206 protein-coding genes and 4 tRNA genes (2 of these 210 cut by a window edge) are annotated in these 227,203 nt (G+C 61.0%); 97 read left to right on the top strand and 113 right to left on the bottom strand.

Annotation, left to right across the window (positions count from 1 at the left end):
* Both C4J86_RS16445 and C4J86_RS16440 read right to left on the bottom strand, forming a co-directional pair.
* Positions 1–802, bottom strand: the 5' portion of a protein-coding gene (locus C4J86_RS16445; RefSeq protein WP_124371178.1) for a MacB family efflux pump subunit. 1,172 nt of this gene lie to the left of the window's left edge; only the first 802 of its 1,974 coding nucleotides appear in the window; the start codon lies at positions 800–802; its stop codon lies off the left edge, out of view.
* Between the two features lies 1 nt (position 803).
* On the bottom strand, positions 804–1,973 hold the full coding sequence (locus C4J86_RS16440) for an efflux RND transporter periplasmic adaptor subunit (protein ID WP_124371177.1): 1,170 nt from the start codon (positions 1,971–1,973) through the stop codon (positions 804–806).
* A gap of 256 nt (positions 1,974–2,229) precedes the next feature.
* On the opposite strand from C4J86_RS16440, the gene C4J86_RS16435 reads away from it, so the two are divergent.
* From C4J86_RS16435 to C4J86_RS16415, 4 genes are all read left to right on the top strand, one after another.
* Positions 2,230–2,712 (top strand): sigma-70 family RNA polymerase sigma factor, encoded by a 483-nt coding sequence (locus tag C4J86_RS16435; RefSeq protein WP_124363428.1) that lies wholly within the window; start codon positions 2,230–2,232, stop codon positions 2,710–2,712.
* Positions 2,713–2,832: 120 nt separating this feature from the next.
* The gene (locus C4J86_RS16430; protein WP_124371176.1) at positions 2,833–4,170 is read left to right on the top strand and encodes a lysine N(6)-hydroxylase/L-ornithine N(5)-oxygenase family protein; all 1,338 of its coding nucleotides are present in this window, start codon (positions 2,833–2,835) and stop codon (positions 4,168–4,170) included.
* A 172-nt stretch (positions 4,171–4,342) separates the two neighbouring features.
* Positions 4,343–5,563, top strand: a complete 1,221-nt coding sequence (locus C4J86_RS16420; protein WP_124371175.1) for a putative DNA modification/repair radical SAM protein — start codon at positions 4,343–4,345, stop codon at positions 5,561–5,563.
* Entirely contained in the window at positions 5,560–6,393 is an 834-nt protein-coding gene (locus C4J86_RS16415; protein ID WP_124371174.1) for a TIGR03915 family putative DNA repair protein, read from the top strand. Before C4J86_RS16420 ends, C4J86_RS16415 begins: the two co-directional genes overlap by 4 nt.
* Before the next feature lie 559 nt (positions 6,394–6,952).
* On the opposite strand, the gene C4J86_RS16405 is transcribed toward C4J86_RS16415, so the two are convergent.
* A complete protein-coding gene (locus C4J86_RS16405) occupies positions 6,953–8,077 on the bottom strand; it encodes an IS481 family transposase (RefSeq protein ID WP_124369797.1) in 1,125 nt (374 codons plus the stop codon).
* Positions 8,078–8,458: 381 nt separating this feature from the next.
* Here C4J86_RS16405 and C4J86_RS16400 point away from each other — a divergent pair, with 381 nt between their 5' ends.
* The gene (locus tag C4J86_RS16400) at positions 8,459–9,349 is read left to right on the top strand and encodes a GNAT family acetyltransferase (RefSeq protein ID WP_124371173.1); all 891 of its coding nucleotides are present in this window, start codon (positions 8,459–8,461) and stop codon (positions 9,347–9,349) included.
* Between the two features lie 129 nt (positions 9,350–9,478).
* On the opposite strand, the gene C4J86_RS16395 is transcribed toward C4J86_RS16400, so the two are convergent.
* From C4J86_RS16395 to C4J86_RS16375, 5 genes are all read right to left on the bottom strand, one after another.
* The gene (locus tag C4J86_RS16395) at positions 9,479–10,498 is read right to left on the bottom strand and encodes a branched-chain amino acid aminotransferase (RefSeq protein WP_124371172.1); all 1,020 of its coding nucleotides are present in this window, start codon (positions 10,496–10,498) and stop codon (positions 9,479–9,481) included.
* Between the two features lie 203 nt (positions 10,499–10,701).
* Positions 10,702–12,081: a dihydrolipoyl dehydrogenase gene (lpdA, locus tag C4J86_RS16390; RefSeq protein WP_124371171.1), complete on the bottom strand. Its 1,380-nt coding sequence runs from the start codon at positions 12,079–12,081 to the stop codon at positions 10,702–10,704.
* A gap of 4 nt (positions 12,082–12,085) precedes the next feature.
* Positions 12,086–13,345 (bottom strand): dihydrolipoamide acetyltransferase family protein, encoded by a 1,260-nt coding sequence (locus tag C4J86_RS16385; RefSeq protein WP_124371170.1) that lies wholly within the window; start codon positions 13,343–13,345, stop codon positions 12,086–12,088.
* Positions 13,346–14,404, bottom strand: a complete 1,059-nt coding sequence (locus C4J86_RS16380; RefSeq protein ID WP_124363420.1) for an alpha-ketoacid dehydrogenase subunit beta — start codon at positions 14,402–14,404, stop codon at positions 13,346–13,348. It abuts the gene before it with no gap.
* A 1-nt stretch (position 14,405) separates the two neighbouring features.
* Positions 14,406–15,641, bottom strand: coding sequence for a 3-methyl-2-oxobutanoate dehydrogenase (2-methylpropanoyl-transferring) subunit alpha (locus C4J86_RS16375; RefSeq protein WP_124367525.1), 1,236 nt, complete (start codon positions 15,639–15,641; stop codon positions 14,406–14,408).
* A 194-nt stretch (positions 15,642–15,835) separates the two neighbouring features.
* Here C4J86_RS16375 and bkdR point away from each other — a divergent pair, with 194 nt between their 5' ends.
* Positions 15,836–16,324, top strand: coding sequence for a Bkd operon transcriptional regulator BkdR (gene bkdR / locus C4J86_RS16370; RefSeq protein WP_124371169.1), 489 nt, complete (start codon positions 15,836–15,838; stop codon positions 16,322–16,324).
* A 120-nt stretch (positions 16,325–16,444) separates the two neighbouring features.
* Here the strand turns inward: bkdR and C4J86_RS16365 are convergent, their stop codons facing one another.
* Positions 16,445–17,308, bottom strand: a complete 864-nt coding sequence (locus tag C4J86_RS16365; protein ID WP_124371168.1) for an MBL fold metallo-hydrolase — start codon at positions 17,306–17,308, stop codon at positions 16,445–16,447.
* Between the two features lie 94 nt (positions 17,309–17,402).
* Between C4J86_RS16365 and C4J86_RS16360 the strand changes: the two genes are divergently transcribed.
* The 5 genes from C4J86_RS16360 (at position 17,403) to C4J86_RS16340 (ending at position 22,736) form a co-directional block, all read left to right on the top strand.
* Entirely contained in the window at positions 17,403–17,738 is a 336-nt protein-coding gene (locus C4J86_RS16360; RefSeq protein WP_005789341.1) for a helix-turn-helix transcriptional regulator, read from the top strand.
* Positions 17,739–17,789: 51 nt separating this feature from the next.
* Positions 17,790–19,034 carry an FAD/NAD(P)-binding oxidoreductase gene (locus C4J86_RS16355; protein WP_124371167.1) on the top strand — a complete coding sequence of 415 codons (1,245 nt, stop codon included), beginning with the start codon at positions 17,790–17,792 and terminating at the stop codon, positions 19,032–19,034.
* On the top strand, positions 19,035–19,838 hold the full coding sequence (locus tag C4J86_RS16350; protein WP_124371166.1) for a sulfite exporter TauE/SafE family protein: 804 nt from the start codon (positions 19,035–19,037) through the stop codon (positions 19,836–19,838).
* A 109-nt stretch (positions 19,839–19,947) separates the two neighbouring features.
* Complete coding sequence (locus C4J86_RS16345; RefSeq protein WP_124371165.1) at positions 19,948–21,594, top strand: MFS transporter; 1,647 nt, start codon at positions 19,948–19,950, stop codon at positions 21,592–21,594.
* Positions 21,591–22,736 (top strand): HlyD family secretion protein, encoded by a 1,146-nt coding sequence (locus C4J86_RS16340; RefSeq protein WP_124371164.1) that lies wholly within the window; start codon positions 21,591–21,593, stop codon positions 22,734–22,736. The genes C4J86_RS16345 and C4J86_RS16340 overlap by 4 nt, the downstream gene beginning before the upstream one ends.
* A gap of 63 nt (positions 22,737–22,799) precedes the next feature.
* Here the strand turns inward: C4J86_RS16340 and C4J86_RS16335 are convergent, their stop codons facing one another.
* The 9 genes from C4J86_RS16335 to copC all read right to left on the bottom strand — a co-directional run bounded on the left by C4J86_RS16335 (position 22,800) and on the right by copC (position 31,465).
* Positions 22,800–23,693 carry an aldose 1-epimerase gene (locus tag C4J86_RS16335; protein ID WP_124371163.1) on the bottom strand — a complete coding sequence of 298 codons (894 nt, stop codon included), beginning with the start codon at positions 23,691–23,693 and terminating at the stop codon, positions 22,800–22,802.
* 163 nt (positions 23,694–23,856) lie between these two features.
* Positions 23,857–25,137 (bottom strand): TRAP transporter large permease, encoded by a 1,281-nt coding sequence (locus tag C4J86_RS16330; protein ID WP_124367520.1) that lies wholly within the window; start codon positions 25,135–25,137, stop codon positions 23,857–23,859.
* A gap of 1 nt (position 25,138) precedes the next feature.
* The gene (locus tag C4J86_RS16325; RefSeq protein ID WP_124367519.1) at positions 25,139–25,666 is read right to left on the bottom strand and encodes a TRAP transporter small permease; all 528 of its coding nucleotides are present in this window, start codon (positions 25,664–25,666) and stop codon (positions 25,139–25,141) included.
* A 74-nt stretch (positions 25,667–25,740) separates the two neighbouring features.
* On the bottom strand, positions 25,741–26,703 hold the full coding sequence (locus C4J86_RS16320; protein ID WP_124367518.1) for a TRAP transporter substrate-binding protein: 963 nt from the start codon (positions 26,701–26,703) through the stop codon (positions 25,741–25,743).
* 51 nt (positions 26,704–26,754) lie between these two features.
* Positions 26,755–27,630, bottom strand: coding sequence for an SMP-30/gluconolactonase/LRE family protein (locus tag C4J86_RS16315; RefSeq protein ID WP_124371162.1), 876 nt, complete (start codon positions 27,628–27,630; stop codon positions 26,755–26,757).
* 30 nt (positions 27,631–27,660) lie between these two features.
* Positions 27,661–28,476 carry an NAD(P)-dependent oxidoreductase gene (locus C4J86_RS16310; protein ID WP_124371161.1) on the bottom strand — a complete coding sequence of 272 codons (816 nt, stop codon included), beginning with the start codon at positions 28,474–28,476 and terminating at the stop codon, positions 27,661–27,663.
* A gap of 226 nt (positions 28,477–28,702) precedes the next feature.
* Positions 28,703–29,965, bottom strand: coding sequence for an OprD family porin (locus C4J86_RS16305; RefSeq protein ID WP_124371160.1), 1,263 nt, complete (start codon positions 29,963–29,965; stop codon positions 28,703–28,705).
* 273 nt (positions 29,966–30,238) lie between these two features.
* Positions 30,239–31,096: a copper homeostasis membrane protein CopD gene (gene copD / locus C4J86_RS16300; protein ID WP_124371159.1), complete on the bottom strand. Its 858-nt coding sequence runs from the start codon at positions 31,094–31,096 to the stop codon at positions 30,239–30,241.
* A gap of 3 nt (positions 31,097–31,099) precedes the next feature.
* Entirely contained in the window at positions 31,100–31,465 is a 366-nt protein-coding gene (gene copC, locus C4J86_RS16295; RefSeq protein WP_124371158.1) for a copper homeostasis periplasmic binding protein CopC, read from the bottom strand.
* A 116-nt stretch (positions 31,466–31,581) separates the two neighbouring features.
* Here copC and C4J86_RS16290 point away from each other — a divergent pair, with 116 nt between their 5' ends.
* Positions 31,582–32,202 carry a TetR/AcrR family transcriptional regulator gene (locus C4J86_RS16290; protein WP_124371157.1) on the top strand — a complete coding sequence of 207 codons (621 nt, stop codon included), beginning with the start codon at positions 31,582–31,584 and terminating at the stop codon, positions 32,200–32,202.
* Between the two features lie 106 nt (positions 32,203–32,308).
* Here C4J86_RS16290 and preA read toward each other — a convergent pair whose 3' ends face one another.
* The 3 genes from preA to hydA form a co-directional block, all read right to left on the bottom strand.
* Positions 32,309–33,583 carry an NAD-dependent dihydropyrimidine dehydrogenase subunit PreA gene (gene preA / locus C4J86_RS16285; protein ID WP_124371156.1) on the bottom strand — a complete coding sequence of 425 codons (1,275 nt, stop codon included), beginning with the start codon at positions 33,581–33,583 and terminating at the stop codon, positions 32,309–32,311.
* Positions 33,583–34,950, bottom strand: coding sequence for an NAD(P)-dependent oxidoreductase (locus C4J86_RS16280; protein WP_124371155.1), 1,368 nt, complete (start codon positions 34,948–34,950; stop codon positions 33,583–33,585). Before C4J86_RS16280 ends, preA begins: the two co-directional genes overlap by 1 nt.
* A 164-nt stretch (positions 34,951–35,114) precedes the next feature.
* Complete coding sequence (gene hydA, locus C4J86_RS16275) at positions 35,115–36,554, bottom strand: dihydropyrimidinase (protein WP_124371154.1); 1,440 nt, start codon at positions 36,552–36,554, stop codon at positions 35,115–35,117.
* Between the two features lie 603 nt (positions 36,555–37,157).
* On the opposite strand from hydA, the gene C4J86_RS16270 reads away from it, so the two are divergent.
* Entirely contained in the window at positions 37,158–38,645 is a 1,488-nt protein-coding gene (locus C4J86_RS16270) for an NCS1 family nucleobase:cation symporter-1 (RefSeq protein WP_124371153.1), read from the top strand.
* Positions 38,646–38,696: 51 nt separating this feature from the next.
* On the top strand, positions 38,697–39,980 hold the full coding sequence (locus C4J86_RS16265; protein WP_124371152.1) for a Zn-dependent hydrolase: 1,284 nt from the start codon (positions 38,697–38,699) through the stop codon (positions 39,978–39,980).
* A gap of 120 nt (positions 39,981–40,100) precedes the next feature.
* On the opposite strand, the gene C4J86_RS16260 is transcribed toward C4J86_RS16265, so the two are convergent.
* Together C4J86_RS16260 and C4J86_RS16255 are read right to left on the bottom strand one after the other, a co-directional pair.
* The gene (locus C4J86_RS16260) at positions 40,101–40,559 is read right to left on the bottom strand and encodes a transposase (RefSeq protein ID WP_124371151.1); all 459 of its coding nucleotides are present in this window, start codon (positions 40,557–40,559) and stop codon (positions 40,101–40,103) included.
* Positions 40,560–40,851: 292 nt separating this feature from the next.
* A complete protein-coding gene (locus C4J86_RS16255; RefSeq protein ID WP_124371150.1) occupies positions 40,852–41,106 on the bottom strand; it encodes a DUF6124 family protein in 255 nt (84 codons plus the stop codon).
* Between the two features lie 496 nt (positions 41,107–41,602).
* Between C4J86_RS16255 and C4J86_RS16250 the strand changes: the two genes are divergently transcribed.
* On the top strand, positions 41,603–43,261 hold the full coding sequence (locus C4J86_RS16250; protein ID WP_124371149.1) for a P-loop ATPase, Sll1717 family: 1,659 nt from the start codon (positions 41,603–41,605) through the stop codon (positions 43,259–43,261).
* 75 nt (positions 43,262–43,336) lie between these two features.
* Here C4J86_RS16250 and C4J86_RS16245 read toward each other — a convergent pair whose 3' ends face one another.
* Genes C4J86_RS16245 through C4J86_RS16235 form a run of 3 tightly spaced genes read right to left on the bottom strand, consistent with a single transcriptional unit; the run spans position 43,337 to position 49,119 of the window.
* Positions 43,337–44,755 (bottom strand): efflux transporter outer membrane subunit, encoded by a 1,419-nt coding sequence (locus C4J86_RS16245; protein ID WP_124371148.1) that lies wholly within the window; start codon positions 44,753–44,755, stop codon positions 43,337–43,339.
* The gene (locus tag C4J86_RS16240) at positions 44,739–45,908 is read right to left on the bottom strand and encodes an efflux RND transporter periplasmic adaptor subunit (RefSeq protein ID WP_124371147.1); all 1,170 of its coding nucleotides are present in this window, start codon (positions 45,906–45,908) and stop codon (positions 44,739–44,741) included. Before C4J86_RS16240 ends, C4J86_RS16245 begins: the two co-directional genes overlap by 17 nt.
* Positions 45,898–49,119: an efflux RND transporter permease subunit gene (locus tag C4J86_RS16235; protein WP_124371146.1), complete on the bottom strand. Its 3,222-nt coding sequence runs from the start codon at positions 49,117–49,119 to the stop codon at positions 45,898–45,900. Before C4J86_RS16235 ends, C4J86_RS16240 begins: the two co-directional genes overlap by 11 nt.
* Before the next feature lie 205 nt (positions 49,120–49,324).
* On the opposite strand from C4J86_RS16235, the gene C4J86_RS16230 reads away from it, so the two are divergent.
* Complete coding sequence (locus tag C4J86_RS16230; protein WP_124371145.1) at positions 49,325–49,735, top strand: hypothetical protein; 411 nt, start codon at positions 49,325–49,327, stop codon at positions 49,733–49,735.
* On the opposite strand, the gene C4J86_RS26875 is transcribed toward C4J86_RS16230, so the two are convergent.
* Positions 49,732–49,893: a hypothetical protein gene (locus tag C4J86_RS26875; protein ID WP_164485263.1), complete on the bottom strand. Its 162-nt coding sequence runs from the start codon at positions 49,891–49,893 to the stop codon at positions 49,732–49,734. The genes C4J86_RS16230 and C4J86_RS26875 overlap by 4 nt on opposite strands.
* Positions 49,894–50,106: 213 nt before the next feature.
* Between C4J86_RS26875 and C4J86_RS16225 the strand changes: the two genes are divergently transcribed.
* Positions 50,107–50,769 carry a peptidase C39 family protein gene (locus tag C4J86_RS16225; RefSeq protein WP_124371144.1) on the top strand — a complete coding sequence of 221 codons (663 nt, stop codon included), beginning with the start codon at positions 50,107–50,109 and terminating at the stop codon, positions 50,767–50,769.
* Between the two features lie 114 nt (positions 50,770–50,883).
* Here C4J86_RS16225 and pbpG read toward each other — a convergent pair whose 3' ends face one another.
* Together pbpG and folD are read right to left on the bottom strand one after the other, a co-directional pair.
* The gene (gene pbpG, locus C4J86_RS16220) at positions 50,884–51,807 is read right to left on the bottom strand and encodes a D-alanyl-D-alanine endopeptidase (protein WP_124363392.1); all 924 of its coding nucleotides are present in this window, start codon (positions 51,805–51,807) and stop codon (positions 50,884–50,886) included.
* Positions 51,808–52,013: 206 nt separating this feature from the next.
* Positions 52,014–52,868 (bottom strand): bifunctional methylenetetrahydrofolate dehydrogenase/methenyltetrahydrofolate cyclohydrolase FolD, encoded by an 855-nt coding sequence (gene folD / locus C4J86_RS16215; RefSeq protein ID WP_124371143.1) that lies wholly within the window; start codon positions 52,866–52,868, stop codon positions 52,014–52,016.
* Between the two features lie 274 nt (positions 52,869–53,142).
* Here folD and C4J86_RS16210 point away from each other — a divergent pair.
* The 10 genes from C4J86_RS16210 to C4J86_RS16165 all read left to right on the top strand — a co-directional run bounded on the left by C4J86_RS16210 (position 53,143) and on the right by C4J86_RS16165 (position 62,569).
* Positions 53,143–53,219: transfer RNA gene (locus C4J86_RS16210), tRNA-Arg, on the top strand.
* Positions 53,220–53,251: 32 nt separating this feature from the next.
* Positions 53,252–53,327 (top strand) — tRNA-His (locus C4J86_RS16205).
* A 55-nt stretch (positions 53,328–53,382) separates the two neighbouring features.
* A tRNA-Leu gene (locus C4J86_RS16200) sits at positions 53,383–53,467 on the top strand.
* Positions 53,468–53,544: 77 nt separating this feature from the next.
* Positions 53,545–53,620 (top strand) — tRNA-His (locus C4J86_RS16195).
* A gap of 400 nt (positions 53,621–54,020) precedes the next feature.
* Positions 54,021–55,331, top strand: coding sequence for a trigger factor (gene tig, locus C4J86_RS16190; protein WP_124363387.1), 1,311 nt, complete (start codon positions 54,021–54,023; stop codon positions 55,329–55,331).
* A 91-nt stretch (positions 55,332–55,422) separates the two neighbouring features.
* Positions 55,423–56,058, top strand: a complete 636-nt coding sequence (clpP, locus tag C4J86_RS16185; protein WP_003174822.1) for an ATP-dependent Clp endopeptidase proteolytic subunit ClpP — start codon at positions 55,423–55,425, stop codon at positions 56,056–56,058.
* A gap of 112 nt (positions 56,059–56,170) precedes the next feature.
* A complete protein-coding gene (gene clpX, locus C4J86_RS16180) occupies positions 56,171–57,454 on the top strand; it encodes an ATP-dependent Clp protease ATP-binding subunit ClpX (RefSeq protein ID WP_010209414.1) in 1,284 nt (427 codons plus the stop codon).
* Positions 57,455–57,644: 190 nt separating this feature from the next.
* Positions 57,645–60,041: an endopeptidase La gene (gene lon, locus C4J86_RS16175; RefSeq protein WP_124367501.1), complete on the top strand. Its 2,397-nt coding sequence runs from the start codon at positions 57,645–57,647 to the stop codon at positions 60,039–60,041.
* A 149-nt stretch (positions 60,042–60,190) separates the two neighbouring features.
* A complete protein-coding gene (locus C4J86_RS16170) occupies positions 60,191–60,463 on the top strand; it encodes an HU family DNA-binding protein (RefSeq protein WP_003174819.1) in 273 nt (90 codons plus the stop codon).
* A 231-nt stretch (positions 60,464–60,694) separates the two neighbouring features.
* A complete protein-coding gene (locus C4J86_RS16165) occupies positions 60,695–62,569 on the top strand; it encodes a SurA N-terminal domain-containing protein (RefSeq protein WP_124371142.1) in 1,875 nt (624 codons plus the stop codon).
* An 81-nt stretch (positions 62,570–62,650) separates the two neighbouring features.
* On the opposite strand, the gene nhaA is transcribed toward C4J86_RS16165, so the two are convergent.
* Positions 62,651–63,994 carry a Na+/H+ antiporter NhaA gene (gene nhaA, locus C4J86_RS16160; protein WP_124371141.1) on the bottom strand — a complete coding sequence of 448 codons (1,344 nt, stop codon included), beginning with the start codon at positions 63,992–63,994 and terminating at the stop codon, positions 62,651–62,653.
* A 233-nt stretch (positions 63,995–64,227) separates the two neighbouring features.
* On the opposite strand from nhaA, the gene C4J86_RS16155 reads away from it, so the two are divergent.
* On the top strand, positions 64,228–65,052 hold the full coding sequence (locus C4J86_RS16155) for a DUF2242 domain-containing protein (protein ID WP_124371140.1): 825 nt from the start codon (positions 64,228–64,230) through the stop codon (positions 65,050–65,052).
* A gap of 1 nt (position 65,053) precedes the next feature.
* On the opposite strand, the gene aceE is transcribed toward C4J86_RS16155, so the two are convergent.
* A complete protein-coding gene (aceE, locus tag C4J86_RS16150) occupies positions 65,054–67,714 on the bottom strand; it encodes a pyruvate dehydrogenase (acetyl-transferring), homodimeric type (RefSeq protein ID WP_124371139.1) in 2,661 nt (886 codons plus the stop codon).
* A 144-nt stretch (positions 67,715–67,858) separates the two neighbouring features.
* On the opposite strand from aceE, the gene C4J86_RS16145 reads away from it, so the two are divergent.
* Entirely contained in the window at positions 67,859–68,329 is a 471-nt protein-coding gene (locus tag C4J86_RS16145) for a MarR family winged helix-turn-helix transcriptional regulator (RefSeq protein ID WP_124371138.1), read from the top strand.
* 29 nt (positions 68,330–68,358) lie between these two features.
* On the opposite strand, the gene C4J86_RS16140 is transcribed toward C4J86_RS16145, so the two are convergent.
* The 3 genes from C4J86_RS16140 to C4J86_RS16130 form a co-directional block, all read right to left on the bottom strand.
* Positions 68,359–69,366 carry a pyruvate dehydrogenase gene (locus tag C4J86_RS16140; RefSeq protein ID WP_124371137.1) on the bottom strand — a complete coding sequence of 336 codons (1,008 nt, stop codon included), beginning with the start codon at positions 69,364–69,366 and terminating at the stop codon, positions 68,359–68,361.
* 332 nt (positions 69,367–69,698) lie between these two features.
* Positions 69,699–70,733, bottom strand: coding sequence for an AraC family transcriptional regulator (locus C4J86_RS16135; protein WP_124363375.1), 1,035 nt, complete (start codon positions 70,731–70,733; stop codon positions 69,699–69,701).
* Positions 70,734–70,737: 4 nt separating this feature from the next.
* The gene (locus tag C4J86_RS16130) at positions 70,738–71,868 is read right to left on the bottom strand and encodes a carbon-nitrogen hydrolase family protein (protein ID WP_124371136.1); all 1,131 of its coding nucleotides are present in this window, start codon (positions 71,866–71,868) and stop codon (positions 70,738–70,740) included.
* A 211-nt stretch (positions 71,869–72,079) separates the two neighbouring features.
* Between C4J86_RS16130 and C4J86_RS16125 the strand changes: the two genes are divergently transcribed.
* The gene (locus C4J86_RS16125; RefSeq protein WP_124371135.1) at positions 72,080–74,119 is read left to right on the top strand and encodes an NADPH-dependent 2,4-dienoyl-CoA reductase; all 2,040 of its coding nucleotides are present in this window, start codon (positions 72,080–72,082) and stop codon (positions 74,117–74,119) included.
* A gap of 68 nt (positions 74,120–74,187) precedes the next feature.
* Entirely contained in the window at positions 74,188–75,078 is an 891-nt protein-coding gene (locus C4J86_RS16120) for a 1-aminocyclopropane-1-carboxylate deaminase/D-cysteine desulfhydrase (protein ID WP_124371134.1), read from the top strand.
* 1 nt (position 75,079) lies between these two features.
* Here C4J86_RS16120 and C4J86_RS16115 read toward each other — a convergent pair whose 3' ends face one another.
* From C4J86_RS16115 to C4J86_RS16105, 3 genes are all read right to left on the bottom strand, one after another.
* Positions 75,080–75,634 (bottom strand): cytochrome b, encoded by a 555-nt coding sequence (locus C4J86_RS16115; protein ID WP_124371133.1) that lies wholly within the window; start codon positions 75,632–75,634, stop codon positions 75,080–75,082.
* A 111-nt stretch (positions 75,635–75,745) separates the two neighbouring features.
* Positions 75,746–76,573, bottom strand: coding sequence for a phosphonoacetaldehyde hydrolase (gene phnX / locus C4J86_RS16110; RefSeq protein ID WP_124371132.1), 828 nt, complete (start codon positions 76,571–76,573; stop codon positions 75,746–75,748).
* A 28-nt stretch (positions 76,574–76,601) separates the two neighbouring features.
* Positions 76,602–77,711, bottom strand: coding sequence for a 2-aminoethylphosphonate--pyruvate transaminase (locus C4J86_RS16105; protein ID WP_124371131.1), 1,110 nt, complete (start codon positions 77,709–77,711; stop codon positions 76,602–76,604).
* A gap of 111 nt (positions 77,712–77,822) precedes the next feature.
* Between C4J86_RS16105 and C4J86_RS16100 the strand changes: the two genes are divergently transcribed.
* Together C4J86_RS16100 and C4J86_RS16095 are read left to right on the top strand one after the other, a co-directional pair.
* Entirely contained in the window at positions 77,823–78,680 is an 858-nt protein-coding gene (locus C4J86_RS16100) for a LysR substrate-binding domain-containing protein (RefSeq protein WP_124371130.1), read from the top strand.
* Positions 78,681–78,778: 98 nt separating this feature from the next.
* Positions 78,779–79,486 carry a YebC/PmpR family DNA-binding transcriptional regulator gene (locus tag C4J86_RS16095; protein WP_124367488.1) on the top strand — a complete coding sequence of 236 codons (708 nt, stop codon included), beginning with the start codon at positions 78,779–78,781 and terminating at the stop codon, positions 79,484–79,486.
* Positions 79,487–79,593: 107 nt separating this feature from the next.
* On the opposite strand, the gene C4J86_RS16090 is transcribed toward C4J86_RS16095, so the two are convergent.
* From C4J86_RS16090 to C4J86_RS16075, 4 genes are all read right to left on the bottom strand, one after another.
* Positions 79,594–80,895 carry a protein kinase gene (locus C4J86_RS16090; RefSeq protein ID WP_124372444.1) on the bottom strand — a complete coding sequence of 434 codons (1,302 nt, stop codon included), beginning with the start codon at positions 80,893–80,895 and terminating at the stop codon, positions 79,594–79,596.
* Positions 80,896–80,935: 40 nt separating this feature from the next.
* Positions 80,936–82,030, bottom strand: a complete 1,095-nt coding sequence (gene zapE / locus C4J86_RS16085) for a cell division protein ZapE (protein WP_124371129.1) — start codon at positions 82,028–82,030, stop codon at positions 80,936–80,938.
* A gap of 98 nt (positions 82,031–82,128) precedes the next feature.
* On the bottom strand, positions 82,129–82,866 hold the full coding sequence (locus C4J86_RS16080; RefSeq protein ID WP_124371128.1) for an anti-sigma factor: 738 nt from the start codon (positions 82,864–82,866) through the stop codon (positions 82,129–82,131).
* Complete coding sequence (locus tag C4J86_RS16075) at positions 82,863–83,369, bottom strand: RNA polymerase sigma factor (protein WP_124367485.1); 507 nt, start codon at positions 83,367–83,369, stop codon at positions 82,863–82,865. Before C4J86_RS16075 ends, C4J86_RS16080 begins: the two co-directional genes overlap by 4 nt.
* A 168-nt stretch (positions 83,370–83,537) precedes the next feature.
* Here C4J86_RS16075 and C4J86_RS16070 point away from each other — a divergent pair, with 168 nt between their 5' ends.
* Both C4J86_RS16070 and C4J86_RS16065 read left to right on the top strand, forming a co-directional pair.
* Positions 83,538–84,620, top strand: coding sequence for a catalase family peroxidase (locus C4J86_RS16070; RefSeq protein WP_124371127.1), 1,083 nt, complete (start codon positions 83,538–83,540; stop codon positions 84,618–84,620).
* Entirely contained in the window at positions 84,617–85,156 is a 540-nt protein-coding gene (locus tag C4J86_RS16065; RefSeq protein WP_124371126.1) for a cytochrome b, read from the top strand. Before C4J86_RS16070 ends, C4J86_RS16065 begins: the two co-directional genes overlap by 4 nt.
* A 7-nt stretch (positions 85,157–85,163) precedes the next feature.
* Here the strand turns inward: C4J86_RS16065 and C4J86_RS16060 are convergent, their stop codons facing one another.
* The gene (locus tag C4J86_RS16060; protein ID WP_124371125.1) at positions 85,164–86,315 is read right to left on the bottom strand and encodes a M14-type cytosolic carboxypeptidase; all 1,152 of its coding nucleotides are present in this window, start codon (positions 86,313–86,315) and stop codon (positions 85,164–85,166) included.
* Between the two features lie 463 nt (positions 86,316–86,778).
* A complete protein-coding gene (locus C4J86_RS16055) occupies positions 86,779–87,129 on the bottom strand; it encodes a DUF6124 family protein (protein WP_124363358.1) in 351 nt (116 codons plus the stop codon).
* A 130-nt stretch (positions 87,130–87,259) separates the two neighbouring features.
* Between C4J86_RS16055 and C4J86_RS16050 the strand changes: the two genes are divergently transcribed.
* Positions 87,260–87,895: a LexA family transcriptional regulator gene (locus tag C4J86_RS16050; RefSeq protein WP_124372443.1), complete on the top strand. Its 636-nt coding sequence runs from the start codon at positions 87,260–87,262 to the stop codon at positions 87,893–87,895.
* On the opposite strand, the gene C4J86_RS16045 is transcribed toward C4J86_RS16050, so the two are convergent.
* The 4 genes from C4J86_RS16045 to C4J86_RS16030 are packed head-to-tail and all read right to left on the bottom strand — an operon-like array spanning position 87,892 to position 93,417.
* Positions 87,892–89,817 carry an acetyl/propionyl/methylcrotonyl-CoA carboxylase subunit alpha gene (locus C4J86_RS16045; protein ID WP_124371124.1) on the bottom strand — a complete coding sequence of 642 codons (1,926 nt, stop codon included), beginning with the start codon at positions 89,815–89,817 and terminating at the stop codon, positions 87,892–87,894. The two genes, C4J86_RS16050 and C4J86_RS16045, sit on opposite strands and share 4 nt — an antisense overlap.
* Complete coding sequence (locus C4J86_RS16040; RefSeq protein ID WP_124371123.1) at positions 89,814–90,620, bottom strand: gamma-carboxygeranoyl-CoA hydratase; 807 nt, start codon at positions 90,618–90,620, stop codon at positions 89,814–89,816. The genes C4J86_RS16045 and C4J86_RS16040 overlap by 4 nt, the downstream gene beginning before the upstream one ends.
* 14 nt (positions 90,621–90,634) lie before the next feature.
* Positions 90,635–92,242, bottom strand: a complete 1,608-nt coding sequence (locus C4J86_RS16035) for a carboxyl transferase domain-containing protein (protein WP_124371122.1) — start codon at positions 92,240–92,242, stop codon at positions 90,635–90,637.
* 11 nt (positions 92,243–92,253) lie between these two features.
* The gene (locus tag C4J86_RS16030; RefSeq protein WP_124371121.1) at positions 92,254–93,417 is read right to left on the bottom strand and encodes an isovaleryl-CoA dehydrogenase; all 1,164 of its coding nucleotides are present in this window, start codon (positions 93,415–93,417) and stop codon (positions 92,254–92,256) included.
* A 150-nt stretch (positions 93,418–93,567) separates the two neighbouring features.
* Here C4J86_RS16030 and C4J86_RS16025 point away from each other — a divergent pair, with 150 nt between their 5' ends.
* Positions 93,568–95,199: an AMP-binding protein gene (locus C4J86_RS16025; protein ID WP_124371120.1), complete on the top strand. Its 1,632-nt coding sequence runs from the start codon at positions 93,568–93,570 to the stop codon at positions 95,197–95,199.
* Positions 95,200–95,874: 675 nt separating this feature from the next.
* Here the strand turns inward: C4J86_RS16025 and C4J86_RS16020 are convergent.
* The 3 genes from C4J86_RS16020 to C4J86_RS16010 all read right to left on the bottom strand — a co-directional run bounded on the left by C4J86_RS16020 (position 95,875) and on the right by C4J86_RS16010 (position 98,233).
* Positions 95,875–96,774, bottom strand: a complete 900-nt coding sequence (locus C4J86_RS16020; RefSeq protein WP_124371119.1) for a hydroxymethylglutaryl-CoA lyase — start codon at positions 96,772–96,774, stop codon at positions 95,875–95,877.
* 16 nt (positions 96,775–96,790) lie between these two features.
* Entirely contained in the window at positions 96,791–97,183 is a 393-nt protein-coding gene (locus C4J86_RS16015; protein WP_124363351.1) for a MerR family DNA-binding transcriptional regulator, read from the bottom strand.
* Positions 97,184–97,297: 114 nt separating this feature from the next.
* Entirely contained in the window at positions 97,298–98,233 is a 936-nt protein-coding gene (locus tag C4J86_RS16010) for a LysR family transcriptional regulator (RefSeq protein WP_124371118.1), read from the bottom strand.
* A 151-nt stretch (positions 98,234–98,384) separates the two neighbouring features.
* Between C4J86_RS16010 and C4J86_RS16005 the strand changes: the two genes are divergently transcribed.
* Positions 98,385–99,614, top strand: coding sequence for an acyl-CoA dehydrogenase (locus C4J86_RS16005; RefSeq protein ID WP_124363349.1), 1,230 nt, complete (start codon positions 98,385–98,387; stop codon positions 99,612–99,614).
* Positions 99,615–99,737: 123 nt separating this feature from the next.
* Here C4J86_RS16005 and C4J86_RS16000 read toward each other — a convergent pair whose 3' ends face one another.
* Both C4J86_RS16000 and xthA read right to left on the bottom strand, forming a co-directional pair.
* Positions 99,738–101,069 (bottom strand): substrate-binding domain-containing protein, encoded by a 1,332-nt coding sequence (locus tag C4J86_RS16000; RefSeq protein WP_124371117.1) that lies wholly within the window; start codon positions 101,067–101,069, stop codon positions 99,738–99,740.
* Positions 101,070–101,267: 198 nt separating this feature from the next.
* Positions 101,268–102,080: an exodeoxyribonuclease III gene (gene xthA / locus C4J86_RS15995; protein WP_124363347.1), complete on the bottom strand. Its 813-nt coding sequence runs from the start codon at positions 102,078–102,080 to the stop codon at positions 101,268–101,270.
* A 169-nt stretch (positions 102,081–102,249) separates the two neighbouring features.
* On the opposite strand from xthA, the gene C4J86_RS15990 reads away from it, so the two are divergent.
* The 8 genes from C4J86_RS15990 (at position 102,250) to C4J86_RS15955 (ending at position 114,562) form a co-directional block, all read left to right on the top strand.
* The gene (locus C4J86_RS15990) at positions 102,250–102,900 is read left to right on the top strand and encodes an N-acetyltransferase (RefSeq protein WP_124371116.1); all 651 of its coding nucleotides are present in this window, start codon (positions 102,250–102,252) and stop codon (positions 102,898–102,900) included.
* A gap of 64 nt (positions 102,901–102,964) precedes the next feature.
* Positions 102,965–104,692: an autotransporter assembly complex family protein gene (locus tag C4J86_RS15985; RefSeq protein ID WP_124371115.1), complete on the top strand. Its 1,728-nt coding sequence runs from the start codon at positions 102,965–102,967 to the stop codon at positions 104,690–104,692.
* Positions 104,692–108,378, top strand: coding sequence for a translocation/assembly module TamB domain-containing protein (locus C4J86_RS15980; protein WP_124371114.1), 3,687 nt, complete (start codon positions 104,692–104,694; stop codon positions 108,376–108,378). The genes C4J86_RS15985 and C4J86_RS15980 overlap by 1 nt, the downstream gene beginning before the upstream one ends.
* Positions 108,379–108,499: 121 nt before the next feature.
* Positions 108,500–109,648, top strand: a complete 1,149-nt coding sequence (locus tag C4J86_RS15975) for a DDE-type integrase/transposase/recombinase (RefSeq protein ID WP_124369216.1) — start codon at positions 108,500–108,502, stop codon at positions 109,646–109,648.
* Between the two features lie 248 nt (positions 109,649–109,896).
* A complete protein-coding gene (locus C4J86_RS15970; RefSeq protein ID WP_124371113.1) occupies positions 109,897–110,367 on the top strand; it encodes a MarR family winged helix-turn-helix transcriptional regulator in 471 nt (156 codons plus the stop codon).
* Positions 110,367–111,818: an efflux transporter outer membrane subunit gene (locus C4J86_RS15965; RefSeq protein ID WP_124371112.1), complete on the top strand. Its 1,452-nt coding sequence runs from the start codon at positions 110,367–110,369 to the stop codon at positions 111,816–111,818. The genes C4J86_RS15970 and C4J86_RS15965 overlap by 1 nt, the downstream gene beginning before the upstream one ends.
* A 15-nt stretch (positions 111,819–111,833) precedes the next feature.
* Positions 111,834–113,033 carry an efflux RND transporter periplasmic adaptor subunit gene (locus tag C4J86_RS15960; RefSeq protein WP_124371111.1) on the top strand — a complete coding sequence of 400 codons (1,200 nt, stop codon included), beginning with the start codon at positions 111,834–111,836 and terminating at the stop codon, positions 113,031–113,033.
* A complete protein-coding gene (locus C4J86_RS15955) occupies positions 113,033–114,562 on the top strand; it encodes a DHA2 family efflux MFS transporter permease subunit (protein ID WP_124367467.1) in 1,530 nt (509 codons plus the stop codon). Before C4J86_RS15960 ends, C4J86_RS15955 begins: the two co-directional genes overlap by 1 nt.
* A gap of 153 nt (positions 114,563–114,715) precedes the next feature.
* Here C4J86_RS15955 and lpxH read toward each other — a convergent pair whose 3' ends face one another.
* Together lpxH and C4J86_RS15945 are read right to left on the bottom strand one after the other, a co-directional pair.
* A complete protein-coding gene (lpxH, locus tag C4J86_RS15950) occupies positions 114,716–115,465 on the bottom strand; it encodes a UDP-2,3-diacylglucosamine diphosphatase (protein WP_124371110.1) in 750 nt (249 codons plus the stop codon).
* A complete protein-coding gene (locus C4J86_RS15945) occupies positions 115,462–115,968 on the bottom strand; it encodes a peptidylprolyl isomerase (RefSeq protein ID WP_065877469.1) in 507 nt (168 codons plus the stop codon). Before C4J86_RS15945 ends, lpxH begins: the two co-directional genes overlap by 4 nt.
* Before the next feature lie 248 nt (positions 115,969–116,216).
* Between C4J86_RS15945 and C4J86_RS15940 the strand changes: the two genes are divergently transcribed.
* Together C4J86_RS15940 and cysS are read left to right on the top strand one after the other, a co-directional pair.
* Complete coding sequence (locus C4J86_RS15940) at positions 116,217–117,917, top strand: glutamine--tRNA ligase/YqeY domain fusion protein (RefSeq protein ID WP_124371109.1); 1,701 nt, start codon at positions 116,217–116,219, stop codon at positions 117,915–117,917.
* Between the two features lie 18 nt (positions 117,918–117,935).
* Positions 117,936–119,324: a cysteine--tRNA ligase gene (gene cysS, locus C4J86_RS15935; RefSeq protein ID WP_124371108.1), complete on the top strand. Its 1,389-nt coding sequence runs from the start codon at positions 117,936–117,938 to the stop codon at positions 119,322–119,324.
* Positions 119,325–119,506: 182 nt separating this feature from the next.
* On the opposite strand, the gene C4J86_RS15930 is transcribed toward cysS, so the two are convergent.
* The gene (locus C4J86_RS15930) at positions 119,507–119,842 is read right to left on the bottom strand and encodes a DUF6124 family protein (protein WP_124371107.1); all 336 of its coding nucleotides are present in this window, start codon (positions 119,840–119,842) and stop codon (positions 119,507–119,509) included.
* A gap of 704 nt (positions 119,843–120,546) precedes the next feature.
* Here C4J86_RS15930 and C4J86_RS15925 point away from each other — a divergent pair.
* Both C4J86_RS15925 and C4J86_RS15920 read left to right on the top strand, forming a co-directional pair.
* Positions 120,547–120,873, top strand: coding sequence for a nuclear transport factor 2 family protein (locus C4J86_RS15925; protein ID WP_124371106.1), 327 nt, complete (start codon positions 120,547–120,549; stop codon positions 120,871–120,873).
* The gene (locus C4J86_RS15920) at positions 120,870–121,652 is read left to right on the top strand and encodes an SDR family oxidoreductase (RefSeq protein WP_124371105.1); all 783 of its coding nucleotides are present in this window, start codon (positions 120,870–120,872) and stop codon (positions 121,650–121,652) included. The genes C4J86_RS15925 and C4J86_RS15920 overlap by 4 nt, the downstream gene beginning before the upstream one ends.
* On the opposite strand, the gene C4J86_RS15915 is transcribed toward C4J86_RS15920, so the two are convergent.
* A complete protein-coding gene (locus C4J86_RS15915; RefSeq protein ID WP_124367459.1) occupies positions 121,649–121,978 on the bottom strand; it encodes a helix-turn-helix domain-containing protein in 330 nt (109 codons plus the stop codon). The genes C4J86_RS15920 and C4J86_RS15915 overlap by 4 nt on opposite strands.
* Before the next feature lie 366 nt (positions 121,979–122,344).
* Here C4J86_RS15915 and C4J86_RS15910 point away from each other — a divergent pair, with 366 nt between their 5' ends.
* Entirely contained in the window at positions 122,345–123,106 is a 762-nt protein-coding gene (locus C4J86_RS15910) for a GNAT family N-acetyltransferase (protein WP_124371104.1), read from the top strand.
* Between the two features lie 63 nt (positions 123,107–123,169).
* Positions 123,170–124,288, top strand: coding sequence for an acyl-CoA dehydrogenase family protein (locus C4J86_RS15905; RefSeq protein WP_124371103.1), 1,119 nt, complete (start codon positions 123,170–123,172; stop codon positions 124,286–124,288).
* Between the two features lie 139 nt (positions 124,289–124,427).
* Here C4J86_RS15905 and C4J86_RS15900 read toward each other — a convergent pair whose 3' ends face one another.
* The 7 genes from C4J86_RS15900 to C4J86_RS15870 form a co-directional block, all read right to left on the bottom strand.
* The gene (locus C4J86_RS15900) at positions 124,428–124,766 is read right to left on the bottom strand and encodes a Na+/H+ antiporter subunit G (RefSeq protein WP_124371102.1); all 339 of its coding nucleotides are present in this window, start codon (positions 124,764–124,766) and stop codon (positions 124,428–124,430) included.
* Entirely contained in the window at positions 124,763–125,041 is a 279-nt protein-coding gene (locus C4J86_RS15895) for a K+/H+ antiporter subunit F (RefSeq protein WP_005789171.1), read from the bottom strand. The genes C4J86_RS15900 and C4J86_RS15895 overlap by 4 nt, the downstream gene beginning before the upstream one ends.
* Positions 125,038–125,526 carry a Na+/H+ antiporter subunit E gene (locus tag C4J86_RS15890; protein WP_124371101.1) on the bottom strand — a complete coding sequence of 163 codons (489 nt, stop codon included), beginning with the start codon at positions 125,524–125,526 and terminating at the stop codon, positions 125,038–125,040. The genes C4J86_RS15895 and C4J86_RS15890 overlap by 4 nt, the downstream gene beginning before the upstream one ends.
* On the bottom strand, positions 125,523–127,205 hold the full coding sequence (locus C4J86_RS15885) for a monovalent cation/H+ antiporter subunit D (protein WP_124371100.1): 1,683 nt from the start codon (positions 127,203–127,205) through the stop codon (positions 125,523–125,525). Before C4J86_RS15885 ends, C4J86_RS15890 begins: the two co-directional genes overlap by 4 nt.
* Positions 127,202–127,546: a Na+/H+ antiporter subunit C gene (locus C4J86_RS15880; protein WP_124363330.1), complete on the bottom strand. Its 345-nt coding sequence runs from the start codon at positions 127,544–127,546 to the stop codon at positions 127,202–127,204. Before C4J86_RS15880 ends, C4J86_RS15885 begins: the two co-directional genes overlap by 4 nt.
* Positions 127,546–130,470 carry a monovalent cation/H+ antiporter subunit A gene (locus C4J86_RS15875; protein WP_124371099.1) on the bottom strand — a complete coding sequence of 975 codons (2,925 nt, stop codon included), beginning with the start codon at positions 130,468–130,470 and terminating at the stop codon, positions 127,546–127,548. The genes C4J86_RS15880 and C4J86_RS15875 overlap by 1 nt, the downstream gene beginning before the upstream one ends.
* Positions 130,471–130,643: 173 nt before the next feature.
* On the bottom strand, positions 130,644–131,573 hold the full coding sequence (locus tag C4J86_RS15870) for a DMT family transporter (RefSeq protein ID WP_124371098.1): 930 nt from the start codon (positions 131,571–131,573) through the stop codon (positions 130,644–130,646).
* 92 nt (positions 131,574–131,665) lie between these two features.
* On the opposite strand from C4J86_RS15870, the gene C4J86_RS15865 reads away from it, so the two are divergent.
* The 12 genes from C4J86_RS15865 to C4J86_RS15810 all read left to right on the top strand — a co-directional run bounded on the left by C4J86_RS15865 (position 131,666) and on the right by C4J86_RS15810 (position 143,235).
* Positions 131,666–132,229, top strand: a complete 564-nt coding sequence (locus C4J86_RS15865) for a helix-turn-helix domain-containing protein (RefSeq protein ID WP_124371097.1) — start codon at positions 131,666–131,668, stop codon at positions 132,227–132,229.
* 186 nt (positions 132,230–132,415) lie between these two features.
* Entirely contained in the window at positions 132,416–132,766 is a 351-nt protein-coding gene (locus tag C4J86_RS15860; protein WP_124371096.1) for a hypothetical protein, read from the top strand.
* Between the two features lie 298 nt (positions 132,767–133,064).
* On the top strand, positions 133,065–134,261 hold the full coding sequence (locus C4J86_RS15855) for an SfnB family sulfur acquisition oxidoreductase (protein WP_124371095.1): 1,197 nt from the start codon (positions 133,065–133,067) through the stop codon (positions 134,259–134,261).
* 12 nt (positions 134,262–134,273) lie between these two features.
* Entirely contained in the window at positions 134,274–134,600 is a 327-nt protein-coding gene (locus C4J86_RS15850) for an acyl-CoA dehydrogenase (protein WP_124371094.1), read from the top strand.
* Complete coding sequence (locus C4J86_RS15845; RefSeq protein ID WP_124371093.1) at positions 134,600–136,033, top strand: LLM class flavin-dependent oxidoreductase; 1,434 nt, start codon at positions 134,600–134,602, stop codon at positions 136,031–136,033. Before C4J86_RS15850 ends, C4J86_RS15845 begins: the two co-directional genes overlap by 1 nt.
* 111 nt (positions 136,034–136,144) lie before the next feature.
* Entirely contained in the window at positions 136,145–136,993 is an 849-nt protein-coding gene (locus C4J86_RS15840; protein ID WP_124371092.1) for an AMP-binding protein, read from the top strand.
* Positions 136,990–137,760 (top strand): ABC transporter ATP-binding protein, encoded by a 771-nt coding sequence (locus C4J86_RS15835; protein ID WP_124371091.1) that lies wholly within the window; start codon positions 136,990–136,992, stop codon positions 137,758–137,760. Before C4J86_RS15840 ends, C4J86_RS15835 begins: the two co-directional genes overlap by 4 nt.
* Positions 137,760–138,641, top strand: a complete 882-nt coding sequence (locus C4J86_RS15830) for a branched-chain amino acid ABC transporter permease (RefSeq protein ID WP_124367443.1) — start codon at positions 137,760–137,762, stop codon at positions 138,639–138,641. The genes C4J86_RS15835 and C4J86_RS15830 overlap by 1 nt, the downstream gene beginning before the upstream one ends.
* Positions 138,642–138,645: 4 nt before the next feature.
* The gene (locus C4J86_RS15825; RefSeq protein ID WP_124371090.1) at positions 138,646–139,695 is read left to right on the top strand and encodes a branched-chain amino acid ABC transporter permease; all 1,050 of its coding nucleotides are present in this window, start codon (positions 138,646–138,648) and stop codon (positions 139,693–139,695) included.
* 21 nt (positions 139,696–139,716) lie between these two features.
* Positions 139,717–141,057, top strand: a complete 1,341-nt coding sequence (locus C4J86_RS15820) for an ABC transporter substrate-binding protein (RefSeq protein WP_124371089.1) — start codon at positions 139,717–139,719, stop codon at positions 141,055–141,057.
* 3 nt (positions 141,058–141,060) lie between these two features.
* Positions 141,061–141,828, top strand: coding sequence for an ABC transporter ATP-binding protein (locus C4J86_RS15815; protein WP_124371088.1), 768 nt, complete (start codon positions 141,061–141,063; stop codon positions 141,826–141,828).
* A gap of 12 nt (positions 141,829–141,840) precedes the next feature.
* Entirely contained in the window at positions 141,841–143,235 is a 1,395-nt protein-coding gene (locus C4J86_RS15810; protein ID WP_124371087.1) for an FAD/NAD(P)-binding protein, read from the top strand.
* 103 nt (positions 143,236–143,338) lie between these two features.
* Here the strand turns inward: C4J86_RS15810 and C4J86_RS15805 are convergent, their stop codons facing one another.
* Genes C4J86_RS15805 through C4J86_RS15790 form a run of 4 tightly spaced genes read right to left on the bottom strand, consistent with a single transcriptional unit; the run spans position 143,339 to position 147,947 of the window.
* Positions 143,339–144,583, bottom strand: coding sequence for an efflux RND transporter periplasmic adaptor subunit (locus C4J86_RS15805; protein WP_124371086.1), 1,245 nt, complete (start codon positions 144,581–144,583; stop codon positions 143,339–143,341).
* A complete protein-coding gene (locus C4J86_RS15800; protein WP_124371085.1) occupies positions 144,573–146,051 on the bottom strand; it encodes a TolC family protein in 1,479 nt (492 codons plus the stop codon). Before C4J86_RS15800 ends, C4J86_RS15805 begins: the two co-directional genes overlap by 11 nt.
* Positions 146,044–147,243, bottom strand: coding sequence for an ABC transporter permease (locus C4J86_RS15795; protein WP_124371084.1), 1,200 nt, complete (start codon positions 147,241–147,243; stop codon positions 146,044–146,046). The genes C4J86_RS15800 and C4J86_RS15795 overlap by 8 nt, the downstream gene beginning before the upstream one ends.
* Positions 147,240–147,947 (bottom strand): ABC transporter ATP-binding protein, encoded by a 708-nt coding sequence (locus C4J86_RS15790; protein WP_124371083.1) that lies wholly within the window; start codon positions 147,945–147,947, stop codon positions 147,240–147,242. Before C4J86_RS15790 ends, C4J86_RS15795 begins: the two co-directional genes overlap by 4 nt.
* Before the next feature lie 352 nt (positions 147,948–148,299).
* Between C4J86_RS15790 and C4J86_RS15785 the strand changes: the two genes are divergently transcribed.
* On the top strand, positions 148,300–149,052 hold the full coding sequence (locus tag C4J86_RS15785; protein WP_124367434.1) for a TetR/AcrR family transcriptional regulator: 753 nt from the start codon (positions 148,300–148,302) through the stop codon (positions 149,050–149,052).
* A 166-nt stretch (positions 149,053–149,218) separates the two neighbouring features.
* On the opposite strand, the gene C4J86_RS15780 is transcribed toward C4J86_RS15785, so the two are convergent.
* Together C4J86_RS15780 and C4J86_RS15775 are read right to left on the bottom strand one after the other, a co-directional pair.
* Complete coding sequence (locus C4J86_RS15780; protein WP_124363311.1) at positions 149,219–150,280, bottom strand: FUSC family protein; 1,062 nt, start codon at positions 150,278–150,280, stop codon at positions 149,219–149,221.
* A gap of 153 nt (positions 150,281–150,433) precedes the next feature.
* Entirely contained in the window at positions 150,434–152,050 is a 1,617-nt protein-coding gene (locus C4J86_RS15775; RefSeq protein ID WP_124371082.1) for an NADP-dependent glyceraldehyde-3-phosphate dehydrogenase, read from the bottom strand.
* Between the two features lie 138 nt (positions 152,051–152,188).
* Here C4J86_RS15775 and C4J86_RS15770 point away from each other — a divergent pair, with 138 nt between their 5' ends.
* The 3 genes from C4J86_RS15770 to C4J86_RS15760 all read left to right on the top strand — a co-directional run bounded on the left by C4J86_RS15770 (position 152,189) and on the right by C4J86_RS15760 (position 155,037).
* Positions 152,189–153,070 carry a Dyp-type peroxidase gene (locus tag C4J86_RS15770; protein WP_124371081.1) on the top strand — a complete coding sequence of 294 codons (882 nt, stop codon included), beginning with the start codon at positions 152,189–152,191 and terminating at the stop codon, positions 153,068–153,070.
* An 86-nt stretch (positions 153,071–153,156) separates the two neighbouring features.
* Positions 153,157–153,546 (top strand): hypothetical protein, encoded by a 390-nt coding sequence (locus tag C4J86_RS15765; protein ID WP_124371080.1) that lies wholly within the window; start codon positions 153,157–153,159, stop codon positions 153,544–153,546.
* 117 nt (positions 153,547–153,663) lie between these two features.
* Entirely contained in the window at positions 153,664–155,037 is a 1,374-nt protein-coding gene (locus C4J86_RS15760; RefSeq protein ID WP_124371079.1) for an MFS transporter, read from the top strand.
* On the opposite strand, the gene C4J86_RS15755 is transcribed toward C4J86_RS15760, so the two are convergent.
* Positions 155,032–155,541 (bottom strand): DUF3087 family protein, encoded by a 510-nt coding sequence (locus C4J86_RS15755; protein ID WP_124372442.1) that lies wholly within the window; start codon positions 155,539–155,541, stop codon positions 155,032–155,034. The two genes, C4J86_RS15760 and C4J86_RS15755, sit on opposite strands and share 6 nt — an antisense overlap.
* Positions 155,542–155,655: 114 nt before the next feature.
* On the opposite strand from C4J86_RS15755, the gene C4J86_RS15750 reads away from it, so the two are divergent.
* Positions 155,656–155,835, top strand: a complete 180-nt coding sequence (locus C4J86_RS15750) for a hypothetical protein (RefSeq protein WP_124367428.1) — start codon at positions 155,656–155,658, stop codon at positions 155,833–155,835.
* A gap of 14 nt (positions 155,836–155,849) precedes the next feature.
* Positions 155,850–156,047 (top strand): DUF6021 family protein, encoded by a 198-nt coding sequence (locus C4J86_RS15745; RefSeq protein ID WP_124367427.1) that lies wholly within the window; start codon positions 155,850–155,852, stop codon positions 156,045–156,047.
* Between the two features lie 43 nt (positions 156,048–156,090).
* Here the strand turns inward: C4J86_RS15745 and C4J86_RS15740 are convergent, their stop codons facing one another.
* Positions 156,091–156,327 (bottom strand): DUF6555 family protein, encoded by a 237-nt coding sequence (locus C4J86_RS15740; RefSeq protein WP_124363304.1) that lies wholly within the window; start codon positions 156,325–156,327, stop codon positions 156,091–156,093.
* A gap of 252 nt (positions 156,328–156,579) precedes the next feature.
* Between C4J86_RS15740 and C4J86_RS15735 the strand changes: the two genes are divergently transcribed.
* Positions 156,580–157,332: an outer membrane beta-barrel protein gene (locus tag C4J86_RS15735; RefSeq protein WP_124371078.1), complete on the top strand. Its 753-nt coding sequence runs from the start codon at positions 156,580–156,582 to the stop codon at positions 157,330–157,332.
* A gap of 632 nt (positions 157,333–157,964) precedes the next feature.
* Here the strand turns inward: C4J86_RS15735 and nuoN are convergent.
* The 21 genes from nuoN to C4J86_RS15630 form a co-directional block, all read right to left on the bottom strand.
* Positions 157,965–159,428 (bottom strand): NADH-quinone oxidoreductase subunit NuoN, encoded by a 1,464-nt coding sequence (gene nuoN / locus C4J86_RS15730; RefSeq protein WP_124367423.1) that lies wholly within the window; start codon positions 159,426–159,428, stop codon positions 157,965–157,967.
* Between the two features lie 7 nt (positions 159,429–159,435).
* A complete protein-coding gene (gene nuoM / locus C4J86_RS15725) occupies positions 159,436–160,968 on the bottom strand; it encodes an NADH-quinone oxidoreductase subunit M (protein ID WP_003232072.1) in 1,533 nt (510 codons plus the stop codon).
* Between the two features lie 55 nt (positions 160,969–161,023).
* Positions 161,024–162,877, bottom strand: coding sequence for an NADH-quinone oxidoreductase subunit L (gene nuoL, locus C4J86_RS15720; protein WP_124371077.1), 1,854 nt, complete (start codon positions 162,875–162,877; stop codon positions 161,024–161,026).
* Positions 162,874–163,182 (bottom strand): NADH-quinone oxidoreductase subunit NuoK, encoded by a 309-nt coding sequence (nuoK, locus tag C4J86_RS15715; protein ID WP_003174727.1) that lies wholly within the window; start codon positions 163,180–163,182, stop codon positions 162,874–162,876. The genes nuoL and nuoK overlap by 4 nt, the downstream gene beginning before the upstream one ends.
* 2 nt (positions 163,183–163,184) lie before the next feature.
* Positions 163,185–163,688 carry an NADH-quinone oxidoreductase subunit J gene (gene nuoJ / locus C4J86_RS15710; protein WP_065884950.1) on the bottom strand — a complete coding sequence of 168 codons (504 nt, stop codon included), beginning with the start codon at positions 163,686–163,688 and terminating at the stop codon, positions 163,185–163,187.
* Between the two features lie 9 nt (positions 163,689–163,697).
* Positions 163,698–164,246: an NADH-quinone oxidoreductase subunit NuoI gene (nuoI, locus tag C4J86_RS15705; RefSeq protein ID WP_003174725.1), complete on the bottom strand. Its 549-nt coding sequence runs from the start codon at positions 164,244–164,246 to the stop codon at positions 163,698–163,700.
* An 11-nt stretch (positions 164,247–164,257) separates the two neighbouring features.
* Positions 164,258–165,265 carry an NADH-quinone oxidoreductase subunit NuoH gene (gene nuoH / locus C4J86_RS15700; protein WP_003174724.1) on the bottom strand — a complete coding sequence of 336 codons (1,008 nt, stop codon included), beginning with the start codon at positions 165,263–165,265 and terminating at the stop codon, positions 164,258–164,260.
* Complete coding sequence (gene nuoG, locus C4J86_RS15695; protein WP_124371076.1) at positions 165,262–167,976, bottom strand: NADH-quinone oxidoreductase subunit NuoG; 2,715 nt, start codon at positions 167,974–167,976, stop codon at positions 165,262–165,264. The genes nuoH and nuoG overlap by 4 nt, the downstream gene beginning before the upstream one ends.
* A 136-nt stretch (positions 167,977–168,112) precedes the next feature.
* Positions 168,113–169,471 carry an NADH-quinone oxidoreductase subunit NuoF gene (gene nuoF, locus C4J86_RS15690; protein WP_003232078.1) on the bottom strand — a complete coding sequence of 453 codons (1,359 nt, stop codon included), beginning with the start codon at positions 169,469–169,471 and terminating at the stop codon, positions 168,113–168,115.
* The gene (gene nuoE, locus C4J86_RS15685; RefSeq protein WP_003232080.1) at positions 169,468–169,965 is read right to left on the bottom strand and encodes an NADH-quinone oxidoreductase subunit NuoE; all 498 of its coding nucleotides are present in this window, start codon (positions 169,963–169,965) and stop codon (positions 169,468–169,470) included. The genes nuoF and nuoE overlap by 4 nt, the downstream gene beginning before the upstream one ends.
* Positions 169,966–169,967: 2 nt before the next feature.
* Entirely contained in the window at positions 169,968–171,752 is a 1,785-nt protein-coding gene (gene nuoC, locus C4J86_RS15680; protein WP_124371075.1) for an NADH-quinone oxidoreductase subunit C/D, read from the bottom strand.
* A gap of 71 nt (positions 171,753–171,823) precedes the next feature.
* Positions 171,824–172,498, bottom strand: a complete 675-nt coding sequence (locus tag C4J86_RS15675; protein ID WP_124367418.1) for an NADH-quinone oxidoreductase subunit B family protein — start codon at positions 172,496–172,498, stop codon at positions 171,824–171,826.
* 10 nt (positions 172,499–172,508) lie between these two features.
* Entirely contained in the window at positions 172,509–172,922 is a 414-nt protein-coding gene (locus C4J86_RS15670; RefSeq protein WP_003192109.1) for an NADH-quinone oxidoreductase subunit A, read from the bottom strand.
* Positions 172,923–173,558: 636 nt separating this feature from the next.
* Positions 173,559–174,884, bottom strand: coding sequence for an isocitrate lyase (gene aceA / locus C4J86_RS15665; RefSeq protein WP_124367417.1), 1,326 nt, complete (start codon positions 174,882–174,884; stop codon positions 173,559–173,561).
* Positions 174,885–175,061: 177 nt separating this feature from the next.
* The gene (locus C4J86_RS15660; protein ID WP_124371074.1) at positions 175,062–175,799 is read right to left on the bottom strand and encodes a secretin N-terminal domain-containing protein; all 738 of its coding nucleotides are present in this window, start codon (positions 175,797–175,799) and stop codon (positions 175,062–175,064) included.
* Positions 175,800–176,018: 219 nt separating this feature from the next.
* Entirely contained in the window at positions 176,019–176,441 is a 423-nt protein-coding gene (locus C4J86_RS15655) for a GNAT family N-acetyltransferase (RefSeq protein ID WP_124367415.1), read from the bottom strand.
* On the bottom strand, positions 176,434–177,600 hold the full coding sequence (locus C4J86_RS15650) for a cupin domain-containing protein (protein ID WP_124371073.1): 1,167 nt from the start codon (positions 177,598–177,600) through the stop codon (positions 176,434–176,436). The genes C4J86_RS15655 and C4J86_RS15650 overlap by 8 nt, the downstream gene beginning before the upstream one ends.
* 83 nt (positions 177,601–177,683) lie before the next feature.
* Positions 177,684–179,054 carry an adenylosuccinate lyase gene (gene purB / locus C4J86_RS15645; RefSeq protein WP_124363294.1) on the bottom strand — a complete coding sequence of 457 codons (1,371 nt, stop codon included), beginning with the start codon at positions 179,052–179,054 and terminating at the stop codon, positions 177,684–177,686.
* Positions 179,055–179,179: 125 nt separating this feature from the next.
* Complete coding sequence (gene hflD, locus C4J86_RS15640; RefSeq protein WP_017137510.1) at positions 179,180–179,803, bottom strand: high frequency lysogenization protein HflD; 624 nt, start codon at positions 179,801–179,803, stop codon at positions 179,180–179,182.
* Positions 179,800–180,924 (bottom strand): tRNA 2-thiouridine(34) synthase MnmA, encoded by a 1,125-nt coding sequence (mnmA, locus tag C4J86_RS15635; RefSeq protein WP_124371072.1) that lies wholly within the window; start codon positions 180,922–180,924, stop codon positions 179,800–179,802. The genes hflD and mnmA overlap by 4 nt, the downstream gene beginning before the upstream one ends.
* Before the next feature lie 59 nt (positions 180,925–180,983).
* Positions 180,984–181,430: an NUDIX hydrolase gene (locus C4J86_RS15630; protein WP_124371071.1), complete on the bottom strand. Its 447-nt coding sequence runs from the start codon at positions 181,428–181,430 to the stop codon at positions 180,984–180,986.
* 270 nt (positions 181,431–181,700) lie between these two features.
* Between C4J86_RS15630 and C4J86_RS15625 the strand changes: the two genes are divergently transcribed.
* The 5 genes from C4J86_RS15625 (at position 181,701) to C4J86_RS15605 (ending at position 187,218) form a co-directional block, all read left to right on the top strand.
* On the top strand, positions 181,701–182,597 hold the full coding sequence (locus C4J86_RS15625) for a DMT family transporter (protein WP_124371070.1): 897 nt from the start codon (positions 181,701–181,703) through the stop codon (positions 182,595–182,597).
* Positions 182,598–182,636: 39 nt separating this feature from the next.
* The gene (locus C4J86_RS15620) at positions 182,637–183,062 is read left to right on the top strand and encodes a cupin domain-containing protein (RefSeq protein ID WP_124371069.1); all 426 of its coding nucleotides are present in this window, start codon (positions 182,637–182,639) and stop codon (positions 183,060–183,062) included.
* Positions 183,059–184,582 (top strand): acyl CoA:acetate/3-ketoacid CoA transferase, encoded by a 1,524-nt coding sequence (locus C4J86_RS15615; protein WP_124371068.1) that lies wholly within the window; start codon positions 183,059–183,061, stop codon positions 184,580–184,582. Before C4J86_RS15620 ends, C4J86_RS15615 begins: the two co-directional genes overlap by 4 nt.
* Before the next feature lie 61 nt (positions 184,583–184,643).
* Positions 184,644–186,200 (top strand): FAD/NAD(P)-binding protein, encoded by a 1,557-nt coding sequence (locus C4J86_RS15610; protein ID WP_124371067.1) that lies wholly within the window; start codon positions 184,644–184,646, stop codon positions 186,198–186,200.
* A gap of 139 nt (positions 186,201–186,339) precedes the next feature.
* Positions 186,340–187,218 carry a LysR family transcriptional regulator gene (locus C4J86_RS15605; RefSeq protein ID WP_124371066.1) on the top strand — a complete coding sequence of 293 codons (879 nt, stop codon included), beginning with the start codon at positions 186,340–186,342 and terminating at the stop codon, positions 187,216–187,218.
* A gap of 69 nt (positions 187,219–187,287) precedes the next feature.
* On the opposite strand, the gene C4J86_RS15600 is transcribed toward C4J86_RS15605, so the two are convergent.
* The gene (locus tag C4J86_RS15600; protein ID WP_124371065.1) at positions 187,288–189,513 is read right to left on the bottom strand and encodes an NADP-dependent isocitrate dehydrogenase; all 2,226 of its coding nucleotides are present in this window, start codon (positions 189,511–189,513) and stop codon (positions 187,288–187,290) included.
* A gap of 494 nt (positions 189,514–190,007) precedes the next feature.
* Here C4J86_RS15600 and icd point away from each other — a divergent pair, with 494 nt between their 5' ends.
* Positions 190,008–191,264: an NADP-dependent isocitrate dehydrogenase gene (icd, locus tag C4J86_RS15595; RefSeq protein ID WP_124363290.1), complete on the top strand. Its 1,257-nt coding sequence runs from the start codon at positions 190,008–190,010 to the stop codon at positions 191,262–191,264.
* A gap of 75 nt (positions 191,265–191,339) precedes the next feature.
* On the opposite strand, the gene cspD is transcribed toward icd, so the two are convergent.
* On the bottom strand, positions 191,340–191,606 hold the full coding sequence (gene cspD, locus C4J86_RS15590; protein ID WP_124371064.1) for a cold shock domain-containing protein CspD: 267 nt from the start codon (positions 191,604–191,606) through the stop codon (positions 191,340–191,342).
* Between the two features lie 224 nt (positions 191,607–191,830).
* On the opposite strand from cspD, the gene clpS reads away from it, so the two are divergent.
* Together clpS and clpA are read left to right on the top strand one after the other, a co-directional pair.
* Positions 191,831–192,199 (top strand): ATP-dependent Clp protease adapter ClpS, encoded by a 369-nt coding sequence (gene clpS / locus C4J86_RS15585; protein ID WP_005789091.1) that lies wholly within the window; start codon positions 191,831–191,833, stop codon positions 192,197–192,199.
* Between the two features lie 29 nt (positions 192,200–192,228).
* Positions 192,229–194,499 (top strand): ATP-dependent Clp protease ATP-binding subunit ClpA, encoded by a 2,271-nt coding sequence (gene clpA, locus C4J86_RS15580; protein ID WP_124371063.1) that lies wholly within the window; start codon positions 192,229–192,231, stop codon positions 194,497–194,499.
* A 248-nt stretch (positions 194,500–194,747) separates the two neighbouring features.
* Here the strand turns inward: clpA and infA are convergent, their stop codons facing one another.
* The 3 genes from infA to aat form a co-directional block, all read right to left on the bottom strand.
* Complete coding sequence (infA, locus tag C4J86_RS15575; RefSeq protein ID WP_002553999.1) at positions 194,748–194,966, bottom strand: translation initiation factor IF-1; 219 nt, start codon at positions 194,964–194,966, stop codon at positions 194,748–194,750.
* A 100-nt stretch (positions 194,967–195,066) separates the two neighbouring features.
* Entirely contained in the window at positions 195,067–195,774 is a 708-nt protein-coding gene (locus C4J86_RS15570; RefSeq protein WP_124367407.1) for an arginyltransferase, read from the bottom strand.
* A gap of 56 nt (positions 195,775–195,830) precedes the next feature.
* The gene (gene aat, locus C4J86_RS15565) at positions 195,831–196,511 is read right to left on the bottom strand and encodes a leucyl/phenylalanyl-tRNA--protein transferase (RefSeq protein ID WP_124367406.1); all 681 of its coding nucleotides are present in this window, start codon (positions 196,509–196,511) and stop codon (positions 195,831–195,833) included.
* A 498-nt stretch (positions 196,512–197,009) separates the two neighbouring features.
* On the opposite strand from aat, the gene C4J86_RS15560 reads away from it, so the two are divergent.
* Genes C4J86_RS15560 through cysG form a run of 6 tightly spaced genes read left to right on the top strand, consistent with a single transcriptional unit; the run spans position 197,010 to position 204,512 of the window.
* Positions 197,010–199,418: a DNA translocase FtsK gene (locus C4J86_RS15560; protein ID WP_124363284.1), complete on the top strand. Its 2,409-nt coding sequence runs from the start codon at positions 197,010–197,012 to the stop codon at positions 199,416–199,418.
* A 54-nt stretch (positions 199,419–199,472) separates the two neighbouring features.
* A complete protein-coding gene (gene lolA, locus C4J86_RS15555) occupies positions 199,473–200,096 on the top strand; it encodes an outer membrane lipoprotein chaperone LolA (protein ID WP_124363283.1) in 624 nt (207 codons plus the stop codon).
* A 27-nt stretch (positions 200,097–200,123) separates the two neighbouring features.
* On the top strand, positions 200,124–201,449 hold the full coding sequence (locus C4J86_RS15550; RefSeq protein WP_124371062.1) for a replication-associated recombination protein A: 1,326 nt from the start codon (positions 200,124–200,126) through the stop codon (positions 201,447–201,449).
* The gene (gene crcB / locus C4J86_RS15545; RefSeq protein WP_124363281.1) at positions 201,446–201,820 is read left to right on the top strand and encodes a fluoride efflux transporter CrcB; all 375 of its coding nucleotides are present in this window, start codon (positions 201,446–201,448) and stop codon (positions 201,818–201,820) included. Before C4J86_RS15550 ends, crcB begins: the two co-directional genes overlap by 4 nt.
* Positions 201,821–201,836: 16 nt before the next feature.
* Positions 201,837–203,117 (top strand): serine--tRNA ligase, encoded by a 1,281-nt coding sequence (gene serS / locus C4J86_RS15540; RefSeq protein WP_124371061.1) that lies wholly within the window; start codon positions 201,837–201,839, stop codon positions 203,115–203,117.
* Complete coding sequence (gene cysG / locus C4J86_RS15535) at positions 203,118–204,512, top strand: siroheme synthase CysG (protein WP_124371060.1); 1,395 nt, start codon at positions 203,118–203,120, stop codon at positions 204,510–204,512.
* A gap of 114 nt (positions 204,513–204,626) precedes the next feature.
* On the opposite strand, the gene C4J86_RS15530 is transcribed toward cysG, so the two are convergent.
* The 6 genes from C4J86_RS15530 to tusD form a co-directional block, all read right to left on the bottom strand.
* Positions 204,627–205,622 carry a glutathione S-transferase family protein gene (locus C4J86_RS15530; RefSeq protein ID WP_124371059.1) on the bottom strand — a complete coding sequence of 332 codons (996 nt, stop codon included), beginning with the start codon at positions 205,620–205,622 and terminating at the stop codon, positions 204,627–204,629.
* An 88-nt stretch (positions 205,623–205,710) separates the two neighbouring features.
* On the bottom strand, positions 205,711–206,712 hold the full coding sequence (locus C4J86_RS15525; RefSeq protein WP_124371058.1) for a glycosyl transferase family protein: 1,002 nt from the start codon (positions 206,710–206,712) through the stop codon (positions 205,711–205,713).
* On the bottom strand, positions 206,709–207,044 hold the full coding sequence (locus tag C4J86_RS15520) for a TusE/DsrC/DsvC family sulfur relay protein (RefSeq protein WP_124371057.1): 336 nt from the start codon (positions 207,042–207,044) through the stop codon (positions 206,709–206,711). The genes C4J86_RS15525 and C4J86_RS15520 overlap by 4 nt, the downstream gene beginning before the upstream one ends.
* Positions 207,041–207,319 carry a sulfurtransferase complex subunit TusB gene (tusB, locus tag C4J86_RS15515; RefSeq protein WP_124371056.1) on the bottom strand — a complete coding sequence of 93 codons (279 nt, stop codon included), beginning with the start codon at positions 207,317–207,319 and terminating at the stop codon, positions 207,041–207,043. Before tusB ends, C4J86_RS15520 begins: the two co-directional genes overlap by 4 nt.
* A complete protein-coding gene (gene tusC, locus C4J86_RS15510) occupies positions 207,319–207,669 on the bottom strand; it encodes a sulfurtransferase complex subunit TusC (RefSeq protein WP_124371055.1) in 351 nt (116 codons plus the stop codon). Before tusC ends, tusB begins: the two co-directional genes overlap by 1 nt.
* A gap of 1 nt (position 207,670) precedes the next feature.
* Positions 207,671–208,063, bottom strand: coding sequence for a sulfurtransferase complex subunit TusD (gene tusD / locus C4J86_RS15505; protein ID WP_124371054.1), 393 nt, complete (start codon positions 208,061–208,063; stop codon positions 207,671–207,673).
* 159 nt (positions 208,064–208,222) lie between these two features.
* Between tusD and C4J86_RS15500 the strand changes: the two genes are divergently transcribed.
* Entirely contained in the window at positions 208,223–209,398 is a 1,176-nt protein-coding gene (locus tag C4J86_RS15500; RefSeq protein ID WP_124371053.1) for a CaiB/BaiF CoA-transferase family protein, read from the top strand.
* Positions 209,399–209,490: 92 nt separating this feature from the next.
* Here C4J86_RS15500 and C4J86_RS15495 read toward each other — a convergent pair whose 3' ends face one another.
* Together C4J86_RS15495 and C4J86_RS15490 are read right to left on the bottom strand one after the other, a co-directional pair.
* Positions 209,491–209,985 carry a SprT family zinc-dependent metalloprotease gene (locus C4J86_RS15495; RefSeq protein WP_124371052.1) on the bottom strand — a complete coding sequence of 165 codons (495 nt, stop codon included), beginning with the start codon at positions 209,983–209,985 and terminating at the stop codon, positions 209,491–209,493.
* Between the two features lie 129 nt (positions 209,986–210,114).
* Positions 210,115–210,717, bottom strand: a complete 603-nt coding sequence (locus C4J86_RS15490; RefSeq protein WP_124371051.1) for a Yip1 family protein — start codon at positions 210,715–210,717, stop codon at positions 210,115–210,117.
* 295 nt (positions 210,718–211,012) lie between these two features.
* Between C4J86_RS15490 and ttcA the strand changes: the two genes are divergently transcribed.
* Together ttcA and C4J86_RS15480 are read left to right on the top strand one after the other, a co-directional pair.
* Positions 211,013–211,837: a tRNA 2-thiocytidine(32) synthetase TtcA gene (gene ttcA / locus C4J86_RS15485; protein WP_124363269.1), complete on the top strand. Its 825-nt coding sequence runs from the start codon at positions 211,013–211,015 to the stop codon at positions 211,835–211,837.
* A 67-nt stretch (positions 211,838–211,904) separates the two neighbouring features.
* Positions 211,905–212,576, top strand: a complete 672-nt coding sequence (locus C4J86_RS15480; protein ID WP_124363268.1) for a DNA-3-methyladenine glycosylase I — start codon at positions 211,905–211,907, stop codon at positions 212,574–212,576.
* Between the two features lie 62 nt (positions 212,577–212,638).
* Here the strand turns inward: C4J86_RS15480 and C4J86_RS15475 are convergent, their stop codons facing one another.
* The 3 genes from C4J86_RS15475 to arsC are packed head-to-tail and all read right to left on the bottom strand — an operon-like array spanning position 212,639 to position 213,994.
* On the bottom strand, positions 212,639–213,046 hold the full coding sequence (locus C4J86_RS15475; RefSeq protein WP_124363267.1) for a DUF2069 domain-containing protein: 408 nt from the start codon (positions 213,044–213,046) through the stop codon (positions 212,639–212,641).
* Positions 213,030–213,644 (bottom strand): NAD(P)H:quinone oxidoreductase, encoded by a 615-nt coding sequence (gene wrbA / locus C4J86_RS15470; protein WP_124363266.1) that lies wholly within the window; start codon positions 213,642–213,644, stop codon positions 213,030–213,032. Before wrbA ends, C4J86_RS15475 begins: the two co-directional genes overlap by 17 nt.
* Entirely contained in the window at positions 213,641–213,994 is a 354-nt protein-coding gene (gene arsC / locus C4J86_RS15465; RefSeq protein ID WP_124371050.1) for an arsenate reductase (glutaredoxin), read from the bottom strand. Before arsC ends, wrbA begins: the two co-directional genes overlap by 4 nt.
* A 115-nt stretch (positions 213,995–214,109) precedes the next feature.
* Here arsC and C4J86_RS15460 point away from each other — a divergent pair, with 115 nt between their 5' ends.
* Positions 214,110–214,571 (top strand): TlpA disulfide reductase family protein, encoded by a 462-nt coding sequence (locus C4J86_RS15460; protein ID WP_124363264.1) that lies wholly within the window; start codon positions 214,110–214,112, stop codon positions 214,569–214,571.
* Positions 214,572–214,710: 139 nt separating this feature from the next.
* Here the strand turns inward: C4J86_RS15460 and C4J86_RS15455 are convergent, their stop codons facing one another.
* The 4 genes from C4J86_RS15455 to C4J86_RS15440 all read right to left on the bottom strand — a co-directional run bounded on the left by C4J86_RS15455 (position 214,711) and on the right by C4J86_RS15440 (position 219,528).
* The gene (locus C4J86_RS15455; protein WP_124363263.1) at positions 214,711–215,115 is read right to left on the bottom strand and encodes an META domain-containing protein; all 405 of its coding nucleotides are present in this window, start codon (positions 215,113–215,115) and stop codon (positions 214,711–214,713) included.
* On the bottom strand, positions 215,112–215,552 hold the full coding sequence (locus C4J86_RS15450; RefSeq protein WP_124371049.1) for a hypothetical protein: 441 nt from the start codon (positions 215,550–215,552) through the stop codon (positions 215,112–215,114). The genes C4J86_RS15455 and C4J86_RS15450 overlap by 4 nt, the downstream gene beginning before the upstream one ends.
* 71 nt (positions 215,553–215,623) lie before the next feature.
* Entirely contained in the window at positions 215,624–216,613 is a 990-nt protein-coding gene (locus C4J86_RS15445) for a 2-hydroxyacid dehydrogenase (RefSeq protein WP_124371048.1), read from the bottom strand.
* 161 nt (positions 216,614–216,774) lie between these two features.
* Positions 216,775–219,528 carry a response regulator gene (locus tag C4J86_RS15440; RefSeq protein ID WP_124371047.1) on the bottom strand — a complete coding sequence of 918 codons (2,754 nt, stop codon included), beginning with the start codon at positions 219,526–219,528 and terminating at the stop codon, positions 216,775–216,777.
* Positions 219,529–219,733: 205 nt separating this feature from the next.
* Here C4J86_RS15440 and C4J86_RS15435 point away from each other — a divergent pair, with 205 nt between their 5' ends.
* Both C4J86_RS15435 and C4J86_RS15430 read left to right on the top strand, forming a co-directional pair.
* Positions 219,734–220,462 (top strand): response regulator transcription factor, encoded by a 729-nt coding sequence (locus C4J86_RS15435; protein ID WP_124371046.1) that lies wholly within the window; start codon positions 219,734–219,736, stop codon positions 220,460–220,462.
* Positions 220,449–221,807 carry a sensor histidine kinase gene (locus C4J86_RS15430; RefSeq protein ID WP_124371045.1) on the top strand — a complete coding sequence of 453 codons (1,359 nt, stop codon included), beginning with the start codon at positions 220,449–220,451 and terminating at the stop codon, positions 221,805–221,807. The genes C4J86_RS15435 and C4J86_RS15430 overlap by 14 nt, the downstream gene beginning before the upstream one ends.
* A 3-nt stretch (positions 221,808–221,810) precedes the next feature.
* Here the strand turns inward: C4J86_RS15430 and C4J86_RS15425 are convergent, their stop codons facing one another.
* Positions 221,811–222,326, bottom strand: coding sequence for a DUF2062 domain-containing protein (locus C4J86_RS15425; protein ID WP_124363258.1), 516 nt, complete (start codon positions 222,324–222,326; stop codon positions 221,811–221,813).
* Positions 222,327–222,461: 135 nt separating this feature from the next.
* Between C4J86_RS15425 and C4J86_RS15420 the strand changes: the two genes are divergently transcribed.
* From C4J86_RS15420 to kdsB, 6 genes are all read left to right on the top strand, one after another.
* Positions 222,462–224,687 (top strand): DNA internalization-related competence protein ComEC/Rec2, encoded by a 2,226-nt coding sequence (locus tag C4J86_RS15420; protein WP_124371044.1) that lies wholly within the window; start codon positions 222,462–222,464, stop codon positions 224,685–224,687.
* A 109-nt stretch (positions 224,688–224,796) separates the two neighbouring features.
* Positions 224,797–225,432, top strand: a complete 636-nt coding sequence (locus C4J86_RS15415; RefSeq protein ID WP_122676958.1) for a MotA/TolQ/ExbB proton channel family protein — start codon at positions 224,797–224,799, stop codon at positions 225,430–225,432.
* Complete coding sequence (locus C4J86_RS15410; RefSeq protein WP_124371043.1) at positions 225,429–225,857, top strand: biopolymer transporter ExbD; 429 nt, start codon at positions 225,429–225,431, stop codon at positions 225,855–225,857. The genes C4J86_RS15415 and C4J86_RS15410 overlap by 4 nt, the downstream gene beginning before the upstream one ends.
* Complete coding sequence (gene lpxK / locus C4J86_RS15405) at positions 225,857–226,867, top strand: tetraacyldisaccharide 4'-kinase (protein WP_124371042.1); 1,011 nt, start codon at positions 225,857–225,859, stop codon at positions 226,865–226,867. The genes C4J86_RS15410 and lpxK overlap by 1 nt, the downstream gene beginning before the upstream one ends.
* A gap of 24 nt (positions 226,868–226,891) precedes the next feature.
* Positions 226,892–227,077, top strand: a complete 186-nt coding sequence (locus C4J86_RS15400) for a Trm112 family protein (RefSeq protein WP_003174668.1) — start codon at positions 226,892–226,894, stop codon at positions 227,075–227,077.
* Positions 227,074–227,203, top strand: partial view of a 3-deoxy-manno-octulosonate cytidylyltransferase gene (kdsB, locus tag C4J86_RS15395; protein WP_124363254.1) — the 5' portion only. 635 nt of this gene lie beyond the right edge of the window; only the first 130 of its 765 coding nucleotides appear in the window; the start codon lies at positions 227,074–227,076; its stop codon lies beyond the right edge, outside the window. Before C4J86_RS15400 ends, kdsB begins: the two co-directional genes overlap by 4 nt.

Below are 227,203 nucleotides of genomic sequence, written 5' to 3'. Positions count from 1 at the left end.
CGAGCAGTTCGGCCTTCCAGGCGCCGTTGTGTTCGGCGCCGTCGACCAGGCGCTGGCGCAGGTCCACGGCCTGCAGCGCAGTGCTGTCCGCTTCGGCGGGCGCGCAGGCCTGGGCGCCGGCCGAGTCGCTGATGATCAGGCCGTCGCGAATCTCGATGATGCGGTTGGCCCGTGCGGCCACTTCGCGGTCATGGGTGATCAGGATGACCACATGGCCCTGGCTCGCCAGTTCGTCGAGCAGGCTCATCACTTCGGCGCCGCTATGGCTGTCGAGGGCGCCGGTGGGTTCGTCGGCGAGGATGATATGCCCGCCGTTCATCAGCGCGCGTGCGATGGACACCCGCTGCTGCTGGCCGCCGGAGAGCTGGTGCGGACGGTTGCCGGTGCGGTCGGCCAGGCCCAGGCGGGTGAGCAGGGCGGTGGCGCGGGCGTGCCGTTCGCTGGCACTGATGCCGGCATAGATCGCCGGCATCTCGACGTTTTCCTGGGCCGACGCCGACGGGATCAAGTGGTAGCCCTGGAACACGAAACCGAAGGCTTCGCGGCGCAGCCAGGCCAGTTCGTCGCTGCCCAGGTGGGCAACGTTTTCACCGGCGAACAGGTAGTCACCGTCGCTTGGGCGGTCGAGGCAACCGAGGATATTCATCAATGTGGACTTGCCGGAGCCGGACGCGCCGACGATGGCGACGAACTCCCCGGCATGGATCGACAGGTCGATGCCACGCAGCACGTCGACCTGCGGGCTGTCGCCGCCGCCGTAGGATTTACGGATGTGCTTGAGTTCGATCAGGGGCGTGGTCAATTCAACCCCCGCTGCTGTCGGCCGGGCCGATCAACAGGTGATCGCCTTCGCTGAGGCCGTCGAGCACCTGGACGCGCAGGCGGTCGCTGACACCCAGGCGCACCGTGCGCTGCTCGATGCTGCCGTTCTTCGCCACCACCCGGGCGATTTGCGTGTCCGCGTTGGGAGTGCCTTGCAGCGCGGCGACCGGTACGGTGAGGACGCCCTTGACCTGGTTTGCGACGAAAAACACCTGGGTGGTCATTTCCGCCATCAGCGCGTTATCGGCGTTGTCCACGTCCAGCAGCACCGTGTACAGCACCACGCGGCCGCTGCCACTTTTGCTGGCGCTGCTCGGGCTGCCGCTGCCCTGGGTTTCGTTCAAGGGTTTGGGCGGAATCGGCAGGATCTGGCGCACGGTGCTGGTCCAACGCCGGCTGCCGCCGCTCAAGGTGGTGAAGTACGCGCTCATACCGGGTTTGACATGGCCGATATCCGCTTCGGAGACTTCGGCCCATACGGTCATCGGCGACAACCTGGCGATGCGCAGAATCAGCGGGGTTTGTTGTTGCGCGTTGAGCGTCTGGCCGACCCGCGCATCCACCGCGACCACGGTACCGGCCATCGGCGCATAGATACGCGTGTAACCCAGTTCCGCTTCGTCGCTGCGCAGGCTGGCCCGCGCCTGGCGGATCTGCGCCTGGAACATCTCGACCCGCGCCTGGGTCGCGCTCAGTTCGGCCTTGGCGGTTTGTACATCCTCTTCGCGCGTGGCGTTGCCGGCGCTCAAGCGTTGCTGGCGCTGGTACTTCTGGCGCGCCAATGCATGCTGGGCCTTCTGCTCCTGCAACTGCGCCTCAAGGTTTTCGATGGCGTAGCGGCTGGCATCGAGCTTGGCCTTTTGCGTCGAGGGGTCGATCTCTACCAGCAATTGGCCCTCCTTGACCTGGTCGCCGGCTTCGACGTGGATCTTCTGGATCTGCCCGGAAGCCTGGGCGCCCACATCCACATAACGCCGCGGTTGCAGGGTGCCCAGGGCTGTGACGCTGTTTTCGATATCGCCACGGGTGACGGTGACGGTGGCCAGGGTGTCGCGACCCGGCGCCAGGCCTTGCCAGGTGGCAAACGCAACGATGGGAATCAGGCACGCCACCACAAGCAGGGCGCGTCGGGCAGGTCGAGGGCGTTTCATGCGTAGGTTCCAGCCAGGAAAGATCGGGGCGCAGTTGCGCAGAGCTGACAGTTAAACGAAGAAAATGCCGCAGGATTTAGGCGGTTACACGCGCGGTTACAGCACGCGCGGCGAAAAAAATCGGCCGTTGATGCGAGACTTCTTTAAAAGTAGATGAGAATTACTATAAATTGCACCTACTCAAACTGCCATCATCGATGGGCCTGTTCCTACTCGGACTGGCATCGTTAGCACCACGGCCATGGGGCCAGGAGTCATGTTGGAAAACTACTATCGTGAGCTGGTGTGTTTCCTCAACGCCAAGCTGGGCAACCGTCAGGTGGCCGAGGATGTGGTGCATGACGCGTATGTGCGGGTGCTGGAGCGTTCCAGTGACACCCCGATCGAACAGCCGCGCGCGTTCCTGTATCGCACCGCGTTGAACCTGGTGATCGACGGCCATCGGCGCAACGCCCTGCGCCAGGTCGAGCCGCTGGAGGTGCTGGACAGCGAAGAACGCTTCGCCCCGTGTTCACCCCACGCCAGCCACGACCAGGGCCAGCGTCTGGAGCTGCTCGAGCGCGCCCTGGCCGAGTTGCCGGCGGCCTGCCGCGACAGTTTCCTGCTGCGCAAACTCGACGGCCTGTCCCATCTGCAAATCGCCGAGCGCCTGAGCATTTCCCGCAGCCTGGTGGAAAAGCACATCGTCAATGCCATGAAGCATTGCCGGTCACGCATGCGCGAGTGGGAAGCCCACTGATGCGCCGTTAGTTAAATTTTATTTCACTGTCCTCGTTTCCTATCAACACACGGCCTGTTGTGCAGGCCATGAAGGTATTCCCGCCCCAACCGCCAAGGGGCTTATCCAGAGGACACTGGAATGACACAGGCAATTGCTTCGCCCGCGGTTCACGACCTGATCGGTATCGGCTTCGGCCCTTCGAACCTGGCGCTGGCCATCGCCCTGCAGGAGCGTGAAAAGGCCCAGGGCAAACTGGACGTGCTGTTCCTCGACAAACAAGCCGACTACCGCTGGCACGGCAATACCCTGGTGACCCAGAGCGAACTGCAGATTTCCTTCCTCAAGGACCTGGTGACCCTGCGCAACCCCACCAGCCCGTATTCCTTCGTCAATTACCTGAAGGCCCACGAGCGCCTGGTGGACTTTATCAACCTGGGCACGTTCTACCCGTGCCGCATGGAGTACAACGATTACCTGCGCTGGGTCGCCGGGCAATTCCAGGCCCAGGCCCGCTACGGCGAAGAAGTGCTGGCCATCGAGCCGATCCTGCACCAGCAGCAGGTGGAAGCGCTGCGCGTGATTTCCCGTGACGCCCAGGGTGAACAGCATGTGCGCACCACGCGCGCGGTGGTGGTCAGCGCCGGGGGCACGCCGCGTATTCCCGAAGCCTTCAAGGCGCTCAAGGGCGACAGCCGGGTGTTTCACCATTCCCAGTATCTGGAGCGCATGGCCAGCCAGCCCTGTGTCGACGGCAAGGCCATGCGCATTGCGGTGATCGGCGGCGGCCAGAGCGCGGCCGAAGCCTTTATCGACCTCAACGACAGCTTCCCCTCGGTGCAGGTCGACTTGATCCTGCGCGGCTCGGCGCTCAAACCCGCCGACGACAGCCCGTTCGTCAATGAAGTGTTCTCGCCGGCCTTTACCGACCTGGTGTTCCAGCAAGTCGGCGCCGAGCGTGAGCGGCTGGTTGCCGAGTACCAGAACACCAACTACTCGGTGGTGGACCTGGACCTGATCGAACGTATCTACGGCATTTTCTATCGGCAGAAAGTCTCCGGCATCGCACGCCAGGCGTTCCGCACCATGACCGTTGTCGAAAAGGCCACCCCCGGCCCGCTCGGCATCGAACTGGTGCTGCGCAACAACGCCAGCGGCGAAACCAGCGTCGGCCACTACGACGCGGTGATCCTCGCCACCGGTTACGAGCGCCAGATGCACCGCGAACTGCTCGCGCCGCTGCACGCCTACATGGGCGACTTCGAAGTGGCCCGCGACTACCGTATCGTCACCGATGAGCGCTGCAAGGCGGGTATCTATATCCAGGGGTTCAGCCAGGCCAGCCATGGCTTGAGCGATACGTTGCTGTCGGTGCTGCCGATTCGCGCGGATGAGATTGCGGCGTCGTTGTATGCCAATGACCGCAGCCATGATTCAGCGCGTTCGGTGCAGGACCTGTTGTTGGCGACGGCGAGCTGATCTGACCTTGTAGGAGCGAGCTTGCTCGCGAAAAACGTCAACGATAACGTGCCTCTTCTGAATCAACGCGACGCCCTTGCGTTCTTCGCGAGCAAGCTCGCTCCTACAGACGGCACTTGTGACAAGGGGTGGCTGCTGATACTGTACAAAAAACCAGTATTGGTAGCTCTCCATGCAGTTGATCGAAAAACTCAGCATCCTCGCCGACGCCGCCAAGTATGACGCGTCATGCGCCAGCAGTGGCGCACCCAAGCGCAGCTCCGAAGGCAAGGCGGGGCTGGGTTCCACCGACGGCATGGGCATTTGCCACAGCTATACGCCCGACGGCCGTTGCGTCTCGCTGCTCAAGGTGTTGCTCACCAACTTCTGTCTCTACGACTGCCAGTATTGCGTCAACCGCCGTTCCAGCGATGTGCCCCGTGCGCGGTTCAGCCCGGAAGAGGTGGTCACCCTGACCCTGGACTTCTACAAGCGCAATTGCGTCAGCGGCCTGTTTCTCAGTTCCGGCATCATCCGTTCGGCCGACTACACCATGGAGCAATTGGTGCGGGTCGCCAGGCTGTTGCGCGAAGAGCACGACTTTCGCGGCTATATCCACCTCAAGACCATTCCCGAAGCCGACCCGGCGCTGATCGCCGAGGCCGGGCGTTATGCCGACCGCCTGAGCGTGAATATCGAACTGCCCACCGATGCCAGCCTGCAAACCCTGGCGCCGGAAAAGCAGATCGTCTCGATCAAGCAGGCCATGCAGACCATCTACACCGGTGAGCAGACCGTGCTCAACGAACCCCGCGCGCCGCGCTTCGCCCCGGCCGGGCAGAGCACCCAGATGATCGTCGGCGCCGACGACACCGACGACAGCACCATCCTGCACGGTGCCGAAGCCCTGTATGGCAATTACAAGCTGCGCCGCGTGTATTACTCGGCCTTCAGTCCCATCCCCAACAGCCCGAAAAGCGTGCCCCTGGCCGCGCCGCCACTGATGCGCGAGCATCGTTTGTACCAGGCCGATTTCCTGTTGCGCAGCTACGGTTTCAGCGCGAACGAGCTGTTCGAAGGCCCCGGCCACCTGGCCCTGGATATTGACCCTAAGCTGGCCTGGGCCTTGGAACATCGCGAGGTGTTCCCCCTGGACCTGAACCGCGCCGAACCGACCTTGATCGCGCGCATCCCCGGCATTGGCCTGCGCACCACCCAGCGCCTGGTCGACCTGCGCCGCGAACGCAAGATCCGCTTCGAAGACCTGGCGCGCATGCGCTGCGTACTGGCCAAGGCCAAGCCGTTTTTCATCACCAGCGATTACCACCCCCAACAAGCGGACACCACCAGCGTTTTGCTGCGCGAGCAGCTGCGTGATCGCCCGCAACCGCAACAGATGGGGTTGTGGGGATGATCAGCCTGGAATGCGACAACCTGTTCAGCACCTGGCGCGAACAGGCGCGCTGGCTGCTCAGCCATCAGGTCGACCCCAGCCAGGTGAGTTGGGGCGAAGCCGAGGTGGCGGATCTGTTTGCCACCGACGAGCCGATTCCGCCTGGGCCTGGCCCGTTCCAGGCGCGCATTCCCAAGGCGTTGCTGCACCTGCTGGAGTCGGCCGCCTGCTACCACGGCGACCAGCGCTGGAGTTTGCTGTACGAGGTGTTGTGGCGGGTCAGCCATGGCGATCGCACGGCGATGCTGGCCGGTGACAAGTTGGGCAGCGAGTTGCAGCGGCGCATCAAGCAGGTCAGTCGTGAAGCCCACCACTTGCACGCATTTGTACGGTTTATCGCACTGCCGCCGGGGGCAGGGCCGGAGCTGCCGGAGTACGTGGCCTGGCACGAACCGGCCCACGATATTCTGCACAGCGCCAGCCAGCATTTTGTCGGGCGCATGGGCCGGCATCGCTGGATGATCGCAACGCCCCTGGACGGGGTGTATTACGACGGCGAGCAATTGATTCACCAACGCCACTGCCCCGAGGCTTGGCAGCAACTGGCGCAGAATGTCGAGGACCCGCACAGCGCCATGTGGTTGACCTACTACAGCCACATCTTCAACCCGGCGCGGTTGAACCCCAAGGTAATGGAAGGGCATTTGCCGAGCCGGTTCTGGAAGAACCTGCCGGAGGGCAAGTTGATTCCGGGGCTGATCAGCGAGGCGCGTACGGGCAAGCAGAAAGATGGGCAGGCCAAGCTGGTTGGCGCCAAACCCGGCAAACGTATTTCAAGTGGGCACGGTTAGAAAATGTGGGAGGGGGCTTGCCCTGATGCCAGTAAGTCAAGGCGACACCGAACCTGTGGCGAGGGAGCTTGCTCCCGCTGGACTGCGCAGCAGTCCCATTGTTTGGGGCCGCTTCGCGCCCCAGCGGGAGCAAGCTCCCTCGCCACAAGTTAGTTCTCGCTCCTGCTACTTCTTAACTGACTGGCATTAGAGCTTGCCCCCGATGGCCATAGGTATCTACACGATTTTGTAGCACAGCCTACGGTAACCACGATGCGAAGCGAGCCGCTCTTGCTTTTGCTTTTGCTTTTGCTTTTGCTTTTGATCTTAGGCGCCCCGTTAAACCACGCTGGCCGGAATTCGACAGTGATTTGGGGGGTAAACCGGCAGGGATGCCGGTTTAGCCGCCCCGCGCCATGGATGGCGCGTGGCGGCGGCCCCCCAAATCACTGTCGGATTACGGGCACACCGAGCCTAGGCGAGGTGCCGAGTGGTGGGGCAAGAGCGTTTTGCTTACTTTTGCGCTTTTTGTACGGACCGGACACATGGTTGACACCTGTGCGGGGACATAGTGGACACATTATGCCCCGTAGTCAGGGTTATTCACGTCGAAGGTCCGTAGAAATTGATGACAGAAGTAGACGTCAAATAAGCCATCTCTCTCAGCGTTAGGACGTATTGCGATGTGTTGTCCACGCAGACCTTTGGCGATGCTGAAGTAGCGTTTCTGAAAGCGAAATCGACTGTCATAAACCTTAGCCAACACATCATCTGGGCCATATTCAAATTCCGACAGTTGCTGTGGATACGCCCAGGGACTGCTCCGATAGCGGTCCATAGGCACCTTGTAGCCCAGCGCCTGATGAGGGCGCTGCAGGTTATAAACCTCACGCCATTGATCAAAAGCCGATTGAGCCTCCATCAGTGTGGAAAAATAACGTCCATCAAGCACTTCTGCTTTGAGCGAGCGGTGGAAACGTTCGATCTTCCCATTGGTTTGAGGATGGCGAGGACGGCTGAAGCTGATCCGAATTCCCAGGCGAATCAGCCAGATACTCAGTTCTGAAACTTCACCCGGATTGCGTGGCGAGCCCCAGGGAGCGCCGTTATCAACGTTGATCCGAACTGGCAAGCCATAGCGCTGGAAAACCTCGATCATCTTCTCCTTCACCGTGGCTCCCCGTTCGTTATCACAGGCATCAATGGCTAGGCTGAACCGGGAGTGGTCATCCAACAGAGTCAGGGGGTGGCATCGACCTTGTTGCAGTGCGAAATGTCCTTTGAAATCCATCTGCCACAGATCATTAGGCGCGTCGTGCTCAAATCGCAACGTCGCCGTATGTTCCTTCTGAGGCGGTTGAATCAGACCATGGCGGTGCAAGACATTGGTGACGGTGCTGGGAGCAATGCGCTTTTCCAACAGGCTACTAATGGTGCGTCCACCCCATGCTGGATGGGCCTGTCTAAGTGCGATGATTTGGGCTTCCAAAGCCGTCTGAGTCAGTTTAGGGCTGGTCGCTGGCCTGCGGGATTTCTCTTGCAGACCAGGCTGACCCAGCGCCTCGTAGCGTTTGAGCCACTTGTACGCTGTTTGTGGGCTGATACCGAATCGTCGACACAACTCACGTTTGTTGCTGCCGGGTTGCCGTGCTAAGGCAACGAACTCTTCTTTCAGGCTCATGGCGTCTCTCGTAGTCCAAGGCATGATGGCTTTCCGACGAAGTTGGCTCGCCGCAAAGTGTCCACCATGTCCCCGCACACCCGTCAACCATGTGTCCGGTCCGTACACGCTTTTCAAAAGTGAGCCGCCGTTGGGCGGAACCCATAGCAGCCGTTACCGCAGCAACGGATATGTACTCGCTCTGATCCAGCATCCTGGTCGGCCCTGAGGCCGCCATCGGGAGCAAGCCCCCTCCCACATTTGGATCGCGCGGCATCAGTCAGATAGCTATAGGCCGCCAGGCTGCCACGGGAGCAAGCTCCCTCGCCACAGGTTCGGTGTCGCCTTAACCGACTGGCGTTAGGGCATGGCCCTCTCACATTGGTATTGTGGTGCTCGTTATAGCGCCGTCAGCCAGGAGCAAGCATGTCTACCGTCGTTCGTACTGCCCAAGCCTCAGATGCCGAGGGCATCAGCCAGGTCATCCTCGCCGCCTTGCACGGCAGCAATGCACGGGATTACCCGGCGGATGTGATCGCTCGCGTGGCGAGCAATTTCACACCCGAGGCGGTGCTGGAACTGCTCAAGCGTCGTGTGGTGCTGGTGGCGGTAAAAGCCGATGTGATCGTCGCCACGGCGGCCCTGGACGCCAATGTGGTGCGCTCGGTGTTCGTCAATCCGGTGCTGCAAGGGCAGGGCATTGGCCGGCTGCTGATGATCGAGATCGAGCTGCGCGCCCGTGAAGCCGGGGTGAGCGTGTTGAGTGTGCCGTCTTCGCTGACCGCCGAGCCGTTCTATAGCAAGCTGGGTTTTCATACCGTGCGCGATGTCTACCACGGCAACGAGCGTACGCTGGTCATGGAAAAGGCGCTGCTGTCTCGGCACCCCATCGGCCCGTATCGCGACCGCCAGCACCGTGCGCAGGTGGTTGCGTTATGGCAGGAAGCGTTCGGCTATGACACCGCGCATAACCTGCCGACCCTGGCGATCGATAAGAAACTGGCGGTCAATGACGGGCTTTTCTTTGTCGCCACCGACAAAAAAACCGTGATCGGCACGATCCTCGCCGGGTACGACGGCCATCGTGGCTGGCTGTATTCGGTGGCGGTGCACGCCGACTATCGTCGCCACGGCCTGGGATCATCGTTGGTGCGTCACGCGGAACAGGCGTTGACGGCACTGGGTTGCATGAAGATCAACCTGCAGATCACCAGCGGCAATGATGCGGTGGCGGGGTTTTACGAGGCGTTGGGGTATGGGGTGGAACAGAGGATCAGCATGGGCAAGAGGATTGCCAGTAACATCCCCCAATCTTGAAAATACCGGTAATCAAAATGTGGGAGGGGGCTTGCTCCCGATAGCAATGTGTCAGTCACCGAAGATGTTGACTGATACACCGCCATCGGGAGCAAGCCCCCTCCCACATTGGGTTTTGCGTTGTGGCTATTAGACCTTGACGATCCAACCCGCTGGCGCTTCAACATCACCGGTCTGCACGCCCGTCAGCTCTTTGTAGAGCTTCTGGGTAACCGGGCCCACTTCGGTCTCGCTGTGGAACACGTGCAGTTTGCCGTTGTACTGGATGCCACCGATCGGCGAGATCACCGCAGCGGTGCCGCAGGCGCCGGCTTCCTTGAATTGGTCCAGCTTGTCGATGAACACCTCGCCCTCGACCACGGTAAGGCCCAGGCGGCTCTGGGCCAGTTCGATCAGCGACAGGCGGGTGATGCCCGGCAGTACCGAAGGCGACTTCGGTGTGATGAACTGGTTGTCATGGGTGATGCCGAAGAAGTTGGCCGAGCCGACTTCTTCGATTTTCGAATGGGTCATCGGGTCCAGGTAGATCGCGTCGGCGAAGCCGGATTTTTTTGCTTCCGAACCTGGCATCAGGCTGGCGGCATAGTTACCGCCGACTTTCGCGGCACCGGTGCCTTGTGGCGCGGCGCGGTCGAAGGTGGAGATCTGGAAGTTGTGGGGCACCAGGCCGCCTTTGAAATAGGCGCCGACCGGGATGCAGAACACCGAGAAGATAAACTCCGGCGCGGAGCGCACACCGATGTTGTCACCGGTGCCGATCACGAACGGGCGCAGGTACAGCGCGCCGCCGCTGCCGTAAGGCGGGATGAAGCGCTCGTTGGCCTTGACCACTTGTTTGCAGGCGTCGATGAACGCATCGGTCGTCACATGCGGCATCAGCAGGCGGGCACAGCTGCGCTGCATGCGCGCGGCGTTCTGGTCCGGACGAAACAGGTTGATCGAGCCGTCCTTGCAGCGGTAGGCCTTGAGGCCTTCAAAGCACTGTTGGCCGTAGTGCAGGGCGGTGGAGCCCTCGCTGATGTGCAGCACGTTGTCGTCGGTCAGGGTGCCGTCTTGCCATTCGCCGTTTTTCCAGACCTGGAGAAACCGCTTATCGGTCTTGATGTAGTCAAAACCCAGCGTGTCCCAATTGATGCTCTCGTTACCCATGACACCCTCTATCTTGGTCAAGTCGGATTTTTTTCTGGATGGGCGCAACAATACTTCATTCGCGGGCCCGTTCGCATCCCCCACGTCCTCTGTAGGAGCGAGCTTGCTCGCGAAAAACTCCAGGGCGCCGCGTTCATTCTGGTTTCACGCGTTATCGTTGGCGATTTTCGCGAGCAAGCTCGCTCCTACAGGTGGTGTGTTATTTACAGATGCAACGCGTGGCCCAGGGCGCGCAGCGCCGCTTCCTGTACGGCTTCACCCAGCGTCGGATGGGCATGGATGGTGCCGGCCACATCCTCCAGGCGCGAGCCCATTTCCAGGCTCAGGCCAAACGCCGTAGACAGTTCCGATACACCGGCGCCCACCGCCTGCCAGCCGACAATCAGGTGATTGTCACGCCGTGCCACCACCCGCACGAAACCGATGTTCGACTCCAGGGTCATGGCCCGGCCATTGGCGGCGAAGGGGAAGCTCGACACGATGCACTCCACACCGGCTGCCTTGGCTTCGTCAGGCGTCTTGCCGACCACCACCAGTTCCGGGTCGGTAAAGCATACGGCCGGGATCGCCGCCGGGTTGAATTCGCGGGATTTGCCACTGATCAGTTCGGCAACCATTTCGCCCTGGGCCATGGCGCGGTGCGCCAGCATTGGCTCGCCGCTCAGGTCGCCGATGGCCCAGACGTTGCGCATGCTGGTTTGGCAACGGCTGTCGATCTTGATCGCCGCGCCGTTCATCGCCAGGTTCAGCGCTTCGAGGTTCCAGCCCTGGGTGTTGGGTTTGCGACCCACGGCCACCAGCACCTGGTCGGTCTCCAGCGCCAGCGTGTCGCCATTAGGGTCGCGCACCTGCAGGCGGTTGTCGGTAAACCCAGTGACGGCGTGCTGGAGGTACAGCTTGATGCCCAGTCGTTTGAGCGACTCGCCGACCGGTTGGGTCAGCTCGGCGTCATAGGCCGGCAGGATGCGCTCCTGGGCCTCGACCACACTGACCTCGGCCCCGAGCTTGCGGTAGGCAATCCCCAGCTCCAGGCCGATATAACCGCCGCCCACCACGATCAGCCGCTTCGGCACACGGGTCGGTGCCAGGGCTTCGGTGGACGAAATGACCGGCCCGCCCAGCGGCAGCATCGGCAGCTCGACGCTTTTCGAACCGGTGGCCAGCAGCAGGTGTTCGCACTGAATGCGCTGGTCGCCCACGTCGACAGTCTTGCCGTCCACCACCTTGGCCCAACCGTGAACCACCTGCACCTTGTGTTTTTTCAGCAGCGCGGCGACGCCGGTGGTCAGGCGGTCGACGATACCGTCTTTCCATTCTACGCTTTTGCGGATGTCCAGGGTGGGCACATCCATTTCGATGCCCAGGGGCGAGCCCTGGCTGTGGTGAACGCTTTGCTGGAACTGTTCGGCCACGTGGATCAAGGCTTTGGACGGAATGCAGCCGATGTTCAGGCAGGTACCGCCCAGCGCCTGGCCTTCCACCAAAATGGTCGGGATGCCCAGCTGGCCGGCGCGAATCGCGGCCACATAACCGCCCGGGCCGCCGCCGATAATCAGCAGGGTGGTGTGTAATGTCGAAGTCATGCCCTTACTCCAGAAACAGGCTGGCGGGTTGTTCGAGCAGGCTGCGAATGGCCTGGATGAATTGCGCCGCGTCCATGCCATCGACCACGCGGTGATCGAACGAGCTGGAGAGGTTCATCATCTTGCGCACCACGATCTGGCCCTTGATCACCATGGGCCGCTCGACGATGCGGTTGACACCGACGATGGCGACTTCCGGCAGGTTCAGTACCGGCGTGCTGACAATCCCGCCCAGCGCGCCGAGGCTGGTCAGGGTGATAGTCGAGCCCGACAGCTCGTCGCGGCTGGCCTTGCCAGTGCGTGCAGCCGTGGCCAAGCGTGCGATTTCTTCGGCATTGCCCCATAGGCTGCGGGCTTCGGCGTGGCGCACCACCGGCACCATCAGGCCAACGTCGCTCTGGGTGGCGACGCCCACATGCACCGCACCGAGGCGGGTGATGACCTGGGCTTCGTCGTCGTAGCGCGCGTTGATCTGGGGGAAATCGCGCAGTGCCACCACCATGGCGCGCACGATGAACGGCAACAGGGTCAGCTTGCCGCGGGTGGCGCCGTGTTTTTCATTGAGGTGCACGCGCAGCTCGTCCAGCGCCGTGACGTCGATTTCTTCCACATAGCTGAAATGCGCGGCGCGGCGGGTGGCGTCCTGCATGCGCTGGGCGATCTTGCGGCGCATGCCGATCACCGGAATCTGGTGCTCGTCGTTGCGTTCGGCGTAGGGGTTGGCCGCTGTCGCGGTGTTGCTCGTGCCTTGCTGAAGGTAGGCGTCGAGGTCTTCATGCAGAATCCGCCCGGCCGGGCCTGTGCCCTGTACCAGGCGCAACGCAATACCCGCATCCAGCGCACGCTTGCGCACGGCGGGAGAAGCCAGCGGGCGGTCAGCCGCATCGCGGGCCACGGGGGCTTGAGGTTTGGTGGCGACAGGCGCGGGCTTGGCTTCAACCGGTGCCGGTTTGCTCTCCACCACCGGCGCGGCTTTTTCTACCGGTGCGGCCACGGCTGGCGCTTCCTTGGCGTTACCCGCGCCTTCCACTTCAATGCTGATCAAAATACTGCCCACCGCCATGACTTCACCCGGCTCGCCGCCGAGGGAAATCACCTTGCCGTGGACCGGCGAGGGAATATCCACCATCGCCTTGTCGGTCATCACATCCGCCAGTACCTGGTCTTCGACGACCATGTCGCCGACCTTGACATGCCACTGCGACAGTTCAACTTCCGCGATGCCTTCGCCAATGTCCGGCATCTTGATTACATGCGTGCCCATTCAGACCTCCATGACCCGTTTCAACGCCGCGCCCACTCGGGACGGGCCTGGGAAATACGCCCACTCCTGCGCGTGCGGGTAGGGGGTGTCCCAGCCGGTGACGCGCTCGATCGGCGCTTCCAGGTGGTGGAAGCAATGCTCCTGCACCAGCGCCACCAGCTCGGCGCCAAACCCGCAGGTGCGCGTAGCTTCGTGCACCACGACGCAACGGCCGGTCTTTTTCACCGAGTTGACGATGGTTTCCAGGTCCAGCGGCCACAGGCTGCGCAGGTCGATGACTTCGGCGTCGATGCCGGTTTCTTCGGCGGCGACTTGCGACACGTACACGGTGGTGCCGTAGGTCAGCACGGTCACGGCCGAACCCGGACGCACGATGGCGGCCACGTCCAGCGGCACGGTGTAGTAACCGTCCGGCACTTGCGCTTGCGGGTGTTTTGACCACGGCGTCACCGGGCGGTCGTGGTGGCCATCGAACGGGCCGTTATACAGGCGCTTGGGTTCAAGGAAGATCACCGGGTCATCGTTTTCGATGGAGGCGATCAGCAGGCCCTTGGCGTCGTAAGGGTTGGACGGCATCACCGTGCGCAGGCCGCAGACCTGGGTGAACACCGCTTCGATACTCTGGCTGTGGGTCTGGCCGCCGTAGATGCCGCCGCCGCACGGCATGCGCATGGTCAAGGGCGCGGTGAACTGACCGGCCGAGCGATAACGCAGGCGCGCAGCCTCGGAGATGATCTGGTCGGTGGCGGGGTAGACGTAGTCGGCGAACTGGATTTCCGCGACCGGGCGCAGGCCGTAGGCGCCCATGCCCACCGCCACGCCGATGATGCCGCTTTCGGAAATCGGCGCGTCGAATACCCGTGAGCTGCCGTACTTGGTCTGCAGGCCTTCGGTACAACGGAACACGCCGCCGAAGTAACCGACGTCCTGGCCGAACACCACCACGTTGTCGTCACGTTCAAGCATCACATCCATGGCCGAGCGCAGGGCCTGGATCATGGTCATGGTGGTGGTGGTCATGGCGGTTTCCAGTTCGATGCTGTTGTTGTGATCGTTCATGTCAGACCCCCAGCTCTTGACGCTGGCGCTTCAAGTGCTCCGGCATCTCTTTATAAACGTCTTCGAACATGGTCGCGGCGCTTGGAATCTGGCCGCCGGCGAGGGTGCCGTACTGTTCGGCCTGTTTTTGCGCGGCGATCACTTCGGCTTCAAGTTCGGCACTGACTGCCGCGTGCTCCTCTTCGGACCACTGGCCAATCCGGATCAGGTGCTGCTTGAGACGGGCAATCGGGTCGCCCAGGGGGAAGTGGCTCCAGTCATCGGCAGGGCGGTACTTGGACGGATCATCGGAGGTCGAGTGCGGGCCGGCGCGGTAAGTGACCCACTCGATCAGGCTCGGCCCCAGGTTACGGCGCGCACGCTCGGCGGCCCAGGCAGACGCGGCGTACACCGCAATGAAGTCGTTGCCGTCGACCCGCAGCGAAGCGATACCGCAACCCACGCCGCGTCCGGCGAAGGTAGTGGCTTCACCACCGGCGATGGCCTGGAAGGTCGAAATGGCCCATTGGTTATTCACCACGTTGAGGATCACCGGGGCGCGGTAGACGTGGGCGAAGGTGAGGGCGGTGTGGAAGTCCGATTCTGCGGTGGCGCCGTCGCCGATCCAGGCCGAGGCGATCTTGGTATCGCCCTTGATCGCCGAGGCCATGCCCCAGCCCACGCCCTGTACGAACTGGGTGGCGAGGTTGCCGGAAATGGTGAAGAAGCCGGCGTCCCTGACCGAGTACATGATCGGCAACTGGCGGCCCTTGAGCGGGTCGCGCTCGTTGGACAGCAGTTGGCAGATCAGGTCGACCAGCGGCACATCGCGAGCCATCAGGATGCTTTGCTGGCGGTAGGTGGGGAAACACATGTCGTCAATGTTCAAGGCCAGGGCCTGGGCGCTGCCAATGGCTTCTTCGCCTAGGCTCTGCATGTAGAACGACATTTTTTTCTGGCGCTGGGCGACCACCATGCGGTTGTCGAAGATGCGCGTCTTGAGCATCGCGCGCATGCCTTTGCGCATGATGTCGGCGCTGACACCCTCGGCCCACGGGCCCAAGGCCTGGCCCTGGTCGTCGAGCACGCGGATCAGGCCCTTGGCCAGGTCGGCGGTGTCGGCCGGTTCTACGTCGATGGCGGGTTTGCGCACCAGGCCGGCGTCGGTCAGGCGCAGGTAGGTGAAGTCGGTCTTGCAGCCTGGACGGCCCGAGGGTTCAGGGACGTGCAGGCGCAGCGGTTCGTACGGCTGGGTCATGGCTTCTACGCTCGATCTTGTGAATTTCTTGTAGTGGGCGCGCTAGCTGACAGTCAGTCTTCGGGTAGAAGAAATCTTGTCCTACAACAATCATAGGCGTGGCGTAGAAGAATATTTATCTGTGTTTCGTTGCGCTCAAGATCATTTGCGGATAAAAAATCTGCATAAACATAATAAACAGGTGATTTTGTCTCATGCGCAAACTGGACCGTACCGATATCGGCATTCTCAACGCCCTGCAGGAGAACGCGCGCATCACCAACGCCGACCTGGCCCGCTCGGTCAACCTCTCCCCCACGCCGTGCTTCAACCGGGTGAAGGCGATGGAGGAGTTGGGCTTGATTCGCGAGCAGGTGACGCTGCTGGATGCCGACCTGCTGGGATTGCATGTGAATGTGTTCATCCATGTGAGCCTGGAAAAGCAGAATGAACTGGCGTTGCAGCAGTTCGAAGGGGCGATCTCCGACCGGCCGGAAGTGATGGAGTGTTACCTGATGGCGGGCGATCCGGATTATCTGATCCGGGTGCTGGTGCCGACGATCCAGGCCCTGGAGCGCTTCATGATGGACTTTCTGACCAAGGTGCCGGGTGTGGCGAACATCCGTTCCAGTTTTGCCTTGAAGCAAGTGCGCTACAAAACCGCACTGCCGTTACCGGCCAACGGCATCAGCCTCGGTTCCTGACACACCGAAGGTCGAAATGTGGGAGGGGGCTTGCTCCCGATAGCGGTGTGACAGTCAACTTATCTGTAGCTGACTCACCGCCATCGGGAGCAAGCCCCCTCCCACATTTTTAACCGCATTTCAAAGTTGGTTGAGGGGAATCTTCAGGTACGTCACGCCGTTTTCTTCCGCCGGCGGCATATTCCCCGCCCGCACATTCACCTGGATCGCCGGCAACAGCAGCGTCGGCATCCCCAGCCCGGCATCACGGGCGGTGCGCATCGCTACAAACGCCGCTTCATCCACCCCGTCATGCACATGGATGTTCCCCGCCCGTTGTTCCGCCACCGTGGTCAGGCACTTGGCCTCACGGCCCTCGGGTGGGTAGTCGTGGCACACATACAGTTTGGTATCCGAAGGAAAGGCCAGCAACTTGCGCATCGACGCGTACAACTGCCGCGCATCGCCGCCGGGGAAGTCGCAGCGCGCAGTGCCGACATCGGGCATGAACAGGGTGTCGCCCACCAGGATCAAACGCCCGTCGATCAGGTAAGCCATGTCCGCCGGGGTATGCCCGGGTACATGCAGCGCCTGGGCCTGCAGGCCGCCAATGTGAAAGATCTCATCCGGCGCAAACAAGTGGTCGAACTGCGAGCCATCGACGCGAAACTCCGGTTCCAGGTTGAACAGGTGCTTGAACACGCCCTGCACCTGGCTGATGGACTGGCCGATGGCAATCTTGCCGCCCAGGGTGCGTCGCAGGTAAGGCGCAGCGGACAGGTGGTCGGCATGGGCGTGGGTTTCCAACAGCCATTGCACTTTGAGGCCATGCTCTTGGACAAACGCAATCACCTGGTCGGCCTGCGTGGTCTCGGTGCGCCCGGAAGCCGGGTCGTAGTTGAGCACCGAGTCGACGATGGCGCAGGCACCGCCGTGCGCTTCATAGACGACGTAGGTATAAGTCGACGATGCCTCGTCCAGAAAGGCTTGAATCAACGCTGGCATGGCGGCTGTCCCCGATGCGGAAAAAAGTAGTTACAATCAGTTTACGTTTACACATAATGTTTTGAGCTTAAGTGAGACGAAGGAGCCGAGGCAAATGGAATCTACGTTGAGTGAGGGCGAAGTCGCCCAGTTGCGTGCATCGGCGTCCAAGGCCTGTTCCTTGCTCAAGGCGTTGGCCAACGAAGACCGCCTGTTGATCCTGTGCCAGTTGACCCAGGGCGAGCGCAACGTCGGCGAGCTGGAAGCGCTGACCGGCGTACGTCAGCCTACGCTGTCACAACAGTTGGGCATCCTGCGGGACGAAGGGTTGGTTGCCACCCGTCGGGAAGGCAAATACATCTTCTACGGATTGGCCAGCCACGAAGTGATTCAAGTGATGAAGACCCTGTCCGGCCTGTACTGCGGCGCGGTCATAAAAAGCTGGGCGTGACGCCATCCGGCAGCGACCCTTGTGTGCACTGACTCAAAAAGGCAGCAGACAATGACCGAACAACACTGGGGACCTACCATCAGTGGCGATATCGTAGTCATCGGCGGCGGCTCCGCAGGCATCGGCCTGCTGGCCAGCCTGCTCAAGCGCGACCCGCACCTGAACATCACCCTGATCGAACCCAACGACTTCCATTGCTATCAGCCCGCCTGGACCCTGGTCGGCGGCGGCGCCTATAACCTGCAAAAGACCCGGCGCCCGTTGGCCGACGTACTGCCCAACGGCGTCACCTGGATCCAGGCCGCGGTCAGCCAGTTGCTGCCTGACGAGCAGAGCCTGGTGCTCGACAACGGCCAACGCGTCAGCTGGCGCCACTTGATCGTCTGCCCCGGTCTGCGCCTGGCCTGGGAAAAGATCGAAGGCCTGCAAGATACCCTCGGCCGCCATGGTGTCACCTCCAACTACAGCTACGAGCATGCCGCCTACACCTGGCAACTGGTGCAGCAACTCAACGGCGGCAAGGCGCTTTTCACCCAGCCGGCCATGCCGATCAAATGCGCCGGTGCACCGCAGAAGGCCATGTACCTGTCCTGCGATCATTGGCTCAGGCAGGGCGTCCTGAAAAACATCGAGGTGGAATTCAACCTGGCCGGTGCCGCGCTGTTCGGCGTGCCGGCCTTCGTGCCGCCGTTGATGAAATACGTCGAGAAATACAACGCACGCCTGGCGTTCAATGCCAACCTGATCAAGGTCGATGGCCCGGCACGCAAGGCCTGGTTTGAAGTAAAGGACGCCGAAGGCAACGTCAGCCTCGTCGAAAAAACCTTCGACCTGCTGCATGTGGTGCCGCCGCAAGTCTCCCCGGATTTTATCCGCCAGAGCCCGCTGGCCGACGCCGGGGGCTGGTGCGAAGTGAACCCCCACAGTCTGCAGCACTTGCGCTACCCGCATATCTTCGGCCTCGGCGATGTGTGCGGCACCACCAACGCCAAGACCGCTGCGGCGGTGCGCAAGCAAATCGTGGTGGTTGCCGAGAACCTGCTGGCCCTGCGCAAACAGGCGCCGCTGCCGCTCAAGTACGACGGCTATGGCTCCTGCCCGTTGACGGTGGAGAAGGGTAAGGTGGTGCTGGCCGAGTTCGGTTATGGCGGCAAGCTGCTGCCGACTTTTCCTCTCGACCCGACCCGGGCGCGCCGCTCAATGTGGTTCCTCAAGGCCACGCTGCTGCCGTGGTTCTACTGGAACGGCATGCTCAAGGGCCGCGAGTGGCTGACCCGCCTGAGCAAGGTGGACTGAATGCTGCTGGCGAGTGTGTTGGGTGTATTGATGGGCCTGGTCATGGGCCTGACCGGTGCGGGCGGCGGCATCCTCGGGGTGCCGGCATTGGTGCTGGGGTTGGGACTGACCATGACCCAGGCCGCGCCGGTGTCATTGCTCGCGGTGGGCGCGGCGGCGGCGGTGGGCGCGATTGACGGCCTGCGCCATGGCCTGGTGCGTTACCGCGCGGCCTTATTGATCGCGTTGCTGGGCGCGCTGTTTTCGCCGCTGGGGGTGTTCGTCGCCCATCAACTGTCGGAGCCGGTGCTGATGGGCCTGTTCAGCGCCTTGATGGTGCTGGTGGCCTGGCGCATGTTGCGGCGCGAAAAGCTCGAGGCCGGGCCGAGCGACCATGGCGCCGCCTCCTGGGGCCAGAAGAATTGCATGCTCAACCAGCAGACCGGCCGCCTGGCCTGGACCGCCAAATGCACCGCGACCCTGGCGGCGCTGGGGGCGGTGACCGGCGCTGTGTCGGGGCTGCTCGGTGTGGGCGGCGGTTTCCTGATCGTGCCGGCGTTCAAGCAACTCACCGATGTGCAGATGCGCGGGATCGTCGCCACCTCGTTGATGGTCGTCAGCCTGCTGTCGTTGATCGGCGTGGTGGGGGCCTTTCACGCCGGGGTGAGCATCGAGCCGGTGGGCTGGGTGTTTATCGGCGCGAGTATCGTCGGCATGTTGGCTGGGCGGCGCTTGTGTTCGGTGATGCCTGCGCGTGCGCTGCAGGTGGGCTTCGCCAGTCTGTGCGTGGTTGTGGCCGCAGGCATGCTGCTCAAGGCTTTTTAGATACCCTCAGTTATGCGCTCAAAAGTGACAAAATGAACCCCGCTCAGGTTTACTGTTCTCTGAGTCATGGCTTCACCGGCCTTGCGCGTCGGTTCATCAAGGTCACCGAATGGATAAGTACACCCCACACGCCTGGCAACCCCACGAGCGGCCGAGCCTGCCCGGCTCGCCGTCGACGCCGTTGCACCCCACTCACAAGCGCTGGCTGTTTGCGCTGGTCGGCGTACTGGTGGCAATCACCGGCGGGTTGGGCAACGCGCTGGTCATTGCCAACCTGCAATACCTGCAAGGCGCCCTGGGCGCGACCACGGCGGAAATGGCCTGGCTGCCCGCCGCCTATGTGATGACCAACGTGTGCATGAACCTGCTGCTGGTGAAGTTTCGCCAGCAGTTCGGCCTGCGCGCGTTTACCGAAGTGTTCCTGGTGCTGTATGCGCTGGTGACCTTCGGCCATTTGTTCGTCAACGATCTCAATTCCGCCATCGCCGTGCGCGCGGCCCATGGCATGGTGGGGGCGGCGCTGAGTTCGTTGGGCTTGTACTACATGATCCAGGCGTTCCCGGCCAAGTGGCGCTTGAAAGCCCTGGTGCTGGGCCTGGGCACCGCGCAGCTGGCATTGCCCCTGGCGCGGCTGTTCTCCGAGGACTTGCTGCAGATCGCCGAATGGCGTGGCCTGTACCTGTTCGAGCTGGGCCTGGCGTTGATCTGCCTGGGCTGTGTGTTCCTGCTCAAGCTGCCGCCCGGCGACCGCTTCAAGACCTTTGAAAAACTCGATTTCCTCACCTTCGCGATCCTGGCCACCGGCGTCGCCTTGCTCTGCGCGGTGTTGTCCCTGGGGCGTATCGACTGGTGGCTGGAAGCGCCGTGGATCGGCATCGCCTCGGCCTGTTCGCTGGTGTTGATCATGGCCGGGCTGGCCATCGAGCATAACCGCGCCAACCCGCTGCTGATGACCCGCTGGCTGGGCAGCGGCACCATGATTCGCCTGGCATTGGCGGTGATCCTGATTCGCATGGTGCTGTCCGAACAATCCACCGGCGCGGTAGGTTTCATGCAGATGCTGAACATGAGTTACCAGCAGATGCATACGCTGTACGTGGTGATGCTGGCCGGGGCGATTGCCGGGCTGGTGGTCAGCGCCTTGACGATCAACCCGGCGCACTTGTTGATGCCGCTGGTGATTTCCCTGGCGCTGATGGCGACCGGGTCGGTGATGGACAGTTTTTCCAGCAACCTCACCCGGCCGCAGAACCTGTATATCAGCCAGTTCCTGCTAGGCTTTGGCGGGACCTTCTTTCTCGGGCCGACCATGGTGCTGGGCACCAAGAATGTGTTGACCAACCCGCGCAACCTGGTGAGTTTCTCGGTGATGTTCGGGATTTGCCAGAACCTCGGCGGCCTGATCGGCGCGGCGTTGCTCGGCACCTTCCAGATCGTGCGCGAGAAATATCATTCAAGCCTGATCACCGAACACCTGACCCTGCTTGACCCGCGCGTCGCGGCGCGGGTGCAAAGTGGTGGCTCGGCCTATGGCGGCATCGTCGCCGACCCGGAGTTGCGCAACCTCATGGGCATCCGCAGCCTGGCCACGGCGGCAACCCGTGAAGCGAACGTGATGGCTTACAACGATGTGTTCATGCTGATCGCGATCATCGCGATCCTGACCATGATCTGGATCTTTATCCGCAGCCTGTGGCTGATGAGCACCACCAAAGCAGCAACCCCTCCCGTTCAACCTGTCGGCGCCTCTTCATGACCGAACCCACGACCACCACTACCAATGCCATCGCCTCCACCCCCGAGGGCACCACGCCGCCGGGCGCTGCGGTGACCGAACCGCGCTCGCTGCGGGTGCGCATCCTTTCGTCCCTGGGCTTTGCCGCGATTGCCATCGTCGGCGTGCTGATCGTGCTGTATGCCTGGCAACTGCCGCCGTTCAGCAGCGCGGTGGAAACCACTGAGAATGCCTTGGTGCGCGGGCAGGTGACGATTATCGGCCCGCAGCTCAGCGGCTATGTATTCGAAGTGCCGGTGCAGGACTTTCAGTATGTGAAAACGGGCGACCTGCTGGTGCGCCTCGACGACCGTATCTACAAGCAACGCCTGGACCAGGCCCTGGCGCAACTGGCGGTGCAGAAAGCGTCGTTGGCCAATGTGGTGCAGCAACGCAACAGCGCCGAAGCGACCATCAAATTGCGCCAGGCCGCGCTGGTCGACAGCCAGGCCCAGGCGCGCAAAAGCACCGCAGACTTGCGCCGCAACGAGGAATTGATCAGCGACGGCTCGGTGTCCAGGCGCGAACTGGACGTGACCCGTGCCGCCAATGCCCAGACTATCGCTGCCGTGGCCCAGGCCCAGGCCAGCCTGGAAATCGCCCGGCAGGACCTGCAGACGGTGATCGTCAATCGCGGCTCCCTGGAAGCGGCAGTGGCCAGCGCGGAGGCGGCGGTGGAATTGGCGCGGATCGACCTGTCCAACACCCGCGTCACCGCGCCACGGGACGGCCAACTGGGGCAGATTGGCGTGCGCCTGGGGGCCTACGTCAACTCCGGCGCGCAATTGATGGCGCTGGTGCCCAAGCAGTTGTGGGTGATCGCCAATATGAAAGAAACCCAGATGGACAATGTGCAGGTCGGCCAGCCGGTGACCTTCACCGTGGACGCGCTGAACCACCGCAAGTTTCACGGCACGGTGCAGCATATTTCCCCGGCGACCGGGTCGGAATTCAGCCTGTTGCAGGCAGACAACGCCACCGGCAACTTCGTGAAAATCGCCCAGCGCGTGCCGGTGCGGATCACGGTCGACCCCGACCAGGCCGAGAGCGAGCGGCTGCGGCCGGGGTTGTCGGTGGTGGTGAGTATCGACACGGCAGGAAGGCTCAAAAACAGCCCGCCCTGAAGGAACTCGGTCAATGTGGGAGGGGGCTTGCTCCCGATTGCGGTGTATCAGTCAGCAGTTTTTTTACTGACCGACCGCTATCGGGAGCAAGCCCCCTCCCACATTTGGACTGTATTTCAGGGTGAAATCGAGGTGGATCGACTGGTTCTGTTCCAATAGCTTCAAGCCCGGCCTACCCGGCAAGTGATGGGCATTGACCGGATGGCTTACCGGCTCGATGCAGAAAAACCCCAGCCCCGGCGGGCAGTACAGCAGGAAGTAATCGGCGCCGCTGGCCTGGCATTCGAGGGTATATCCAAGCTCCGGTTGTTCGATCAAGCAGTACCCATCCCACTCGCAGAATCCATTGTCCACCAGGCCTTCCGGCAGGGTTTGGGGTTGCCTGAAATCCCACTCCTGCGGCACCGGCGCCAACCCCGTCGGCAGCTTGGCCGCGTCACTCATCCACACCTGCGCCGCCTTGGCCTGCAAGCGCGTACCCGGCCGACGCGGGAAGTACGGGTGCAAGCCTACGCCATGCCATGCGGCTGTTTCGGCCAGATGCGTGACGCGCAACTCGATCCTCAGCACCCCACCGCTCAAGCGGATGCGCTGCTCGGCGCGATAGGCGAACGGTGTGTCACAGAGCACTTGCAGCAGTACCTCATCCGCCGACTGGCTGACCACCTGCCACGCTTGCTGCCAGGCCGAGCCGTGAATCGGCAGCGGATCGGTGAGGCTGTTGGGCTTGAGCGCGAGCCAGCCGTCAGGGTTGGCGAAACCGCCGTGGGCAATGCGGTTGGACCAGGGCACCAACGGATAGCAGCCCAGCTTGCCCGGCAAACCGGTATTGATTGCCTGCTCATCACTGTACCGCAACAGCGGTTGGCCGGTGGCGCGTACCGTCCAGTTGACGAGGCTGCCGCCGAGGGCGGGGGCGAGTACCAGATGGGTGAATTGATCCGTAAGCTCAATCACAATTGACCTGCCTTATGGAAGTGGTAAACACAGCGCTGCTCAAAATGTGGGAGGGGGCTTGCCCCCGATTGCGGTGTTTCAGTCAAAGATGCTCAGACTGACCCACTGCTATCGGGGGCAAGCCCCCTCCCACATTCAAGCATCTTTGTTCTTGAGGTTGGGGTTACAGCACCACGCTCGGCAACCACAGCGACAATGCCGGAATGTAGGTCACCGCTATCAACACCAGGAACAGCACTGCATAAAACGGCAGCAGCGCCTTCACGGTCTTCTCAATGCTGACCTTGCCCACCGCCGCGCCTACGAACAGCACCGCGCCCACCGGCGGGGTGATCAGGCCGATCCCCAGGTTCACCAGCATGATCATGCCGAAGTGCACCGGGTCGACGCCGATGCCGAGGATCACCGGCAACAGGATCGGTGTGAGGATCAGGATCAGCGGCGCCATGTCCATCACCGTGCCGAGCAACAGCAGCATCACGTTGATGCACATCAGGATCACGTAGCGGTTGTCCGACAGGGTCAGGAACAGCGTGGTGATCTTCGCCGGGATCTGCATCAGGGTCATGATGTAGCCGAAGCTGGCGGCGAAGGCGATCAGGATCATCACGATGGAAATGGTGCGCACCGTGCGGTGCATCAGCTTGGGCAGCTCACTCCATTTGTAGTCGCGGTAGATGAACATGGTCACGAAGAACGCCCACAGCACTGCAATCGCGGCCGACTCGGTGGCGGTGAAGATACCCGACAGGATGCCGCCGAGGATGATCACCATGGCCATCAGGCCCCAGAGCGCGTCGGCGGCGATCTTCAGCGCCTGCTTCAAGGGGATGACTTCGCCTTTGGGGTAATCGCGCTTTCTCGCGAAGATCAGGCACAGCACCATCAGGCACGCGCTCATCAACAGGCCTGGCACTACACCGGCCATGAACAGCGAGGCGATCGAGACCGTGCCGCCTGCCGCCAGGGAGTAGAGCACCGAGTTATGACTGGGCGGCGTCAGCAGCGCCTGCACCGAGCCGCTGACCGTCACCGCAGTGGCAAACTCGCGCGGATAGCCGCGGCGTTCCATCTCCGGAATCAGCACCGAGCCGACCGACGCGGTGTCGGCCACCGACGAGCCTGAGATCGCGCCGAAAAACGTCGAGGCCATGATGTTGACCAGCGACAGCCCGCCGCGCACGAAGCCCACCAGCACCCCGGCAAACGCCACCAGCCGCCGCGACATGCCGCCCTCGGCCATGATCGCGCCGGCCAGTACGAAGAACGGAATCGCCATCAGCGAAAACTTGTTCACCCCACCCGCCACCTGAATCATCAGGGCCTGGAACGGAATGTCGATCCACCATGCGCCGATCAGCGCCGACAAGCCCAGGGCGTAGGCCACCGGCATGCCGATCAGGATCAAGGCGATAAAGCTGCCCAACAGAATAAACGCGTCCATATCAGGCGGCCCCTTCGCTTTCTTCAACCAGGTCGAAGCGCACCACGCGCCGGTTGCTCTGGTCGCCCAGCAGCAGTTTTTCCACCACGAATATCAAGGTCAGCAAGCCGCCAATCGGAATCGGCATGTAGGTGATGCCGACCCGCAGCGTGGGGATGGCGCTCATGAACTGGTTCCAGGTGGACAGGCACAGCTTGGCGCCCCAGATCGTCATGAACAGACAGATGGTGCCCATCAGCAGTTGCGAAACAATGCCGACGATGCGGCGTTGGGCGGGCGGCAGGCGGTCGGTGACCATGGCCACCGACATATGCGCACCGGCGCGGTAGCTGGCAGCAGCGCCGATAAAGGTAAAGACCAGCATCAGCAGGATGGCGGTGGGCTCCGGCCAGCTTGAGCCGGTGCCGAGGATATAGCGGGCAAAAATGCCCCAGGGAATGATCAGTGCGACCCCGAGCACCGAGAGGCCGGCGACCCAGATGCAGGTCATGTAGATGCGGTCATTGATGCGCAGCAGTAGATTCTTCATGGCGTTCACCGTAACCGGGCGCGGCCCCCTGCATGAGCAGCGGGCCGCGCCGGGCCTTGTCAGGAAGGAGGGCGTTATTGAACGGCGTCGATACGCTTGATGATGTCGGCGTAAGGCGCGCCGTACTTGGCGCGAACCTGTGCGGTGGCGTCATAGAAGGGTTTTTTGTCGACGGTGATGAACTCGACCCCGGCCTTCTTGAGTTTTTCCTCACTGCTGGCGGACTTGGCATCCCACAGCACGCGCTCGTCAGCCTGGGCGGCCTTGGCGGCTTTCTTGACCATGTCCTGCTGCGCGGGGCTGAGCTTGTTCCAGGTGATCTTCGACATCACGATGGGCTCGGGCAAAATCAAATGCTCGGTGAGGGTGTAGTACTTGGCGTTCTGGAAATGGTTGTGCTCGAGCAGCGTCGGCGGGTTGTTTTCCGCGCCGTCGATCACACCGGTCTGCAATGCGCTGAAGATCTCGCCGGTGTCCATGGCAATGCCGTTGGCGCCCATCGCATTGAAGGCGTCGATGAACAGCGGGTTGCCCTGGACGCGAATTTTCATGCCCTTGAGGTCTTCGATCTTGCGCACCGGTTTTTTGGTGTAGAGATTGCGCGTGCCGCCGTCCATCCAGGCCAGGGCGACCAGGCCGAACTCGGAATCGGTGATCTTGGCGAGGATCTCATCACCAATCTCGCCGTCGATGACCTTGCGCATGTGCGCCTGGTCGCGGAACACGAAGGGCAGGTTGAACACGTTGACGTCCGGTACCACCGGGCCGACGATGCCAAGGCTGACGCGGGTCATCTGCACGGCGCCGACCTGGGCCTGTTCGACCACTTCCTTTTCCGAACCCAGCACGCCGCCCGGAAAGTACTTGAAGGTCAGTTCGCCGTTACTTTCCTTGGTCAGGGCCTCGCCCATGTTTTTTTCGGCGACAACGGTGGGGTAGCCGGCGGGGTGGATGTCGGCGAACTTGATTTCCAGCGCGTGGGCAGCGCTGCTGAGGGCCACGAGTGTGGCGGCGAGCAAGGTGCGTTTGAAGTCCATGGTCGGTCATTCCTGTCTTGTTATTGTTGTATTCAAGGCACAGCGATGCAGCTAGAGGATGAAGCTGGGTTCGGGCAGTCCCTGCACGCCAGGGTTGAGGGCAAACACGCCGCCGGACAGCGATTGTTCACTCGCGTCGTCACGGATCGAGGTGACGTACAGGGTGTCCAGGCGACTGCCGCCAAAGGCGCACATGGTGGGTTTTTTTACCGGTACGGGCAGCGACTGGTCGAGGCGGCCGTCCGGGGTGAAGCGGTGGACCAACCCGGCGTCGTTGGCGCAGATCCAGTAGCAGCCGTCGGCGTCTACCGCTGCGCCATCGGGCCGACCGAGGTGGTGATGCATATCGACGAATACGCGGCGGTTGGACGGCGTGCCGGTCTCGATGTCGTAGTCGAAGGCCCAGATCTGCTGCACCAACGGGTGTGAGTCGGAGGCGTACATCGTGCGGCCATCGGGGCTGAACGCCAGGCCGTTGAGAGTGATGAAACCGTCCAGCTGTGCGTGGGGCGCAGCGCCTGAGGCGTAGCGATAAAGGATGCCTTCGGCGGCATTCAAGCTCATGTCCAGCACCATGCTGCCGGCCCAGAAGCGGCCCTGGCGATCACAGCGGCCGTCGTTCAGGCGCATATCCGCGCGCGGGTGCTCGACGCCGGCCAGCGGCGTGGTCTTGAGGCTGCCATCGCTGTGCGGGGTCAGTTGGAAAAAACCGCTCTGCATGCCGGCGACCCAGTTGCCTTTATCGGTGCGAGCAATACAGGCGAGCACCTGCGGGGCCTGCCAGGCTGCCACCTGGCCTGTGGTCGCGTCCCAGCGCTGCAGGCGACCGTTGGGAATATCCACCCAGTACAGGGCGTTTTCCTCGGGCACCCACACCGGGCATTCACCCACGGCGTTGCGGGCGTCGACAATCAATTCTGCACTCATGGCCACTCATTCCCTTGGGTTGCTGTGAACTCAGTCACCGAATGGCCCAGCAGCGCAGAACGCGCCGCCCTGATAGAGCTTGGCCGGATCGTTGTCAGCCACCGGCGGCTGGGCCTCGACCTGGGCGCGGAACACTTCGGAGCTGTCCTTGGGCGCAAAACCCAGGTGCGCGGCGTAGCGGTTGTCCCACCAGGTGTCCTGGTTATTCGACATGCCATAGACCACGGTATGGCCGACGTTCGGCGTGTACAGCGCGCGTTCGAGCAGTTGGGTCAGGTCGTCGAAGCTCAACCAGGTGTGCATCATCCGGCGGTTCTGCGGTTCCGGGAACGAAGAGCCAATACGGATGCTCACGGTCTCGATGCCGTAGCGGTCGAAGTAGAAACTCGCCATGTCTTCGCCATAGGACTTGGACAGGCCGTAGTAGCTGTCCGGGCGGCGCGGTGAGTGGGCGTCGAGCTTTTCGTCCTGTGGGTAGAAGCCGATCACATGGTTGGAGCTGGCGAAGATCACGCGCTTCACACCATGACGGCGCGCGGCTTCGTAGATGTGGAAAACGCCGCTGATATTGGCGCCGAGCACTTCTTCGAAAGGGCGCTCCACCGACACGCCGCCAAAGTGCAGGATCGCATCGACGCCTTCCACCAGATGGTGCACGGCTTGTTTGTCGGAAAGATCGCAGGTTTGTACTTCTTCATGGGCGGCGGCGGGGGCCATATCAGCGATGTCTGACAGGCGCAGCACTTGGGCGTAGGGACGCATGCGCTCGCGCAGCACTTTACCCAGGCCGCCGGCGGCACCGGTGAGCAGGATGCGGTTGAAGGGAACGGGGGTAATGGTGGTCATGGGTAGTCCAATTTTTTGTTGTAGGTTGTCGTATGACTAGGCCGAAGTATTGTTAGGGATCCCCAGGTTGTCAACGTTCTTGCAGGCGAGTGAGATTCAAATGTGGAAGGGGGCTTGCTCCCGATAGCGGTGGCACAGTCAGAAATGTATTCACAGACACTCCCTCATCGGGGGCAAGCCCCCTCCCACATTGGTTTTGCAGTGGTTTTCAGATCACCAACAACTTTTAAAGCAGTGAGATTGGATAACTTACAAAGATCCGGTTCTCGTCGAATTCGTTGTTGCTGAAATCCCGACGCATGGTCGAGTTACGCCACCTGACGTTCAGGTCCTTCAGTGCGCCGCTCTGCACGGTGTAGGCGAGTTCCGATTCGCGGCCCCATTCCTTGCCGTCGGTGATCGCCCCGGTGTGCACGTTACTGCCGCTGATGTAGCGGTTCATCATGGTCAACCCAGGAACGCCAAGCACCACGAAGTTGAAGTCGTGGCGCAGCTGCCAGGATTTTTCCTTGGCGTTGTCATAGCTGGAGTTATAGCTGTCGTTGGCCAGCGTGCCGCCGCTGGTGCCGTTGACGCGCATCCACACACTGTCGCCAGTGAGTTTCTGCAGGCCCACGTAGAAGGTGTTGCCGTTGTACTTGGCCGACAGCAGGGCGAACACGGTCTTGTTATCGAGGTCGCCGGCCAGGGCGCTGCCGTCTTCCTTGCCATTGAAGAAGCCGAGGTTGGCGCCCAGGGTCCAGTCACCCACCGGCTGGCTGTGGGTGAGGTTGAGGTACTGTTGCTGGTAGATATCGGTGAGTTCGGCGTACCACAGGCCGACCTGGGTGCGTTTGTCATTGAACGTGTATTCGCCGCCGCCGAAGTTGAACCGGTCGGAGGTGAACGCGGCTTTGCCGTTCATGAACATGTCTTCCATGCTCGCGTCGTTGCGCGGGCTGTTGCCGCGAAACTGGCCGCCGTAGAGGGTCAGGCCGGCGATCTCGTTGGACGTTACCTGGCCGCCGCGGAAGGTCTGGGGCAGGGAACGGCCGTCATCGGAGCGCAGGATCGGCAGCACCGGCATCCATTCGCCGACCTTCAACTCTGTCTTCGATAGCTTGGTTTTCAACGCCACGCCCAGGCGTCCGAAATTATCGGCAGGGCGCCCATCGTCATGCACCGGCAGCAATTGGGTGCCAGCGGTGCCTTTGCCGCCATCGAGCTTTTGCGAGTACAGGCCCAGGACATCAATGCCGAAACCCACGGTGCCACGGGTGTAGCCGGACCTGGCATCGAGAATGAAGTTTTGCGTCCACTCTTCGGCTTTGCCCTGGGGATTGGCGGGGTTGGTGAAGTTACGGTTGAAGTAGGCGTTGCGCAGGTTGAGCGTAGCCTTGGCATCGTCGACGAACCCATCGGCGTGGGCCGTGAGGGGTAAGGTAAATGCGAGGCTGCCGAGGCTGATCAAACCGAGACGCGAGGACAAATGACGGGCGAATTGACTCACAGTGAGGCTCCCTTTCTTTTGTTGTTTTTATTATTCGTCATACGTTGTCGTACAACGATGGGCGGGATATTTACGGGGTTTTAAAGGAGTGTCAAGCAGAAGTTATGGGATGACTTGCTCGGTCTATCTAAATGTGGACACGGTCAAAATGTGGGAGGGGGCTTGCTCCCGATAGCGGTGGGTCAGCTACACATAAGTTGACTGTCACACTGCCATCGGGAGCAAGCCCCCTCCCACATTTGATTGGTGACCAATCATAAGAATGGCGGAATTTCAGCCGGCCATGACCATCGGCGGCAGGGTGCCCAGCAGGGAAACCGCTGCCACTGCTGCAATACCCAATAGCCATTCCAGCAGGACACTGGCCTTCAAGCTGCCCACCCGCTGTTCACACTGTTCCACGCGCAATCGGTTCAGCAAGGCCAGCACCAACATGCCCGCTACAAGCAGCACCTTGATCAGCAGAATCAAGGCAAACCCTTCAAACGGCGGGGTAGGCCACAGTTGCCCGGTGAGCACGCGCACGTTGACCAAACCGGTCACCAGCAGGCCGGCAACCAGGCCATAACCCACCCCACTAAAGCGCCGCAGGATCGGCCGCAGGGTCAGCGGCTGTGGCTGTCTGAGGATCAACACCAGCAGCAGCAAGCCGCCCAGCCAGGCACCGACGCACGCCAAGTGCACCACTTGGTTGAGGATCAGCAGTCGCCCGCTGAGGCCATCGAGCATGGCGCCATGGCCCACCGGAGCCAGGGTCGCCAGCAACAGCGCGACCAGCGGCAGGCGCAGGGCCGGCCACGGCTTGATCAATACGAACACCAGCAACAGGTTGAGCAGCAGGTGCCAGACCCATACCTGCCCGAAAAAGGTGCTGCCCAATACCAACATCACCGTGGCCGGTTGCAGCGCGGCGTCCCACCCGCCGGCCATGCTCGCAGTGATCAGCAACAGCCACGCGACCCCGGAGCCCAGCCCCAGCCAGGCCAGGCCTCGGGTCAAGCGCAGTAGGCGCCGGTCGAGCGCCGGTTGCGCAGCCGTACCGAGCAACAGAGGCCTGAACACACAGACCCCGAACAGCAGCAGCACCACGATGAAATGCACAAAACGGCACAGCACCAGCAGGGTCGCCATGGATTATTGGCCAACCTTGAAGCTGTAAGTGCCTTCGCTCTTGTGGGTGTCGACGGACACGGCGTGCCACTCGACCTTGTAAGTACCGGCCGCCAGCGGAGCGGCAGGGGTGACCACCAGGGTTTTTTTGTCGGTGTCCGGGGTTTCCAGGCCCTTGATCGCGATTTCCGTGCCGTCCTTGCTCAGGGACACCTTGGTGAACGTCGCTTCGACGCCTTCGCTGAAGGTCAGGCGCAGGTCTGTCGGTGCGGCAACATTGCTGTCTGCCGCTGGCGTGGCGCTTTTCAGGTGCGCGTGGGCAAAGGCTGCAGACGCGCCCAGCAGGGAGGCGAGCAGGGCGACGATGGTCAGGGACTTCTTGATCAACATTGTTCAATACCAATCAGAGGATAGAAGCGAGCAGTGTACGAAGTTTCGGTTCGGCGTGTCGCCCCGATCTAGAGCGGATGGTAGTCTCTAGGTCGTGTTGTTGTCAGGGAGCCCTTATGGGCAATCACAAGATCGGAATTCGGCGGGTCAACGTCGAGAAAATCCTGCTGGCCGCAGAGAAAGTCTTCGCTGAAAAAGGCTATGGCAGCACCGCCATGGCCGATATCGCCAAAGAGGCGCAACTACCGCGCTCGAACCTGCATTACTACTTCACCACCAAGAGCGATCTGTACAGCGCGGTGCTGTTCGACCTGCTGGACCTGTGGAAACAGGACGCCCTGAGCTTCGAGACTTTCGATGACCCACGGGTGGTGCTCAGCAGCTACATTCGCGCCAAGATGCAACGCTCGCGCACGCGGCCGTATGGTTCGAAAGTCTGGGCCAATGAAATCATCCACGGTGCGCCCACCCTGGGTGAGGCGCTGGATGAAAGCCTGTACGACTGGGCCAAGATGAAAGAAGCGAAAATTCGCCATTGGGTGGAAGACAAACGCATCCTGCCGGTGGAGCCGTCGAGCCTGCTGTACATGATCTGGGCATCGACCCAGCACTATGCCGACTTCGATCATCAGGTGAACATTTTGAATGATCACCAGCCGTTGTCGGATATGCAGTTTGAGCGGGCGATACAGACGGTGACCGGGGTGATATTGCGCGGGATTGGGCTGGAGCCCTGAATAGTATGGTGAGGTTTAGGGCCCCATCGGGAGCAAGCCCCCTCCCACATTTGGAATGCATTCCAAATGCGGGAGGGGGCTTGCTCCCGATAGCGGTCTGAAGGACTTACACAGCCTCCCTGTAGGGATTCCTCGGATCCTGGGTCCAATTCAAAAACGGCTTACCCGTTTCGACCGGCACCATCTCGATGCAATCGGCCACTGGACAGGTGATCTGGCACAGGTTGCAGCCCACGCACTCGTCATCGATCACCTCATATTTATGCGTACCATCCGCCTGCTTCAAGCTGGCGATGGCCTGGTGCGAGGTATCCTCACAGGCGATATGGCAACGCCCACAGCCGATGCACGCCGCCTGGTCGATCTTGGCGATCACCTGGTAGTTGATGTCCAGGTACTTCCAATCCGTGGTGTTGCCCACCGCACGCCCGGAAAATTCCTGCAAGCTCTGGTAGCCCTGAGTGTCCATCCAGCGCGACAGCCCGTCCTTCATCTCTTCGACGATGCGGAACCCATGCAGCATCGCCGCCGTGCACACCTGCACCGCGCCGCAGCCCAGGGCGACGAATTCGGCGGCGTCACGCCAGTTGCCGATGCCGCCGATACCGCAGATCGGCAAGCCCTGGGTCTGCGGGTCGCGGGCGATTTCGGCGACCATGTTCAGCGCAATCGGTTTGACCGCCGAGCCGCAGTAGCCGCCGTGGGTACTCTGGCTGCCGACCATGGGCAGGGCGACCATGCGTTCCAGGTCGACGCTGGTGATGGAGTTGATGGTGTTGATCAACGACACCGCATCCGCGCCGCCGCGATAGGCCGCCCGCGCGGCCACGCGGATATCGGTGATGTTGGGCGTGAGCTTGACGATCACCGGCAGCGAGCAGTACGTCTTGCACCAGCGCGTCACCTGCTCCACGTACTCAGGCACCTGGCCGACCGCCGCGCCCATGCCGCGTTCGGGCATGCCGTGGGGGCAGCCGAAATTAAGCTCGATACCGTCGCAGCCAGTGGCTTCCACCTGCGGCAGGATGTTTTTCCAGGATTCTTCAATACAGGGCACCATCAGCGACACAATCAATGCGCGGTCCGGCCAGTCCTTTTTCACCTGGGTGATTTCGCGCAGGTTGATCTCCAGGGAGCGGTCGGTGATCAGCTCGATATTATTGATGCCCAGCACTTCGCGATTCGCCCCGTAGTGCGCCGAATAGCGCGACGACACGTTGACCGCCGCCGGGTCCTCCCCCAGGGTTTTCCACACCACACCGCCCCAGCCGGCTTCGAACGCGCGCACCACGTTGTAGGCCTTGTCGGTGGGCGGTGCCGAGGCCAGCCAGAACGGGTTGGGCGCTTTGATGCCGGCGAACACAATCGACAGATCAGCCATTACGCGGCCTCCACGTTGAGCATGAGTTGAGCGTGCATGGCCTCGGCGGCCAGCTTGCCGTGTTGCACCGCCTGCACGGTGAGGTCCTGGCCGAGGCTGACGCAGTCGCCGCCGGCATACACCCCGGGAATGCTGGTGCGCAGTTGCTCGTCGACGAAGATGCGTTCGCCCACGCGATGCAGCTGCTGAGCCAGCGGGTCGTGCAGCGCGTCGTTGTCAAAGCCCTGGCCGATGGCCTTGAAGATGGCGTCTGCGGCCAATTCGAAGGTTTCTCCGGTGGGGTGCAGGCGACCGTTCTCCATGCGCGTACGAGCGAAGCGCATGCCGCGTACACGCCCTTGATCGTCGAGCAGCACCTGCTCGGGCTGGGCCCAGGTCAGCAGGCGAACCTGATTGGCCTTGGCGATGTCCTGCTCATGGTGGGTCGCGCCCATGTCATCCAGGCCACGGCGGTACACCAGGTTCACATCACGCGCACCGAGGCGCGCCATTTGCACGGCCATGTCGATGGCGGTGTTGCCGGCGCCGAGCACGATGCAGCGGTCGGCCAGGGGCAGTTGGGTGAGGTCGTCGGCCTGGCGCAGTTCGCGGATGTAGTCGGTGGCGGCGAGCAGGCCGGGGGCGTCTTCGTCGGGCAGGCCGAGGCGTTTGCTGGCCGCCAGGCCGAGGCCGAGGAACACCGCGTCGAATTGCGCGTGCAGTTCGCTCAGGGTGAGGTTGTCGCCCAGGCGCTGGCCGTGACGGATCTCGATGCCGCCGATCTGCAGGAGGAAATCCAGTTCCTTTTGGGCGAAGTCGTCCACCAGTTTGTACTTGGCGATTCCGTATTCATTCAAGCCGCCGGCTTTTTCCCGGGCTTCGAAGATCACTACGTCATGACCGTGCAGGGCCGCACGGTGGGCGCAGGCCAGGCCCGCCGGCCCGGCGCCGACCACCGCGATGCGTTTGCCGGTGGGCGCGGCGCGCTGGAACGGGTGCTGGCTGAAGTGCGCGTTGTCGATGGCATAGCGTTGCAACAGGCCGATCAGCACCGGGGCGCATTCTTCGGCGTTGTTACGCACGCATGCTTGCTGGCAGAGGATTTCCGTGGGACAGACTCGAGCGCAACTGCCGCCGAGGATGTTGGCCGAGAGGATTTTCTGCGCTGCGCCCTGGACGTTGTCGGTGTGGATATTGCGGATGAACGAGGGGATGTCGATTTCGCTGGGGCACGCGTTCACGCACGGGGCGTCGTAGCAATACAGGCAGCGCGAGGCTTCAAGCTGGGCCTGGCGGGCATTGAGGGGCGGCGCCAGGTCGGTGAAATGGCTGGCGAGGGTGGGCCCGTCGTCATGGGGATGGGGGAGGTGGGTCAGGGTCTGGATCACGGTGGTGGCCTCACGGTTATTGAGGTGCTGCCTCTGATGGGCGATCGTTCCCATGCTCTGCGTGGGAATGCCTCACTGGACGCTCTGCGTCCGCTCTTGGAACGCGGAGCGTCCCTGGCTGCATTCCCACGCAGAGCGTGGGAATGATCATGTGCGCTGTATGTTCAGCGTTTCACCGCAGTGGGCCTGGAATGCTCCGCCCGCTTGCGCAACTGTTCGAACACCGCCGGATACGCCGGCCGTTGCACATATCGCCCGGCCCCACGCTCGGCGCGCAGGTCGCCATCGGCCCAGACCAGCTTGCCCTGGCTGATGGTGTGGCTCGGCACGCCGCGTACGGTCTTGCCTTCGAAGATGTTGAAATCGACTTGCTGATGATGGGTCTTGGCGGAAATGGTGCGCGTGCCCTCGGGGTCCCACAGCACCAGGTCGGCATCGGCGCCGACGCGAATCGCGCCTTTGCGCGGGTAGAGGTTGAAGATCTTTGCGGTGTTGGTGGAGGTCAGCGCGACGAACTCCTGCATCGACAGGCGCCCGGTATTCACGCCCTCGTGCCACAACAGCGCCATACGGTCTTCGATACCGGCGGTGCCGTTGGGGATCTTGCTGAAGTCGTCACGCCCGGCGGCCTTTTGCTCGGCGCAGAAGCAGCAGTGGTCGGTGGCGGTGGTGTGCAGGTTGCCGGATTGCAAGCCGTGCCACAGCGCTTCCTGGTGCCCGCGCGGGCGGAACGGTGGGCTCATCACGTAGCCGGCGGCGGTCTGCCAGTCGGGGTGCTGGTAGACGCTGTCGTCCAGCAGCAGGTGCCCGGCGAGCACTTCCCCGTAGACCGCCTGGCCCTTGCCTCGGGCGTAAGTGATTTCGTCCAGCGCCTCCTGGGTGGAAACGTGCACCAGGTATAACGGCGTGCCGATGGTCTCGGCGATGCGGATCGCACGGCTGGCCGCTTCGCCTTCCACTTGGGAAGGGCGCGACAGCGGATGCGCTTCCGGCCCGGTGATGCCCTGGGCCATCAGCTTGCGTTGCAGGTGATAGACCAGCTCGCCGTTTTCCGCATGCACCGTGGGCACCGCGCCCAGTTCGAGGCAGCGTTCGAAACTGGCCACCAGGGTGTCGTCGGCCGCCATGATCGCGTTCTTGTAGGCCATGAAATGCTTGAAGCTGTTGATGCCGTGATGGCTGACCAGCTCGGCCATTTCCTCGCGGACCTGTTCGCTCCACCAGGTGATCGCCACATGAAAGCCGTAGTCGGACGCCGACTTTTCGGCCCAGCCGCGCCACTGGTGGAACGCCTCCATCAACGACTGCTGCGGGTTGGGGATCACGAAGTCGATGATAGACGTGGTGCCACCGGCCAGCCCCGCCGCCGTGCCACTGAAAAAATCTTCACTGGCCACGGTGCCCATGAACGGAAGTTGCATATGGGTATGGGGATCGATGCCACCGGGCATCAAGTACTGGCCGCTGCCGTCGAGTGTTTCAGTGCCGGCGGGAATATCCAGGTCCGTGCCGATAGCACGAATCAGACCGCCTGCGCATAACACATCGGCGCGGTAACTTTCATCATGGGTAATAACGGTAGCGCCACGGATCAACAGCGACATGTCGAGTTCCTCACAGGCTTGACCGGCTTGTGCCAGTTCTAAGTGTTGTAATACGGCTTGCCGATAACCGGTTGATTCCTGTCATCGGTGACAGGAATAGAAACTAGACCGAGTTTTTCGATTGAGCAAGAATATTTTTATTAGGCTTATAACCAATATAACTACTTGATTTTAAACGTTAAAAATCAAAATTCACCAAAATGAAGCAGCCTCACACCATTTTGACGCACTTGACAGGTTGTCGATTTGAACAACATTTCTTATTGCAAATCAGCCGGTTGAACGATGGCGCTTGACGGGGCCGGGAAATAAAAATAATTGTGTTGCACCAGATTGAGTCCTGAAGGTTCGGACAACTTCCTTGCTATTCACCCTGAGTTCCCAGGGCAAGTTCCGAAGACGCAATCGGTCAATCGGATAAAGCTGATAAACATCAGCCAGTTATAGATGCAGCGTGGGTCGGGAAGCAGTTATCGGCACGGTTATTGAGTGCAGTGGCGGCTGGCCGGGCCCGAGATGTCATGTTGTCGACGAGGTACTCCGGCCACCTGCCCTAACCGTGCAGGTGAGCAAGAATAATTTTAAAAAAACCGTGGAGCGGCCATGCAACAGAACAGATCGCAAGTCATCGAACGTAACGGCCTGTACGAACTCGACGCCGGCCCCGACGTCCTCGACAGCCCTCGCTACAACCACGACATGGCACCGACCAAGGTGCACGAACGCACCTGGAACAAATGGCACATCACTGCGCTGTGGGTCGGCATGTCGATTTGTGTGCCTACTTACACGTTGGGCGGCGTGCTCACCGCGTACTTCGGGTTGTCGGTGGGCGAGGCGCTGATGGCGATTTTGCTGGCCAACATCGTGGTGCTTATCCCCCTCACGCTCAATGCGTTTCCCGGTACGAAATACGGCATCCCGTTTCCGGTGCTGTTGCGCTCATCGTTCGGCATTCTCGGCTCCAACGTGCCATGCCTGATTCGGGCACTGGTGGCGTGTGGCTGGTTCGGTATCCAGACGATGTTTGGCGGCCTGGCGATTCACTTGTTCCTGGGCTCGATTTTCGAGGGCTGGAAATCCCTTGGCGGCACCGGTGAGGTGATCGGTTTCATGATTTTCTGGTGCCTGAATTTGTGGGTGGTGCTGCGCGGCGCCGAGTCGATCAAGCGCCTGGAAACCCTGTCGGCGCCGCTGCTGGTCGCGGTGGGCATTGGCTTGCTGGTGTGGGCGATGCCGAATGTGTCCCTCAGTGAGCTGATGGCGATTCCACCCAAGCGCCCCGAAGGCGCGAGCCTAACGGGTTATTTCATGGCGGGCCTGACTGCCATGGTCGGATTCTGGGCCACCTTGTCGCTGAATATCCCGGACTTCAGCCGCTACGCCAAAAGCCAGAAGGACCAGATCCTCGGGCAGGTTTTCGGCCTGCCGCTGACCATGTTCCTGTTCGCTGCGCTTGGCGTGATCATGACGGCGGCCTCGGTAAAACTCGTGGGGGTCAGCGTGTCCGACCCGGTCACCCTGATTGGCCATATCCAGAGCCCGGTGTGGGTCGCCATCGCCATGGCGCTGATCATCATCGCCACCTTGTCCACCAACACGGCGGCGAACATTGTCTCGCCGACCAACGACTTCCAGAACATCGCGCCCAAGCTGATCAACCGCACCACGGCGGTGATTCTTACCGGGGTGGTGGGGCTGGCGTTGATGGCCCATGAGCTGCTGAAAAAACTCGGGCTGATCGTGTCCGATGTCAGCCTGGAGACGGTGTATTCCAACTGGCTGCTCGGCTACTCCAGCCTGTTGGGGCCGATCGCCGGGATCATGGTGGTGGACTACTTCATTACCCGCAGACAGCAACTGGACCTTGCCGGTTTGTACCGCGACGACGTGTACCCGGCGTGGAACTGGAGCGGCTTCGTCGCCTTTGGCGTGCCGGTGGTGCTGACCTTGCTGTCCCTGGGCAGCGATGCATTCAGTTGGTTCTACAGCTACGGCTGGTTCACCGGTTCGGCATTGGGCGGGGTGTTGTATTACGGCCTGAATGCCCGGCGCGCAATCACCCCGATGCCCGCCAAATCCCCGCTATAACGCCATTGGAATGCGGTCCAATCATAAGAAATGTAGCCTGAGGAGATCCCCATGAACGCTGCCCTCGACGTCCTGCAATCGTCCCATCAGCACATCAACCGCGACCGCTTGTGGCAGTCGCTGATGGACCTGGCCAAACTCGGCGCCACCCCAAAAGGTGGGGTGTGCCGGCTGGCCCTCACCGACCTCGACCGCAAGGCCCGCGACCTGTTTGTGCAGTGGTGCGAGCAGGCCGGGTGCACGGTGACCGTCGACGGCATCGGCAATATTTTCGCCCGGCGTCCCGGGCGCAATCCCGACCTGCCGCCGGTGATGACCGGCAGCCACATCGACACCCAGCCCACGGGCGGGAAGTTCGACGGTTGCTTCGGAGTGCTGGCCGGGGTGGAAGTCTTGCGTACCCTCAACGACCTCAAGCTCGAAACCGAGGCGCCGCTGGAGGTGGTGGTGTGGACCAACGAAGAAGGCTCGCGCTTTCCACCCTGCATGATGGGCTCCGGGGTGTTCGCCGAAAAATTCACCCTGGCCGAGACCTTGGCCAAGGTCGATGCGGACGGCGTCAGCGTGGGCGATGCGTTGAATGCGATCGGCTATGCGGGTACGCGGCCGGTCAGCGGGCACAAGGTCGGGGCGTACTTCGAAGCGCATATCGAACAGGGGCCAATCCTGGAGGATGAGAAAAAGACCATCGGCGTGGTGCTCGGCGCACTCGGGCAGAAATGGTTCGACCTGAAACTGCGCGGCGTCGAAGCACACGCGGGGCCTACGCCGATGCACTTGCGCAAGGACGCCCTGGTCGGCGCGGCAGCGGTGGTGGCTGCGGTGAATGCGGCGGCGCTGGGCCATCAGCCGCACGCCTGTGGGACCGTGGGTTGCCTGCAGGCGTATCCCGGTTCGCGCAATGTGATTCCCGGTGAAGTACGCATGACCCTGGATTTTCGTCACTTGGAGCCGGCGCGGCTGGATTCGATAATTGCCCAGGTGCGCACGGTGATTGATGAGACCTGCGCCAAACATGGGTTGAGTTTCGAGCTGGAACCCACCGCCGACTTCCCGCCGCTGTACTTCGACAAAGGCTGCGTAGACGCCGTGCGCGATGCGGCGAATGGCTTGGGCCTGACGAACATGGACATCGTCAGCGGGGCCGGGCACGACGCGATTTTCCTCGCCGAACTGGGCCCGGCGGGAATGATCTTCGTGCCGTGTGAAGGCGGCATCAGCCATAACGAAATCGAGAACGCCGCGCCGGATGATCTGGCGGCGGGGTGTGCGGTGCTGTTGCGCGCCATGCTGGCCGCTTCGGCGGCCATTGCCAGTGGCAAGCTTGCCGCCTGACATGCGGTTAAAAAATGTGGGAGGGGGCTTGCTCCCGATGGCGGTGGGTCAGTGAATAAGTTTGGTGACTGATACACCGCCATCGGGAGCAAGCCCCCTCCCACATTTGAACGGTGTGCGTCAGACCCAGATGGCATCCCACAATGGGTAGTCGCCAATTCGCTCGACCAGACCCGCTCGCAATGGGTTGGCCACTACATACCTGGCTATTTTTACAAGGTCATCTTCTTTGCGCAGTGCCCGGTCGTGGAAGCTTTCCTGCCAGAGGCGGCCTTTGCGTCCGGTCGCGCCGTTGACGGTTCGTGTACTTTTGGATTTCACCTGGCACATCAGGTTTGCCAGCGAGCCTTTTTTCAACTCGATAATCCAGTGGAAATGGTCGGGCATGATCACCCAAGCCAGAGAGTTGGCCAGCCCTTGGTATTGGGCTAGCCGAAACTGCCAGACGACCAGGCGGCCGAGGTGAAAGTCGTTGAATAGGCGAATGCGCTCATGGGTATTGGTGGTGATCAAGTAGATGCGGTTCGGTTCGCTGTACCGACCGATGCGCAGGCGGTGTGAAGCGGGTAGATCAGGCATTCCTTGGCCTCTCTGCTAAGTGGATGCTGAAAGGCTAGAAGGGGTGGGATGAAGGTGTCGTGCAGGCTTTTGGCAGGATGTGTCTGGAAGGGCGCTATCGGGAGCAAGCCCCCTCCCACATGGGCCCGGCAGTGTTCATACATTCTGTGTCTGGCACAAAACCAATGTGGGAGGGGGCTTGCTCCCGAAAAATCCAGGCGCTGAGTCCATTCAGTAAAACTTCCGTGCCTTTACTGGGGTCGCTTCACAGCCTAACGCAGGGCAAGCCTGCTCGCCACAGGGAAGGCCGAGTTCAGCCTGGCTGGACTTCGGAGCATCCATCAATTGATCGATCCACCAATAGCTGCACTCCCTCCACCATCCGACAAATCCCCAGCACTACACTGCGTTGCGCACCTTCAACTTCAAAAGCCAGGTTCGCAGCGATGGCATTGATGGATTCAAGATCTTGAGAAGCATTGACCAGAAGGGTTTCGGTGTCGAGGTCGGGTCGAAGGGTGAAGAGTAGGTTTAAATCTGAAGGCGGGTTTGGACTGTCTTTGATCATGATGTAGTTCCTGGAGAGTTAGGGGCTACCACCAAGTCTTTCTCACGGACTGCGGGTGGCAGCTGTACGCGGAGTGAGAAAACCAAGCCTCCAGGAGCCCGGCCACGCCGAAGCGTGTCCGCGCACAGCCGCCATAACAGCGAGCACAGAAAAAGCGTCTGCACTGTATATGGTGAGCGCTTTTGCGCCAATGGAGTTATTCGGATTTCTCACGTCCGGTCGCTGAATTGGCAGCGACTGGCGAAGAGTAGTAATAGGTGCTCCGAGCGGCAAGCCGAAAAGGTTGTCGGAAAAATCGCTCTGCTTGAGCTCGGAATGTTTGTTCTAAACATCACTCAAAAATTCGACTTTAGAAATTGCCAAATCATGTGATCTATCGGGGGCAATTTCTAAAATTTTTTGAAACATTTGAGTATGCAAAAAATGATGTCGAAAAGATGGCGTTCTTGGTGTGGCGGTCTATAGTGGCTTATCGCCTTATGGGCAGGGGGTAGTGATGGACGAGAAGAAAATAAAAATATCTCGAAACCTTAGAGTTGGGGCATTAGATGCTGAGGCTGATACAGAGCTGCTAAGTCGTTGTTTTGTCGATAACGGCTATTTACGACAGCTTCTAGATGTTGATTCCCCAGAGTCGATTGTTCTTGGCAGGACTGGGTCCGGAAAAAGTGCTCTGCTTTATAAGGTTGCAGCTACAGCACAGAAGTCCGTAAAGCTTGATCCGAATGATATCTCTATAAGGTTTTTAGAGTATTCGGATATTATTCAATTTTTTGACGCCTTAGGGATCAAGCTGGATCTGTTTTATCGACTGTTATGGAGGCATGTATTAACTGTTGAGTTGCTTAAGCTTCGGTATGATATAAAGTCAGAGTGTGATAGTCGAGGCTTTGTCGAAAGTTTGTTAAACTCTTTTAGTCGAGATCTTGCAAAAAGAAAGGCAATTGAGTATTTCAATGAATGGGGTAATAAGTTCTGGCTGGATACAGAGGAACATCTGAAGGAAATCACGAGGAAGCTAGAGTCTGACACGAAAGCTTCTATTGGCGCTGAGTACTCGGGGCTCAGTTTGACTTATGCTGGGGTCGAAAGACTTAGCGAAGGAGAGAAGGTAGAAATAAGGCAGAGGGCCAGCCAAGTCGTTAGTGGTCTCCAGATTAAAAAATTGAACGAGGTTTTAGATTTACTCTCTGAGTACTCATTCTCCGATCCTCAAAAAAAGTTTTATTTGCTGATTGATCAATTGGATGAAGAGTGGGCTGCCACTGAAACAAGAGTTCGTTTCATTAGGGCTTTGATAGAGGAGATAAAGACGTTTCGAAAAATTCGGCAGATCAAGATAATTGCTGCGCTTCGAAAAGATTTACTTGATCTAGTCTTTGATATGACTCGAGATTCTGGTTTTCAGGAGGAAAAATACGAGTCGTATATTTTGAATTTGACTTGGTCTCCCGAGGAACTCACTAAGTTAGTCGAACTTAGAATTAACGAGGTTTTCAAGAGTCAGTATACCAAAGCATTGGTGACCTTTGATGATGTTTTTCCTAAGCCTCGGAAAGGTGGCGGGCAGACGTCAATGGATTTTATTATAGAGCGTACTCTTCGTCGGCCGAGAGATATTTTGCAGTTTGTTAATGAAAGTTTTTTGATTGCGTCCGAGCGGGAGCGTATTTCTTGGAGAGCTTTGCTGGCCGCGGAAGCCCAGTACTCTGGAAAGAGGCTTAAATCATTAAAGGAGGAGTGGGGCGAGATATACCCTAGCTTTGATGATACGGTCGAAATTATTCGAGGCGTTAAAGCAACCTTCACGAAGTCTATGATTAAAGAGGCAAAGCTGGAAGATGTCATGATGTCTTTAGATGATGGGAAAGTGATTGATCCATGTGTAGTTATGGTTAAAAAATATTATGGAGCTAGCGGTATCAAAGAGTCGGATGTTCTCATAAGTTTGCTGTCTTGCTTGTATAGAGTCGGTGCTATAGGAATAAAAGCCAGTGCGGGGGATTCCTATATTTGGTCCTATGTTGATCAGACTTCAGCAACCAGGGGGGAAATCAAGCGGGCGGAGCATCTTAAAGTTCACAAAATGCTCCATCGTGCACTGGACATCATTGCCGACCAACATGAAATTTATGAGGCCGAATCTTTGGACTGATCATGCACTTTTTATGGCCTCCCTTTGTGCGGGTAAGGGGGGCCTCGTTTACATTTCGTCACCTCATCATGGCTGTCAGCCACCCGGTTTCCAGCCACCCCCCAGCGCCGTAACCAAGCCCACACTCGCCTGCAACTGCCGCGTCTGCACCGCCTGCAACGTCCTCTGTGCCTGCAACGCCGCCGTTTGCGCGGTGACCACGTCCAGATAACTCACGGCTCCGGCCTGATAGCTGTTCATCGCCAATACTTGTGTGTGCTGCGCCGCATCCGCCGCCGCTTGTTCGTCCTGCGCCTCCTGCTGCAAATCCCGCAGTTGCGCCAGGTTATCTTCGACCTCGCGCACGGCCTTCAGCACCTGGCTGCGGTACTGCGCCGATGCTTCTTCGAACTCGGCCTTGGCCTGGCGTTCGTTGGCACTCAAGCGCCCGCCATCAAAGATCGGCAGGTTCATCAACGGCCCCAGCGCCCAATAGCGATTACCCGCCGCAAGCAGGTTGCCCACGCCCTGGGTCTGGCCGCCGATCAACCCGGTCAGGCTGAAGTCCGGATACCAGGCCGCCTTGGCCACGCCAATGTTGGCATTGGCCGCAAACACGCGCCGTTCCGCCGCCGCGATATCCGGGCGACGTTGCAGCAGGCGGCTCGGCAGCTGTGAGGGAATGCCGGGCAAGGCAATTAATTGCGGGCTCGGCGGCAAGGAGAAATCGCTGGCCGCCGCGCCGACCAGTTCGCCGATGGCATGCTCGGTCAGGTTGCGCTGCCCGCGCACTTCATCCAACTGCGCCTTGGCCTCGGCCAGTTGACTCTGCGCGCGGGTCAGGTCCAGTTCCGACGCAATCTGGCCTTCATAGCGGCTGCGGGTGAGTTGCAGCGCCTGGCTGAAATCCTCCAGCGAGTGGGCGAGAATCCGGCTCTGCGCATCCAGCCCATTGAGCTGCACATACAGCGTCGCCAACTGGCGTTGCAGGCTCAATCGCGCCACCGCCAGGTCATCGCCGGACGCTTGGGCCTGGGCGTCGCCGGCCGCGACCTGGTTGCGGATTTTGCCCCACAGGTCCAGGTCGTAACTCAACGAAAACCCGGCGGTGTCGCTGTTGTACACCGACGGCTGCGTACTACCGCGCAAGGGTCTGGAATCCGATTGCCGCTGGCGCAACGGCTGCGCGCTGGCGCTGATCTGTGGGAAAAGCCCGGCATGCAATTGACTGGCATACGCCTGGGACGCGTCGAAATGCGCCAGCGCCGCGGCCAGGTCCGGGTTGGCCTTGAGCAGTTGCTGTTGCAGCTCATCGAGCGTTGGGTCGTTGTACAGTTTCCACCACTGCGGCATCAATTGATCGGACGGCTGCGCGCTGTGCCACGGGCCATCGCTGGTGTGTTCGCGGTAACCCGCTGGCAGGTCAACCGACGGCACCTGGTAGCTGGGCGCCAATGAGCAGCCTTGCAATGCCAGCAGCAGGCCGGCCGCAAAAGGTTTAAGCCTTGGGCGCATGGGCACCCCCTGTGGCGTCGGCCAGTTGTACCGGGTCGCCTTCGCGCAGGGCGTCGGGCGGGTTGTCGATGATGCGGTCGGCGGGTTTCAGGCCCTGGTCGATCACCAGGCGTTCGCCCAGGTCCAGGCCGATATGAATGTCTTGCAGGTGCACATGGTTGTGCGGGTCCAGCACCGCGACCTGGGTGCCCTGGGCACGGAAGATCAAGGCGCTGGCCGGGATGCTCACGCCGTGGGTGTCCGCCGGAATCGGCAGGGTGGCTTCGGCATAATCGCCGGGCAGCAACTCACCGTTCGGGTTGTCGGCGACGAACTGCGCGAGCAGGGTGCCGGAGCGCCGGTCGATGGCGGTGGAGTCGCCGATCAGGTGCGCCTTGAAGTGTTCGCCCGGATGTTCGGGCACGCTCAGCTCGGCTTCCAGACCAGGACGGATCACCGCCGCGTAGTTCTGTGGCACCGGCACGTACAGGCGCAGTTGGTGGGTGTCGGCGATGCTGAACAGTTCCGGATCACTGTCGGTATCGGCCTTGATCAACTGGCCGATATCGGTATTGCGCGCGGTGATGGTGCCGGCGAACGGCGCACGGATCGTCTTGTAGCTTTCCAGCGCGCACAGCCGCGCATAGTCGGCGGCGGCAGCCTGGGCATTGGCTTTGGCGGCGGCGGCGTTCGAGGTTTTTTCATCGGCTTCCTGGCGCGACACCGAATGGCTGGCCAACAGGTTTTGCCAGCGCGTTGCGGTGGTGGCGGCAAGGCGCGCATTCGCCTGCTCCTGAACCAGGTGTGCGTGGGTTTGCGCCAGTTGTTGGTCCAGGTCCGGGCTGTCGATTTGTGCGAGGACCTGCCCGGCCTTGACCTGGCTGCCGATGTCGACCTTCCAGTCTTTCAGGTAGCCGCTGACCCGCGCATGGATCGGCGCTTTGCTCCAGGCCTCCAGGTGCGCGGGTAAGCGCAGGGTATCGCCCGCGGCATTCTGTTTGGGCTGGAACACCAGCACCTGGGGAATAGCCGCGGTTTCAGTCCAGGCGCTGACCGACTGTTCATGCAGCGCACGGGCGTGCAAGCCGTTGGCGACCAACAGGGCGGCCAGGGTCAGGCCGCCGACACCCAGGAGCATCAGACGCTTGCGCGAGGGTTTGTGATCAGACGACATGGGGCATTTCTCCAGCAGTTGCGCGGGTAGGGTGACGGCCGTGGACCAGGCTGAAAACCACGGGAACAAACAACAAGGTGGCGATGGTGGCGAAGATCAAGCCGCCGATCACCGCGCGGCCCAACGGCGCGTTCTGCTCCTCGGACAGCGCCAGGGGCAGCATGCCGATGATCATCGCCAGGGCGGTCATGCACACCGGGCGAAAGCGCGTGTAACCGGCTTCCATGGCGGCTTTCAAGGCATCGCCGTGTTCGGCCAGGCGTTCGCGGCAGAAGCTCACCACCAGGATCGAGTTGGCGGTGGCCACGCCCATGCACAGGATCGCGCCGGTGAGGGCCGGCACCGATAACGAGGTGCCGCTGAGGAACAGCATCCACACGATCCCCGCCAGTGCAGCGGGCAACGCGGTGATGATCACGAAAGGGTCGGCCCAGGACTGGAAATTGACCACGATCAGCAAGTAGATCAGCACCACCGCGCCGAGCAGGCCGAAGCTCAACCCGCTGAACGCCTCGTGCAGCGCATCGATCTGCCCGTGCAGGCTGATCGTCGCGCCTTTGGGGCGCATGGACGCGGTGTCATCCAGCACTTTTTGCACATCACGGGCGACGCCGCCGAGGTCGCGGCCCTGCACGTTGGCATACAGGTCCAGGGTAGGTTCGATGTTGTAGTGCGTGACCACCGCCGGGCTTTGTACCCGCGAGATACTCGCGACGCCGCCGAGGATTTGCGACTGGCCGTCGGCACCGGTTACCGGCAGCGCCTCCAGCGCAGGCAGGCTGTCGAGGCGGTATTGCGGCGTTGCGGCGACGATCGAGTAGGACACGCCATTGGCCGGGTTCAGCCAGAACGTCGGCGCTACTTGGGAACTGCCGGCGAGGGAGGCGACCATGCTGTTGGTCACGTCTTTCTCGGTGATGCCCAGGCCATTGGCGCGCAGGCGGTCCACATTCACCTGCAGCGACGGATAACCGGTGGATTGCTGTATACGCAGGTCGGCGATGCCGGGCACGTGTTGCAGTCGGCGTTCGAGCTCTACGGCATAGGCGCGGTTTTCGGCATCGCTGCGCCCGGAAATTTTGACGTCCAGCGGTGCCGGCGCGCCGAAGTTGAGGATCTGGCTGCTGATGTCCGCCGGCAGGAACGCAAAGTGGCTGCCGGGGAAGCTTTGCGGGAGGGCTTCACGCAGTCTTTTGACATAATCGGCGGTGGGCGCGTGGTCCTTTTTCAGGGTGACCTGGATATCGCCGTCCTGCGGGCCGATGGTGCCGCTGCTGCTGTAGGCCATGTCGATGCCGCTGAGGGGGATGCCGATGTTGTCGACGATGGTGTCCAGCTCTTGGGCCGGGATCACTTCGCGAATCCGCGCTTCGATGCGGTCGAACGCAGCGGCGCTTTCCTCGATACGCGTACCCAGCGGCAGGCGCACATGCAGTGCCAGCGCACCGGCATCGGTCGCCGGGAAAAAATCCTGGCCCAGGCTCGGCAGCAACACGAACGAGGCCAGCACGCAGGCGAGAAAACCGATGATAAAGCGTTTGCGCGCGCCCAGCGCGAGTATCAGCAGGCCGTGGTAAGTGTCGCGGATGTTCGAGAAATGCCGCTCGAATCCCTGCTGGAAATTCAGCACCGCTTGCAGCACTCGATTGCGCGGTTTCTTGTGCTGATCACCTTCATGGTGATTGATGAATTCATCTTCCGGATGATGCCCTGCACCTTGCTCCGGCGTGTGCGGCTTGAGCAGGTACATCGCCAGTGTCGGCACCAGGGTGCGCGAGAGGATGAACGAGCTGGCCATGGCAAAGATCACTGCCAGCGCCATCGGCCGGAACAGATACCCGGCGATGCCTTGCAGCAAGAACATCGGCACAAACACGATGCAGATGCACAGCAGCGAGACGAACGCCGGGCCGACAATTTGCGCGGCGCCGTCGAGGATCGCCGTCTTCACCGCCTTGCCTTGTTCCAGGTGCCAATTGATGTTTTCGATGGTCACCGTGGCGTCGTCCACCAGAATGCCCACCGCCAGGGCCAGGCCGCCCAGGGTCATCACATTCAGGGTTTGCCCGCTGACCGCCAACAGCGCGATGGCCGACAACACTGCCAGGGGAATCGACGCGGCGATGATCAGCGTCGAGCGCCAGCTGCCGAGAAACAGCAGGATCATCGCACTGGTCAGCAGGGCTGCGATGATGCCTTCCTGGGCCACGCTGCCCACTGACTGCTTGACGAACACCGAGGCATCGCCCAGCAATGAGGTCTTCAGTGACGGCGGCAGGGTTTCGTTGATGCGCGGCAGCATCTGGCGGATGCCGTCGATGATCGACAGCGTGGAAATACTGCCGTTCTTCAACGCCGGCATCAGCACGGCGCGGTGGCCGTCGACGCGCACGATATTGGTCTGTGGTGGTGAGCCGTCCCTTACGTGAGCGACCTGGCCGATGGTGATGATTGCGCCGTCGACATTCTTGATCGGCAAGTCATTGAGCTCATCGATGGCCTTGGGGCTGTTGTTGAGCAGGATCGTGTATTCGTTGCGGCCGAGCTTGGCGGTGCCCACCGGGATGATCTGGTTCTGCAGCGCCAGGGCATTGCCGACGTCCTGTGCCGACAAACCTTTGGCGGCCAGGGCCTGGGGGTCGAGGTCGAGGGTGATCTGGCGCTGCTTGCCGCCCATGGGCGTGGGCATCGCCAGGCCGGGCAGGGCGCTCAGCGGCAGGCGGATATTGTTCTGCACCAGGTCGCGGATTCTGGCTTCCGAAAGGCTCGGGCTGGAGAACGCCATTTGCAGGATAGGTACGGTGGAGGCGCTGTAGTTGAGGATCAGCGGCGGCGTAATGCCCGGTGGCATCTGTTTGAGCACGGTCTGTGACACCGCCGTGACCTGGGCGTTGGCGGTGCGGATATCCACGCCGGGTTGGAAGAAGATTTTGACGATGCCCATGCCGGGCAGGGACTGGGACTCGATATGTTCGATGTCGTTGACGGTGGTGCTCAGGGAGCGTTCGTAGGTGTAGATCACCCGCCCGGCCATGGCGTCCGGCGACAGGCCGTTGTACTGCCAGACCACGGCGACCACCGGGATGCCGATATCGGGGAACACATCCGTGGGCGTACGCAGGGCCGCCATCGGCCCGATGATGCAGATGAAAATGGCCAACACGATGAAGGTGTACGGCTTGTGCAGTGCGGTCTTTACCAGCCCGAGCATGCGTGGATCTCCGAAAGAGCAGGGTTGCAAACCCCGGCAGTCTTGCCCGACCCACCTAACACGCACCTTTCAGCCAGGTGAAGGAAGATTTAGGTAACGGCTGAAGATCCTTTCATGTGTATTCATTTGTTCTACAAACGGCAGCTCTTCAAGCTTGTCAGCCATCGGATACGCCTTTTTTACTGATGTGCTTTGGAGCCCTGCCATGTCACCGAAAACCCTGTTGTTGATTCCCGCCCTGGCTGCCGCCTTGGTGTTGTCGGCGTGTGCCGGCCCGATACCCCAGGCCGACCCGAGCGAAGCCTGGATCGGCTTGAAAGAAGAAGCACCGAACGACCTGTTGGCCGAGCGCGTCGACGGTCAGCGCGTGGATGACGGGCGCTACTTTGAAGTGAGCCCTGGGGACCATCGCCTGGACGTGACGTTGTTTGAAGAAGAGCCCGGCGACGATAATCAGCAGGACTGCCAGGGCCGGGTTGAGTACAGGCATTTCAAGGCGGGTGAGCATTACACCTTGGAAGAGTCGAGCCTCGGGACCACGGTGCGCGCAGCGCTCAAGGATGGGCACGGCAAGGAGGTTGCCGCCACGCAGGATTTTACCTGCATGCCCGGCTAGGCGTGATGCGCCGTCGCCTTGCTCGGCTTGGCGGGCGCAGTGGGTTTGACGTGGGGGTGATGATGGCGGCGGGTCACGCGCATGACCCCCCACAACATGGCGGCGGCCACCGCCAGCCAACCGCAGATCAGCATGAAAATCGTCGTTGCAAGGCTCATTCAGGCCTCCCTTCGCCCCATCCGGGGTCTATACACAGTCTTTCCAATGGACAGTCTAGCTACCCCGGGGTTGCCTGCTATTGACCAATGGTCGTGTCTGTCCAACTCGTTTGCTCTATCGCCGGCGTTTTACCTACGCTGAAGGCTATACCCCCGCCCAAGAGCGTCCTATGATCGGGGCCCTCACCGGCAGTTGATCAAGAGAGTAAAAAATTGCGCTTACGGTCGAACCTTAAAGCATCCATCCTGCTGGCCTGCGCCCTGGGGCTGGTAGCCTGTTCCAGCCACCCTTCGAAACTCCCCGGCTTGCCGGAGCGGGTTGAACTCAACGGCGTACCGACCTTTCGCAGCGAGGCTTATCAGAGCGGTCCTACGGCTCTGGCCAGCATGCTGTCGCAACAAGGCATTGTCATGACACCGGGGCTACTTGATAAGCCGCTGCACTTGCCAGGCGCCGAGGCCGACCTTGAGCGCAACATGCAAAAGCTGGCGCGCGAGTACGGGCTGATGGTGTATCCACTGGATGCCAAGTTGACCGCGGTGCTGGCGCAGGTGGCGGCGGGTTACCCGGTGATGGCGCGGATCAACTCAAGCTTCTGGTCTGACCCGCGCTATGTCGTGGTGGTGGGATTCAACCAGCAGAAGAGCACGGTGCTGTTGCGTTCCGGCAGGGAGCGGCGATTGATGATGGGATTCAGCGACTTTGAGTCGGCGTGGAAGAGCGCAGGGAATTGGGCGATTCTTACCCAGCGTCCGAGCCAGTTGCCGGCGAATGTGGACGCGCAGCGTTGGCGCGAGGCGGCGAACGCTACGGCCCAGGCCGGGCAGGAAGGGGCGGCGGCCCAGGCTATCAAGGTCCTGGCAGAACGAAAATAATAAATGTGGGAGGGGGCTTGCCCCCGATGCGCTGGATCAGTAGATATTCATGTATCTGACCCACCGCTATCGGGGGCAAGCCCCCTCCCACATTTGATCGGTGCTGTCAGTTGACTAGCGACGCACTTCTGTCACACCTGCACGGTTCTTCAGGTTCTTGTCAGCCTTGTAGCGCAACGCCACATCCGGCACCGCGCCGCCCTTGCCGGTTTCGACCCAGCTGCGAATACGACTGGCATCGGCGAAGTGGGTGAATTTGCCGAAAGCATCCAGGATCACCAGCGACACCGGGCGGTTACCCATGCTGGTCACCAGCACCAGGCAATGCCCGGCCTGGTTGGTAAAACCGGTCTTGGTCAGCTTGATGTCCCAGTTGGCCCGGTTGATCAGGTGGTCGGTGTTGGAGAAACCCAGGGTGTAGTTGGGCTTGCGGAACGCCACGGTTTTTTCCTTGGTGGTACTCAGCTGGCTCAACATCGGAAACTTGCGTGCATAGGCCAGCAGCTTGCTCAGGTCGCGGGCGGTCGACACGTTATGGATCGACAGGCCCGTAGGTTCCACGTAATGGGTACTGGTCATGCCCAGCGCCTTGGCCTTGGCGTTCATCGCGGCAATGAATGCCGCGTAACCGCCCGGGTAATGGTGGGCCAGGCTCGCGGCGGCGCGGTTTTCCGAGGACATCAGCGCGATCAGCAGCATTTCCTTGCGCGGCATTTGGCTACCGATCTTCACCCGGGAGAACACGCCCTTCATCTCTGGTGTGTCGGTGATGTTGATGTCGATGTATTCATCCATGTCCTGCTTGGCTTCCAGCACGATCAGGCCGGTCATCAGCTTGCTGACGGAAGCGATGGGGACCACCACGTCGGGGTTGCTGGAATAGATGACCTTGTTGGTCTGCAGATCCACGAGCATGGCGCTGCCGGAGGCGATTTGCAGTTTGGAGGCGTCACGCGGGGCCAAGGTGGTTTCGGCGGCGTTTGCGAAGGTGCCCGTCAGTGCAAAAAATAGGCTGACAATGGAAAGACGAATTTTCACGCGGATGAACTCGCTAAAAAGTAAGAAGTACCGTTTGGGAACGGGTTTGATGACAAATGGCGTTACATTTTAGGAGTATGGATCAGAAACTGTCGAATGTTCTTCCAGAACCGGACGAAAGTACTTAAAAACTATGAATAAACAGGTTTTTTTCGGGCAATAAAAAGCCCCGCGATAAGGCAGGGCTTTTTCAGTACGCCTGGTTATCAGCTGTGCAGGGTTTCTGCTGCATACAGCGTGTTTTCCAACAGGCACGCCCGGGTCATCGGGCCTACCCCGCCGGGAACCGGGGTGATCCAGCCGGCGCGGGGCAGGGCGGTCTCGTACACCACGTCGCCCACCAGCTTGCCGTCATCTTGGCGGTTGATGCCGACGTCGATCACGATTGCGCCTTCCTTGATCCACTCACCCTTCACCAGGCCCGGCTTGCCCGCGGCGACCACCACCAGATCAGCGCGGCCCACATGGCCGGCGAGGTCCTTGGTGAAGCGGTGGGTAACGGTCACGGTGCAGCCGGCCAGCAACAATTCCATGGCCATCGGGCGGCCGACGATATTCGAGGCGCCAACCACAACCGCGTCGAGCCCATACAGATCGACCCCGGTGCTTTCCAGCAGAGTCATGATGCCTTTGGGCGTGCAGGGGCGCAGCAGTGGGATGCGCTGGGCCAGGCGGCCGACGTTATAAGGGTGGAAGCCATCGACGTCTTTGTCCGGGCGGATGCGTTCCAGCAGTTTGGAGGCGTCCAGATGCTCGGGCAGCGGCAACTGGAGCAGGATGCCGTCCATGTTCGGGTCATCGTTGAGGCTGTCAATCAGGTCGGTCAGGGCCTGTTGAGTGGTCTCCGAAGGCAAGTCATAGGCTTTGGAGATAAAGCCGACCTCTTCACAGTCTTTACGCTTGTGCGAGACATAAACCTGAGAGGCAGGATCGCTGCCGACCAGGATCACCGCGAGGCCAGGCGTGCGCAGGCCTTGCTGGCGACGCTCGGTGACGCGTTTGGCGATCTGCTGGCGCAGGCTGGCGGCGATTGATTTGCCGTCGATAAGTTGTGCAGTCATTACGCGTGATTAACCATCGAGAGGGGGAAGAAAAGTGCGCGCATTCTCGCACGCCAGGGCGCGAGGGCAAAGGCGCTTGGTCTGCAAATTGCCCTAACCCCTTAAATAAAATCAGTTTTTTTTAAAAAAGATTTGACGGGTTTCGGGACCCTCTATACTATTCGTCGCACTTGTCGGGCACAGCCTAGCACTGGTTAGAAGGTCGAGCAGAATTGTTGTGCTGCAAGGCTGGAAACACTTAGTTTGTAATCCTCCAAGAGTACAGATTAATCAGGCGCCCGTAGCTCAGCTGGATAGAGCATCCGCCTTCTAAGCGGATGGTCGCAGGTTCGAGTCCTGCCGGGTGCGCCATTAGGCAGCTTTGGCACAAGTAGCGTTAGATGGTGGGCGTAGCTCAGTTGGTAGAGCACGGGATTGTGACTCCCGTTGTCGAGGGTTCGATCCCCTTCGTCCACCCCATATTTGAAAGGCGCCAGATTAATCGTCTGGCGCCTTTGCTTTAAGAGCTTTAAGCGCGGATGTGGTGGAATTGGTAGACACACTGGATTTAGGTTCCAGCGCCGCGAGGCGTAAGAGTTCGAGTCTCTTCATCCGCACCAAATAAAACGTTGCTAGGCCGTCAGGCAGGGCAGGGTTTAACAAAGAAGTGGTTTGGTTTCTTTGTTAACGCAATATGGTGGGCGTAGCTCAGTTGGTAGAGCACGGGATTGTGACTCCCGTTGTCGAGGGTTCGATCCCCTTCGTCCACCCCATATTCGAAAGGCGCCAGATTTAACAGTCTGGCGCCTTTTTTGGTTTTGGCGGTTTGATTATCTCGGCGGTCGCAGGTACTGGGCCGCATCGGCAGCGCGTTTCGTCGTATTTGTGTGTCTCGATGATGCCGCGTTGCCTGTCCGCTCCGCTCGCGGCGTGGGCCGTCAGGGAGATGAATGGCAGCTTCTTCTATATATAGAAGGGCGGCGCAGAGCCCTGGCGCAATTGGCTGTATTTGTCACCGGGGCGGGGTACTTCAGTGCCTTCGTACCGATAAATTGCCGGCGGTTTCCGGGTGTATTTTCAGTAGGGTGACTTCTTGAGTTTGACCCACTAGAATGCATGCCCTTGATTGGGGTCGGAAATGGCCGGCTAATGTCTGTGCAACGAGGAATATCCATGCAAGTTTCTGTTGAAAATACTACTGCTCTCGAGCGCCGCCTGAGCATCACCGTGCCGGCAGAGCGTATCGAGACTGCGGTCAACAAGCGTCTGCAGCAGACTGCCCAGAAGGCCAAGATCGCTGGTTTCCGTCCAGGCAAAGTGCCGATGAGCGAAATCAAGCGTCGTTTTGGTGCCGATGCGCGCCAGGAAGCTGTAGGTGACGTGATCCAGGCTTCCTTCTACGAAGCCGTTGTCGAGCAAAAGCTGAACCCGGCTGGCTCGCCTTCGATCGAGCCCAAGTCCCTGGAAGCCGGCAAGGACCTGGAATACGTAGCCGTATTCGAAGTGTTCCCGGAATTCGAAGTAGCGGGCTTCGACGGTATCGCTATCGAGCGCCTGAGCGCCGAAGTGGCTGATTCGGACCTGGACAACATGCTCGAAATCCTGCGCAAGCAGAACACCCGTTTCGAAGTGGTCGAGCGTGCCGCCCAGAACGAAGACCAACTGAACATCGATTTCGTTGGCAAGGTCGACGGCGAAGTATTCGCCGGTGGCTCCGCCAAGGGCACTCAGCTGGTGCTGGGTTCCAACCGCATGATCCCTGGCTTCGAAGACGGCCTGGTTGGCGCCAAGGCCGGCGAAGAACGCGTTCTGAACCTGGAATTCCCTGCTGACTACCAGAACCTGGACCTGGCCGGCAAAGCCGCCGAGTTCACCGTGACCGTCAACAGCGTTTCCGAGCCTAAGCTGCCAGAGCTGAACGAAGAGTTCTTCGCGCAATTCGGCATCAAGGAAACCGGTATCGAAGGCTTCCGCACCGAAGTTCGCAAGAACATGGAGCGTGAGCTGCGTCAGGCGATCAAGTCCAAGGTCAAGAACCAGGTCATGGACGGTCTGCTGGCCGCCAACCCGATCGAAGTGCCTAAGGCTCTGCTGTCCAACGAAGTGGATCGCCTGCGCGTACAAGCGGTTCAGCAGTTTGGTGGCAACATCAAGCCTGACCAACTGCCGGCCGAGCTGTTCGAAGAGCAAGCCAAGCGCCGCGTCGTGCTGGGCCTGATCGTGGCTGAAGTGGTCAAGCAGTTCGACCTCAAGCCAGACGAAGACCGTGTTCGCGAAATGATCCAGGAAATGGCGTCGGCCTACCAGGAACCTGAGCAGGTCGTGTCCTGGTACTACAAGAACGACCAGCAGCTGAACGAAGTACGTTCGGTTGTGCTGGAAGAACAAGTTGTGGATACTGTTCTGCAGAAGGCTAAGGTGACCGATAAAGCGGTCTCTTACGAAGAAGCAGTCAAACCGGCGGAAGCAGCACAAGCCGACTGATTGTCCAACTCGTTGGAAATTCAACCATAAGCCAGCCTCGCGCTGGCTTATGCGTTTTCAAGACATGACTATTTGGGAGTAACTGCAGAGCATGTTCCGTAATTCCTATATTCAGCAGAACTCTGATATCCAGGCCGCTGGCGGCCTGGTCCCGATGGTTGTCGAGCAGTCCGCTCGTGGTGAACGCGCCTACGACATCTACTCGCGCCTGCTCAAGGAGCGAGTGATCTTTCTGGTTGGCCCGGTAGAGGACTACATGGCCAACCTGATCTGTGCGCAACTGCTGTTCCTTGAAGCGGAAAACCCGGACAAGGACATCCATCTCTACATCAACTCGCCGGGCGGTTCGGTGACTGCGGGCATGTCGATCTACGACACCATGCAGTTCATCAAGCCGAACGTGTCGACTACCTGCATTGGCCAGGCCTGCAGCATGGGTGCATTCCTGCTGACCGCCGGCGCCGAGGGCAAGCGTTACTGCCTGCCGAACTCACGCGTGATGATTCACCAGCCACTGGGTGGTTTCCAGGGCCAGGCATCGGACATCGAAATCCATGCCAAGGAAATCCTCTTCATTCGTGAGCGCCTCAACACGCTGATGGCCAAGCACAGCGGGCACACACTTGAAGAAATCGAGCGTGATACCAACCGTGACAACTTCATGAGCGCTGAAGCCGCCCGTGAGTACGGGTTGATCGACGCAGTGATCGAAAAGCGCCCCGCTTAATATAAGCTGCTCAAAATAGGGCTGGTCGGCATGTCCGACCACTGGCGGGCTTGAAAAAGCCCGCATAAGCCTTCATCTTGTGTTGCAAGCCTATCGGATTTGGATCGAACGAATGACTGACACCCGCAACGGCGAGGACAACGGCAAGCTGCTCTATTGCTCCTTCTGTGGCAAAAGCCAGCATGAAGTACGCAAATTGATTGCCGGCCCCTCGGTGTTTATCTGCGACGAATGCGTCGACCTGTGCAATGACATCATCCGCGAGGAGGTGCAGGAAGCCCAGGCCGAGAGCAGTGCGCACAAACTCCCATCGCCTAAAGAAATCAGCGGCATCCTTGACCAGTACGTAATTGGTCAGGAGCGTGCAAAGAAGGTTCTGGCCGTAGCGGTGTACAACCACTACAAGCGCTTGAACCAGCGTGACAAGAAAGGCGACGAAGTCGAACTCGGCAAGAGTAACATCCTGCTGATCGGCCCTACAGGCTCGGGTAAAACCCTGCTTGCGGAAACCCTCGCTCGCCTGCTGAACGTTCCGTTCACCATCGCCGACGCCACCACCCTCACCGAGGCTGGCTACGTGGGTGAAGATGTCGAGAACATCATTCAGAAACTGCTGCAGAAGTGCGACTACGACGTAGAGAAGGCCCAGATGGGCATTGTCTACATCGACGAAATCGACAAGATCTCGCGCAAGTCGGACAACCCGTCCATTACTCGGGATGTTTCCGGTGAAGGCGTGCAGCAAGCACTGTTGAAGCTGATCGAAGGCACGGTCGCTTCGGTACCGCCCCAGGGCGGCCGTAAGCACCCGCAGCAGGAATTCCTGCAGGTCGATACGCGTAACATCCTGTTTATCTGTGGCGGTGCGTTCTCCGGGCTGGAAAAGGTTATTCAGCAGCGTTCCACCCGTGGCGGCATCGGTTTCAGCGCGGAAGTGCGTAGCAAGGAAGAAGGCAAGAAGGTAGGTGAGTCCCTGCGTGAAGTCGAACCTGACGATCTGGTCAAGTTCGGCCTGATCCCGGAATTCGTCGGTCGTCTGCCGGTCCTGGCGACGTTGGACGAGCTGGATGAGGCGGCTTTGATTCAGATCCTCACCGAGCCGAAAAACGCCCTGACCAAGCAATACGCCAAGCTGTTCGAGATGGAAGGTGTGGACCTCGAGTTCCGTACCGACGCGCTCAAATCAGTGGCCAAGCGGGCATTGGAGCGCAAGACCGGTGCACGTGGTCTGCGTTCGATCCTCGAAGGCGTGTTGCTCGACACCATGTACGAAATCCCCTCGCAGTCCGAGGTGAGCAAGGTGGTGATCGACGAAAGCGTTATCGAAGGCAAGTCCAAGCCACTGTATATCTACGAAAACAGTGAGCCGGCTGCCAAGGCTGCACCTGACGCGTAAGCGTCTTTGCAGTGGCGGTACAAGCAAGGGGCCTTTCGGGGCCCCTTGTTTTTTTCGGGTGTTTTTGCGGGGTGGTAGATTAAATCGCGTTTATTCATGCGTTTAAGTGCTGGCATTGCGCTTGTTTTTTTTGCATGCAACCCCCATCTTGGTTTCAAGCTTATTTTTCAACTGTCATAGAGGCGAAATCATGAAGACAACCATCGAATTGCCTCTCCTGCCGTTGCGTGATGTCGTCGTCTATCCGCACATGGTTATCCCGCTGTTCGTGGGGCGCGAGAAGTCTATCGAAGCCCTCGAGGCCGCGATGACGGGCGACAAGCAGATCCTGCTGTTGGCCCAGAAGAATCCTGCTGATGATGATCCAGGCGAAGACGCCCTGTATCGGGTCGGCACCGTTGCGACTGTCCTGCAATTGCTCAAGCTGCCTGACGGTACCGTCAAGGTACTCGTGGAAGGCGAGCAGCGCGGCGCGGTAGAGCGTTTCATGGAGGTGGATGGTCACCTGCGCGCCGAAGTGGCGCTGATCGACGAAGTCGAAGCCCCTGAACGTGAATCCGAAGTGTTTGTGCGCAGCCTGCTTTCGCAGTTCGAGCAGTATGTGCAGTTGGGCAAGAAAGTCCCGGCTGAAGTCCTCTCGTCGCTCAACAGCATCGATGAGCCAAGTCGCCTGGTCGACACCATGGCTGCGCACATGGCGCTGAAGATCGAGCAGAAGCAGGATATTCTCGAAATCATCGATCTGTCGGCCCGTGTCGAGCATGTGCTGGCGCTGCTGGATGGCGAAATCGACCTGCTGCAGGTTGAGAAGCGCATCCGCGGCCGCGTGAAGAAACAAATGGAGCGCAGCCAGCGCGAGTACTACCTGAATGAGCAGATGAAGGCCATTCAGAAAGAACTCGGCGACGGCGAGGAAGGCCACAACGAAATCGAAGAGCTGAAAAAGCGTATCGATGCCGCCGGCCTGCCGAAAGACGCGCTGACCAAGGCCACGGCCGAGCTGAACAAGCTCAAGCAAATGTCGCCGATGTCGGCCGAAGCCACTGTGGTTCGTTCCTACATCGATTGGCTGGTGCAGGTGCCGTGGAAGGCTCAGACCAAGGTACGCCTGGACCTGACCCGCGCCGAAGAAATCCTCGATGCCGACCACTACGGCCTTGAAGAGGTCAAGGAACGTATCCTTGAATACCTCGCCGTGCAAAAGCGCGTGAAGAAAATTCGCGGCCCGGTGTTGTGCCTGGTCGGTCCGCCTGGGGTGGGTAAAACCTCGTTGGCCGAGTCGATTGCCAGTGCGACCAACCGCAAGTTCGTGCGCATGGCCCTCGGCGGCGTGCGTGACGAAGCGGAAATTCGTGGCCATCGCCGGACTTACATCGGTTCGATGCCAGGAAGATTGATTCAAAAGATGACAAAGGTGGGTGTGCGCAACCCGCTGTTCCTGCTCGATGAAATCGACAAGATGGGCAGCGACATGCGTGGCGATCCGGCGTCGGCGTTGCTTGAGGTGCTCGATCCTGAGCAGAACCACAACTTCAACGACCATTACCTGGAAGTCGACTACGACCTGTCTGACGTAATGTTCCTGTGCACCTCCAACTCCATGAACATTCCGCCAGCCTTGCTGGACCGGATGGAGGTGATTCGTCTGCCGGGTTACACCGAAGACGAGAAGATCAACATCGCCGTCAAATACCTCGCGCCCAAGCAGACTGCGGCCAACGGCCTGAAGAAAGGCGAGATCGAGTTTGACGTCGAAGCGATCCGTGACATCGTGCGCTATTACACCCGCGAGGCCGGTGTACGGGGCCTTGAGCGTCAGATCGCGAAAATCTGCCGCAAGGCGGTCAAGGAACATTCCTTGGAAAAACGCTTCTCGGTGAAGGTAACGGCCGACGCGCTGGAGCATTTCCTGGGTGTGCGTAAATTCCGCTACGGCCTGGCCGAGCAGCAGGACCAGGTAGGGCAGGTGACTGGCCTGGCATGGACCCAGGTGGGCGGCGAGTTGCTGACCATCGAAGCTGCCGTGATCCCGGGCAAGGGCCAGTTGATCAAGACCGGCTCTCTCGGCGATGTGATGGTCGAATCGATCACCGCCGCGCAGACCGTGGTGCGCAGTCGCGCCAGGAGCCTGGGTATTCCCCTGGACTTCCACGAGAAGCACGACACCCATATCCACATGCCGGAAGGCGCGACGCCGAAGGACGGCCCGAGCGCCGGTGTAGGCATGTGCACGGCGCTGGTGTCGGCATTGACCGGTATTCCGGTGCGCGCCGATGTGGCGATGACCGGGGAAATTACCCTGCGCGGCCAGGTATTGGCCATCGGTGGGCTGAAAGAGAAATTACTCGCTGCACACCGGGGTGGAATCAAGACCGTGATCATTCCTGAAGAGAATGTTCGCGACTTGAAGGAAATTCCTGACAATATCAAGCAGGATCTTCAGATTAAACCGGTTAAATGGATTGACGAAGTCCTGCAAATTGCGCTGCAATACGCGCCGGAGCCCTTGCCGGATGTGGCTCCGGAGATTGTCGCGAAGGACGAAAAGCGCGAGTCGGATTCCAAGGAAAGAATTAGCACGCATTAAGGTGTTGAAGCCTGGGGGGCTTCCTTGACAGCTTTTTAGAGCCCTTGTTATAAAGCGGCTCTTAAGTGTCTGTAGGCCATTCAGCACTGGTTTTTGCTTTTTACCAAAAAACTTAGAATCATACTCATAGATATATAAGGGGACTTAGAGTGAACAAGTCGGAACTGATTGATGCTATCGCTGCATCCGCTGATATCCCGAAAGCTGCTGCCGGCCGTGCGCTGGACGCAGTAATCGAATCCGTCACTGGCGCTCTGAAGGCCGGCGACTCCGTGGTACTGGTAGGCTTCGGTACTTTCTCTGTGACTGACCGCCCAGCTCGCACTGGCCGTAACCCACAGACCGGCAAAGCACTGCAAATCGCTGCTGCCAAGAAACCAGGTTTCAAAGCCGGTAAAGCCCTGAAAGAAGCCGTTAACTAAGCTTCGATCAAGCCTTTGCTTACCCGGGTCGGACGCAGGTCTGGCCTGGCAGCGGAGCGGTAGCTGACCCACGTATCCATTGGGTCGCCACGCCGGGGGTCAGAGTTAAAACCCCCGTCCGCTCCGCCAGTTACGAGAAGGCGCATCCTCGGATGCGCCTTTCTTCTATCCGGATTCTACCCACGCTCCACGGTTGCCTATTTTTGATGTTCAACCGTTTCTGGGGGACGCATGCTGCAAAATATCAGGGACAATTCACAAGGCTGGATTGCCAAGACCATTATCGGGATCATCGTCGCATTGATGGCGTTCACCGGTATCGAGGCTATTTTCCAGGCTTCGGGTAATAACAAGCAGGACGTGGCCAAGGTCAACGGTGAGGAAATCACCCAGACCGAATTGAGCCAGGCCGTCGATATGCAACGGCGCCAGCTGATGCAACAACTGGGCAAGGATTTCGATGCTTCCCTGTTGGACGAAAAACTGCTGCGCGACGCGGCCCTCAAGGGCCTGATCGATCGCAAGCTGCTGCTGCAAGGCGCTGCTGATGCCAAGTTCGGTTTCTCGGAAGCGGCCTTGGACCAGGTGATCCTGCAGACGCCGGAGTTCCAGGTGGACGGCAAGTTCAACGCCGAACGCTTTGACCAGGTGGTCCGTCAATTGGGCTATAGCCGCCTGCAATTCCGTCAGATGCTGACTCAGGAAATGCTGATCGGCCAGGTTCGCGCAGGCATCGCTGGCAGTGGTTTCGTGACCGATGCCGAGGTGCTGGCATTTGCCCGTCTGGAAAAACAGACGCGCGATTTCGCCACCGTCAACGTTAAAGCCGACCCGGCAGCGGTGAAACTCACCGATGACGAAGTCAAGGCGTACTACGACCAGCATGCCAAGGAGTTCATGACCCCGGACCAGGTGGTCATCGACTACCTGGAGCTGAAGAAGTCGTCGTTCTTCGACCAGGTCACCGTCAAGGACGATGAACTGCAGGCTGCCTACGAGAAAGAAACCGCCAACCTCGCTGAACAGCGTCGTGCTGCGCACATTCTGATCGAGGTCAACGACAAGGTCACCGAGGCGCAAGCCAAGGCCAAGATCGAAGACATCCAGGCGCGCCTGGCCAAGGGCGAGCAGTTTGAAGCCCTGGCCAAGGAGTTTTCCCAGGATCCGGGTTCGGCCAGCAATGGCGGCGATCTCGGGTTTGCCGGTCCTGGCGTCTACGATCCAGACTTCGAGACGGCGCTGTACGGCCTCAAGCAGGACCAGGTGTCGGTGCCGGTGCGTACGTCCTTCGGTTGGCACTTGATCAAGCTGCTGGGCGTTGAAGCACCCGAGGTGCCATCGTTTGCCAGCCTGAAAGACAAGCTGACCCGCGAGCTCAAGACCCAGCAGGTTGAACAGCGGTTTGTCGAAGCGACCAAGCAATTGGAAGATGCGGCGTTCGAAGCGTCCGACCTGGCCCAGCCGGCGTCCGATCTTAAGCTGACCGTACACACTTCCGCGCCGTTCGGCCGTGAAGGTGGCGAAGGCGTCGCGGCCAACCGTGCCGTGGTCACCGCAGCGTTCAGCCCGGAAGTGCTGGATGAGGGTGCCAACAGCAGCGCCATTGAGCTCGACCCGGAAACCATCATCGTGCTGCGCGCCAAAGAGCACCTCAAGCCTGCCCAGCTGCCGCTGGAAAAGGTTGCCACGGCGATTCGCGCACAGATGACCAAGGAGCGTGCGAGCGCTGCCGCCAAAGCCCATGCCGACGAGCTGATCGCCGGCCTGCGTGATGGCAAGATCGCCCTGAGCCAGCCGATTGATGGCCAAGCCTGGAAGGTGACTGAAGCCGCTACCCGTGGCCAGGAAGCTGTCGACCCTGCCGTGCTGCAAGCGCTGTTCCGCATGCCCAAGCCTGCGGGCAAGGACAAGCCGAGCTTCACCACTGTCAGCCTGCGCGATGGCAGCCAAGTGATCGTGCGTTTGAACGGTGTCAATGAAGCTGCTGCGCCTACGGACGAAGAAAAGGCGCAATACCGCCGCGCCCTCGCTTCGCGTATTGGCCAGCAGGATTTTGCGGCCTACCGCAAGCAGCTGGAAACCCAGGCAGACATCAAGAAGTTCTGATGCCGGCTTGAATGAAAAGACCCCGTCCTGAAAAGGCCGGGGTCTTTTTTTGCGCGCGTTAAAGCGTTCGAGCCTTCTTTCTCAAGTCCGCTTGCCCGAGAACTTGAGCTTGCCCCAGCTCAGGCCGATGACCGCCGCCAGGGTCGAGGCCGTCAATACGCTCAGCTTGGCCGCCGCCAGCAAAGCCGGGTCGGAGAAGGCCAGGGAGGAGATGAAGATCGACATGGTGAAACCAATCCCCGCCAGCAGACCCACCAGGCCCACACCTGTCCAGGTAACGCCGTCCGGCAGCTTGCAGAGGTTGAGCTTGACCAGCGTGAAGCTCGCCAGCATCACGCCGATGGGTTTGCCCAGCACCAGGGCGAAGATGACGCCCATGAACACACCGTGGGGCAGGGGATCGTCCAGGTTGAAGCCGCTCAGGCTGACACCCGCGTTGGCCAGGGCGAACAACGGCATCACGCCGAACGCCACCCACGGGTGCAGCGCCGATTGCACCCTTTGCACTGGCGGTAATATTTCCCGCTGTGCTTCGCGCAATTGCTTCAACGGCCGGGTAACGTGCCCTGGGCCTTCAGGCGACTGGGAAAAACGCTCCATCAATTCGTTGAGCGTGCGGCCTATGGTGTCCAGCGGGCGCTCGGTGGTGGGCTTGGAGTTAACCGGGGTCATCAGCCCCAGGATCACGCCGGCGAGCGTTGGGTGAATGCCGGTCTTGAGCAGGCCGAACCACACAATCGCCCCAGGCAACAGGTAGATCGCGGCCTTACCGATGCCCATGCGCTGGAAAACCAGCACCAGTGCCAGCCCGGCGACGGCAATCACCAGCCCCATGTAATCGAGGCTGGCGGTGAAGAAAACGGCAATGATCAGGATCGCCACGATGTCATCGATAATCGCCAGGGCCAGCAGCAAAATACGCACGCCGCTGGGGATCGACTTACCCAACAGTGCCAGCACGCCGACGGCAAACGCGATGTCCGTCGCGGTGGGCACGGCCCAGCCACTGGCGGCGGCAGTGCCGTGGTTGAGCAGGGTGTAAATGAGCGCCGGCATCAGTACGCCGCCCAGTGCAGCGCCTAATGGCAGGGTGGCCAGCTTGAGGTTGGCGAGCGCGCCGTCCTTGATTTCCTGACGGATCTCGGCGCCCACCACCAGGAAGAAGATGGTCATCAGGCCGTCGTTGACCAGAAAATGCAGGGAGCGCGACACACTGTAGTCGCCCAACCCAAGGGTGACCGGTGTGTTCCAGAAGTGCTCATAGGTGTCGGCCGCCGGGCTGTTGGCCCAGATCAATGCGACGATGGCAGCCAGCAGCAAAACGATGCCGCTGACGGCTTCAATCCGTGAAAAGCGCTCGAGGGCCGACAGTGCGCCCTCGGTCAAACGCTGAGGGCGAGGGATGGCGGGGTGTTTATCAGGCACGACAAATCTCCATTGGCGGCCCGACCAACGCTTATCCTTTAACCTGCGCTGTGCCGTATGCAGCAGCGCACCCAGGGCGATAATAGGAAGTTGGGGAATAAGTTGTAAACAAACTTGTCATAGTCAGCGGCACCGGTCCCAAAAGCCTGTGACGTTTTACCGACAGGAATGCGCGCGCCAACGCCTCGTTCTGTTGCACAATACCGCCCGGACTGTTTTTCTCAGGATTTTCGATGTCGACATCATTTCACTTGCGAAACCTAGGGTTGGCGCTGGTGCTGGCGGGCGCGGCGGGTTGCTCGTCGCCCAAGACCGCTATTTACGAACATGAGAATTTCGATGATTCCGGTACGTTTTCCCGCGATTACCCGGTGAGCGATGTGGCGGCCTGTGAAGCCGCGCGCCGTGCCCTGCTGAGCCAGGGCTATATCATCACCAGCAGCGACCCGAAGCTGGTGGCCGGTAACAAGAGTTTCCAGCAGACCGGCGAAAGCCACCTGCAGATCAGCTTCAACGTGGTGTGCGCCGCGGATGGCAAAGGCAGCAATCATTCGACGATGTTTGCCAACGCCTTGCAGGATCGCTATGCGCTGAAGAAGGTCAACAACTCCGCGAGTCTCGGGGTAGGGGTACTGGGTTCGGTGTCGATGCCGATCGGCTCCACCGATGACTCGATGGTCAAGGTGGCGAGCGAGACCGTTTCGGCGCCCAAGTTCTATGAGCGTTACTTTGCGTTGGTGGATGTGTTCCTGCCCCAGGAAGTGAAGCAGGCTGCGCACATCCCCGAAAAGCCCAAGGATGAGCTTGGCATGCCTGAACCCAAGGCCGCACCGGCCGCCGAGAAGGTCGAGGCGCCCCAGGAGACACCGGCAACGCCTGCCGCTGCGCAACCGCTTGCACCGCCAGCCGAAGCCGCACCGATCGCGCCGAGCGTCGCGCCGGAGCCCGTACCGGACGCCACGTCGGCCCCGGCAGCAGAACCTGCACCGGCACCGACCAACCCGAACCTGCCAGCGCCGACAGAGGCGATTCCACCCCTGCCAACGCCTGCGCAGTAACTCACACCGCTACGGGGTCTGCCTTGTCGGCATTGATCCCGTAGCGGCTGATGGCCTCCACGACTTTGTCACGGCCTATCACGCCGTCATCTGCCAGTGCCTTCAGGGCCGCCAGCACGATGAAGTGTCGATCCACTTCAAAAAACTCGCGCAACGCTTCCCGCGTATCCGACTGCCCGAAACCATCGGTTCCCAACGCCACGAAGCGGCGGCCATGTACGAAAGGGCGGATCTGGTCTGCGAATAACTTCATGTAGTCCGTTGCCACCACCATTGGCCCGGCTTTACCGACGAGGCACTGCTCCACGTAGCTCAGGCGTAGCTCACCCTCCGGATGCAGCAGGTTCCAGCGCTCTGTTGCGTGCCCGTCACGGCGCAGCTCAGTCAGGCTGGTGGCGCTCCATACGTCACTGTGCACGGCAAAGTCCTGCTCAAGCAGGGCCGCTGCGGCGATCACTTCGCGCAAAATCGAACCACTGCCCATCAATTGCACCTGTGAGTCGGGGTGTGTGCTCAACGGGTACATACCTTTGAGGATGCCATCCTCCACGCCTTCGGGGATCGCCGGGTGCGGGTAGTTTTCGTTGAGCAGGGTGATGTAGTAGTAAATGTCTTCTTGCTCGACATACATACGGCGCATGCCCTCGCGAATGATCACCGCCAGCTCGTAGGCAAAGGTCGGATCATAGGCCACGCAGCACGGAATCACTGACGCCAGGATATGGCTGTGCCCGTCGTCATGTTGCAAACCTTCGCCCATCAGGGTGGTGCGACCGGCCGTGGCCCCCAGCAGAAAACCACGGGCCCGCGCATCCCCGGCCGCCCAGGCCAGGTCGCCGACGCGCTGGAAGCCGAACATCGAATAGAAAATATAGAAAGGCACGGTCATCAGGCCGTGGTTGCTGTAGGACGTACTCGCCGCGATCCACGAGGAAATGGCACCCGATTCATTCAGGCCTTCCTGCATGATCTGTCCGTCCTTGCTCTCTTTGTAGTAGCTCAGTTGCCCAGCGTCCTGCGGGGTGTACAACTGGCCGACGGCGGAGTGGATGCCGATCTGTCTGAACAGGCTTTCCATGCCGAAGGTGCGCGACTCATCCGGCACGATGGGGACGATCAGCTTGCTCAGATGTGGGTCCTTGAGCAGCGTGCCGAGGATGCGCACGAACGCCATGGTGGTGGAAATTGCGCGCTCGCCGGTGTCCTTGAGTTGAGTGGCGAATGCGGACAGCGGCGGGATCGTCAACGCCGCGACGCTGCTATGCCGAGCGGGCACATAGCCGCCCAAGGCCTGGCGTCGGGCGGCAAAGTAGCGGGCTTCGACACTGTCGGCGGCGGGTTTGAGGTAGGGGATTTCGTCGAGCTGGTCATCGGCCACTTCCAGCCCGAAGCGGTCGCGGAAGGCTTTCACCGCGTCGGCCCCCATCTTTTTCAATTGATGGTTGATGTTCTGGCCTTCGCCGGCTTCGCCCATGCCGAAGCCTTTTACGGTCTTGGCCAGGATCACCGTAGGCTGGCCCTTGTGCCGCACGGCGGCGGCGTAGGCGTTGTAGACCTTGTCCGGGTCATGCCCGCCCCGTGAGAGCTTCCAGATATCGTCGTCGGACATATCTGCAACCAATGCCAGCAGCTCCGGATATTTACCGAAGAAATGTTCGCGTACGTAGGCGCCATTCTGGGATTTGTAATTCTGGTAGTCGCCGTCCACGCATTCCATCATGCGTTGGCGCAGCAGGCCGCTGTGGTCCTTTTCCAGCAGCGCATCCCAACCACCGCCCCAGATTACCTTGATCACATTCCAGCCGGCGGCGCGGTACAGGCTCTCGAACTCCTGGATCACCTTGGCATTACCGCGCACCGGGCCGTCCAGGCGCTGCAGGTTGCAATTGACCACAAAGATCAGGTTGTCGAGTTTTTCACGGCCCGCGACGGAAATGGCGGCCAGGGATTCCGGCTGGTCCATTTCGCCATCGCCCAGGAACGCCCAGACCTTGCGACCCTGGTGTGGCTTGAGATCACGAAACTCCAGGTAACGCATAAAGCGCGCCTGGTACGCAGCGGTGATCGGCCCGAGCCCCATGGAAACCGTAGGGAATTGCCAGAAGTCCGGCATCAGCCGTGGGTGAGGATATGACGACAGGCCTTCGCCGCCGGCCTCGCGGCGAAAGTTATCCAGTTGGGCTTCGTTGATACGGCCTTCCAGATATGCGCGGCCATAGATGCCAGGGGAGGAATGGCCCTGGATGTACACCAGGTCGCCGTCGAACGTGTCAGTTCGGCCTCGGAAGAAATGGTCGAAGCCTACGTCGTACAGCACGGCGGCTGACGCATAGGTCGCGATATGCCCACCCACCCCGGAGTGTTTGCCTGCACGCAATACCATCGCCATGGCATTCCAGCGGATAAATGCGTTGGTCCGGCGTTCGATTTCCAGATTGCCGGGGTAGGGCAGCTGGCGATCGACGGCAATGGTATTCACGTATGGGGTGGTCACCCGTCCGTAAAAATCGCCGTGGCGCGCGACGTCGAAATCCAGCAACTGATCGATCAGGTAGTGGGCGCGGGGGCGACCTTCGGCCGACAGCACCGATTCGATGGAGTCCAGCCACTCGCGGGTTTCCTGCGGATCGTTGTCCAGGGACGCGGCGTTATTCGGGTTCATATGAGGCTCCAGGGTAAGCGGATTCCAGGCGGCGAACGCCTTGTGGGCGTGACGCAATATAATTGCAATTGCAACGACATGCCGGAATTTAGCCCGGGATGAGCTACTATTGCAACCTTCTTGAAATTCCCCGGATGGTGTTGCATGTCGTCGAAAGAGCCTGATGTATGGTTCCGTTTTGTCAGGGCTCACAGGACGGTCATCCGTGAAATCGAGCGCCGGTTGGCCGAGGCGCAACTGCCGCCGTATGCGTGGTACGACGCGTTGTGGGGACTGGAGAGCGGTCCTGAGGGCACTCGCCGTATGCATGAACTGGCCGATGTACTGGCCATCGAGCGTTACAACCTCACGCGTCTGGTCGATCGCCTGGAGAAAGACGGCCTGGTGGTGCGATCGCGCTCCGACGGTGATGGCCGGGCGGCGTTTGCCTCGATCACCGAGGCGGGCCGCACCCTGCGCAAAAAAATGTGGAAAATCTACGAGAGCACCGTGGACGAGCTGTTCCTGTCGCAGATCGCGCCTGAGCATCGCCAGGCCTTTGCCGATGCGCTGGAGCGTACGGCGGGATTGGCGATGGGTGCCGCTGTGCAAACCCGTGGCCGGCGCAGAACCTGATGAAGTGAAGGGAGCGGCTGCATTCCTGGTCATTTCAGGTGATAGCGCTGCAGGGCGTTTTCCACACTTTGTGTGTCCAGATGCCCCTCATCGGCCAAGGCTTTGAGCGCCAACACCGCAATCCAATACCGGTTGGGTGCGGCTGCCTGTACCGAGCCTGCGCCCAGCGCCACGAAGCGCGTATCCACATGCGCCGCCAACTGATCGACAACCGCCTGCGGGTAGCCGGTGACGGCAACCACCGGGGCCCGGCTCCCCGCCAGGCAGTCGCGCAGATGGCAGCTACGCCTGGGCGCATGCGGATGCAGGCGGTTCCAGCGCTCAGCGGCCGCCGCCTCGCGGGCCAACCGGGTGTAACTGGGGCAACTCCAGACGTGCGCCGCAATGCCCCATTCATCTTCCAGCAACTGCGCCGCGTGTATCACCTCCTCCAGTGCCCGGCCGGCACCGAGCAGGCGCACTGCCGCCCCTGCGCCTGGTCGCCGCACGGAGTACATGCCCTTGACCGTACCGTCACGGTCCAGCGGCTGCGGCGCGATGGCGATTTGCTGATCATGTAACGCCAGGTAATAAAAACCCGGCGTGCCATCGACGTATAACGTGCGCAACCCCGCCAGCACGATCGCCTGTGCTTCTTCGCCTGAGGCGGGGTCGTAGGGCGTGCAGCGTGGATTGGCCGACAGCCACAATGGCAACGACGGCTGCGCGCCCTTCGGCCAAGGCGATGGCTGGGTTTCGCTGTCGTTGCACAAGATGCCGCGCTGGGCGGTCTGGTCTGACAATGCGCACAGTTGGGCGGACGACGTCACGCTGTGCAGGTAGAGCAGCGGTTTTTCGCCGGTATTGCGCGCAAACCACGTGGGCCAATTGCCCACGCGCCGACTGCGCGACTGGCCGCGAATCACCCAGGCTTGGCGGCTCGATTCCAAGGTGTTGGCCATGGTCATGACCGTGTACAGCGGCGAGTTGCGCGCGTGCGCGCAGGGGGTGAGTGCGTCGATGCACAATTGCGCTGCATTCGCGGTAGAGGCGGGCATGGGTGTGGCTCCTGACAACAGAGGGCCTACCCTAATGGAATTCGGCTTGTAATTGCAATTGCAATGATTGCAATTGCGCGTCAGCGCTGACCTGCTAAATCTGTCCGCCGCCGACGCGTTTAATCTTCGAGTGCAGGAAAGTCATGGCGCAGACATTTTTTCGTCATGACGGCACTTTAGGCTGATCGTGCAGGTCATTAACCGTGCGGCCGCTTTTAACTCAACAAGGAGTCCCCCATGGACGATTACCAGGAAGAACTATTGGAATACCAGGCATTCGAATTCGACCCGCTGGACCCGGTCGACGATGCCACCGAGCTGTAAGCCCAACTTCAGGCGGAATGCCGCTGACTGCGGCGAAATTCCCCTGGGGTCTGGTTGTTCCAGCGCCTGAAGGCGCGTTGGAAGGCTTGGGCTGAGGCGAAACCGAGCAAGTAGGCGATCTCGCCGAAAGCCAGTTCCGTATCGCGAATGTAGGTCATGGCCAGGTCGCGGCGGGTGTCGTTGAGAATCGCGCGGAACTGGGTGCCCTCGTCGGCCAGTTTGCGGCGCAGTGTCCAGGTGGGCAGCTTCAAGCGTGCCGCCACTTCTTCCAGGTCGGGTTCCCGGCCGCCATTGAGCATCGGCCCGAGCAACCGGGTAATGCGCTCGCGCAGGCTGCGGGTGCGCGTCAGCTGCTCCAGTTCCCGTTCACACAGTTGCAGCAACAGCTGCCAGGTACTCGGGCAGTGGTGCGGGTTGCGCAGGGCGAGGGTAGGTTGGCTGAGGCGCAGTTGATTGTTCTCGGCACCGAACTGCACCGGTGCGGACCCCAGCACGTCATACCGCTCACTGTACTCGGGAGCCTCGAACTCGATTTCGATGCGCTGGGCCTGCACCCTTTGTTGCGCCAGGCTCGACAGTTGATGCAGCCAGCCGGCGATGATCGAGTCCACTACAAAGCGGTTGTAGGCGTTGTAGGGGCTGATCGAATAGAACCGCAGCCAGGCGCCTTCGGCGTCCTCATGAAAACTCGATTGCCCACGGTAGTTGGAGCCATACAAGGGTTCGAAACGCGTCAGCGTACGCGCGGCTTCGCGCACATTCGGTGCCTGGGCGGCGGTGACACCGGCGAGCCCGGCCTGGCTCAGGCGGCTGAGCTGGCCCATGCGCAGGCCCAGCCCCGCATCGCCGGTCAGTTGGATGGCCGCATGGCCCAGGCGCATATAGCGCGGGATCGACAAGCGCGCGCCCGCTTCGGCCAGGCGGGCGGGGTCCAGGCCGTATTGCAGCAGCAGCGGTTGCGGGTCCAAGCCGTGGCTGTGCACGGCATCGGCCAGGGTGTGCACGAAGCCCACCGACAAATCCCCCAGGCGCACCGGCTTCACGCGGTTACAGCCAGATATTCAGCAGGCGCGCACCACGGGCATCGCCATCGGCGAACAGTTGCCCGTTGCGGCTGAGGAAGCTTTGCCCGGCGCTGCCCAGGTCCCAGAACTGCCCACGCAAAAACACGCTCATGCCCGCCGTGGCTTGGCTGATCGGTGGCTGGCTGATCAACGTCAGGCGGCGCCAGGCTTCGCCCTCGCTGGTTTCTTCGGGCTTGAGGCTGACTTCCGACGGCGTCGACACGCTCTTGAAGCCGCGCCACGGGCGGTCCCATGTGTCGCGGCCGGTCACGTAGGCCGGCACTGCGATCAGTTGGGCGCCTTGCTCGTTGAGCTTGCGGTAGTTATCCGGGTACCAGCTGTCGCTGCCGATCAGGATGCCCAGGCGCCCGGCCGGGGTGTCGACCACGCTGACGATGTTTTCATCGCCCGGCTCGATAAAGCCGCGTTCGTCGTAGATCGGATACAGCTGACGTTGCGGCTGGCCCAGGGGCAAACCATCGGCGGCAAACACCAGGCTGACGTTGTACAGCGCGCCGTGCCCGACCTGCAGTTGCCCCAGGCTCACACTCGGGTTGGGCAGGGCGATGGAGCCGGCCACCAGGGTCACGCCGAACTCCTTGGCCAAGCCGCCAAACAGCACTTGGTAATCGCGCGCCATGCCTGGCGCTTTCATGCGCAAATACGCATCGTCCATGCGGTTCTCGCCGGTGGCGCTGATCCAGGCGCGCATGAACTGCACCGGGTTGCTGATCGACAACCAGTTCATCGCGTCCCTGAGATGAGGCGCCTGGTACAGCTCGTTTTTCTCGCCGCCCAGCATCAGCCAGGTGCCGATGTGCTCGGGCAGCACCACGATGGTCTTGTTGTTGATCAAGCCCAGCTCACGGGCCTTTTGCAGATAGGCCGAGAGCTTCAAGTGCAGGCGTTCCAGGCTCTGGTAGTCGGCAGGGAACAGCTCCGGCTGGATGCCCAGCAGGTTGCCACGCTCGGCCGGCTGGCCTTCGTTGACGGCGAGGGTGATGCGCAGGTCTGACAGGTAATGCCCCACGGGGCGCTCCTGGGTCCAGACCAGATACGCGGCAAGGGCGGCAACCAGGGCCATGGAGACGGTGAACACGAGTAATTTACGCATGGGGCAACAGACAACACACCGGGGGCAGGGTTCGCGACTAGGGTAGGGCCCATGGCCCGGCTTGCCAAGGGGTGCTGTGCATTTGGATCAATAACTTGTCAGTTTCAGTCATTGAGCGGTAGGTGATGGCCTCTTAGTCTGTGGGACATAAACCGATGGGGTGCCATTCGAGCCCTCCACGTCCCGTGATGATCCGTTGTGGAGCTGTACCATGACCGCTGCTGCCTACCCGCATTTGCTGGCCCCGTTGGACCTGGGTTTTACCACCCTGCGCAACCGCACCCTGATGGGCTCCATGCACACTGGCCTGGAAGAAAAGCCCGGCGGTTTCGAACGCATGGCGGCTTACTTCGCCGAGCGTGCCCGTGGCGGCGTCGGCCTGATGGTGACTGGCGGCATCGGCCCGAACGATGAAGGCGGCGTGTATGCCGGTGCGGCCAAGCTGACCACCGACGAAGAGGCGCAAAAACACAAGATCGTCACCCAGGCCGTGCACGACGCCGGTGGCAAGATCTGCATGCAGATTCTGCATGCCGGACGTTATGCCTACAGCCCCAAGCAAGTGGCGCCGAGCGCGATCCAGGCGCCGATCAACCCGTTCAAGCCCAAGGAGCTGGACGAGGAGGGCATCGAGAAGCAGATCCAGGATTTCGTCACCTGCTCGCGGCTGGCCCAGGTCGCCGAGTACGACGGCGTGGAAATCATGGGTTCCGAAGGCTACTTCATTAACCAGTTCCTCGCCGCCCACACCAACCACCGTACCGACCGTTGGGGTGGCAGCTTTGAAAACCGCATGCGCCTGGCCGTGGAAATCGTGCGCCGGGTGCGTGAAGCGGTAGGCCCGAATTTCATCATTATCTTCCGCCTGTCGATGCTCGACCTGGTCGAGGGCGGCAGTGTCTGGGAAGAAGTCGTGCAGCTGGCCAAGGCCATCGAGCAGGCCGGCGCGACCCTGATCAACACCGGCATCGGCTGGCATGAAGCGCGCATTCCGACCATCGCCACCAAGGTGCCGCGCGGGGCGTTCAGCAAGGTCACCGCCAAATTGCGCGGGGCGGTACAGATCCCGCTGATCACCACCAACCGCATCAACACCCCCGAAGTCGCCGAGCAGATCCTCGCCGAAGGCGATGCCGACATGGTCTCCATGGCGCGGCCGTTCCTCGCCGACCCGGAGTTCGTCAACAAGGCCGCGGCCGGGCGCGCCGACGAGATCAACACCTGCATCGGCTGCAACCAGGCGTGCCTGGATCACACCTTCGGCGGCAAGCTGACCACTTGCCTGGTCAACCCGCGGGCGTGCTATGAAACCGAGCTTAATTACTTGCCGGTCAAGCAGATCAAGAAAATCGCGGTAGTCGGCGCCGGCCCCGCAGGCCTGGCGGCGGCAACGGTGGCCGCCGAGCGCGGCCACCAGGTGACGCTGTTCGATTCCGCCAGCGAGATCGGCGGCCAGTTCAACATCGCCAAGCGTGTGCCGGGCAAGGAAGAGTTCTTTGAAACCCTGCGTTACTTCAAGCGCAAATTGCAGACTACCCATGTCGAGCTGTGCCTCAACACCCGTGTCGACGTGGCGCAACTGGTGGCGGGCGGTTATGACGAGGTGATCCTCGCCACCGGTATCGCGCCGCGTACCCCGGCGATCCCCGGTGTGGAACACGCCAAGGTGCTGAGTTACCTGGATGTGATCCTCGAGCGCAAGCCGGTGGGCAAGCGTGTGGCTGTGATCGGCGCCGGCGGCATCGGGTTCGACGTGTCGGAATTCCTGGTGCATCAGGGCGTGTCTACCAGCCTGGACGGTGAAGCGTTCTGGAAGGAGTGGGGCATCGACACCCTGCTTGAGGCCCGTGGCGGTGTCGCCGGGATCAAGCCCGAGCGGCATGCACCGGCGCGTGAGGTATTCCTGCTGCAACGCAAGGCGTCCAAGGTCGGCGACGGCCTGGGCAAGACCACCGGCTGGATCCACCGCACCGGCTTGAAAAACAAACAGGTGCAGATGCTCAACAGCGTCGAATACCTGAAGATCGATGATGACGGCCTGCACATCCGCATCGGCGCCGAGGGCGAGCCCCAGGTGCTGGCGGTGGACAACATCGTCATCTGCGCCGGCCAGGACCCGCTGCGCGAACTGCACGACGGCCTGGTCGCCGCCGGGCAGCACGTGCACCTGATTGGCGGTGCCGATGTGGCGGCCGAACTGGACGCCAAGCGCGCCATCAACCAGGGCTCGCGTCTCGCCGCCGAGCTTTGAAGCACAGGAGCTGTGAAGAACAGGAGCGGTGGTAGACTGCCGCTCTTTTTTCAGGCAGATGCGCCCTCATGGGTCCTTTCGACTGGCTCCCCCATGCTCCTCTTGAACCCGTGCAACTGGACTGGCTGCAGGGCGTCGAGTTGGCTGTACTGCGCCTGGACCGCATCGACCCGCTGATCAGCGGCAACAAGTGGTTCAAGCTCAGCGGCCACCTGGCCCAGGCGCAACAGGCCGGTGCCAGCGGCATCATCAGCCTCGGCGGGGCTTACTCCAACCATCTGCATGCACTGGCGGCGGCGGGCAAGCGCTTTGGCTTTCCCACCGTCGGCCTGTTGCGCGGCCATCCCCAAGACACCCCCACAGTGCTCGACCTGAAAGCCTTCGGCATGCACCTGCATTGGCTGGGCTATGGCGGTTATCGCGAGCGGCATGCGCCGGGGTTCTGGTTGCCTTGGCATGAGCAGTATCCGCATTTGTACCCGGTGCCCGAAGGCGGTGGCGGATTGACCGGAGCGTTGGGTTGCGCGGTATTGCTCGAACAGGCGCGGGCGCAATTGGCGAACCTGGGCTGGGCCGACTACGACGCCTGGTGGCTGGCGGCCGGCACTGGCACCACCCTGGCCGGCCTGGCGTTGGCCGAGGCGGGCGCGCATGCGGTGTACGGAGCGATGGCGGTGCCGGATGATCACGGCGTGGCGCAGAACGTCAATGCCATCGTGCAGCACGGCTACCACTTGCTTGACGCCAGCCGTGGCGGCTTTGCCAGCGTCGACCCGCTATTGCTCGAATTCATCGACAGCACGCAACAGGCGTGTGGCATACCCCTGGAGCCGCTCTACACCGGCAAGGCGCTGCTGGCGCTGAAGCAGCAGATCGACGCCGGACGTTTTGCGGCCGGCACTCGGCTGATCTTCATTCACACCGGCGGCTTGCAAGGCCGCCGAGGCTTCAACACCTAGCTCAGCGAACACTCCGGCCCGGCATCATGCGCAGTGCCGTGTTATCGCGCAGCACATAATGATGAAAGATCCCCGCCAATGCATGCAGCCCGATCAGCCAATAGCCGGCCTTGCCGAACCACACATGCCAGCCTTCGATCTGCTTGGCCAATGCCTTGTTCTCGCCAATCAGCGGCGGCAATTCCATCCCATAGAACATCACCGAATGCCCTTCGGCACTGACGATCAGCCAACCGGCAATCGGCATGCCGATCATCAGGGCGTACAGCGCAGCGTGCATCAGGGTTGCCAGCAGGCTCTGCCATTGCGGCGGCTGCGGCAGTATTTTCGGTGCAACGCCCAGGCTGCGCGCAAACAGGCGCAACCACACCAGCACAAACACGCTGAGGCCAAGCATGAAGTGCATTTCCACAATCAGCGTGCGTGCGCCGCTGCCTTTGGGGAACTGCCCGCGCAGTTCAATGCAGGCGTAAACCACCGCCAGCAGCACCACCATCAACCAGTGCAACGCAATCGACATGGTGCTGTAGCGTGTATCGGAATTTTTCCACGGCATTACTGGGTTCCTCACTTGTCAGGGCATGCCTCCGTTCTTTGACGGAGTAGGGTAACTGTATGCCTGTTTCAAGCGCTTCGCCCGTTGCGAATGCGGTTGCCTTGACCTCTATCAGTCGCTTTGCGGCATTTCCCCACGCGCCAGGCGCGCGTTGATATCGGCGATCACCTGCGGCAGCTCGGCAATGGTGTCCACTCGGTAGTGCGGGCGTGAGCCTTCGAACAGCGCTTCGATACGCTGGCGCTCGCTGGCCAGTGTGGCACTGTCCAAGCCCCGAAATTGCTCGTAGGTCAGACCCAGGGCGTTGCCGGAGCAGGTCAGCGCCACGGTCCACATGCCTGCGCGGCGGCCTTCCAGTATGCCCGGCACGGTGTCGTCGACCTTCACGCACGCCGCCACATCGTCAATGCCCAGCGCGATCACATTGGCCAGGGCCTGGGCCGGCCACGGGCGGCCGTTGGGGACTTCGTCGGTGGCCACCACATGGTCGGCGACATAGCCGTTGCTGGCGGCCAGGGCGACCACTTTGTCCATCACTTGCCTGGGGTAGCCGGAGCAGGAACCGATCCGGATGCCCTGCGCGCGCAGCCCGGCGAGGGTATCGAGGGCGCCGGGAATCAGCGCCGAGTGTTCGGCGATTTTCTCGATCTGCAACGGCATGAAACGCTGGTAAATCGCCGTTACGTCGTCGTCGGTGGGCGTGCGACCGAACGCCTGGCGGTAGCGCTCGGCAACCTGCGGCTGATTGCACAGCGTGCGGATGTGGTCCCACTTGCCCATGCCCATCGGGCCACGGGCTTCTTCGATGGAAACCTGTACGCCGAACTCGGCGAAGGCCTCGACGAAAATCTGCGTGGGCGCAAACGAGCCGAAGTCGACCACGGTGCCGGCCCAGTCGAGGATGACGGCCTGGAGGGTGGTGGGGTTTTGATAGTTCATGGTGCAGATCCTGTCGGTAAAGGGGAAATCAGATGTCCAGCACGTTCATGTCCTGCAGCACTTGGGCAATGGCGTTGACGGCGGCCTGCATGCCTGCGGCATCGACCTGGCCGATGCAGCCCACGCGGAAGGTCTCGACCTGGGTCAATTTGCCCGGATACAGGAGGAAACCCTTGGCCTTGACCCGTTCGTAGAACTCCCTGAACTGGTAGCGCGGGTCCTTCGGGGCGTGGAAGGTGACGATGATCGGTGCCTGGATCGCCGCTGGCAGGAAGCTGCGCAGGCGCAGTTCGGCCATGCCGTCCAGCAGTGTCCGGCAGTTAGTGGCGTAGCGTTGGTAGCGGGTGCTCAGGCCGCCTTCTTCGTGGTACTGCAGCAGCGCTTCGTGCAGGGCGGCGACCACGTGGGTGGGCGGGGTGAAGCGCCATTGGCCGGTCTGGGCCATGTAATGGTGCTGGTCGAACAGGTCCATCGCCAGGGAGTGAGAATGACCTCGGCTGGCGGCCAGCGCGGTTTTTTCGACAAAGACAAACCCCATGCCCGGCACGCCTTCCAGGCATTTGCCGGAGGCGGCGATCAGCGCGTCGAACGGCACTTCGCGGGCGTCGATCGGCAATGCACCGAAGGAGCTCATGGCGTCGATGATCAGGCGCTTGCCGTGGCGTTTGACCACCTCGGCGATCTGCGCCAGCGGGTTGAGGATGCCGGTGCTGGTTTCGCAGTGGATCAGCGCGACATGGGTGATGGCGGCGTCGGCGTGCAGCAGGCGGTCCACATCGGCGGCGGCGGTGGGTTCGTCCTCCCGGGTTTCAAAGGTACTGAACGCCCGGCCGAGCACCTCGCAGATCTTCGCCAGGCGCTTGCCGTAGGCGCCGTTGACCAATACGAGCACCTTGCCGTTGCGCGGTACCAGGGTGCCGATGGCGGCTTCGACGGCGAAGGTGCCGCTGCCTTGCAACGGCACGCAATGATGACGCTCTGCACCCTGGATGATCGCCAGCAATTGCGCGCAAACGCTGGCGGTGAGTTGGTTGAAGCGCTCATCCCATGAACCCCAGTCCACCATCATCGCCTGACGGGTGCGGTTTGACGTGGTCAGGGGGCCGGGGGTCAGCAGGATCGGCGTGGCAGTGCGCATCTTGGCTCCTCGTAAAACAACGGGTCGACTCTACGGCGCCTAAATTGCAGTTTGGCTTGTCATCAATCAAATTGTTTGTTGTTATGCGAGCCATCAGTGAGGCCGATAGCCATGAACCTGTTTCAACTGCGCGCATTCGATGCCGTGGCCCGCGAGGGCAGTTTTACCCGGGCGGCGGCCCGGCTGTTCATCAGCCAGCCGGCGGTGACCGGGCATATCAAGGCCCTGGAAGAGCACTACCAGATTCCCTTGCTGCGCCGCACCGCGCGGCGAGTGGAGTTGACCGAAGAGGGCGCGCGCCTGGCGGCGATCACCCGCGCGATCTTCGGTCTGGTCGACGAGGCGCAGGCCATGCTTGAAGCCAATCGCCAATTGCTCACCGGGCGCCTGGAAGTGGCGGCGGACGGCCCGCATCTGGTGATGCCGATGATCGCCCGCTTGCGGGCCTGTTACCCGGGGATCACGGTGAATCTGCGCCTGGGCAATGCTCAGGAAACCCTCGCGGCCTTGTTGTCGGAGCATGCAGACGTGGCGGTGCTGACCGAAGTGGAACCACGCAATGGCCTGCACCTGCAACCCTTGGGCGAGTCGCGTATCTGCGCGCTGGTGCCGGCCGCGCATCCGCGGGCGGCGCAGGCCGAGGGCATTGAACTGGCGCAGTTGAACGAGGTGATCATGGTGCTGCGCGAGCCCAGCTCCATCACCCGGCGTACGTTTGATGACGCGTGCCTGGCCGCCCAAGTGCGGCCCAGGGTGCTGCTGGAACTCGACAGCCGGGAAGCGGTGACCGAAGCGGTTGCCGCCGAGTTGGGCGTGGGGGTGGTGTCGTCGATAGAGGTCAGCCAGGACCCGCGCGTACACGCCGTGCCGATCCTCGGCGATGGCCTGCTGAACCGGCACAGTCTCGGCTGCCTGGAGCGGCGCCGGTCGTTGCGCTTGATCCAGGCGTTTTTCGAGTTGGCGCCTTGAGGTTTTTTGGTGGAACGATGCGTGGCTGCGCTATAAACTCTGCCCCCAAAGCGCCGGCCAGTAGACGTTTCGGCGCCATGGATAGTAGAGAGTGAGTCATGGGCGCACAGTGGAAAGTCAAACATAAAGAAGCGGCAGCCAATGCCAAGGGCAAGATTTTCGGCAAGCTGGTGAAAGAAATCACCATCGCCGCCCGCAACGGTGCGGACACCTCGACCAACGCCCACCTGCGGCTGGTGGTGGAGCAGGCCAAGAAGGCCTCGATGCCCAAGGAAACCCTGGACCGCGCAATCAAGAAGGGCGCCGGTCTGCTCGGTGAAACCGTGCAGTACCACCGCGTGACCTACGAAGGTTTCGCCCCGCACCAGGTGCCGCTGATCGTCGAGTGCGTCACCGACAACATCAACCGCACCGTGGCGGAAATCCGCGTGGCGTTCCGCAAGGGGCAACTGGGCGCTTCCGGCTCGGTGGCCTGGGACTTCAACCACGTCGGCCTGATCGAAGCATCGCCGGACACCCCGGACGCTGACCCGGAAATGGCCGCCATCGAAGCTGGCGCCCAGGATTTCGAAGACGGCGAAGAAGCTGGCACCAGCCTGTTCATCACCGAAACCACCGATCTGGATGCGGTGCAGAAAGCCTTGCCGGAGCAGGGTTTCACCGTGCTGTCGGCCAAGTTGGGCTACATCTCGAAGAACCCGGTGACCGGGTTGAGCGAGGAGCAGATGGCAGAAGTCGAAGCCTTCCTGGAAGGCCTGGACAACCACGATGATGTACAGGATATGTTCGTCGGTCTGGCGGGTTAAAACACGGTAAAAAATGTGGGAGGGGGCTTGCTCCCGATCGCGGTGTATCAGCCACACTATCTGTGTCTGACCCACTGCTATCGGGGGCAAGCCCCCTCCCACATTGGTTAGTGGTGTTGGATGGATTGCAACACGGCTTCGATATCTTCGAAGCTCGGTCGCGCCAGCACATCGGGCTGGCAGCAGCGTTTGTGCAGGTCTTCCAGTTCGCCGGGGACCTTCGTATCAACCCGCTCCAGCAACTCCCCCAACAACACCCCAAAAGCGCGTACCTCAATGCGTTGCAACGCCCTGGTTTCCAGGGTGTCCGCCGTGGCATGAAACGACGCCGCGCCGAAATCCCCCAATAAACACTCGCCCGCGCTGTTCCACAAAATATTGTGGCCGTACAGGTCGCCATGGGTAATGCCGTGCCGGTGCAGGTGCGCCGCCACCGAGGCGATGCCGCGGGCCATGCGCAGCGCCACGTCGAGGCTCAGGCGCAGGCTCGGTTCGTAGATATCCCGCGTGCAGGACGCCAGGCTCGGTAACGCCGCGAGGTTGCGGTAGCTCGGATCGATCAGGTCCATCACCAGCGCGGCCTGATCGGCGGGGTGGCCGACGATGCGCCCCTGCACCCTGATCAGGTTGGGGTGCAGCCCGGCGGCGATGCACGCTTGCATTTCGTGCAGCGGCGAACCGTCGCTGGTGATCGTGCCTTTATACAGTTTGACCGCGACGGGTAACGCGCGGGGCTTCCACAAGGCCTTGCGAATAATTCCCGAGGCGCCTTCGCCGAGTACGTCACCCAGTTCCAGTTCGGCCCAGGGAATATCCGCTGTCTCGTCGTCGCCGGCCACGTCCACGGCCATTTCCACCGGGTTGCCGGCATAGGCCAGCCACGTCAGGCTAGGCAGCGTCAGCAGCCAATGCGGCAGGTGCGTCAGGCGGTTCGACGCGATGCGGAGCAGCTCGAGGTTTTCGCACTGGGCCAGGCTAGGCGGCAAGTGCGTCAGTTGGTTGCCGGCCAGCATCAGCTTTTGCAGCAGCGGGCGCTGGCCGAGTTCGTCGGGCAGCTGGCTGATGCAGTTGTCGGTGAGGATCAGCCAGCGCAACTGCGGCGGCAGGGCGGCGGCGGGCACGTGGCGGATCTGGTTGGCCTTGAAGCCGATCATGCTCAGCGCGGCGCACTGGCCCAGGCATGCCGGCAGTTCGGTGAAAGCGTTGTCCGAGCAGAACAGCACGCGCAGGTGTTTGAGGCGGTGCAGGTCGTCGGGCAGGCTGCTCAAGGCGTTGCCCGTGAGGTTGAGGATTTCCAGCGAGTCGGCCAGTTCGAAGATTTCCCGGGGAAACTCAGTCAGCCCGCAGGCCAGGTCCAGACGTGTCGCACCGGCCAATTGGCCGGCCTTGAGTTGGGCGAGGGTATTGATCAACGGCGCGGTCACTCGGCAAGGGGGCGTGAAAAGGCGCTCATGATACCGGGTCGGGCGCCGGTTGCACGCTGCTCACGTGCAATTGCCCCAGGCGGCTGGCGGTGCGGGCAAGGTCGATGGCCTCGCCACTCAAGGCGTGCTCCAGGGGTTGTTCACCGATCAGGATCAGCTGTTTGTCGCGGTCGTAGAGCACGTCAATCAGGTTGATGAAGCGTTGCTGCACGGCGATCGGGCAGTCGGCGAGGTGGGGCAGGCCGTCGATGACCCAGTGGTCGTAGTCCTGGCACAGCAGCAGGTAATCCATCACGGCGGTGAGCTGTTCGCACAGGTCGTTAAAGGTGAAGGCGATGCTGCGTGCTTCACAGCGGCGGCACAGCAATTGCCGGTTGCCGACGGCCAAGGGCAGCGCCGGGCTATAGGCGGCGGGCAGGCCAAGCGCCGCACGTTGCGCCACGCTGCCGGGCCAGACGTACTGGCCAGTGCTGAAGCGCTGCTCGGCATGCGCTTGGGGCAGGCGGCGAAAATCCTCGGGAGCGCTGACTTCCAGCACGTCCATGCGCGCAGCGATCAGATCGATCACCGGCTTGAAGCGTTGGTGGTACAGCGGATTGGGCAGCAGGCCCTCGGGCGCATAGTTGGAGGTCACCAGTACCAGCACACCGCGCCGGAACAAGGCCTGGAACAAGCGGCTGATAAGCATGGCATCGCCGATATCGTGCACATGGAACTCGTCGAAACACAGCACGCGGCAGCCCGCCAGCAGTTCGTCGAGGGTGACGGCCAGCGCGTCGTTCTGCTCGCGGTGCCGGAACATGCCCCGGTGCAGTTCGGCAAAAAAATCGTGGAAGTGCACGCGCTGCTTGTCGGTGATCGGCAGCGCCTGAAAAAAACCGTCGAGCAGCCAGCTTTTGCCGCGCCCTACCGGGCCGTGCAGGTACAGGCTGCGCGTGGGTCGGCCATCGAGCAGGTGCTGGGTCTCGCGGGCCATGGCTGCAATTGCCTGCACCTGGCCGGCACTGAGGGTGTAGCCCTGTTGCCGGGCCTTGTCGTGGAAAAACGCCGGAACAGGCGAGGCGTGCGAAACGCGAAGGGTGTTGCCCAGCAGGCGGCGGATCAGGGAAAGCACGGCCAATACAGCTCACTCGTTATTGCGTTGGTCGCTTACTTTAGGGCGCCTGATGCGATTTGACCAATAGAGAAGGCGGTGCATAGCTGGCCGGACGTGGGCGTCTAGAACTTGATTTGCGGCGGGGCGGCCTGATCCACCGGGCTGACCATCGCATAGTTGTACCCGCCGCCCGACCAGTAGTCGGCCTGCAAACCGTCGGCGCTGCGACTGCCAGGGGGCAGGAAGCCGTTGTTCGGGCCTGGCGGACGAATGTAGAAGCTGATGCGCCGTCCTTGCGCGTCTTCGTACAGCACCATGGCCGCTGCGCCTTGGTCGGTGGTGAGCAGGCGCCCGCTGACCGGGGTGAACCCCGCCTGGCTCAAGTCGGGCAAGCGATGGGCCTGGTTGAAATAGCGGTCGAGCCAGGCTTGCATCGTGGTGCGGTCCTGGGCGTTGTAGTCGGCAGGCATGATGCCGTCCTGGGCAAACAAGCGATACGCCTGCATGGCATCGGCCATCGGCAGCAGCGCTGGCTGGGCGGCGTCGCGGGCGTGCCAGCCGCCGATCCCGCCGAGGCTGATGGCAATCAGCAGCAGCGCGGCCGTGGCGAGGTGGCGGCGGGACTGGCGCTTGATGCGCTGGCGAATCAGCGCCGGGTCCAGTGCCGGGTTACCCGGCTGTTGCAGGGCACCGCTTAAAGAGGCGCGCAATAATTGCGCATCCTGTTGCCAGGCATGCACTTGGGCAGCCACGTCGGGGTGGCTCGCCAGCCAGGTTTCAAGTGCCCGGCGATCACTGTCGAGCAATTGGTGATCGACGTAGGCGTGTAAGTCGCGTTCGCTGGGGGGCAGGCTGATCATTTGAGTATCCGCAGGGAAGGGCTGGCAATTTCGCCATCGCTGAGTTGACGCAGGGCCTGGCGGGCGCGGGACAGGCGCGACATCACCGTACCGATGGGCACGTCGAGTATTTCGGCGACTTCCTTGTAGCTCAAGCCTTCGACCGACACCCACAGCAGCAGGGCGCGTTGCTCGGTAGTGAGCTGGTCGAAGGCTTGCAGGGTGAATTGGGCCATTACCGTACGTTCCACCGAGGGCTGCGCATCATCGCGGCCGGTGAAGAATTCGAGCATGCGGGCGTAGCGGCGGCTGCGCCGGTGGGCATCGAGGAATTGCCGGTAGAGGATCGAAAACAGCCACGCGCGCAGGTCGCCTTCGATGCGTTTGTCGGCCCACGCGATGATCGCCCGTTCCAAGGTGGCCTGCACCAGGTCGTCGGCGCTGCTGGCGTTACGGGTCAGGGACACCGCAAAGCGCCGCAGCCTGGGGATGAGTTCACGTAACTGTTCGTCGAGTTCATGCATGGGGGGCTGGCTGGTCGCTACGCTGGGACTAGGGAGACGTCCGGCGCTCAAGGTTATTCCATCGGTTGAAAAATAAACGCGGCCAGGGAATAGAGCCTGTCGGCGTGCGTCTTTAGTGTTCCGACCTTATGTTTTACCCCCTAAGGCCTCTGGCCCTGGAGTTCATGCATGGTAGATCACTCTTCACCGCCTCGTCCTGCGTTGAGCACTGCGAGCCTGATCGCGCGGCTTGCAGGTATTGGTGCTGTGGTTGCCGTTGTTGCCGGGGCATTTGCCTACGTCAACGGCACCTTCGACCCACAACGCCTGCGGCCAAAAACCTTGGTCAATGCCCTGGAAACCAATAACGGTGTGCACCCGGGGTTTCGGCGTAACCATGCCAAGGGCGTGTGCGTGGCCGGGTACTTCGAGAGCAGCCCCGAGGCGCGTACGTACTCCAGCGCTCAGTTGTTCAGTGAGGCTAAAACCCCGGTGATCGGGCGGTTTGCCTTGCCCAGCGGCAACCCTTATGCACCGGACAGCAGCGTGCCGATCCGCAGTTTTGCCGTGCAATTCAGCCAGGCCAACGGCCAGCAGTGGCGCACCGGGATGAACAGCATGCCGGTGTTCCCGGTGGGCACGCCCGAAGCGTTCTACCAACTGCTCAAGGCCGGCGCGCCGGACCCCGCCACCGGCAAGCCGAACCCTTCGAGCATGCCGGCGTTTTTTGCCGCACACCCGGAGACCGCAGCGTTCCTGGCGTGGGTTAAAACCGCCAAGCCATCGGCCAGTTATGCGACCGAAACCTATAACGGCATCAACGCGTTTTACCTGGTGAGCGCCGACGGCAAGCGCCAGGCCGTGCGCTGGGCCGTGGTGCCACAGAGCCGCGACGCCGCCGGAGATACTGCGCCCGAGGGCGGCGACTTCCTGGAAAAAGACCTGGTGCAGCGCCTGGCTGCCGGGCCGCTAGAGTGGCAACTGAACATGACGCTGGCCAACCCCGGCGACCCGCTGGATGACGCCAGCAAGACCTGGACCGGTGAACACAAAGTGCTCAATGCCGGCACCCTGGTGTTGCAGAGCAGCCAGCCACAAGCCGACGGCGATTGCCGCGATATCAACTTCGACCCGCTGATCCTGCCCAGCGGTATCGAGGCCTCCAATGACCCGCTGCTGGCTGCACGTTCAGCCGCTTATGCCAGTTCCTACCTGCGGCGTGCCGGTGAAGTCGGCCCGTTGCACAGTGCCTCCCAGGAGTCGAAGCCATGAATGTTCAACCAAGGTTTTTCGCCCCGTTGGCGCGTTTGCTGCACTGGCTGATGGCGCTGATGATCATCGCCATGCTGTTTATTGGCGCGGGGCTGGCGGCGTCGGTTTCCGAGCGCCACGAGTGGTTGATTCACCTGCACAAGCCGCTGGGGATCGCCATTCTGGCGCTGGTCATCGTGCGGCTGGTCGTGCGTTTTTCCACGCGCCAACCGCCGCTGCCGGCGGACTTGCCGCTGTGGCAAGTGTTGGCGGCCAAGGCTTCTCACGTGGTTTTGTACGGGTTGATGCTGGTGTTGCCGTTGCTGGGCTGGGCAATGATTTCGGCCGCCGGCGACCCGGTGATGCTCAGCAGTTCCGTGCAACTGCCGGCACTGGTCTCGGCGAATGCGCCGTTGTTTGCGCTATTGCGCAAGGCCCACGGTTATCTCGCCTACCTGTTGTTCCTGACGGTGCTGGTGCATTTGGCGGCCGCACTGTTTCACGGGTTGATCCGCCGTGACGGCGTGCTGCAAAGCATGACCGGCACCAAACACTGACCGAGCGTTAACGCACGTGGCCGATGATATCGGCCACGCTGCTCAACACATCCTTGCCCAACTGCTTGGAGCGATCGCCGGACCAACCGGTTTTCGGGTTGGGTGCGTCGTCATTGTCCTTGAAGGGCATCTCCAGGGTCAGTGACAGGCAGTCGTATTTCTCACCCACCGCATTGCAGGCCAGGGTCATATTGGCTTCGCCGGGTAGATCGCGGGTGTAGCCGTGGGTGGTCTGAAAGTCACGGGTCAGGTGGCTCAGGTGGCTGCGGAAACGGTTTTCCAAGGCTTCGATACGCGGGCTGTAGCCGGGATTGCCTTCGCAGCCGGCGGTGAAGACGTAGGGGATTTCTTCGTCGCCATGGATATCGAGGAACAGGTCGACACCGTGTTTTTCCATCTGCTGTTGCACGAACAGCACTTCCGGGCTGAGTTCCTGGCTGGCGCTCTGCCAGGCGCGGTTGAGGTCCTGGCCCATGGCGTTGGTACGCAGGTGACCATGGAACGCGCCATCGGGGTTCATGTTCGGCACCAGGTACAGGTCGGCCACCGCCAGCAGCTTTTTCAGCTCGGCGTCACCGTCCTGTTGCAGGCGTTCGATGACGCCTTCCATGAACCATTCGGCCATGTGTTCGCCGGGATGTTGCTGGGCGATGATCCAGACCTTGCGGCGACCTTCGCCGCCTTTGCCACGGCGCAGCAGTTGGATATCGCGCCCCTCGACACTCTTGCCGGTGGCCAATAGCTTGACGCCAGCGTACTTCAGGGCCTGCTCGATCAACCAGTCGTGGCGTTCGCGGCTATAAGGTTCGAAGTAGGCGAACCACGCGTGTTTTTCCCGGGTCTGGAGGCTGATATGCAGGATTTCGCCGTCAAAGCGCGACGGCACGCGGAACCAATTGACATGGTCATAAGACGCTACGGCGTTATAGCCGCTCCAGGCATGCTTGTAAGACGAGCGGCCCGCGTTGCTCAGGCGAAACGTGTGGGTGTGGCCCACGTGCATGCCTTCGGCCTTGAAGTGGAACCACTGGTAGTGCTGGCTACGAGTGTCGGGCTTGATGGCCAGCAATAGCTGGTAGGCATCGCTGGCATCCAGGACCTGGATATTGCCGCTGTCGAAAGCAGTGCTGATCTTGATGGAGGTCAAGGCCACGGTCATAGTCTGGTTGCCTGAATATGAGGATGTGGCGGCTATCTTACACAGGCGGTAGGCACATTCTGGAAGCAAAATTGTTGCACGGGGGAGGGGGCGTCATCCGTGACGCCGCCGCAGCTTAGGGTTTGTGAGATTGATTCTCAAGCGCTAAATCGCAAAGATCCGGGCTAGAGCGGTGCTGCGCCTTTCTTTTCGCGATGGGCTTTTGCTACCATGCGCGCCATCAAGCAGCACACAGTCTTCATTAGCCTGAAGCCACGCCAGGAAAAACTGGCAAAAAAAGACCCGGCCAAAGAGCCGGGTCAAAAACCGTGATTAGCCTGATGAGGAGATATTCCAAGAGTCCGACCTAAGGTCTCTTGGTCTATCGACTGATCTCGCGATCAGCTGGGTCCAATAATAATCATTATCATTTGCAAGTCAAATGTTTTTATCCGCTCGATAGAAATTTTTTCGTGCACGTCCTTTAAATGTTCGCCTGCGCCTCAGTCGCTCGCAACGACCGCTCCACCATCGCTTTCGCCATATCGATCAAGTAAACCACCGAAAACGCCAAGTCACGATGATTGCCTTGATGGCTGCTCGCCGATTCGTAGGCCGTTGCCGCAGCACTGCGCAGCAGGTCCGAGGCATGCACCAGCGCTTCTTCCTGGCTGATGCCTGGCTTGATGGTGAAAAAGGCCTCGTCCACGTCTCGCGCAGACATATCTTCTTTCAAGTAATAGTCCAGCGCGCGCTGGGCGGCGCCGCTGCAGCGCATGTCATGCAGGTCAGTGTGTTCGGGTGTTTCAGGCAGATGATACGGGCTCGTCGTCATAAGGGGCGGTGCTCCGGGTGGGTGTCGAAAACCTTTATGTCGATGATAGTACGTATCGTATTTATGTCGTTTTATGGATTACTACAAACTGTTTATTGCCCTGGAAAATACGCAACGTATTGTCAGCGCCATGGATAACTGGATAGCGTTGGTGCGAGCCAACATGAAAGACCGCAAGGTCACGCAGGATGAACTGGCGGAGCGCCTGGGCATGTCCCAGGGCGGCGTCGGCCACTGGCTCAACAAGCGCCGCGTGCCGAGCCTGGCGGACATGAACCGGGTACTGGCGGAACTGGGGCTGGGCTATCTGGAGGTCGCGCTGGAGATTCGCGAGAGGGCGGACACCAAGGCGACACTGGAGCATCACCACAACCCGTACTTTCGCTACCCGGTCAGCGATTGGAACGGCGTGTGCGAGCTGCGCGAAGAACGCGCCAGCTATGGGCCGGCACGTTTCGAATTGACGGATTACCATGCCCACGGCGACGCCTTCTGGCTGCCGGTGGTCGGCGACGCCATGACCGCGCCCAGTGGCCTGAGCATCAGCGCAGGCATGCTGATCCTGGTCGACCCGGCCATCGAGGCCGAGCCCGGTAAACTGGTGGTTGCGCAATGGCTCGACAACCCTCAGGCGACCTTTCGCCAGTTGCAGGCAGACAGCGGCCAGCTTTACCTGGCGCCGCTCAATCCCACCTATCCCAAGCTGCTGTTCACCGACGAGTGCCGCATCCTTGGCGTCGTCGTGCAAGCCACGGCGAAGTTCTAGCCCGCCGTTTCCAGCTCCACCAGCGCACTGCCTTCGGCGACCATCTCGCCCTCCTGGCAAAACAGCGCCTTGATCACACCCGCCTCAGGTGCGCGGATGCTGTGTTCCATCTTCATCGCTTCCAGTACCACCAGTTGCGCGCCGGCTTCGACGCGTTGACCGACATCCACCAGCACGCGCACGATGCTGCCGTTCATGGGCGCGGTGAGGCCGCCTTGAGGGGAGTGACTGGCCTCGGCCGCCGCAATCGGGTCGAACAGGCTGACCGCCTGCATCTCGCCGTCCCAGCGCAGATACACCGTGCCTTCATCGCGCACGGCCAGGTGGGAGCGGCGCACACCCTGGTGTTCGATCACCAGTTGCTCACCGGTGAGCTGCGACGATTGCCCGGCCAGTGTGACCAGCCGATCCTGCCCATTACAGCTCAGATGCAGTGAGACCTGCGCCGGCAGCCCCGCACGAAAGCCCTGGGTGTCTGCCCACGGCCCGTCACTGGCCGGCAGGCTCTGCATGAAAGCCGACCCCGCTGCCTGCCAGAACTCATCGTCCAGCGCCCCGGCCGCCGGCAGCAGCTCTTGCTGATAGCGCGGAATGAATCCGGTATCCAGCTCAGCCGCGGCAAAGGCCGGGTGACCAATGATGCGCCGCAGAAATCCCAGGTTGGTCTTGAGCCCGCCCACCGCACATTCGTCGAGCATGCTCAGCAAGCGCAGCCGCGCCTGCTCACGGTCCTCGCCCCAGGCAATCAACTTGCCGAGCATCGGGTCGTAGAAGGGCGAAACGCTGTCGCCTTGCTCGACGCCGCTGTCCACGCGCCGACCCGGACCGGGATTGGGCTCGCGGTACACCGCCAATCGTCCGGTTGCGGGCAGGAAGTCATTGGCCGGGTCTTCGGCATACAGCCGCACCTCGATCGCATGCCCCATCAGCGGCACCTGCGCTTGAGTGATCGGCAGCACCTCGCCCTGGGCCACGCGAATCTGCCAGGCCACCAGGTCGAGGCCGGTAATCGCCTCGGTGACCGGGTGCTCCACTTGCAGGCGGGTGTTCATCTCCATGAAGAAAAACTCGCCGCGCGCATCCAGCAGAAACTCCACCGTCCCCGCGCCCACATAGCCGATCGCCTGCGCCGCGCGCACCGCCGCTTCGCCCATGGCCTTGCGCTGTTCACTGCCGAGCCCCGGCGCGGGGGCTTCTTCCACGACCTTTTGATGACGCCGCTGGATCGAGCAATCGCGCTCATTGAGATACAGGCAATTGCCGTGTTGATCGGCAAACACCTGGATTTCCAAATGGCGCGGTTGCAGCAGGTATTTCTCGACCAGCATCTGCCCGTTGCCGAATGACGACACGGCCTCACGCTGGGCCGAGGCCAGGGCTTGCGCCAACTGGCTGACATCCTCGACCACCTTCATCCCTTTGCCGCCACCGCCGGCCGTGGCCTTGAGCAGCACGGGGTAACCGATGCGCGCACAGGCCTCGCGGAAGGTCTCCAGGTCCTGGGCCTCACCGTGATAACCCGGCACCAGCGGCACGCCAGCGGTTTCCATCAGCGCCTTGGCCGCCGACTTGCTGCCCATGGCGTCGATCGCCGAGGCGGGCGGGCCGAGGAAGATCAAGCCCGCTGCCTCGATGGCCCGAGCGAACCCGGCGTTTTCCGAGAGGAAGCCGTAGCCCGGATGAATTGCCTGGGCGCCACTGGCGTGGGCGGCGGCGATCAGTTTGTCGATTTGCAGGTAACTGTCAGTGGCCTTGCTGCCGCCCAGGTCGACGCGAATATCCGCTTCGCGACTGTGCCGGGCGTCGCGGTCGATTGCGCTGTGTACGGCCACGGTGGTCAGCCCCATCGCCTTGGCGGTGCGCATGACCCGGCAAGCGATTTCGCCCCGGTTGGCCACCAGCACGGTAGTGAGTGTGCTCATGGGCGCGGCTCCCGGGATTGCCAGCTTGGCGTGCGTTTTTGCAGAAAGGCGCGCAAGCCTTCCTGGCCCTCGACACTTACCCGGATACGCGCGATGGCGTTTTCACAGTAGCGGCGCAGGGCCGGGGTGAGGGCGCCATTGCCTACTTCACGCAACAGGTCTTTGCTGGCGCGCATCGCCGCCGGGCTGTTTTGCAGCAGGTTGGCGACCCACTCATCCACCCGCTGGTCCAACGTGTCGGCCGGGTAGCTTTCCGCCAACAGGCCGATGTCGCGCGCGCGCTGGCCGCCAAACCGCTCGGCCGTCAAGGCATAGCGGCGGGCCGCACGTTCACCGATGGCCTGCACCACGAACGGGCTGATCACCGCTGGCGCCAGGCCGATACGCACTTCCGACAGACAGAACTGCGCGTCATCGGCGCCAATTGCCATGTCGCAGCAACTGATCAAGCCCAGCGCGCCGCCGTAGGCCGCGCCTTGCACCACCGCCAGCGTAGGGATTTTCAGCTTGGCCAGGTTGTACATCAGCTCGGCCAGCTCACGGGCGTCGTCCAGGTTGGTGTGGTAATCCAGCTCGGCCGACTGCTGCATCCAGGCCAGGTCGGCGCCGGCGCTGAAGTGTTTGCCGCGCCCGCGCAGGACCAGAAAGCGCAGGGCCGGGTCGGCCTGGACCTGGTCGAGGGCGATGATCAGTTCGCGGATCATCTGGGCATTGAACGCGTTGTTCTTGGCTTCACGACTGAGCCACAGCGTGGCAAAGCCACGGCTGTCGGTGATCAGTTCGAGGGTGTTGAAATCGCTCATGGGTACAGCTCCGATTACATGCGGAACACGCCGAAGCGGCTCGGCTCGATAGGGGCATTCAGCGCGGCGGACAGCGCCAGGGCCAGCACATCGCGGGTCTGCAGCGGATCAATGACGCCGTCATCCCACAAGCGTGCGCTGGAATAATAGGGGTGGCCCTGGGTTTCATACTGGTCGAGGATCGGCTGCTTGATCGCCGCTTCATCGCTGGCACTGAATGCCAAGCCTGCGCGCTCTGCCTGCTCGCGCTTGACCTGCACCAGCACGCCCGCCGCCTGTTCGGCGCCCATCACGCCGATGCGTGCGTTGGGCCACATCCACAGGAAACGCGGGTCATAGGCGCGACCGCACATGCCGTAGTTACCGGCGCCGAAACTGCCGCCGATAATCACCGTGAACTTCGGCACCTTGGCGCAGGCCACCGCCGTGACCAACTTGGCGCCATGCTTGGCGATACCGCCGGCTTCGTACTTCTGGCCGACCATGAAGCCGGTGATGTTCTGCAGAAACAGCAGTGGAATGCCGCGTTGGCAGGCCAGCTCGATAAAGTGCGCGCCTTTCTGCGCCGCTTCGGCGAACAGGATCCCATTGTTGGCCAGGATCGCCACCGGATAGCCGTGCAGGTGCGCAAAGCCACAAACCAGGGTCGCGCCGAACAGCGCCTTGAACTCATCGAATACCGAACCGTCCACCAGCCGGGCGATCACTTCGCGCACGTCGAACGGCTGCTTGGCATCGGCCGGGATCACGCCGTAAAGCTCTTCGCTGCTGTACAGCGGCGCCACTGGCGGACGTTGGCGCAACTCACCCAGTTTGCGCCAATTGAGGTTGGCCACGCTGCGACGGGCCAGGGCCAGGGCGTGTTCATCGTTGTCGGCATAGTGGTCGGCCACGCCGGAAATCCTGCAGTGCACATCGGCGCCGCCGAGGTCTTCGGCGCTGACCACTTCGCCGGTGGCGGCCTTCACCAGCGGCGGGCCGGCGAGGAAGATGGTCGCCTGCTGGCGCACCATGATCGCTTCGTCGGCCATGGCCGGCACATACGCGCCACCGGCCGTGCACGAGCCCATCACCACGGCAATCTGCGGGATGCCCTGGGCGCTCATATTGGCCTGGTTGAAGAAGATCCGCCCGAAGTGCTCGCGGTCCGGGAACACTTCGTCCTGGCGCGGCAGGTTGGCTCCGCCGGAGTCCACCAGGTAGATGCACGGCAGGCGGTTCTGCTCGGCGATGGTCTGGGCGCGCAAGTGTTTTTTGACGGTCAGCGGGTAATAGGAGCCGCCTTTGACGGTGGCATCATTGGCGACGATCATGCATTCGACGCCTTCCACGCGGCCGATGCCGGCAATCACACCGGCGGCCGGCACGTCTTCGCCATACACCTGATGGGCGGCCAACTGGCTCAATTCGAGGAACGGCGAGCCCGGGTCGAGCAAGCGATCGATGCGCTCGCGCGGCAGCAGCTTGCCGCGTGAGGTGTGGCGTTCCTGGGCCTTGGCGCCGCCGCCTTGTTGGACCTGGGCGAGCAGGTTGTGCAGCGCGTCGATCTGTTGGCGCATCGCCGTGCTGTTGGCGATAAATTCCGCCGAGCGTGGGTTGAGCTGGGTGTGCAGGGTGGCCATGGGCGCGCTCCTCAGCGGGTTTCGTTGAACAGTTCGCGACCGATCAACATCCGTCGAATCTCACTGGTGCCGGCGCCGATTTCGTACAGCTTGGCGTCCCGCAGCAGGCGCCCGGCGGGGAATTCATTGATATAGCCATTGCCGCCCAGGATCTGGATCGCGTCGAGGGCCATTTGCGTGGCGCGCTCGGCGCTGTAGAGGATCACCCCGGCCGCATCCTTGCGCGTGGTTTCACCGCGCTCGCAGGCCTGGGCCACCGCGTAGAGGTAGGCGCGGCTGGCGTTGAGCTGGGTATACATATCGGCGACCTTGCCCTGGATCAGCTGGAATTCGCCGATGCTCTGGCCGAACTGCTTGCGGTCGTGGATGTAGGGCACGATCAGGTCCATGCAGGCCTGCATGATGCCGGTGGGGCCGCCGGAGAGCACCACGCGCTCGTAGTCGAGGCCGCTCATCAGCACTTTGACGCCGCCGTTGAGCACGCCGAGGATATTTTCCTCGGGGACGTGCACGTCATCGAAAAACAGCTCGCAGGTGTTGGAGCCGCGCATGCCCAGCTTGTCGAACTTGTTGCTGCGGCTGAAGCCTTTCCAGTCACGCTCGACGATGAACGCGGTGATGCCGTGGGCAGCCTTTTCCGGGTCGGTCTTGGCGTAGATCACGTAGGTGTGGGCATCGGGCCCGTTGGTGATCCAGGTCTTGCTGCCGTTGAGCACGTAAGCGTCACCCTGCTTGTCGGCGCGCAGTTTCATCGAGACCACGTCGGAGCCGGCATTCGGCTCGCTCATGGCCAGCGCGCCGATGTGCTCGCCGCTGATCAGCTTGGGCAGGTACTTGAGTTTTTGTTCGTGGCTGCCGTTGCGGTTGATCTGGTTGACGCACAGGTTGGAGTGAGCGCCGTAGGACAACGCTACCGAGGCCGAGCCACGGCTAATTTCTTCCATGCTCACCACGTGCGCCAGGTAACCCAGGCCGGCACCGCCGTACTCTTCCGGCACGGTGATGCCAAGCAGGCCCATATCGCCGAACTTGCGCCACAGGTCGGCGGGGAACAGGTTGTCGATGTCGATCTGGGCAGCGCGGGGAGCAATTTCCTTGGCCACGAAAGACTGCACCTGGTCGCGCAGCATGTCGATGGTTTCACCGAGGGCGAAGTTCAGGGACGGGTAACTCATGGACAGGCACCTTAATGTGAGCTTTTGTTGTTGTGTCGGCGAGGCGCGGAGGAGGGCGCTCACCTTTACGTTAACGTAAGCTTGCGTTGTGGCGCTGTCAATCGTAGTTTACGTTTACGTCAACCTACAAAAAAGACAACAGGGGCCGTTATGGATCAACCGAACCTGAGCTACAGCCGTGGCTCCCAGGACAAGACCTTGCTGGCCGAGACCATTGGCCAGGCCTTTGATCGGACTGTCGCACGCTATCCCGAGGGTGAAGCGCTGGTGGTGCGTCATCAGCATTCCCGCTACACCTGGCGGCAACTGGCCGAGACGGTGGACGTGCATGCCCGTGCGTTCATGGCCCTGGAGATGCAGGTCGGCGACCGCCTGGGCATCTGGGCGCCCAACTGCGCCGAATGGCTGATCTGCCAGGTGGCAAGCGCAAAGCTCGGGGTGATCCTGGTCAATATCAACCCGGCGTACCGCAGCAGTGAATTGGAATATGTGCTCAAGCAATCCGGCTGCGCGTGGCTGGTGTGCGCCGGTTCGTTCAAGACCTCCGATTACCACGCCATGCTGCAAGCGCTCCAGCCCGACCTGCGCGCCATCGTCAGTCTCGACCCCGACCCGCCCGCAGGATTCCTGCCTTGGTCACACCTGTCGGCGTTGGCGGCGCAGGTTGCGCCTGAACAACTGCACGCTCGCCAAGCCGGCCTGCACGCCGACCAACCGGTCAATATCCAGTACACCTCCGGCACCACCGGTTTCCCCAAGGGCGCCACCCTCAGTCACCACAACATTCTCAATAACGGCTACATGGTCGGCCAAAGCCTTGGCCTTACGGCGCACGACCGCCTGGTGATCCCGGTGCCGCTTTACCATTGCTTCGGCATGGTGATGGGTAACCTTGGCTGCATCACCCGCGGCACCACCATGATCTACCCCAATGACGGCTTCGACCCACTGCTCACGCTTACCGCCGTCGCCGAAGAACGCGCCACGGGCTTGTACGGCGTGCCGACCATGTTCATTGCGCTGCTCGATCACCCGCGCCTTGGCGAATTCGACTTATCCAGCCTGCGTACCGGGATCATGGCCGGGTCGACCTGCCCGATCGAGGTGATGCGCCGCGTTATTGGCCAGTTGCACATGAGTGAAGTGCAGATTGCCTATGGCATGACCGAAACCAGCCCGGTGTCGTTGCAGACCGGCGCGGATGACGACCTGGAACGCCGCGTGACCACCGTGGGCCGCACCCAGCCGCAGTTGGAAAACAAGATCATCGACGCTGACGGCAACACGGTGCCACGCGGTGAGACAGGCGAACTGTGCACGCGCGGCTACAGCGTGATGCTCGGCTACTGGAACAACCCCGAGGGCACCCGCGATGCTATCGACGCGGAGGGCTGGATGCACACCGGTGACCTGGCGACCATGGACGAGCATGGCTATGTGTGCATCGCCGGGCGCAACAAGGACATGATCATTCGCGGTGGCGAGAACGTGTATCCACGCGAGCTTGAGGAGTTTTTCTTCACCCATCCGGCAGTGGCCGATGTGCAGGTCATCGGCATTCCCGATGAGCGCTATGGTGAGGAAATTGTCGCCTGGATCAAACTCCACCCAGGCCATGTGGCGAGCGAACTGGAACTGCAAACCTGGTGCAAGGGCCGCATCGCGCACTTCAAGATGCCCAGGCACTTCAAGTTCGTAGACGCGTTTCCCATGACGGTGACGGGCAAGATCCAGAAATTCCGCATGCGCGAAATCTCGATTGAAGAGCTCCAGGCGCGTTAGATCGTTCCCACGCTCTGCGTGGGAATGCAGCCCCTGACGCTCTGCGTCACCTTAGCGCAGTAGCCGAAACGTGCAGCGGCTGGCGCGACGCGGAGCGTCACAGGAAGCGTTCCCACGCAGAGCGTGGGAACGATCAGCCAGAAAGCACAAAGGGGACCCGAAGGTCCCCTTTAATTTGTCGTTGCGTGCTCTTTTTTTATTATTGAGGGGCGGTCTATTGTTGTTTTTGGTAACCGTTACCCTTTACCGCTGTTTTGGCGACCCCCATCCGGGGTCAAGAGCAAACGTATTTTTTTGAACGCTGATCTGCTTCTTCGTAAACGATCCAACCAGTGGGCAGCTACCTGAGGTAGTTTTATTTTTCTCTGACCGGTTGCGGGTTTCGGCATGCCGTACCCTGCGAAGCACATCTTCTCCAAAAAAATCTGTTAGCTGCGTCTCTGCCGTGTTGTTTTTGTTATGTCAGAGTCGTTTCGTCTTATTTTTATTAGGTTTGGCGCTTTTTATTTTTGTTATGCAGGAGAGATAGCAGAAGCCGTGCCAACTTTTTAAAGTCCTTTAAAATCAAGGCTTTGATTTTTCAGCGGGTTATAACTCTCAAAAAACGCGACGGATTCTGTTCCCTCGTTACCCGCTGTGTCGGCGTGCGGTAACACATTGTCACATCCGTGCTACTCAACCGGCGTTACGCGCCTTCGCCACCCGTGACCCGCTCGCACGTCCCAGCACTTGGCTGATCTGCTGGCCGGCGTCAATCAAGCGTTCCAGGTCGATACCCGTGTCGATCCCCAGCCCATTGAGCAGGTACACCACATCTTCGGTGGCGACGTTACCGCTCGCGCCCTTGGCATAAGGGCAGCCGCCGAGGCCCGCGATAGAGCTGTCGAATACCTGGATACCTTCCAGCAGGCTGGCGTAGATATTGGCGATCGCCTGGCCGTAGGTGTCATGGAAATGCCCTGCGAGCTTGTCGCGCGGCACCTGTGCACCGACCACCTCGAACAGCCGCCGGGTCGCGCCGGCCGTGCCGGTGCCGATGGTGTCGCCCAGGGACACTTCATAGCAGCCCATGGCATACAGTTCGCGGGCGACTACCGCGACCTGTTGCGCGGCGATTTCGCCTTCATAGGGGCAACCCAACACACACGACACATACCCGCGCACGCTGACCCCATGCTGCCGGGCCGCGGCCATGATCGGTGCAAACCGCTCCAGGCTCTCGCTGATGGAGCAGTTGATATTGCGTTGGGAAAACGCTTCGGACGCCGCCGCAAATACCGCGACTTCCTTGACCCCGGCCGCCAGCGCATCTTCAAAGCCGCGCAGGTTCGGCGCCAGCGCACCGTAGGTCACGCCAGGCTTGCGCTGGATCTGCGCGAACACCTCGGCGGAGCCGGCCATCTGCGGCACCCATTTGGGCGACACGAAACTGCCGACCTCGATATAGCTCAAGCCGGCGCCGCTCAAGGCGTCCACCAACCGCACCTTGTCGGCCACGCTGATCGGCTGGGCTTCGTTCTGCAAACCGTCGCGCGGGCCGACTTCCACCAGGCGTACGTGTGAGGGGAGGGACATGACGGTTACCTTCTGATCAATGGCCGGCCTGGCTCATGGTAGTTGCCAGGGCCTGGGTGCAGCGCTCTTCGGCGGTGTCCAGTTCCAGCTTCATCTGTTCGATATCCAGCAACTGTTGCTCGAGCTGCTCGCGGCGTTCAGCGATTTTTGCGAGCATGCTGTTGAGTTGGATGTGGTTGCCGCTGGTGGGGTCATAGAGTTCGATCAGCTCGCGGCATTCAGCCAGGGAGAAGCCGATGCGCTTGCCGCGCAGAATCAGCTTGAGGCTGACCTTGTCCCGCGCCGAGTAGATACGTTCCTGGCCCCGACGTTCCGGGGCCAGCAGGCCTTGTTCCTCATAGAAGCGAATGGCGCGGGTGGTGATATCGAGCTCGCGGGCAAGGTCGGAGATGCTGTAGGTGGTGCTCATGGCGGTGCTCAGGAAGGTCTTGGCGCTAAGCTAATTGCAGGTTGACGTAAACGTCAAGGACTGCTGCGCAGCCCATCGGGGGCAAGCCCCCTCCCACAGGGGAACTCCTTCACCTCAGGCTTGTTGTTTATCCAGCTTTTTTTCGTGGGCCGTTACCTGCTGGCACAACTCGATCATCTGCTCGCGCATCCAGCGGTTGGCCGGGTCCTGGTCGGTGCTTTCGTGCCAGTACAGGTGGGTTTCCACCGCTGGCACATCATTGACCGGCAGGTTGAACCAGTGCAGTTCATGGCGGCGGGCGAAGCGTTCGGGTACGGTCATGACCATGTCGGTCTGCTGCAATACCTGCGACGCCATCAGGTAGTGCTGGGAGCGCAGGGCGATCTTGCGCTGGATGCCCATCTTGCCCAGGGCCAGGTCGACATGCCCCAGCCCGTTGCGGCGGCTGGAAATATGGATATGGGTCAGGGACAGGTAGTCATCCAGGCTGAATTTGTCCTTGCCTGCCATCGGATGGCCCTTGCGCATGGCGCATACGTAGCGGTCTTCCATCAGCTTGACGTGACGCACTTGCGGGTCGGTGTTGAGCGGCGCATCCACGGCAAAGTCCAGGCGCCCGGCGGCCAGCTCCTTGGTGGTTTCGCGGCGTTTGGACAAAAAACTCTCGATCACCACCGCCGGCGCCAGGCGACGCAGGCGCTGGAACAGCGCTGGCAGAATGACCGCTTCGGTCAGGTCGGTCATGCTGATGCGGTAGGTCTTGGCCGCCTGTTGCGGATTGAAAATCCGGCTTTCCTGCACTGAAACCCGCAGCAACGACAACGCATTGCGCACCGGGCCGATGATGTTCTGTGCCATCGGCGTGGGCACCATGCCTTGGGCGGTGCGCACGAACAGCGGGTCGTTGAAGGTCTCGCGCAGGCGTGCCAGGGCGTTGGACACCGCCGGCTGGGTGATGCCGACAATCTGCCCGGCACGGGTCAGGTTGGCTTCGGTATAGATCGCGTCAAAGACGATAAAGAGGTTGAGGTCGACCTTGCTCAGATTCATGTCGTTGCACTCTTATTGTTAGGTATTCATACGCCGATCATATATCGGTGATGAATGTTAATACACGCCGAGAATAGGCTAGGTAAATTATCAGCGCTGTTCTAGCATCGATTGCATGACTTAAACAACCTCTCAGAGAAGGGAGCTGCTCATGGATTTCGCCTATTCGCCCAAGGTTCAGGAACTGCGTGAACGCGTCAGCGCATTCATGGACGCTTACGTCTACCCGGCCGAGCCGGTGTTCGAACGCCAGGTCAGCGAAGGTGACCGCTGGCAGCCCACTGCGATCATGGAAGAACTCAAAGCCCGGGCCAAAGCCGAAGGGTTGTGGAACCTGTTCCTGCCGGAATCCGAGCTGGGCGCCGGCCTGAGCAACCTCGAATACGCACCGCTGGCCGAAATCATGGGCCGCTCGCTGTTGGGCCCGGAACCGTTCAACTGCTCCGCCCCCGACACCGGCAACATGGAAGTGCTGGTGCGCTACGCCAATGAAGAGCAGAAACAACGCTGGCTGGAACCGCTGCTGCGCGGTGAGATTCGTTCCGCCTTCGCCATGACCGAGCCGGACGTGGCCTCCTCGGACGCCACCAACATGGCTGCCCGCGCCGAACGCCAGGGCGATGAATGGGTGATCAACGGCAAGAAATGGTGGACCTCCGGCGCCTGCGACCCGCGCTGCAAGATCCTGATCTTCATGGGCCTGAGCAACCCGGATGCGCCACGCCACCAACAGCATTCGATGATTCTGGTGCCGGTGGACACTCCCGGCGTAAAAATCCTGCGCCCGCTGCCGGTATTTGGCTACGACGACGCGCCCCACGGCCACGCCGAAGTGCTGTTCGACAACGTGCGCGTGCCGTACGAAAACGTACTGCTGGGTGAAGGCCGTGGGTTTGAGATCGCCCAGGGCCGCCTCGGCCCTGGCCGTATCCACCACTGCATGCGCTCGATCGGCATGGCTGAGCGCGCGTTGGAATTGATGTGCAAGCGCTCGGTCAGCCGCAGCGCGTTCGGCAAGCCGCTGGCGCGCCTGGGGGGCAATATCGACAAGATCGCCGACTCGCGCATGGAGATTGATATGGCGCGGCTGCTGACCTTGAAAGCGGCGTACATGATGGACACCGTGGGGAATAAAGTCGCCAAAAGCGAAATCGCCCAGATCAAGGTGGTCGCGCCGAACGTGGCGCTGAAGGTGATCGACCGTGCGATCCAGATTCACGGCGGCGCTGGCGTTTCCAACGACTTTCCGCTGGCCTATATGTACGCGATGCAACGCACCCTGCGCCTGGCCGACGGCCCGGACGAAGTGCACCGTGCGGCGATCGGCAAGTTCGAGATTGGCAAGTATGTGCCCAAGGAGCTGATGCGCGGCGGGCAGTAGCACCGCGGCGCCTGCCATCGGGAGCAAGCCCCCTCCCACACTTAGATTTGTGAATACAGTCAAAATGTGGGAGGGGGCTTGCTCCCGATGAGGCCAGTTCAGTCACTGAAGGTCCAACAGCCCTCAGTACACCCAAACCTCCACCCGCCGATTCTTGATCCGCCCCTCATCCTCGGTATTCGCCGCCACCGGCATCTGCGCGCCAAACCCGCGAATATCGCGCAGTATCACGCCGCTTTTCACCAGCTCCCTGCGCACCGCCATCGCCCGCAACTTGGACAGCAAGGCCGCCCGCTGCGGATCATTCTTGGCATCGCCAAAGCCCACCAGCGTCACCTGCTTGTGCAGTTTGTCGTGGCTTTGCAGATACGCCACCACCCGCTGCACATCCTGGCGCGCCTTGTTGTCCAGGCTGGCGCTGCCTTCCTCGAAACGAAAATTCACCGTCAGGCGCTGGGCGCTGCGCGCAATCGCCTGATACGCCTCGGGCATCGAGGCGCGTGGGGCTACGCCAATCGCCTGCACATGCTGGGCGACAAAGCCGTTGGCCGCCACGATCGCCTGGCCCTGATCGCTTTGGGCAAAGTCCACCAAGGCCTTGGCCCAGGGATTACGCGTCGCCGGCGGCAGATAAAAGTACAACCGCCGTGACAGCGGGTAATCCTCGGTGGCGATCAGGCTGTTCAGCGCCGGCATCGGTTGCGAGTCGCCATCGACAATCGCCACGGCCTTGGCTTGGCGTACGTAGGGCAGGCCGATAAAACCGATGCCTTGGGGGTCTTGGCTGACCGCATCGGACAGCGCTTCGCTGGACTCGAAACGGCGAGCTGACGTGGCCAGCGGTTTGCCGCGTCGGTTCAGCACCAGTTCCTTGAAGGTGTCATAGGTGCCGGACTGATCGTCCCGCGCGTACAGGTGAATAGCTGCGCCACTGCCGCCGAGTGTTTCCCAGGTGCTGATCTCGCCATTGAAAATCTGCGCCAGTTGCTCGGTGTTGAGGGTGTTCAGCGGATTACGCGGGTTAAGGATGATCGCCAGGCCATCAATGGCAATCACGTGTTCGGCGCCGGGGCTTTTCAGGTCGCCGAGGGGCGCGAGGTCTAGCCGTTCGCTGTCCTTGATCGGGCGGGACGAGGCGGCCAGGTCGGCGCTGTGGTTTTTCAGCGCGGCAAACCCGGTGCTGGAACCATGGGCGGCGACGTCGACCCTCACGGTCTTGCCCTCACGGGTCTTGCCGGTCACACGCTGTTCATTGGCGCTCTCGGCGGGTTCGCTGTGCACGCCTTGCAAACCCTGCTGCTCCATCAAGCCCCTGACCAATGCCGGGACCAAACCCGCGCCAATGGTGTTGGAGCCCTGGATACGCAATGCCAGGCCTTGGTCAGGCAGGGGCAGCGGGGCGGACACTGCGAAGAAAGGGAAAAGGGCCAGCAGTAATAGAACGCGCAGCATCATGCCGACACCTTCGTCAGCCAAAGGGAGTGCCGCGAGATTAAGTCAGTGGGATTGCAGGAATGTGACCGTCACGCCACAAGTCAAAATGTGGGAGGGGGCTTGCTCCCGATGGCGGTGTATCAGCTACAGATCAGCTGGCTGACACACTGCTATCGGGAGCAAGCCCCCTCCCACATTGACCGAGTAGAGTCAGAGAAATCAGCTCAGCTCCAACCAGATCGGCGCATGGTCCGACGGTTTTTCCAATGCGCGCAAATCGTAATCCACTCCTGCGTCCTTGAGCCGAGGCACCAGGCCGGTGGATGCCATGATCACGTCGATGCGCAGCCCGCGCTTGGGCTCATCCTCAAAGCCACGGCTGCGGTAATCGAACCAGCTGAAGCGGTCGGTCACCTCAGGGTTCAAGTGCCGGAAGCTGTCCACCAGCCCCCAGTTTTTCAGGCGGGCCATCCATTCGCGCTCTTCCGGCAGGAAGCTGCACTTGCCGGTTTTCAGCCAGCGTTTGGCATTGTCGGCGCCGATGCCGATGTCGCAGTCCTGCGGGGAAATATTCACGTCGCCCATCACCACCAGGGCCTGATCGTTGCTGAACTGGCTTTCCAACAGCTGTTGCAGGTCTTCGTAGAAGCGCTGCTTGGCCGGGAATTTGGTGGGGTGGTCACGGCTTTCGCCTTGGGGAAAGTAGCCGTTCATGACAGTGACCGGGTGGCCGTTCTCGTCGGCGAAGGTGCCCCAGATGAAACGGCGCTGGGCGTCTTCTTCATCGCTGGCAAAGCCTTTGTGCAGGCTCAACGCCTCTTTGCGCGAGAGCAGGGCCACGCCGTAGTGGCCTTTCTGGCCATGGTAATAAACGTGATAGCCCAGCGCCTGGACTTCGGCCAGCGGGAACTGGTCATCGTGGACCTTGGTTTCCTGCAGGCCGATGACATCCGGTTGATGCTTTTCAATCAGCGCCGCCAGCTGATGAGGGCGGGCACGCAGCCCGTTGATATTGAAGGAGACGATTTTCATGGTCGGCAGTCCAGTCTGACAAAAGGGCGATGCTAGCCGACAAGTCGGACGGGGGCCAGCGTGGCGGTAGGACGCATGCGCTGCTAATGTCTGGGAACGACTGGCGCTGCACAGGTTCGTACCCATAAGAACGCCACCTCTTTGAGTGGCGTCCAGGAGATTGACTGTTATGCCTGACACTTCGATGGCCGCTGCCGAAATTCGTGTGCTCAATAGCGGCTATTCCCGCGAAGCGCGTTCCCTGCTGTACCAGGCCTACCGTCACGAACCGACCTTCGCCTACATCTTCGAAGCCGAGCGCCCCGGTTATGAACAGCGGGTGCGCGCCACCGTGCGCGAGCTGGTAAAGCAACATTTCTTCCAGAAGCTTCCCGCCATTGGCCTGTTCGTCAACGACCGTCTGGTCGGCGTTGCCCTGATCGCCCCGCCGCAACGGCGCCTGGGCATCACCGAGAGCTGGGCCTGGCAAATCCGCATGTGGCTGAGCACCGGGGTACGCGGCACGCGGCGTTATCTTGAATACCATCAGGCCGTCCTGGCGTGCCTGCCCAGCGAGTCGGTGCATGTGTTGCCATTGCTGGGCATTCACCCGCAGTTGCAGGGCCACCACTACGGCGAACAATTGCTTGAAGCGGTTCACAATTGGTGCGCCGAAGACCCGCATTCATCGGGCGTGGTGCTCGACACGGGCAATTCCCGTTACCTAGAGTTCTATAAGCGCCAGGGCTATGAGGAAATCGGTGAAATTGCCGTAGGACCTGTGCTGGAGCATGTGTTTTTCCATCCCAACCCCCAGCCGTTAAGTGCTGCAGCGACTTGAGACAGAATTATTCAGACAAATCCGGGTTCAAAGTTCCTCTCTCGCTCGTGTAGCATCCGCGCCTATGAAGTTTCCAGGAAGATTTACCAGCGGCTTGATCCTGCTGTTCACAAGCTGCGGCGCATGGGCGCAAAGCGAATTGGACGTGCGGATCAAGCCCTCTAACGACGCGCTGAAAGCCAACATCGAAGGCTACATCGGCGGGGTGGGCGATCGTGATGAAGAAGCGCTGCTGCGGTTCAGCCGTGGCGCCGAGGAGCAGGCGCGCAAAGCGGCCCAGGCCCTGGGCTTCTATCAGCCACAGATCGCCAGCGATGTGCAGGGCGGCAAGAACCCGCGCCTGATCCTCACCATCGACCCCGGCGAGCCCGTGCATTTGCGCAACGTCACCCTGCGGGTCGACGGCCCGGCGGCGAGCCTCAAGGGCTTTCGCGTGCCCGCCAGTGACGATCTCAAGCCCGGCGCGGTGCTCAACCACGGCCATTACGATGATGCCAAGCGTCTGATCCAGAACCAGGCATCGCGCTACGGCTTTTTCAGCGGGCGCTTTACGCGTCAGACACTCTCCGTCGATCCCCAGGCGGGCGTCGCCGATATCGAGCTGGTTTACGACAGCGGCCCACGCTACAGCATGGGCAAGGTCAGCTTTAGCGGCGACACTCCATTCGATGAAGAACTGCTGCAACGCATGGTGCCCTTTGAAAGTGGCACCCCTTACGACTCCGAACTGATCGCCGAACTCAACCAGAACCTGCAAGGCAGTGGCTTCTTCGACAGCGTGCGCGTGGACGCCAGCCCCACGGCCTCGACCAATGACGTAATTCCGGTGGCCGTGCAATTGGACACGCGCAAGCCACGCACGATGGGCCTGGGCCTGGGTTTCTCGACGGACGTCGGCCCGCGCGGCAAGGCCAACTGGACGCGCCACTGGGTCAATCCCCAGGGCCACAGTTATGGCTGGGAGGCCGAGCTTTCGGCGCCACGGCAGAACGTCGGCCTGTGGTATGACGTTCCGCTCGACCCACCGCTCACCGACAAACTGCGCTTCGCCGGCGGTTACCAGAATGAAGAGCTGGCCAACACCGACACCCTGAGCAAGCTGCTCACCGTCGGGCCCGAATGGCACAGTAAATTGCCCAGCGGCTGGACACGGGTTATCTCGCTCAAATACCAGCGTGAAGAATACCGCCTGGGCAATGACTCGGGCCTGAGCAACCTGGTGATGCCGGGGATCAGCTACTCCTACCTGCGCAGCGACAACCGCATCGATCCGCACAACGGTTATCGCCTGATGTTCGACAGCAAGGTCGCCAAGGAAGGGCTCGGTTCCGATACCAATCTGCTGTACGGCACCGCCACAATCAAGGGCTTGACCACCTTGTGGGATAACCATCGGTTCCTGGGCCGCGCGCAAGTGGGCGGCAGCGCCACCAACGGCTACAAGTCGGTGCCGCCGTCACTGCGCTTCTTTGCCGGTGGCGACCAGAGCGTGCGCGGCTATGAATACCAGACCCTGTCACCGGAAAACGATCGCGGTGACCGCATCGGCGGCCGCTATATGGTGGCGCTGAGTGCCGAGTATCAATATTCCATCGCCGAAAAATGGCGGATCGCGACCTTTATCGACCAGGGCAACTCGTTCAATACCCTGGAAATGCCCAGCCTGAAAACCGGTGTAGGTGTGGGCGTGCGCTGGGTCTCGCCGGTTGGCCCGATCCGCCTCGACCTGGCCCACGCCCTGGAAGACCCGGGCGGCATTCGATTGCACTTTTCCATGGGGCCTGAGCTGTGATGCGTGGTTTGAAAATAGCGGGGCTGGTCCTGATGGCCATCTTCGCCGTGGCGGTGTTGGCGCTGTGGTCGGTACTCGGAACCCAGGCGGGCAGCCGCTGGGCACTGGGCCAGGTGCCGGGTTTGAGCATAGAGAACTTCCAGGGGCGACTGGGCGGACAGTGGAGCGCCGATCACCTGCTGTGGCAGCAAGACAGCAGCCGCGTCGAGCTTGATGCGCCCAAGTTTGATTGGTCGCCGGGGTGCCTGTTGCGTATGACCCTGTGTATCGATCGTCTGGATGTGGAGCGGGTCAGCCTGCAATTTCCCCCCAGCGCCGAAGCGAGCAGCAGCGGGCCCATCGCGTTGCCCGAGCTGAAACTGCCGCTGGCCATCCAGTTGGGCGACGTTCGCGTCGGTAGCCTGTTGTTCAACGGCAGTGAAGAACTCAAGGGCCTGCAACTGGCGGCGCACTGGACCTCCGCAGGTATGCAGATCGACGCCGTGCACCTGCAACGCGACGGCCTGGTGCTGGACCTCGCCGGCCTGCTGCAACCCGTCGGCGATTGGCCTTTGACGGCCAGCGGTAATCTCAGCCTGCCTTACGCACCGGGCGGCGCACCGTGGACGGTGGCCCTCAAGGTCGATGGCGACTTGCTCAAGACCCTCAAGCTCGACGCCGACAGCAGCGGCTACCTGCCGGCCAAGCTCAGTGGCGAGTTGCAGCCGCTGGTGGACAATCTGCCGGCGCAATTGCGCATCACCGCAGACGCCTTCAAACCCAGCGCCGACCTGCCCGACACCTTGCAACTCAATCAATTGGACCTGAGCGCCAAGGGCGACCTGAAACACGGTTACCAATTGCTGGGCAAAGCGCTGTTACCGGCGGAAAAAGGCCCGGTGGACCTGCTGCTGCAAGGCAAGGTCGACGCCAAGGGCGCGCAGATCGCCGGCCTGGACCTGACTGCTGGCGACCAGCAAAGCCTCAAGCTCAGCGCCAATCTGGACTGGCAACAAGGCTTCAGCGCCGAGGCCAACATCGCCTGGCTGGACTTCCCCTGGCATCGCTTGTACCCGCTGATCGACGAACCGCAGGTAACCTTGCGCACCTTCAACGGTGAAGTTTCCTATAAAGACGGCAACTACCTGGGCAACCTCAAGGCCGATCTCGACGGCCCGGCGGGCAAGTTCAACGTGGTCACGCCGTTCAGTGGCGACCTCAAGCAAATCTTCCTGCCCGAGCTCAAGTTGACAGCCGGCCAGGGCAAGGCCGAAGGCCGTTTGAACGTACAGTTCGCGGACGGCATCGCCTGGGACACCGCATTGGATTTGACCGCGTTGAACCCGGCCTATTGGGTCGCCGAATTGCCTGGCACCCTGGCCGGGCCGTTACGCAGCCAGGGCCAGTTCAACAACGGGCAACTCAAGCTCAACGCCGACCTTGACCTCAAGGGCCGTCTGCGCGGGCAAACCGCCGTGCTGGCCGCCAAGGCCGAAGGCGCGGGCGAACAATGGACCCTCGCCAACCTGGACATCCGCCTGGGCGACAACCGCATCAACGGCAGCGGCAGCCTGCAGCAACGCCTGGCCGGGCAGATCGACATCAAGCTGGCCCGCCTGGCCCAGCTCTGGCCGCAACTGCGCGGGCAGATCAACGGCCGCGTCGATGTCACCGGCACTCTGAAAGCGCCGCAAGGCAAACTCGATCTCAAGGGCCAGCAACTGGCATTGGCCGACAATCGCCTGCAAAACCTCAGCCTCGACGCGACACTGGACAGCGCCCAGCGCGCCAGGATCGACCTCAAGGGCAGCGGCATCCAGAGCGGCGAGACCCAGGTTGGTACCCTCACCGCCAGCGCCCAGGGTGATATCAAGAGCCAGAAGGTCCAACTGGATCTGGCCGGTCCTTTGCTCAAGCTGGCCCTGGCCCTGGACGGCAACCTCGATAAAGGCAACTGGCGCGGGCGCCTGGCCAGTGGTGACGTGCAAGCGGGTGGCCAGGACTGGCGGCTGCAAGCCCCGGCGAAAATCGAGCGCCTGGCCGATGGCAAGCTGACCTTTGCCGCCCATTGCTGGGTGTCCGGTGGCGCCAGCCTGTGCGGCGAAGACCAGCGCCTGATGCCCGAGCCGAAGCTGCGTTACCACCTCAAGCAATTCCCCCTCGACAGCCTCGCGGGCTTTTTGCCCAAAGACTTCGCCTGGCAGGGCAGGCTCAATGCCGACGTGCAACTCGATTTGCCGGCCAGCGGCCCCAAAGGCGTGGTGTCGGTGGACGCCGGTGGCGGCACCCTGCGCGTCAAGGACAAGAATCAGTGGCTGGATTTCCCGTACGACACCCTCAAGCTGGAAACCACCCTCAACCCCAAGCGCATCGACACCCAGTTGAACTTCCGTGGCGGCAAGCTCGGCGAGTTGCTGTTGCAGGCGCAGATCAATCCGCTGCCGGCCAACAAGCCGATCACCGGCAATTTCAGTCTCACCGGGCTGGACCTGGCGGTGGCGCGACCGTTCGTGCCGATGGTGGAAAAACTCAACGGCAAGCTCAATGGTAACGGGCGGATTTCCGGCGGCCTGCTCGCACCCCAGGTCAACGGCAGCGTGAATCTGGTCGATGGCGAAATCTCCGGACCCGAGCTGCCGGTGAGCCTGGAAGGCCTGAACGTGCAAGCGCTGATTGCCGGCGAAAGCGTACAGCTCAATGGCGCCTGGCACAGTGGCAAGGCCGGGCAGGGCAGTCTCAAGGGCCAGATCGACTGGGGCCGCGCCTTGGTGGTGGACCTGAGCCTCAAGGGTTCGCAACTGCCGGTGACGGTCGAGCCCTATGCCGTATTGGAAGTGGCGCCCGACCTGAACATCAGCCTCAAGGACGACAAGCTGGCGATTGCCGGCAAGGTGCACATCCCGCGCGGCGATATCACCGTGCGCGAGCTGCCGCCGTCGACGGTCAAGGTGTCCGATGACACGGTGATCGTCGGCAGCCAGACCGAAGAGGGCAAGCCGCCGATGGCGATGGCCATGGATATCGACGTAGAGGTGGGCGAAGACCAACTCAACTTCGCCGGCTTCGGCCTCACCGCCAAAGTGCAAGGCCACGTGCATATCGGCGACAACATGGACACCCGTGGCGAACTGTGGCTCAACGATGGCCGTTACCGGGCCTACGGCCAGCGCCTGAATGTGCGCCGTGCGCGCCTGTTGTTCGCCGGGCCGTTGGATCAGCCGTTCCTGGATATCGAGGCGGTACGCGTGACCACCGAGTCCTCCCGCACGGTCACCGCCGGCATTCGGTTGAGCGGCAGTGCCGAGCAGCCGACCACGCAGATCTTCTCCGAGCCCGCCATGGCCCAGGAAGACGCGTTGTCCTACCTGGTGCTGGGGCGTTCGCGCACCAACAACGGTGAAGACAACAACATGCTCGCCGAAGCCGCCCTGGGCCTGGGCCTGATGGGCAGCGCCGGGGTGACCTCAGACATCGCCACCAAGTTGGGCATCCAGGATTTCGACCTGGATACCCAAGGCAGCGGCAACAGCACGGCGGTGGTGGCCAGCGGCAAAATCAACGAAAAACTCAGCCTGCGTTACGGGGTTGGGGTGTTCGAACCGGCCAACACCATCGCGTTGCGCTACCTGCTGAGCAAGAAGGTGTACCTGGAAGTGGCAACTGGCGTGGCCAGTTCGCTGGACATCTTCTACAAGCGCGATTTCTAAGCATCACGCGGTCAAAAATGTGGGAGGGGGCTTGCCCCGGTACAAACCGGGGACATCGTTTACATTTCTAACCGGGGACATGGTTTACAGGTTAATACGCATGATCAGGAGGTAACTGATCATGCCCTGGAACCAAGAGTCTCCGATGAATCAACGAATCAGACTGGTCGCTGACTGGCTTTCTGGTAACTACACCAAAAGCCAGCTGGCGCGCCGCTTTAACGTAAGTCGGCCTACCGTCGACAAATGGATCGGCCGGCACAATGGCGATTTAAAGTCTTTAGCCGAACTGTCCCGACGCCCTCACAACAGCCCCAATAAAACCGACGATGAAATCCTGGCCCGTGTGGTGGCGATGAAGGAGGCGCACGATAAATGGGGTCCGAAGAAGCTTCTCGAGCTATTGCGACTTGAAGATCCCTCCATCGCCTGGCCTTCCCCAAGTACAGCAGGCCAATGGCTTGATCGACTTGGGCTCGTCCAAAAGCGGCGCTTCAAGCGCAGACACGGTACTTCCCCTGTAGCAATGCGCGAGGCCAACGAACCTAACCAGACGTGGTGCGCCGACTACAAAGGGCAATTCAAAATGCATAACGCGCAGATGTGCTTCCCTTTGACCATCACAGACCACGCGTCCCGGATGATTTTGGCGTGCAGGGCTCATTCAAAGATCAAGACTGAACCTGTTAAACACGCCTTTGAGAGACTGTTTCAGGAGTACGGCATGCCCGAAGTTATCCGCTCGGACAACGGGGTTCCGTTTGCCTCTCCTGGCCTGGCAAGAATGTCCACGCTGGCAGTTTGGTGGATACGTCTGGGCATCTATCCGGAGCGCACCATGCCAGGGAGACCGGCCCAAAATGGTCGCCATGAGCGGATGCACCGTAGCTTGAAACTGGAGCTGCCCTTAGGAGAAAACTTAATCGAGCAGCAGCTTTTGCTGGAGCACTTCAGGCATGAGTTCAATTACGTGCGCCCTCATGAAGCGCTCGGTATGAAGCGTCCAGGGGACGTGTATGTGCCGTCTACCCGGATTTACCCAGGATGCTTGCCGGATGTGGAGTATCCGTCCGAAATGAAGGTTCGAAGCGTCAGACAGGACGGGTCGATCAAGTGGAACGGCAAGTTGGTATTTATCAGCGAGGCATTGTCTGGGGAACGGATAGGACTCAGAGAAGCTGAAGATGATGTTTGGGATCTGTACCTATGTGATTATCCCTTGGGGAGATTTGGACGCGGTATGACCCGCGTCCAGGCCTCAAATGTGTAAACGATGTCCCCGGTTTCAGTTGTAAACGATGTCTACGGTTCTACACCCCGATAGCGGTGGGTCAGCCAAAAAATATGCTGACTGGTCCACAGCCATCGGGGGCAAGCCCCCTCCCACATTGGTTCTTTATTTCAGTCAAGCTTTCCGCCAATTACCAAGCAACCTAACTATTCCATTTGACATTCGCTGCCTAAGCAGTAATATCTCGTCACACATTCACTGCCTAGGCAGTAATAAGGTGACTTCCGATGCCGCATTTCACCCCTGAAAACTTCCACAACTGCCACCTCGGGCTGTTGCTGGGCCGCGCTGCGATCCTCAAGGACCGCATCATCGACACCCATATGGAACCCCACGGCATCACCGCCGCGCAGTTCAAGGTGTTGATCATCATGGCCCAGTTCGGCGTCGACACGCCGGCCGAGCTGTGTCGCAACCTGTCCCTGGACAGTGGCTCGATGACGCGCATGCTCGACCGGTTGGAGCAGAAAAAGCTGCTCAGTCGCAAGCGTTCCGACCTGGACCGCCGCCAGGTGCAGTTGGTGCTCACCGCCGACGGCCAACGCCTGGCAGACATGCTGCCGCAGATCGGTGCCCAGGCCCTCAACCAACTGGCCGGTGTGCTTGAGGCGGGCGAGCTGGAAACCCTGGAGCGGATCCTCAAGAAAATTCTGATAGCTGCGGGTGATCCCATCACCCTTCAGCGGGTAGGACAATGATGAACACACGCGCATTCAGCCTGGTGCTGATGGCGATGACGTTGGCCGGTTGTGCCAACTACAGCGGCCTTGACACCCAAGGCAAACGCCTCGACGCCAATAGCTTGCAAACCGGCAAATCCCTGAGCGGTGTCAGCCTGTCCAGCGCCGCCTGGCCGGCCGCCGACTGGTGGAAAAGCCTCGGCGACCCACAGCTCGACGGCCTGATCCAGGAAGCCCTGCAACACAGCCCCGATATGCAGGTCGCCAGTGCCCGTGCGCACCAGGCCGAAGCTGCGGCCTATGCCGCCAACGCCGCGCGCATGCCCACCGTGGATGCCAGCGCCGGTGTCAGCCGTTCGCGGCTGGCCAAGGACCAGGACCCGCGCGGGGAGGGCGATGCCTATTCGACGGTGCGCAACATCGGCGCCAGCTTCAATTACAACTTCGACCTGTGGGGCGGCCAGCGCGCCGCCTGGGAAGCCGCCCTGGGCCAGGCTCGCGCCGCCGAAGTCGACCAGCAGGCCGCGCGCCTGACCCTGGCCGCCAACGTGGCCAAGGCCTACAGCGATCTGGGCCAGGCGCATATCGTGCGTGACCTGGCTGCCGACGACCTCAAGCGCACCCGCCAGATGCTCGACCTGAGCAAGCGTCGCCTGAGTTCCGGCATCGACAGCGAATACCAATACCAGCAAACCGAAAGCCTGGAAGCCAGCTCCCAGTCGCAGTTGATCGATGCGGAAAAACAACTGCAAAGCGCCAAAATCGCCCTGGCCGTGCTGCTCGGTAAAGGCCCGGACCGTGGTAACGAACTGGCGCGCCCGAATGTACTGAAACCCACGGCGGTCGCCGTGCCGTCGGTGTTGCCCGCCGAGCTGCTCGGCCGGCGCCCGGACCTGGTCGCCGCGCGCTGGCGGGTAGAAGCTGCGAGCAAGGACATCGCCGCCAGCAAGACCCGTTTCTACCCCAACCTCAACCTGAGCGCGAGCGCCGGCGCCGAATCGTTGTTGGGCGACGCCATGTTCGGTTCGGCCAGCCGCTTCTTCAATATCGCGCCGACGATATCGCTGCCGATCTTCGACGGTGGCCGCCTGCGCGCCGACCTCGACGCCCGCGACGCCGATTACGACCTGGCCGTGGCCCAGTACAACAAAACCCTGGTGCAAGCCCTGGGCGACATCGGCAGCACCCTGTCGCAACTGCGCGATACCGGGCGGCAGATCCAGGCGCAGCAACACGCCGCGGATATCGCCCAGCAGTCCTACGACACCGGGGTGCAGCGCTACAGCTCCGGCATCGGTAACTATCTGGATGTGCTCAGCATCGAGCAGCAACTGCTGCAGGCCCAGCGTCAGTTGGCGACCTTGAATGCTGCGCAGATCGATCTGTCGATTCAATTGATGCAGGCCCTGGGTGGCGGGTTCAACGCCAGCAACGTGGCCGCGACCACCCCAGCCAACCGCACGGAATAATTTGAGGTATTTGTCATGGCCACTGCCGACAGCAACACCGCACCCGAACAAACCAAAGACAACAACCCGCGCAAACGCAAAGTCATGCTGATCGGCCTGGCGCTGATCGTCATCCTCGGTGTCATTGGCGTCTGGGCCTGGTACGAGTTCTACGGGCGCTTCAACGAAAGCACCGATGACGCCTATGTGAATGGCAACGTGGTGGAAATCACCCCGCTGGTCACCGGCACCGTGGTCAGCATTGGTGCCGATGATGGCGACCTGGTCCATGAAGGCCAGGTGCTGGTCAATTTCGATCCCAACGACGCCGCCGTCGGCCTGCAAAGTGCCCAGGCCAACCTGGCCCGTACCGTGCGCCAGGTCCGCGGCTTGTACAGCAATGTCGATGGGATGAAAGCCCAGGTCAACGCGCAGAAAGCGGACGTGCAGACGGCCCAGGATAACTACAACCGGCGTAAGACGCTGGCCCAGGGCGGAGCGATCTCCCAGGAAGAATTGTCCCACGCCCGTGACAGCCTGACCGCCGCCAAAAACGCCTTGACCAACCTTGAGCAGCAACTCAAAACCAGCAATGCCCTGGTGGATGACACGGTGATTTCGTCCCACCCGGATGTGCAGGCGGCCGCCGCGCAACTGCGCCAGGCTTACCTGGCCAACGCGCGCAGCACCTTGATCGCCCCGGTCACCGGCTATGTGGCCAAGCGCACCGTGCAACTGGGCCAGCGCGTGCAACCGGGTACCGCGCTGATGGCGGTGATTCCGCTGGACCAGTTGTGGATCGATGCCAACTTCAAGGAAACCCAGCTGCGTGATATGCGCATCGGCCAGCCGGTGGATATCGAATCGGACATTTACGGCAGCGATGTGAAATACAGCGGCACCGTCGACAGCCTGGGCGCTGGCACTGGCAGCGCGTTTGCCTTGCTGCCCGCGCAGAACGCCACCGGTAACTGGATCAAGATCGTGCAGCGGGTGCCGGTGCGCATCCATATCAACGCCGAAGAGCTGGCCAAGCACCCGTTGCGGGTCGGCTTGAGTACCGTGGTCAACGTGGACCTGCATGACCAGAGCGGCCCGGTGCTGGCGCAACAGGCGCCGCAGAAGGCTTCGTTTACCACCAACGTGTATGACCGCCAATTGGCCGAAGCCGATGCCATGATCAATCAGTTGATCCATGACAACAGCGTCGCCGCTCCCAAGGCTGCGCAACGCTGATGAGCAATAACGCCTCGTTCACGCCGCCCAGCCTGGTGATGGCCACTATCGGGCTGTCGCTGGCGACCTTCATGCAGGTGCTCGACACCACTATCGCCAACGTGGCGTTGCCGACCATTTCCGGCAACCTGGGCGTGAGTTCGGAGCAGGGCACCTGGGTCATTACCTCGTTTGCGGTGAGCAACGCCATTGCCTTGCCGCTCACCGGTTGGTTGAGCCGGCGCTTCGGCGAGGTGAAGCTGTTTCTGTGGGCGACCCTGCTGTTCGTGCTGGCGTCGTTCCTGTGCGGTATTTCCACCTCGATGCCCGAGTTGATCGGCTTTCGCGTGCTGCAGGGCTTGGTCGCCGGGCCGCTGTACCCGATGACGCAGACCTTGCTGATTGCGGTGTACCCGCCGGCCAAGCGCGGCATGGCTCTGGCGTTGCTGGCGATGGTCACGGTGGTGGCGCCGATTGCCGGGCCGATCCTCGGCGGCTGGATCACCGACAGCTACAGTTGGCCATGGATCTTCTTCATCAACGTGCCCATCGGCATCTTTGCGGTGATGGTGGTGCGTGCGCAGCTCAAGAAACGCCCGGTGCAGACCAGCCATCAACCGATGGATTACGTCGGGCTGCTCAGCCTGATCGTCGGCGTCGGCGCCTTGCAGATCATCCTCGACAAGGGCAATGACCTGGATTGGTTCGAGTCCAACTTCATCATCATCGGTGCGGCCATTTCGGTGATCGCCCTGGCGGTATTCGTCATCTGGGAAATGACCGACAAGCACCCGGTGGTCAACCTGCGCTTGTTTGCCTACCGCAACTTCCGTATCGGCACCATTGTGTTGGTCGGCGGCTATGCGGGTTTCTTCGGCATCAACCTGATCCTGCCGCAATGGCTGCAGACCCAGATGGGCTACACCGCCACCTGGGCCGGCTTGGCGGTGGCGCCGATCGGTATTCTGCCGGTGCTGATGTCGCCGTTCGTGGGCAAGTACGCGCACAAGTTCGACTTGCGCCTGCTGGCGGGGCTGTCATTCCTGGCGATGGGCTTGAGCTGTTTCATGCGTGCGAGCTTCACCAACGAGGTGGATTTCCAGCACATCGCTCTGGTGCAGTTGTTCATGGGTATCGGCGTGGCGCTGTTCTTCATGCCGACCTTGAGCATCCTGATGTCCGACCTGCCGCCGCAGCAGATTGCCGACGGCGCCGGTCTGGCGACCTTCCTGCGGACCCTGGGCGGCAGCTTCGCGGCGTCGCTCACCACCTGGATCTGGATTCGCCGCGCCGACCAGCACCATGCCTACATGAGCGAGAACATGACCGTCTATGACTCGACCACGCGCGATGCCGTGCAGGCGCTGGGTGGGGCAGGGCACAAGGCCTATGCGCAACTGGACCAGATTCTCACCAGCCAGGCGTACATGATGTCTACCGTGGATTACTTCACGTTGATGGGGTGGGTCTTCGTGGGGTTGATGCTGCTGGTGTGGCTGGCCAAGCCGCCGTTTGGCGCCAAGGCCGGGCCGGAAGCGTCCGGGCACTGACCTTCAAGAGTGAAATGCAATCAAATGTGGGAGGGGGCTTGCTCCCGATGGCGGTGGGTCAGTTACAGATTGGCTGACTGACCCACTGCTATCGGGAGCAAGCCCCTCCCACATTTTGATCTCTGTTTACATTCAATAGGTGATGTTTGAAGTTTAGGCGCCAGGCAATGCCAACTGCGGATTGACGAAGTCAAACGCCGCCAGTTGAAAGCCCTGCTCATCCACCTGCAACGCCCACCCTTGCTTGTCCCAGTCCCCCAGCACAATGCGCCTGGCCGCCTGGTCACCAATTTGCAGCTTATGAATGGCGGGGCGGTGGGTGTGGCCGTGAACGAGGGTGTGCACGCCAAAGTGTTGCATGACCCGTGGCACTTCTTCCGGCGTGACGTCGACAATGTCGTTGGCCTTCATCCGTACCTGGGCGCTGCTTTCACTGCGCAGCTTGCGTGCCAGCCGGTGGCGGGTGCGCAGGGGCAGGTGGCGCAGGATGAACAGCACCAGCGGGTTGCGCAGAATGCGCCGCAGCTTCATATAGCCGAGGTCGCGGGTGCAGAGGCTGTCGCCGTGCATCAGCAGCACGGGTTCGCCGGCGAGCTGCACGACACTCGGGTCCTTGAGCAGCGTTGCGCCTGCCGCTTTGCAGAACGCCTTGCCGATCAGGAAATCGCGGTTGCCGTGCATGATGAAAATCGGGGTGCCGCTGTCGCTCAGTTCGCGCAGTGCGGCGCAGATCGAGCGCTGGAACGGTGTCATCCCATCGTCGCCAATCCAGGCTTCGAAGAAGTCGCCCAGAATGTACAACGCCTGGGCGCCACGGGCGCGGCCGTGGAGCAGATCCAGAAACGCCCGGGTGATGTCCGGGCGTTCCTCTTCCAGATGCAAATCTGAAATCAGCAATATCACGCTTCGATGATCTCGGCTTTCTCTACGATCACGTCTTCGGCTGGAACGTCCTGGTGGCCGGCCTTGGAAGTGGTGGACACGCCTTTGATCTTGTCGACAACGTCGGTGCCTGCGGTGACTTTACCGAACACCGCGTAACCCCAACCCTGCACGTTCTTGCCGCTGTGGTTGAGGAAGGCGTTGTCGGCCACGTTGATGAAGAACTGCGCGGAGGCCGAATGCGGCTCCATGGTACGGGCCATGGCGACGGTGTACTTGTCGTTGGAAAGGCCGTTGTCCGCTTCGTTCTGGATGCTTGGACGCTTGTCTTTCTTCTCTTTCATGCCGGGCTCGAAACCGCCGCCCTGGATCATGAAGTTGCCGATGACACGGTGGAAAACGGTGTTTTCGTAGTGGCCGGCTTTGACGTACTCGATGAAGTTGGCGACGGTGATCGGCGCTTTCTCGGCGTTCAGCTCGATGACGATGTCACCGTGGTTGGTGGTCAGTTTGACTTGAGTCATGTTCACTACTCTTTTCAGGGAATTCGTGGGGTTGGGCGAATAAACGCTTTACCTGCCTGGCTAAACGGCGGCCAAGTCGCGCAGTTTAGCGTGCCCTGCAGGAATTTCGAGGTGGTTTTTTACCGCCAAGGCAATTAAAGCAGCAGTTTTTGACCGCGCTCTGTCAGGCGGTTGACAGGTTCGGCTATGATAAGCCCTTTGTTTTATCTGGCCTCACCCGGCCACGAACCTGTCTGTTCAAGGATCCTATGAGCAAGCCCACTGTCGACCCTACCTCGAATTCCAAGGCCGGACCTGCCGTCCCGGTCAATTTCCTGCGCCCGATCATCCAGGCGGACCTGGATTCGGGCAAGCACACGCAGATCGTCACCCGTTTCCCGCCAGAGCCCAACGGCTACCTGCACATCGGTCACGCCAAGTCGATCTGTGTGAACTTCGGCCTGGCCCAGGAATTCGGCGGCGTCACGCACCTGCGTTTCGACGACACCAACCCGGCCAAGGAAGACCAGGAATACATCGACGCCATCGAAAGCGACGTGAAATGGCTGGGTTTCGAATGGTCCGGTGAAGTGCGCTATGCCTCGCAATATTTCGACCAGTTGCACGACTGGGCCGTCGAGCTGATCAAGGCCGGCAAGGCCTACGTCGACGACTTGAGCCCGGAGCAGGCCAAGGAATACCGCGGCACCCTGACCGAGCCGGGCAAGAACAGCCCGTTCCGCGACCGTTCGGTAGAAGAGAACCTCGACTGGTTCGCCCGCATGCGTGCCGGTGAGTTCCCGGATGGCGCCCGCGTGCTGCGCGCCAAGATCGACATGGCCTCGCCGAACATGAACCTGCGCGACCCGATCATGTACCGCATCCGCCATGCCCACCACCACCAGACCGGTGACAAGTGGTGCATCTACCCCAACTATGACTTCACCCACGGTCAGTCGGACGCCATCGAAGGCATCACCCACTCCATCTGCACCCTGGAGTTCGAAAGCCACCGTCCGCTGTACGAGTGGTTCCTGAGCAACCTGCCGGTGCCGGCACAGCCGCGCCAGTACGAGTTCAGCCGCCTGAACCTGAACTACACCATCACCAGCAAGCGCAAGCTCAAGCAACTGGTGGATGAAAAGCATGTGTTCGGCTGGGACGACCCGCGCATGTCGACCCTGTCGGGCTTCCGCCGTCGCGGCTACACCCCGGCGTCGATCCGCAATTTCTGCGAGATGGTCGGCACCAACCGTTCCGACGGTGTGGTTGACTTCGGCATGCTCGAGTTCAGCATCCGCCAGGACCTCGACGCCAATGCCCCGCGTGCCATGTGCGTGTTGCGTCCGTTGAAGGTCGTGATCACCAACTACCCGCAAGACCAGGTCGAAAACCTCGAACTGCCGCGTCATCCGCAGAAAGAAGAGTTGGGCGTGCGCAAGCTGCCATTCGCGCGTGAAATCTACATCGACCGCGATGACTTCATGGAAGAGCCGCCAAAGGGCTACAAACGCCTGGAACCCAACGGCGAAGTGCGCCTGCGCGGCAGCTACGTGATCCGTGCCGATGAAACCATCAAGGACGCCGATGGCAACATCGTCGAACTGCGCTGCTCGTACGACCCGGACACCCTGGGCAAGAACCCCGAAGGCCGCAAGGTCAAGGGCGTGGTCCACTGGGTACCGGCCGCTGCCAGCATCGAATGCGAAGTGCGCCTGTACGATCGGCTGTTCCGCTCGCCGAACCCTGAGAAAGCCGAAGACAGCGCAAGCTTCCTCGACAACATCAACCCAGATTCGCTGCAAGTTCTCACGGGTTGTCGTGCCGAGCCATCGCTTGGCGACGCACAGCCGGAAGACCGGTTCCAGTTCGAGCGCGAAGGTTACTTCTGCGCGGATATCAAGGACTCCAAACCTGGTGCGCCGGTATTCAACCGTACCGTGACCTTGCGTGATTCGTGGGGCCAGTGATTCTCTAAGGAAGCCGTTGTGCTAACGATCTACAACACACTCAGCAAGACCAAAGAAGTCTTCAAGCCGCTGGATGGCAACAAGGTGCGCATGTACGTGTGCGGCATGACCGTGTACGACTACTGCCATATCGGCCATGGCCGCAGCATGGTTGCCTTCGACCTGGTGACCCGCTGGTTGCGTTTCAGCGGCTACGACTTGACCTATGTGCGCAACATCACCGACATCGACGACAAGATCATCAACCGCGCCAATGAAAACGGCGAGGCGTTCGACGCGCTGACCGAGCGCATGATCGCCGCCATGCATGAGGACGAGGCGCGCCTCAATATCCTCAAGCCGGACATGGAACCGCGCGCCACGGACCACATCCCTGGCATGCACGCGATGATCCAGACCCTGATCGACAAGGGTTACGCCTACGCCCCGGGCAACGGCGACGTGTACTACCGCGTCGCCAAGTTCATGGGCTACGGCAAGCTGTCGCGCAAGAAAATCGAAGACCTGCGCATCGGCGCGCGCATCGAAGTCGACGAGGCCAAGCAGGACCCGCTCGACTTCGTGCTGTGGAAAGCCACCAAGCCCGGCGAGCCGAGCTGGGAATCGCCGTGGGGCGCCGGGCGTCCGGGCTGGCACATCGAATGCTCGGTGATGTCCACCTGCTGCCTGGGCGAGACCTTCGACATTCACGGCGGCGGCAGCGACCTGGAGTTCCCGCACCACGAAAACGAAATCGCCCAGAGCGAAGCCGCCACCGGCAAGACCTACGCCAATGCCTGGATGCACTGCGGCATGATCCGCATCAATGGCGAGAAGATGTCCAAGTCCTTGAACAACTTCTTCACCATCCGCGACGTGCTGGAAAAGTATCACCCGGAGGTTGTGCGTTATTTGTTGGTGTCCAGCCACTACCGCAGCGCCATCAACTACTCGGAAGACAACCTCAAGGACGCCAAGGGCGCCCTGGAGCGGTTCTACCATGCGTTGAAAGGCCTGCCCGCCGTGGCCCCCGCCGGCGGCGAAGCGTTTGTGGCACGGTTTACCGAAGTGATGAACGACGACTTCGGCACGCCGGAAGCCTGTGCGGTGCTGTTCGAGATGGTGCGTGAGATCAACCGTTTGCGTGAGACTGATGTCGACGCGGCGGCGGGTCTGGCGGCTCGTCTGAAAGAACTGGCGAGCGTGCTGGGCGTGTTGCAGATGGAGGCTGATGACTTCCTGCAAGCCGGCGCCGAAGGGCGTGTGGATGCGGCTGAGGTGGATGCGTTGATCCAGGCGCGTCTGGCGGCTCGTACCAATAAAGACTGGGCGGAATCCGACCGTATCCGCGACCAACTGACCGCGATGGGTGTGGTGTTGGAAGACGGGAAGGGCGGGACGACCTGGCGGTTGGCTGATCAGGCCTGATTGGTAAACGCTGAACGAAAAACGCCCCGACTGGTTCGGGGCGATCGTTCCCACGCTCCGCGTGGGAATGCATCCCGTGACGCTCTGCGTCACAAGTGCGCAGGACGTGGGAGCGATCACTGATCCAGCGCCATCCGGGGCAAGCCCCCTCCCATGGATTAGCCCAATCTTCGATCTCAGATTTATCTCTGAAGTCTACTTTCATTGAGGTTTAGTGTTTTCTCCACCATCAACTGAATCCCTTCCAGCATTCGACAAATTCCCAGAGCCACGCTGCGCGGATTACCGTCGATCTCAAAAGCTAGATGATTTGCCAGCGCTTGAACTGACGCCAGGTCCTCTGAAGCGTTGATCAATAAGGTTTCTGCATCTAATCCTTCGCGCACAGCAAACAGACCTGTTCCGTTACCTGACGGCTCTGGTTTCGAAGATGGGTTCAAATAATGGTTAATCGCTTGATGAGCAGAAACTTGAAACTGGGATGAATCAAGCGGCGGATTCGGACTGTCTTTAATCATGGCGAAGCTCCTAGAGTATTGGAGTCACCACCCATCGCTGCGAAACGATATTAGGGTGGCAGCTGTACGCAGGTTCGCAGACCGGGACTCTAGGCACCCGGCATACCCGAAGGTATCCCGCGCACAGCCGCCATAACATCAGGCATAAAAAAAGCGCCCGCTATCTGAGGTGGACGCTGTGCGTCTAGAGTTTAACCGGGCTGCGAAACCCGGTCGCTGAATTTGCAGCGACCACCGAAGATTAGGCAGCCATCTTCCGAGCGACAACCCTAAAACGCTGTCGGAAATTTCCGTCTGAGCCTCATGCTTGATCTGAGTTGTTCGGCGGGACGCGGAGCGCCCCAGGCGGCATTACCACGCGGAGCGTGGGAACGATCAAAATGGGCGGCGCGCATCAGGTCTTTCGTCTGATGCAAAACCAACTGTGGGAGCGGGCTTGCTCGCGAATGCAGTCTTTCATTCAGAGCAGCAGTGGCTGACACACCGTATTCGCGAGCAAGCCCGCTCCCACATTTTTGACTGTGCTCACCTTGCGAAGTCTTCGGTTTCACATTTATTGGGGATGCGCGCACTTCAATGTCCGGGCCGGCCCGTGAATCCAATGGCTTACTTTGCAGTAAGCCCATTACCTTTTTGTGCGTTCTTGTGGCGAGTTCCGGCGGTTTCTATCCTGACGGCCTATCGAATGTTCAGGAGTACCCACCATGACCCTCGCGCTTCCTCCAGCCATCGCCCGTTACTTCGCCGCCGACGCCGCCAAGGCAGGCGATTTCAGCGAGTGTTTCACCGCCGACGCGGTGGTCAAGGACGAGGGCTACACCTATGTCGGTTTGCCGGCTATCCAGGCTTGGAAAACCGACACCGCCGGCAAGTACAGCTACACCAGCGAACCTTTTGCCTGTGAAGAGCAGGGCGGTAAAACCGTAGTGACCAGCCATCTGGTAGGGAATTTCCCGGGAAGCCCGCTGGACTTGCGGTATTGCTTCAGTCTGGAACGCGACAGGATTGCCGCGCTGGAGATCGGCGTATGAGCTTCGACCTCGGCCTGAAAGGCCTCCGCGCGCTGGTCACCGGCGGCACCAAGGGCATCGGCGCCGCCGTGGTAGCTGTGCTGCATGAACAGGGCGCCCAAGCGTTTTCGGTCGCACGTTCGGCGGCAGATTCGACACCCGAAGGCGTGCATTTCATCGCCGCCGACCTCGGCACTGCCGCCGGGTGTGCGAGCGCAACCGAGGCGGTGAAAGACCGGTTTGGCGGTGTGGATATCATCGTTAATGTGCTCGGTGGTTCCAGCGCACCAGGCGGTGGTTTTGCCGTGCTGGATGATGAGCAGTGGGCAAGTGCGTTGGGGCAGAACCTGATGGCGGCGGTGCGGGTGGATCGGGCACTGTTGCCGGGGATGATAAAGCGTGGGGCTGGGGTGATTATTCATGTCACGTCCATTCAGCATGAGTTGCCGTTGCCCGAATCGACTACGGCGTATGCTGCCGCGAAGGCGGCGTTGGCGACTTACAGCAAAAGCCTGTCAAAGGAAGTGACGCCAAAGGGGGTTCGGGTGGTGCGGGTTTCGCCGGGCTGGGTGGAGACCGACGCGGTGGTGGCTCTGGCAGAGCGCCTGGCGCACCAGGCGGGAACGGATTATGAGGGCGGCAAACAGATCATCATGCAGGCGCTGGGCGGCATTCCTCTCGGGCGTCCGGCCAAACCTCGGGAGGTGGCTGATTTGATCGCCTTCCTGGTATCGCCCCGGGCCGCTTCGATCAGCGGTACCGAGTACGTGATCGACGGCGGTACCGTGCCCACGGTCTAAATCGCCGGCTTGACCGCCTGCCATTTGAGCAGGCCATCGAGCACCGGGCACAGGCTCTGGCCCCACTCGGTCATGCGGTATTCGACCTTGGGCGGGACTACCGGGTAGACCGTGCGGTGCACCAGGCCGTCGGCTTCGAGCTGGCGCAGTTGTTGGGCGAGCATCTTCTGCGAGATATCCGGGATCAGCCGCTCCAGGTCGGAATAGCGCTGTACCTGTCCACCGAACAAGTGGAACAGGATGATCAGCTTCCAGCGCCCGCCGAGCCAGGCGAGGGTGGTTTCGACGTCGGCTGCGGCGGTGGCGGGGGTGTAGGCGTTGCTCATCGCTCGATTCCTGGAAGGTGGCAAAATGGGCGGCACGAATGCGATCCATCGCTTGGCATCGATTGCACATTTTACATCAGGCGTAAAAAACGCCCGCTACCCAGGTGCGGGCGTTGTGCGCTCGGAGTTTAACCGGGCCGCGAAACGCGGTCGATGAATTTGCAGCAACCGCCGAAGGGTGTGCAGCCATTTTCCAAGCAACACCCTAAACACTGTCGGAACTGACTGGCGGTCAAAATGATGACTTTCGCTTTGATTATAGTCTTGCCAAATTAACCCGAGGTTTCAGAGTTTCCTTACAGTCTCCCCTCAAGCAGGGCAGCTAATGTTTTGTTTATTACTTGTCGTTGTAAGAAGGGAAACTATATGCAAATGCTTACAGAAACCAGAGACGCGGGTTCAGGCTTGCCGCCGCATGGCGGTAAGTTGATCGTCGGCCTCGCCAGTACGTCAGAGCAACTGCGAGAAGTACAAGCCCTTCGTTATAAAGTATTCAATGAAACTTTTCAGGCGACGGCACTTACGAACGCGCAAGGTTTGAATGCCGATGAGTTTGATGATTATTGCGACCATCTTATAGTACGGGACATCACGACTGGCTGTGTGGTCGGTACCTATCGCTTAATGAGTCCTACGGCAGCCCGACACCTGGGATACTACTCGGAAAAGGAATTCGACCTGAGCCGATTGGATCATTTGCGCGATCGTATTACCGAAGTGGGGCATGCCTGCGTGCACCCTGACTACCGCAGCGGCAGCGTGATCATGATGCTGTGGTCGGGCTTGATAGCCTACATGCAACGTAAAGGATGTGATTATTTAATGGGGTGCGCCAGCGTCAGTTTGGCCGATGGCGGTTACCAAGCGTCGGCCATTTATCGTGCAATTACACCCAAACAATTCGCGCCGTCTGAATACCGTGTTACCCCTCATATACCCTTTGCACTTCATGACGTTAAAAATGAAAAACCTGTGCCCATGCCACCCTTATTAAAAGGTTATTTGCGCGGTGGTGCCTGGGTATGTGGCGACCCGGCCTGGGACTGTGATTTTCATACGGCTGACTTCTTTGTGTTGATGCCGTTATCGAATATAGATCAGCGCTATGCGCGCCATTACGTGAAGTAAATAAGCCGGCACTCCGTTAGTGTGAATCGGGATGCTGCATGAACCATCGAAGGGGTTAACGCTATGTTGTTGACAGAAGAACGAACCACTGCATTTGAACTGCTACCGCAATTGGCAGCCTTTCTTGAGTCCGCATCGCTTTTGGAACTGGAACAGGGCCCGTCCCAACGACTGGCCGATCTGTTTCGCACCGTTGGCCGGCCTGGGCTTGCCATTGCCGAAGCGCTGGGTGGTGGGGGTGTCAGTGCACGCCAATTGGCGCAGTTGCACACGTGGGTCGGCGCACATTGCCCTTCACTGGCAGTGATGATGACCATGCACCACCACACCATCGCCGGCATGATGGCCGCCAGTTATTTCTTTCCTGATCTTGAGAAGTTGTTGAGCCTGGTTGCACGCAACGACTTGTTGGTGGCGTCCGGGTTCGCCGAAGGGCGTGCGCATTCGGATATTCTGGCCTCGACCATGACCGTGGAAAAAACCGCCGACGGCTATGTCGTGAATGGCAGTAAGAAACCCTGCACGATGACCCATCACTTCGACGTGATCACGTTTGGCGTCAATTACATCGATCCAGAAGACCGCACGCATCTTGGCATCGGCGCGGGGTTGGCGGGTGATCCACGTATCGAGCGTAAGAAGTTCTGGGGCGTTCCTCATCTGCAAGCGGCGGACAGCCATGAGGTCATCTTCAATAACCTGGTGGTTCCCGATTCCATGATGCATTTCAGCAACACGGTGGATGAGCAGCTCGATGAGGATCAACAGGGGATGGGTAACCACCTGTTTGCGATCTGGTTCCAGCTGCTGGCTGCGGCGTCCTACCTGGGCATGGCGTCCGCGTTGGTCTCGCGTGCTTTGACGGCGGGTAAAGGTTCGCCGGAAGACCGGGCACTGTTGCTGATCGACCTGCAAGGGGCGACGATGGCGTTGCAGGGGTTGGCCACTTCGATAGACGAAAACCGCTTCTTGCGCGCCGACCTGGCGCGTGCACAGGCCACACGCTTCTCGGTGCAGGAAGCGGTCAATCGTATCGGCACGCGTGCCTTCGAACTCATGGGCGGCATGGCGTTCATATCGTCGGAAGAAGTCGCCTATCTGCTGGTGGCAACGCGTGTGTTGGCGTTCCACCCGACTTCCAGGGTCGCCAGCAGCGCATTTCTATGTGAGCAACTGGGCTGAAAAGGTTGGGGGGAACCAGATCTTTCGCCTGACACAAAACCAAATGTGGGAGGGGGCTTGCCCCCGATGGCGGAGTGTCAGTCACAGATGTCTGACTGAACCACCGCTATCGGGAGCAAGCCCCCTCCCACATTTTAAATCAACGGCGGCTGCTGACCTCGGCGGGCACATCGTCCCCTGCCATGCGCTTGCGGAACAGCGCGGTACGGGCCAATAGCAAGGTGGTCACCGGCACCGTGATCGACAACAAAATCGGGATCAACCAACCGTGCAACACCGGCCCGGACTTGAGCACCGAAAAATAGATAATCGACGCCAATGCCACGCACCACGCCCCAAGGGTCGAGGCCAGGGCTGGCGGGTGCATGCGCTGGAAGAAGTCTTTCATCCTCAGCAAGCCAATCGCTCCGATCAACGCGAACACGCTGCTGAGCACCAGCAGTATTGCCACGACGATTTCCATCCACAACGGCATCATTCAATCACCTCCCCACGCAGCAGGAATTTGGCCAGGGCGAACGAGCCGACGAAGCCGAACAGCGCGATCAACAGCGCCGCTTCAAAGTAGGTGTCACTGGCATAGCGAATGCCCAGCACCAGCATCATCAGCATCGCCAGGATGTACAGATAGTCCAGCGCCAGTACCCGGTCCTGGGCCGAGGGGCCTTTGAACAGGCGGATCAAGGTCAGCACCATCGCCAGGGAAAATAGGAACAGGCTGAACAGGATCGCATTGGAGAGCAGGGCGCTCATTCGAAGATCTCCATCAGGGGCCGCTCATAGGTGGCTTTGAAGTGCTCGATAAACGGCGCTTCCTCGTCCAGGTCGAACACGTGCAAGAGCAGGATGCTGCGGTCCAGCGCCAGTTCGGACCAGATGGTGCCGGGGATCACCGTGGTGATCATCGACAGCGCCGCGAGGCCGTTGGGGCTGCGCAGGTCCAGGGGGATCTTGATAAAGCGCGAACGCGGCGCGCGTGAGCCACAGGTCAAGACGCCCCAGGCCACTTGCAGGTTGGAGACAATTACGTCGCGGCCCACCAGCAGGAACAGGCGCAGGATCACGCCGGGACGGCGCAGGCTGATCGGTTGCGGGCGCAGTGGCGCCATCATCAACGGCGCAAGCACGCCCAGCAGCGCACCGAGCAGCAGGTTGCCGGGGCTGATGGACAGGTTCAGCACCAGCCATAAGCCCAATAACGCCAGCGACAGCCACGGCGCGGGAAACAGGCGTTTCATGGCTGCACCTCCAGGGCGGCGGCCTTGGCTTCAGGGCTGGGCACCGGGCGCGTCGCCATCACTGCCATTACGTAATGCTCAGGGTTATTCAGGCTGTTGGCGGTGGCCAGGGTGTAGCGCATCAAGGGCTCGGCCTTGAAGGTCAGCGCAATGCTCAGGCCCAGCAGCAGGAAGATCGGTATACATTCGTAGCGGCGCAGCAGGGGCGATGGGCGCTCTTCGGGTGTCCAGAAGCGCTGGATGCCGAGCCGTGCGAAGGCGATCAGCGAGGCCAGGCCAGACAGGATCAACAGCGCCACCAGGCCCCAGGCCGCCGGGCGAATGGGTTCATCCACCGCATTGCCCAGGCCCAGCGGGTTGACCAGCGCGCTTAACAAACTGAGCTTGCCGATAAACCCGGACAGCGGCGGCATGCCGATGATCAGCAGCGCGCAGGCGACAAAGCTCAACCCCAGGAACGCCATGGTCCAGGGAATCACCTGGCCGACCACGGCTTTCTGTTCATCGTCGAGGTTGACGCCGGGCCGTGGATGCAGGGATTCCATGGCCTTGGGCAGTGCGTCGATCTCTTCGTCCAGTGGCAGGTCATTGGCCGAGCGCGAGCGTTCGATCAATTCAGCCAGCAGGAACAGCGCGCTCAGCGCCAGGGTGGAGCTGACCAGATAAAACAGCGCCCCCGCCGTCAGGCTCGGCTGGGCAAAGCCCACCGCCGACAGCAGGATGCCGGCCGAGACCAGAATGCTCAGGCTCGCCATGCGTTCCAGGCGCTGCGCCGCGAGCATTGCCAGTGCCGCGCAGACAATCGTGGCCATGCCGCCGTACACCAGCCAGTCACCGCCAAACAACGCCGAAGCGCCGGCCTGGCCGGAGAACAGCAGCGTCCACAAGCGCAGCACGGTATACACGCCCACTTTGGTCATGATCGCGAACATCGCCGCCACCGGCGCGCTGGCCGAGGAGTAGGCCGGGGCCAGCCAGAAGTTCAGCGGCCACATACCGGCCTTGGCCAGGAATGCGGTGGCCAGGATCGCCGCACCGGCGTGCAACAGGCCGCGATCGGCCTCCGGCACCAGCGGGATTTTCAGCGCCAGGTCAGCGAAGTTCAGCGTGCCGGTGACCCCGTAGATCATCGCCGCGCCGATCAGGAACAGCGACGACGCCAGCAGGTTGATTGCGATGTAATGCAGCCCCGACGACACCCGTGCGCGGCCCGAACCGTGCAGCATCAAGCCGTAGGACGCCGCCAGCAGCACCTCGAAAAACACGAACAGATTGAACAGGTCAGCGGTGAGGAAGGCGCCGTACAGGCCCATCATCTGCACTTGGAACAGCGCATGGAAGCTGGTGCCGGCACGGTCCCAGCGGGCCATGGCGAACAGCAGCGCGCTCACGCCGATAATCCCGGTCAACACCAGCATCAGCGCCGACAGTTGGTCCACCACCAGCACGATGCCGAACGGCACTTGCCAGTTGCCCGGCAGGTACACGCCGATCGAGCCGGGGCCGCCTTTTTGCGTCCAGTACAACAGCAGCACGGCGATGCCCAGCCCCAGCATGCTCGAGACCAGGTTGATTTTTGCCTTCAGCGGGCGGCGTTTCTCGCCGAGCATCAGCATCAGCGCGGCGGTCAGCAAGGGCAGCAGGATCGGCGCAACGATCAGTTGATTGACCCAATTCATGCCTTGGGCTCCCGGCCATCCACATGGTCGGTACCGGTCAGGCCCCGCGAGGCCAGCAGCACCACCAGGAACAACGCAGTCATGGCGAAGCTGATCACGATCGCCGTGAGCACCAGTGCCTGGGGCAGGGGGTCGGTGTAGTTGAGCAAGTCCTGGGGCACGCCATCCTTGATGATCGGCTCCTTGCCGATAAACAGGCTGCCCATGCTGAAAATGAACAGGTTGACGCCGTAGGACAACAAGCACAGGCCCATCACCACCTGGAATGTCCGTGGTCGCAGGATCAGCCAGACGCCGGAGGCTGCCAGCACCCCAATAGCAATTGCAATGACTTCTTCCATCAGGCGGCAGCTCCTTGTGGGTTGGCGACGGCTTTGAGCTGGTTGCTCGGTTTGTGCGCGCGCACCGATTGGTGACCGAGGGCGGTGAGCATCAGCAGGGTCGAGCCGACGACCATGGCGTATACGCCGACGTCGAAAAACAATGCGCTGGCGACATGGATATCGCCCAGCACCGGCACGCTCAGGTGCCAGGTGTGGGTGGTGAGGAACGGGTACCCGGCGAACAACGCACCAAGCCCGGTGAGGGTCGCCGACAGCAGGCCGAAGCCCATCCAGCGCATCGGCCGCAGGCTCATCTGCGCCTCGACCCACTGCGTACCGGCCACCATGTATTGCAGGATGAACGCCACCGACATCACCAACCCCGCGACAAAGCCGCCGCCCGGTTGGTTATGGCCGCGCATGAACAGGTAGAACGACACCACCAGCGCTATCGGCAACAGCAGGCGCACCAGCACCGCCGGCACCATCATGAAGCCCAGGGCGGTGTCGCTGGCCTGGCGCGGGTTGACCAGGTCGGTGGCGACATCGGGCGCGAGCTGGCGCTGTTGAGGCGGCAGCTCCATGCTTTCTTTCGACGGGCGGAAGCGCCGCAGCAGCGCGTACACGGTCAGCGCCACCGCGCCGAGCACGGTGATTTCGCCAAGGGTGTCAAAGCCGCGGAAGTCCACCAGCATCACGTTCACCACATTGCTGCCGCCGCCCTCGGGCAGGGCGCGGCTGAGGTAGAACGAGGAGATATCGTTGGGCGTCTGGCGGGTCAGCATCGCGTAAGACAGCAGCGCCATGCCGCCGCCCACCACGGTAGACAGCAGAAAGTCGCGCAGGCGCCGGATACGCGCCTTGCGCAGCGAGCTGGGCAGCGGCGAGACTTCTTCGATCCGCCGTGGCAGCCAGCGCAGGCCGAGCAGGATCAGCACGGTGGTCACCACTTCCACCACCAGTTGCGTCAGCGCCAGGTCCGGCGCCGAGAACCACACAAAGGTAATGCAGGTCATCAAGCCGCATACGCTGACCATGGTCAGGGCCGCCAGCCGGTGGTACTTGGCCTGCCAGGCGGCGCCCAGCGCGCAGGCAATCGCCAGCAACCACAGGGTGACGAACACGATGGAACCGGGGATTTTCGGCCGGTCGCCCCAGCTCAGGCCGCTGTTGAACATGGGGATCATGGCGCCGATCACCGCGACGATCACCAGCAGGAACAACTGGGTCTGCAGGCGCTTGGTGCTGATGCGTTTTTCCAGGCGACGCACGCCGCGCATCATCAGCACCAGGCAGCGCTCGAAGCCGCGCTTGCCGTTGAAATAGCCGACCAGGGGCGGGTAGGCGAAGCGGCCACGCTTGAGTTGTTTGCGCAGCATCAGGTACAGCACCACACCGCCGCACATGGCTACCAGGCTCATGATCAACGGTGCGTTCCAGCCGTGCCAGATCGCCAGGCTGTACTCGGGCAGCACGCCGCCCACCACGGGCAACGCGGCGGCGGCGAGGATCGAGCCGACCATCTGGGCCGGGAAAATCCCCACCAGTAGGCAGGTGAACACCAACAGTTCAACCGGCGCGCGCATCCAGCGCGGGGGTTCGTGGGGCGTGTGGGGCAAGTCGGTGGCAGGCGGACCGAAGAACACATCCACGGTGAACCGCAACGCATAGGCCACGCTGAAGGTGCCGGCGATGGTTGCGATCAACGGCAGGGTGATTTCCACCCATTTTGTCGCCGAGATAAACACCGTTTCGGCGAAGAACATCTCTTTGGACAAGAAACCATTGAGCAACGGTACGCCGGCCATCGAGGCGCTGGCCACCATCGCCAGGGTCGCGGTGAACGGGATCAGGCGCACCAGCCCACTGAGCTTGCGGATATCCCGCGTGCCGCTTTCGTGGTCGATGATGCCCGCCGCCATGAACAGCGAGGCCTTGAACGTGGCGTGGTTGAGGATGTGGAACACTGCCGCGACGGCCGCCAGCGGGCTATTGAGGCCCAGCAGCAGGGTGATCAGCCCCAGGTGACTGATGGTGGAGTAGGCCAGCAGGCCCTTGAGATCGTTTTGAAACATGGCGCAGTAAGCGCCGAGGAGGAGGGTGATGGCGCCGGCGCCGCCGACGATCCAGAACCATTCTTCGCTGCCCGACAGCGACGGCCACAGGCGGGCCAGCAGGAACACGCCGGCCTTCACCATCGTGGCCGAATGCAGATAGGCTGAAACCGGCGTTGGCGCCGCCATGGCGTGGGGCAGCCAGAAGTGGAAGGGGAACTGCGCGCTTTTGCTCAAGGCGCCGATCAACACCAGGGCGAGCATCGCCGGGTACAGCGAGTGCGCGCGAATCTGCTCGCCCGCCGCCAGCACCTGGTCCAGGTCATAGCTGCCGACGATATGCCCGAGCAACATCACCCCGGCCAACAGGCACAGGCCGCCCGCGCCGGTGACCATCAACGCCATGTAGGCACCGCGCCTGGCATCGGCGCGGTGGTGCCAGTAACCGATCAACAGGAACGAGAACAGGCTGGTCAGTTCCCAGAAAAACACGATCTGGATCAGGTTGCCGGAAATCACCAGGCCGAGCATGGCGCCCATGAAAGCCAGGAAAAACGCGAAAAAACGCGGCACCGGGTCGTCCGGCGACATGTAGTAACGCGCATACAGCGACACCAGCGCACCGATGCCCAGCACCAGCATCGAGAACAGCCAGGCGAAGCCATCCAGGCGCAGCACGAAGTTCAGCCCGAGGCTGGGCAACCACATGAATTCTTCACGGATCACGCCACCGTGGGCGATCTGGGGGTAAAGCATGGCGACTTGTACGGTGCCGACCAAGGCCACCAGGCCGGCCAGCAAGGACTCGGTGTTACGCGCGTTGTGCGGCAGCAAGGCCGCCAGACAGCTGCCAACGAATGGCAGAAGCAGTAGAACTATCAGGGACATAGGCTTCTAATCTGCGGGAGTTTGGGATGCATCATACGTGCCGCTTTCTTGATCACCAAACGGCAAGATGTGGCAGGATCCTACAAGAGCAATAGAATACAGCTACAACGTGGACGCGGAGCGTCCAGGTCGGCGTTACCACGCGGAGCGTGGGAACGATCAATCATCCGACCTTAGCCCTGGCGCTCCTGTTCCATCTCATCCTGTGCTTCGAAAGCCTTCTGCCCCTTGGTTTTCATTTCACTCACAATCACCGCCAGCACAATCAACGCCGCCCCTACCATCGCAATCGGCGGGAATCGCTCGCCGGCAAGCCGTCCGACCACGCCCGCCCACACCGGCTCGCCGGCATAAATCAGGGTAGCCCGGGTCGGCGAAACACTCTGCTGCGCCCAGTTCATCGCCACCTGGATCACCGCGCTGGTCAAGCCCAGGCCCACCGCACTGAACAGCAACAACCATGAAAAGCCCGGCAATGCCTCGCCCATCGGCACCACCATCAGGAACGACAACAGCGACGCCGTGGCCAGTTGCACCACGGTCACCCGACGCACATCCACTTGCCCGGCATAAGCGCTGATCAGAATGATTTCGGCGGCAATCGCCACGGCGCCGATCAGCGTGGCGATTTCACCGGAGCTGAAATTCAGCGATGCTCCGGCCGGGCCGGTCAACAGCATCAACCCGGCAAACGCCAGCATGATGCCGATGCTCGGCATCAACCCTGGACGTCGGCCCAGCACCAGCCACTGCAACAACGGTACGAACGGAACATAGAGCGCGGTGATGAACGCCGACTGGCTGCTCAGGATCGTCTGCAGGCCAATGGTCTGCAAGCCGTAGCCGAACATGATCGCCACGCCGATGAACACCCCGGCTTTCAACTCGAACAGGGTCAGGTCGCGCAAAGTACGCAAGGAAAAAAGGCCGACCACAATGGCCGCCGCCGCAAACCGCAGGCCGACGAAAAACATCGGCCCGCTGACGGCCATGGCATGCTGCACCAGCAAGAAGGTGGCGCCCCAGATCATGGTGATCACCACCAGGATGCATTCGGCTTTGCTGAAGCGATTGAAACGCGAAGGGGAGGTCGGGGCAGTCATGGCGGCTCGGTCTTGCAAGGGAAAGGCACGGACCGCACAATGCGCCGCACGCTGGGCAGTATACTGCGCACACCCACCCATTGAGCAATATAGTGCACAAAGAAAATCCGCAACGGGCTTCGGTCCTGCAACACGTCAGCCAGAACGTGCGTCGCCTGCGCCATGCCGCCGACCTCAGCCAAACCGCGCTTTCGGAAAGATCCGGGGTCAGCCGGCGCATGCTGGTGGCGATCGAGGCGGGGGAGAAGAATGTCAGCCTCTCCACCCTCGACCGCGTGGCCGAAGCGTTGGATGTGGCGTTCAGCGACCTGATCCAGGCCCCGGATGCGCCCGACCACAGCCGCATCAATGAGCTGGCCTGGGCCGGTGACATCCCCGGCAGCAAGGCCGTGCTGCTCGCCAAGGCCACTGCCCGGCGCGAAGTGGAGTTGTGGGAGATGCGTCTGGAGCCGGGAGACCGCTACAGCCCCGAACCGGACCCGGAAGGCTGGAGCGTGCAGCTGTTTGTATTCGAAGGCTGCCTGACCTTGCTATTGGACGGCCAGGAGACACATGTCGTGGCTGGTGAGTTCTACATGTTTGCCAGCCGCCAGGCCCACGCTTATCGCAATGATGGCGTCATGGCAGCTCGTTTCGTACGCAACGTGGTGCTTTAGATTTAACTTTAAGACGGTTACTGCACTGTCAACTGTCAATGTTCACAGGTGTCAAGACGGTAGCAAAAGCTTATGTTGACTGGGTAGTCCTCATATAGATTCGGTGTTTTTTTACAAAACTACATGTTTTGTCTCTGCCGAGCATTCTTGGAGTTACTACATAACTAAGCATACGGAGATAGTCTAATGAACAGCATATATACTGAATCGGATAAAATGGTTCCAGCACCTTCTATCGAGCCGCTGCATAATGGTGTTATTCATTTTCAAGATATAGTGGATGGTAAGGGGGTTTTGATTATAAATCCCTACAAGGATATGGCATCTGGGCAAACTATTAAGTGGAGAGTCTATGGTGATGGCGTGCTTCTTGGTTTTATTGAAGTGACAGAAGTCAAACAGTACATTGTCAAAATGTATCCGCAGGTTTTTCACTGTCCTGAAGTCACTGCGTTATATGTTGTGGAATTAGATGGCGAACCATTATTTCACTCCGCAAAAGTTCATTACAAAGTACTAGGCTATCCGAGCGAGTGAAAGTCGTTTAGTTTTAGGCAAGACTCCTGCTGTAGTTTTGGCATCTCCCCCATGCTGGGGTCTTCCTGCTCGTGCGTCCGCCCGTTATCCCTGTTTTGGGATACCTATCCTATAGCGGTCGCCAGATTTCTGGATTAACTCACACTGTTCGCTGAACAACAGAGAACAAACAGTTTGCTGATTTATTGTGCGTGGTCTTATTTTTGTAAGATTTTAACTATTTGAATTTATTCAATATTATGTTCAGGCATGACTCCTGCAATCACTCCGTTATCCCCTCGGAGCCTGGAGTCGGCCCATGTCAGCCCACCCTCAACACCCTGCCCACATCATTCGCTCGGACGCCGAGGCCATCGAGATCGCCACGCGCCTGGCCGAACGTTTTGCCGTCGACGCCAGCGCGCGTGACCGTGACCGCCGCCTGCCCGTTGCCGAACTCGACGAGTTTTCCGCCAGCGGCCTGTGGGGCATCACCATTCCCAAGGCCTACGGCGGCGCCGGGGTGTCCTATGTGACGGTGGCCGAAGTGATCAAGTTGATCTCCGCCGCCGACCCGTCCCTGGGGCAGATCCCGCAGAACCATCTGGGCGTGGTGGATATCCTTCTGCAAACCGCCACTGAAGAGCAAAAGCGCTACTACTTCGGCAAGGTCCTGGCGGGCTACCGGTTCGGTAACGCCTTCTCCGAAGCCAAGAGTAAAAACGCCGGTACTTTCGACACGCAGATCCGCTTTCACGGTGACACCGCGCAAATCAACGGCGAAAAGTTCTACTGCACCGGCGCGCTGTTCGCCCATATCGTGCCCACCGTCGGCAACAACGAACACGGCCAGGCGTTTATTGCCTTCGTCGAACGCGATGCGCCCGGCCTCAGCGTGATCGACAGCTGGGACGGTTTCGGCCAGCGCACCACCGCCAGCGGTGGCGTGACCCTTGACGGCGTCAGCGTGCCGCTCAGCGCGGTCATACCTGCTCACCTGGCCTTCGACCACCCCACCGCCAATGGCCCGATCTCCCAGATCATCCAGGCTGCCGTCGACACCGGCATCGCCCTCGGTGCCCTCGAACACGCCAAGATCTTTGCACGCCAGGCGCGGCCGTGGATCGACAGCCAGCAGGAGCACGGCTGGCAGGACCCGTTCACTATTGCCGCCATCGGCGACCTGGAGTGGCGCGTGCACGGCACCGAAGCCATTCTCGCCAAAGCCGGCAAGGCAGTGGACCAGGCGCTGGCCGAGCCGAGCGAAGACAGCGTGGCCCACGCCTCGTTGGTCGTCGCCCAAGCCAAAGTGCTGTCGGCGGAAACCGCCTTGCTCGCCAGCAGCAAGTTGTTCGAACTGGCCGGCACCCGCTCGGTGACCGGCAAGCACAACCTCGACCGCTTCTGGCGCAATGCGCGCACCCACACCCTGCACGACCCGGCGCGCTGGAAGTACCACCTGATCGGCAACTTCGTGCTCAACGGCGTGAAGCCTGCGCGCCACGCCTGGAACTGAGGAACCTTACCCATGACCGCACTGAATCAGGCGCGCCAACTGCTGGAAAGTACCCGACGTTTTGTCGCAAAAAGTGATGACCCTTACGTGATCAGCCGCTTCGGTGATTTGCAGATCCACGTCGACGTGGCCGCCGCTTTGTTTGAACGCGCCGAAACCCATCCGAGCCCGGTCGCCTTGGCCGAAGCACAAATCGCGGCTGCCGAAGCCCTCATCGTCGCCAGCAATGCCGAATTCGAACTGACCGGCCAACGCACCGCGCTGCCACCCTCACTCGATGACCCGCTGCGTTGGAAATACCAGATTGTCGGCAACTACCACCTCAACGGAGTGCTTTGATGTCCCGTGAAATCCGCTTGAATGCCTTCGACATGAACTGTGTCGGCCACCAATCCCCCGGCCTGTGGGCGCACCCGCGTGACCGCTCGTGGCAATACAAAGACCTGGAATACTGGACCGACCTGGCGAAGATCCTTGAGCGCGGCAAGTTCGACGGCCTGTTTATCGCCGACGTGCTGGGCATCTATGACGTGTACAACGGCAACGGCGACGCGGCGATTCGCCAGGCGGCGCAGGTGCCGGTCAATGATCCGTTATCGCTGATCACGCCGATGGCGCTGGTCACCGAGCACCTGGGGTTCGGCCTGACCGCCTCGCTGTCCTTCGAACATCCGTATCCGTTTGCACGCAGGCTCTCCACCCTCGATCACCTGACCAAGGGGCGCGTCGGTTGGAATATCGTTACCTCCTACCTGGAAAGCGGTGCCAAGAACCTCGGCCAGAAGGCCCAGACCGAACACGACGCACGGTATGACTACGCCGAGGAATACCTGGAAGTTTGCTACAAGCTCTGGGAAGGCAGCTGGGAAGAAGGCGCAGTGCTGCGTGACCGCGAACGCCGGATTTTCAGCGACCCCAGCAAGATCCACGAAATCCGCCACGTCGGCAAACACTTCCAGGTACCCGGCATTCACCTGTGCGAGCCGTCGCCGCAACGCACGCCAGTGCTGTACCAGGCCGGGGCATCCAGCCGTGGCAAGCAGTTTGCCGCCGAACAGGCCGAGTGCGTGTTTGTCGCCGCGCCGTCCAAGGTGCTGCTGAAAAAGACCGTGGCCGATATTCGCCGGCGCGCGGCTGAGGCAGGGCGTGATCCGCGCAAAATCCTGATCTTCAACCTGCAGACGGTGATCGTCGGCGAGACTGACGCGCAGGCCAAGGCCAAGTTCGACGAGTACAAATCCTATGTCAGCTACGAAGGCGCGATGGCGCTGATCTCCGGCTGGACCGGTATCGATTTCAGCCGGTTCAGGCCCGACGAACCGCTCAAGCATGTGCATACCAACGCCATCCAGTCGGCGGTGGAAGCCTTCTCCACAGCGGACCCGAACAAAGTCTGGACGCCGAATGAACTGGCCGACTGGGTCGGCATCGGGGGCTTTGGCCCGCTGTTTGTCGGCGGACCGCAGACGGTGGCGGACCTGCTCCAGGAATGGGTGGAAGAGACCGATGTGGACGGCTTCAACCTGGCCTATGCGCTGACCCACGAAACCTTCATCGACGCGGTGGATTTGTTGGTGCCGGAGTTGCAGAAGCGCGGGGTGTACAAGACCGAATACGCCCAGGGCACCTTGCGCGAGAAGTTGTTTGGCGAGGGCGCACGGCTGGGGCCGAACCATCCGGGCGCCAGCTACCGTGACCTATCTACCTTACACAAAACCAATGTGGGAGGGGGCTTGTTCCCGATAGCAGTGGGCCAGTCAAAGGTGGTTTAACTGAACCACCGCCATCGGGAGCAAGCCCCCTCCCACAGTTGATTTGCATTGCCTGATAGAACCCAGCCAGCGGACCACCGCACGCCCACCCCTAATAGGAGCATCACCCCTATGAGCGTGCCCGAACCCAAAGCCGCCCTGGAACGCCTGCACCACTGGGCACAGCTCACGCCGTTGCACATCGCCCTGCGCCACAAGCGCCAGGGCCAATGGCATGCCTGGCGCTGGATCGACGCGTTGCGCGACGTCGAACGCGTGGCTGACGGCTTGCGCCAGCAGGGCTTCAGCGAACAGTCGCGGCTGGCGCTCAGCGGCGCATTTGAGCCGAACCTATTGTTGCTGGCGCTGGCCGCCCAGTCGGTGGGCGGGCAGGTGCTGACGCTGGCCGACAGCCTGGAGCCCCAGGCCTTGCAGCAGCAGCTGTGGCGCATTCGCCCCAGCCACGCCTACGTGCAGGGTCGCCAACCCGACTGGGAGTTCACCCAGCGGTTGGACTTCGCCCAGCTGCTTGGCCCCTTAGATCCCGCGCAACGCATCAGCCGCTGGTGGCACCCCACCGGCGAAACCCTGCTGTGGAGCGAGGAGGGCACCCACTGGCAAGGTGGCCTCGCCGTGGTGTTGGAACAATGGCTGAACAGCGGCCACGGCCTGGCCTTCCCGGAGACCCTGGCCTCGGCGCGGCGCGATCGCAGCGAAGTTGCCCCCACCGGTCTGCTACTGTCGCCCGAACGCTTGCAGCACCTGGCCGACGACATCGAAAACCGCCTTGCCCCCCGCGGCACCTGGCGCCGACGCCTGTGTGACTGGGCCATCGCCCATCCGCAAAGCGGCCTGCGCCGGTTGCTGAAGAATCGTGTGCGTACGCTGCTGGGCTTCCAGCGCCTGGGCTACATCTGGCAACCGCTTAAAGCCACTGCCGAGCCTACCTGGCTGGCCGAATTCAAACGGGACATTGCATGAGCCAGGCCATTCTCCAGGTGCGTGATATTTCGCTGTCGTTCAAAGGCGTCAAGGCCATCAACGCGTTGTCTTTCGAGGTGCGGCGCGGTGAGATCTGCGCGCTGATCGGCCCTAATGGCGCCGGCAAAAGCTCGCTGCTCAATGTGCTCAATGGTGTGTATCGCTTCGATGCCGGCGAGATCCTGTTCGAGGCACAACGCTTGCATCGCATCGACCCGCTGAGCGCTGCGCGCAGAGGCATCGGCCGTACGTTCCAGAACAATGCGCTGTTCAAAAAAATGAGCGTGCTGGACAACCTGCTCACCGGCCTGTCGCGGCATATGCGCAGCACCTTCATCGAACAGGCCCTCGGCTTGCCCCGCGCGCGGCGCGAAGCCGAAGCGTTCCGTGAGCGCGCCCAGGGCATCCTGGACTTCCTGGAGTTGCAAGCCCATCGCGAGGTGCTGGTGGGCAACCTGTCCTATGGCTTGCAAAAGCGCGTGGAACTGGGCCGGGCGTTGATCGCCGGGCCCAGTCTGTTGTTGCTGGATGAGCCCATGGCCGGGATGAACGCCGAGGAAAAACAGGAAATGGCGCGCTTCGTCGCCGACGTGAACCGTGACCTGGGCACCACCGTGGTGTTGATCGAGCACGACATGGGCGTGGTGATGGGCTTGTCCGACCATGTGGTGGTGCTCGATTACGGGCGCAAGGTCGGCGACGGCACACCCGCCGAGGTGCAGGCCAATCCCGAGGTGATTGCGGCCTACCTGGGAGTGACACATTGATGACCTTCTTCTTTGAAACCCTGCTCGGCGGCCTGCTCGCCGGCACCTTGTATTCGCTGGTCGCCATCGGCTTTGTGCTGATCTACAAGGCCAGCGGCGTGTTCAACTTTGCCCAGGGCGCGATGCTGCTGTTTGCCGCGCTGACATTCGTCAGCCTGCATGACCAGGGCGTACCGTTTGCCTTGGCGTTGCTGCTGACGGTGATCGTGATGGTCGTCGGCGCCTTGCTCATCGAACGCCTGGTGCTGCGGCCGCTGGTGAACCGTTCGCAGATCACCCTGTTCATGGCCACCCTCGGCCTGTCGTTCATTATCGAGGGCCTGGCGCAAGGCTTGATGGGCTCGCAGGTGCGCGCGCTGGACCTGGGCATCGACGACGTGCCGCTGTTCGTCGGGCCGCTGATGCTCAGCCAGTTCGACCTGATCGCTGCGGCCACCGCCGTGGTGCTGGTGACGGTGCTCGCGCTGCTGTTCAACAAGACCCGTATCGGTGTGTCGTTGCGCGCGGTGGCGGATGACACCACGGCGGCGCTGTCCATTGGCATCAACCTCAACCGCATCTGGCAGATCGTCTGGGCAGTGGCCGGCATCGTCGGGCTGGTGGCCGGGCTGTTGTGGGGCGCGCGCCAGGGCGTGCAGTTCTCCTTGTCGCTCGTGGTGCTCAAGGCCTTGCCGGTGCTGATCATCGGCGGCTTCACCTCGATTGGCGGGGCGATTGTCGGCGGGCTGATTGTCGGCGCGGCGGAGAACCTCGCCGAGGTGTATATCGGCCCGTGGATCGGCGGCGGCATCACGCCGTGGTTCGCCTATGTCGTGGCCCTGGCCTTTCTGTATATCCGTCCCGCCGGCCTGTTTGGCGAGCGCGCTATCGAGCGAGTCTGAAGCCATGTCGACCTCTGTTGCACAACCCACCGCGCCGCTGCTGCTGGTGCCGCGTCGCTTGCCCTGGGGCCTGTTCGCCTGGCTGGCGCTGGCGTTTATCGCGGTACCGCTGTGGGGCGATGATTATTGGCTCAATGCGATTCTGGTGCCCTTCCTGGTGCTGTCGCTGGCCGGGTTGGGCCTGAACCTGCTCACCGGTTACACCGGGCAGACATCGGTCGGCGCGGCGGGCTTCATGGCGGTCGGGGCTTTCGCCACCTACGGTTTTCTGCTGCGCCTGCCAGAGTTGGGCTTGCCGATGGCGTTGCTCGGCGGCGGGATTATCAGCGCGCTGGTGGGCCTGTTGTTCGGCCTGCCCAGCTCGCGGATCAAGGGTTTCTACCTGATGGTGACGACGCTGGCGGCGCAGTTTTTCCTTGAATGGTTGTTCGTCAAATTCCCCTGGTTCTATAACTACGGCTCTTCCGGGACTATTTCCGCCCCGCAGCTGACGCTGTTCGGCCACGACCTCAATACCCCGTTGGGCCGCTACTGGCTGACCCTGGTCACGGTGCTGCTGTTGACCTGGACCGCCGTCAACCTGGTGCGCAGCCAGGTGGGGCGCAACTGGATGGCGATCCGCGACATGGACACCGCGGCCGCCGTGGTCGGCATCCCGGTGGTGCGCTACAAGCGCCTGGCGTTCGCGGTCAGCTCGTTTTACTTAGGCGTAGCCGGTGCGCTGTGGGCCTTCGCCTACCTGGGTACGGCCAGTGCCAGCAGCTTTGATATCAACCGCTCGTTCCAGATCCTGTTCATCATCATTATCGGTGGCATGGGCAGCATCGCCAGCAACTTCGTCGGCGCGGCCTTTATCAGCTTGCTGCCGATCCTGCTCAGCCACGCCGGGCAGGCGCTGTTCGGCGGCGCGGTGGATGCGGGGCAGTTGCAGAACCTGCAGAAAATCATCTTTGGCGTGTTGATCATCGTGTTCCTGATCAAGGAGCCCGAGGGCCTGATTCGCCTGTTGCACAACCTGCGTGAGCGTCTGCGGCACTGGCCGCTGCGCTTCTAACCTTCCCTCAAGAGAATCTCCATGCGTGCATCCCTGAAACGTTCGCTGGTCGGCACCGCATTCGCGCTGGCGGCCTTGGCTGGCGCCGTGCCCCAGGCCTGGGCTTCGCCCGACCAGCAATTCATTCCCCTGGCCACCTACCGTGTCGGCGCCTATGCCTCCAGCGGCGTACAGGTGTGGGCCGGGATGATCGACTACCTGCGCTATATCAACGAAGTCGAAGGCGGTATCAACGGCGTGAAGCTGGTATGGCAGGAGTGCGAGACCGAATGGACGGCGGAGAAGGGCATCGAGTGCTACGAGCGCTTCAAGAATGGCTTGGACGGCGCGCCGGTCGCGGTGTACCAGCCCAACGGCGCGCCGGCGGCCTACGCACTCAGCGAACGGGCGGAAGTGGACAAGATCCCGCTGATCACCTTGGGTTACGGGCGCACCGAAGCCACCGATGGCACGGTATTTCCCTACAACTTCCCGGTGATGCTGACCTTCTACAGCGAGGCCTCGACCCTGGTGAACTACATCGCCGAGCGCGAAGGCGGCTTTGACAAACTCAAGGGCAAGAAGATCGCCACGGTCTATCACGACTCGGCCTACGGTCGCGAAACCCTCGGCCCATTGAAGTTGCTTGCCGAAAAGTACGGCTTTGAAAATATCCAGATCCCGGTGGCCGACCCCGGCAACGAGCAGTCGGCGCAGTGGCGCCAGGTCCGCCAGGCCAATCCGGACTGGGTATTCCTGCGCACCTGGGGCGTGTCGACCCCGGTGGCGGTGAAGACGGCGGCGCGCTTCGGCTTCCCGGTCGACCATATCATCGGCGATATCTGGGCCAGTTCCAGCGAAGACGTGTTGCCCGCCGGTGTCGCCGCCAAAGGCTACCTGGCGCTCACGCCGTACCCGGCAGGCAGCGATTTCGAGATCCACAAACGCCTCAAGCAATACGTCCTCGACAAGGGCCACAGCGACCTCAAGGACCTGAAAAACTTCGGCAGCGTGTACTACAACTCAGGCCTGGTGAACGCCGCCGTGGCGGTGGAGGCGATCCGCACGGGCCAGGCCCGCTTCGGCAAGCGCCCGCTCAATGGCGAAGAGGGCCGCTGGGGCCTGGAACACCTGAATATCGACGATGCGCGCCTCAAAGACATGGGCTACCTGGGCCTGATGCAGAACCTCAAGCTGTCCTGCCGCGACCACGAGGGCGGCGGCTCGGCGCGGGTGCAGCAGTGGGACGGTGCCAACTGGGCGCTGATCAGCGACTGGATCGCCGCTGACCGTGCGCTGTTGCGTCCGCTGATCGATGAAAAATCCGCCGCGTTCGCCAAGGAAAAACACCTGACGCCACGCGCCTGCACCGGGGATGAATAAACCATGAACCAGCCTGCCATCGAGCCAGGGCGCCCGGCGTTGCTGACGGTCGACGACATCGAGGTGATCTATGACGGTGCGATCCTGGCGGTGGCCGGGGTGTCGCTGAGTGTGCCCAAGGGCGCCATCGTTGCGTTGCTCGGCGCCAATGGCGCCGGCAAGAGCACCACCCTCAAGGCCATTTCCGGGTTGGTGCGGGCCGAGCGCGCAGAAGTCAGCCGTGGCCGAATCGAATACGCCGGCCACGACTTGGCGGGTGTGGACCCCAGCCAGCGCGTGCGCCAGGGCATGGTGCATGTGCTGGAAGGCCGTCATGTGTTCGGCCAGCTCACGGTGGAAGACAACCTGCGCAGCGGCGGCTTCGTGCGGCGCTTGAGTCGCAAGGAACTGGCCAGCGACCTGGAGCGAATCTACACCTGGTTCCCCCGGCTCAAGACCAAGCGCCACACCCGCGCCGGGCTGACCTCCGGGGGCGAGCAGCAGATGGTCGCGATTGGCCGGGCGTTGATGACCCGTCCTGCGTTGGTGCTGCTCGACGAGCCATCGATGGGGTTGGCACCGATGATCGTGCAGGAGATCTTCGCGATCATTGCCCAGCTCAACCGCGACGAGCAGGTGAGCTTTCTGATCGCCGAGCAGAACATCAACGTCGCGCTCACCTATGCGTCCCAGGGCTACGTGCTGGATACTGGGCGAGTGGTGCTGAGTGGCAGTGCCGCCGAGCTGTTGGCACGGGGTGATTTGCATGACATTTATCTGGGTAAACGCTAAGGGCGAACGGGCATGAGTGAATCCATCCGCAACGCTGATGTACTGATCGTCGGCGGCGGCCTGAGCGGTACGATGCTGGCGGTGCAGTTGCTGCGCCTGCCAGGCCGGCGGCGCCTCCTGGTGATTGAGCCGCGCGCGGAACTGGGGCGGGGCGAGGCCTACAGTGCGATCGAGCTGGGCCACACCTTGAACGGCAATGCGGCGCGCATGAGTGTCGACCCGGACAATGCCGATGACCTGACCCAATGGCTCACCGCCTACATCGACGCCGGGGGGTGGCCGGAATCGGCCCAACAGCCCGTGCCCATCAGCGAACTGTTCCCGCCACGCGGGATTTTTGGCCTGTACGCGCAGCAGCGCCTGGCTGAGGCCAAGGCGCTGTCGGCTTCCACGGTCGAGCATGTCCGTGCAGAGGTGGTCGACTTACAGGTTGAGGCTGCCGGCACCTTGGTGTCCCTGGATAACGGCGAACGCCTGCGTGGCACCTTTGCGGTATTGGCCACCGGCATGTTCCCGGCGGCCCGCACGCCCCAGACCGAATCCAGCGGACTGAACGCTGCGGCGCTGGACCCGTGGGACGTGCAGGCCATGACCCAGCTCGACCCGCATGCGACCGTGCTAATCATCGGCTCCGGGCTGACCATGGTGGATGCGGTCGTGTCCCTCGAACAGGCCGGGCACCGTGGGCCGATCAAGGTGTTTTCGCGTCACGGTCTGTTGCCCCATGTGCGCCGCCAGCCGCCGGGCTGGGACGATTTTCTTGGCGCTGATCAGCGGCTGCGCAGCCCTCGGCAACTGGTGCGTGAGGTGCGGCGGCAATGCCGCATCGCGCTCGAGCAGGACGTCGATTGGCAGGCGCCGCTGGACACGGTTCGGGTGCATATTGCCAGGTTGTGGAGCCAGGCCAGCGACCGCGAGAAACGCCAGTTCGTGCGGCATGTGCGGCCGTGGTGGGAAAGCCATCACCACCGTTCGCCGCCGTTGAGTGCGCAGTTGGTCGAACGCTTGCACGCGCAAGGGCGCCTGCAGGTTCACGCGGCGTCGTTCAAGGGGCTGGTGCCTTCGGCCAGCGGTGTGACGATTGCCTTGCGCCATCGCGGCGAGCAGGCGCTCACCCAGGCGCACGGCGCGGCGCTGATCAACTCCAGCGGCATCGAATACGACTGGCGCCGCGTGGCCAGGCCGTTGCCGCAGCAATTGCTCAAGCGCGGGTTGATCCGGCCGGGGCCGTTGGCGCTGGGGATTGCGGCGGATGCCAGCGGTGCAGTGCTCGATGCTCAGGGCCAGGTGAGCGGGCGGCTGTTCGCCATGGGCCCGCCGCTGCGCGGGATGTGGTGGGAGAGTACGGCGGTGACCGATGTGGCGATTCAGGCTAAAGCACTGGCCTTGAAACTGACCCAAATCTAAATGTGGGAGGGGGCTTGCCCCCGATGAGGGTATATCAGCCACTGCACCTGTGACTGACCCATCGCCATCGGGGGCAAGCCCCCTCCCACATTTGGATCTGCATTTATTTTGAGATTTTCACCAGTCCAGGCTTGAGGCCGAACACCTCAACCCCTTGAGCAGTCGATTGCCCGGTGGTGACTTTCACCCGCTCCACCGGTTTATCCATCGCCTCGCGGTATTCCACGGTCATGTCCGCCTGGATCGCCTCGCTCGGCACCACAATCGCCTGCGCATTGTTGTAAGTCACAATGGTCAACCGCGCGCTCATCCCCAGCCGCACCCGCTGCAATTGCTGCGGCGTGAGCCTGGGGATCGACAAGGTCACCGCAAACTGCGCGCTGCCCTGGCTGTCGTTGGCGATCGCCAGGCCACTGACCACGCTCACCGAGCCCGTCAGGCGCTCACCGTCAAACCCATCGCCCATGACTTCCACCGCTTGCCCTTGATGCAGTTGGTTGATGTCCAGTTCAGAGACCTTGGCGACGATTTTCAAACGCTCGATATTGGCCAGGCCGAACAGCACCTGGCCCTGGCTGACCTTGCTGCCGGCTTGTACCGGTGCGGTGTTAGTGCTGCCGCCCTGGGACGTGGTGCTGTTGCCGGGCGCGGGCACCACGATGCCAGAGAAGGGCGCTTTGACCTCCTTGCCTTCAAGCAGGGTGTGCAGGGCGTCATATTTGACCGTGGCGTTGGTCAGCTCCATATCGGCGATCTGCCGGTATACGCCCTTGCCCTGCTCCAGCGCCTGTTGCAGTTCACTGCGCGCCGCTGTCAGGTCCAGCTGTTGCTGCTGGGTCTGTTGCTTGAGGTCGTCGAGCTCGTTGCGCGGGATGATGCCGCGCTTGAACAGGTTTTCGCTTTCAGTGAGTTTGCGCTGGGTATTGCCGGCAGTCATTTCTGCGGTGCGCAGGCTGCGCCGGGCCCGGCTGACGGCGGCGCTGCTGTCCCAGTCCTGCATTTCCTGCACGGTGCGCCGCGCCTTGAGCTGGGCCGAAAGGGCTTCGCGCAGTTGCACTTCTAAGGTGGCCGGGTCCATGCGCAACAGCACCTGGCCGGCCTCGACGCGTTGGCCTTGCTCGACCAGGTTGGCCAAGACATTGCCGTCGAATGGCGCGGTGAGCGTAACGGTGGTGTCGGGTTCGATCTTGCCCACCAGGCCGATCTGGTGCACCAGCGGGTCGGGCTTCACTGCCAGCCATTGTTCACGGGTGGCCGGCCCTTCGGCCGGGCTGCGCAGGGCGAGCCCCACCGCTGCCAGCAGCACGATCAACACAGCACCCAGCAGGCGTTTGCGATTAGTAGTCATTGAGGGCGATTTCCCAGCTTTCCAGGGTCATGCCCAGCGTCAAGTCAAGCTGGGTCTGAGCGTTCAAATAAGCGATCAGCGCATTGAGTCGCGCGTTTTCGGCGTTGCGCAGGTCAGTCTCGAAGCTCAGCACCTGAAAGTTGGTGGAGCGCCCGGCGCTGAGTTTTTCCCGTTCGATCTCGATCTTGCGCCGCGACAGCTCCACGGCGCGCTGGGAGATTTCATATTGGCGCCAGCGGGTGCCGAGGTCGCGCACCACGTCGTTGACGTTGCGTTCCAGTTCCTGGCGGGCGTCGGTAATGCGAATTTCCTGGTCCTCGACATTCACCCGCGCGCGTACTTCTGCCTGGCGCGTGCTGATGTCACCGATGGGGATCTGCACCTGTACCCCGGCGTAGCTGTCCCAGGTGCGGTTATTGGTACGGCCGTTATCGTTATCGTAGGCGTCGCGCACCTGATTCGCACCGGCCACCAGGTCCACTTGCCAACGCCCGGAGTCCTTGGCGATCACCAGGTTCAGGTCGGCTTGCTGGCTGCCCAGCAGCGCGGCGAGGTATTCCGGTTGCTGGGTTTGCGCGAGGTTGAACGCCTGGCGCCTGTCTATTTCCATGGGCCTGGCCTCCAGGGCTTCGGTGGCGCGAATCGGCGTGGACAGGTCCAGGGCCAGCAGGCGCAGCAGGGCCAGGCGACTGGTATCCAGTTGGTTCTGCGCTTCTTCGACGCCCAATTGCTGGGTGGCGATGTCGGCTTCGGTCTGCACGATTTCGAACTCGGCCATGCGCCCGGCGCTGATCAATGCCTTGTTCACCTCCAGCAGGGTGTTGGAACGCTTGAGCGCGTCCTGGACGATCACCTGTTGTTCCTGGGCCCGCAGCAGCTCGCGGTAAGTCGCGATGATCTGGCTGATGGTTTGCGCCACGGTAGCCTTGAGGTTGAGACGGTTGGCCTGTTCCGCCAGGCGCGACAGGCGCAACGGCGCCGTGGTGGCGTCCCAGCCGGCGCCGCGCATCAGCGGCTGGATGACGGCCAGGTCAAGGCCGTCGCTGCGGTAACGGCCGGCACGGTCAGCGTTGTTCAATTGCTGGGTCCAGGCCATGCTCAAACGGGTGCCGTATTCGCCGAGCAGGCTGGTGGACGGTGCGAGGTTGGCGTTGCGCGCGCTGTCCTGGGAACCGCGTGTGCCACGGTAATAACTGTTGAGGGTGAGCTTGGGGTTGAACACGTCTTCGGCGACCCGCAGGTCGAACTTCTGCGCGACCCGCTGCAGGTAAGCGCTGCGGATCGCCGGGTTGTTGCGCAGGCCCAGGTACACGGCGTCGCCCAGGGTCAAGGTCGTCACCTGGGCGTTCAGCGATATGCCGCGGTCATAGCCGCTGCGGGTGCTGCTGGGCGCCGAGGGTTTGACCACCACGTCGGCCGCCATGCCGGGCAGGCTGATCAGCGCCAGCAGCAATAGCCCTTTATTCATCGCGCAAGGCCTCCACCGGTTGCAGCCGTGAGGCCGAGACCGCCGGGTAGATGCCAAAGAACAGACCCACCAGCAACGTACTGCCGACGCCCAGGGGCAGGGCGGCCACCGCCAGGGAAAATGCCCAGCCCGACAGCCACGCGTAGAACCAGGCGGCGGTCATGCCCAATACCGCGCCGCACAACGCGCCGACGGCGGTCAAGCTGACGGCTTCGAGCAGGAACAGGTTGCGGATATCCCGCTGGCGCGCGCCCAGGGCCATGCGGATGCCGATTTCACGGCGCCGCTCCGATACGTTCATCAGCATCACATTCATCACCCCGACACCGCCGCCCACCAGCGAAATCGCGCCGAGGGCCAACAGCAGATAGGCGAAGGTGCGGCTTTGGCGGGTCATGCCATCGATCATTTGCTGGGGCACGGTGATGTCGACCGTGTGCTCGGTCAATTGCGGTTGCAGCGCGGCGGCGGCGTCCCGCGCCACACGTTCCATGTCTTGTCCAGGCTGGGCGCGGATGATCACATTGTTGATCTGCGGGCTGGCGAGGATACGCCGCATGCCCTCGACGGGAATGAACAGCGATTCATTGGCTTGTACCGGCATCAGCATCGCGCGGGGCTGGTTGTGCAGGATGCCGATGATCAGGAACAGGTAGTCGTTGATGCGCACGCGGTCGCCCAGTTTGAGCGGCTCACCGGGTGCGCCGAGCGCCTGGGCGACCTGGTCACCGATCACCCCATAGGTTTCATTGGCATCGAAGGCGGACAGGAAACGCCCCTCGCGCAGCGCCAGGCGCATGGCGGCGTGCACATCGGGGGTGCTGCCGACGAAGTTGGCATTGGCGCTGCGGCCATGGAACACGATGGGCCCGCTGAACAGGCTGAGCGCGCCGATATGGGCGATGCCCGGCACAGCCTGGCGCACCGGTTCCAGGTCGATCTGGCTGCGCATCGCTACGTTGCTGGTGCCTTTGGGCGGGAACTGGACGACCAGGGTGTCGGTGCCCATGTCCTTGAAAATCATCGCGGCGTCGGTCGCGGCGTTATGGCCGATATTGATCAACGCCACCACCGATGAACTGCCGATCACGATACCCAGCAGGGCCAGCACCGAGCGTTTGCCCAGGGTGCGCAGGCTGATGAACGCTTCATGCAGCAGTTGGCTCAGGCTCTGCTCGACCCGCAGGCTCATCGGCGCTGGTCCTCGTGCACTACGCCGTTGCGCACCCGGATCTTGCGCTCCAGCCGCTCGGCGATCTGCGCGTCGTGGGTGACGATGATCAGCGTTACCTGTCGCTCGCGATTGAGGGTGAGGAGCAGGTCCATGATGTCTTGGGCGGTGCTGCTGTCGAGGTTGCCGGTGGGTTCGTCGGCGAGGATGACCGAGGGCTTGCCGACCAGCGCCCGCGCGATGGCGACGCGCTGGCGTTGACCACCGGAGAGGTCGGCGGGACGATGGTGGGCGCGCTCGGCCAGGCCGACTTGCTCGAGCATGCGCAAGGCCTGCTCCACCGATTCATGGCGAGATACGCCACGATAACTGAGGGGGAGTGCGACGTTGTCGAGGGCGCTGAGGCGCGGCAGCAGGTTGAAGCTCTGGAATACGAAACCGATCTGCTGGTTACGGATCGCCGCCAGTTCATCCGCCGTGGCGTTGAAAATGTCATGGCCGGCGAAGTGGTACTGGCCGCAGTTGGGCAAGTCCAACAGGCCGAGGATATTGAGCAGGGTGCTTTTGCCGGAGCCGGATGCGCCGAGGATGCCGCAGCTGTCACCGCTGGCGATGGACAGGCACACGTCATTCAGAATCGACAGCTGTTGCCCGGCAAGCTGATAGCTTTTGCCGATGCCTTGCAGGGAAATCAAGCTGGGGTGCGCGAGGGTCTCGGTCATCATGACTACGCCTGCAGTCTCGACGGTCTGGGGTGGCCCTGCAAATCTTTGTAACAAGTTTGCGGGGCTGCCGATGCCGTCACCGACTAGTTTAATTTCTTGTTTTTAAAAAATTGTTTGAATAGTAACCGCGTTCAATCCGCTTCGCCAGCTGTGGATGTAGAGCGGTTTGTTGCGTTGAGACGACGTTTGCGCAGGCCTCGCGAAGGGTTGAAAATCCGTTGGCGGCCATGAATATTCGCGCATGCAAGGCTTTTGCTCATATGGCACCGTGTCATTACTTGCATTCGAACGAAGGCCCCGGTATAAAAAATCAAATTATTTTTTAAAACAATATTTCCCCCGTGGAACCCTTATGGCCGCGAAGAAGCTCAGCGCTCCAAACATTACCAAGACTCGACTGCTGGATGCGACAGAGGCGCTCTTTATTAAGTACGGATATGACGCGGTTTTATTACGGCAGATTACCGAGCGCGCCCAGGTCAACCTGGCTGCGGTGAACTATCACTTCGGGGACAAGGACTCCCTGATGAAAACCCTGCTGATGCAGCGCCTGGAGCCGCTCAACGAGCAGCGCCTGGAATTGCTGGCGCGTTGCGAGGCCGAATCCGATGGCCCGCTGGACTGCGACACGCTGCTCGGCGTGCTGTTCGCCCCGGCCATGGGCCTGGAACGCAGCGATCCAGCCAGTGGGGAAGGGCGTTCCTTCATCCGTTTTCTCGGTCGGGTGTACAGCGACACCTCGCCGTTTATCCAGGAATACCTCAAGGTGCATTACCAGCCGGTGTTCCAGCGTTTCTTCGAGGCGTTCGCCCTGGCATTGCCGGATTTGCCACGCAATGAACTGGGCGTGCGCCTGCAATTCGCGCTCAAGGCGATTTCCGGGGTAATGGCCGGCACTGAATTGCGCCTGTTGATGAACTCCATGAGCCTCGGGCGCCCGGCGACGGATGCCGAAGTGATGGCCAAGTTGATCACCCTGGTATCGGCGGCCATTCGTGTGCCGCAGCAGAGCGCTGAGGCCGAAACGGCCTTGGCCAAAGTGCTGGAGACCCAGCGGGCGATTCGTGAGCAGGCAACAACGCCTGCCGGCAAGGTTGCGCGCTAGGTCAAATCCAGGGCAAAAAAAAGCCCGCTGGGGCGGCGGGCTTGATATGCAACGTTTGTAACGGATGAGGCTTCACACTACGTCTCGGCTTGTGAATAAAACGTGAAAAATATGTAAGAGAAAGTGTGAATACGTTAATGCGAGCAAATTTACCCAAAGGCCTTCTCTAAATTTTCCAGCGAGGGGCACTTTTCGCCAGCCGCTGGCGCATCTGATCCACGTTATCCGCCAGTTGTACGGTCAACAATCGATAACCATCCAGCGCACTGTATACGGGTGCATCCAGTGTGGTTTGGGTGCCGCTGGCGGTATGGGGGCGTTGCAGACGCTCCGTAACGCCCGATTTCAACGCCCGTGCCATTCCCACCAACTGCACCCGAATCTGCCGATGCTCGGCCTTGAGCATCACGCGCATCCGCGCGGTAGCTTGCTCATCACGCGGGTCCGGTCGGGTATTGCCAAGAATCTCCAGGGTGCTGATGCACATGCGCAGGTGCCGCTGGAGTTTATCCAGCTCGGTCATGGAAATTCGCACTTCCTTGGACACCGACGGCATCAGCGAGCGCAGTTGCAGCATGGCCGCGTTCAAGCGGTTGAGGAGTTTGAGGTGTTCGTCATCGGTGACCGATTGGCCATTGATGATCCGGCTGTAGATCGCTGCACAATCGCGCAAGGCACTGGCCAGGTTGTAGCGCCACGAGTACACCGCGTACAACGGCAGGGCGAAGGAAAACGCCAGGGCCAGCGCGATGCCGATCAGGATGTCGACGGTGCGCCACAACCCATCCGAGATCGGGTTGTCGCCGTGCCCGGCCACGATGAACACCGTGATCGCCGACAGCAGCGCGATATAGCCGCCCTTGCCGATGGCGTGGTAGGAAAAGAACCCACACACCGCCGACATCAATAAGTAGGTGAGCAGCGGCATACCCAGCCAGGCATGTTGCACCACCACCAACAAGCCGACGCTGGCCCCGATCAACGTACCGTAGGCGCGCTCCACGGCTTTCTTGCCGATATTGCCGTGGTGCTGCAACCCGCCGATCACGATCAGCATGGTCACCGACGCCCACTCACCATGGGGCAGGTTGATGCCGGTGGTCAGCAGGATCGTCGCCAGCAAGCCGATGGACACGCGTACCGCGTGGATCAGCTTGGCATGGCGATAGCGGCGGTACGGGTCGAGCACAGGGCGCAGCAGGCGCCGGGCGAGCATAGGCAGGTTCATCGGTAGTAAAGGGGCCTCATCCATCAGGGTAAACTCGGTCAAACAATGTGGGAGGGGGCTTGCCCCCGATGACGGTGTGTCAGCTAACAGACTCTTTACTGATCCACCGCCATCGGGGGCAAGCCCCCTCCCACATTCAGATCGGCGTTGTGCTTAGAAAATGTAGTCGGTGCTGATGAAGCTCGAGTCACGGTTGCGCAGGATATCGCTGAGCAACGCCTTGTTGCTCTCCTGGAACTTGGTCGCGACCAAGGTGCGGATCGAGAACACACGCAGCGCGTCATGTACCGACAACGTGCCCTCGGCCGAGTTCTTGCGCCCGTTGAAGGGGAAGGTGTCCGGCCCGCGTTGGCACTGGGCGTTGATATTGATCCGGCCGACCTGGTTGGCGAAGGTATCCACCAGGCGTCCGACTTCGACGGGGTTGGTACCGAAAATGCTCAACTGCTGGCCGAAATCCGAGTCCAGCACGTAGTCGATCACGGTATCCAGGTCACGGTAGGGCACGATCGGTACGACGGGGCCGAATTGTTCTTCGTGGTACACGCGCATCTGCGGGCTCACCGGGTACAGCACCGCCGGGTAGAAGAACGACCCACGGCTGCTGCCACCTTCGGCGTTGACAACCTTGGCGCCGTGCCGCGCCGCATCGGCTACCAGTTCGTTGAGATAATCCACCTTGCCCACTTCCGGCAACGGCGTCAGCGCCACGCCATCGTCCCACGGCATACCGGGCTTGAGCGTCGCTAGCTTGGCGTTGAACTTCTCGATAAAGCTATCGACCACATCCGCGTGCACAAACAGGATTTTCAACGCGGTGCAACGCTGGCCGTTGAACGACAGCGAGCCGGTGAGCGCTTCGCTGACCGCGTTATCAAGGTCGACCTCTGGCAACACGATGCCGGGGTTTTTCGCATCCAGGCCCAATGCGGCGCGCAGGCGGTGGGGTTTTGGATGCAGTTTTTTCAGGTCGCTGGCGGCTTTGTTGGTGCCGATGAAGGCAAAGATATCGATCTTGCCGCTGGCCATCAGCGCGCTGACGGTTTCGCGGCCGCTGCCGTAGATCACGTTGATCACCCCGGCCGGGAAGCTGTCGCGGAACGCTTCCAGCAACGGGCGGATCAACAGCACGCCGAGCTTGGCCGGCTTGAACACCACGGTATTGCCCATGATCAGCGCCGGGATCAGCGTGGTGAAGGTCTCGTTGAGCGGGTAGTTATAAGGCCCCATGCACAGCGCCACGCCCAGCGGTACGCGGCGGATTTGCCCCAGGGTGTCCTGTTCCAGTTCGAAGCGGCTGCTGCGCCGGTCGAGTTCCTTGAGGGCGTTGATGGTGTCGGTGATGTAGTCACAGGTGCGGTCGAACTCTTTCTGCGAGTCCTTGAGGTTCTTGCCGATCTCCCACATCAGCAGCTTGACCACCGCGTCGCGCTGTTCGCGCATGCGCCGCAGGAAGGCTTCCACATGCTGGATGCGCTCGGCCACGCGCAGGGTCGGCCATTCACCCTGGCCCCGGTCATATGCGCGCACGGCCGCGTCGAGGGCGGTAAGGGCGGTCTCGGCATCCAGCAGCGGGGTGCTGCCGATGTGCACGCGTTCATCGCCAAGTTGCACCGGGCTTTGGATGCGCGCCAACGGGCCATTCCACACCCGCAACTGGCCGTCGACCAGGTAATCACGCTGTTCAATCGGCGCGCCCAGGCGAAATGGCTCGGGAATGTCGGCGGTAGAGGCGGGAAACAACTGGGCGAGCAGGTTACTGGTGGTCATGGCGCTACCCCTGGAATAGTTGCAAAACATGACTAGAGAGTCACCCATACCAGGGCTCTATGGCAAGGCTTGCGCGCTTTCCCCTGCGCATTCCGGGTGCTTCGGGATAAACTGCGCGGCTTTCTTGAAGGAGTTCACATGAGTCAGTACCAGCCGGGCATTCTTGCCGCACCGGTGCCGTTGCAGGCACGCCATCTGTTTTTTGCCATTGAGTCCCTGGACGCCTTGCCCGCTGCGCTGGACGCACTGGTGCAGTTGACGGATTCCGCGGCGGTGGTCGGTTTCGGTGAGCCGCTGGTACACGCATTGGGTACACGCATCGAAGGCTTGCGTAACTTCCCGGCCCTCAGCGGCCCGGGCGCGCATAACCCCTCCACCCAGCAGGCCCTGTGGGTATGGCTGCATGGCGTGGACCGGGGAGAATTGTTGCTGCGCAGCCGCGCGTTCGAAAAAGCCATGGCGCCGGCGTTGCGCCTGGTACAAATGACCGAAGGCTTTCGCTACAAGACCGGTTTCGACCTGACCGACTACGAAGACGGCACTGAGAACCCTCACGACGACGCGGCCGTTGAAGCGGCCCTGACGGACAGCGGCGCCAGCTTCGCCGCTATCCAGCAATGGCAGCACGACCTCGACGGTTTCGCCGCGCTACCGGCCCAGGAGCGCGACCACATCATCGGCCGCCGCCATGGCGACAACGAAGAGCTCGACGACGCCCCCGAATTTGCCCACACCAAGCGCACCGCCCAGGAAAGCTTCACCCCGGAGGCCTTCGTGGTGCGTCGGTCGATGCCATGGGCCGAGAACGGCCAGGCGGGGCTGATGTTTCTCGCGTTCGGGCATTCCTTCGATGCATTCGAAGCGCAACTGCGCCGCATGAGTGGCCTGGAAGACGGGATTGTCGATGGCTTGTATCGCATCAGCACACCGTTGACCGGTGGCTACTACTGGTGCCCGCCGTTGAAACAGGGGCATTTGGACCTGAGCGCGATTACCCCGGCTACGCCGATCCACAGGTGACAGCTTGCCCCCTGAAGCCTTGGAACTGACCGATGGTCGCTGGCCACAGAACAGCGACCTCGGCAAACTTCCAGGAGCACTTAACCATGCTGATCTCAAGCATTTCCGTGTCGCAAGCCGCGCCGGCACGTCCGTCCCCCAACCAGTATTCGAAGATGTCGGATTCGGATCTGGCCAAGGCGTTTGGTGACAACTTCCAGGCGTTCAAACACCCGACGACTGCGAATGCAACCACGGACAAAATCCGTGAAGTGGCGGGACGTTCGCTGACGGGCGACGCGCAAAAAGACAATGAAACCCAACTTGCCCGCGAAGTACTCAAACGTGACAACGTCCTGAAGGCGCTGGATTCGGTGGATGACAACGGCAAGCGCGACGGCGTGATCGGCCCTTGGAATCCGCAGATGGCGGCTGACCAGTTAGCCTGTAATCGCTGCATGAGCCCGTCCGTTACCACCGTCCAAGTCACCTATTGAGCCGGGCCAGGCTAGGCCTCGGCGAACATGAAAAAATTGACAGCCACGCCAATGACCGCTGAAAAAAATCTGCACTGGTCGTAATCTAAGCGCCCTTGCCACCCGTGCGGATCGTTCATGTCTTCTGTTGCCGATGGGCTGCCCCTCAATAAACGCTTGCCGGCCGTGATTGCCCTGTCCTTGGGGATCGGCATGGCGACCCTCGACACCGCCATCGTCAATACCGCCTTGCCGACGCTGGCGGAGGGTATTGGCACTGACTCGGCTTCGGTGATCTGGGTGGTCAATGCCTACCAGTTGGCGATTGTCGCGACGGTGCTGCCGTTCGCGGCGCTGAGCGATGTACTGGGGCATCGCCGCGTGTACCTGGGCGGGTTGCTGCTGTTCATTGTTTCGTCGTTGTTGTGCGGGCTGGCCGATTCGCTGCTGACCCTGACCGCCGCGCGGGTGGCGCAGGGCCTGGGGGCGGCGGCGCTGATGAGCGTCAACACCGCGTTGCTGCGGCATATCTACCCCGCAAACATGCTCGGGCGTGGCCTGGGCTATAACTCGCTGGTGGTGGGGCTGGCGTTCACCTTGGGCCCCACCGCCGCATCGGCGATCCTTTCGGTCGCCACCTGGCACTGGCTGTACCTGATCAATGTGCCGTTGGGGCTGCTGGCCCTCGGCCTGGGCCTGCGTTCGTTACCGGTGCTGCCGATCATGGGGCATGCCTTCGACCGCTTGGCGGCGCTGTTGTGCGCAGGCTTGTTCGCCTTGCTGGTCCTGGGTCTGGGCGCCGCCGTGCATGGCGCACAGGGCGCGCTGACCCTGGGGCTGATCGCGCTGGCGCTGGTGTTCGGCGCGTTGCTGCTGCGCCGCGAGGCCGGGCACCCGGCGCCGATGCTGGCGGTGGATTTGTTCAAGCGCCCGGTGTTTGCATTGTCTTCGCTGACGGCGATCTGTGCCTTCAGTGCCCAGGGGCTGGCGTTTGTGGCGCTGCCGTTTCTGTTGCAAACGACGCTGGGCCACAGCCAAGTGGAAACTGGTTTTCTGATGACACCGTGGCCGGCTGTGGTGGCGGTCATGGCTTTGATCGCAGGGCGCCTGGCCGATCGCGTGTCACTGGGCCTGCTGTGCGGCATTGGCTTGTTGATGCTCAGCGTCGGCATGGCCGCGCTGGCCACCTTGGGCACTGACGCCTCGGCCTTCGAGATCGGCTGGCGCATGGCCCTCTGCGGCGCCGGTTTCGGCTTTTTCCAATCGCCCAACCTCAAGGCCTTGATGACCAGCGCACCATTGGCTCGCAGCGGCGGGGCCAGTGGCATCGTGGCGATCTCGCGGCTGCTGGGGCAGACGTTGGGCGCATCGTTGGTAGCCTTGTGTTTTCATCTGTTCGTGGTCAGTGGCCCGCAATACGCACTGTGGCTGGGGTGCGTGTTCGCGCTGGCCGGGGCCGTGGCCAGCGGCCTGCGTTTATTGCCCTATAAACGTACGGATCAGCCCTTATAGCTGTAGCCACGCCGGATCGAGGCGGGTTTGTTCGGTATCGATGCCCAGTGCCTGCATTTTCGCCGCATGCGCGTCGATCTCACCGGCCAGTTGCGCCTGCGCGCTGGAGTTGGCATCCAGGGCATGCATCTGCGTCAGGCCCAGGTGGTAGAAGCGCAGCAGCTTGATCGCGCTGGGATCATTGGCCTGGACTCGTTCGCTGACCTTATGCATCACATTGGTCACGCTCATCAGGCTACGCTTGAGCTGCCAGCCGTATACCGCCGGCGCCAACCACGCCTGGTTCCAGAACGGGCCGCGCACCAGGGCGACAGTGATCAACACTCCGGCAAACACGCCGCCGACATTGAAGCGAAGGTTATCACCGCCCGGTTCACCGAACAGCATCACCGCCAGGCTCGACAGCAGCATCGCCAGGGCCAGGAACACCACAGCGACGACCAGCGTGCTGCGGCGGGTCTGCTGTCGGTAGACAGCGGGGTCACAGGGTTTGAGTTCGAACATTCGGGTCATGTCTCCAGCACGGGAGGGCATCTTCTCATGCTTGAAGCAATCAAGTTGAACGATGGCCACGAGGGGTTCCTCTAAATCCCTGAAGTCCCCATGAGGTAAGCCATCATGTCCGAACACAAGCAACCGCCACCTGGCACGCCTGATCCTGATCGCACGCCCGGTGAAGAGGAGCGCGATAACGATGCACTGCGTCCCAATGATCCGGCGGAGCGTCAAGACAACGACGACGTGGAGCGGGTCGAACACGACCTGGAAACCCTTCACGACAAAGCCCGCCCGTTGTAAGCAAGGAGGTCTTCATGAGTAATCCCCCGAACGGCCCGCGTTCCGACGAACACGCCAGCGGTAACGATGAGTTGGGTTTCGACCCTGACTCGCCTGACCTGGCTGACCCGCAGGTCGACCCCGTTGGCCCGGCCATCGCGCCGCTGGACAAGCAAAAAGAGCAGCCGGAAAAAAAGCCGCCCTACGATCCGCTGGGCGACTTGAAGAAGTGAACCAAGCCCCGCAATTTGCGGGGCTTTGTTTATTTGGAGGGGCTTATTTTGGAGGGTTCCAGCTCACGTCAGTGATGCCGTACTTTTCAGCCCAGGGCCGGGTGGTTTTCTTCACCTGTTCGTGCCCCACGCGGCCGATGCGGCTGACGTGCGCGATGTCGGCATCGACGGCCGCCCAATGCCAGGCTTCGGTGCTGTTCATCACCTCGGCGCGTACCACGAAAGACTTGGGTTTACCGTGCAGTTGATAGTGGATGGTGTAGATCTTAGCGGTACTCATGTTGCCTCCCTGTCTTGTTATAGATGGATAGGTAGGCGCGCGGAAAGGTTCATTCAAAATCACAATTCGCAGCGGCACTTGCGCGTGGACTTGAACACTGGCTCCTGGCCGATAGCGAAGAGTATTGACCTAGAGCCTTCGCTGAACCGTTTTTTGTCCATTTTGGTGCAAATCCGTTCGAACTTTTTGCAACCGCCAAGGTTCGAACCGATTCCTGAATACTTTGCCCACTCAAAAATGGAGATGTAAACGATGTCCAAACTATTCGGAAAATTTCTCAAGAACACCTCGTTGCTGGCCCTGGTGGCCGCGCCAACCGTGGTGTTCGCTGCGCCGTCCACCGACCCGATTTCCACCTTCGGGATTCTCGGCAGCTATAACGACTTCAAACTCGAAGGCGGTAGCGACAGCGACAAGGAGCACATGCCCGAAGCGGGCCTGTTCTACAACTTCGGCAACAAGCTCACCGCTGAATCCGGCTTTATCTACCAGGCCGGTATCGAAGCCAAGTACGGTGAGAAAAGCGACAACAAACTCAAGGAAGGCCAGGCCGACCTCGACCTCGGCTGGCGTGCCGCGCTGGATGCGCGCAACTTTGTCGATGTGATCGTCGGCGGTGGCTACACCTGGACCCGTTATGAGCCGGACACCAATGGCTACGACATGAAGCTCACCAACAAGTCGCCGTTCGCCAAGGCAGCCCTGGGCTACAACCACCAGTTCGATGACATGACCCTGCGCGTTGAAGCCGGCGCCCGTCATACCATCGATGGTCGCGCCAAACTCAAGGTGGATGGCGTCGGCAGCGACAGCGTGGACCTCAAGGACCGCACCAACCCATACGCCGAAGTGAGCCTGCTGATGAACCAGAAGGGCGATCTGCCGGTGATGGCGGGCCTTTACTACACCCGCACCGAGTATAAGCTCGATGACGACTCCTATGTCGCTGACAACACCAAGCTCAAGCGTGATGAGTATGGTTTGAAGGTCGGTATCGCGTTCTGACGTTATTGCACTATAAAAACGCCCCGAACATTCGGGGCGTTTTTTTTGCAGCTGTTTCAGATCAGCCCAGTTGATCGTTCCCCCGCTCCGCGTGGGAATGCATCCCGGGACGCTCCGCGTCACCCTTGCGCAAGTGCCGGATCTTGCGCTTAAAGCAGGACGCGGAGCGTCCCGGGTGGCATTCCCACGCAGAGCGTGGGAACGATCATAAAAACGCTCCGATATGGGTCGGGGCGTTTTTTTGCCCGTGGCCGTTAGCTCAGAGTATCCCTCCCTGTATTGAGTCAAACAGTTCTGTAGCGAAGCCCTAATGCCAGTCGGTTAAGCGTACACCGCCGTCTGTAGGAGCGAGCTTGCTCGCGAAAAGCGTCAACGATAACGCGTGCTTTCTGAATGAACGCGGTGGCTGTGAGTTTTTCGCGAGCAAGGGCTAGCCTCGCTCCTACAAAAAGCCTTAACTGACTGGCATTAGCAGGGCAAGCCCACTCCCCCTAGGGGAGTGCATTCCAAATGTGGAGTGGGCTTGCCCGCGAAGGCGATAGTGGTTGCACTGCATCTCTAATGTGTTCCCCCCTGAAACGCAAAAACGGCGCCCGAAGGCGCCGTTCTGTTTACTGCATCAACCTAAGCGATCAAACCCCCAGCACCGCATGCTGCACCAACGTCAGCAACGGTTGCGGGTACACGCCCAGGAAGAAGGCGAGCAGGGCGATGGCCAGCAGCATCACGCCGCCTGCCTTCTGTTCCCAATGCAGCTCGGCATCCACACGGCGCAGGTTCGGCTCGATCAGGTACAGAGTGACCATCACGCGCAGGTAGTAGAACACGCCGATGGCGCTGCCCAGGACCAGGGATGCGACCAGCCACCACTGGTGGGCCTCGACGCCGGTGGCGACGATGTAGAACTTGCCGATAAAGCCGGCAGTCAGCGGGATACCCGCCAGGGACAGCATCATCACGGTGAGTACGGCGGTCAGGTACGGACGGCGCCAGAACAGGCCGCGGTATTCGTACAGGGCGTCAGCGTCACGGCCTTTGTACGGCGAGGACATCAGCGTAATCACACCGAATGCGCCAAGGCTGGTGATCACGTAGGTGACCAGGTACACGCCGATGGCTTCCACGGCCAGGCCTTTGCTCGCCACCAGGGCGATCAGCAGGTAGCCGAAGTGAGCGATGGACGAGTAACCGAGCAGACGCTTGAGGTTGTTCTGGGTCAGCGCCAGCAGGTTGCCGAACAGGATCGACGCGATGGCGATCACAGTCAGTACATTGCTCAGCACGCCGGTATTGGCGGCAGGCGAGATCTGGAACAGACGCACCATCACCGCAAACACCGCCACTTTCGACGCAGTGGCCAGGAACGCGGCCACAGGCGCCGGGGCGCCTTCGTACACGTCCGGGGTCCACAGGTGGAACGGCACCAAGGAGAGCTTGAACGCCAGGCCGATCAGCATCATCGCCAGGCCCAGTTGGGCAATCGGCGCAGGGCTGTTGGTGGCGGCCAGGGCGTGGCCGATACCGGTGAAGCTCAAGCTGCCGGCTTCGGCGTAGAGCAGCGCCATACCGAACAACAGGAACGCGGAACCGGCGGCCGACAGCACCATGTACTTGATGCCGGCTTCCAGGGAGCGCTTGTTGAAGAAGGCGTAGGCCACCAGGCCGTAGGTCGGGATCGACAGCAGTTCCAGGCCGATGAACAAGCCGGCCAGGTGCTGCGCGCTGACCAGCACGATACCGCCGGCCGCTGCCAGCAGGATCAGCAGGTACAGCTCTTCCTTGTTGCCTGGGTAGCCGGTGCCGCCTTCGCCGAGGTAGGCGTGGGCGAGGGTGACGCAGGCCAGGGTCGCGACTAGGATCAGCGCGATATACAGCAGCGCGAAGTCATCGACCATCATCAATGGCGTGACCGCCAGTGGTGCGACCTTGAGGGCCGGGATGATCGACAGCAGGGCCAGGTTCAACCCGGCGCAGGACAGCAGGAACGTTTGCGAATGATTGCGGCGCCAGGCGATCGCCAGCATCACCACCACGATGGTGAGGCTGGTGATCAGCAGCGGCGCAAGCGCGATAAAGTGTTGGATCGTGAATTCCATAGCGCTCTTACCGGGCCGAAGCGAGTTGAGAGAAGGCGGTGCCGAACCACTGCTGCACGCCATGCATCGTTGCGGCAGAAGTGTCCAGGAACGGCTGTGGGTATACCCCGATGTAGATCAGCAGTACCGCCAGGCCGAGCACCATGATCAGTTCGCGCGCATCCATCCCTTGCAGGACGGTGTCGGACTTGGCCGGGCCGAAGTAGGCGCGGTGGATCATGATCAGCGAGTAGACCGAACCGAACACCAGGCCGGAGGTAGCAATGGCGCTGATCCACGGCGTCTGCACGAAGGCACCCATCAGGATCAGGAACTCGCCGATGAAGTTGCCGGTACCCGGCAAGCCCAGCGATGCGGCGGCGAAGAACAGGCTGATCGCCGGCAAGTACGCGATGCGCGACCACACCCCACCCATTTCACGCATGTCACGGGTGTGCAGGCGCTCATACAGCTGGCCACTCAGGATAAAGAGGGCAGCGGCCGAGACACCGTGGGCCAACATCTGGATCACCGCGCCCTGCAGCGCCAGTTGGCTGCCGGAGTAGATGCCGATCAGTACGAAACCCATGTGGGAAACGGACGAGAAGGCGATCAGGCGCTTGATGTCGGTTTGCGCGAAGGCCAGGAACGCACCGTAGAAGATCCCGATCAGACCCAGGGTCATGGCGATCGGCGCGAACTCGGCCGAGGCATTCGGGAACAGCGGCAGGGCGAAACGCAGCAGGCCGTAGGCGGCGGTTTTCAGCAGGATACCGGCCAGGTCCACGGAGCCGGCGGTCGGCGCCTGGGCGTGGGCGTCAGGCAACCAGGAGTGGAACGGCACCACCGGCAGCTTCACCGCGAAGGCGATGAAGAAGCCGAGCATCAGGATGTACTCGGTGGTCAGCGACATCTTGGTTTTCAACAGGTCGGCGTAGTTGAACGTGATCACGCCCGTGCTGTTGAAGTTGACCAGTACCAGGCCCAGGATCGCCACCAACATGATCAGGCCGGAAGCCTGGGTGAAGATGAAGAACTTGGTCGCCGCGTAGATCCGGGTTTTCTTGCCGTCCGAAGAACTGTGACCCCAGAGCGCGATGAGGAAGTACATCGGCACCAGCATCATTTCCCAGAAGAAGAAGAACATGAACAGGTCCAGCGCCAGGAACACGCCGACCACGCCGCCCAGGATCCACATCAGGTTCAGGTGGAAGAAGCCCACGTGACGCTGGATTTCTTTCCAGGAGCAGAGTACCGAGAGGATACCCAGCAGGCCGGTCAGCAGGATCATCAACAGCGACAGGCCGTCGAGGGCCAGGTGCACGTTGATGCCGAAGCGCTGGATCCATACGTGCTTGAATTCAAGCGCGAAGGTCGGATCGACACCCGGAGCGGGGGCGAATGAATAGTCGCCATGGGCCCACAGCCAGAGGCCGAGCGCGAGTTCCAGGGACATGGTCAGCAACGCAATCCAGCGGGGGAGGGTGGCGCCGAAGCGTTCACCCATCCAGCAGAGCAGGCCGCCGATAAAGGGGATCAGGATTAGCCAGGGCAGAATCATGACGGGCTCGTTTCCTTTCGCAAGTTCGCAAAGTACGCAGTGCACTTAAACATAGTCAGACCGCTACCACGACGATGGCGCCGATCACCAGCACGGCACCCACTGCCATGGACGCCGCATACCAACGCAACTGGCCGGTCTCGCTGCGGCTCAGGGCGGTGTGACCGGCCTTGGCGGCGCGCGGGATCAAACCGATGGTCTGGTCGAGCGGGTCTTTGCGCAGCACGTGGCTGATCGCAAGGTAAGGTTTGACGAACAGTTTGTCGTAGATCCAGTCGAAGCCCCAGGCAGCGAACCACCAGGCCGACAGGAAGCGGCCGATGCCACTGTTGGCCACGGCGGTCACGAAGCGGCGCTTGCCGAGGAACAGCATGGCCGCCAGCAGGATACCGGCAATGGCGATGGCACCCGAGGCGATTTCCAGGCTGTGTTTGGCGGCGCCGCCGGCATGGCCGGCGCTTTCCGGCAGGACACCGGCCAGTGGCGGGGTGATCAGGGCGCCGATGAAGGTCGACAGGATGATCAGCACCGACAGGGGCAACCAGTGCGAGATGCCGTGGCCTGCGTGCGCTTCGGTCTTGGCTTCACCGTGGAAGGTGATGAAGATCAGGCGGAAAGTGTACAGCGAGGTCATGAACGCACCTACCAGGCCTGCGTACAGCAGGTTCTGGTTACCGCTGGCAAAGGCTTCCCAGAGGATTTCGTCCTTGGAGTAGAAACCGGCGGTCACCAGCGGCAGGGCGGCCAGGGCGGCGCCACCAACGATGAAGCTGGCGTAGGCCAGTGGCAGTTTCTTCCACAGGCCGCCCATCTTGAAGATGTTCTGCTCATGGTGGCAGGCCACGATCACCGCACCGGACGCCAGGAACAGCAGGGCCTTGAAGAAGGCGTGGGTCATCAGGTGGAAGATCGCCGCGTCCCAGGCGCCGACGCCCAGGGCCAGGAACATGTAGCCGATCTGGCTCATGGTCGAGTAGGCGAGGATGCGCTTGATGTCGGTCTGCACCAGCGCGGCGAAACCGGCCAGTACCAGGGTCACGCCGCCGACGATGCCTACCAGATGCAGGATGTCCGGCGCCAAGGTGAACAGGCCGTGGGTACGCGCGATCAGGTAGACACCGGCGGTGACCATGGTCGCGGCGTGGATCAGTGCCGACACCGGGGTAGGACCGGCCATCGCGTCCGCCAGCCAGGTTTGCAGTGGCAGTTGCGCGGATTTACCCACGGCGCCGCCCAGCAACATCAGGGTGGCCAGGGTGATCCAGAAATCGCCGACCTGGAATTTCTGCGGCGCCAGCACCAGCAGTTCCTGGATGTTCAACGTGCCCACCTGTTGGAACAGGATGAACAGGCCGATGGCCATGAACACGTCGCCGATCCGCGTGACGATAAACGCCTTGAGTGCTGCGTTACCGTTGTTGCGGTTGCTGTAGTAGAAACCGATCAACAGGTACGAGCACAGGCCCACGCCTTCCCAGCCGAAGTACAGGAACAACAGGTTATCGCCGAGCACCAGGAACAGCATGCTGGCGATGAACAGGTTGGTGTACGAGAAGAAGCGCGAGTAGCCCGCTTCACCGCGCATGTACCAGGACGCGAACAGGTGGATCAGAAAGCCTACACCCACCACCACGCCGAGCATGGTGATCGACAGGCCGTCGACGTAGAGGGCGAAGTTGGGCTTGAAGCCTTCCACCGACATCCACTGCCACAGCACCAGGGTGTAGTGACCGCCTTCCGGCGGCGCTACGTTGAATTGCCAGATGACGTAGGCGGCCACAATGGCCGACAGGCCAATCGAGCCGACGCCGATCAGGGCCGAGAGGTTTTCCGACCAGCGTCCGCGAGAGAACGACAGCAGCAGGAAACCGATCAGGGGAAATACGAAAGTCAGAAAGATCATGTTCATCCGCGCATCTCACTGGCAGCGTCGATATCAAGCGTGTGGAAGCGACGATACAGTTGCAGCAGGATCGCCAGGCCGATACTGGCCTCGGCGGCTGCCAGGCTGATCACCAGGATGAACATGACTTGTCCATCCGGCTGGCCCCAACGCGCACCCGCCACGATGAACGCCAGTGCGGCAGCGTTCATCATGATTTCCAGGCTCATCAACACGAACAGAATGTTACGGCGAACCATCAGGCCGACCAGGCCAAGGCAGAACAGGATGCCGGCAACCGCCAGACCATGCTCCAAAGGGATAGCAGGCATCGTCATTGCTCCTTGGCTTCGTTGCGGCCCAAGTGGAAGGCGGTGATGGCTGCGGCGAGCAGCAGCATCGAAGCCAGTTCGACCACCAGCAGGTACGGGCCGAACAGGCTGACGCCCACGGCTTTCGCGTCTACGGTGGTGTGGCCGATGGCCTGGCCGCTCTGGTGAGCGAACAGCACATACAGCAGTTCACCCAGCAGCAGCGCTGCCAGCACGACCGGGCCGAGCCAGATGCCGGGCTTGAGCCAGACGCGTTCCTGGGCGACCGAGGCCGGCCCGAGGTTGAGCATCATCACCACAAACACGAACAGCACCATGATGGCGCCGGCGTAGGCGATCACTTCCAGCACACCGGCGAACGGTGCGCCGAGGGCGAAAAAGGTCATGGCCACGGCGATCAGCGAAATGATCAGGTAGAGCAGGGCGTGCACGGGGTTGGTGTTGGTGATCACGCGAAGCGTGGACACCACTGCAATACCCGATGCGAAATAGAAAGCGAATTCCATCTTTCTTCCTTAAGGCAGCAAGCTCTTCACGTTGATCGGCTCGGCTTCGTTTTGTGCGGCGCCTTTGGGCTTACCGGCAACGGCCATACCTGCAACACGATAGAAGTTGTAATCAGGGTTTTTACCGGGACCGGAAATCAAAAGATCTTCTTTCTCGTACACCAGGTCCTGACGTTTGAACTCGGCCATCTCGAAATCCGGCGTGAGCTGGATCGCGGTGGTCGGGCAAGCTTCCTCGCAGAGGCCGCAGAAAATGCAGCGCGAGAAGTTGATACGGAAGAAGTCCGGGTACCAGCGACCGTCTTCGGTTTCAGCTTTCTGCAGGGAGATACAACCCACCGGGCACGCCACGGCGCACAGGTTGCAGGCTACGCAACGCTCTTCGCCATCCGGGTCGCGGGTGAGCACGATGCGGCCGCGATAGCGCGGCGGCAGGTATACCGCTTCTTCCGGGTATTGCAGGGTGTCGCGTTTGCGAAAGCCGTGACCGAACACCATCACCAGGCTTCGCAACTGGGTACCGGTACCCTTAACGATGTCGCCAATATATTTGAACATGGGTCAAATCCTCACTGAACCGCGGCTGCTGGCGTGTTCAACAACACGACGGCGGCCGTCACCAGCAAATTGATCAGGGTCAGCGGCAGGCAGAATCTCCAGCTGAAATCCATCACCTGGTCATAGCGCGGGCGCGGAATCGAGGCGCGCAGCAGGATGAACAGCATGATGAAGAACGCGGTCTTCAAGAAGAACCAGAAGAAGGCCAACTGCGGCAGGATGCCGAACGGACCGTGCCAGCCGCCGAAGAACAGCGTGACCAGCAGGGCCGAGATCAAGATGATGCCGATGTACTCACCGACGAAGAACATGCCCCATTTCATGCCGGCATATTCAATGTGGTAACCGTCGGCCAGTTCCTGTTCCGCTTCCGGCTGGTCGAAGGGGTGACGGTGAGTCACGGCTACGCCCGCGATGAAGAAGGTGCAGAAGCCAAAGAACTGCGGAATGATGAACCACAGGTTCTGCGCCTGGTACTCGACGATATCGCGCATGTTGAACGAGCCAACCTGCACCACTATGCCCATCAGCGCCAACCCCATGAACACTTCATAGGAGACGGTCTGCGCCGAGGCACGCAAGCTGCCCAGCAGGGCGAACTTGTTGTTGCTCGACCAACCGGCGAACAGCACTGCGTACACCGACAGGCCAGCCATGGCGAAGAAGAACAGCAAGCCGATGTTCAGGTCCGCCACGCCCCAGGTCGGGGTGATCGGGATGATCGCGAAGGCGATCAGCAAGGCGCTCATGGCCACGACCGGTGCCAGGGTGAAGATCACCTTGTCGGCAAACGGCGGGGTCCAGTCTTCCTTGAAGAACATCTTCAGCATGTCGGCGGCGATCTGGAACATGCCGAACGGGCCAACGCGGTTCGGACCGTAACGGTCCTGCCACCAGCCCAGCAGGCGACGTTCGACGAAGCTGAGCAGGGCGCCCGCGACGACCACGGCCAACAGGATCACGATGGCCTTGACGACCGAGATGATCACGTCGATCACTTCAGGGGTGAACCAGGTCATTGCGCTGCCTCCTGCAGACCGTCAACGGTTTGGCCAAAGATCGCTGGAGGAATACCGGCGATGCCTTTAGGCAGTGCAACCAGGCCGGCACCCAGCTCCTCGTTGATGCGCAGCGGCAGACGCAAGGTCTGGCCGGCCACGTTCAGGCTGAGCAGGGCACCGTCGTTGACGCCCAGGCGGTCGGCTTCGGATTTGGCCAGGGCCACGTAGGCGGTTGGAATGCGTTCTTGAACCGGCGCGGCCTTGGAAGAAGTCTCTTCGCTGCCGAACAGGTGGAAGAACGGCACCACCTGCCAGGTACCCGGGGCCGGGTTGAACGGACGCGGTACCGCAGCGAACCAGTTCAGCGAGTCACCGGTGCTTTCGATCAGGCGGGTGCCTGGGTCGCCAGCGCGGATATGCCCACCGACTTCGTCCTGGAACTTGTTCCAGGCCTGCGGCGAGTTCCAGCCCGGCGACCAGGCGAACGGCACCTGCTGACGCGGTTCGGCCGAACCCGAATAGCCTTCCATGGAGAAGGCGAACGCGGTGTCGATGTCTTGCGGGGTACGCGGTTCATGCACGCTGATGTCAGCGCGCATGGCGGTACGACCGGAATAACGCAGCGGTTCACGGGCCAGCTTCAGGCCCTTGATGCGGAACGAGGCGGACGGCGCGGCATCGACAATCCGCGCCAGCTGCGGTGCGCTTGCAGCGGTAGCGGCGGTGACGTGGTCGAGCTGGGTCCAGTCGATCGGCTGGTTCAGCAGGGTTGCGCGCAGGGCATGCAGCCAGCGCCAGCCTTCGTGAACCAGGATGCTGGCGTCCATGTACTTCGGATCGAACACCTGGAAGAAGCGCTGGGCGCGGCCTTCCTGGCTGACCAGGGTACCGTCGCCTTCGGCGAAGGTGGCCGCTGGCAGCACCAGGTCGGCACGCTCGCTGGTGGCGGTTTTCTGGTGATCGGCCACGATCAGCACCTTGGCGGCGTTGAGCGCAGCGTCAACCTTGGCCGCATCGGTGCGGGTGTACAGGTCGTTTTCCAGCACCACGATGGCGTCGGCGTTGCCGTCGGTCACCGCTTGCAGGGCGGCGTCCAGGGACTCGCCACCGAGCATGGCCAGGCCGAGGCTGTTGGCTTCCGGCACCACCAGGCTGATGGAGCCATTCTTGTCGCGCAGCTTCAAGGCCTTGGCGATGTTGGCGGCGGCTTCGATCAGCGCCTTGGAACCCAGCGAGGTGCCGGCGATGATCAATGGGCGTTTGGCGGCCAGCAGGGCGTCGGCGATACGCTGGGCCAGTGCCACGGCTTCAGCGTCCAGGCCGTCGACGGCAGGCGCGCTGGCGTCAAGGGCGTGGGCCACGGCGAAACCGATGCGCGCCAGGTCGTCCGGTGCGGCGTGGACGCATTCTTCGGCGATGTCGTCGAGCTTGGTTTCAGCCAGGGAGGCGATAAACAGCGGGTTCAGCGCGTGCTGGCCGATGTTTTTCACGGCGGCGTCGAGCCAAGGCTGCACGCGCATGGCGTCTGCCATGGCTTCGGCCTTGCCTTTGACCGACTGGCGCAGCGACAGCGCGATACGCGCAGCGGTCTGGGTCAGGTCTTCACCGAGCACGAAGATCGCATCGTGGTCTTCGATGTCGCGCATGTTCGGCACTGGCAGCGGGCTGTCGTTCAGCACCTGCAGGACCAGGCGGATGCGCTCCAGCTCGCCGGCTTCGATACCGCTGTAGAAGTGCTCGGCGCCGACCAGTTCGCGCAGTGCGAAGTTGCTTTCGAGGCTGGCGCGCGGCGAACCGATACCGACGATGTTACGGCCACGCAGCAGGTCGGCGGCTTTATCCAGCGCCGCGTCCAGGCTCAGCTTGGCGCCATCGGCCAGCAGTGGCTGGCGCGGGCGGTCTTCGCGGTTGACGTAGCCATAGCCGAAGCGGCCACGGTCACACAGGAAGTACTGGTTGACCGAACCGTTGAAGCGGTTTTCGATACGACGTAGTTCACCGTAGCGCTCGCCCGGCGAGATGTTGCAACCGCTGGAGCAGCCATGGCAGATGCTCGGGGCGAATTGCATGTCCCACTTGCGGTTGTAGCGCTCGGAGTGAGTCTTGTCGGTGAACACACCGGTCGGGCAGACCTCGGTGAGGTTGCCGGAGAATTCGCTTTCGAGCACGCCGTCTTCAACGCGACCGAAGTACACGTTGTCGTGGGCGCCGAACACGCCGAGGTCGGTGCCGCCGGCGTAGTCCTTATAGAAACGCACGCAACGGTAGCAGGCGATGCAGCGGTTCATTTCGTGGGAGATGAACGGGCCGAGGTCCTGGTTCTGGTGGGTACGCTTGGTGAAGCGATAGCGGCGCTCGTTGTGGCCGGTCATCACCGTCATGTCTTGCAGGTGGCAGTGACCGCCTTCCTCACAGACCGGGCAGTCGTGGGGGTGGTTGGTCATCAGCCATTCGACGACACTGGCGCGGAACGCCTTGGATTCATCATCGTCGATGGAAATCCAGGTGTTGTCGGTGGCTGGGGTCATGCAGGACATGACGATACGACCACGGGTGTCGTTTTCGTCGGTGTACTGCTTGACCGCGCACTGGCGACAGGCACCGACGCTACCGAGCGCGGGGTGCCAGCAGAAATACGGGATGTCGAGGCCGAGTGACAGACATGCCTGTAACAGGTTGTCTGCCCCATCGACTTCGAGCGCTTTGCCGTCTACGTGGATAGTGGCCATGGTTCAAAGTTCTTCGTTGGCCCGTTGTCAGCGGGCGTGGCTAATGGAATCTTGTTATTCATGTGCATCTACACAGCCATCAAGGCGTCCGCACATGAGAAAAGCGAAGGGCACGAACCCTTCGCTTCTTTAAGCGTTACGCACCGACCATGGTCGGTGATACCACCTGAGTGAGTTCGCCCGCGCGGGTTGGCGCGATGCCGGCCTCGAATTCAGGGCGGAAGTATTTGATTGCGCTGCCCAATGGCTCCACGGCGCCCGGTGCGTGAGCACAGAAGGTCTTGCCTGGGCCGAGGAAACCGACCAGCCCGAGCAGGGTTTCGATGTCACCCTCGCGGCCTTCACCGTTTTCCAGGGCCATCAGCAGCTTGACGCTCCACGGCAAACCGTCACGGCACGGGGTGCAGAAGCCGCAGGATTCACGGGCAAAGAACTGCTCCATGTTGCGCAGCAGCGAGACCATGTTCACCGTGTTGTCCACCGCCATCGCCAGGCCGGTCCCCATGCGGGTGCCCACCTTGCCGATGCCGCCGGCATACATCTGTGCGTCGAGGTGCTCGGGCAGCAGGAAACCGGTGCCGGCGCCGCCTGGCTGCCAGGCTTTCAAGGTATAGCCGTCGCGCATGCCGCCGGCGTAGTCCTCGAACAGCTCGCGCGCGGTCACGCCGAACGGCAGCTCCCACAGGCCAGGGTTCTTGACCTTGCCGGAGAAGCCCATGAGCTTGGTGCCCATGTCTTCACTGCCTTCACGGGCCAACGATTTGTACCAGTCCACGCCGTCGGCGATGATCGCCGGCACGTTGCACAGGGTCTCGACGTTGTTCACGCAGGTCGGTTTGCCCCACACGCCCACGGCGGCAGGGAAGGGCGGCTTGGAGCGCGGGTTGGCGCGGCGGCCTTCGAGGGAGTTGATCAACGCGGTTTCTTCACCGCAGATATAACGCCCGGCGCCGGTGTGCACGAACAGCTCGAAGTCAAAACCCGAACCGAGGATGTTCTTGCCCAGCAGGCCCGCCGCCTTGGCTTCGGCCACGGCACGGTTGAGGTGCTTGGCGGCGGTGGTGTATTCACCGCGCAGGAAGATATAGCCACGGTAGGTTTTCAGCGCGCGGGCACTGATCAGCATGCCTTCGATCAGCAGATGGGGCAGTTGCTCCATCAGCATGCGGTCTTTCCAAGTGTTGGGCTCCATTTCATCCGCGTTGCACAGCAGGTAGCGGATGTTGATGGATTCGTCTTTGGGCATCAGGCCCCACTTCACGCCCGTGGGAAAACCTGCGCCGCCACGGCCTTTGAGGCCGGCATCTTTCACGGTCTGGACGATGTCGTCCTGGGCCATGTCGGCGAAGGCTTTGCGCGCGGCTGCATAGCCGTTCTTGGTCTGGTACTCGTCGAGCCACACGGGCTCGCCGTCGTCACGCAGGCGCCAGGTCAGCGGGTGGGTCTCGGCCGAACGCTTGATCAGGTTGGCCGGGCCGAAGGAAGTCAGGGTCATGGGTAGCCCTCGAGCAATTGGGTCACGCCAGCAGGCTGCACGTCACCGAATGTGTCGTCGTCGATCATCAACGCCGGCGCCTTGTCGCAGTTGCCCAGGCAGCACACCGGCAGCAGCGTGAAGCGGCCGTCGGCGGTGGTCTGGCCCAGGCCGATGCCCAGCTTGGCCTGGATTTCACTGACCACGGACTCGTGGCCACCGATGTAGCACACCATGCTGTCGCATACGCGAATGATGTGGCGGCCGACCGGCTGGCGGAAGATCTGGCTGTAGAACGTCGCCACCCCTTCAACGTCGCTGGCGGGGATGCCGAGGATCTCGCCGATGGCGTAGAGGGCGCCGTCCGGCACCCAGCCACGTTCCTTCTGAACGATCTTCAAGGCTTCGATCGACGCCGCGCGCGGGTCTTCGTAGTGATGCAGCTCGTGCTCGATGGCCGAGCGCTCGGTTTCACTCAAGGTGAAACGGTCTGTCTGGATAAGCGTGCTGTTCATGCTTAGCGGTCCACGTCGGCCATAACGAAATCGATACTACCCAGGTACGCAATCAAGTCCGCGACCATCTCGCCTTTGATCACCGAAGGGATCTGCTGCAAGTGCGGGAAGCTTGGGGTGCGAATCCGGGTGCGGTAGCTCATGGTGCCGCCATCGCTCGTCAGGTAATAACTGTTGATGCCCTTGGTCGCTTCAATCATCTGGAAGGACTCGTTGGCCGGCATCACCGGGCCCCACGAGACTTGCAGGAAGTGCGTGATCAGGGTTTCGATGTGCTGCAGCGTGCGCTCTTTGGGCGGCGGCGTGGTCAGCGGGTGATCCGCCTTGTACGGGCCGGCCGGCATGTTGCGCATGCACTGCTCGATGATCTTCAGGCTCTGGCGCATTTCTTCGACGCGCACGATGCAACGGTCGTAGGCATCGCCATTCGCGGCAGTCGGAATTTCGAATTCGAAATTCTGGTAGCCCGAATACGGGCGCGCCTTGCGCAGGTCGAAATCGCAACCGGTGGAACGTAAGCCTGCACCGGTGACGCCCCATTCCAGGGCCTCTTTGGTGTTGTACTGGGCCACGCCGATGGTACGGCCCTTGAGGATGCTGTTATCCAGGGCGGCCTTCTGGTATTCGTCCAGGCGCTTGGGCATCCAGTCGATGAATTCCTTGACCAGGCGCTCCCAGCCGTTCGGCAGGTCGTGGGCCACACCGCCGATGCGGTACCAGGCCGGATGCAGGCGGAAACCGGTGACGGCTTCGATGACCTTGTAGGCACGCTGACGGTCGGTGAAGGTGAAGAACACCGGGGTCATGGCGCCGACGTCCTGGATATAGGTACCCAGGAACAGCAGGTGGCTGGTGATGCGGAAGAACTCGGCCATCATGATGCGGATGGTGTCGACGCGGTCGGGTACCTTGATACCGGCCAGCTTCTCCACCGAGAGCACGTACGGCAGGTTGTTCATCACGCCGCCGAGGTAGTCGATGCGGTCGGTGTAGGGGATGAAGCTGTGCCACGACTGACGTTCGGCCATCTTCTCGGCGCCACGGTGGTGGTAGCCGATGTCCGGGACGCAGTCGACGATTTCTTCGCCGTCCAGTTGCAGGATGATACGGAAGGCACCGTGGGCCGAAGGGTGGTTCGGGCCCAGGTTGAGGAACATGTAGTCCTCGTTGGTGCCGGAGCGCTTCATGCCCCAGTCTTCCGGGTTGAAGCGCGCAGCTTCTTCCTCAAGCTGTTGCTTGGCCAGGGTGAGGCTGAAAGGGTCGAACTCGGTGGCGCGCGCCGGGAAGTCCTTGCGCAGCGGGTGACCTACCCAGGTCGGTGGCATCATGATGCGGGTCAGGTGCGGGTGCCCCGGGAAGTCGATGCCGAACATGTCCCAGACTTCACGCTCGTACCAGTTGGCGTTCGGCCAGATTCCGGTGACGGTCGGTACGCTCAGGTCGCTTTCAGACAGGGCAACCTTGAGCATCACGTCGCTGTTACGTTCCAGCGACATCAAGTGGTAGAACACGGTGAAATCGGCGCCGCTCGGCAACCCCTGGCGCTTGGTGCGCAGACGCTCGTCCACGCCATGCAGGTCATAGAGCATGACGTAGGGCTTGGGCAGGTTGCGCAGGAAGGTCAGGACTTCGATGAGCCTGGCGCGGGCAACCCACAGCACGGGCATGCCGGTGCGGGTCTCCTGGGCGGTGAACGCCTCGGCGCCAAAACGGTTGTTCAGTTCGACGACCACGTCCTGGTCGTTTGCCTTATAAGGCGGGATGTACAGAGCACTGCCTGTAGTCATGGTTTTTTATCGCTTTCGGTCAACGTAAAGAATGAAGCCAGGTTTTCGTTCTATAAAAGAAGCGGGCTGGATCAGACTTCGTCGGGGCTGCGCAGGTTGGTGACTGCGATTCGCTGTTCGCGGCGCTGTTCCTTTTGGGACGGCATCTCGGCGCGGTACACGCCTTGATCACCGACGACCCAGGAAAGCGGGCGACGCTCCTTGCCAATCGATTCCTGCAACAGCATCAAGCCTTGCAGGAATGCTTCGGGACGGGGCGGGCAGCCGGGCACGTAGACATCCACGGGGAGGAACTTGTCGACCCCCTGCACTACGGAATAGATGTCGTACATACCGCCGGAATTGGCACAGGCGCCCATGGAAATGACCCATTTGGGTTCCAGCATCTGTTCATACAGGCGCTGGATAATGGGGGCCATTTTCAGGAACGGCGTACCGGCGATAACCATGAAATCCGCCTGGCGCGGTGATGCCCGGATGACTTCGGCGCCAAAGCGCGCGATGTCGTGGGGCGCCGTGAAGGCGGTGGTCATTTCCACGTAGCAGCACGAAAGACCGAAGTTGTACGGCCACAGGGAGTTTTTGCGCCCCCAGTTGACCGCGCCATTCAGCACGTCTTCCAGCTTGCCCATGTAGATGTTTTTGTGGACTTGGTCTTCTAACGGGTCGGAAACGGTTTCGCGTTCGCCGATGGGGTACTGCTCGTTAGGAGCGTCCGGGTTGATCCTGGTGAGATTGTATTGCATCGCCAAAGCCTCATTGTTTCAGCTTCGCTTGCCGCTTGCGACGAGCTTCCGGAGCCCAGTCAAGGGCGCCCACTCGGAACAGGTAGACAAGACCTGCCAACAGAATTGCTATGAAAACGAGAGCTTCGACGAATCCGGTCCAGCCGCTTTCGCGGACGGACACAGACCAGGCAAAGAGAAAGAGGGCTTCGATATCGAAGATCACGAAGAGCATCGCGACCAGATAGAATTTGGCTGAGAGCCGCAAGCGGGCGCCACCTGTAGGTAGCATGCCCGACTCGAACGGTTCGTTTTTGCTGCGGCCCCAGGCTTTTGACCCGAGGAGGCTGGAGACGCCGAGCATGAAAGCGCAAAGGCCTACAACACCGAGGAGGAAAATGGCAAAGCCCCAGTTGTGGGCCATGAGTCCTGTCGCGTCGGTCATGCTGGAAATCCTTAACAGAGAGCAAAGGTCTCTGAGCTCGAAAAAGTAACGATGCAGTGACGATATGTCGCACTGCAATCAATCGCGGTGATTTTATGGCTAAACACCGGGCAAGTAAAATTCCTGTGGCGAAATTATTCGATGGAATAAGCACATAGTGCACCGTTGTGGGGCTGTAGCCCTTGCAGCATGGGCATTAGCGGGCTTTTGAACAATTGCGTTTTGTTTGACCGGTAAGAAAGTTTTCATGGTTTAAATGATAATGAATATTGTTTGCGCAGGGTTTAAGCGAATGTTTCTCGTGTGGCGGGGGAAGTTGCCGTTACTTGTGTGATTGTCGCCGGTTGATGGAACGGATTTTGTAACCGATTTATCTGCAGCGAATACCGCTCTGGATCAAGGTTTTGCACAAATCCTCAGGCTGATCGCTTTCCAATGTGGGAGGGGCTTGCCCCCGATGGCGGTGGATCAGCAACAGATGTGCTGACTGGCACTCAGCAATCGGGAGCAAGCCCCCTCCCACAGTAGATTTTGGGTGTGGCTGAAAAAAAACGCCCCGAACCAGTCGGGGCGTGATGTTGTGCGGCACTGCGGTTAGGTCTTCCCTGGGGCCGCAATGGCCGGGTACTCAGTCACTCAGTGGAACTGCTCTTCTTCGGTCGAACCGGTCAGCGCGGTCACGGACGAGGTGCCGCCCTGGATCACGGTGGTCATGTCGTCGAAGTAGCCGGTGCCCACTTCCTGCTGGTGCGCCACGAAGGTGTAGCCTTTGGCGGCGTCAGCGAACTCCTGCTCTTGCAGCTTCACGTAGGCGGTCATGTCGTTGCGGGCGTAGTCGTGCGCCAGGTTGAACATGCTGTGCCACATGTTGTGAATGCCAGCCAGGGTGATGAACTGGTGCTTGTAGCCCATGGCCGACAGTTCGCGCTGGAACTTGGCGATGGTGGCGTCGTCCAGGTTCTTCTTCCAGTTGAAGGAAGGCGAGCAGTTGTAGGACAGCAGCTGATCCGGGTATTCCTTCTTGATCGCTTCGGCGAAGCGGCGGGCTTCGTCCAAGTCCGGCTTGGCGGTTTCGCACCAGATCAGGTCGGCGTACGGTGCGTAGGCCAGGCCGCGAGCGATCGCCTGGTCGAGACCGGCGCGTACTTTGTAGAAGCCTTCCTGGGTGCGTTCGCCGGTGACGAATGGCTGGTCGTACGGGTCGCAATCCGAGGTCAGCAGGTCGGCGGCGTTGGCATCGGTGCGCGCCAGGATGATGGTCGGCGTACCGGCAACGTCAGCGGCCAGGCGGGCGGCGGTCAGCTTCTGTACAGCTTCCTGGGTCGGGACCAGTACTTTGCCGCCCATGTGGCCGCATTTTTTCACTGAAGCCAGCTGGTCTTCGAAGTGCACGCCGGCAGCGCCAGCCTCGATCATGCTCTTCATCAGCTCATAGGCGTTGAGTACACCGCCGAAACCGGCTTCAGCGTCAGCCACGATCGGCGCGAAGTAATCGATGTAGCCTTGGTCGCCCGGGCCTTTACCGGCTTTCCACTGGATCTGGTCGGCGCGACGGAATGCGTTGTTGATGCGCTTGACCACGGTTGGCACCGAGTCCACCGGGTACAGCGATTGGTCGGGGTACATGGATTCAGCGGAGTTGTTATCCGCTGCCACTTGCCAGCCGGACAGGTAGATCGCCTGGATGCCGGCTTTTACCTGTTGCACTGCCTGGCCGCCAGTGAGGGCGCCCATGCAGTTGACGAAATCTTTGTCGGGACGGAAGGACGGCTTGGCGCCTTGGGTGACCAGGTTCCACAGCTTCTCGGCGCCGAGTTTTGCAAAGGTGTGCTCGGGTTGGACCGAGCCACGCAGGCGGACGACGTCAGCAGCGGAATAAGCGCGGGTCACGCCTTTCCAGCGTGGGTTTTCAGCCCAGTCTTTCTCAAGGGCTGCAATTTGCTGTTCACGTGTCAGTGCCATGTAGATAAACCTCGTCGTCGCGTCTTGTAGGGTTCGAAGGCCCTTGCCAGGGCCCCTGATAAGCGGGAGCGAGGCCATCATGCACAGCCTTTTTGAGGGCGTCAAATGTTTTGTAGTGCTTTTTTTCAGGCACTACATATTTGTTCCGGGACGACTCGGCGGTCAGTTTTTGGTGCTTCAGTTCAGCGTGTCGACCTTGACCCGCAAAGTCAGGTCATCGCGGCCCTGAGTAGAGTAGCTGCGGGTTGTAGGGGATTTGTCGGCTTGGGTTTCGCGGTTGACGCCGGCCAGGGAGATCCACTCGCCCAGGCGCCCGCTAACGCTTGTGTCGGTACTTTGCACGTTCACTACATCAGGACGTTCCTGGCTCATGCGGTCACGATTGGTACTGATGGCGAGGTGAACGGTCTCACCGGTGACGCTGGCGGTCACGTAGAAACCCTGGGTGACGTTGCGATACTGGGTCTGGTTCTGCAGGCGCCCGTAGCTGTCCTGCTGGGTGGTGGTCAGCGGTACGCTTTGACCGACTTGGATCAGCGCGGGTACGCCTTCACTGGCCTGGATCTGCTGGATGCCCCCGTCGCGGCTGGTAGTGCCGTAGCTGATGATGCGGGTCTGGCTGTCGCCGCTGTTCTGCTGGTTGTTTTCGTTGGTGTCGACGGTGATCAGCAGGCGTTTGGCGGGGGTGTCGAGTTGAGAGAGCAGGGTGCGCAGGTCCTGGATCTTGCCGGGGTCGGCGTTAATGATCAGTTGATTGCCGTAGGCACTCACGGTGCCGTCCTTGCCGATGAAGTTCTGCGCTACGGGCAGCAGGTCGGCGCTGGTGCGGTTGCTCAGGTTGACCACTTCGGTGTCGGCCATGGCTGATGCGCTGGCGGCCAGTAGGAGGGCGGTGAGCAGGGTGCGTAGGGACATGTCCGTTATCTCTGCGAGTCAAAGGCTGGATAGTGCCAGTTTGTCGGCCTGGCGGGTCGCAAGTTGAATACTAGACGGCAAAATGCCCTGGCAAGGCAGGGCATTTTGGGGTGTTGCTGAAATAGCCATCGGGGGCAAGCCCCCTCCCACATTTTGACCTGTGAACCCAATCAAGTGTGGGAGGGGGCTTGCCCCCGATGGCAGCGCTGCGGTCCCGGCTCAGCCCTCACGCACCATATCAACATGCGGAATCCCGACTTCAAGGAATTCATCGCTGACGATCCTGAAGCCCAGCCGCTCATAAAACGGCGCCGCGTACACCTGCGCACTGAGGAACTGCCGGGTCTGGCCACGCTTCTCGGCTTGGCCGATCACCGCTTCCATCAGCTTGTCGCCGACTTTAAGCCCGCGCCAGTCCTTGAGCACCGATACGCGTCCGATTTCGCCACTGGGCAGCAAGCGAGCGGTGCCAATCGGAAAGTCGCCTTCGAATGCCAGGAAATGCATCGCACCGGCGTCGTCCGCATCCCACTCCAGCTCAGGTGGAACCGATTGTTCAGCGATAAATACCGCTTCACGAATGCGCCGAATCTCGTCGATATCCTTTCGCCAGTCCGCGACACTTACGTGAATCTTATTCATCCGCAAACCCCAGGCTGCCTTGCTTGACCAGTTCGCACAGCAGGTCGCGACCGTCTTCGTCCGCCAGCCAAACGCCCAGATTTTCGTTGTGCAGGGCGTCTGCCGAGCACACCAGTTTCAACAGTTCGCGCAGTTTGCCCGGCAGGTAACGGCTCTGGCCGCTGGCGAACAGCAGCACATCGTCGTCCACTTCCGACCAGGCCATGCGCGCGCTCGGGTTGCGTACCAGGATCGCGCCGTCTTGCAGGCTGCTGATGAAATCGTCCTCGCCCAACTCTTCACCCGCCACCAGCTCCGGGTAGCGCGGTTCGGTCATGAACTGGCCGAACCAGGTCAGCAGCATGCGCTCGTCGCTCATGTGCTCGGCCAGCAGGCTCTTGAGGCGGTCCAGGGCGTCGCTCTGGATCTGGTGCGGGTCGCTGACGGGCTGGGCGTCGGCGTCGGTGTAGCGCTCTTCGTCGGTCAGGTACTGGCTGAGGAAGTCGGTGAAGTGGGTCAGCACTTCGGCGGCGCTTGGGGCGCGAAAGCCCACCGAGTAAGTCATGCAGTCGTCTTCGGCGATGCCGAAGTGCGCCAGGCGCGGCGGCAGGTACAGCATGTCGCCCGGCTCGAGCACCCATTCGGCACTTTCTTCGAATTCGGCGAGGATGCGCAGGTCGGCGTGCTGCAGCAGCGCGCTTTCAGAGCTGCACATCTGGCCGATCTTCCAGTTGCGCTTGCCCTGGGCTTGCAGCAGGAACACATCGTAGTTGTCGAAGTGCGGACCGACGCTGCCACCCGGCGCGGCGAAGCTGATCATCACATCGTCGATGCGCCAGCTCGGCAGGAAGCGGAAATGCTCGAGCAATTCGGCAACTTCCGGCACGAACTGGTCGACCGCCTGCACCAGCAGCGTCCACTCGCGCTCGGGCAGGGTGCTGAAAGCGTCTTCGGCGAACGGGCCGCGACGCAGTTCCCACGGACGCTCGCCGTGTTCGATCACCAGGCGCGATTCGACTTCCTCTTCCAGCGCCAGGCCGGCCAGTTCGTCGGCGTCGATCGGGCTTTCGAAATCAGGGATGGCCTGGCGGATCAACAGCGGTTTTTTCTGCCAGTAGTCGCGCAGGAATTCCCGTGCCGTGATGCCGCCCAGAAGTTGAAGAGGGATATCAGGATTCATGTGTAACCTATTGAAAAAAAGCACTTTTAAGACAGGAATAAAAACGCCCGGCGCGGCCGGGCGTCTCAAGGGTCTCGCGTGGATCAGATGCGCTTGGCTTGCTCTACAGCGTTGCCGATGTAGTTGGCCGGGGTGAGCAGTTTCAGCTCGGCCTTGGCAGCGGCTGGCATGTCCAGGCCATCAATGAAAGTTTGCAGCGCGTCGGAGGTAATCCCCTTGCCGCGCGTCAACTCTTTGAGCTTCTCGTACGGGTTTTCGATGTTGTAGCGGCGCATCACGGTCTGGATCGGCTCGGCCAGCACTTCCCAGCAGGCGTCCAGGTCAGCGGCGATTTTCTGCTCGTTGAGTTCCAGCTTGCTGATGCCTTTGAGGCTGGCTTCGTACGCGATCACGCTGTGAGCAAAGCCCACGCCGAGGTTGCGCAGTACGGTGGAGTCGGTCAGGTCGCGCTGCCAGCGCGAGATCGGCAGCTTGCTGGCCAGGTGCTGGAACAGGGCGTTGGCGATGCCCAGGTTGCCTTCGGAGTTTTCGAAGTCGATCGGGTTGACCTTGTGCGGCATGGTCGACGAACCGATTTCACCGGCAATGGTGCGCTGCTTGAAGTAGCCCAGGGAGATGTAGCCCCAGATATCGCGATCGAAGTCGATCAGGATGGTGTTGAAGCGCGCGATTGCGTCGAACAGCTCGGCAATGTAGTCGTGGGGTTCGATCTGCGTGGTGTAGGGGTTGAAGCCCAGGCCCAGCTCGTCTTCGATGAAGGCGCGGGCGTTGGCTTCCCAGTCGATCTCGGGGTAGGCCGACAGGTGGGCGTTGTAGTTGCCCACGGCACCGTTGATCTTGCCCAGCAATGGCACGGCGGCGACTTGAGCGATCTGACGCTCCAGGCGGTACACCACGTTGGCCAGTTCTTTGCCCAGGGTAGTCGGCGAGGCCGGCTGGCCGTGGGTACGCGAGAGCATCGGCACGGCGGCGAAACGGATCGCCAGCTCGCGGATGGCCTCGGCGGTCTGGCGCATCAGCGGCAGCATCACCTCATCACGGCCTTCGCGCAGCATCAGGGCGTGGGACAGGTTGTTGATGTCCTCGCTGGTGCAGGCAAAGTGGATGAACTCGCTGACCTGGGCCAGTTCCGGCAGCTTGGCCGCCTGCTCTTTGAGCAGGTACTCGATGGCTTTGACGTCGTGGTTGGTGGTGCGCTCGATCTCTTTCACACGCTCGGCGTGCTCCAGGGAGAAGTTTTCCGCCAGGGTGTTCAAGACCGCGTTGGCTTCGGCGGAAAACGCCGGCACTTCGCTGATGGCAGGGTGAGCGGCCAGGCGCTGGAGCCAGCGCACTTCAACCAGGACACGGGCACGGATCAGGCCGTACTCGCTGAAAATAGGGCGCAGGGCCTGGGTTTTGCCGGCGTAGCGGCCGTCAACAGGGGAAACCGCAGTGAGCGAAGAAAGCTGCATGGGGTGTTCTCGGACAGTCGGGCAACGAAATGGGGCGCGTATCATACATGAAAACATTCGCCGGTCCGTCGCCAACTGACCGGCGTATTACGCGTAACAGCTTGAAAAAGGTCTGCTGGTGCGACTTATTCGTTGCGCATCAACGGGTAAAGCTCTTTGAGCAATTTGCGCCGGCTGATCACCAGTTGCCAGCGATGGCCACCCAACTGCCGCCACAACCGCGCCGAACGAATACCCGCCAGGAGCAGGGCGCGGATTTTCGAGGCGTTGTTCGGTTGTTGCAGGTTGCGCATGTCGCCGTGCACCTGGATGCGCTGGCGCAAGGTGCTCAGGGTGTCCTGGTACAGCGCGCCACAGGCGGCGATCACATTCTCGTGGGCCGGGCCGAAGTGCTCCACCTGGGACTGGATCTGCGGCAGGCGCTTGCCAATGGTTTCCAGCAGGTCGTCGCGCTTGGCCAGTTGACGCTCCAGGCCGAGCATCGACAGGGCGTAGCGCAAGGGTTCGCGCTGCAGGGTGCTGGGGTCGCGTTCCAACGCGCCGATCAGGGCGCGGTAACCTTCACGCAGCGCCAGGTCGTCGCCACCGTAGACTTCCAGGGTGTCCTTGGGGTCGCGGATCAGCAGGCTGCCGAGCATGCAGGTCAGGCCCGCCTCGGTGACCTGGCCGGTCTTGGCGATCTTGTCCACCAGCACCGCTGCAAGGAAAACCCCGCCCAGCGCGGTCAATTGCTCCTGGGTCGGGCTCATGCCGGGTTGCTCCAGGCCTGCGCGACTTCAATCACGCCGCCGCCCAGGCAGACTTCGCCGTCATAGAACACCACGGATTGGCCAGGGGTGACTGCGCGCTGCGGGTCATCGAAGGTGGCACGGTAGCCGGTAGCGGTTTTTTCCAGGGTGCAGGGCTGGTCGCTCTGGCGATAGCGCACTTTGGCGGTCAGGCGGCGCGGGGTGCTCAGGTCGATGGGGTTGACCCAATAGATTTCTGAAGCGAGCAGGGCACCGGAGAACAGCAAGGGATGCTCATTGCCTTGGCCGACGATCAGCACATTGTTTTCCAGATCCTTGACCAGCACGTACCACGGCTCTTCGCCGGCATCTTTCAGGCCGCCGATGCCCAGGCCCTGGCGCTGACCAATGGTGTGGTACATCAGGCCGTGGTGGCGCCCGATCACTTCACCGTCGGTGGTCTTGATCTCGCCCGGTTGTGCCGGCAGGTATTGCTTGAGGAAGTCGCTGAAGCGGCGCTCGCCGATAAAGCAGATTCCGGTGGAATCCTTCTTCTTGGCGGTGGCCAGGCCGTGTTGTTCGGCGATCCTGCGCACTTCGGGCTTTTCCAGTTCGCCCACCGGGAACAGGGTCTTGGCGATCTGTTCACCGCCGACGGCGTGCAGGAAGTAGCTCTGGTCCTTGTTCGGGTCCAGGCCCTTGAGCAGTTCGGTGCGGCCATCGATATCGCGGCGGCGCACATAGTGGCCGGTGGCAATCAGATCGGCGCCGAGCATCATGGCGTAGTCGAGGAACGCCTTGAACTTGATCTCGCGGTTGCACAGGATATCCGGGTTCGGCGTGCGCCCGGCCTTGTATTCGGCGAGGAAGTGCTCGAACACATTGTCCCAGTACTCGGCGGCGAAGTTGGCGGTGTGCAGCTTGATACCGATCTTGTCGCACACGGCCTGGGCGTCCGCGAGGTCGTCCATGGCGGTGCAGTATTCCGTTCCATCGTCTTCTTCCCAGTTCTTCATGAACAGGCCTTCCACCTCATAACCCTGCTCCATGAGCAGAACGGCGGAAACGGAAGAGTCCACGCCGCCGGACATGCCGACGATGACGCGCTTCTTTTGTGTGTCAGAAGGGGCTGGATCACGCATAGGGTTTCAACGGGTGTCTTGAAAAAGGACGCGATTCTAGCAGGCCTGGGCCCGCAAGGCTAAAGAGAAGGGCGGATCAATTCCAGGCTGTGACGCTGGCCAGCCAGATAATCATCGATACAGCGGATGATCAGCTCGCTGCGCCAGTCGTCGCGCAGGCCCAACAGTTCATCACGGGTCAGCCAGCGGGCCCGCAGGATGCCTTCGTCGAGTTGATACTCCGGGTGGTGTTTCAGGGCCTTGGCGATAAAGCAGACCCGTTGATAGGTCACGCCATTGCTCGGGGCTGTGTACAGGTAGATGCCGACGATGCCGGTGGCTTCGACGTCCCAGCCGGTCTCCTCGAGGGTTTCACGCACCGCGGCTTCGGTCAGAGTTTCGTTTGGGTCGAGATGGCCGGCCGGCTGATTGAGCACAGCGCGACCGCCCTTGAGTTCCTCGACCATCAGGAAACGGCCATTGTCTTCAACGATCGTGGCGACGGTGATGTGGGGGAGCCAGGTCATGGGATGCCTCTCGATTCAGGATACAACCCGCTCTTCAAGCAGAATTGCGGTCAGTGTGGGAGGGGGCTTGCTCCCGATAGCGGTATGTCAGCCAGTACATTGGCGGCTGACACGCCGCCATCGGGGGCAAGCCCCCTCCCACATTTGGATTCGGTTTCTTCAGAGCTGATGCATAAGCAATCTGCATGATACATCTGACATTTTATGATTTTACCGATTTCAGCACATGGCGCAGCTTATCTCTCCAGGACTATCAGTTTGGAGAGTGTCATGAACCCGGTTGCTCATAAACGCTACCAAGTGCGCCTTACATCGCCACTGCCCATAACGTTCATCCTGCTGTGGAGTTCCGGCTACATCGGCGGTGCGTTCGGTGTGCGTTATGGCGAGCCCTTCACCATGACGTTCTATCGATTTGCCTTGGCCGCCCTCGTGTTCCTGGGGGTGGCGCTCGTCATCAAGGCGCAGTGGCCCCGGCGGCTTACGCCTTACCTTCATGCGGCGGCAGTCGGCCTGCTTTTGCAAGCCCTGCAATTCGGCGGTCTCTACACCGGGATAAGTCAGGGCGTCCCAGCTGGGCAGGCGGCGTTGATCGTCGGGCTGATGCCGGTGTTCGTCGTGATCGGTGCCTATTTCTGCTTGGGTGAACAATTGAGTTGGCGCGATCTGCCGGGTTCGATCCTGGGTGTTGGCGGCGTGGCCATCGTCGTGGCCAGCAGTTTTTTTGGCTCCGAGGCGTCAGTTGGCGGTTACGGCGCGGTGGGCTTAGCGCTATTGGGTATCACGCTTGGCACGCTCTATCAGAAGCGTTTCCTTGGCGGGGTGAATCTATGGGTGGGTTGTTTCATACAGATGGTTACCGCGTCACTGGTCATGTTGCTGTTGGCATATACCACCGAAACCATGCAGGTGACTGAGTGGGCTCCGTTCGCAGCATCTGTGGCCTGGATCACGCTGATGAACTCCGTGGGTGCGCTGACGCTGCTCTATTTGATGATTCGGCGCGGGGAGGCGAGCAAAGCGACGAACTTGTTTCATATGATTCCAGCGGTCACGCAGATTATGGCGTCGTTGGTGTTGGGTGAGGTGCCGAGTATTGTGGCAATAGTGGGGTTTATTGTTTCGGGGGCTGGGGTTTATTTAATGAATCATTCGCGAACGAAGTGAGCTACTCATTATTTAAACCGGCCTATCAGGAGAATAATAATGTCTAACATCGAGATAACTGATAAAAAGCTATTTGACAATGAAATACGTCGTATTGGAGGTGGGGTGTATGTTGACAAGCTCGATGCTCTAATTTTCAAGCCTTACGATATTGATGGGCGCAAGGGCGTTTCAATATTTTATCTTTATGATGCGCGGATTAATGCGAAAGGACCAGTTGCTGCGTTGATTCGTTACGCCGGTGGAGCTCTAACACCAAGGCATAGACATTTGGGTTGGGAGTTAATATTGGTGGTTGATGGTGAGCTTGTTGATGATAGAGGCCGACATGCTAAAGGAGCATTACAAATATACCCGCCTGGGTCTACACACCAACTTTCCTCTCCATCAGGTTGCACGTTTCTTGTGGTTTGGGAGCAGCCGGTTAAGCCTGCGCCGGATCAGGATGCAGAGGCTGCAGTATGAAAGTTGTAAGCGAGCGACAGGCGGCAGAGCTAATTGAAGATGGATGGACAATCATACCGGGAGGGTTTGGTAGTTGTGGACATCCTGATGGGCTTACTCGGGCAATCAGCGATCGTTTCAAGCGGGAAGGACGGCCTCGTAATCTTGGCCTGCTCTTTGCCTCCGCTGCTGGAGATCTTAACGGAAGGGGCGTGGACATTTTAGCCCAAAGTGGCTTGGTCGCTAAGGCCATTGGAGGATTCTGGGGGCTTGTACCGCAATTGGGAAATATGGCGCGCCAAGGGGAGATAGAGGCACATAACTGGCCGCAAGGCGTGATCAGCCAGCTATTTCGTGCGATCGCGGCGAAGAAACCTGGTGTGATCTCGAATATAGGCCTCCATACCTTCGTTGATCCCGACCACCAAGGTGCGCGCTTGAATCAACGAGCGGAATGCACGCTGGTTCAGAAGATCGTTATTAACGGAAACTCAACGCTTTTTTTTCCCGCACTTAATGTTAATTGTGCGTTATTGAGAGGGACGTTTTGTGACCCTTTAGGAAATATTTCGATGGAGCGGGAAGTGTCTTATAGTGATGCGCTCGCGCAGGCAATGGCAGTCAAGAACAGCGGTGGCATAGTGATTGTGCAGGTTGAAAGCTTGGTAGGGTTGCATGATATTGAGCCGCAGGATGTAAAAATACCCGGAATATTGGTCGATTATGTGACGGTGTCGCGCCCTGATGAGCATCCTCAAACTTATGGTGAGGCGCATAATTCAACATTTACACGTCCGGGAGTGCTCATTCCCAGTGTAAGTACGATGTCATGCGCTGAAAGAATAATTGCCAAAAGAGCCTTACAGGAAATTCGGTACGTAAATGCGCGCGTTATCAATCTTGGCATCGGTATACCGGTGGCCGTCGGCCAGATAGCTGAAGAATTGGGCTGTGCGGATCTAATGAGCTTTACCGTTGAATCTGGTGTTATAGGTGGTAGGCCTGCACGTGGATTGTCGTTTGGGGCCAGTTATCGTCCAGTCAGTATTATTGAGCAGGCGGCGTTGTTTGATTTTTATGAGGGCGGTGGGATTGATGTGGCGTGCTTGGGCTTTGCTGAAATGGATAGCTTCGGCAATGTCAATGTTTCGAAGTTCGGCCGTAGGCTACAAGGTGCCGGCGGTTTCATCAATATCTCTCAGTCAGCTCGATATGTCATTTTTTGCGGAACTTTTACAGCGATAGGATTGGTGCTGGGTATAAGTGAAGGGAAGCTGCGCATAGTCCGGGAAGGTCGTGTAAATAAATTTGTTCGTCAAGTCTCGCATATGACTTTTAATGGCGCCTACTCTCAATCATTGGGCCAAAAAGTTATATTTATCACGGAGCGAGCTGTTTTTGCATTAAGAGATGGGGTGGTGTATTTAGAGGAAGTTGCTCCAGGTATAAGTGTCGAGCAAGAAATTATGCCCTTCATAGAAGGCGGGTTTGTAGTGTCGGGCACTTGCAAGTCTATGTCGGATGATGTTTTTTCGATGTAAGTGTTCGCTCAGGGCTGTAGCATAATAAAATATTTCATACGGAAAACCGTGGGAGGTTGTTATGGCTGACAAGGTGATTACGGTAATCGGGGGTGGCGCTTCAAGCGTCTCCTTTGTCTATACGGTCTTAAATGGCTTAGGGAGATATGGCTGTCATTCGGATGTGTCGATATTCTTGGTAGACAGGCAGTTTCAATGTGGTCGCGGGCTTGCCTATTCTGAAGACTGCAGGACAAATATTTTAAATACGCGAGCGGAATTCATTTCGCCTTTTCCTGATCAGTCTGGGCATTTCTATCGCTGGTTATTAGCTAATCGTGAGATTTGGGAAGATGATTTCAGTGATGTTGAGTTGTGTCCGGAGGCGTTCCTACCTCGACCCTTGTTTGGTTTATATCTTGCGCACATGATTCAGCTCCTAGTCAAAAAAGCGGTAGAGCTCGGGTGTCAGTTGATTCCGGTGCGCGACGAGGTCGTCAACATGAGCTTTTCACATGACGGCAGGGTCGTAGTTTCAACGAAGGGGAATCTCTCGTTCCCTAGCGATCATGTAGTATTGAGCTGTGGTAACGCGTGTAGCTTGGAATACCAACACCTTACTACTATGAAAGGCTTTTTCTGCAGCCCTTATCCAATCAAACGCACATGCAGGCTGATTCAAAAGCAAGCGAGTGTTGCGATTGTTGGATCGAGATTGAGTGCTATCGATGCGGTGATAGGTCTTACTGCTAATGGCCATGAAGGGCCCATTACGTTGCATTCGCGCACGGGAGCCCTGCCAAGTGTCAGAGGAACTCAGGGGCGCTATAAGCCGGTGATACTGACACCGGAAACTGTTAGATCTTGTATCTCTCAAACTGGGGTGGTGCGACTTGAAGATGTGCTTCGTTGGACGATGCAGGAGTTGGCCTTGGAGGGCAAGCCGATATGCAGGCCTGACTGGTCAACAAAATGTTCTCAACGTCCAGCAGTAGAATTTCTTGAAGCGGAAATAGCTGCTGCCCATCATCCTCGATTTTGGCAATCTGTTCTTTATTCCACAAATGCCGTACTTGATTTGATATGGCCTGCAATGCCGGATGAAGATAAAAAGATATTCTTGGGTTACTCGAGTTGGTGGATGGCTCACCGTGTCTCTATTCCGGTTGAAAATGCGCTAAAGATTAAGTCATTACTTGAATCTGGGCAACTATCAATCATCAAGGGTGAGCTTGAGGCAATTGAGTGCGATGGGCGTTTTGTTTTGCAAGTGGCTAATCAGTCAGATAGAAGTTTCCATACCTACGATTCCGTTGTGGTGGCTACAGGCACGCCCCGTGATGTGACCAAGTTTGATAACCCATTGGTGCAACATATTCTTGAGCGGGGAATAGCGTGTGCGGACCCATTCGGCGGGGTGAAGGTATCCGCTGAGTCGGGCGGCTTAATAAATCAGTTAGGGCATGTGGATGACAGAATCATTGTTTTGGGAGAGCTGACAAGTGGTGCGTTCTTTTTTACCAGTGCTTTAGAGATAAATGCTCGTCATTCGGCGACGCGAGCAGAGTACATTCTGGCGAAATTGGCGCTGACTTCCGATACGCACGTGAATACGTTCGGTGCTCGATTGTCGGCATAGGATGACAGACGATTCTTTTTTTAAACATTTTCAGGATGTTTTCATACATGGAGTTAGCTTGTACCTAGCCGAATAGCTAGTGGCGAGTAAAGCGTTGATTTGCCACAATCGGAAGACCAGTTTCGATCGGTGGCGTGCCATGAGAGTCAATCTTGATGTTCAGTCGTTGCGAAGTTTTATCAAAGTAGGCGAGACCAAAAGCTTTACGCGCGCAGCCGAAGCGTTAAGCTTGACCCAACCCGCTATTAGTCAGCAAATCAAACGATTAGAGGATCTGTTGGGTGTTGAGTTGTTTGTAAGAGAAAATCGACAGGTATTACTGACCGTGGAAGGAGAAAGGCTTTTTGGTTATGCGAAGGATATTGTTATTTGTAACGATAAAGTCGGTGCGCTATTTGAGAGAGCCGAAAAGCGAGAAACACTCATAGTGGGCATGCCAGAGCATTTTTGTGAGAAGGTGCTCCCTAAGATTATTTCCAGCATGGCTACTCACTTTCCAAAAATACAAATGGTGGTCAAGGTTGCTAGATCCGGCTTGCTATTGGATGCGATAATAGAGGGAAAGATTGATCTGTGCCTCGTGATAGACGAACTGGAAAAAATGCATGAGCAACCGTGGCATGCGTTATCGGTCAGGTGGTTTGCCAGCGATAGTGTTGACATGGTCGATAAGCCACATGATATTCCGCTCGCCTTGTTCAAGCCGCCTTGTGGATTTCGCAGTCTTGCGATCCGAAGTCTGGAGGAGCGCGGCATTAAATGGCATTGCGTTTATGAGTCAGAGGACTTGATATCGTTGCGTTCTGCAGTGCAGGCCGGAGTTGGGATCACATTGCTTCCGTTTGTCGCGCAGGTATCGGGTTTAAAGAGTCTTGAAGGCATTTCCAGTTTGCCCGTGCTACCTCAGTTTGCCGTGATGCCAAAAGAACGAGCGGGTTGGAATCCCGTTTACAGGCGTGAGGTGCTTGAGTTGATTCGCTCCGTATGGGTTGCAGAGTACGTCAATGCTTCCCTATGACTAAAGTCTCACTCGCCGAAGACACAAACCCCGGCACTCGGCCGGGGTTTGTGGTATCGCTTTACAACCCTACTTCAACTTGGCAATCGCCGCATTCAGCGTGTTGCTTGGGCGCATGGCCTTGCTGGTCAGCTCCGGGTTCGGTGCGTAGTAGCCGCCGATATCCACTGGCTTGCCCTGTACGGCGTTGAGCTCGGCAACGATGGTTGCTTCGTTCGCGGCCAGGGTCTTGGCCAGTTCGCCGAACTGCGCTTGCAGTGCCGTGTCTTCGGTCTGGGCGGCCAGGGCCTGGGCCCAGTACAGCGCCAGGTAGAAGTGGCTGCCGCGGTTGTCGATGTTGCCGACTTTGCGCGATGGCGACTTGTTGTTGTCGAGGAACTGGCCGGTGGCCTGGTCCAGGGTCTTGGACAGGACCAGGGCTTTCGGGTTGTTGTACGTCACGCCCAGGTGCTCGAGGGACGCGGCCAGGGCCAGGAACTCGCCCAGGGAATCCCAGCGCAGGAAGTTTTCTTCCAGCAGCTGCTGCACGTGTTTCGGTGCCGAACCACCTGCGCCGGTTTCGAACAGGCCGCCGCCGTTCATCAGCGGCACGATCGACAGCATCTTGGCGCTGGTGCCCAGCTCCATGATCGGGAACAGGTCGGTCAGATAGTCGCGCAGTACGTTACCGGTCACCGAGATGGTGTCCAGGCCCTTGCGGGTGCGCTCCAGGGTGAACTTCATCGCGTCGACCGGGGCCATGATGCGGATGTCCAGGCCTTCGGTGTTGTGGTCTTTCAGGTAAGCCTGAACTTTCTCGACCACCACGCCATCGTGAGCGCGCTGCGGGTCCAGCCAGAAGATGGCCGGGGTGTTGCTGGCGCGTGCACGGTTGACGGCGAGCTTGACCCAGTCCTGGATCGGCGCGTCTTTGGTCTGGCACATGCGGAAGATATCGCCGGCTTCGACGTTCTGTTCCATCAGCAGGTTGCCCTTGCTGTCGGTGACGCGGACTACGCCGTCAGCCTTGATCTGGAAGGTCTTGTCGTGGGAGCCGTACTCTTCGGCTTTCTTCGCCATCAGGCCAACGTTTGGCACGCTGCCCATGGTGGTGGGGTCGAAGGCGCCATTGGCCTTGCAGTCTTCGATGACCGCCTGGTAGATGGTGGCGTAGCAGCGATCCGGGATCACGGCCTTGGTGTCGTGCAGTTGGCCGTCGGTGCCCCACATCTTGCCGGAGTCACGGATCATGGCTGGCATCGAGGCGTCGACGATCACGTCGCTCGGCACGTGCAGGTTGGTGATGCCTTTGTCGGAGTTGACCATCGCCAGCGAAGGGCGAGCGGCATAGACCGCCTGGATGTCCGCTTCGATCTGCGCTTGTTGCTCGGCAGGCAGGGCCTTGATGCGCGCGTACAGGTCGCCGATGCCGTTGTTCAGGTTGAAGCCGATCTGTTCCAGCACGGTCGCGTGCTTGGCCAGGGCGTCTTTATAGAATTCGGCAACGATCTGGCCGAACATGATCGGGTCGGAGACCTTCATCATGGTCGCTTTCAAGTGAACCGACAGCAGCACACCTTGTTTCTTGGCGTCTTCGATCTCGGCGGCGATGAACGCGCGCAGGGCTTTCTTGCTCAGTACGGCGGTGTCGATGATCTCGCCAGCCTGTACCGAGGTCTTTTCTTTCAGGACGGTGGCGGTGCCGTCTTGAGCGATCAGCTCGATTTTGACAGCATCAGCGGTTTCGATCTGTACGGCTTTTTCGCTGCCGTAGAAGTCGCCATTGCTCATGTGGGCAATGTGCGACTTGGAGTCGGCAGACCAGGCGCCCATCTTGTGGGGGTGCTTGCGTGCGTAGTTCTTGACCGACAGCGGTGCGCGGCGGTCGGAGTTGCCTTCGCGCAGGACCGGGTTCACGGCGCTGCCCTTGACCTTGTCGTAACGGGCACGGGTTTCTTTTTCCGCGTCGGTGGTTACGGTTTCCGGGTAGTCCGGCAGGGCGTAGCCCTGGGCCTGCAGTTCCTTGATCGCGGCTTGCAGCTGCGGGGTCGAGGCGCTGATGTTAGGCAGCTTGATGATGTTGGCTTCAGGCGTAACGGCCAGGTCGCCCAGTTCGGCGAGGTGGTCCGGGATAGCCTTGTCGCCCAGTTGCTCGGGGAAGCTTGCGAGGATGCGCCCGGCGAGGGAAATATCGCGGGTTTCCACGGCAATATCAGCGGAAGCGGTGAAGGCCTCTACGATAGGCAGCAGTGAATAGGTGGCGAGGGCTGGGGCTTCGTCGGTGAAGGTGTAGATGATCTTCGAGCGGGTGGGCATATTCGGATTAACTCTCTTCTTTGCTGAAAGCGTGCGCAGAAACTCGAGATGCGCCGGGTGGAGCGCGTTCGTTCAAAGTCATCCATGAGCGAAATGTCGAGGTTTCTTCGCGGTGATGTTGGGTTGCATCAGTCGAGCGTCAAGCGTTTGGACTATTGTAATAGTCCTGCTTTCTGGCTGAAGGCTACTGTCTAGAGCGGTCAACCGTCGTGACTCTTTGGTCAGCGGCGGCATTATACATAGGTCGCTATGCTTACGCTGAGCCTTCATACAAAAGGTGGGTCGTCCATTGGTCTAAAGGTCGCAGGCAGCGCCTGTGCGGCTAAAGTCGCACGTGGTGCTCAAGATTGGCGATTTTGCCTTTGCTTTCAGGCTTGTAGGCGACAATTTATGCTGTTTTCGATGCAAATGAGCATGGCGCAAGGTTTCAGTCGCCATTTATCTGGAGTAGGCTCGAACGCAGCCAGATGTTCAATCCATAGATGGAGTTCAGCATGGGATACAAGAAGATTCAGGTTCCTGCAGTCGGCGACAAAATCACCGTCAATGCAGACCATTCTCTCAATGTTCCTGACCAACCGATCATCCCCTATATCGAAGGTGACGGTATTGGCGTCGACATCAGCCCGGTGATGATCAAGGTGGTCGACGCAGCTGTTGAAAAGGCCTACGGCGGCAAGCGCAAAATCTCGTGGATGGAGGTGTACGCCGGCGAGAAGGCCACCCAAGTCTACGACCAGGACACTTGGCTGCCTCAGGAAACCCTGGATGCGGTCAAGGATTACGTGGTGTCCATCAAGGGCCCGCTGACCACCCCGGTCGGTGGCGGCATCCGTTCGCTGAACGTGGCCCTGCGCCAGCAACTCGACCTCTATGTATGCCTGCGCCCGGTGCGCTGGTTCGAAGGCGTGCCCAGCCCGGTCAAGAAGCCGGGGGATGTGGACATGACCATCTTCCGTGAGAACTCCGAGGACATTTACGCCGGCATCGAGTGGAAGGCCGGTTCGCCTGAGGCGATCAAGGTGATCAAGTTCCTCAAGGAGGAGATGGGCGTCACCAAGATCCGCTTCGACCAGGATTGCGGCATTGGTATCAAGCCGGTATCGCTGGAAGGCACCAAGCGCCTGGCGCGCAAGGCCCTGCAATATGTGGTGGATAACGACCGCGACTCGCTGACCATCGTGCATAAAGGCAACATCATGAAGTTCACCGAAGGTGCCTTCAAGGAATGGGCCTACGAAGTGGCGGCCGAGGAGTTCGGCGCGACCCTGCTCGATGGCGGGCCGTGGATGCAGTTCAAGAACCCGAAGACCGGCAAGAACGTGGTGGTCAAGGATGCGATTGCCGATGCCATGCTCCAGCAGATCCTGCTGCGCCCGGCTGAATATGACGTGATTGCGACGCTCAACCTGAACGGCGACTACCTGTCTGACGCCCTGGCGGCGGAAGTGGGCGGCATCGGTATTGCGCCGGGTGCCAACCTGTCCGACACCGTGGCCATGTTCGAAGCCACCCACGGCACGGCACCGAAGTACGCGGGCAAGGATCAGGTCAACCCGGGCTCATTGATTCTTTCGGCGGAAATGATGCTGCGGCACATGGGCTGGGTAGAGGCGGCCGATTTGATCATCAAGGGCACCAACGGCGCGATTTCGGCCAAGACCGTGACCTATGATTTCGAGCGCCTGATGGAGGGCGCTACGCTGGTGTCGTCGTCGGGCTTTGGTGATGCGCTGATCAAGCATATGTAAACAAGCAGAAAAACCGGCCGTGCTGATTAACTCAGAATGGCCGGTTGGGCTTTCAAAACTTTGCTCAGTGGCTGATCAGGCCAGTTGCGTCGTCGATTGCAGAGCAGGCGCTTCTACTTTCGGCGCGTCTTTAACAGCCTCCAGCGCTTTGATTTTTACGGCATGCATGCCCTTGGGGCCTTGAATAATCTCAAAGCAGACAGCCTGACCCGCTTTCAATGTCTTGTAGCCATCCATCTCGATCACTGAGAAATGCGCAAAAAGGTCTTCATCCTTGCCATCTTCAAGAATGAAGCCATAACCCTTGGCATTGTTGAACCACTTGACCTTACCACTAGCCATTCCCTTATCCCTCTGCACCAGACTCCATCACTGGAGTATCATCCTGTCTATCCGTCCTAACCCGAATAAATAAGGTTGACTGCGCGGACCTTTTTTACCCACTGTGGGCTCTATTGGTTGTAACACCGATTTGCCGATAGTCAAGGCGATCAACCGGTCAGAGTTGAAATTCTGACAGCTCGCCCCCACCACTGTATTTGAACCACTGACGAACCTTTCTTTCCATGCATGCAAATAGCCAGATTCGACTAACATTCAATCAGGATCGCCCGGATCAGGAACATGACGACGACGGTTCTGCAGGCATTGCTGTTCAGGAGGCCAAGCCTGCTTTACAGGCGCCGCCGATGTACAAGGTGGTTTTGTTCAATGATGACTACACACCGATGGATTTCGTGGTCGAAGTGCTCGAGGTGTTTTTTAACCTGAACCGCGAGTTGGCGACCAAGGTAATGCTGGCCGTTCACACAGAAGGACGGGCAGTATGTGGAGTGTTTACCCGCGACATCGCCGAGACAAAGGCCATGCAGGTCAACCAGTACGCCAGGGAAAGCCAGCATCCGCTACTCTGTGAAATCGAGAAGGACGGTTAACGCCGACCACTTGGGTATGAGGTGAAGCTATGTTAAACCGCGAGCTCGAAGTCACCCTCAATCTTGCCTTCAAGGAGGCTCGTTCGAAGCGTCATGAATTCATGACCGTCGAACACCTGCTGCTGGCACTTTTGGATAACGAAGCTGCCGCCACCGTTCTACGTGCGTGCGGCGCCAACCTCGACAAACTCAAGCATGACCTGCAGGAGTTTATCGACTCCACCACGCCACTGATCCCCGTGCATGACGAGGACCGTGAGACCCAGCCGACCCTGGGCTTCCAGCGGGTATTGCAGCGTGCTGTATTCCACGTACAGAGCTCCGGTAAGCGTGAAGTCACGGGCGCCAATGTGCTGGTGGCGATTTTCAGCGAACAGGAAAGCCAGGCTGTGTTTCTGCTCAAGCAGCAGAGCGTTGCCCGTATTGATGTCGTTAACTACATCGCCCACGGTATCTCCAAGGTGCCTGGGCACGGCGATCATTCCGAGGGTGAGCAGGATATGCAGGACGACGAGGGCGGTGAGTCTTCTTCTTCAAGCAACCCGCTGGATGCTTACGCCAGCAACCTCAACGAACTCGCGCGCCAGGGGCGGATCGATCCGCTGGTGGGGCGTGAACTCGAGGTTGAACGCGTAGCGCAGATCCTCGCGCGCCGCCGCAAGAACAACCCGTTGCTGGTGGGTGAAGCGGGTGTGGGGAAAACCGCGATCGCCGAGGGCCTGGCCAAGCGTATCGTGGACAATCAGGTGCCGGACCTGCTGGCCAACAGCGTCGTCTACTCCCTGGACCTGGGCGCGTTGCTCGCCGGGACCAAGTACCGTGGCGATTTCGAGAAGCGCTTCAAGGCGCTGCTCGGCGAGCTGAAAAAACGCCCGCAGGCGATTCTGTTCATCGACGAAATCCACACCATCATTGGTGCCGGCGCCGCGTCGGGCGGGGTGATGGACGCGTCCAACCTGCTCAAGCCGCTGCTGTCGTCGGGTGATATCCGCTGCATTGGCTCGACCACGTTCCAGGAATTCCGCGGGATCTTCGAAAAAGACCGTGCCCTGGCGCGCCGCTTCCAGAAAGTCGACGTGTCCGAGCCTTCGGTTGAAGACACCATCGGCATCCTGCGCGGGCTCAAGGGCCGGTTTGAAGCGCATCATGGCATCGAGTACACCGATGAGGCATTGCGTGCGGCGGCTGAGCTGGCGTCGCGCTACATCAATGACCGGCACATGCCGGACAAAGCGATCGATGTGATCGACGAGGCGGGGGCCTACCAGCGCCTGCAGCCGGTCGAGAAACGTGTGAAGCGCATCGATGTGCCTCAGGTCGAGGACATCGTGGCGAAGATCGCGCGTATTCCGCCTAAACACGTCAACAGCTCCGATAAAGAGCTGCTGCGTAACCTGGAACGTGACCTCAAGCTGACCGTGTTTGGCCAGGACGCGGCCATCGATGCGTTGTCCACTGCGATCAAGCTGTCGCGTGCGGGCCTCAAGTCGCCGGACAAGCCCGTGGGCTCGTTCCTGTTCGCCGGCCCGACCGGTGTCGGCAAAACCGAGGCGGCGCGCCAATTGGCCAAAGCCATGGGGATCGAGCTGGTGCGCTTTGACATGTCCGAATACATGGAGCGTCACACCGTGTCGCGCCTGATCGGTGCGCCGCCGGGCTATGTCGGCTTCGACCAGGGTGGCCTGTTGACCGAGGCGATCACCAAGCAGCCGCATTGCGTATTGTTGCTCGATGAAATCGAGAAGGCGCATCCGGAAGTCTTCAACCTGCTGTTGCAGGTGATGGACCACGGCACCCTGACCGACAACAACGGGCGCAAGGCGGATTTTCGCAACGTGATCGTGATCATGACCACCAACGCCGGCGCTGAAACCGCTGCGCGAGCGTCGATCGGCTTCACGCATCAGGATCACTCCTCCGATGCGATGGAAGTGATCAAGAAGAGCTTCACGCCGGAGTTCCGCAATCGTCTGGACACCATTATCCAATTTGGTCGCCTCAGCCATGAGGTCATCAAAAGCGTGGTGGACAAGTTCCTCACCGAGCTTCAGGCGCAGTTGGAAGACAAGCGCGTGCAGCTGGAGGTGACGGAGGCAGCGCGCAGTTGGATTGCGGAAGGCGGCTACGACGCGGCAATGGGCGCTCGCCCGATGGCGCGTTTGATCCAGGACAAGATCAAGCGGCCGCTGGCCGAAGAGATCCTGTTCGGCGAGCTTTCCGACCATGGTGGCGTGGTGCATATCGATCTGAAGGACGGCGAACTGACCTTCGACTTCGAAACCACCGCTGAAATGGCCTGATCGTTCACTGCAATAAAATACAAAGGCGCCGAAAGGCGCCTTTTTGCTATCTGGAATGCCATTACCAAAACGATGTGTTTCCAATGTGGGAGGGGGCTTGCTCCCGATAGCGGTATATCAGCCGCCCATGTGCTGGCTGACCCACTGCCATCGGGGGCAAGCCCCCTCCCACATTAGTTTTCAGGTGTCAGGTAAATCCTGTGCACACAAAAACGCCCGGCAGAACCGGGCGTTTTGTATTGACTTGCTTAGCGAGCGCGGTAAGTGATGCGCCCTTTGCTCAAGTCATAGGGCGTCAGCTCGACGCGCACTTTGTCACCGGTAAGAATACGAATGTAGTTCTTGCGCATCTTGCCGGAGATATGCGCGGTTACGACGTGCCCATTTTCCAACTCCACACGAAACATGGTGTTGGGCAGGGTGTCGACGACAGTGCCTTCCATTTCGAAGCTGTCTTCTTTCGACATGCAGTAAAGCCCTCGGTATCCAGTGAATGGCCCGGTGCAACTGCGCCAGGCAAAAGCGGCGTGCATTGTGCCCGAAAAAGGGTGTTCAAGCCAAGGGGTTCTAGTTAAGCGTTACCCATCTTTGATTAATCAGCAGCTCAATGGGCCGATATTGGGTCTTGTAGTTCATCTTTTTGCAGTTCTTGATCCAGTATCCAAGGTACACCGCCTCCAGTTCCAGGCGCAGTGCTTCACCTATCTGCCAGAGAATGGCAAAGCGTCCCAGGCTGCGGCGCTCTTCGGCGGGTTCATAGAAGGTGTACACCGCCGACAGGCCGTTGGGCAGCAGGTCGGTGACCGCCACCGCCAGTAGCCGTCCGTCGAGGCGGAATTCGTAGAAGCGCGAAAAAGGCAGGTCCCGCACCAGGAAGGTGGAAAACTGATCGCGGCTGGGCGGGAACATATCGCCGTCGGCGTGGCGCTGTTCGATATAGCGTTGATAAAGATCGAAGTATTCTTCGCTGTACTGCGGTTTGACCGCATCTACCGTCAGGTCGGCGTTGCGCTTGAGAATGCGTTTCTGGTTGCGATCCGGCACAAATTGCGCCACCGGAATCCGCGCCGGCACGCAAGCGTTGCAATTTTGGCAGTGAGGCCGGTACAGGTGATCGCCGCTGCGCCGAAAGCCCATCTCCGACAGGTCGGCGTACACATGCACGTCCATCGGTTGGCTGGGATCGAGGAACAGCGTAGTGGCCTGCTCGTCGGGCAGATAGCTGCAAGAGTGGGCTTGAGTGGCATAGAACTTCAAGCGCGCCAGCTCGGTCATGATCAACCCTCGGGATAAGCTTTGAAATAAGTGTAAGCCAGGTACGCGAATGGCGCCTAAGAAACCCACGGCCCAGAGCTGGGCACGTCCAGATGATTGCGCAGCCACTGCGCGAACTCACTGCGCGGTATGGCGCGTGCGCCCAGGCTGTGCAGGTGGTCGTTGGGCATCTGGCAGTCAATCAGCACAAAGCCCCAGGCCTGCAATTGCCGGGTCAGCGTGGCGAAGCCGAACTTGGAGGCGTTGTCGGCGCGGCTGAACATCGATTCACCAAAAAACAATTGGCCCATCGCCAGGCCGTAAAGGCCTCCGACCAGTTCCCCCTGGTCCCACACCTCCACCGAGTGGGCGTAACCACGCTGATGCAGCTCCAGGTAGGCGCTCTGGATGCCTTGCGTGATCCAGGTGCCATCGGCATAGGCGCGTGGCGCCGCACAGCCTTGAATAACCGCAGCGAAGTCCTGGTCGAAGGTCACGCGATAGCGCTGTTGGCGCAATAATTTGCCGAGGCTGCGCGAGACGTGCAGCTCGTCGGGGAATATCACTGTGCGTGGGTCCGGCGACCACCAGAGAATCGGTTGGCCTTCGGAGAACCAGGGGAAGCAGCCGTGACGATAGGCCTGGATCAACCGTTCGGCTGACAGGTCGCCGCCGGCGGCAAGCAGGCCGTTGGGTTCGCGCATGGCCTTGGCCAGTGGCGGAAAGGTGAGGGTGTCGCGTTGTAACCAGGTCAGCATGGCATCCAGGCTTACGGAAGGGGAGGGGAGTGGCAGGTGGTTGGGCCTGCCCCAAGCGGTGATTATTGTCGACACAGCGCCACGGGGCCAGCCCGAATAGGTTTTCGGCGCGGATTAGCGTGTAAGGGTGTTTCTGCAACTCTGTGCATAAGGCGCGGTCGTAATCGGGTCTGGCCAGTGCCGGCACTTTGCCAAGCTTGTCTGGTTTGCTAAATACAGCGCATAAGCCTTTGTCAGCAAAGACAATGCATGCTCAAATTGAACAGGCTGCAACACCTGGAGGGTTCACGCTGCCGGGTGACGGGCAAGTGCGTGGCATCGCGCACGCAAACCCGTACAATGCGGCGATCGTGGCGTTATCGCCATTTCGCCTATGGGTTTGGCAGTGTTAAAAGTAGATTCAGTAACATTCGTCATTTTTCAGCTGCTCGGGACAGGGCAGTCGTGTGCAGTCAATCAACAGATGGACGCGCTAAAAGGCGCAGGAAAAGACCCGTTTTGAAGAAATCCGCCGCAACACCCAAAGCAGCAGTCGTGCCGGCCTGGCGTCAGCACCTGCATTACCGACTCAAGGAAGGTGCGCTGATCGCTATCGGCGCGCTGTGCCTGTTCCTGATGATGGCCTTGCTCACCTACGGCAAGGACGATCCTGGCTGGAGCCATAACAGCAAAATCGACGACGTGCAGAATTTCGGTGGCCCCGTGGGTTCCTACAGCGCCGATATCCTGTTCATGATTCTCGGTTATTTCGCGTACATCTTCCCGCTGCTGCTGGCGATCAAGACCTGGCAGATCTTCCGCCAGCGGCATGAGCCGTGGCAGTGGAGCGGCTGGCTGTTCTCCTGGCGCCTGATCGGGCTGGTGTTCCTGGTGTTGTCCGGCGCCGCCCTGGCGCATATCCATTTCCACGCGCCCACCGGTTTGCCGGCGGGTGCGGGCGGGGCGCTGGGCGAAAGCCTGGGCGACCTGGCGCGCCGCACCCTGAATATCCAGGGCAGCACCCTGATGTTCATCGCGCTGTTTCTGTTCGGCCTTACGGTGTTCACCGACCTGTCATGGTTCAAGGTGATGGACGTGACCGGCAAGATCACCCTCGATCTGTTCGAGTTGTTCCAGGGGGCCGCCAACCGCTGGTGGGCGGCGCGTGTCGAGCGCAAGCAAATGGTTGCTCAGCTGCGCGAAGTGGACACCCGCGTCAACGAAGTGGTGGCTCCCAGCACGCCGGACCGCCGCGAGCAGGCCAAGGTCAAGGAACGCCTGATCGAGCGCGAACAGGCCCTGAGCAAGCACATGTCGGACCGCGAGAAGCAGGTGCCGCCGGTGATCGCTCCCGCGCCGCCCAAGGCGCCCGAGCCAAGCCATCGCGTGCAGAAAGAAAAGCAGGCCCCGCTGTTCATCGACAGCGCCGTCGAAGGCACCTTGCCGCCGATCTCGATTCTCGACCCGGCGGAAAAGAAACAGCTCAACTACTCGCCCGAATCCCTGGCGGCCGTTGGCCACCTGCTGGAAATCAAGCTCAAGGAATTCGGCGTCGAAGTGTCGGTAGACTCGATTCACCCAGGCCCGGTGATTACCCGTTACGAAATCCAGCCGGCGGCGGGCGTCAAGGTCAGCCGTATCTCCAACCTGGCCAAAGACCTGGCCCGTTCCCTGGCCGTGACCAGCGTGCGCGTGGTGGAAGTGATTCCCGGCAAAACCACCGTGGGCATCGAGATTCCCAACGAAGACCGCCAGATCGTGCGGTTCTCCGAGGTGCTGTCAACCCCGGAATATGACAATTTCAAATCGCCGGTCACCTTGGCCCTCGGCCATGACATCGGCGGCAAGCCGGTAATCACCGACCTGGCAAAAATGCCGCACCTGCTGGTGGCCGGTACCACCGGTTCCGGTAAGTCGGTGGGCGTGAACGCAATGATCCTGTCGATCCTGTTCAAATCCGGCCCGGACGACGCCAAGCTGATCATGATCGACCCGAAGATGTTGGAATTGTCGATCTACGAAGGCATCCCGCACCTGCTGTGCCCGGTGGTCACCGACATGAAGGACGCCGCCAACGCGCTGCGCTGGAGCGTCGCCGAGATGGAGCGTCGCTACAAGCTGATGGCGAAGATGGGCGTGCGTAACCTGTCTGGCTTCAATGCCAAGGTCAAGGAAGCCCAGGACGCCGGCACACCGCTGACCGACCCGCTGTACAAGCGCGAAAACATTCACGACGAAGCGCCGCTGCTGACCAAGTTGCCGACCATCGTGGTGGTGGTCGACGAATTCGCCGACATGATGATGATCGTCGGCAAGAAGGTCGAAGAACTGATCGCGCGTATTGCCCAGAAGGCCCGTGCGGCCGGGATCCACTTGATCCTCGCGACCCAGCGGCCGTCGGTGGATGTGATCACCGGCCTGATCAAGGCCAACATCCCCACGCGCATGGCGTTCCAGGTGTCGAGCAAGATCGACTCGCGGACCATCATCGACCAGGGCGGCGCCGAGCAACTGCTGGGCCACGGTGACATGCTCTACATGCCGCCCGGCACCAGCCTGCCGATCCGTGTGCACGGTGCCTTCGTGTCCGACGATGAAGTGCATCGCGTGGTGGAAGCCTGGAAACTGCGTGGCGCACCTGAATATAACGACGAGATCCTCGCCGGCGTTGAAGAGGCCGGTAGCGGCTTCGACGGCGGCAGCGGCGGTGGCGACGATGACGCCGAAACCGACGCGCTGTACGACGAGGCCGTGGCGTTCGTGCTGGAAAGCCGTCGCGCCTCGATTTCTGCGGTGCAACGCAAGCTGAAGATTGGCTACAACCGCGCAGCCCGCATGATCGAAGCCATGGAAAACGCTGGCGTCGTCACTGCAATGAACACCAACGGCTCGCGTGAAATCATCGCCCCCGGGCAGATGCGCGACTGATCCCGCGCCGCGTGGCAGCACGCGGCGCGCCCTGATTACTCAATGAGGATTCCCATGCGCATTATCCGCATGCTGTTGTTGCCGGTACTGGCCCTGACCGCCGCTTCGGCTCACGCTGACCCGGCTTCGGTGGCCAGCCTGAAGAACCTGCTGGACAAATCCCAGACCCTGACCGCGCGCTTTTCCCAGCTGACCCTGGACGCCGGTGGCACCCAGTTGCAGGAAACTGCGGGCGAAATGGCCGTGCAGCGTCCCGGCCTGTTCTACTGGCATACCGAAGGCAAGGCCGAACAGACCATCGTTTCCGACGGCCAGAAAGTCACGCTGTGGGACCCGGACCTGGAGCAGGCGACTATCAAGAAGCTCGACCCACGGCTGAACCAGACGCCAGCGCTGCTGCTGTCGGGCGATGTATCGAAGATCAACGACAGTTTCGATATCACCTCCAAGCAAACCAGTAACGTGATCGAATTCACCCTCAAGCCCAAATCCAAGGACACGCTGTTTGACAGCCTGCAACTGTCGTTTGGCAACGGTGTGATCAATAACATGCGCCTGATCGACAGCGTCGGCCAGCGCACCGATATCCTGTTCTCCGGGGTCAAGGCCAACCAGCCGGTGCCCGCGTCCAAGTTCAAGTTCGACATCCCCAAGGGTGCCGACGTGATCCAGGAATAAACTCCCCAGAGGTTTCAAACGCTGCCCATGGACCTGTTTCGAAGTGGCCCGATTGCCCAGCCCCTGGCCGCGCGCCTGCGCTCGACCAACCTGGATGAGTACGTCGGTCAGGAACACCTGCTCGCGCGCGGCAAGCCCCTGCGTGAAGCCCTGGAGCAGGGTGCGCTGCACTCGATGATTTTCTGGGGGCCGCCGGGGGTGGGTAAAACCACCCTGGCGCGGCTGCTGGCCAAGGTCTCGGATGCGCACTTCGAAACGGTCTCCGCCGTGCTGGCCGGGGTCAAGGAGATCCGTCAGGCGGTGGAAATCGCCAAGCAGCAGGCCGGGCAATACGGCAAGCGCACCATCCTGTTCGTCGACGAAGTGCATCGCTTCAACAAGTCCCAGCAGGATGCGTTCCTGCCGTACGTCGAAGACGGCACGCTGATCTTTATCGGCGCCACCACCGAGAACCCTTCGTTCGAATTGAATAACGCGCTGCTCTCGCGCGCGCGCGTCTACGTGCTCAAGAGCCTGGACGAGGCGGCGATGCAGAAGCTGTTGCAGCGCGCCTTGAGCGAAGACAAGGGGCTTGGCAAGCGCCAGCTGAGCGTCAGTGAAGAGGGCTTCAAGATCCTGCTCACCGCCGCCGATGGCGATGGCCGGCGGTTTCTCAACCTGCTGGAGAACGCCTCGGACCTTGCCGAAGATGGCGGCGAGATTGGCGTCGACCTGCTGCAAAGCCTGCTGGGTGACACACGTCGGCGTTTCGATAAGGGTGGCGAAGCGTTCTACGACCAGATATCGGCGCTGCACAAATCCGTCCGTGGCTCTAACCCGGACGGCGCGTTGTACTGGTTTGCGCGCATGATCGACGGCGGTTGCGACCCGTTGTACCTGGCGCGCCGCGTGGTGCGCATGGCCAGCGAGGACATCGGCAATGCCGACCCGCGCGCCCTGAGCCTGTGCCTGGCCGCCTGGGACGTGCAAGAGCGCCTCGGCAGCCCGGAAGGCGAGCTGGCGGTGGCCCAGGCCATTACCTACCTGGCATGCGCGCCCAAAAGCAACGCGGTGTACATGGGCTTCAAGTCGGCGCTGCGCGCGGCGGCCGAACATGGTTCGCTCGAAGTGCCGATGCACTTGCGCAACGCACCGACCAAGTTGATGAAACAGCTGGGTTACGGTGACGAGTACCGCTATGCCCATGATGAGCCGGACGCTTACGCGGCCGGTGAAGACTACTTCCCCGAGGAGCTGGAACCGTTGCCGCTCTATCAGCCGGTGCCCCGTGGCCTGGAGTTGAAGATCGGTGAGAAGCTCAATCATCTGGCCGCACTCGATCGTTTAAGTCCCAGGCAGCGGAGAAAATCATGATTCCTTTAGTGGTCGCCGTCTCGGCGGGCGGTATCGCGGGTACACTGCTGCGCTTTGCGACGGGTAACTGGATCAACGCGAATTGGCCCAAGCACTTCTATACCGCGACGCTGGCCGTTAATATCGTGGGCTGCCTGTTGATCGGTGTTTTATACGGCCTGTTCCTGGTGCGTCCCGAAGTACCGATTGAGGTGCGCGCCGGACTGATGGTTGGCTTCCTTGGCGGCCTGACGACCTTTTCATCATTTTCACTGGATACCGTACGCCTGCTGGAAAGCGGGCAAGTGCTGCTGGCGATTGGCTATGCAGCTATCAGCGTATTCGGCGGGCTGCTCGCCACCTGGGCCGGCCTGTCCTTGACCAAACTTTGATAAACGAGAGACCGACATGCTCGATTCCAAACTGTTACGTAGCAACCTTCAGGACGTAGCGGACCGCCTGGCATCCCGTGGCTTTGCCTTGGATGTTGCGCGCATCGAAGCGCTGGAAGAACAGCGCAAGACCGTCCAGACCCGCACCGAAGCACTGCAGGCTGAGCGGAATGCGCGTTCCAAGTCCATCGGTCAGGCCAAGCAGCGCGGCGAAGACATCGCGCCGTTGATGGCGGACGTCGAGCGTATGGGTACCGAGCTGTCCGACGGCAAAGCCGAGCTGGACAAGATCCAGTCCGAGCTGGATTCGATCCTGCTGGGCATCCCCAACCTGCCCCACGAATCCGTGCCGATTGGCGCGGACGAAGACGGCAACGTTGAAGTGCGCCGCTGGGGCACGCCCAAAGCCTTCGATTTCGATATCAAGGACCACGTTGTTCTGGGCGAATTGACCGGCGGCCTGGATTTCGAAACCGCCGCGAAAATGTCCGGCGCGCGTTTCGCCCTGTTGCGTGGCCCGATTGCGCGCATGCATCGTGCCCTGGCGCAGTTCATGATCAACCTGCACACCGCCGAGCACGGTTACGAAGAGGCTTACACCCCGTACCTGGTGCAAGCGCCGGCGTTGATGGGCACCAGCCAGTTGCCGAAATTCGAGGAAGACCTGTTCAAGATCAGCCGCGACGGCGAAGCCGACCTGTACCTGATCCCGACTGCGGAAGTGTCGCTGACCAATATCGTCGCCGGCGAAATCCTCGATGCCAAGCAACTGCCGCTCAAGTTTGTCGCCCATAGCCCGTGCTTCCGCAGTGAAGCCGGCGCCTCGGGGCGCGACACCCGTGGCATGATCCGCCAGCACCAGTTCGACAAGGTTGAGATGGTCCAGGTGGTCGAGCCGTCCAAATCCATGGAAGCGTTGGAAGGCCTGACGGCCAACGCCGAACGCGTCCTGCAGTTGCTGGAGCTGCCGTATCGCGTGCTGGCGTTGTGCACCGGCGACATGGGTTTCAGCGCCGTGAAGACCTACGACCTCGAAGTGTGGGTGCCGAGCCAGGACAAGTACCGCGAGATTTCGTCGTGCTCCAACTGCGGCGATTTCCAGGCCCGACGCATGCAGGCGCGTTTCCGCAACCCGGAAACCGGCAAGCCGGAACTGGTGCACACCCTCAACGGTTCGGGCCTGGCGGTAGGCCGTACGCTGGTGGCAGTGCTGGAAAACTATCAGCAGGCCGACGGTTCGATTCGTGTGCCTGAGGTGCTCAAGCCTTACATGGCGGGCGTCGAGGTCATCGGCTAAATGGAATTTCTGCCGCTGTTTCATAACCTGCGCGGCAGTCGTGTGCTGGTCGTCGGCGGCGGGGAGATTGCCTTGCGCAAATCCCGGCTGCTGGCCGATGCCGGGGCGTTGCTGCGGGTGGTTGCTCCCCAGATCGAAGACCAGTTGCGTGAACTGGTGCTGGGCAGTGGCGGGGACCTGATGTTGCGCGGTTATCAGGAGACGGACCTAGACGGTTGCGTGCTGATCATCGCGGCCACCGACGACGAGCCACTGAACGCGCAAGTGTCCAGTGATGCCAAGCGGCGCTGTGTACCGGTCAATGTGGTGGATGCGCCGGCCCTGTGCAGCGTGATCTTCCCGGCGATCGTCGACCGTTCGCCATTGGTGATCGCGGTGTCCAGCGGCGGCGATGCGCCGGTACTGGCGCGCTTGATCCGGGCCAAGCTGGAAACCTGGATTCCGTCCACCTATGGCCAGTTGGCCGGGTTGGCGGCGCGTTTTCGTGCCCAGGTCAAAGGCTTGTACCCGGATGTGCAGCAGCGACGGGCGTTCTGGGAAGAAGTGTTCCAGGGCCCGATTGCCGACCGGCAACTGGCCGGGCAGGGCGATGAGGCAGAGCGCCTGTTGATCGAAAAGGTCAATGGCGCGCCGCCTTACGCACCGGGTGAGGTATACCTGGTGGGTGCAGGCCCGGGCGACCCGGACCTGCTGACCTTCCGCGCCTTGCGCCTGATGCAGCAAGCCGACGTGGTGTTGTATGACCGGTTGGTGGCTCCAGCGATCCTGGAACTGTGCCGCCGGGATGCCGAGCGCGTGTACGTCGGCAAGCGTCGCGCCGATCATGCCGTGCCGCAGGAGCAGATCAACCAGCAACTGGTGGACCTGGCCAAGCAAGGCAAGCGCGTGCTGCGCCTCAAGGGCGGCGATCCGTTCATTTTCGGGCGTGGCGGTGAAGAGATCGAGGAATTGGCGGCCCATGGCATCCCGTTCCAGGTGGTTCCGGGGATCACGGCGGCCAGCGGTTGCGCGGCGTATGCGGGCATTCCGTTGACGCACCGTGACTACGCACAGTCGGTGCGGTTTATCACCGGCCACTTGAAGAATGGCACCTCGGACCTGCCCTGGCAGGACCTGGTGGGACCGTCACAGACCCTGGTGTTCTACATGGGCTTGATTGGGTTGCCGATCATCTGCGAGCAATTGATCAAGCACGGGCGCGCGGAAGATACGCCAGCAGCGTTGATTCAGCAGGGCACCACCGCCAACCAGCGCGTATTCACCGGCACCCTGGCCGACTTGCCGCGCATGGTGGCGGAGCATGAAGTCCATGCGCCGACGCTGGTGATCGTGGGTGAGGTGGTGGTGTTGCGCGAGAAGCTCAAATGGTTTGAGGGCGCCCAGTCTCAGGTGTGAGCCTTAAAAGCATCGGGAGCAAGCCCCCTCCCACATTTTGACTGTATTCACAGATCCAAGTGTGGGAGGGGGCTTGCCCCCGATGAGGCCATCAGCTTCAGCTCATCATCCGGATCAGCTCCACACACCTTTGCCATTCAACCGCTTCCGATCATGTCCAACATCAAACCGCTGCAGCGGCCCCTTCGGCACAATCCCCGTCGGGTTGATGGTGCGGTGGCTGGCGTAGTAATGCCCTTTGATGTGCTCAAAATCCACCGTCTCGGCCACCCCCGGCCACTGATACATTTCCCGCAACCAATTCGACAGATTTGAATAATCGGCAATCCGCCGCAGGTTGCATTTGAAGTGGCTGTAATACACCGCATCAAAACGAATCAACGTGGTGAACAGCCGCACATCCGCCTCGGTCAGGTACTCGCCGGCCAGGTAGCGGTGCTCGCCCAGGTGCTGCTCCAAATGGTCCAGCTCGGCAAACACGTCATCGAACGCACCTTCATAGGCCTGCTGCGAGGTGGCGAAGCCTGCGCGGTACACGCCGTTGTTCACGGCCGGGTAGATGCGTTCGTTCAGCGTGTCGATAGTCGGGCGCAATGCTTCGGGATAGAAGTCCAGGGTATTGCCGGTCAGCTCATCAAATGCGCTATTGAACATGCGGATGATTTCCGCCGACTCATTGCTGACGATGCGTTTGAGCTGCTTGTCCCATAACACCGGCACCGTGACACGCCCGGTGTAGTCAGCGGTCTCAGCGGTGTAGCGCTGGTGCATGAAGTCGAAGCCGTCGAGCGCGTCGCCGCTTGAGCCGTGGGCCTTGTCGAAGGTCCAGCCGTTTTCCAGCATCAGCCAACTGACCACTGAGACGTCGATCAGGCTTTCCAGGCCCTTGAGCTTGCGCAGGATCAAGGTGCGGTGGGCCCAGGGGCAGGCCAGAGAGACGTTGAGGTGATAGCGACCCGCCTCGGCCTTGAAGCCGCCTTCGCCACTCGGGCCGGGCTGGCCGTCGGCGGTCACCCAATTGCGGCGTTGCGCCTGTTCGCGCTGGAACGCGCCGTCTGCGCTACTTTCGTACCATTGGTCTTTCCAGTGTCCTTCGATCAGCAAACCCATGACTGGCTCCTTGGCTATTAAGCGTTGGAGCCCAGTCTAAAGGGATGAGTTCGAACTAAAAGCGCAAAGACCCGAGGTGAATGATCGATTAAATCGATTTGTCGCGCGCATCCCAATACTGCTGGGCCAGTTCAAATGCCTGCTCCCGGGTGTGTCCGAGGCCGCGCAAAGCCAGGGCCATGGTCGCGATCAGTGCCAGTTGCGGGTAGCTGTCCTCGACCTCGCCACGCCACAGGGCTTTGAGATGCTCAGGCGCAAGGCTCGCCGGTTTGACGTGGCGCTGGGCGGAGAGGGCGGGCCATTCTTCGTCCCAGCTCTGGCCGCCGGTGGTTCCGTACAAATGGCTGAGGGTGTCGGGGTTGATTTCCACTTCGCCGCCATCGCCCTTGACCACAATCACGTTGTCGCCCAGCAGGCCGCTGGCATCGCGGTGCACGCCCTGGTAACCCGGATGGAAGATGCTTTGCAGGCCGCAACGGGCATTCAGTGGGTTGAGCAAGCGTGCCAGGGAGTGGATCGGCGAGCGCAGCCCCAGGGTGTTGCGCAGGTCGATCATGCGCTGCAACTGAGGCGCCCAGTCGCCCAGCGGAATAAACGCCAGGTTGCCTTGTTCATACGCCGCCTCGACCTGCTGCCAATTGCGGCACAGCGGTATCTGCAACTGCTCCAGCAATTGCTCGGTGTACAGGCGGCCCGCCGTATGCGCGCCGCCGCCGTGCATGAGGATGCGCACGCCGTTTTGCGCCAGGCATTTGGCCGCCAGCAGGAACCACGGCAAGTGGCGCTTTTTGCCGGCGTAGGTCGGCCAGTCGATATCCACCTTCAAGGCGGGCGGGTTCAAGCGCTCGCGCACCGCTTCGGTGAAACCGGCGAGCTCTTCCGGGCTTTCTTCCTTGTGACGCAACAGCATGAGAAAGGCGCCCAGTTGGGTGTCTTCGACTTTTTCGTCGAGCAGCATGCCCATGGCTTCCCGCGCTTCCTCACGGGTGAGGTTGCGCGCGCCGCGCTTGCCCTTGCCGAGGATGCGCACGAACTGCGCAAAAGGGTGCTCTTCAGGTGTTGAGAGGGTCAGTGGGGCGAAGTCGGTCATAAGCAATTCGTCGGCCTGGGCAGGCCCGCCAGCTTGGCGGCAAGTTTGGCGGGAGTGCCGTTGAACAGTTTGTTGAGGTGCAGGCTGTTGCCCTTGTCCGGGCCGAGCTTCAAGGCGACGTACTTGATCAGCGGGCGCGTGGCCGGCGACAGCTGGTACTCCTTGTAAAAGCCGCGCAGCAGTTCGAGGATTTCCCAGTGGTCCGGGGTCAGTTCCAGCGATTCTGCGGCGGCCAGGGCGTTGGCAATCTCGGCAGACCACGCGTCGAGGTCGACCAGGTAGCCGTCCTTGTCCAGTTCGAGGGTGCGCGTGCCTACGGTCAGCGTATTCATAACCAGGTGTTGACCTTGTCATAGTCGATCGACAACTGCACGAAACCCGGATAGTCCACGCTGTCGGCCCAGTCCGGCAACGGCAGGTTGCGCGCCTGCATGTCTTCAGCCAGCACGAACACCTTCACGCCTTTGGTGTGCAGGGCCGTGTGGCGCAGGCCGTAGGCGCCGTCGCCGCACAGCAGGATCGCATCCGCGCTGCCACAGACGCGCAGACAGCTGTCGAGACGGCTGTCGGTAAAGGGGGAGTGGGATACCACGTGTAGAGTCGACATCAGAGGGTAATCACCTGGTCGTAACGGTCAATCAGTTGGGAAATGGCGGCAGGGTCCAAAGGCTGCGCGCTGGCCGGCACACCCAGCCCGCGTTCGGCCAGGCTGTGGCTGCAGGCGAACACGTCATCGATGCCGAACAGGCCCAGGGCTTGCAGGTTGGCGCTCAAATCCTTTTGTTGCACGGCCTTGGCGTTCTGGTGCGGTGCGAGCTGGAACACGCCGTCGTCCAGAAACAGCAGGCCGATCGGCAGATCGAACGCGCCACCGGCCAGCACGATATCCAGCGCTTCCCGCGCACTGGGGCCGGACCACGGTGCCTGGCGGCTGATCACCAGCAATGACTTGGCCATGTCATGAACCTCCAAAACAGATCAGGCGGTCGGCGTCCTGGATCGCGTCATGCAGTTGCCCCAGGCCCGACAGCGCCCAGGGCGCGTCCAGGTTCACCGCGCTGCGTTGATAGCGCGTGGCTTCCTCGGCGTTGAGCACGCCACGGCGCAGGGCTGCGGCGATGCACACGACGCCGTCGAGCTGGTGGGCGCTGACGAACTCGCGCCATAGGCGCGCGATGTCTTGCTCGTCCTGGGGCGCGACGACGTTATTGGACGCGCTGTACACGCCATCCTGGTAAAAAAACAGCCGCACAATCTCATGCCCGCCGGCCAGGGCCGCCTGGGCGAACAACAGGGCGCGGCGCGAGGAGGGCGCGTGGGCGGCGCTGAACACTGCAATCGCGAACTTCATAGAACACTCTGCCAACAAAACGTGGGCCAATGATAAAGCCGTGGCGACGAAAAAGCCCGCCGTGATCAAAACGGTCAGGGGGGTTGATCGTTCCGACGATTGCCGTCGACGCTCAAGGCTGACTACGCTGTGAACCGTCGAATCGGAAACGGAGTTTGTATGACAGGCCCCTTGGCGTCCCTCAAAGTGCTGGATTTTTCCACCCTGTTGCCCGGCCCCTTCGCCTCACTGATGCTGGCGGACATGGGCGCCGAGGTGCTGCGCATCGAATCGCCGACGCGCATGGATTTGTTGCGCGTCCTGCCGCCCCATGATCAGGGCACCTCGGCGAGCCATGCCTACCTCAATCGCAACAAACGCAGCCTGGCGCTGGACCTCAAGCGGGCCGAGGCGCTGCAGATCGTGTTCGAGCTGGTCAAGGGCACCGACATCCTCATCGAACAATTCCGCCCCGGCGTGATGGAGCGTCTGGGCCTGGGGTATGCGGCCTTGAACGCGATCAACCCGAGGCTGATCTACGTGTCGATCACCGGCTACGGCCAGACCGGCCCTTACAGGGATCGCGCCGGCCACGATATCAACTACCTGGCCGTGGCCGGCGTGGCCAGCCACAGCGGGCGGCGCGACAGCGGGCCGTTGCCGTTGGGCGTGCAGCTGGCGGATATCGGCGGCGGGTCGTTGCATGCGGTGGTGGGCTTGCTCGCGGCGGTCATCGCACGGCAGCAGAGCGGCGTCGGCCAGTACCTGGATGTGAGCATGACCGACTGCGCGTTCAGCCTGAACGCCATGGCCGGCGCGGGTTACCTGGCCTGCGGGGTGGAACCGGCGTGGGAAAACCATGTGCTCAATGGCGGCAGTTTTTACGATTATTACCGCACCCGTGATGGGCGCTGGATGTCGGTGGGCAGCCTGGAACCTGCCTTCATGCAGCGATTGTGCGAAGCGCTGGGGCGACCGGAGCTGGCGCTGCACAGCCTCAAGCCTGAGCAACAGCCGGCTCTCAAGCAGGCGCTGCAGGTGGAATTCGAAAAACGCAGCTTTGATGAAGTGTGCGCGTTGTTTGCTGGCGTGGATGCGTGCGTGGAACCAGTGTTGAACTTGAGTGAAGCGGTAGCGCATCCGCAGCTGCAGGCGCGCGCGCTGATCAGCCAAGTGCCTAGGGGCGATGGCTCGACCCAGGCGCAGATCGCCTGCCCGCTGAAGTTTTCCGAGGGGTTGCCGGCGCCTCGGCATATTGGCGCGGCTGTCGGTGCGCACAGTGATGAAGTGCTGGGGGAATTGGGGTTCAGTGCTCAGCGGATTGCGGATTTGCGCCAGGCCAAGGTTGTTGGGTGACTGTTCTGATGCCATCGGGGGCAAGCCCCCTCCCACACTTTGATTTGTGAATACATTCAAATGTGGGAGGGGGCTTGCCCCCGATGAGGCCCTTATTCCACCCGAGTTTCCCCAGTGAACACCAAGGTCTGCCGACACCGCCGACACAAATACCGTCGCCCCTGGCCTACCAACCCATGCCGCTGCGGCGAAAACGGGAAGTCGCTGTCGGCACACGGGCACCGGTAGATAAAGCGCGTTACCTGACGCCGCTTGACTTCATAGGTGTGACAACGGTCCGGCGGCAGTTCGTAAACCCCACGCATGATCAACTGCCATTCCTCACCATGGGGCTGGATGCGCTCGCCAAACAGTTGGTGGGCGATCAGGTGCGCCACTTCGTGGGCCACGGTTTGTTTGAGGAAATGTTGGCTGTTTTCACGGTAAAGCTGAGGGTTGAAGCGCAGCATGTTTTCGTGCAAATGCGCGACACCGGCTTTCTGGCCCCGCAGCTTGAGGCTGACCTTGGGGCGTTTGAAGCTTCGTTTGAAAAAGGATTCGGCTTGCAGGAAACAATCTTCGACGCGGGTATTGAGTTGCTCGGGCATGCTGTACATATCTCCAGAGACGTCCAGTATGCCGCAAAGCAGGGTGTTTCCGAATCTGTCAGGCGCCGAATGGTCATGCATAACGCACAAAGCCACCTTGTCGGTGGCTTTGCCTGCGGTAAAAAAGGCTTAACTGGTGTAGATCGGCCCAACGCCCAGGCCCCAGACGATCACGGTAAACGCCATGATCGCCACCAGTACCACCAGTCCTACAGCCAGTACCGAGCTGGAAAACAGGAAGCCTTCATCCGGGTCGATGCTCATGAAGGTCGGCAGCCCCACATACAGCAGGTATACCGTGTAGCAGATCGCCGCCGTGCCCACGACCATGCCCAGCCACATGTGTGGATAAAGCGCCGCCAGCCCGCCAATAAACAGAGGCGTCGCTGTGTAGGTGGCGAAGGCCACGCAACGCGCCATGCTGGGGTTGGCGTCGTAGGTGCGGGCCATCCAGTGAATGAACGCGCCCATCACCGCCACGCCGCCGAGCATTGCAGCGTAGGACATCAGGGTCATCCACAGCGCGCTTTCCTGGGTCAGCATGACCGGTGCGCGGTTGCCGATGACCCAGCCGACCTGGGTGGTGCCGATAAATGCAGAGACGGCGGGAATCGCCGCGAGAACCAGGGTATGGGTGAGGTACATGTGGCTGATGCTTTCTTCTTTATCGCCACGAATTTCCCGCCATTCCTGATCGGGATGGGTAAACAGCCCCACGACGTGATGGATCATGCCAGTCACTCCTGTCGTTATTACCATCGCCCCCCAGCGGAGCGCTACCGGCCAAATGGCCTGCAAGGTCCGGATAGTCGTGCGACCTCTAGTCGCAGTATAGGAAGTGATGACCTGGAAAACTGTAGGGCCTTTAGAGTAAATCGCGCTGTAAACATAGGTGCTAATCGCGGCACGGTCTGTAGCGGGCAATGCATTCAAGGTGGGAGGGGCTTGCTCCCACATTGAATCGAGGGCGCTCAGGTCGCTAAAATACCCCGCTTTTCGTCACACACTTGCAGCGGATCCAAGCGCCATGGGCACTCTTACGGTCAACCAGAACAAACTGCAAAAACGCCTGCGTCGCCTGGCCGGTGAAGCGGTCGCCGATTTCAACATGATCGAGGAGGGCGACAAGGTCATGGTCTGCCTTTCCGGCGGCAAAGACAGCTATACCCTGCTCGATGTGCTGCTGCACCTGCAGAAGGTCGCGCCGATCAAGTTCGAGATCGTCGCCGTCAACATGGACCAGAAACAGCCAGGTTTTCCCGAGCACGTGCTGCCGGCCTATCTCAAGGAACTGGGCGTCGAGTACCACATCGTCGAGAAAGACACTTATTCGGTGGTCAAGCAGTTGATCCCCGAAGGCAAGACGACCTGCTCGCTGTGCTCGCGCCTGCGGCGGGGCACGCTCTATACCTTTGCCGATGAGATCGGCGCGACCAAGATGGCCCTGGGGCATCATCGCGACGATATCGTCGAAACCTTCTTCCTCAACATGTTCTTCAACGGCTCGCTCAAGGCCATGCCGCCCAAGCTGCGTGCCGATGACGGGCGCAACGTGGTGATCCGCCCGCTGGCGTATTGCAACGAGAAAGACATCCAGGCGTATGCCGACTTCAAGCAGTTTCCGATCATTCCGTGCAACCTGTGCGGCTCCCAGGAAAACCTGCAGCGCCAGGTGGTCAAGGACATGCTGCTGGAGTGGGAACGCAAGACGCCGGGCCGCACCGAGAGCATCTTCCGCAGCCTGCAGAATGTGATCCCGTCGCAATTGGCCGACCGCAACCTGTTCGACTTCACCAGCCTGAAAATCGATGAAACCGCGGCGTCGCGTTTCGTCAATGTAGTGAACCTCTAACGCTCTACAACGCTCTGAAGGACGGCGCTCACGGGCGCCGTTTTCATTTCACCTGCCAGGAGAGGGCATGCGCGATTACAAGTGGCTGCACGAATATTGTCTGAACCGTTTTGGTTCAGCGGCCCAGTTGGAAGCCCATCTGCCGGTGCCCAAGACCCCGGCGCAATTGCGCAGGATCAGCGCTGACCGCTACCTGTCGACCCTGGCGCTGCGCGTGTTCCGTGCAGGCTTGAAGCACAGCGTGGTGGACGCCAAATGGCCGGCGTTCGAACAGGTGTTCTTCGGCTTCGACCCGGAAAAAGTCGTGCTGATGGGCGCCGAGCATTTGGAGCGCCTGATGCAGGACGCTCGCATTATCCGTCACCTGGGCAAGCTCAAGAGCGTGCCGCGCAATGCGCAGATGATCCTGGATATCACCCAGGAGAAGGGCAGCTTCGGCGCGTTTATCGCCGAGTGGCCAGTCACCGATATCGTTGGGCTATGGAAGTACCTGAGCAAGCACGGCCACCAGTTGGGCGGCTTGTCGGCACCGCGCTTTTTGCGCATGGTGGGCAAGGACACTTTTGTGCCGAGCTATGACGTGGTGGCGGCATTGAATGCGCAGAAGATCGTCGACAAGGTGCCCACCAGCCTGCGCGACCTGGCGACGGTGCAGGGCGCCTTCAACCAGTGGCATGCCGAAAGTGGGCGGCCGATGTGCCAGTTGTCGATGATGCTGGCTTACACCGTCAACCATTGATCGTTCCCACGCTCTGCGTGGGAATGCTGCCCAGGACGCTCTGCGTCCCAGACCTTGCTGTATCAGACTGCCGCCAACCGCCGATTCAACTGGTGGCGCCAGCGCACATACAGCAACGCCGTACAAAACAGCGCCAGGCTTGCCACCATCTCAAGCACCCCGAACCCTTGGCGGTTCGGGTCATACGCTGCCAGCGCGCCCTTGATGAAATACAGGTTCACCACAAAGCACATCCATGAATGCCCGCGTGCGCTGCCCAGGATCATGCCTGGCGCCAGCACCAGCAGCGGCACCAGTTCGATCAGCAGGATCACCCACGGACGCGCCCCGTGCAGGTCGGCGACGAACAGGTAGTACACGCACAACAAGCCCACCAGGCCAAAAAACGCCAGAAGGCTCAGTGCGCGCGCGAGCTTGACCCGCGGCTCCAGCCACGCCTGGGGCGGCAGGACCTTAGGCTGCCTGGCCACGGCCGTTCTCCAGCAGTGTGGCGGTTTTTGCCAGGCGCAGGCCCAGGGCGCGGCACAGGGTGATTTCATGGGGGTCGAGCATGCGCTTGCCATCAGGCCCGGCATGGTGGCTGGCGCCATACGGCGTACCGCCGCCCTGGGTGTCGAGCAGCGCCTGCTCGCTGTAGGGCAGGCCGGTGATCAGCATGCCGTGGTGCAACAGCGGCAGCAGCATCGACATCAGCGTGGTCTCCTGGCCGCCATGCAGGCTGGCGGTGGAGGTGAATACGCCAGCGGGTTTGCCGACCAGGGCGCCGGTGAGCCACAGGTTGCTGGTGCCATCGAGGAAGTACTTGAGCGGCGCGGCCATGTTGCCAAAGCGCGTCGGGCTGCCGAGGGCCAGGCCCGAGCAGTTTTTCAGGTCATCCAGGCTGGCATACAGCGCGCCTTCGTCCGGAATACTCGGCGCCACGGCTTCGCACTCGGTGGAGATCGCCGGCACGGTGCGCAGCCGGGCTTCCAGGCCGCCTTGCTCGATGCCCCGGGCAATCTGCCGGGCCATTTCGCTGACCGAGCCATTGCGGCTGTAATACAACACCAGCACATAGGGGGTAGTCACGGCAGCAGCTCCAGTACGTTTTCCGGCGGACGGCCAATGATGGCTTTATCGGCGGTTTCCAGGATGGGACGTTCCATCAGCTTGGGGTGTTCGGCGATGGCGGCGATCAACTGCGTTTCGCTGAGACTGGCGTCGGCCAGGTTAAGGCTTTTGTATTCCTCTTCGCCGGTGCGCAACAACTGACGGGCGCTTAGGCCAAGCTTGGCCAGCAGCGCCTGTAGTTGCGCCGCGTTCAGTGGGGTTTCCAGGTAGCGCACCACGGTAGGCGTGAGGCCGCGGGCTTCCAGCAGTTCCAGCGCACCGCGGGATTTCGAGCAGCGCGGGTTGTGATAAAGCGTCAGATCGGTCATGTGCGGGTCGCATCTTGCGTAAGGTGGCGGGTATTCTACCTGCGCTGCGGGCCGTCCTTAAACCGTAAGAGGCGATAGGCCGCAGCCAATGTTCATTTTTATGAAGGATTACCCCATGACTAGGCGACTGATCGGTGCATTGGCGATCATCACAACCCTGCTGCTCAGTGGCTGCGGTAACGATTACGGCGTTGACCAGTACGGCCAGAAAATACCGGCCGAACGCCTGGACAAGCAGTGGCTGGTTGTCAATTACTGGGCTGAATGGTGTGGCCCGTGCCGCACGGAAATCCCCGAGCTCAACGCCTTGGCCGAGCAACTCAAAGCGCAGAACGTGGGCGTGTTCGGGGTCAATTTCGACAATGTGCAGGGTGAGGAGCTCAAAGCCGCCAGCGACAAGCTGGGTATCAAGTTCACCGTGCTGGCGCAGAACCCGGAAGGGATCTTCGATATTCCACGCAGCGAGGCGCTGCCGGTGACCTATATCATCGATGACAAAGGCAAGGTGCGCGAGCAACTGATGGGTGAGCAGACGGCGCAAGGGGTGTTGGCCAAGCTCAAGGCCCTGCGCGGTTAAAGCAACAACGCAAACAAATGTGGGAGGGGGCTTGACCCCGATTGCGGTGGGTCAGCTTAATAATTGCTGGCTGATACACCGCTATCGGGGGCAAGCCCCCTCCCACATTGGGATCCCCATCAATTCACAGCTTGGAGACTCAGCCTTCTTCAAGCCACAGGCGGATCGGCTTGCCTTGGGCCGGCCAGAAGCGGGTCTGTTCGATCGGCGAGATGTCCCAGCGCTGCACGCCTTGCAGGGCCTGGAAGAAACGGTGCTCCTGTTCCATCAACGCCTCGGCGCACATTTTGCGGGTGCTGCCGATCGGGCCGAAGCTGAGCTTGTCGCCTTCGAGGGTGTACGGCGCAAACCAGTGGTTGCAGCCGCCATTGCCATAGGCGCGCCCATCGGCACCGAGGGTGACGGTCAGGTGCGCGTAGTCCATCAAGGGCCGCTCGCCTATCCACTCCACCACATAGCTGTGATCCTGCTTGAGCTTGGCCGCATCGCCGGCGCAGCCACTCAGGGCCGCGCCCACGGCGGCGAGCAGCAGCAGGCCCTTCATTGTGCTGCCCGCTGGCATTTCGGGCAGCGGTGCTGGTCGCCTTCGCTGGCCCAGCCGAGTTCTTTGATACGTGCGTTGGCGGCCGGCTGCAGCGGTTCTTTGGTCAGCTTGGTTTCCACCGCGAATTCAAACTCCAGCACGCTGTCGCAGCTGTCGCAATTGACCTTCCAGGTGTGAATCTCCAACTCGCCGAATTTCGGCCCCAGGGCCATGGCGACCCATTGGCCCGCCGGGCGGATGGAGTAGCGCGCGTCACCTTCCACGGTCAGGCGCATCGACAGGGTTTTACTGCCGCGCAGGGTGACGATCAGCACGTCGCCATGCTTGATCGAACCACCGTTGCCGGTGACTTGATAACGGCCAGGCACCAGGGCGCGGCATTCGATCAGGGTGTGTTGCGGGCTCAGCAAGCTGAAGCGGAAATCGTGTTCGGCCATGGATCCTCCAAATAGGCGCGGCATCCTATCACGGGTGCCGGCTCATCATGAGCCCGGTATGTGACCGCTGATCATCCCTCGACGAGGTTCTGCGCGCGCCCATCGGCCCACGCCGCAATATTGGCCAGCGTCGTGCCGGCAATCGCCGCCAGCGCCTCGCGGGTCAGGAAGGCCTGGTGGGCGGTGATGATCACATTGGGAAAGGTCAGCAGGCGGGCGAGCACATCGTCTTGCAGGGGCAGGTCCGAGCGGTCTTCGAAAAACAGCTGCGCCTCTTCCTCATAGACATCCAGCCCCAGGTAACCGAGTTGGCCGTTCTTGAGCGCTTCGACCAGTGCGGGCGTGTCGACCAGGCCGCCGCGACCGGTATTGATCAGCATGGCACCCGGTTGCATGTGTGCCAGGGCGCGGGTGTCGATCAGGTGTTTACTCTCGGCGGTCAGCGGGCAATGCAGGCTGATGATCTGCGCCTCGGCGAGCAATTCGGGCAGGCTTACGTAGCGTGCGCCCATGGCTTGCACCTGAGGGTTGGGGAAGGGGTCGTAGGCCAGCAACTGACAGCCAAAACCGGCCATGATCCTGGCGAAGGTGGCGCCGATCTGCCCGGTGCCGACCACGCCGACGGTTTTGCCGACCAGATCGAAACCGGTGAGCCCGTGCAGGCTGAAGTCGCCGTCGCGGGTACGGTTGTAGGCGCGGTGCAGGCGACGGTTCAGGGCAAGGATCAGTGCCACGGCGTGTTCGGCCACGGCGTGGGGCGAGTAGGCCGGTACGCGCACAACGCTCAGGCCCAGGCGCTTGGCGGCGTGCAGGTCGACATGGTTGTAGCCGGCCGAGCGCAGCGCAATCAGGCGCGTACCGCCACTGGCCAGTTGCTCGAGCACCGGGGCGCTGAGGTCATCGTTGATAAACGCGCAGACCACCTCGTGCCGTTCGGCCAGGGCGACGGTGTCGAGGTTGAGGCGGGCGGGTTGGAATTGCAGCTCGATGCCCTGAGGGCGCGGCTCACCGAGAAAACTCTCGCGGTCGTAGGCCTGGCTGCTGAAAAGAATCACGCGCATTAAAATGCTCCCTGCAATTTATACCTTGGAAATGCTGACCCAATGTGGGAGGGGCTTGCTCCCGATAGCGATATATCAGTTACAAATATTTCGACTGATACACCGCTATCGGGAGCAAGCCCCCTCCCACATTTTTGATTGGCGTCGTCCATGAAATAGAGTCAGGCGCTGACCCGCGCTTCACTGGCCAGCCGCGCAATCGCCATGTCCAGTTCATCCAACGCGGCCATGGCCTTGGCGTCATCCTGCTTGAGCAGGGTTTCGGCGCGTTGGCAGGCTGCGCGCAATTGCGGCACGCCGCAGTAGCGGGTGGCGCCATGCAGGCGGTGGACGCGCTCGATCAGGGCGTGGTTGTCATTGGCTTCGCGGGCGACCGTAATCGCCAGGCGATCAGCTTCCAGGGAGGCCAGGAGCATGGCGAGCATGTCGGCTGCCAGGTCCGCCTTGTTAGCGGCCAGGCGCAGGCCTTCCTCATGGTCCAGCACCAGCAGTTGCACGCCTGGGCCAAGGCCTTCGGGGACGCGCTCGGGCCCCTGGTTGCGCAGGGCCAGGCCGGTCCATTTCAGCACCACCTGGGCCAGCTGTCGCTCGCTGATGGGCTTGGTCAGGTAATCGTCCATGCCGCTTTGCAGAAGGGCACGTTTCTCGTTGGCCATGGCATGGGCGGTGAGGGCGACCACCGGCAGCGGCGTGCCATGCCGTTCGCTTTCCCATTGACGAATCGCTTCGGTACTCTGGCGCCCGTCCATGCCGGGCATCTGCACGTCCATCAGCACCAGGTCGAACGTTTCCTGCTTCACGGCGTCAATGGCCGCAAAGCCGCTTTCCACGGCATGGACCTTGGCGCCCATGTCTTCGAGCAGGGTTTGCACCAGCAACAGGTTCGCCGGGTTATCGTCCACGCACAGCACCCGCGGCGCACGGCTGGACAACGGCTCACCCGGCTCGCTGCGCGAGGGGCGCGGGCTGATCAGGTCGGCCAAGGAGCGGCGCAGCTTGCGCGTACAGGCTGGCTTGGCCTGCAACTGGCTGTTGGGGTTGGGCACCGACTGGTTGAACAACATTTGTTCGGTGGTCGGGCACAGCACCAGCACCTTGCAGCCCAGGTGTTCGAGGTCCCACAAGTGCTGGTTGAGGCGCTCGGGCGGGATGTCATTGGCGGTGACGCCGAGCACCGCCAAGTTGATCGCCTGTTCGGTCTGATGGGCGCTGGTAATGCCGTTGGTCAGGCTTTCCAGGGTATTGAACAGCGTGACTTCCAGGCCGCAGTCTTCCAACTGGTGTTGCAAGGCCTGGCGCGCCAACTCGTGGTTCTCCAGCACGGCCACGCGGCGACCGAGCAGCGGCGCGCTGGGCAGGTCTTCGATGTCGTCGCGGGTCTTGGGCAGGTTCAGGCTGATCCAGAACTCCGAGCCTTCGCCCGGTGTGCTGTCGACGCCGATTTCGCCGCCCATCTGTTCGATCAGGCGCTTGGAAATCACCAGGCCCAAGCCGGTGCCACCTGGCTGGCGCGACAGCGAATTGTCCGCCTGGCTGAAGGCCTGGAACAGTGCGCGCACATCCTGGTTGGACAGGCCGATGCCGGTGTCCTGCACGCTGATGCGCAGTTGTACGCTGTCTTCCTGCTCATCCTCGATCATCGCCCGGGCCACAATGGTGCCTTCGCGGGTGAACTTGATCGCGTTGCTGATCAGGTTGGTCAGGATCTGCTTGAGGCGCAGTGGGTCGCCCACCAGCGCCAGCGGCGTGTCGCGGTAGACCAGGCTGACCAGTTCGAGCTGTTTGGCGTGGGCGGCCGGGGCGAGGATGGTCAGGGTGTCCTGCAGCAGGTCGCGCAGGTTGAAGGGCACGCTGTCGAGCACCAGCTTGCCGGCCTCGATCTTGGAGAAGTCGAGGATCTCGTTGATGATGCCCAACAGGTTGTCGGCGGATTTTTCGATGGTGCCCAGGTAATCCAGCTGACGTGGCGACAGCTCGCTTTTTTGCAGCAGGTGGGTGAACCCGAGGATGCCGTTGAGCGGCGTGCGGATTTCATGGCTCATGTTGGCCAGGAACTCCGATTTGATCCGGCTGGCTTCCAGGGCTTCCTTGCGGGCCAGGTCCAGCTCGATGTTCTGGATCTCGATGGTTTCCAGGTTCTGGCGCACGTCTTCGGTGGCCTGGTCGATGCTGTGTTGCAGTTCTTCCTGGGCGTTTTGCAGGGTTTCGGCCATGCGGTTGATGCCCGACGCCAACTGATCCAGCTCCTGGCTGCCCAAGGGCGGCAGACGGGTTTCCAGATTGCCGTCTTTAAGCTGGGCCACGGCTTGCTTGATCAGGCCGATCGGCGAATTGATGGTGCGGCTGATGCGCAGGGCCAGTGCCGCGGTGCAGATCAAGCCGATGGCGATCAGCAGCAGGCTGGCGAACAGGCTGCGATAGCCGCGCAGCAACATGCCGTTGTGGGACAGTTCCACCTCGACCCAGCCCAACAGGCGGTCGGACTCATCCGGAATCAGCTCGCCGGCAAGGTTGCGATGACGGCCAAACACCGGCATCAGGTAACGGGTCGCATCGTTGCCGGTACGCTGCAGCAGGTGCGAACTGTTGCCGGTGGGCGGTTGATTGAGCATGGTCGGGCCGGCATGGGCCAGGGAGGAGCGGTCCGGTGCCAGGAACGACACCGCGCGCACGTCCGGTTGTTCCAGGGATTGGGTCGCGATGCGTTCCAGCAGGTCAGTGTTCTTGCTGCTCAGGGCGGGCGCAACCAGCGGCGCCAACTGCTCGGCGATCATCTCACCGCGTTGCAGCAACTGAGTCTGCAGCTCGGAGAGCTGCATCCAGGTGAAATAGCCCCCCAACAGCAGCGCCATCAGGCTGGTCGGCAATAACGTAAGCAACAGTACGCGGCCTTTTATCCCCATTCTTCTAAGCACGCCACTCTCCTGCTACCACATTGATATCAATCTTCCGCACGGGCGTCCGGCCCGCGCTACCTGCGCAGTGTAGCCATTTGCGCCGCCAGGAATCTCGTAAATTAATGACACACGGCAATCTTCGGGCCATTCGGTAGCGGCCTGCGATTGCCTGTAACACTTTAATCTTGAATAATCAGTCATTGAGAATGACTTGCAGACGCTAATGAATCCCGCAGCCGTTGGCCTACCCAGTATCCTGACCATCGAGGATGACCCCGTGTTGGGCGCCTACGTCCATGAACATCTGGGCCGCTGTGGCTTCGAGGTCACATGGTGCCGCAATGGCCAGCAAGGCTTGCAGCTGGCCCGCGACCAAGCGTTCGACCTGGTGCTGATGGACGTTCTGCTGCCAGGGCTGGACGGGCTGTCAGTCCTTACGCATTTGCGCCAGAGTCATGCCATACCGGTGATCCTGATGTCGGCCCTGGGCGCCGAAGCCGACCGTGTCAGCGGCTTTCGCCTGGGCGCCGACGATTACCTGCCCAAGCCGTTCAGCATGATCGAGCTGCGGGTGCGCATCGAAGCCATCCTGCGCCGGGTGGCCCTGGACCGTCGCCCGCCGCCGGGCCTTGCGCCCCTGCGCGATGATGCGCAGGTCCTGCGGTTTGACGAGGGGCTGTGCGATGTCGTCTACCACACGCACTGGGCCGGCCTGACACGCAGTGAGTACCGCCTGCTGGAAACCTTGCACCGCAACGCCGAAGAGGTACTCAGCAAGGCTTTCCTTTATCAGCACGTGCTGCAGCGCGGTTATGCCCCACACGATCGCAGTCTCGACATGCATGTGAGCCAGATTCGCCGCAAGCTCAAGGCGATCGGCTACACCGAGCGCGAAGTGCGCACGGTGTGGGGCAAGGGATATGTGTTGAGCGGTCACGATGAAGGGCTTTGAGCGGTTGCCGGGCAGGCATTCGTTGTTCTGGAAGCTGGCGTGCCTGCTGATCGCGTTTTGTTTGCTGATGATCTGGCTCAGTTGGTCCTGGGGCCGCTACATGGAACAGCAAAGTGCCTACCTCACTGACGAAGCCCGCGACACGCTCCGCGGCTATGCAGCCGGCGCCGAGTTGGCGTGGAGTACCCAGGGCAGTGCCGGTGTGGATGCGTGGTTGCAGCATATGGCTGAGCGTGAAACCACGTGGCTGGGCGTCATTGGCAATGACTTGCAATCCCTTGGCAGCGCACCGTTGAGCGACAAGCAAAGCCAGCGCCTGACCTTCTTGCGCGGACTGGACTGGCCGGTGAGCCGGCATGCCAAAGGCTTGCCCTGGTTGAAAATCGCCTTCCCGGTCGACCCCGATGCGGGGTCACTGGTGATCGAGTTGCCCAAGCGCTTTATGCCGGGGCGTTATCAACTGTTCTGGCGGGTCATCACCAACGGCCTGATTCCTGGGTTGTTTACCTTATTGCTGTGTATCGGCCTGTATCGATTGCTGATCATGCCCCTCAATCAATTGCGTGCGCAGGCCAATGCCTGGCGTGCGGACCAATTGACGGCGCGGATGTCCGGCGACGCGACCAGCCGCCAGGACGAGTTGGGTGAATTGGGACGCGCCTTCGACCATATGTCCGAACGCTTGCAGGGCACGGTGCAGTTGCAGCAACAGCTGCTGCGGGACATGTCCCATGAGTTGCGCACGCCCCTGAGCCGCTTGCGCGTGGCCTGCGACAGCGAGCAGGACCTGGCGCGGTTGCGTGAACGCTTGAATCGGGAAATCGACGCCATGCAGCGCCTGGTGGAAGACAGCCTGCAACTGGCCTGGCTCGACAGCGACCGGGCGCCACTGCCCCAGGAGGACATTCAGCTGCCGGCGCTGTGGGACATGCTGCGGGAAAACGCGTGTTTCGAAAGCCATTGGCCGGCATCGCGTTTACCCTGCCTGTTGCCAGCTGAGTGCTGGGTGCGCGGCAATCTCAATGCACTGGCCCAGGCCCTGGAAAACATCCTGCGTAACGCAATACGCCACTCACCAGGCCAAGGCCGGGTGACATTGGACGGCGCACGCGAAGGCGCGCACTGGCATGTCTGGCTGGAGGATCAGGGGGGCGGCATCGATGAGGCCGACCTGGAGCGTATCTTCGCGCCCTTTATCCGGTTGGACGGTTCCCGGCCCGGTGACGGCGGCTTCGGCCTGGGCTTGAGCATTGCGCGCAACGCGGTGCAGCGCCAGGGCGGGCGTATCTGGGCGGAAAATACCGGGCAGGGCCTGCGCGTACATCTGCGTTTGCCTGCCCGTTAGCCATCAGCGGCGGCGCAGTTTGCGTTTCTTCCACTGGTGCGCGACCCACCAGCGCCAATAGCCCATGGTCAGGCAATAGGCCAATGCGCCCAAGACCAATCCGGATACCACCGAGCCCAGCAGGAATGGTTGCCACATCGTGCTCAATTCGCCGCTGATCCATTCCCAGGTGAGGTTATCGGGGAGGCTGCGTGGCGGCACATTCATCAACCAGGCACCGGTCATATAGGTGCAGACAAACACCACCGGCATCGTGATCGGGTTGGTCAGCCACACCAGGCTGACGGCAATCGGCATGTTACCGCGCACCACGATCGCCAGGATCGCGGCCAGCAGCATTTGCAAGGGAATGGGGATAAACGCGGCAAACAGACCCACGGCCATGGCGCGGGCCACCGAGTGCCGGTTGAGGTGCCAGAGGTTCGGGTCATGCAGCAGGGTGCCAAGAAACTGTAATGACTTGTGTTCCCTGATACTGCTGGGGTCGGGCATGTACCGTTTGAATAAGCGCCGGGGCATAAGGGGTCCAGGTCAGTTCGAGGGGCAAGTATGCGCGCATTCTATAAACAGAAAATTCAGACTTTGTGACAAAACATCAAAGGCGCCGTTGGGAACCCCGGCTAAGACTGAGTGAATCATTTAAAGGAATGACTCATGAGGACAGGGATGTTCGCGCTTGCGCTGGGGCTGCTGACCCTGCGTTTTCTACCGGTGTTGCCGCCCACCGGATGGCTGTTGGCCATGCTGGTGCTGGCATTGATGTTAGTGCCGTTTCGTACCTATCCGCTGGCGTTTTTCCTGCTGGGCTTGAGCTGGGCGTGCATCAGCGCGCAGTGGGCACTGGATGATCGATTGCGACCAACACTGGACGGCGAAACGCGATGGGTGGAAGGGCGCGTGATCGGCTTGCCTCAGCAGACCGACACCGGCGTGCGTTTTGACCTGGCCGACAGCCGGTCGCGCAAAGCCCGGCTACCCAAGCGCATCCGGGTGTCCTGGCACGGCGGGCCGCCGGTGCGCAGTGGAGAACGCTGGCGCCTGGCTGTCACCCTCAAGCGGCCGTCCGGCCTGCTCAATTTTCACGGTTTCGACCACGAGGCCTGGCTGCTGGCGCAACGCATCGGCGCCACGGGCTCGGTGAAAGACGGTGAGCGCCTCGCGCCAGCCCGCAATGCCCTGCGCGACAGCCTGCGCCAGCGCCTGATGGCTGCGGATGCGCAAACCCATGAAGCCGCCGTGGCGGCGTTGGTGCTGGGTGACGGTTCCGGGCTGCGCACGGAGCAATGGCAGGTGTTGCAAGACACCGGCACCGTGCACCTGTTGGTCATTTCCGGCCAACACATTGGTTTGCTGGCCGGGCTGATCTACGCACTGGTGGCCGGGATGGCGCGTTACGGTTGCTGGCCACGCAACCTGCCATGGCTGCCGTGGGCCTGCGGCCTGGCCTTTATGGCAGCGCTGGGTTATGGACTGCTGGCGGGTTTCGGCGTGCCGGTGCAGCGGGCCTGCGTGATGGTGGGCCTGGTATTGCTATGGCGGCTGCGCTTTCGGCATTTGGGCGTGTGGTGGCCGTTGCTGCTGGCCTTCAACGCTGTGCTGCTGCTTGAGCCTCTGGCCAGTCTGCAGCCGGGTTTCTGGTTGTCCTTTGCAGCGGTTGCGATCCTGGTGCTGACGTTCGGCGGACGGCTCGGGCCCTGGAGTGTCTGGCAGGCCTGGACGCGTCCTCAGTGGCTGATTGCCATCGGTTTGTTTCCAGTCCTGCTGGTGCTGGGTTTACCCATCAGCCTCACTGCGCCTGTGGCCAATTTATTCGCCGTGCCGTGGATCAGTCTGGTGGTGTTGCCTTTGGCGTTGCTGGGCACGGCGCTGCTGTGGCTGCCGTTGGCCGGTGACGGTTTGCTCTGGTTGGCCGGCGGAGCGCTGGAGGGATGGTTCAAGGGGCTGACCCTGCTGGCGGGGCAGTTGCCGGCCTGGACGCTGGCTGAGGTGCCGCTGGTTTATTGGCTGGTCAGCCTGGCGGGCGCGGTGTTATTGCTGTTGCCCAAGGGCGTGCCATTTCGGTTGCTGGGCTGGCCCATGCTGCTGTTGGCCGTGTTTCCACCCAAGGAATCGGTACCCCATGGGCAGGTAACGGTGGTGCAGCTGGATGTCGGCCAGGGGCAGGCATTGATCTTGCGCACCCGCAACCACGCCTTGCTTTACGACGCGGGGCCGCGTTCGGGGGCGGTCGACCTGGGCGCGCGCGTGGTTCTGCCGTCGTTGAAAAAGTTCGGAGTAGAGCGGTTGGACATGCTGCTACTGAGCCATGCCGACGCCGATCATGCCGGTGGTGCTGCAGCTATCGCCCGTGGGCTGCCCATCCGGCGCGTGGTTGGCGGTGAAACCGACGGGTTGCCGGCGTTTCTGGGGACCGAGCCTTGTATCAGTGGCGAACGATGGGAGTGGGATGGTGTGTCGTTCGTGTTATGGCAGTGGTCCGGCGCCATCAGTGGCAACGCCAAATCCTGTGTATTGCAGGTGCAGGCCAGCGGTGAGCGGCTGCTGCTCACCGGGGATATCGACCGTGCGGCGGAGCGCGCATTGCTTGACACACCGTTGGCGGTGCCCACCGATTGGCTGCAGGCGCCCCATCATGGTAGCCGCAGCTCGTCATCCAGGCCTTTTGTGCAACGGCTTGCGCCTGGATCGGTGCTGATCTCCAGAGGCCGGGGCAATGCCTTTGGTCATCCTCATTCGCAAGTGGTAGAACGCTATCGGGCCCTGGGCAGCCGGCTATACGACAGCGCCGAGCAAGGTGCCGTGCGTCTTCAGTTGGGCGCGTTCCACCCCGCCGTTGTTGCGCGCAGTCAACGCCGGTTCTGGCGCGAACCGTTACCGTAATCCGGCGTTACCAAACACCGCGGGCTGCGACAGTCCGGTCTGCGGCCAACGAACCCCGCTGCCGAACCTATATGATAAAGTGGCGCACTTTTTCGAGGGGGCATTCACTGTGTGGGAATTGGTCAAATCCGGCGGCTGGATGATGTTGCCGATCATCATGAGTTCCATTGCCGCACTCGGCATCGTCGCCGAACGCCTGTGGACCCTGCGCGCCAGTCGCGTTACCCCCGAGCACCTGCTGGGGCAAGTCTGGGGCTGGATCAAGAACAAGCAGCTCGACAAGCAGAAGCTCAAGGAACTGCGCGCCAATTCGCCACTGGGTGAAATCCTCGCCGCCGGCCTGGCCAACTCCAAGCATGGTCGCGAGATCATGAAAGAGTGCATCGAGGAAGCCGCAGCGCGGGTGATCCATGAGCTGGAGCGCTACATCAACGCCCTCGGCACCATCGCCGCCATGGCGCCGCTGCTCGGTTTGCTGGGTACGGTGCTGGGCATGATCGACATTTTCAGCTCGTTCATGGGCTCGGGCATGACCACCAACGCTGCGGTGCTGGCCGGTGGGATTTCCAAAGCGCTGATCACCACGGCTGCGGGCCTGATGGTGGGTATCCCGTCGGTGTTCTTCCATCGCTTCTTGCAACGGCGCATCGATGAACTGGTGGTCGGCATGGAACAGGAAGCCATCAAGCTGGTGGAGGTGGTGCAGGGCGACCGTGATGTGGACCTGGTCGAGGGCAAAGCGTGAAATTTCGCCGCAAGCAACGGGAAAATGTTGATATCAACCTCGCGTCGCTGATTGACGTGGTGTTTATCCTGCTGCTGTTCTTCGTCGTTACCACCACGTTCACCCGGGAAACCCAGCTGCGCGTCGACTTGCCCGAAGCCGTGAGCGGCTCCCCGGCCGAAGACCAGCAGGTCAAGCAACTGGATATCGCCATCAGCGCCGATGGCGTGTTTTCGGTAAATAACCAGTTGCTGGAGAAAAACGACCTGGCCAGCTTGATGGAGGCCCTGCAGAAGGAGTCCGGGGGCGACACCAACATGCCACTGTCGATCAGCGCCGACGGCAAAACCCAGCACCAGGCAGTGATTACCGCGATGGACGCTGCCGGCAAGCTCGGTTTCAGTCATCTGCGCATGACCACCGTCGAGGCGGCGAGCGCACCCTGATGGCCATGTCCGATCGTTTGCTCAAGGCTTGGTACGACGGGCATCCGGCCCTTGTGCTGTTAAAGCCGCTGGAGTGCCTGTATCGCCGGGTGGTGCAGCGCAAGCGCGCGCGCTTCCTGGCGGGTGAGGGCGCTGTCTACCAGTCACCGGTGCCCGTTGTGGTCGTGGGTAATATCACCGTAGGCGGGACTGGCAAGACGCCGCTGATCCTTTGGATGATCGAGCACTGTCGGCGCAGTGGGTTGCGCGTAGGCGTGGTCAGTCGTGGGTATGGCGCCAAGCCGCCACAGTTGCCCTGGCGGGTCGAGGCCAACCACAGTGCCGAAGTGGCCGGCGACGAACCGTTGCTGATCGTGCAGCGCTGCGGGGTACCGTTGATGATCGATCCGGATCGCAGTCGTGCGGTGAAAGCGCTGTTGGCCAGCGAAACCCTGGACCTGATCCTTTCCGACGACGGCCTGCAGCACTATCGTCTGGCCCGTGATCTCGAGCTGGTATTGATCGATGCCGCCCGTGGCCTGGGCAATCGCCATTGCCTGCCGGCCGGGCCGTTGCGTGAGCCGGTTGAGCGCCTGCAGAGCGTTGATGCGCTGCTCTATAACGGCGCCGCCTCGGACCGCGAAGACGGCTTTGCCTTCCGCCTGCAACCCTCGGCGCTGGTCAACCTGCACAGCGGCGAGCGGCAGCCGGTCAGCTACTTTCCGGTAGGCCAACCGGTACACGCGGTTGCCGGTATCGGCAATCCGCAACGTTTCTTCAATACCCTTGAAACGCTACACTGGCAGCCGATCCCCCATGCGTTTGCCGACCACGCGCCCTATAGCGCCGAGGTGCTGGATTTCACGCCGCCATTGCCGCTGGTCATGACCGAAAAAGACGCGGTGAAGTGCCGCGCCTTCGCCCGGCCCGACTGGTGGTACCTTGCGGTGGATGCGCTGCCGTCGCCAGCATTCGTCGCCTGGTTCGATACGCAGTTGATGCGCTTGCTGCCCAACCGTCTTTTGCCTTAAACCGTTTATTTCCAGGAACTACTCATGGACACCAAACTGCTCGACATCCTTGCTTGCCCGATCTGCAAAGGCCCGCTCAAGCTCAGCGCCGACAAAACCGAGCTGATCAGCAAAGGTGCCGGCCTGGCTTACCCTATTCGCGACGGCATTCCGGTGATGCTGGAAAGCGAAGCCCGTACCCTGACGACCGATGAGCGCCTGGATAAATGACTACCGCCTTTACCGTGGTGATTCCCTCGCGCTATGCGTCGACCCGCCTGCCGGGCAAGCCGCTGCAAATGATCGGTGCCAAGCCGATGATCCAGCTGGTATGGGAACAGGCCTGTAAAAGCAGCG

The sequence above is a fragment of the Pseudomonas sp. R2-7-07 genome, from assembly GCF_003852355.1.
Taxonomy (GTDB): Bacteria; Pseudomonadota; Gammaproteobacteria; order Pseudomonadales; family Pseudomonadaceae; genus Aquipseudomonas.
Note: the sequence above shows the minus strand (reverse complement) of the source record. Positions and strands in the feature narration are given on the sequence as shown.

Excerpts from the sequence above, each read along its gene's own strand:
- C4J86_RS15815 (WP_124371088.1), top strand. The coding sequence starts at position 141,061 with ATGAACCAGCCTGCCATCGAGCCAGGGCGCCCGGCGTTGCTGACGGTC.
- C4J86_RS16155 (WP_124371140.1), top strand. The coding sequence starts at position 64,228 with ATGTCGACATCATTTCACTTGCGAAACCTAGGGTTGGCGCTGGTGCTG.
- C4J86_RS15615 (WP_124371068.1), top strand. The coding sequence starts at position 183,059 with ATGAAAGTTGTAAGCGAGCGACAGGCGGCAGAGCTAATTGAAGATGGA.
- C4J86_RS15910 (WP_124371104.1), top strand. The coding sequence starts at position 122,345 with ATGCAAATGCTTACAGAAACCAGAGACGCGGGTTCAGGCTTGCCGCCG.
- C4J86_RS15760 (WP_124371079.1), top strand. The coding sequence starts at position 153,664 with ATGTCTTCTGTTGCCGATGGGCTGCCCCTCAATAAACGCTTGCCGGCC.
- C4J86_RS16015 (WP_124363351.1), bottom strand. The coding sequence starts at position 97,183 with ATGAGCACCACCTACAGCATCTCCGACCTTGCCCGCGAGCTCGATATC.
- C4J86_RS15790 (WP_124371083.1), bottom strand. The coding sequence starts at position 147,947 with ATGATGACCGAGACCCTCGCGCACCCCAGCTTGATTTCCCTGCAAGGC.
- clpX (WP_010209414.1), top strand. The coding sequence starts at position 56,171 with ATGACTGACACCCGCAACGGCGAGGACAACGGCAAGCTGCTCTATTGC.
- C4J86_RS15990 (WP_124371116.1), top strand. The coding sequence starts at position 102,250 with ATGCCTGACACTTCGATGGCCGCTGCCGAAATTCGTGTGCTCAATAGC.
- C4J86_RS16080 (WP_124371128.1), bottom strand. The coding sequence starts at position 82,866 with ATGATCAGCCTGCCCCCCAGCGAACGCGACTTACACGCCTACGTCGAT.
- C4J86_RS15835 (WP_124371091.1), top strand. The coding sequence starts at position 136,990 with ATGAGCCAGGCCATTCTCCAGGTGCGTGATATTTCGCTGTCGTTCAAA.
- C4J86_RS26875 (WP_164485263.1), bottom strand. The coding sequence starts at position 49,893 with ATGAGCCTTGCAACGACGATTTTCATGCTGATCTGCGGTTGGCTGGCG.
- C4J86_RS15945 (WP_065877469.1), bottom strand. The coding sequence starts at position 115,968 with ATGACTCAAGTCAAACTGACCACCAACCACGGTGACATCGTCATCGAG.
- C4J86_RS15765 (WP_124371080.1), top strand. The coding sequence starts at position 153,157 with ATGCTGATCTCAAGCATTTCCGTGTCGCAAGCCGCGCCGGCACGTCCG.
- serS (WP_124371061.1), top strand. The coding sequence starts at position 201,837 with ATGCTCGATTCCAAACTGTTACGTAGCAACCTTCAGGACGTAGCGGAC.
- C4J86_RS16270 (WP_124371153.1), top strand. The coding sequence starts at position 37,158 with ATGCAACAGAACAGATCGCAAGTCATCGAACGTAACGGCCTGTACGAA.
- C4J86_RS15445 (WP_124371048.1), bottom strand. The coding sequence starts at position 216,613 with ATGCGCGTGATTCTTTTCAGCAGCCAGGCCTACGACCGCGAGAGTTTT.
- C4J86_RS16230 (WP_124371145.1), top strand. The coding sequence starts at position 49,325 with ATGTCACCGAAAACCCTGTTGTTGATTCCCGCCCTGGCTGCCGCCTTG.
- C4J86_RS15885 (WP_124371100.1), bottom strand. The coding sequence starts at position 127,205 with ATGAATTGGGTCAATCAACTGATCGTTGCGCCGATCCTGCTGCCCTTG.
- hflD (WP_017137510.1), bottom strand. The coding sequence starts at position 179,803 with ATGAGCCCGACCCAGGAGCAATTGACCGCGCTGGGCGGGGTTTTCCTT.
- C4J86_RS16115 (WP_124371133.1), bottom strand. The coding sequence starts at position 75,634 with ATGCCGTGGAAAAATTCCGATACACGCTACAGCACCATGTCGATTGCG.
- C4J86_RS15800 (WP_124371085.1), bottom strand. The coding sequence starts at position 146,051 with ATGAATAAAGGGCTATTGCTGCTGGCGCTGATCAGCCTGCCCGGCATG.
- C4J86_RS15805 (WP_124371086.1), bottom strand. The coding sequence starts at position 144,583 with ATGACTACTAATCGCAAACGCCTGCTGGGTGCTGTGTTGATCGTGCTG.
- arsC (WP_124371050.1), bottom strand. The coding sequence starts at position 213,994 with ATGACCGATCTGACGCTTTATCACAACCCGCGCTGCTCGAAATCCCGC.
- C4J86_RS16310 (WP_124371161.1), bottom strand. The coding sequence starts at position 28,476 with ATGACCACCATTACCCCCGTTCCCTTCAACCGCATCCTGCTCACCGGT.
- C4J86_RS15775 (WP_124371082.1), bottom strand. The coding sequence starts at position 152,050 with ATGACCACCAGTAACCTGCTCGCCCAGTTGTTTCCCGCCTCTACCGCC.
- C4J86_RS15960 (WP_124371111.1), top strand. The coding sequence starts at position 111,834 with ATGGCCACTGCCGACAGCAACACCGCACCCGAACAAACCAAAGACAAC.
- C4J86_RS16365 (WP_124371168.1), bottom strand. The coding sequence starts at position 17,308 with ATGCCAGCGTTGATTCAAGCCTTTCTGGACGAGGCATCGTCGACTTAT.
- C4J86_RS16035 (WP_124371122.1), bottom strand. The coding sequence starts at position 92,242 with ATGGCCACCCTGCACACCCAGCTCAACCCACGCTCGGCGGAATTTATC.
- lolA (WP_124363283.1), top strand. The coding sequence starts at position 199,473 with ATGCGCATTATCCGCATGCTGTTGTTGCCGGTACTGGCCCTGACCGCC.
- C4J86_RS15905 (WP_124371103.1), top strand. The coding sequence starts at position 123,170 with ATGTTGTTGACAGAAGAACGAACCACTGCATTTGAACTGCTACCGCAA.
- C4J86_RS15850 (WP_124371094.1), top strand. The coding sequence starts at position 134,274 with ATGACCGCACTGAATCAGGCGCGCCAACTGCTGGAAAGTACCCGACGT.
- icd (WP_124363290.1), top strand. The coding sequence starts at position 190,008 with ATGGGATACAAGAAGATTCAGGTTCCTGCAGTCGGCGACAAAATCACC.
- C4J86_RS15770 (WP_124371081.1), top strand. The coding sequence starts at position 152,189 with ATGAGTCAGTACCAGCCGGGCATTCTTGCCGCACCGGTGCCGTTGCAG.
- C4J86_RS15520 (WP_124371057.1), bottom strand. The coding sequence starts at position 207,044 with ATGAATACGCTGACCGTAGGCACGCGCACCCTCGAACTGGACAAGGAC.
- C4J86_RS16040 (WP_124371123.1), bottom strand. The coding sequence starts at position 90,620 with ATGAGCGATTTCAACACCCTCGAACTGATCACCGACAGCCGTGGCTTT.
- nuoN (WP_124367423.1), bottom strand. The coding sequence starts at position 159,428 with ATGGAATTCACGATCCAACACTTTATCGCGCTTGCGCCGCTGCTGATC.
- C4J86_RS15530 (WP_124371059.1), bottom strand. The coding sequence starts at position 205,622 with ATGGGTTTGCTGATCGAAGGACACTGGAAAGACCAATGGTACGAAAGT.
- lon (WP_124367501.1), top strand. The coding sequence starts at position 57,645 with ATGAAGACAACCATCGAATTGCCTCTCCTGCCGTTGCGTGATGTCGTC.
- nuoH (WP_003174724.1), bottom strand. The coding sequence starts at position 165,265 with ATGACCTGGTTCACCCCTGAAGTGATCGACGTGATCATCTCGGTCGTC.
- aceA (WP_124367417.1), bottom strand. The coding sequence starts at position 174,884 with ATGGCACTGACACGTGAACAGCAAATTGCAGCCCTTGAGAAAGACTGG.
- C4J86_RS16255 (WP_124371150.1), bottom strand. The coding sequence starts at position 41,106 with ATGATCAAAGACAGTCCAAACCCGCCTTCAGATTTAAACCTACTCTTC.
- C4J86_RS15745 (WP_124367427.1), top strand. The coding sequence starts at position 155,850 with ATGAGTAATCCCCCGAACGGCCCGCGTTCCGACGAACACGCCAGCGGT.
- nuoI (WP_003174725.1), bottom strand. The coding sequence starts at position 164,246 with ATGTTCAAATATATTGGCGACATCGTTAAGGGTACCGGTACCCAGTTG.
- C4J86_RS15610 (WP_124371067.1), top strand. The coding sequence starts at position 184,644 with ATGGCTGACAAGGTGATTACGGTAATCGGGGGTGGCGCTTCAAGCGTC.
- C4J86_RS15940 (WP_124371109.1), top strand. The coding sequence starts at position 116,217 with ATGAGCAAGCCCACTGTCGACCCTACCTCGAATTCCAAGGCCGGACCT.
- C4J86_RS15845 (WP_124371093.1), top strand. The coding sequence starts at position 134,600 with ATGTCCCGTGAAATCCGCTTGAATGCCTTCGACATGAACTGTGTCGGC.
- hydA (WP_124371154.1), bottom strand. The coding sequence starts at position 36,554 with ATGTCGCTGTTGATCCGTGGCGCTACCGTTATTACCCATGATGAAAGT.
- C4J86_RS15925 (WP_124371106.1), top strand. The coding sequence starts at position 120,547 with ATGACCCTCGCGCTTCCTCCAGCCATCGCCCGTTACTTCGCCGCCGAC.
- C4J86_RS15605 (WP_124371066.1), top strand. The coding sequence starts at position 186,340 with ATGAGAGTCAATCTTGATGTTCAGTCGTTGCGAAGTTTTATCAAAGTA.
- C4J86_RS15880 (WP_124363330.1), bottom strand. The coding sequence starts at position 127,546 with ATGGAAGAAGTCATTGCAATTGCTATTGGGGTGCTGGCAGCCTCCGGC.
- crcB (WP_124363281.1), top strand. The coding sequence starts at position 201,446 with ATGATTCCTTTAGTGGTCGCCGTCTCGGCGGGCGGTATCGCGGGTACA.
- C4J86_RS16095 (WP_124367488.1), top strand. The coding sequence starts at position 78,779 with ATGGGCGCACAGTGGAAAGTCAAACATAAAGAAGCGGCAGCCAATGCC.
- C4J86_RS15915 (WP_124367459.1), bottom strand. The coding sequence starts at position 121,978 with ATGAGCAACGCCTACACCCCCGCCACCGCCGCAGCCGACGTCGAAACC.
- folD (WP_124371143.1), bottom strand. The coding sequence starts at position 52,868 with ATGACTGCACAACTTATCGACGGCAAATCAATCGCCGCCAGCCTGCGC.
- lpxK (WP_124371042.1), top strand. The coding sequence starts at position 225,857 with ATGGCCATGTCCGATCGTTTGCTCAAGGCTTGGTACGACGGGCATCCG.
- C4J86_RS15650 (WP_124371073.1), bottom strand. The coding sequence starts at position 177,600 with ATGAATCCTGATATCCCTCTTCAACTTCTGGGCGGCATCACGGCACGG.
- C4J86_RS15600 (WP_124371065.1), bottom strand. The coding sequence starts at position 189,513 with ATGCCCACCCGCTCGAAGATCATCTACACCTTCACCGACGAAGCCCCA.
- C4J86_RS16380 (WP_124363420.1), bottom strand. The coding sequence starts at position 14,404 with ATGAACGATCACAACAACAGCATCGAACTGGAAACCGCCATGACCACC.
- C4J86_RS15840 (WP_124371092.1), top strand. The coding sequence starts at position 136,145 with ATGAGCGTGCCCGAACCCAAAGCCGCCCTGGAACGCCTGCACCACTGG.
- C4J86_RS16415 (WP_124371174.1), top strand. The coding sequence starts at position 5,560 with ATGATCAGCCTGGAATGCGACAACCTGTTCAGCACCTGGCGCGAACAG.
- C4J86_RS15400 (WP_003174668.1), top strand. The coding sequence starts at position 226,892 with ATGGACACCAAACTGCTCGACATCCTTGCTTGCCCGATCTGCAAAGGC.
- clpA (WP_124371063.1), top strand. The coding sequence starts at position 192,229 with ATGTTAAACCGCGAGCTCGAAGTCACCCTCAATCTTGCCTTCAAGGAG.
- C4J86_RS16025 (WP_124371120.1), top strand. The coding sequence starts at position 93,568 with ATGGATCAACCGAACCTGAGCTACAGCCGTGGCTCCCAGGACAAGACC.
- C4J86_RS15660 (WP_124371074.1), bottom strand. The coding sequence starts at position 175,799 with ATGTCCCTACGCACCCTGCTCACCGCCCTCCTACTGGCCGCCAGCGCA.
- C4J86_RS15855 (WP_124371095.1), top strand. The coding sequence starts at position 133,065 with ATGTCAGCCCACCCTCAACACCCTGCCCACATCATTCGCTCGGACGCC.
- C4J86_RS15550 (WP_124371062.1), top strand. The coding sequence starts at position 200,124 with ATGGACCTGTTTCGAAGTGGCCCGATTGCCCAGCCCCTGGCCGCGCGC.
- C4J86_RS15870 (WP_124371098.1), bottom strand. The coding sequence starts at position 131,573 with ATGACTGCCCCGACCTCCCCTTCGCGTTTCAATCGCTTCAGCAAAGCC.
- C4J86_RS15920 (WP_124371105.1), top strand. The coding sequence starts at position 120,870 with ATGAGCTTCGACCTCGGCCTGAAAGGCCTCCGCGCGCTGGTCACCGGC.
- C4J86_RS15810 (WP_124371087.1), top strand. The coding sequence starts at position 141,841 with ATGAGTGAATCCATCCGCAACGCTGATGTACTGATCGTCGGCGGCGGC.
- C4J86_RS16420 (WP_124371175.1), top strand. The coding sequence starts at position 4,343 with ATGCAGTTGATCGAAAAACTCAGCATCCTCGCCGACGCCGCCAAGTAT.
- C4J86_RS15755 (WP_124372442.1), bottom strand. The coding sequence starts at position 155,541 with ATGTTCGAACTCAAACCCTGTGACCCCGCTGTCTACCGACAGCAGACC.
- nuoL (WP_124371077.1), bottom strand. The coding sequence starts at position 162,877 with ATGAACATGATCTTTCTGACTTTCGTATTTCCCCTGATCGGTTTCCTG.
- C4J86_RS15930 (WP_124371107.1), bottom strand. The coding sequence starts at position 119,842 with ATGATTAAAGACAGTCCGAATCCGCCGCTTGATTCATCCCAGTTTCAA.
- C4J86_RS16250 (WP_124371149.1), top strand. The coding sequence starts at position 41,603 with ATGGACGAGAAGAAAATAAAAATATCTCGAAACCTTAGAGTTGGGGCA.
- C4J86_RS15430 (WP_124371045.1), top strand. The coding sequence starts at position 220,449 with ATGAAGGGCTTTGAGCGGTTGCCGGGCAGGCATTCGTTGTTCTGGAAG.
- tig (WP_124363387.1), top strand. The coding sequence starts at position 54,021 with ATGCAAGTTTCTGTTGAAAATACTACTGCTCTCGAGCGCCGCCTGAGC.
- nuoF (WP_003232078.1), bottom strand. The coding sequence starts at position 169,471 with ATGACCCTGACTTCCTTCGGCCCGGCCAACCTGATCAAGCGTTCGGCC.
- C4J86_RS15620 (WP_124371069.1), top strand. The coding sequence starts at position 182,637 with ATGTCTAACATCGAGATAACTGATAAAAAGCTATTTGACAATGAAATA.
- C4J86_RS15830 (WP_124367443.1), top strand. The coding sequence starts at position 137,760 with ATGACCTTCTTCTTTGAAACCCTGCTCGGCGGCCTGCTCGCCGGCACC.
- C4J86_RS15750 (WP_124367428.1), top strand. The coding sequence starts at position 155,656 with ATGTCCGAACACAAGCAACCGCCACCTGGCACGCCTGATCCTGATCGC.
- C4J86_RS16435 (WP_124363428.1), top strand. The coding sequence starts at position 2,230 with ATGTTGGAAAACTACTATCGTGAGCTGGTGTGTTTCCTCAACGCCAAG.
- purB (WP_124363294.1), bottom strand. The coding sequence starts at position 179,054 with ATGCAGCTTTCTTCGCTCACTGCGGTTTCCCCTGTTGACGGCCGCTAC.
- C4J86_RS15980 (WP_124371114.1), top strand. The coding sequence starts at position 104,692 with ATGCGTGGTTTGAAAATAGCGGGGCTGGTCCTGATGGCCATCTTCGCC.
- C4J86_RS16140 (WP_124371137.1), bottom strand. The coding sequence starts at position 69,366 with ATGCCCGCCTCTACCGCGAATGCAGCGCAATTGTGCATCGACGCACTC.
- nuoG (WP_124371076.1), bottom strand. The coding sequence starts at position 167,976 with ATGGCCACTATCCACGTAGACGGCAAAGCGCTCGAAGTCGATGGGGCA.
- C4J86_RS16000 (WP_124371117.1), bottom strand. The coding sequence starts at position 101,069 with ATGATGCTGCGCGTTCTATTACTGCTGGCCCTTTTCCCTTTCTTCGCA.
- C4J86_RS16075 (WP_124367485.1), bottom strand. The coding sequence starts at position 83,369 with ATGCATGAACTCGACGAACAGTTACGTGAACTCATCCCCAGGCTGCGG.
- C4J86_RS15895 (WP_005789171.1), bottom strand. The coding sequence starts at position 125,041 with ATGAGCGCCCTGCTCTCCAATGCGATCCTGTTCAGCCTGTTCCTATTT.
- C4J86_RS16375 (WP_124367525.1), bottom strand. The coding sequence starts at position 15,641 with ATGACCCAGCCGTACGAACCGCTGCGCCTGCACGTCCCTGAACCCTCG.
- C4J86_RS16350 (WP_124371166.1), top strand. The coding sequence starts at position 19,035 with ATGCTGCTGGCGAGTGTGTTGGGTGTATTGATGGGCCTGGTCATGGGC.
- C4J86_RS16010 (WP_124371118.1), bottom strand. The coding sequence starts at position 98,233 with ATGAATCTGAGCAAGGTCGACCTCAACCTCTTTATCGTCTTTGACGCG.
- clpS (WP_005789091.1), top strand. The coding sequence starts at position 191,831 with ATGCATGCAAATAGCCAGATTCGACTAACATTCAATCAGGATCGCCCG.
- C4J86_RS15525 (WP_124371058.1), bottom strand. The coding sequence starts at position 206,712 with ATGACCGACTTCGCCCCACTGACCCTCTCAACACCTGAAGAGCACCCT.
- C4J86_RS16045 (WP_124371124.1), bottom strand. The coding sequence starts at position 89,817 with ATGAGCACACTCACTACCGTGCTGGTGGCCAACCGGGGCGAAATCGCT.
- C4J86_RS15740 (WP_124363304.1), bottom strand. The coding sequence starts at position 156,327 with ATGAGTACCGCTAAGATCTACACCATCCACTATCAACTGCACGGTAAA.
- cysG (WP_124371060.1), top strand. The coding sequence starts at position 203,118 with ATGGAATTTCTGCCGCTGTTTCATAACCTGCGCGGCAGTCGTGTGCTG.
- C4J86_RS15965 (WP_124371112.1), top strand. The coding sequence starts at position 110,367 with ATGAACACACGCGCATTCAGCCTGGTGCTGATGGCGATGACGTTGGCC.
- C4J86_RS15670 (WP_003192109.1), bottom strand. The coding sequence starts at position 172,922 with ATGACCGACGCGACAGGACTCATGGCCCACAACTGGGGCTTTGCCATT.
- C4J86_RS16005 (WP_124363349.1), top strand. The coding sequence starts at position 98,385 with ATGGATTTCGCCTATTCGCCCAAGGTTCAGGAACTGCGTGAACGCGTC.
- C4J86_RS16440 (WP_124371177.1), bottom strand. The coding sequence starts at position 1,973 with ATGAAACGCCCTCGACCTGCCCGACGCGCCCTGCTTGTGGTGGCGTGC.
- C4J86_RS16130 (WP_124371136.1), bottom strand. The coding sequence starts at position 71,868 with ATGCGTAAATTACTCGTGTTCACCGTCTCCATGGCCCTGGTTGCCGCC.
- lpdA (WP_124371171.1), bottom strand. The coding sequence starts at position 12,081 with ATGACTTCGACATTACACACCACCCTGCTGATTATCGGCGGCGGCCCG.
- C4J86_RS16050 (WP_124372443.1), top strand. The coding sequence starts at position 87,260 with ATGGATAACTGGATAGCGTTGGTGCGAGCCAACATGAAAGACCGCAAG.
- C4J86_RS15985 (WP_124371115.1), top strand. The coding sequence starts at position 102,965 with ATGAAGTTTCCAGGAAGATTTACCAGCGGCTTGATCCTGCTGTTCACA.
- nuoE (WP_003232080.1), bottom strand. The coding sequence starts at position 169,965 with ATGAACAGCACGCTTATCCAGACAGACCGTTTCACCTTGAGTGAAACC.
- cspD (WP_124371064.1), bottom strand. The coding sequence starts at position 191,606 with ATGGCTAGTGGTAAGGTCAAGTGGTTCAACAATGCCAAGGGTTATGGC.
- C4J86_RS16400 (WP_124371173.1), top strand. The coding sequence starts at position 8,459 with ATGTCTACCGTCGTTCGTACTGCCCAAGCCTCAGATGCCGAGGGCATC.
- nuoC (WP_124371075.1), bottom strand. The coding sequence starts at position 171,752 with ATGACTACAGGCAGTGCTCTGTACATCCCGCCTTATAAGGCAAACGAC.
- C4J86_RS16065 (WP_124371126.1), top strand. The coding sequence starts at position 84,617 with ATGAATGTTCAACCAAGGTTTTTCGCCCCGTTGGCGCGTTTGCTGCAC.
- nuoK (WP_003174727.1), bottom strand. The coding sequence starts at position 163,182 with ATGCCTGCTATCCCTTTGGAGCATGGTCTGGCGGTTGCCGGCATCCTG.
- C4J86_RS15785 (WP_124367434.1), top strand. The coding sequence starts at position 148,300 with ATGGCCGCGAAGAAGCTCAGCGCTCCAAACATTACCAAGACTCGACTG.
- C4J86_RS15860 (WP_124371096.1), top strand. The coding sequence starts at position 132,416 with ATGAACAGCATATATACTGAATCGGATAAAATGGTTCCAGCACCTTCT.
- C4J86_RS16405 (WP_124369797.1), bottom strand. The coding sequence starts at position 8,077 with ATGCCTTGGACTACGAGAGACGCCATGAGCCTGAAAGAAGAGTTCGTT.
- C4J86_RS15630 (WP_124371071.1), bottom strand. The coding sequence starts at position 181,430 with ATGACCTGGCTCCCCCACATCACCGTCGCCACGATCGTTGAAGACAAT.
- C4J86_RS15460 (WP_124363264.1), top strand. The coding sequence starts at position 214,110 with ATGACTAGGCGACTGATCGGTGCATTGGCGATCATCACAACCCTGCTG.
- C4J86_RS15490 (WP_124371051.1), bottom strand. The coding sequence starts at position 210,717 with ATGATCCATCACGTCGTGGGGCTGTTTACCCATCCCGATCAGGAATGG.
- C4J86_RS15780 (WP_124363311.1), bottom strand. The coding sequence starts at position 150,280 with ATGAACCTGCCTATGCTCGCCCGGCGCCTGCTGCGCCCTGTGCTCGAC.
- C4J86_RS15820 (WP_124371089.1), top strand. The coding sequence starts at position 139,717 with ATGCGTGCATCCCTGAAACGTTCGCTGGTCGGCACCGCATTCGCGCTG.
- C4J86_RS15500 (WP_124371053.1), top strand. The coding sequence starts at position 208,223 with ATGACAGGCCCCTTGGCGTCCCTCAAAGTGCTGGATTTTTCCACCCTG.
- nuoJ (WP_065884950.1), bottom strand. The coding sequence starts at position 163,688 with ATGGAATTCGCTTTCTATTTCGCATCGGGTATTGCAGTGGTGTCCACG.
- C4J86_RS15425 (WP_124363258.1), bottom strand. The coding sequence starts at position 222,326 with ATGCCCCGGCGCTTATTCAAACGGTACATGCCCGACCCCAGCAGTATC.
- C4J86_RS15570 (WP_124367407.1), bottom strand. The coding sequence starts at position 195,774 with ATGACCGAGCTGGCGCGCTTGAAGTTCTATGCCACTCAAGCCCACTCT.
- C4J86_RS16125 (WP_124371135.1), top strand. The coding sequence starts at position 72,080 with ATGACCGCTGCTGCCTACCCGCATTTGCTGGCCCCGTTGGACCTGGGT.
- C4J86_RS16055 (WP_124363358.1), bottom strand. The coding sequence starts at position 87,129 with ATGACGACGAGCCCGTATCATCTGCCTGAAACACCCGAACACACTGAC.
- C4J86_RS16395 (WP_124371172.1), bottom strand. The coding sequence starts at position 10,498 with ATGGGTAACGAGAGCATCAATTGGGACACGCTGGGTTTTGACTACATC.
- C4J86_RS16240 (WP_124371147.1), bottom strand. The coding sequence starts at position 45,908 with ATGTCGTCTGATCACAAACCCTCGCGCAAGCGTCTGATGCTCCTGGGT.
- C4J86_RS15450 (WP_124371049.1), bottom strand. The coding sequence starts at position 215,552 with ATGGCCGAACACGATTTCCGCTTCAGCTTGCTGAGCCCGCAACACACC.
- C4J86_RS15825 (WP_124371090.1), top strand. The coding sequence starts at position 138,646 with ATGTCGACCTCTGTTGCACAACCCACCGCGCCGCTGCTGCTGGTGCCG.
- clpP (WP_003174822.1), top strand. The coding sequence starts at position 55,423 with ATGTTCCGTAATTCCTATATTCAGCAGAACTCTGATATCCAGGCCGCT.
- C4J86_RS16060 (WP_124371125.1), bottom strand. The coding sequence starts at position 86,315 with ATGACCGTGGCCTTGACCTCCATCAAGATCAGCACTGCTTTCGACAGC.
- C4J86_RS16265 (WP_124371152.1), top strand. The coding sequence starts at position 38,697 with ATGAACGCTGCCCTCGACGTCCTGCAATCGTCCCATCAGCACATCAAC.
- C4J86_RS16245 (WP_124371148.1), bottom strand. The coding sequence starts at position 44,755 with ATGCGCCCAAGGCTTAAACCTTTTGCGGCCGGCCTGCTGCTGGCATTG.
- copC (WP_124371158.1), bottom strand. The coding sequence starts at position 31,465 with ATGTTGATCAAGAAGTCCCTGACCATCGTCGCCCTGCTCGCCTCCCTG.
- C4J86_RS16260 (WP_124371151.1), bottom strand. The coding sequence starts at position 40,559 with ATGCCTGATCTACCCGCTTCACACCGCCTGCGCATCGGTCGGTACAGC.
- copD (WP_124371159.1), bottom strand. The coding sequence starts at position 31,096 with ATGGCGACCCTGCTGGTGCTGTGCCGTTTTGTGCATTTCATCGTGGTG.
- C4J86_RS16120 (WP_124371134.1), top strand. The coding sequence starts at position 74,188 with ATGGGTCCTTTCGACTGGCTCCCCCATGCTCCTCTTGAACCCGTGCAA.
- C4J86_RS16290 (WP_124371157.1), top strand. The coding sequence starts at position 31,582 with ATGGGCAATCACAAGATCGGAATTCGGCGGGTCAACGTCGAGAAAATC.
- aat (WP_124367406.1), bottom strand. The coding sequence starts at position 196,511 with ATGCTGACCTGGTTACAACGCGACACCCTCACCTTTCCGCCACTGGCC.
- C4J86_RS15655 (WP_124367415.1), bottom strand. The coding sequence starts at position 176,441 with ATGAATAAGATTCACGTAAGTGTCGCGGACTGGCGAAAGGATATCGAC.
- C4J86_RS15900 (WP_124371102.1), bottom strand. The coding sequence starts at position 124,766 with ATGATGCCGTTGTGGATGGAAATCGTCGTGGCAATACTGCTGGTGCTC.
- C4J86_RS15480 (WP_124363268.1), top strand. The coding sequence starts at position 211,905 with ATGCGCGATTACAAGTGGCTGCACGAATATTGTCTGAACCGTTTTGGT.
- phnX (WP_124371132.1), bottom strand. The coding sequence starts at position 76,573 with ATGAACTATCAAAACCCCACCACCCTCCAGGCCGTCATCCTCGACTGG.
- mnmA (WP_124371072.1), bottom strand. The coding sequence starts at position 180,924 with ATGCGTGATCCAGCCCCTTCTGACACACAAAAGAAGCGCGTCATCGTC.
- C4J86_RS15890 (WP_124371101.1), bottom strand. The coding sequence starts at position 125,526 with ATGAAACGCCTGTTTCCCGCGCCGTGGCTGTCGCTGGCGTTATTGGGC.
- nuoM (WP_003232072.1), bottom strand. The coding sequence starts at position 160,968 with ATGATTCTGCCCTGGCTAATCCTGATCCCCTTTATCGGCGGCCTGCTC.
- C4J86_RS16100 (WP_124371130.1), top strand. The coding sequence starts at position 77,823 with ATGAACCTGTTTCAACTGCGCGCATTCGATGCCGTGGCCCGCGAGGGC.
- C4J86_RS15455 (WP_124363263.1), bottom strand. The coding sequence starts at position 215,115 with ATGAAGGGCCTGCTGCTGCTCGCCGCCGTGGGCGCGGCCCTGAGTGGC.
- C4J86_RS16165 (WP_124371142.1), top strand. The coding sequence starts at position 60,695 with ATGCTGCAAAATATCAGGGACAATTCACAAGGCTGGATTGCCAAGACC.
- C4J86_RS16020 (WP_124371119.1), bottom strand. The coding sequence starts at position 96,774 with ATGTCCCTCCCCTCACACGTACGCCTGGTGGAAGTCGGCCCGCGCGAC.
- C4J86_RS16385 (WP_124371170.1), bottom strand. The coding sequence starts at position 13,345 with ATGGGCACGCATGTAATCAAGATGCCGGACATTGGCGAAGGCATCGCG.
- C4J86_RS15675 (WP_124367418.1), bottom strand. The coding sequence starts at position 172,498 with ATGCAATACAATCTCACCAGGATCAACCCGGACGCTCCTAACGAGCAG.
- C4J86_RS16320 (WP_124367518.1), bottom strand. The coding sequence starts at position 26,703 with ATGGACTTCAAACGCACCTTGCTCGCCGCCACACTCGTGGCCCTCAGC.
- C4J86_RS16430 (WP_124371176.1), top strand. The coding sequence starts at position 2,833 with ATGACACAGGCAATTGCTTCGCCCGCGGTTCACGACCTGATCGGTATC.
- C4J86_RS16030 (WP_124371121.1), bottom strand. The coding sequence starts at position 93,417 with ATGAGTTACCCGTCCCTGAACTTCGCCCTCGGTGAAACCATCGACATG.
- C4J86_RS16315 (WP_124371162.1), bottom strand. The coding sequence starts at position 27,630 with ATGAGTGCAGAATTGATTGTCGACGCCCGCAACGCCGTGGGTGAATGC.
- aceE (WP_124371139.1), bottom strand. The coding sequence starts at position 67,714 with ATGAACCCGAATAACGCCGCGTCCCTGGACAACGATCCGCAGGAAACC.
- C4J86_RS15435 (WP_124371046.1), top strand. The coding sequence starts at position 219,734 with ATGAATCCCGCAGCCGTTGGCCTACCCAGTATCCTGACCATCGAGGAT.
- C4J86_RS16360 (WP_005789341.1), top strand. The coding sequence starts at position 17,403 with ATGGAATCTACGTTGAGTGAGGGCGAAGTCGCCCAGTTGCGTGCATCG.
- C4J86_RS16145 (WP_124371138.1), top strand. The coding sequence starts at position 67,859 with ATGTCGTCGAAAGAGCCTGATGTATGGTTCCGTTTTGTCAGGGCTCAC.
- C4J86_RS15495 (WP_124371052.1), bottom strand. The coding sequence starts at position 209,985 with ATGCCCGAGCAACTCAATACCCGCGTCGAAGATTGTTTCCTGCAAGCC.
- C4J86_RS16345 (WP_124371165.1), top strand. The coding sequence starts at position 19,948 with ATGGATAAGTACACCCCACACGCCTGGCAACCCCACGAGCGGCCGAGC.
- xthA (WP_124363347.1), bottom strand. The coding sequence starts at position 102,080 with ATGAAAATCGTCTCCTTCAATATCAACGGGCTGCGTGCCCGCCCTCAT.
- infA (WP_002553999.1), bottom strand. The coding sequence starts at position 194,966 with ATGTCGAAAGAAGACAGCTTCGAAATGGAAGGCACTGTCGTCGACACC.
- C4J86_RS15875 (WP_124371099.1), bottom strand. The coding sequence starts at position 130,470 with ATGTCCCTGATAGTTCTACTGCTTCTGCCATTCGTTGGCAGCTGTCTG.
- C4J86_RS16340 (WP_124371164.1), top strand. The coding sequence starts at position 21,591 with ATGACCGAACCCACGACCACCACTACCAATGCCATCGCCTCCACCCCC.
- C4J86_RS16235 (WP_124371146.1), bottom strand. The coding sequence starts at position 49,119 with ATGCTCGGGCTGGTAAAGACCGCACTGCACAAGCCGTACACCTTCATC.
- C4J86_RS15975 (WP_124369216.1), top strand. The coding sequence starts at position 108,500 with ATGCCCTGGAACCAAGAGTCTCCGATGAATCAACGAATCAGACTGGTC.
- C4J86_RS15625 (WP_124371070.1), top strand. The coding sequence starts at position 181,701 with ATGAACCCGGTTGCTCATAAACGCTACCAAGTGCGCCTTACATCGCCA.
- C4J86_RS16355 (WP_124371167.1), top strand. The coding sequence starts at position 17,790 with ATGACCGAACAACACTGGGGACCTACCATCAGTGGCGATATCGTAGTC.
- C4J86_RS15955 (WP_124367467.1), top strand. The coding sequence starts at position 113,033 with ATGAGCAATAACGCCTCGTTCACGCCGCCCAGCCTGGTGATGGCCACT.
- tusC (WP_124371055.1), bottom strand. The coding sequence starts at position 207,669 with ATGGCCAAGTCATTGCTGGTGATCAGCCGCCAGGCACCGTGGTCCGGC.
- C4J86_RS16330 (WP_124367520.1), bottom strand. The coding sequence starts at position 25,137 with ATGGACGCGTTTATTCTGTTGGGCAGCTTTATCGCCTTGATCCTGATC.
- preA (WP_124371156.1), bottom strand. The coding sequence starts at position 33,583 with ATGGCTGATCTGTCGATTGTGTTCGCCGGCATCAAAGCGCCCAACCCG.
- C4J86_RS16325 (WP_124367519.1), bottom strand. The coding sequence starts at position 25,666 with ATGAAGAATCTACTGCTGCGCATCAATGACCGCATCTACATGACCTGC.
- ttcA (WP_124363269.1), top strand. The coding sequence starts at position 211,013 with ATGGGCACTCTTACGGTCAACCAGAACAAACTGCAAAAACGCCTGCGT.
- bkdR (WP_124371169.1), top strand. The coding sequence starts at position 15,836 with ATGCGCAAACTGGACCGTACCGATATCGGCATTCTCAACGCCCTGCAG.
- C4J86_RS15795 (WP_124371084.1), bottom strand. The coding sequence starts at position 147,243 with ATGAGCCTGCGGGTCGAGCAGAGCCTGAGCCAACTGCTGCATGAAGCG.
- C4J86_RS15735 (WP_124371078.1), top strand. The coding sequence starts at position 156,580 with ATGTCCAAACTATTCGGAAAATTTCTCAAGAACACCTCGTTGCTGGCC.
- C4J86_RS15420 (WP_124371044.1), top strand. The coding sequence starts at position 222,462 with ATGAGGACAGGGATGTTCGCGCTTGCGCTGGGGCTGCTGACCCTGCGT.
- C4J86_RS16070 (WP_124371127.1), top strand. The coding sequence starts at position 83,538 with ATGGTAGATCACTCTTCACCGCCTCGTCCTGCGTTGAGCACTGCGAGC.
- tusB (WP_124371056.1), bottom strand. The coding sequence starts at position 207,319 with ATGTCGACTCTACACGTGGTATCCCACTCCCCCTTTACCGACAGCCGT.
- tusD (WP_124371054.1), bottom strand. The coding sequence starts at position 208,063 with ATGAAGTTCGCGATTGCAGTGTTCAGCGCCGCCCACGCGCCCTCCTCG.
- C4J86_RS16105 (WP_124371131.1), bottom strand. The coding sequence starts at position 77,711 with ATGCGCACTGCCACGCCGATCCTGCTGACCCCCGGCCCCCTGACCACG.
- C4J86_RS15970 (WP_124371113.1), top strand. The coding sequence starts at position 109,897 with ATGCCGCATTTCACCCCTGAAAACTTCCACAACTGCCACCTCGGGCTG.